The sequence below is a fragment of the Pseudomonas sp. TH43 genome, from assembly GCF_016650635.1.
Classification (GTDB): Bacteria; Pseudomonadota; Gammaproteobacteria; order Pseudomonadales; family Pseudomonadaceae; genus Aquipseudomonas.
On the sequence record NZ_JAEKFI010000001.1, the window covers coordinates 1,084,428 to 1,315,113 of the forward strand.

At 59.2% G+C, this 230,686-nt stretch carries 200 protein-coding genes, 4 tRNA genes and 2 pseudogenes (2 of these 206 only partly in view); 106 read left to right on the top strand and 100 right to left on the bottom strand.

All coding sequences use genetic code 11. The features are described 5' to 3' along the window. Positions 1-514: the beginning of a PLP-dependent aminotransferase family protein gene (locus tag JFT81_RS04870; RefSeq protein WP_201226337.1), read on the bottom strand. It extends 818 nt beyond the left edge of the window; 514 of the gene's 1,332 nt are visible here — the first part of the coding sequence; it begins with the start codon at positions 512-514; its stop codon lies beyond the left edge, outside the window. 90 nt (positions 515-604) lie between these two features. On the opposite strand from JFT81_RS04870, the gene JFT81_RS04875 reads away from it, so the two are divergent. Further along, on the top strand, positions 605-1,498 hold the full coding sequence (locus JFT81_RS04875; protein ID WP_201226338.1) for a DMT family transporter: 894 nt from the start codon (positions 605-607) through the stop codon (positions 1,496-1,498). 241 nt (positions 1,499-1,739) lie between these two features. After that, complete coding sequence (locus tag JFT81_RS04880; protein ID WP_201226339.1) at positions 1,740-3,929, top strand: response regulator; 2,190 nt, start codon at positions 1,740-1,742, stop codon at positions 3,927-3,929. Between the two features lie 7 nt (positions 3,930-3,936). On the opposite strand, the gene JFT81_RS04885 is transcribed toward JFT81_RS04880, so the two are convergent. Then, entirely contained in the window at positions 3,937-5,382 is a 1,446-nt protein-coding gene (locus tag JFT81_RS04885) for a SulP family inorganic anion transporter (RefSeq protein ID WP_201226340.1), read from the bottom strand. A 157-nt stretch (positions 5,383-5,539) separates the two neighbouring features. Here JFT81_RS04885 and JFT81_RS04890 point away from each other — a divergent pair, with 157 nt between their 5' ends. After that, positions 5,540-5,857, top strand: coding sequence for a hypothetical protein (locus JFT81_RS04890; RefSeq protein ID WP_201226341.1), 318 nt, complete (start codon positions 5,540-5,542; stop codon positions 5,855-5,857). Positions 5,858-5,908: 51 nt separating this feature from the next. Continuing rightward, positions 5,909-6,454, top strand: a complete 546-nt coding sequence (locus tag JFT81_RS04895) for a hypothetical protein (protein WP_201226342.1) — start codon at positions 5,909-5,911, stop codon at positions 6,452-6,454. Positions 6,455-6,494: 40 nt separating this feature from the next. On the opposite strand, the gene JFT81_RS04900 is transcribed toward JFT81_RS04895, so the two are convergent. Both JFT81_RS04900 and JFT81_RS04905 read right to left on the bottom strand, forming a co-directional pair. Continuing rightward, positions 6,495-7,130, bottom strand: a complete 636-nt coding sequence (locus JFT81_RS04900) for a hypothetical protein (protein ID WP_201204539.1) — start codon at positions 7,128-7,130, stop codon at positions 6,495-6,497. A gap of 128 nt (positions 7,131-7,258) precedes the next feature. After that, entirely contained in the window at positions 7,259-7,717 is a 459-nt protein-coding gene (locus tag JFT81_RS04905; protein WP_201226343.1) for a GNAT family N-acetyltransferase, read from the bottom strand. 143 nt (positions 7,718-7,860) lie between these two features. Here JFT81_RS04905 and JFT81_RS04910 point away from each other — a divergent pair, with 143 nt between their 5' ends. After that, positions 7,861-8,505 (top strand): TetR/AcrR family transcriptional regulator, encoded by a 645-nt coding sequence (locus tag JFT81_RS04910; protein WP_201226344.1) that lies wholly within the window; start codon positions 7,861-7,863, stop codon positions 8,503-8,505. A gap of 96 nt (positions 8,506-8,601) precedes the next feature. On the opposite strand, the gene JFT81_RS04915 is transcribed toward JFT81_RS04910, so the two are convergent. Together JFT81_RS04915 and ggt are read right to left on the bottom strand one after the other, a co-directional pair. Continuing rightward, the gene (locus JFT81_RS04915; RefSeq protein ID WP_201226345.1) at positions 8,602-9,612 is read right to left on the bottom strand and encodes a lysozyme inhibitor LprI family protein; all 1,011 of its coding nucleotides are present in this window, start codon (positions 9,610-9,612) and stop codon (positions 8,602-8,604) included. 646 nt (positions 9,613-10,258) lie between these two features. Continuing rightward, a complete protein-coding gene (gene ggt / locus JFT81_RS04920) occupies positions 10,259-11,986 on the bottom strand; it encodes a gamma-glutamyltransferase (protein WP_201226346.1) in 1,728 nt (575 codons plus the stop codon). A 151-nt stretch (positions 11,987-12,137) separates the two neighbouring features. Between ggt and JFT81_RS04925 the strand changes: the two are divergent. Next, positions 12,138-12,623: pseudogene (locus JFT81_RS04925) on the top strand (methylated-DNA--[protein]-cysteine S-methyltransferase); the annotation flags it as partial. A gap of 127 nt (positions 12,624-12,750) precedes the next feature. Here JFT81_RS04925 and JFT81_RS04930 read toward each other — a convergent pair. From JFT81_RS04930 to JFT81_RS04945, 4 genes are all read right to left on the bottom strand, one after another. Beyond that, positions 12,751-13,338 carry an NUDIX domain-containing protein gene (locus JFT81_RS04930; RefSeq protein ID WP_201226347.1) on the bottom strand — a complete coding sequence of 196 codons (588 nt, stop codon included), beginning with the start codon at positions 13,336-13,338 and terminating at the stop codon, positions 12,751-12,753. A gap of 97 nt (positions 13,339-13,435) precedes the next feature. After that, positions 13,436-14,455: a chitinase gene (locus JFT81_RS04935; RefSeq protein ID WP_201226348.1), complete on the bottom strand. Its 1,020-nt coding sequence runs from the start codon at positions 14,453-14,455 to the stop codon at positions 13,436-13,438. Between the two features lie 40 nt (positions 14,456-14,495). Further along, the gene (locus JFT81_RS04940) at positions 14,496-15,131 is read right to left on the bottom strand and encodes a lytic polysaccharide monooxygenase auxiliary activity family 9 protein (RefSeq protein ID WP_201226349.1); all 636 of its coding nucleotides are present in this window, start codon (positions 15,129-15,131) and stop codon (positions 14,496-14,498) included. A gap of 223 nt (positions 15,132-15,354) precedes the next feature. Then, on the bottom strand, positions 15,355-15,792 hold the full coding sequence (locus JFT81_RS04945) for a hemerythrin domain-containing protein (RefSeq protein WP_201226350.1): 438 nt from the start codon (positions 15,790-15,792) through the stop codon (positions 15,355-15,357). A 149-nt stretch (positions 15,793-15,941) separates the two neighbouring features. Here JFT81_RS04945 and JFT81_RS04950 point away from each other — a divergent pair, with 149 nt between their 5' ends. After that, positions 15,942-16,367, top strand: a complete 426-nt coding sequence (locus JFT81_RS04950; RefSeq protein WP_201204551.1) for a GNAT family N-acetyltransferase — start codon at positions 15,942-15,944, stop codon at positions 16,365-16,367. A gap of 110 nt (positions 16,368-16,477) precedes the next feature. Here JFT81_RS04950 and JFT81_RS04955 read toward each other — a convergent pair whose 3' ends face one another. Further along, the gene (locus tag JFT81_RS04955; protein WP_201226351.1) at positions 16,478-16,828 is read right to left on the bottom strand and encodes a hypothetical protein; all 351 of its coding nucleotides are present in this window, start codon (positions 16,826-16,828) and stop codon (positions 16,478-16,480) included. 134 nt (positions 16,829-16,962) lie between these two features. Here JFT81_RS04955 and JFT81_RS04960 point away from each other — a divergent pair, with 134 nt between their 5' ends. The 8 genes from JFT81_RS04960 (at position 16,963) to JFT81_RS04995 (ending at position 21,681) form a co-directional block, all read left to right on the top strand. After that, positions 16,963-17,292 carry a DUF6388 family protein gene (locus JFT81_RS04960; protein WP_201226352.1) on the top strand — a complete coding sequence of 110 codons (330 nt, stop codon included), beginning with the start codon at positions 16,963-16,965 and terminating at the stop codon, positions 17,290-17,292. 25 nt (positions 17,293-17,317) lie between these two features. Continuing rightward, positions 17,318-18,022 carry a YoaK family protein gene (locus tag JFT81_RS04965; protein ID WP_201226353.1) on the top strand — a complete coding sequence of 235 codons (705 nt, stop codon included), beginning with the start codon at positions 17,318-17,320 and terminating at the stop codon, positions 18,020-18,022. 192 nt (positions 18,023-18,214) lie between these two features. Beyond that, positions 18,215-18,607: a sulfurtransferase complex subunit TusD gene (gene tusD / locus JFT81_RS04970; protein WP_201226354.1), complete on the top strand. Its 393-nt coding sequence runs from the start codon at positions 18,215-18,217 to the stop codon at positions 18,605-18,607. 1 nt (position 18,608) lies between these two features. Further along, positions 18,609-18,965, top strand: coding sequence for a sulfurtransferase complex subunit TusC (tusC, locus tag JFT81_RS04975; RefSeq protein WP_201226355.1), 357 nt, complete (start codon positions 18,609-18,611; stop codon positions 18,963-18,965). Beyond that, complete coding sequence (gene tusB / locus JFT81_RS04980) at positions 18,965-19,258, top strand: sulfurtransferase complex subunit TusB (RefSeq protein WP_201226356.1); 294 nt, start codon at positions 18,965-18,967, stop codon at positions 19,256-19,258. The genes tusC and tusB overlap by 1 nt, the downstream gene beginning before the upstream one ends. Next, positions 19,255-19,590, top strand: a complete 336-nt coding sequence (locus JFT81_RS04985; RefSeq protein ID WP_201226357.1) for a TusE/DsrC/DsvC family sulfur relay protein — start codon at positions 19,255-19,257, stop codon at positions 19,588-19,590. The genes tusB and JFT81_RS04985 overlap by 4 nt, the downstream gene beginning before the upstream one ends. Continuing rightward, positions 19,587-20,588 carry a glycosyl transferase family protein gene (locus tag JFT81_RS04990; protein WP_201226358.1) on the top strand — a complete coding sequence of 334 codons (1,002 nt, stop codon included), beginning with the start codon at positions 19,587-19,589 and terminating at the stop codon, positions 20,586-20,588. The genes JFT81_RS04985 and JFT81_RS04990 overlap by 4 nt, the downstream gene beginning before the upstream one ends. 91 nt (positions 20,589-20,679) lie before the next feature. After that, entirely contained in the window at positions 20,680-21,681 is a 1,002-nt protein-coding gene (locus JFT81_RS04995; protein WP_201226359.1) for a glutathione S-transferase family protein, read from the top strand. 116 nt (positions 21,682-21,797) lie between these two features. Here JFT81_RS04995 and cysG read toward each other — a convergent pair whose 3' ends face one another. From cysG to JFT81_RS05025, 6 genes are all read right to left on the bottom strand, one after another. Continuing rightward, a complete protein-coding gene (gene cysG / locus JFT81_RS05000) occupies positions 21,798-23,192 on the bottom strand; it encodes a siroheme synthase CysG (protein ID WP_201226360.1) in 1,395 nt (464 codons plus the stop codon). Next, entirely contained in the window at positions 23,193-24,473 is a 1,281-nt protein-coding gene (gene serS / locus JFT81_RS05005) for a serine--tRNA ligase (RefSeq protein WP_007908080.1), read from the bottom strand. A gap of 15 nt (positions 24,474-24,488) precedes the next feature. Then, a complete protein-coding gene (crcB, locus tag JFT81_RS05010; RefSeq protein ID WP_053121588.1) occupies positions 24,489-24,863 on the bottom strand; it encodes a fluoride efflux transporter CrcB in 375 nt (124 codons plus the stop codon). Further along, entirely contained in the window at positions 24,863-26,185 is a 1,323-nt protein-coding gene (locus tag JFT81_RS05015) for a replication-associated recombination protein A (protein WP_201226361.1), read from the bottom strand. Before JFT81_RS05015 ends, crcB begins: the two co-directional genes overlap by 1 nt. A 211-nt stretch (positions 26,186-26,396) precedes the next feature. After that, on the bottom strand, positions 26,397-27,017 hold the full coding sequence (gene lolA / locus JFT81_RS05020) for an outer membrane lipoprotein chaperone LolA (RefSeq protein ID WP_008087013.1): 621 nt from the start codon (positions 27,015-27,017) through the stop codon (positions 26,397-26,399). 67 nt (positions 27,018-27,084) lie between these two features. After that, positions 27,085-29,493, bottom strand: coding sequence for a DNA translocase FtsK (locus tag JFT81_RS05025; protein ID WP_201226362.1), 2,409 nt, complete (start codon positions 29,491-29,493; stop codon positions 27,085-27,087). Positions 29,494-29,789: 296 nt separating this feature from the next. Here JFT81_RS05025 and trxB point away from each other — a divergent pair, with 296 nt between their 5' ends. The 4 genes from trxB to infA all read left to right on the top strand — a co-directional run bounded on the left by trxB (position 29,790) and on the right by infA (position 32,589). Beyond that, positions 29,790-30,749: a thioredoxin-disulfide reductase gene (gene trxB / locus JFT81_RS05030; RefSeq protein ID WP_201226363.1), complete on the top strand. Its 960-nt coding sequence runs from the start codon at positions 29,790-29,792 to the stop codon at positions 30,747-30,749. 63 nt (positions 30,750-30,812) lie between these two features. Then, complete coding sequence (gene aat / locus JFT81_RS05035; protein WP_201226364.1) at positions 30,813-31,493, top strand: leucyl/phenylalanyl-tRNA--protein transferase; 681 nt, start codon at positions 30,813-30,815, stop codon at positions 31,491-31,493. A gap of 57 nt (positions 31,494-31,550) precedes the next feature. Then, positions 31,551-32,258 (top strand): arginyltransferase, encoded by a 708-nt coding sequence (locus JFT81_RS05040; RefSeq protein ID WP_201226365.1) that lies wholly within the window; start codon positions 31,551-31,553, stop codon positions 32,256-32,258. 112 nt (positions 32,259-32,370) lie between these two features. Beyond that, on the top strand, positions 32,371-32,589 hold the full coding sequence (infA, locus tag JFT81_RS05045) for a translation initiation factor IF-1 (protein ID WP_002553999.1): 219 nt from the start codon (positions 32,371-32,373) through the stop codon (positions 32,587-32,589). Between the two features lie 1,380 nt (positions 32,590-33,969). Here infA and clpA read toward each other — a convergent pair. Next, positions 33,970-36,240, bottom strand: a complete 2,271-nt coding sequence (clpA, locus tag JFT81_RS05050; RefSeq protein WP_201226366.1) for an ATP-dependent Clp protease ATP-binding subunit ClpA — start codon at positions 36,238-36,240, stop codon at positions 33,970-33,972. 30 nt (positions 36,241-36,270) lie between these two features. After that, on the bottom strand, positions 36,271-36,654 hold the full coding sequence (gene clpS / locus JFT81_RS05055) for an ATP-dependent Clp protease adapter ClpS (protein WP_011334948.1): 384 nt from the start codon (positions 36,652-36,654) through the stop codon (positions 36,271-36,273). Positions 36,655-36,879: 225 nt separating this feature from the next. Here clpS and JFT81_RS05060 point away from each other — a divergent pair, with 225 nt between their 5' ends. After that, positions 36,880-37,164, top strand: a complete 285-nt coding sequence (locus JFT81_RS05060) for a cold shock domain-containing protein (RefSeq protein ID WP_201226367.1) — start codon at positions 36,880-36,882, stop codon at positions 37,162-37,164. A 63-nt stretch (positions 37,165-37,227) separates the two neighbouring features. Here the strand turns inward: JFT81_RS05060 and icd are convergent, their stop codons facing one another. Continuing rightward, the gene (icd, locus tag JFT81_RS05065; RefSeq protein ID WP_201226368.1) at positions 37,228-38,484 is read right to left on the bottom strand and encodes an NADP-dependent isocitrate dehydrogenase; all 1,257 of its coding nucleotides are present in this window, start codon (positions 38,482-38,484) and stop codon (positions 37,228-37,230) included. A 481-nt stretch (positions 38,485-38,965) separates the two neighbouring features. On the opposite strand from icd, the gene JFT81_RS05070 reads away from it, so the two are divergent. The 22 genes from JFT81_RS05070 to nuoN all read left to right on the top strand — a co-directional run bounded on the left by JFT81_RS05070 (position 38,966) and on the right by nuoN (position 65,255). Then, positions 38,966-41,191, top strand: coding sequence for an NADP-dependent isocitrate dehydrogenase (locus tag JFT81_RS05070; RefSeq protein WP_201226369.1), 2,226 nt, complete (start codon positions 38,966-38,968; stop codon positions 41,189-41,191). A 179-nt stretch (positions 41,192-41,370) separates the two neighbouring features. Continuing rightward, positions 41,371-41,817: an NUDIX hydrolase gene (locus JFT81_RS05075; protein ID WP_201226370.1), complete on the top strand. Its 447-nt coding sequence runs from the start codon at positions 41,371-41,373 to the stop codon at positions 41,815-41,817. 59 nt (positions 41,818-41,876) lie between these two features. Further along, a complete protein-coding gene (gene mnmA / locus JFT81_RS05080) occupies positions 41,877-43,001 on the top strand; it encodes a tRNA 2-thiouridine(34) synthase MnmA (protein ID WP_003223826.1) in 1,125 nt (374 codons plus the stop codon). After that, positions 42,998-43,621: a high frequency lysogenization protein HflD gene (hflD, locus tag JFT81_RS05085; protein ID WP_122854414.1), complete on the top strand. Its 624-nt coding sequence runs from the start codon at positions 42,998-43,000 to the stop codon at positions 43,619-43,621. The genes mnmA and hflD overlap by 4 nt, the downstream gene beginning before the upstream one ends. A 127-nt stretch (positions 43,622-43,748) precedes the next feature. Then, positions 43,749-45,119 (top strand): adenylosuccinate lyase, encoded by a 1,371-nt coding sequence (gene purB, locus JFT81_RS05090; protein WP_201226371.1) that lies wholly within the window; start codon positions 43,749-43,751, stop codon positions 45,117-45,119. Positions 45,120-45,205: 86 nt separating this feature from the next. After that, entirely contained in the window at positions 45,206-46,375 is a 1,170-nt protein-coding gene (locus JFT81_RS05095) for a cupin domain-containing protein (RefSeq protein ID WP_201226372.1), read from the top strand. Further along, positions 46,368-46,793: a GNAT family N-acetyltransferase gene (locus JFT81_RS05100; RefSeq protein WP_016987414.1), complete on the top strand. Its 426-nt coding sequence runs from the start codon at positions 46,368-46,370 to the stop codon at positions 46,791-46,793. Before JFT81_RS05095 ends, JFT81_RS05100 begins: the two co-directional genes overlap by 8 nt. 327 nt (positions 46,794-47,120) lie before the next feature. Further along, on the top strand, positions 47,121-47,873 hold the full coding sequence (locus JFT81_RS05105) for a secretin N-terminal domain-containing protein (RefSeq protein WP_201226373.1): 753 nt from the start codon (positions 47,121-47,123) through the stop codon (positions 47,871-47,873). Positions 47,874-48,347: 474 nt separating this feature from the next. Beyond that, entirely contained in the window at positions 48,348-49,673 is a 1,326-nt protein-coding gene (aceA, locus tag JFT81_RS05110) for an isocitrate lyase (protein WP_201148381.1), read from the top strand. Positions 49,674-50,319: 646 nt separating this feature from the next. Further along, positions 50,320-50,733, top strand: coding sequence for an NADH-quinone oxidoreductase subunit A (locus JFT81_RS05115; RefSeq protein WP_003223812.1), 414 nt, complete (start codon positions 50,320-50,322; stop codon positions 50,731-50,733). A gap of 10 nt (positions 50,734-50,743) precedes the next feature. Then, positions 50,744-51,418: an NADH-quinone oxidoreductase subunit B gene (locus tag JFT81_RS05120; protein ID WP_103306792.1), complete on the top strand. Its 675-nt coding sequence runs from the start codon at positions 50,744-50,746 to the stop codon at positions 51,416-51,418. A gap of 73 nt (positions 51,419-51,491) precedes the next feature. Beyond that, on the top strand, positions 51,492-53,276 hold the full coding sequence (nuoC, locus tag JFT81_RS05125; RefSeq protein WP_201226374.1) for an NADH-quinone oxidoreductase subunit C/D: 1,785 nt from the start codon (positions 51,492-51,494) through the stop codon (positions 53,274-53,276). Between the two features lie 2 nt (positions 53,277-53,278). Beyond that, the gene (gene nuoE / locus JFT81_RS05130) at positions 53,279-53,776 is read left to right on the top strand and encodes an NADH-quinone oxidoreductase subunit NuoE (protein ID WP_007920186.1); all 498 of its coding nucleotides are present in this window, start codon (positions 53,279-53,281) and stop codon (positions 53,774-53,776) included. Continuing rightward, positions 53,773-55,128, top strand: coding sequence for an NADH-quinone oxidoreductase subunit NuoF (gene nuoF, locus JFT81_RS05135; protein ID WP_008082856.1), 1,356 nt, complete (start codon positions 53,773-53,775; stop codon positions 55,126-55,128). The genes nuoE and nuoF overlap by 4 nt, the downstream gene beginning before the upstream one ends. Before the next feature lie 133 nt (positions 55,129-55,261). Continuing rightward, positions 55,262-57,976: an NADH-quinone oxidoreductase subunit NuoG gene (nuoG, locus tag JFT81_RS05140; protein WP_201226375.1), complete on the top strand. Its 2,715-nt coding sequence runs from the start codon at positions 55,262-55,264 to the stop codon at positions 57,974-57,976. Further along, the gene (nuoH, locus tag JFT81_RS05145) at positions 57,973-58,980 is read left to right on the top strand and encodes an NADH-quinone oxidoreductase subunit NuoH (RefSeq protein ID WP_008082852.1); all 1,008 of its coding nucleotides are present in this window, start codon (positions 57,973-57,975) and stop codon (positions 58,978-58,980) included. The genes nuoG and nuoH overlap by 4 nt, the downstream gene beginning before the upstream one ends. A gap of 11 nt (positions 58,981-58,991) precedes the next feature. After that, entirely contained in the window at positions 58,992-59,540 is a 549-nt protein-coding gene (nuoI, locus tag JFT81_RS05150; protein WP_007920177.1) for an NADH-quinone oxidoreductase subunit NuoI, read from the top strand. 9 nt (positions 59,541-59,549) lie between these two features. Further along, on the top strand, positions 59,550-60,050 hold the full coding sequence (gene nuoJ / locus JFT81_RS05155) for an NADH-quinone oxidoreductase subunit J (protein ID WP_095189666.1): 501 nt from the start codon (positions 59,550-59,552) through the stop codon (positions 60,048-60,050). A 3-nt stretch (positions 60,051-60,053) separates the two neighbouring features. Continuing rightward, on the top strand, positions 60,054-60,362 hold the full coding sequence (gene nuoK / locus JFT81_RS05160) for an NADH-quinone oxidoreductase subunit NuoK (RefSeq protein WP_003223790.1): 309 nt from the start codon (positions 60,054-60,056) through the stop codon (positions 60,360-60,362). Continuing rightward, positions 60,359-62,212: an NADH-quinone oxidoreductase subunit L gene (gene nuoL, locus JFT81_RS05165; RefSeq protein WP_201226376.1), complete on the top strand. Its 1,854-nt coding sequence runs from the start codon at positions 60,359-60,361 to the stop codon at positions 62,210-62,212. Before nuoK ends, nuoL begins: the two co-directional genes overlap by 4 nt. Positions 62,213-62,251: 39 nt before the next feature. Further along, positions 62,252-63,784: an NADH-quinone oxidoreductase subunit M gene (nuoM, locus tag JFT81_RS05170; protein WP_064117787.1), complete on the top strand. Its 1,533-nt coding sequence runs from the start codon at positions 62,252-62,254 to the stop codon at positions 63,782-63,784. A 7-nt stretch (positions 63,785-63,791) separates the two neighbouring features. Then, entirely contained in the window at positions 63,792-65,255 is a 1,464-nt protein-coding gene (gene nuoN, locus JFT81_RS05175) for an NADH-quinone oxidoreductase subunit NuoN (protein ID WP_201226377.1), read from the top strand. Positions 65,256-65,378: 123 nt separating this feature from the next. Here the strand turns inward: nuoN and JFT81_RS05180 are convergent, their stop codons facing one another. Both JFT81_RS05180 and JFT81_RS05185 read right to left on the bottom strand, forming a co-directional pair. After that, positions 65,379-65,846, bottom strand: coding sequence for a GNAT family N-acetyltransferase (locus tag JFT81_RS05180; RefSeq protein ID WP_201226378.1), 468 nt, complete (start codon positions 65,844-65,846; stop codon positions 65,379-65,381). A 99-nt stretch (positions 65,847-65,945) separates the two neighbouring features. Continuing rightward, on the bottom strand, positions 65,946-66,431 hold the full coding sequence (locus JFT81_RS05185; protein ID WP_201226676.1) for a hypothetical protein: 486 nt from the start codon (positions 66,429-66,431) through the stop codon (positions 65,946-65,948). Here JFT81_RS05185 and JFT81_RS05190 point away from each other — a divergent pair. Continuing rightward, positions 66,367-67,692, top strand: coding sequence for an OprD family porin (locus tag JFT81_RS05190; RefSeq protein ID WP_201226379.1), 1,326 nt, complete (start codon positions 66,367-66,369; stop codon positions 67,690-67,692). The genes JFT81_RS05185 and JFT81_RS05190 overlap by 65 nt on opposite strands. Before the next feature lie 207 nt (positions 67,693-67,899). Continuing rightward, positions 67,900-69,084 (top strand): acyltransferase, encoded by a 1,185-nt coding sequence (locus JFT81_RS05195; protein ID WP_201226380.1) that lies wholly within the window; start codon positions 67,900-67,902, stop codon positions 69,082-69,084. Between the two features lie 183 nt (positions 69,085-69,267). On the opposite strand, the gene JFT81_RS05200 is transcribed toward JFT81_RS05195, so the two are convergent. From JFT81_RS05200 to JFT81_RS05220, 5 genes are all read right to left on the bottom strand, one after another. Further along, entirely contained in the window at positions 69,268-69,600 is a 333-nt protein-coding gene (locus JFT81_RS05200; RefSeq protein WP_201204609.1) for a DUF2790 domain-containing protein, read from the bottom strand. A 66-nt stretch (positions 69,601-69,666) separates the two neighbouring features. Continuing rightward, positions 69,667-69,870, bottom strand: a complete 204-nt coding sequence (locus JFT81_RS05205; protein WP_201204611.1) for a co-regulatory protein PtrA N-terminal domain-containing protein — start codon at positions 69,868-69,870, stop codon at positions 69,667-69,669. 366 nt (positions 69,871-70,236) lie between these two features. Beyond that, a complete protein-coding gene (locus JFT81_RS05210; protein WP_201226381.1) occupies positions 70,237-73,389 on the bottom strand; it encodes a CusA/CzcA family heavy metal efflux RND transporter in 3,153 nt (1,050 codons plus the stop codon). Positions 73,390-73,429: 40 nt separating this feature from the next. Further along, the gene (locus JFT81_RS05215; RefSeq protein WP_201226382.1) at positions 73,430-74,632 is read right to left on the bottom strand and encodes an efflux RND transporter periplasmic adaptor subunit; all 1,203 of its coding nucleotides are present in this window, start codon (positions 74,630-74,632) and stop codon (positions 73,430-73,432) included. A 49-nt stretch (positions 74,633-74,681) separates the two neighbouring features. After that, a complete protein-coding gene (locus JFT81_RS05220; protein WP_201226383.1) occupies positions 74,682-75,929 on the bottom strand; it encodes a TolC family protein in 1,248 nt (415 codons plus the stop codon). Between the two features lie 589 nt (positions 75,930-76,518). Here JFT81_RS05220 and JFT81_RS05225 point away from each other — a divergent pair. Together JFT81_RS05225 and JFT81_RS05230 are read left to right on the top strand one after the other, a co-directional pair. Further along, the gene (locus tag JFT81_RS05225) at positions 76,519-77,193 is read left to right on the top strand and encodes a heavy metal response regulator transcription factor (RefSeq protein ID WP_086794596.1); all 675 of its coding nucleotides are present in this window, start codon (positions 76,519-76,521) and stop codon (positions 77,191-77,193) included. Beyond that, positions 77,190-78,623, top strand: a complete 1,434-nt coding sequence (locus tag JFT81_RS05230) for a heavy metal sensor histidine kinase (RefSeq protein ID WP_201226384.1) — start codon at positions 77,190-77,192, stop codon at positions 78,621-78,623. Before JFT81_RS05225 ends, JFT81_RS05230 begins: the two co-directional genes overlap by 4 nt. A gap of 578 nt (positions 78,624-79,201) precedes the next feature. Here the strand turns inward: JFT81_RS05230 and JFT81_RS05235 are convergent. The 6 genes from JFT81_RS05235 to JFT81_RS05260 are packed head-to-tail and all read right to left on the bottom strand — an operon-like array spanning position 79,202 to position 85,154. Beyond that, entirely contained in the window at positions 79,202-80,944 is a 1,743-nt protein-coding gene (locus JFT81_RS05235) for an ABC transporter substrate-binding protein (protein WP_201204622.1), read from the bottom strand. A gap of 47 nt (positions 80,945-80,991) precedes the next feature. Then, on the bottom strand, positions 80,992-81,264 hold the full coding sequence (locus JFT81_RS05240) for a DUF2160 domain-containing protein (RefSeq protein ID WP_201204624.1): 273 nt from the start codon (positions 81,262-81,264) through the stop codon (positions 80,992-80,994). A 10-nt stretch (positions 81,265-81,274) separates the two neighbouring features. Continuing rightward, positions 81,275-82,075 (bottom strand): carbohydrate ABC transporter permease, encoded by an 801-nt coding sequence (locus JFT81_RS05245; protein WP_201204626.1) that lies wholly within the window; start codon positions 82,073-82,075, stop codon positions 81,275-81,277. Positions 82,076-82,084: 9 nt separating this feature from the next. After that, on the bottom strand, positions 82,085-82,951 hold the full coding sequence (locus JFT81_RS05250) for a sugar ABC transporter permease (protein ID WP_201148616.1): 867 nt from the start codon (positions 82,949-82,951) through the stop codon (positions 82,085-82,087). Continuing rightward, entirely contained in the window at positions 82,948-84,060 is a 1,113-nt protein-coding gene (locus JFT81_RS05255; RefSeq protein ID WP_201226385.1) for an ABC transporter ATP-binding protein, read from the bottom strand. The genes JFT81_RS05250 and JFT81_RS05255 overlap by 4 nt, the downstream gene beginning before the upstream one ends. Further along, entirely contained in the window at positions 84,060-85,154 is a 1,095-nt protein-coding gene (locus tag JFT81_RS05260; protein WP_201204632.1) for an ABC transporter ATP-binding protein, read from the bottom strand. Before JFT81_RS05260 ends, JFT81_RS05255 begins: the two co-directional genes overlap by 1 nt. Positions 85,155-85,536: 382 nt before the next feature. On the opposite strand from JFT81_RS05260, the gene JFT81_RS05265 reads away from it, so the two are divergent. Further along, positions 85,537-87,375 (top strand): sigma-54-dependent Fis family transcriptional regulator, encoded by a 1,839-nt coding sequence (locus JFT81_RS05265; RefSeq protein ID WP_201226386.1) that lies wholly within the window; start codon positions 85,537-85,539, stop codon positions 87,373-87,375. 188 nt (positions 87,376-87,563) lie between these two features. Here the strand turns inward: JFT81_RS05265 and JFT81_RS05270 are convergent, their stop codons facing one another. The 3 genes from JFT81_RS05270 to JFT81_RS05280 form a co-directional block, all read right to left on the bottom strand. Then, positions 87,564-88,781, bottom strand: coding sequence for an MFS transporter (locus tag JFT81_RS05270; protein WP_201226387.1), 1,218 nt, complete (start codon positions 88,779-88,781; stop codon positions 87,564-87,566). Positions 88,782-89,768: 987 nt separating this feature from the next. Then, positions 89,769-91,151 carry a cysteine--tRNA ligase gene (gene cysS / locus JFT81_RS05275; protein ID WP_201226388.1) on the bottom strand — a complete coding sequence of 461 codons (1,383 nt, stop codon included), beginning with the start codon at positions 91,149-91,151 and terminating at the stop codon, positions 89,769-89,771. A gap of 22 nt (positions 91,152-91,173) precedes the next feature. Beyond that, positions 91,174-92,871, bottom strand: coding sequence for a glutamine--tRNA ligase/YqeY domain fusion protein (locus tag JFT81_RS05280; protein WP_201226389.1), 1,698 nt, complete (start codon positions 92,869-92,871; stop codon positions 91,174-91,176). 266 nt (positions 92,872-93,137) lie between these two features. Between JFT81_RS05280 and JFT81_RS05285 the strand changes: the two genes are divergently transcribed. Both JFT81_RS05285 and lpxH read left to right on the top strand, forming a co-directional pair. After that, on the top strand, positions 93,138-93,644 hold the full coding sequence (locus tag JFT81_RS05285; protein WP_201226390.1) for a peptidylprolyl isomerase: 507 nt from the start codon (positions 93,138-93,140) through the stop codon (positions 93,642-93,644). Beyond that, on the top strand, positions 93,641-94,387 hold the full coding sequence (lpxH, locus tag JFT81_RS05290; protein ID WP_201226391.1) for a UDP-2,3-diacylglucosamine diphosphatase: 747 nt from the start codon (positions 93,641-93,643) through the stop codon (positions 94,385-94,387). Before JFT81_RS05285 ends, lpxH begins: the two co-directional genes overlap by 4 nt. 633 nt (positions 94,388-95,020) lie before the next feature. Here the strand turns inward: lpxH and JFT81_RS05295 are convergent. From JFT81_RS05295 to JFT81_RS05330, 8 genes are all read right to left on the bottom strand, one after another. Next, positions 95,021-96,550: a DHA2 family efflux MFS transporter permease subunit gene (locus JFT81_RS05295; RefSeq protein ID WP_201226392.1), complete on the bottom strand. Its 1,530-nt coding sequence runs from the start codon at positions 96,548-96,550 to the stop codon at positions 95,021-95,023. A gap of 259 nt (positions 96,551-96,809) precedes the next feature. Continuing rightward, positions 96,810-98,012 carry an HlyD family efflux transporter periplasmic adaptor subunit gene (locus JFT81_RS05300; RefSeq protein ID WP_201226393.1) on the bottom strand — a complete coding sequence of 401 codons (1,203 nt, stop codon included), beginning with the start codon at positions 98,010-98,012 and terminating at the stop codon, positions 96,810-96,812. Between the two features lie 15 nt (positions 98,013-98,027). Beyond that, positions 98,028-99,497 carry an efflux transporter outer membrane subunit gene (locus JFT81_RS05305; protein ID WP_201226394.1) on the bottom strand — a complete coding sequence of 490 codons (1,470 nt, stop codon included), beginning with the start codon at positions 99,495-99,497 and terminating at the stop codon, positions 98,028-98,030. Further along, positions 99,487-99,969: a MarR family transcriptional regulator gene (locus JFT81_RS05310; RefSeq protein ID WP_201226395.1), complete on the bottom strand. Its 483-nt coding sequence runs from the start codon at positions 99,967-99,969 to the stop codon at positions 99,487-99,489. Before JFT81_RS05310 ends, JFT81_RS05305 begins: the two co-directional genes overlap by 11 nt. Before the next feature lie 257 nt (positions 99,970-100,226). Next, a complete protein-coding gene (locus tag JFT81_RS05315; RefSeq protein ID WP_201204646.1) occupies positions 100,227-101,546 on the bottom strand; it encodes a DUF308 domain-containing protein in 1,320 nt (439 codons plus the stop codon). A 117-nt stretch (positions 101,547-101,663) separates the two neighbouring features. Then, positions 101,664-105,338 (bottom strand): translocation/assembly module TamB domain-containing protein, encoded by a 3,675-nt coding sequence (locus JFT81_RS05320; protein WP_201226396.1) that lies wholly within the window; start codon positions 105,336-105,338, stop codon positions 101,664-101,666. Then, positions 105,335-107,062 carry an autotransporter assembly complex family protein gene (locus JFT81_RS05325; RefSeq protein ID WP_201226397.1) on the bottom strand — a complete coding sequence of 576 codons (1,728 nt, stop codon included), beginning with the start codon at positions 107,060-107,062 and terminating at the stop codon, positions 105,335-105,337. Before JFT81_RS05325 ends, JFT81_RS05320 begins: the two co-directional genes overlap by 4 nt. Positions 107,063-107,128: 66 nt before the next feature. Then, positions 107,129-107,779 (bottom strand): GNAT family N-acetyltransferase, encoded by a 651-nt coding sequence (locus tag JFT81_RS05330; protein ID WP_007912451.1) that lies wholly within the window; start codon positions 107,777-107,779, stop codon positions 107,129-107,131. 326 nt (positions 107,780-108,105) lie between these two features. On the opposite strand from JFT81_RS05330, the gene xthA reads away from it, so the two are divergent. Together xthA and JFT81_RS05340 are read left to right on the top strand one after the other, a co-directional pair. After that, positions 108,106-108,918, top strand: a complete 813-nt coding sequence (gene xthA / locus JFT81_RS05335) for an exodeoxyribonuclease III (RefSeq protein ID WP_201226398.1) — start codon at positions 108,106-108,108, stop codon at positions 108,916-108,918. Positions 108,919-109,186: 268 nt separating this feature from the next. After that, entirely contained in the window at positions 109,187-110,521 is a 1,335-nt protein-coding gene (locus tag JFT81_RS05340; protein ID WP_201226399.1) for a phosphate ABC transporter substrate-binding/OmpA family protein, read from the top strand. Positions 110,522-110,643: 122 nt separating this feature from the next. Here JFT81_RS05340 and JFT81_RS05345 read toward each other — a convergent pair whose 3' ends face one another. Beyond that, positions 110,644-111,873: an acyl-CoA dehydrogenase gene (locus tag JFT81_RS05345; RefSeq protein ID WP_201226400.1), complete on the bottom strand. Its 1,230-nt coding sequence runs from the start codon at positions 111,871-111,873 to the stop codon at positions 110,644-110,646. A 186-nt stretch (positions 111,874-112,059) separates the two neighbouring features. Between JFT81_RS05345 and JFT81_RS05350 the strand changes: the two genes are divergently transcribed. The 3 genes from JFT81_RS05350 to JFT81_RS05360 all read left to right on the top strand — a co-directional run bounded on the left by JFT81_RS05350 (position 112,060) and on the right by JFT81_RS05360 (position 114,614). Then, on the top strand, positions 112,060-112,989 hold the full coding sequence (locus JFT81_RS05350; RefSeq protein ID WP_016986544.1) for a LysR family transcriptional regulator: 930 nt from the start codon (positions 112,060-112,062) through the stop codon (positions 112,987-112,989). Positions 112,990-113,175: 186 nt separating this feature from the next. After that, on the top strand, positions 113,176-113,571 hold the full coding sequence (locus JFT81_RS05355; RefSeq protein WP_201226401.1) for a MerR family DNA-binding transcriptional regulator: 396 nt from the start codon (positions 113,176-113,178) through the stop codon (positions 113,569-113,571). Positions 113,572-113,714: 143 nt separating this feature from the next. Beyond that, on the top strand, positions 113,715-114,614 hold the full coding sequence (locus JFT81_RS05360) for a hydroxymethylglutaryl-CoA lyase (protein WP_201226402.1): 900 nt from the start codon (positions 113,715-113,717) through the stop codon (positions 114,612-114,614). Between the two features lie 667 nt (positions 114,615-115,281). Here JFT81_RS05360 and JFT81_RS05365 read toward each other — a convergent pair. Further along, positions 115,282-116,979: an AMP-binding protein gene (locus tag JFT81_RS05365; RefSeq protein ID WP_201226403.1), complete on the bottom strand. Its 1,698-nt coding sequence runs from the start codon at positions 116,977-116,979 to the stop codon at positions 115,282-115,284. A 359-nt stretch (positions 116,980-117,338) separates the two neighbouring features. Between JFT81_RS05365 and JFT81_RS05370 the strand changes: the two genes are divergently transcribed. The 4 genes from JFT81_RS05370 to JFT81_RS05385 all read left to right on the top strand — a co-directional run bounded on the left by JFT81_RS05370 (position 117,339) and on the right by JFT81_RS05385 (position 123,089). Then, positions 117,339-118,502: an isovaleryl-CoA dehydrogenase gene (locus JFT81_RS05370; protein ID WP_201226404.1), complete on the top strand. Its 1,164-nt coding sequence runs from the start codon at positions 117,339-117,341 to the stop codon at positions 118,500-118,502. Between the two features lie 105 nt (positions 118,503-118,607). Further along, on the top strand, positions 118,608-120,212 hold the full coding sequence (locus JFT81_RS05375; RefSeq protein ID WP_201226405.1) for a carboxyl transferase domain-containing protein: 1,605 nt from the start codon (positions 118,608-118,610) through the stop codon (positions 120,210-120,212). A gap of 118 nt (positions 120,213-120,330) precedes the next feature. Next, positions 120,331-121,140, top strand: coding sequence for a gamma-carboxygeranoyl-CoA hydratase (locus JFT81_RS05380; RefSeq protein WP_201226406.1), 810 nt, complete (start codon positions 120,331-120,333; stop codon positions 121,138-121,140). Continuing rightward, the gene (locus tag JFT81_RS05385; RefSeq protein WP_201226407.1) at positions 121,140-123,089 is read left to right on the top strand and encodes an acetyl/propionyl/methylcrotonyl-CoA carboxylase subunit alpha; all 1,950 of its coding nucleotides are present in this window, start codon (positions 121,140-121,142) and stop codon (positions 123,087-123,089) included. The genes JFT81_RS05380 and JFT81_RS05385 overlap by 1 nt, the downstream gene beginning before the upstream one ends. 39 nt (positions 123,090-123,128) lie before the next feature. On the opposite strand, the gene JFT81_RS05390 is transcribed toward JFT81_RS05385, so the two are convergent. Continuing rightward, on the bottom strand, positions 123,129-123,788 hold the full coding sequence (locus JFT81_RS05390; protein ID WP_201226408.1) for a S24 family peptidase: 660 nt from the start codon (positions 123,786-123,788) through the stop codon (positions 123,129-123,131). A gap of 130 nt (positions 123,789-123,918) precedes the next feature. On the opposite strand from JFT81_RS05390, the gene JFT81_RS05395 reads away from it, so the two are divergent. Beyond that, positions 123,919-124,257 carry a DUF3077 domain-containing protein gene (locus tag JFT81_RS05395; protein ID WP_201226409.1) on the top strand — a complete coding sequence of 113 codons (339 nt, stop codon included), beginning with the start codon at positions 123,919-123,921 and terminating at the stop codon, positions 124,255-124,257. A gap of 144 nt (positions 124,258-124,401) precedes the next feature. On the opposite strand, the gene JFT81_RS05400 is transcribed toward JFT81_RS05395, so the two are convergent. Beyond that, positions 124,402-124,641 carry a hypothetical protein gene (locus JFT81_RS05400; RefSeq protein WP_201226410.1) on the bottom strand — a complete coding sequence of 80 codons (240 nt, stop codon included), beginning with the start codon at positions 124,639-124,641 and terminating at the stop codon, positions 124,402-124,404. Positions 124,642-124,738: 97 nt separating this feature from the next. On the opposite strand from JFT81_RS05400, the gene JFT81_RS05405 reads away from it, so the two are divergent. Both JFT81_RS05405 and JFT81_RS05410 read left to right on the top strand, forming a co-directional pair. Then, entirely contained in the window at positions 124,739-125,890 is a 1,152-nt protein-coding gene (locus JFT81_RS05405; protein ID WP_201226411.1) for a M14-type cytosolic carboxypeptidase, read from the top strand. Between the two features lie 142 nt (positions 125,891-126,032). After that, entirely contained in the window at positions 126,033-127,226 is a 1,194-nt protein-coding gene (locus JFT81_RS05410; protein WP_201226412.1) for an MFS transporter, read from the top strand. Here JFT81_RS05410 and JFT81_RS05415 read toward each other — a convergent pair. From JFT81_RS05415 to JFT81_RS05435, 5 genes are all read right to left on the bottom strand, one after another. Beyond that, positions 127,223-127,768, bottom strand: a complete 546-nt coding sequence (locus JFT81_RS05415) for a cytochrome b (RefSeq protein WP_201226413.1) — start codon at positions 127,766-127,768, stop codon at positions 127,223-127,225. The genes JFT81_RS05410 and JFT81_RS05415 overlap by 4 nt on opposite strands. Next, entirely contained in the window at positions 127,765-128,871 is a 1,107-nt protein-coding gene (locus JFT81_RS05420) for a catalase family peroxidase (RefSeq protein WP_201226414.1), read from the bottom strand. The genes JFT81_RS05415 and JFT81_RS05420 overlap by 4 nt, the downstream gene beginning before the upstream one ends. A gap of 120 nt (positions 128,872-128,991) precedes the next feature. After that, positions 128,992-129,756 (bottom strand): enoyl-CoA hydratase-related protein, encoded by a 765-nt coding sequence (locus JFT81_RS05425; protein WP_201226415.1) that lies wholly within the window; start codon positions 129,754-129,756, stop codon positions 128,992-128,994. 52 nt (positions 129,757-129,808) lie between these two features. Beyond that, positions 129,809-131,143, bottom strand: coding sequence for a hypothetical protein (locus JFT81_RS05430; RefSeq protein ID WP_201226416.1), 1,335 nt, complete (start codon positions 131,141-131,143; stop codon positions 129,809-129,811). Beyond that, positions 131,140-132,720, bottom strand: a complete 1,581-nt coding sequence (locus tag JFT81_RS05435; RefSeq protein WP_242485575.1) for an amino acid adenylation domain-containing protein — start codon at positions 132,718-132,720, stop codon at positions 131,140-131,142. Before JFT81_RS05435 ends, JFT81_RS05430 begins: the two co-directional genes overlap by 4 nt. A gap of 296 nt (positions 132,721-133,016) precedes the next feature. On the opposite strand from JFT81_RS05435, the gene JFT81_RS05440 reads away from it, so the two are divergent. Then, positions 133,017-133,523, top strand: coding sequence for a sigma-70 family RNA polymerase sigma factor (locus tag JFT81_RS05440; protein WP_201226418.1), 507 nt, complete (start codon positions 133,017-133,019; stop codon positions 133,521-133,523). Beyond that, positions 133,520-134,263, top strand: a complete 744-nt coding sequence (locus tag JFT81_RS05445; RefSeq protein ID WP_201226419.1) for an anti-sigma factor — start codon at positions 133,520-133,522, stop codon at positions 134,261-134,263. The genes JFT81_RS05440 and JFT81_RS05445 overlap by 4 nt, the downstream gene beginning before the upstream one ends. Positions 134,264-134,322: 59 nt before the next feature. Here JFT81_RS05445 and JFT81_RS05450 read toward each other — a convergent pair whose 3' ends face one another. The 7 genes from JFT81_RS05450 to JFT81_RS05480 form a co-directional block, all read right to left on the bottom strand. Continuing rightward, complete coding sequence (locus JFT81_RS05450) at positions 134,323-135,294, bottom strand: spore coat U domain-containing protein (RefSeq protein WP_201226420.1); 972 nt, start codon at positions 135,292-135,294, stop codon at positions 134,323-134,325. Continuing rightward, entirely contained in the window at positions 135,291-137,648 is a 2,358-nt protein-coding gene (locus tag JFT81_RS05455; RefSeq protein ID WP_201226421.1) for a fimbria/pilus outer membrane usher protein, read from the bottom strand. Before JFT81_RS05455 ends, JFT81_RS05450 begins: the two co-directional genes overlap by 4 nt. 121 nt (positions 137,649-137,769) lie before the next feature. After that, entirely contained in the window at positions 137,770-138,558 is a 789-nt protein-coding gene (locus tag JFT81_RS05460; RefSeq protein ID WP_201226422.1) for a molecular chaperone, read from the bottom strand. A 34-nt stretch (positions 138,559-138,592) separates the two neighbouring features. Continuing rightward, entirely contained in the window at positions 138,593-139,093 is a 501-nt protein-coding gene (locus JFT81_RS05465) for a spore coat U domain-containing protein (RefSeq protein WP_201226423.1), read from the bottom strand. A gap of 4 nt (positions 139,094-139,097) precedes the next feature. Next, on the bottom strand, positions 139,098-139,631 hold the full coding sequence (locus tag JFT81_RS05470) for a spore coat protein U domain-containing protein (RefSeq protein ID WP_201226424.1): 534 nt from the start codon (positions 139,629-139,631) through the stop codon (positions 139,098-139,100). Between the two features lie 19 nt (positions 139,632-139,650). After that, the gene (locus JFT81_RS05475; RefSeq protein WP_201226425.1) at positions 139,651-140,184 is read right to left on the bottom strand and encodes a spore coat U domain-containing protein; all 534 of its coding nucleotides are present in this window, start codon (positions 140,182-140,184) and stop codon (positions 139,651-139,653) included. Positions 140,185-140,286: 102 nt separating this feature from the next. Then, positions 140,287-140,790, bottom strand: a complete 504-nt coding sequence (locus JFT81_RS05480; protein WP_201226670.1) for a spore coat U domain-containing protein — start codon at positions 140,788-140,790, stop codon at positions 140,287-140,289. A 303-nt stretch (positions 140,791-141,093) separates the two neighbouring features. Here JFT81_RS05480 and zapE point away from each other — a divergent pair, with 303 nt between their 5' ends. Beyond that, entirely contained in the window at positions 141,094-142,224 is a 1,131-nt protein-coding gene (gene zapE, locus JFT81_RS05485) for a cell division protein ZapE (RefSeq protein ID WP_201226426.1), read from the top strand. A gap of 176 nt (positions 142,225-142,400) precedes the next feature. Continuing rightward, on the top strand, positions 142,401-143,714 hold the full coding sequence (locus JFT81_RS05490; protein WP_201226427.1) for a leucine-rich repeat-containing protein kinase family protein: 1,314 nt from the start codon (positions 142,401-142,403) through the stop codon (positions 143,712-143,714). Between the two features lie 128 nt (positions 143,715-143,842). On the opposite strand, the gene JFT81_RS05495 is transcribed toward JFT81_RS05490, so the two are convergent. Next, the gene (locus tag JFT81_RS05495; protein WP_201226428.1) at positions 143,843-144,547 is read right to left on the bottom strand and encodes a YebC/PmpR family DNA-binding transcriptional regulator; all 705 of its coding nucleotides are present in this window, start codon (positions 144,545-144,547) and stop codon (positions 143,843-143,845) included. A 221-nt stretch (positions 144,548-144,768) separates the two neighbouring features. Between JFT81_RS05495 and tssI the strand changes: the two genes are divergently transcribed. Further along, the gene (gene tssI / locus JFT81_RS05500) at positions 144,769-146,154 is read left to right on the top strand and encodes a type VI secretion system tip protein TssI/VgrG (RefSeq protein WP_201226429.1); all 1,386 of its coding nucleotides are present in this window, start codon (positions 144,769-144,771) and stop codon (positions 146,152-146,154) included. Between the two features lie 66 nt (positions 146,155-146,220). Here the strand turns inward: tssI and JFT81_RS05505 are convergent, their stop codons facing one another. Then, positions 146,221-147,612, bottom strand: coding sequence for an FAD-dependent oxidoreductase (locus JFT81_RS05505; protein ID WP_201226430.1), 1,392 nt, complete (start codon positions 147,610-147,612; stop codon positions 146,221-146,223). Between the two features lie 72 nt (positions 147,613-147,684). Then, a complete protein-coding gene (locus JFT81_RS05510; protein ID WP_201226431.1) occupies positions 147,685-149,010 on the bottom strand; it encodes an MFS transporter in 1,326 nt (441 codons plus the stop codon). Between the two features lie 283 nt (positions 149,011-149,293). On the opposite strand from JFT81_RS05510, the gene JFT81_RS05515 reads away from it, so the two are divergent. Next, on the top strand, positions 149,294-150,166 hold the full coding sequence (locus JFT81_RS05515) for a LysR family transcriptional regulator (RefSeq protein WP_201226432.1): 873 nt from the start codon (positions 149,294-149,296) through the stop codon (positions 150,164-150,166). Positions 150,167-150,280: 114 nt separating this feature from the next. Here the strand turns inward: JFT81_RS05515 and JFT81_RS05520 are convergent, their stop codons facing one another. Then, entirely contained in the window at positions 150,281-151,141 is an 861-nt protein-coding gene (locus tag JFT81_RS05520) for a LysR substrate-binding domain-containing protein (RefSeq protein ID WP_201226433.1), read from the bottom strand. A 112-nt stretch (positions 151,142-151,253) separates the two neighbouring features. Between JFT81_RS05520 and JFT81_RS05525 the strand changes: the two genes are divergently transcribed. The 3 genes from JFT81_RS05525 (at position 151,254) to JFT81_RS05535 (ending at position 154,072) form a co-directional block, all read left to right on the top strand. Then, complete coding sequence (locus JFT81_RS05525; RefSeq protein ID WP_201226434.1) at positions 151,254-152,363, top strand: 2-aminoethylphosphonate--pyruvate transaminase; 1,110 nt, start codon at positions 151,254-151,256, stop codon at positions 152,361-152,363. 143 nt (positions 152,364-152,506) lie between these two features. Continuing rightward, complete coding sequence (gene phnX / locus JFT81_RS05530; RefSeq protein WP_201226435.1) at positions 152,507-153,334, top strand: phosphonoacetaldehyde hydrolase; 828 nt, start codon at positions 152,507-152,509, stop codon at positions 153,332-153,334. A gap of 189 nt (positions 153,335-153,523) precedes the next feature. Continuing rightward, positions 153,524-154,072, top strand: coding sequence for a cytochrome b (locus tag JFT81_RS05535; protein ID WP_201226436.1), 549 nt, complete (start codon positions 153,524-153,526; stop codon positions 154,070-154,072). Positions 154,073-154,161: 89 nt separating this feature from the next. On the opposite strand, the gene JFT81_RS05540 is transcribed toward JFT81_RS05535, so the two are convergent. Next, entirely contained in the window at positions 154,162-155,088 is a 927-nt protein-coding gene (locus tag JFT81_RS05540) for a pyridoxal-phosphate dependent enzyme (RefSeq protein ID WP_201226437.1), read from the bottom strand. A gap of 145 nt (positions 155,089-155,233) precedes the next feature. After that, on the bottom strand, positions 155,234-157,273 hold the full coding sequence (locus JFT81_RS05545; RefSeq protein WP_201226438.1) for an NADPH-dependent 2,4-dienoyl-CoA reductase: 2,040 nt from the start codon (positions 157,271-157,273) through the stop codon (positions 155,234-155,236). 208 nt (positions 157,274-157,481) lie between these two features. On the opposite strand from JFT81_RS05545, the gene JFT81_RS05550 reads away from it, so the two are divergent. Both JFT81_RS05550 and JFT81_RS05555 read left to right on the top strand, forming a co-directional pair. Next, entirely contained in the window at positions 157,482-158,612 is a 1,131-nt protein-coding gene (locus JFT81_RS05550) for a carbon-nitrogen hydrolase family protein (RefSeq protein ID WP_201226439.1), read from the top strand. 3 nt (positions 158,613-158,615) lie between these two features. Continuing rightward, positions 158,616-159,656, top strand: a complete 1,041-nt coding sequence (locus JFT81_RS05555) for an AraC family transcriptional regulator (protein ID WP_201226440.1) — start codon at positions 158,616-158,618, stop codon at positions 159,654-159,656. 394 nt (positions 159,657-160,050) lie between these two features. Here JFT81_RS05555 and JFT81_RS05560 read toward each other — a convergent pair whose 3' ends face one another. Beyond that, positions 160,051-160,911, bottom strand: coding sequence for a DUF2242 domain-containing protein (locus JFT81_RS05560; RefSeq protein WP_201226441.1), 861 nt, complete (start codon positions 160,909-160,911; stop codon positions 160,051-160,053). A 92-nt stretch (positions 160,912-161,003) separates the two neighbouring features. Beyond that, positions 161,004-161,903, bottom strand: coding sequence for a LysR family transcriptional regulator (locus tag JFT81_RS05565; protein ID WP_201226442.1), 900 nt, complete (start codon positions 161,901-161,903; stop codon positions 161,004-161,006). A 118-nt stretch (positions 161,904-162,021) separates the two neighbouring features. Here JFT81_RS05565 and JFT81_RS05570 point away from each other — a divergent pair, with 118 nt between their 5' ends. Beyond that, the gene (locus JFT81_RS05570; protein WP_201226443.1) at positions 162,022-163,227 is read left to right on the top strand and encodes an MFS transporter; all 1,206 of its coding nucleotides are present in this window, start codon (positions 162,022-162,024) and stop codon (positions 163,225-163,227) included. Between the two features lie 526 nt (positions 163,228-163,753). On the opposite strand, the gene JFT81_RS05575 is transcribed toward JFT81_RS05570, so the two are convergent. The 10 genes from JFT81_RS05575 to JFT81_RS05620 all read right to left on the bottom strand — a co-directional run bounded on the left by JFT81_RS05575 (position 163,754) and on the right by JFT81_RS05620 (position 173,151). Next, positions 163,754-165,625 carry a SurA N-terminal domain-containing protein gene (locus JFT81_RS05575; protein WP_201226444.1) on the bottom strand — a complete coding sequence of 624 codons (1,872 nt, stop codon included), beginning with the start codon at positions 165,623-165,625 and terminating at the stop codon, positions 163,754-163,756. Positions 165,626-165,856: 231 nt separating this feature from the next. After that, positions 165,857-166,129, bottom strand: a complete 273-nt coding sequence (locus tag JFT81_RS05580) for an HU family DNA-binding protein (protein ID WP_008077714.1) — start codon at positions 166,127-166,129, stop codon at positions 165,857-165,859. A gap of 148 nt (positions 166,130-166,277) precedes the next feature. Next, positions 166,278-168,674 carry an endopeptidase La gene (lon, locus tag JFT81_RS05585; RefSeq protein ID WP_201226445.1) on the bottom strand — a complete coding sequence of 799 codons (2,397 nt, stop codon included), beginning with the start codon at positions 168,672-168,674 and terminating at the stop codon, positions 166,278-166,280. 163 nt (positions 168,675-168,837) lie between these two features. Further along, a complete protein-coding gene (gene clpX / locus JFT81_RS05590; RefSeq protein ID WP_003223632.1) occupies positions 168,838-170,121 on the bottom strand; it encodes an ATP-dependent Clp protease ATP-binding subunit ClpX in 1,284 nt (427 codons plus the stop codon). A 112-nt stretch (positions 170,122-170,233) separates the two neighbouring features. Further along, positions 170,234-170,869 carry an ATP-dependent Clp endopeptidase proteolytic subunit ClpP gene (clpP, locus tag JFT81_RS05595; RefSeq protein ID WP_007951559.1) on the bottom strand — a complete coding sequence of 212 codons (636 nt, stop codon included), beginning with the start codon at positions 170,867-170,869 and terminating at the stop codon, positions 170,234-170,236. A 92-nt stretch (positions 170,870-170,961) separates the two neighbouring features. Then, the gene (gene tig, locus JFT81_RS05600) at positions 170,962-172,272 is read right to left on the bottom strand and encodes a trigger factor (protein WP_201147097.1); all 1,311 of its coding nucleotides are present in this window, start codon (positions 172,270-172,272) and stop codon (positions 170,962-170,964) included. Between the two features lie 401 nt (positions 172,273-172,673). Further along, positions 172,674-172,749 (bottom strand) — tRNA-His (locus JFT81_RS05605). Between the two features lie 76 nt (positions 172,750-172,825). Beyond that, positions 172,826-172,910, bottom strand: a tRNA-Leu gene (locus JFT81_RS05610). 56 nt (positions 172,911-172,966) lie between these two features. Further along, positions 172,967-173,042 (bottom strand) — tRNA-His (locus tag JFT81_RS05615). Between the two features lie 32 nt (positions 173,043-173,074). Further along, a tRNA-Arg gene (locus JFT81_RS05620) sits at positions 173,075-173,151 on the bottom strand. A 275-nt stretch (positions 173,152-173,426) separates the two neighbouring features. Between JFT81_RS05620 and folD the strand changes: the two genes are divergently transcribed. Further along, positions 173,427-174,281, top strand: coding sequence for a bifunctional methylenetetrahydrofolate dehydrogenase/methenyltetrahydrofolate cyclohydrolase FolD (folD, locus tag JFT81_RS05625; RefSeq protein ID WP_201226446.1), 855 nt, complete (start codon positions 173,427-173,429; stop codon positions 174,279-174,281). 230 nt (positions 174,282-174,511) lie between these two features. After that, a complete protein-coding gene (gene pbpG, locus JFT81_RS05630) occupies positions 174,512-175,450 on the top strand; it encodes a D-alanyl-D-alanine endopeptidase (RefSeq protein ID WP_201226447.1) in 939 nt (312 codons plus the stop codon). A gap of 130 nt (positions 175,451-175,580) precedes the next feature. On the opposite strand, the gene JFT81_RS05635 is transcribed toward pbpG, so the two are convergent. The 3 genes from JFT81_RS05635 to JFT81_RS05645 form a co-directional block, all read right to left on the bottom strand. Further along, positions 175,581-175,787, bottom strand: coding sequence for a hypothetical protein (locus JFT81_RS05635; RefSeq protein ID WP_201204724.1), 207 nt, complete (start codon positions 175,785-175,787; stop codon positions 175,581-175,583). Between the two features lie 12 nt (positions 175,788-175,799). Continuing rightward, positions 175,800-176,006: a DUF6021 family protein gene (locus JFT81_RS05640; RefSeq protein WP_201204726.1), complete on the bottom strand. Its 207-nt coding sequence runs from the start codon at positions 176,004-176,006 to the stop codon at positions 175,800-175,802. A gap of 89 nt (positions 176,007-176,095) precedes the next feature. Continuing rightward, complete coding sequence (locus tag JFT81_RS05645; protein ID WP_201226448.1) at positions 176,096-176,767, bottom strand: peptidase C39 family protein; 672 nt, start codon at positions 176,765-176,767, stop codon at positions 176,096-176,098. A 246-nt stretch (positions 176,768-177,013) separates the two neighbouring features. Between JFT81_RS05645 and JFT81_RS05650 the strand changes: the two genes are divergently transcribed. After that, on the top strand, positions 177,014-177,172 hold the full coding sequence (locus tag JFT81_RS05650; RefSeq protein WP_201226677.1) for a hypothetical protein: 159 nt from the start codon (positions 177,014-177,016) through the stop codon (positions 177,170-177,172). An 80-nt stretch (positions 177,173-177,252) separates the two neighbouring features. Here the strand turns inward: JFT81_RS05650 and JFT81_RS05655 are convergent, their stop codons facing one another. After that, entirely contained in the window at positions 177,253-178,002 is a 750-nt protein-coding gene (locus JFT81_RS05655) for a TerC family protein (RefSeq protein WP_201226449.1), read from the bottom strand. A 29-nt stretch (positions 178,003-178,031) separates the two neighbouring features. Next, complete coding sequence (locus JFT81_RS05660; RefSeq protein ID WP_201147102.1) at positions 178,032-178,277, bottom strand: hypothetical protein; 246 nt, start codon at positions 178,275-178,277, stop codon at positions 178,032-178,034. Between the two features lie 152 nt (positions 178,278-178,429). Here JFT81_RS05660 and nhaR point away from each other — a divergent pair, with 152 nt between their 5' ends. Further along, positions 178,430-179,329: a transcriptional activator NhaR gene (gene nhaR / locus JFT81_RS05665; RefSeq protein ID WP_201226450.1), complete on the top strand. Its 900-nt coding sequence runs from the start codon at positions 178,430-178,432 to the stop codon at positions 179,327-179,329. Here nhaR and JFT81_RS05670 read toward each other — a convergent pair. Next, positions 179,324-180,487: an MFS transporter gene (locus tag JFT81_RS05670; protein WP_201226451.1), complete on the bottom strand. Its 1,164-nt coding sequence runs from the start codon at positions 180,485-180,487 to the stop codon at positions 179,324-179,326. The two genes, nhaR and JFT81_RS05670, sit on opposite strands and share 6 nt — an antisense overlap. Before the next feature lie 336 nt (positions 180,488-180,823). Between JFT81_RS05670 and sstT the strand changes: the two genes are divergently transcribed. After that, positions 180,824-182,056, top strand: a complete 1,233-nt coding sequence (sstT, locus tag JFT81_RS05675; protein WP_201226452.1) for a serine/threonine transporter SstT — start codon at positions 180,824-180,826, stop codon at positions 182,054-182,056. Between the two features lie 202 nt (positions 182,057-182,258). Then, positions 182,259-183,481, top strand: a protein-coding gene (locus tag JFT81_RS05680; RefSeq protein WP_201226453.1) for an IS3 family transposase whose coding sequence is annotated in 2 segments (ribosomal slippage) — positions 182,259-182,610 and positions 182,610-183,481 — 1,224 coding nt in all. Because the reading frame shifts where the segments join, the coding sequence is not laid out codon by codon here. Between the two features lie 45 nt (positions 183,482-183,526). Here JFT81_RS05680 and JFT81_RS05685 read toward each other — a convergent pair. Then, entirely contained in the window at positions 183,527-184,036 is a 510-nt protein-coding gene (locus JFT81_RS05685; RefSeq protein ID WP_201147105.1) for a DUF1993 domain-containing protein, read from the bottom strand. Positions 184,037-184,161: 125 nt separating this feature from the next. On the opposite strand from JFT81_RS05685, the gene JFT81_RS05690 reads away from it, so the two are divergent. Beyond that, entirely contained in the window at positions 184,162-184,806 is a 645-nt protein-coding gene (locus JFT81_RS05690; protein ID WP_201226454.1) for a DUF480 domain-containing protein, read from the top strand. A gap of 112 nt (positions 184,807-184,918) precedes the next feature. Here the strand turns inward: JFT81_RS05690 and JFT81_RS05695 are convergent, their stop codons facing one another. Continuing rightward, positions 184,919-185,437, bottom strand: a complete 519-nt coding sequence (locus JFT81_RS05695) for a cupin domain-containing protein (protein ID WP_201226455.1) — start codon at positions 185,435-185,437, stop codon at positions 184,919-184,921. Positions 185,438-185,641: 204 nt separating this feature from the next. Then, positions 185,642-186,460, bottom strand: coding sequence for a shikimate 5-dehydrogenase (locus JFT81_RS05700; protein WP_201226456.1), 819 nt, complete (start codon positions 186,458-186,460; stop codon positions 185,642-185,644). 256 nt (positions 186,461-186,716) lie between these two features. Here JFT81_RS05700 and JFT81_RS05705 point away from each other — a divergent pair, with 256 nt between their 5' ends. The 3 genes from JFT81_RS05705 (at position 186,717) to JFT81_RS05715 (ending at position 187,783) form a co-directional block, all read left to right on the top strand. Then, positions 186,717-187,073, top strand: a complete 357-nt coding sequence (locus tag JFT81_RS05705) for a hypothetical protein (protein ID WP_141128115.1) — start codon at positions 186,717-186,719, stop codon at positions 187,071-187,073. A 230-nt stretch (positions 187,074-187,303) separates the two neighbouring features. Then, on the top strand, positions 187,304-187,498 hold the full coding sequence (locus JFT81_RS05710) for a hypothetical protein (protein ID WP_201226457.1): 195 nt from the start codon (positions 187,304-187,306) through the stop codon (positions 187,496-187,498). A 102-nt stretch (positions 187,499-187,600) separates the two neighbouring features. Further along, positions 187,601-187,783, top strand: coding sequence for a hypothetical protein (locus JFT81_RS05715; RefSeq protein ID WP_201147108.1), 183 nt, complete (start codon positions 187,601-187,603; stop codon positions 187,781-187,783). Here the strand turns inward: JFT81_RS05715 and JFT81_RS05720 are convergent. Continuing rightward, a complete protein-coding gene (locus tag JFT81_RS05720) occupies positions 187,780-188,841 on the bottom strand; it encodes an AI-2E family transporter (RefSeq protein WP_201226458.1) in 1,062 nt (353 codons plus the stop codon). The genes JFT81_RS05715 and JFT81_RS05720 overlap by 4 nt on opposite strands. 156 nt (positions 188,842-188,997) lie before the next feature. Here JFT81_RS05720 and yegQ point away from each other — a divergent pair, with 156 nt between their 5' ends. Then, positions 188,998-190,329 (top strand): tRNA 5-hydroxyuridine modification protein YegQ, encoded by a 1,332-nt coding sequence (gene yegQ / locus JFT81_RS05725; protein WP_201226459.1) that lies wholly within the window; start codon positions 188,998-189,000, stop codon positions 190,327-190,329. A gap of 90 nt (positions 190,330-190,419) precedes the next feature. On the opposite strand, the gene JFT81_RS05730 is transcribed toward yegQ, so the two are convergent. Then, positions 190,420-191,283: a LysR substrate-binding domain-containing protein gene (locus JFT81_RS05730; protein ID WP_201226460.1), complete on the bottom strand. Its 864-nt coding sequence runs from the start codon at positions 191,281-191,283 to the stop codon at positions 190,420-190,422. 100 nt (positions 191,284-191,383) lie between these two features. Here JFT81_RS05730 and JFT81_RS05735 point away from each other — a divergent pair, with 100 nt between their 5' ends. Next, a complete protein-coding gene (locus JFT81_RS05735) occupies positions 191,384-192,280 on the top strand; it encodes a DMT family transporter (protein WP_201226461.1) in 897 nt (298 codons plus the stop codon). 159 nt (positions 192,281-192,439) lie between these two features. On the opposite strand, the gene JFT81_RS05740 is transcribed toward JFT81_RS05735, so the two are convergent. Both JFT81_RS05740 and JFT81_RS05745 read right to left on the bottom strand, forming a co-directional pair. Beyond that, positions 192,440-192,670, bottom strand: a complete 231-nt coding sequence (locus JFT81_RS05740) for a hypothetical protein (RefSeq protein WP_201226462.1) — start codon at positions 192,668-192,670, stop codon at positions 192,440-192,442. Positions 192,671-192,762: 92 nt separating this feature from the next. Beyond that, positions 192,763-193,476 (bottom strand): FCD domain-containing protein, encoded by a 714-nt coding sequence (locus tag JFT81_RS05745; protein WP_201226463.1) that lies wholly within the window; start codon positions 193,474-193,476, stop codon positions 192,763-192,765. A 366-nt stretch (positions 193,477-193,842) separates the two neighbouring features. Between JFT81_RS05745 and JFT81_RS05750 the strand changes: the two genes are divergently transcribed. Beyond that, a complete protein-coding gene (locus JFT81_RS05750) occupies positions 193,843-195,189 on the top strand; it encodes an MFS transporter (RefSeq protein WP_201226464.1) in 1,347 nt (448 codons plus the stop codon). Between the two features lie 37 nt (positions 195,190-195,226). After that, a complete protein-coding gene (gene gudD / locus JFT81_RS05755) occupies positions 195,227-196,576 on the top strand; it encodes a glucarate dehydratase (protein ID WP_201226465.1) in 1,350 nt (449 codons plus the stop codon). 123 nt (positions 196,577-196,699) lie between these two features. Here the strand turns inward: gudD and JFT81_RS05760 are convergent, their stop codons facing one another. Next, the gene (locus JFT81_RS05760; protein ID WP_201226466.1) at positions 196,700-197,572 is read right to left on the bottom strand and encodes a LysR family transcriptional regulator; all 873 of its coding nucleotides are present in this window, start codon (positions 197,570-197,572) and stop codon (positions 196,700-196,702) included. A gap of 160 nt (positions 197,573-197,732) precedes the next feature. Between JFT81_RS05760 and ampC the strand changes: the two genes are divergently transcribed. Then, a complete protein-coding gene (ampC, locus tag JFT81_RS05765; RefSeq protein WP_201226467.1) occupies positions 197,733-198,899 on the top strand; it encodes a class C beta-lactamase in 1,167 nt (388 codons plus the stop codon). A gap of 2,178 nt (positions 198,900-201,077) precedes the next feature. Here ampC and JFT81_RS05770 read toward each other — a convergent pair. After that, on the bottom strand, positions 201,078-201,641 hold the full coding sequence (locus tag JFT81_RS05770; RefSeq protein ID WP_201226468.1) for a DUF4174 domain-containing protein: 564 nt from the start codon (positions 201,639-201,641) through the stop codon (positions 201,078-201,080). A 208-nt stretch (positions 201,642-201,849) separates the two neighbouring features. Between JFT81_RS05770 and JFT81_RS05775 the strand changes: the two genes are divergently transcribed. Next, positions 201,850-202,320 carry a GNAT family N-acetyltransferase gene (locus JFT81_RS05775; RefSeq protein ID WP_201226469.1) on the top strand — a complete coding sequence of 157 codons (471 nt, stop codon included), beginning with the start codon at positions 201,850-201,852 and terminating at the stop codon, positions 202,318-202,320. A 30-nt stretch (positions 202,321-202,350) separates the two neighbouring features. Here the strand turns inward: JFT81_RS05775 and JFT81_RS05780 are convergent, their stop codons facing one another. The 4 genes from JFT81_RS05780 to JFT81_RS05795 all read right to left on the bottom strand — a co-directional run bounded on the left by JFT81_RS05780 (position 202,351) and on the right by JFT81_RS05795 (position 205,888). Further along, positions 202,351-202,677, bottom strand: a complete 327-nt coding sequence (locus JFT81_RS05780) for a hypothetical protein (RefSeq protein ID WP_201204771.1) — start codon at positions 202,675-202,677, stop codon at positions 202,351-202,353. A gap of 7 nt (positions 202,678-202,684) precedes the next feature. Continuing rightward, positions 202,685-203,470, bottom strand: coding sequence for a sulfite exporter TauE/SafE family protein (locus JFT81_RS05785; protein ID WP_201226470.1), 786 nt, complete (start codon positions 203,468-203,470; stop codon positions 202,685-202,687). A gap of 229 nt (positions 203,471-203,699) precedes the next feature. Continuing rightward, complete coding sequence (locus JFT81_RS05790; RefSeq protein ID WP_201226471.1) at positions 203,700-204,914, bottom strand: MFS transporter; 1,215 nt, start codon at positions 204,912-204,914, stop codon at positions 203,700-203,702. A gap of 224 nt (positions 204,915-205,138) precedes the next feature. Beyond that, positions 205,139-205,888 (bottom strand): hypothetical protein, encoded by a 750-nt coding sequence (locus JFT81_RS05795; RefSeq protein ID WP_201226472.1) that lies wholly within the window; start codon positions 205,886-205,888, stop codon positions 205,139-205,141. Between the two features lie 337 nt (positions 205,889-206,225). On the opposite strand from JFT81_RS05795, the gene JFT81_RS05800 reads away from it, so the two are divergent. From JFT81_RS05800 to JFT81_RS05810, 3 genes are all read left to right on the top strand, one after another. Beyond that, the gene (locus JFT81_RS05800) at positions 206,226-207,374 is read left to right on the top strand and encodes an aldose epimerase family protein (RefSeq protein ID WP_201226473.1); all 1,149 of its coding nucleotides are present in this window, start codon (positions 206,226-206,228) and stop codon (positions 207,372-207,374) included. 160 nt (positions 207,375-207,534) lie between these two features. Next, complete coding sequence (locus JFT81_RS05805; protein WP_201226474.1) at positions 207,535-208,356, top strand: aldo/keto reductase; 822 nt, start codon at positions 207,535-207,537, stop codon at positions 208,354-208,356. Positions 208,357-208,384: 28 nt separating this feature from the next. After that, positions 208,385-208,855 carry a DUF1810 domain-containing protein gene (locus JFT81_RS05810; protein ID WP_201226475.1) on the top strand — a complete coding sequence of 157 codons (471 nt, stop codon included), beginning with the start codon at positions 208,385-208,387 and terminating at the stop codon, positions 208,853-208,855. Here the strand turns inward: JFT81_RS05810 and JFT81_RS05815 are convergent. Then, positions 208,820-211,180 (bottom strand): DNA polymerase II, encoded by a 2,361-nt coding sequence (locus JFT81_RS05815; protein ID WP_201226476.1) that lies wholly within the window; start codon positions 211,178-211,180, stop codon positions 208,820-208,822. The two genes, JFT81_RS05810 and JFT81_RS05815, sit on opposite strands and share 36 nt — an antisense overlap. A gap of 780 nt (positions 211,181-211,960) precedes the next feature. On the opposite strand from JFT81_RS05815, the gene JFT81_RS05820 reads away from it, so the two are divergent. Then, positions 211,961-212,401, top strand: coding sequence for a CBS domain-containing protein (locus JFT81_RS05820; protein WP_008084932.1), 441 nt, complete (start codon positions 211,961-211,963; stop codon positions 212,399-212,401). A gap of 170 nt (positions 212,402-212,571) precedes the next feature. On the opposite strand, the gene JFT81_RS05825 is transcribed toward JFT81_RS05820, so the two are convergent. After that, the gene (locus tag JFT81_RS05825) at positions 212,572-213,195 is read right to left on the bottom strand and encodes a glutathione S-transferase N-terminal domain-containing protein (RefSeq protein WP_201204783.1); all 624 of its coding nucleotides are present in this window, start codon (positions 213,193-213,195) and stop codon (positions 212,572-212,574) included. Positions 213,196-214,400: 1,205 nt separating this feature from the next. Here JFT81_RS05825 and JFT81_RS05830 point away from each other — a divergent pair. From JFT81_RS05830 to JFT81_RS05885, 12 genes and pseudogenes are all read left to right on the top strand, one after another. Beyond that, positions 214,401-215,224: pseudogene (locus JFT81_RS05830) on the top strand (energy transducer TonB). 49 nt (positions 215,225-215,273) lie between these two features. Continuing rightward, complete coding sequence (locus JFT81_RS05835) at positions 215,274-215,978, top strand: MotA/TolQ/ExbB proton channel family protein (RefSeq protein ID WP_016983987.1); 705 nt, start codon at positions 215,274-215,276, stop codon at positions 215,976-215,978. After that, a complete protein-coding gene (locus tag JFT81_RS05840; protein ID WP_201226477.1) occupies positions 215,978-216,379 on the top strand; it encodes a biopolymer transporter ExbD in 402 nt (133 codons plus the stop codon). Before JFT81_RS05835 ends, JFT81_RS05840 begins: the two co-directional genes overlap by 1 nt. A gap of 209 nt (positions 216,380-216,588) precedes the next feature. After that, positions 216,589-219,300: a TonB-dependent receptor gene (locus tag JFT81_RS05845; RefSeq protein ID WP_201204786.1), complete on the top strand. Its 2,712-nt coding sequence runs from the start codon at positions 216,589-216,591 to the stop codon at positions 219,298-219,300. A 221-nt stretch (positions 219,301-219,521) separates the two neighbouring features. Next, on the top strand, positions 219,522-221,387 hold the full coding sequence (locus JFT81_RS05850; protein WP_201226478.1) for an extracellular solute-binding protein: 1,866 nt from the start codon (positions 219,522-219,524) through the stop codon (positions 221,385-221,387). Position 221,388: 1 nt separating this feature from the next. Further along, on the top strand, positions 221,389-222,453 hold the full coding sequence (gene yejB, locus JFT81_RS05855) for a microcin C ABC transporter permease YejB (protein WP_201204788.1): 1,065 nt from the start codon (positions 221,389-221,391) through the stop codon (positions 222,451-222,453). Further along, positions 222,453-223,475, top strand: coding sequence for an ABC transporter permease (locus tag JFT81_RS05860; RefSeq protein WP_201204790.1), 1,023 nt, complete (start codon positions 222,453-222,455; stop codon positions 223,473-223,475). Before yejB ends, JFT81_RS05860 begins: the two co-directional genes overlap by 1 nt. Before the next feature lies 1 nt (position 223,476). After that, entirely contained in the window at positions 223,477-225,111 is a 1,635-nt protein-coding gene (locus tag JFT81_RS05865; protein ID WP_201226479.1) for an ABC transporter ATP-binding protein, read from the top strand. A gap of 169 nt (positions 225,112-225,280) precedes the next feature. Then, positions 225,281-225,802: a DUF3455 domain-containing protein gene (locus JFT81_RS05870; RefSeq protein WP_201204793.1), complete on the top strand. Its 522-nt coding sequence runs from the start codon at positions 225,281-225,283 to the stop codon at positions 225,800-225,802. Between the two features lie 155 nt (positions 225,803-225,957). Further along, on the top strand, positions 225,958-226,491 hold the full coding sequence (locus tag JFT81_RS05875) for a sigma-70 family RNA polymerase sigma factor (RefSeq protein ID WP_201226480.1): 534 nt from the start codon (positions 225,958-225,960) through the stop codon (positions 226,489-226,491). Beyond that, positions 226,488-227,189, top strand: a complete 702-nt coding sequence (locus JFT81_RS05880; protein WP_201226481.1) for an anti-sigma factor — start codon at positions 226,488-226,490, stop codon at positions 227,187-227,189. The genes JFT81_RS05875 and JFT81_RS05880 overlap by 4 nt, the downstream gene beginning before the upstream one ends. 225 nt (positions 227,190-227,414) lie before the next feature. Next, entirely contained in the window at positions 227,415-227,855 is a 441-nt protein-coding gene (locus JFT81_RS05885) for a hypothetical protein (RefSeq protein ID WP_201226482.1), read from the top strand. Positions 227,856-227,925: 70 nt separating this feature from the next. Here the strand turns inward: JFT81_RS05885 and JFT81_RS05890 are convergent, their stop codons facing one another. Further along, positions 227,926-229,017 (bottom strand): DUF1615 domain-containing protein, encoded by a 1,092-nt coding sequence (locus tag JFT81_RS05890; RefSeq protein WP_201226483.1) that lies wholly within the window; start codon positions 229,015-229,017, stop codon positions 227,926-227,928. Between the two features lie 669 nt (positions 229,018-229,686). Here JFT81_RS05890 and JFT81_RS05895 point away from each other — a divergent pair. Then, positions 229,687-230,686: the start of a TonB-dependent siderophore receptor gene (locus JFT81_RS05895; protein ID WP_201204803.1), read on the top strand. The gene runs 1,205 nt beyond the window's last position; only the first 1,000 of its 2,205 coding nucleotides appear in the window; it begins with the start codon at positions 229,687-229,689; its stop codon lies beyond the right edge, outside the window.

Sequence of the window (230,686 nt, forward strand, 5' to 3'; positions counted from 1 at the left end):
TGAGTATTGCCATCAGCGCCACCGCCAAGCCTTGCTGGGCGCCATTGACGATCAGCACTTGCTCGGCATCGACATTCACCCCACGGCTCAGCAGGTGCCGCACGACCGAGGCGCGTTCGTGCGCGCGGCCTGCATGCGGTTGATAGCGCAGCAACGCTTCGAGGTCGCCGGACAGCGCCAATTGCCTTAACGCCGTGCGCAGCAACTCGGCCTGACCGGGCAACGACGGATAATTGAAATTGAGGTCGATCATGCCGACCGCGACGTCTTTCTGATCAATGCCCTGCCCCGGCGACAACGAGGTTTCGCGCACAAACGTGCCGCGCCCGGTTTCGCCGCTGACCAGCCCCATCGCCTCCAATTCGGCGTAAACCCGCGAGGCGGTGACCAGCGCCAGTCCATGCGCTGACGCCAATTGCCGGTGGGTGGGCAGCCGCGTACCCGGCGGCAATCGACCGGCGCGAATGTCCGCCGCGTAGGTGTCGACAAGCGTCTTGTAGCGAGCGCGCGGCATAGGGCGATGTATCCATGACAATTCTTTGATTGTCCTGATTCTCATCCCTAGGATGACTGCAACGCAACCCACCTCTGAGCGCGAACTCGTATGGAACGAACCTCAAACCTGGCCCAACCGGCCCTGGAAAAAACCAGCGGCTGGATCAACGGTTTTATCGGCGTATTGATCTTCAGCGGCTCATTGCCAGCCACGCGAGTGGCGGTGCTGGAATTCGATCCGGTGTTTCTGACAGTGGTGCGTGCAGCTATTGCCGGGGTGGTGGCGTTAGCCTTGTTGGGGTTGTTTCGCGAGCGTCGCCCGGCGCGACATCAATGGCTGTCGCTGTTCATTGTGGCGATGGGCGTGGTGTTCGGTTTTCCGTTGTTGACCGCCCTGGCATTGCAGCACGTGACGTCGGCGCATTCGATTGTGTTTGTCGGATTGCTACCGCTGGCGACGGCGATTTTCGGCGTGCTGCGCGGTGGTGAGCGGCCGCGCCCGGTGTTCTGGATTTTCTCGATTCTGGGCAGTGCTCTGGTCGTGGGCTTTGCGCTGTCGCAAGGCCTGAGCGCTTCGCCGACCGGCGATCTGCTGATGCTCGCGGCCATTGTCGCCTGCGGCCTCGGTTACGCCGAAGGCGCCAAACTGTCGCGAACCCTCGGTGGCTGGCAGGTGATCTGTTGGGCGCTGGTGATGTCGCTGCCGCTGATGGCCCTGTTGAGTCTGTGGCTGGCGCCCGCCTCGTTCAGCCACATCAGCCTGTCGGCGTGGTTGTGTCTGGCCTATGTCTCGCTGTTCAGCATGCTCATTGGCTTTGTTTTCTGGTATCGCGGACTGGCGCAGGGCGGGATCGCTGCGGTCGGGCAGTTGCAACTGCTGCAACCGTTTTTCGGCCTGGCGCTGGCGGCGACGCTGCTGCACGAGCACGTCAGCCTCGGCATGCTGGCGGTGACACTTGGCGTAATTCTGTGTGTGGCCGGGGCGAAAAAGTTCGCCAAATAACCTTCAGGCGTCAGCCTTCCACGCGTGAAAACCGAGCCCGGTATTGCGGTAAAACAGCGGAGCAACCGTGGCACCGGTAAAGTTGGCGGTCTTCGCCACAAATCGTTTTGTCTGCGCCATCGTGTCATGATGCCCAAAGGCCCGAAAATCTGCTTCGCAACGAAGCATCTGGCGTGCTGGAAAAAAACAGCAGCGGCAAGGGTCTTTCATTAGAAGCTGACGTCAGGAAAGACACTCCCGCATGACAGACTGGTTGCAAAACGAAGGCAAGATGGCCGATCTGATTCGGCGGCACGACTGGGCGAAAACGCCCCTCGGCCCATTGGAAAACTGGCCCGACGTGCTCAAGACAACAGTCTCTCTGAGTCTCGGCTCGCATTTTCCGCAGGCCATCGTCTGGGGCGCGGAACTGGTGACGTTGTTCAACGACGCCTTCGTGCCCATTCTTGGCGACAAACCGCAAGCGCTGGGCCGTCCCTTCAGTGAAGTCTGGGAGGAAGCCTGGACCGAAATCAGCGCGATTGCCGATGCCGCCTTCGCAGGCAAGGCCACTTACATCGAAAACTTTCCGTTGCAAGTCGAACGTGGAAGCGGCCGGGAACAGGCGTACTTCACCTTCTGCTACAGCCCGATCCGCGACCCGCTGGGCAATGTCGTAGGCCTGCTCGACACTGTCACTGAAACAACCCAGACCGTATTTCTCAACCAGCGACTGGCGGTGCTGGAGGCGATTGGCAATACCGTGGCCAACGCCACCGATGCGCAAGCCATTCTGGCGGCCAGCACGCGACTGATGGTCGAGCACTTGCAACTGTCCAACTGCGCCTATGCCGACATGGACGCCGATGAGGATGGTTTTACCATTCGCGGCGATTGGGCGGCGCCGGGCTCGCCGAGCATTGTCGGCCATTACCACTTGCGCGATTTCGGCGACAAAGCCGTGATGCTGTTGCGCGCCGGTGAACCGCTGATCATCCACGACAACCGCACCGAACTGCCACCTGAAGCGTCCGCCACGTTCCAGGCCATTGGTATCAGCGCAACCATCTGTATGCCGCTGATCAAACAGGGGCGACTGACCGCGCTGATGGCTATCCACGACAACGCACCGCGCGCCTGGTCGCCCTTCGAACAGACACTCTTGAGTGAAGTCACCGAGCGTTGCTGGGCGCACATCGAGCGCGTGCGCGCCGATGCCGACGTGCGTGCAGGCCTGACGGCACTGGCGGAGTTGAATGCGACGCTGGAACAACGCGTCGAAGAACGCAGCGTGCGTCTGGCTGCGGCTGAATCCGCGCTGCGGCAATCACAAAAACTCGAAGCCATCGGCCAATTGACCGGCGGTGTCGCGCACGATTTCAACAACCTGCTGACGATCATTCGCTCATCGGTGGATTTTCTGCGCCAGCCCGACCTCGCACCAGAACGCCGCCAACGCTACATGCGTGCGGTGTCCGACACTGTCGAACGCGCGGCCAAGCTGACCAGCCAATTGCTCGCCTTCGCAAGGCGTCAGCCGCTGAATCCGCAAGTGGTCAATGCCGGTGAACGCCTGGCAAACATCGGTGAAATGCTCGAATCCGTCACCGGCGCGCAGATTCATATCAGCGTCGAACAGCCTGAACAGCCCTGCTACATCCATGTTGACCTGAGCCAGTTCGAAACGGCACTGATCAATATCGCTCTGAATGCCCGAGATGCGATGGAGGGCCAGGGCTCGCTGAAGTTGTGCCTGGAGGGCGGCAAGCCGCTGCCAGCGATTCGTGGGCATGCCGGTTCGCACAGCCTTTTTGTGGCGATCACGCTAACGGACAACGGCTCGGGCATCGACACAAGAACCCTTGAGCACATTTTCGAACCGTTCTTCACCACCAAGGAAGTCGGCAAAGGCACGGGGCTCGGGCTGTCGCAGGTGTTCGGTTTCGCCAAGCAGTCCGGCGGCAACGTCGATGTCGCCAGCGTGATCGGCGAAGGCACGGTGTTCACCCTATACCTGCCACAAGTCACGGCCGCTGACAGTACCGCCGCACCCCCCGTGGACGCAGGCGACCCGGCACCCGCGGAGCGCAACAGGCATCGGATACTGGTGGTTGAAGACAATCTGGAGGTCGGCCGCTTCGCCAATCAGATCCTGCAGGACCTTGGTTTTGAAACCGCCTGGGCCAGCAACGCTGAACAAGCTCTGCAACTGGCCGGCGCCGACGCAATGGCGTTCGACGCGGTGTTTTCCGACGTGGTCATGCCGGGTATCAGTGGCGTCGCACTGGCCAAAGAGTTACGGCGGCGGCGCCCCGACCTGCCGATAATTCTGACCTCCGGTTACAGCGAGGAACTGGCGCGCAGCGGTTATGAAGGTTTCGAGTTTCTTGCCAAACCCTACTCCGCCGATCAGGTCTCGCGCATTCTCGGCAAGACCTGGCGCAAGGACTGAGCGCCGCTCAGTCGTGCGCGACGCCGGCACGCTTGAGCAGTTTCTTGCACCGTTCCGACAGATGAAACACCTGCAAATGCTTGCCAGCCTTCGCGTAACGCTCGCGCAGGGTTTTCAGCGCGGCAATCGCCGAGTAATCGACAAAGCTCAAGTGCCGGCAATCGAGCGTTACCTTTTGCGGGTCATTGGCTGGGTCGAACTGGTTGAGGAACGGCGTCGTCGAGGCGAAAAACAGCGTGCCGTGCAGGCGATAGAGCTTGCTGCCGTCAGCTTCCAGATGCTCATCGGCATACAACTCGCGGGCTTGTTGCCAGGCAAAATTCAGCGCAGCAATGATGATGCCGCACAGCACCGCCGTGGCCAGATCGGTGAATACGGTGATGGTGGTCACCGCGATGATCACCAGCACATCGTTGAGCGGCACTTTGTTCACCACCCGCAACGACGCCCAGGCGAAGGTTTGCTGCGACACCACGAACATCACGCCGACCAGCGCCGCCAGCGGAATGCGCTCGATCAGCGGCGACAGAAACAGAATGAACAACAGGATCAACACCCCCGCCACCACACCGGACAAGCGCCCGCGCCCCCCGGAGCTGAGGTTGATCACGGTCTGGCCGATCATCGCGCAACCGCCCATGCCGCCGAACACGCCCGAAACCATGTTCGCCGCGCCCAGTGCCACACACTCGCGATCCGGGAAGCCACGGCTTTCGGTGATTTCATCGGTAAGGTTAAGGGTCAGCAGGGTTTCCAGCAGGCCGACCAGCGCCATCAGAATCGCGTAGGGGGCGATGATTCGCAGGGTTTCAAAATCCCATGGGATGTCCGGCAACGCGAAGCTCGGCAGGCCACCGGCAATGTGCGCCATGTCGCCGAGGGTGCGGGTCGGCAGGCCAAACAGGTAGACCAGCAGGCCAACGCCGAGAATGGCGACCAGCGCGGGCGGCACCGCTTTGGTCAGGCGCGGCAGCATGTAGACGATGGCCATGGTCAGCGCCACCAGCCCGGCCATCAGGTACAACGGCGTGCCGCTGAGCCATGCTTCGCCGCTTTTGAAATGCTCCAGTTGTGCCAGCGCAATAATGATCGCCAGGCCGTTGACGAAACCGAGCATCACCGGGTGCGGCACCATGCGCACCAGTTTGCCCAGACGTAACAGCCCGAACGCCAGCATGATCAGGCCGCCAAGCAGCACCGTCGCCAGCAGATATTGCACGCCGTGTTGCACCACCAGCGCAACAATGACGACCGCCATCGAGCCCGCTGCGCCGGAGACCATTCCCGGCCGCCCGCCGAACAAAGCCGTCAACGTACAAATGATGAAGGCGCCGTAAAGCCCCATCAAAGGATTGAGGTGCGCCACCAGCGCAAACGCAATGCATTCGGGCAACAAGGCAAACGAGGTGGTGAGTCCGGCCAGGACATCGGCGCGCAGACGGATCGGTTTCATGGCTTACCTGATTGAGCGGCCAACGAGCATGGCCGCCGGTGTTCGGAAGAAAAGAGGGTTGCGGATGTTACGGAATTGTCCCGGATCGGGCCAGTGTCGCTGACACCTGGCGACGCGGGCTTTATGCTGGCGCGTTTCTGTATTCGCCGAGTTCAACATGTCTGAATTTCTGACTGCCCGCGAAGTTTGCCAGCGCTTGCGCGACGCTGCGTTGGGCGTACTTGCCTGCAAAGTGTGCGAAGCGCCGACCGAGGCCGGACTGGTCACGGTCGATATCGAGGGTTGGCGCCTGCTGCTGGATTTTACCGATGGGCGTTTGCATCACTGTGAATACGCCCGCCACTGCGACGGGCAGGAAGGCGCGCTGGAGACATGGCAGCGTTATGGCACTGATCCGGTGAGTTTGCTCAGTACCTGGGAATTGGCGCAGATCGAGAACTTGCTGATGGCTCAGATAAACAAGGTTGCTCGATGATGGCACTCTGCCCATAATTCGCCTCCCTACCTATCCACGCAAGGAACTGCCGTGAAGAAGTCGCTGTTGTTGATCCCGATGTTGGCGCTGTTGCTGCAAGGGTGTGGCATGACCATGCTGCGCTACGAGCCGAATTACGAGAACGTCCAGAAGCTCAAGCAAACCCCGCCGCTTCATGCGATCAGCAATCCGCAGGTCACCGCTCAATCCGGTGAAGGTTCGCTGACAGTGCGCGCCAACCCGATTCGCTCGCCATCCGGCAGCATTCCGGCACACATTCAGGATGCGATCAGTGAAGAACTGCGCAAGGCCGGTCTGCTTGACCCGCAAGCTCAGCGTCATTTGAAAGTGCTGGTGGTGAAGAACGAAATGACCGCAGGCATGGGCACTGGCAACGGTGAACTTGCCGCACGTTTCACGCTGCTCAACGGCAATGATGTCGTGTACGACGCAACCAAGGATGTCAGCAGTCAATGGAGCAGCAGCTTCTTCGGGTTTATCGCGATCCCGAATGCGGTCAACGCTTACAACCCGATGTTGCGTGATCTGCTCAAAGAACTGTACAGCGATCCGCAGTTCATTCAGGCGTTGAAGTAACCGACAAAAAAAGAGCCGCAATCGCGGCTCTTTTTTTGCTTCAGGCCCGCGGGGTGCGGGTTTCGAGTGCCGAGTATTTCAGGCTGTTGCTCTCGACCACTTGCTTGAGCAGCGCGTTGACCTGACGGGTGAACGTATCACTCATAGCCTCTTTAGGCGTGTTGGCCATCAGCGGGATGAACCAGATACCGAACCAGGTGCCAATCGCATCGTGATTGCTCGCGGTCGTCAGCGCCTGGCCTTGTCCGTCCACGGCTTCCAGGCTCATGGTGTACTGATCGGTGCCGTAAGCCGGAATCACCATCATGCTGAAACCACTGATAAACGCCAGCGCCATCGAGCCGGCGTTCGGCGGATGGTTGTACACCTTCAAGCGCAGGTTGTAATCGCCAGGCTGCTTCTGGAATTCGTCGAGCGTGACACGGCCGAACAGACCGGAGTCAGTGAGAATTTTCTGCAATTGTGGCTTGAGTTGGTCGCGCCCTTGCGGCACTTCTACCGCAGAAGCACTTTTAGGCTCACCGACGTAGAAGTCGAAATCGACGTAAACATTTGGCTTGTTGGCGTAGTTGGCCATCGACGGCAGAGTCACCGGCGCGACTTCGTCTTTGGTGAAACTGGCGCAACCGCCCAGCGTCAGTACCAGGCCCAACGCTAGGATTTTCCCGAATTGCATGATGTCCGTCCCTATATGAACACAGCCAAATGATGGCAATGAGCCTCTACTTCAGAAGCCGGGCGGATTCTAGAGAGAGCGAACGTCTTGGGAAAGACCGAATGGGTGAAATCGGCAAAAATATTTGCTCAGCCCTGACGCAAATCGAGCAGGTAAGTGTAATAACCCGTGTCGCGCACATACCCCAGCGACACGTACAAACCCTGTGCGGTGACGTTGTCGGTGGCGGTTTCCAGCATCAGGCCTTTGGCGCCGGTCCCCAGGGCAAATTCGCGAGCGGTATTCATCAACAACCGACCAACGCCGCGACCACGGGCAGTCGGCGCGGTGAACAGGTCGCTGAGCAGCCAGGTGCGGTGGGCGTCGATGGAGGAAAACGTCGGGTACAACTGCACAAAACCCAGCGCCTCTCCCTGCTCGTCCAGCGCGAGAAAAATCGCCGACTCGTTGCCCGCCATGCGCTCGGCGATGAAAGTGCGCGATTGTTCGATGTTTGAGGGTTGCAGGTAAAAACCTCGATAGGCGTCGAACAGTTGGGCGACTGCGTCCAGGTGTGTCGCATCCGCTCGCAGTGCCTGAATGTTCATATTCCCGCTCCGTTTCTTATAAATGATCGAAACATCATAGCGCTGTCCGTCGAGTACGCTGGCCTCACCGCTATATAGTTTTGTATATTGCGAAACCGAAATCGCCAGAACCTTTCCATGCCGTCCATCCATTCCGTGTTTCCATGAGCGCCATACGAGTCCGCAACGAGCAGTTGATCCTCGCCGCCGCCAGCGAAGAATTCGCGGCGAACGGCTTCGACGCCACCCAGACCCGCGACATCGCGGCCCGCGCCGGGGTGCCCAAGGCGAATCTGTATTACTACTTCCAGACCAAGGAAAACCTGTACGGCAAAGTGCTGCTGGGTTTTGTCGAGCCGCTGCTGGAGGCTTCGGCGGTGCTGCGCGAGAGTGACGACCCGTTGATTGGTCTGCGCGCCTACGTCGCGGCGCGCATCCGCATCGCCCGTGAGCATCCGGCGATTGCCAAGGTGTTCAGCGGCGAGTTGTTGCTCGGCGGTCGACAGTTGCCAGACGAGTGTCGCGACCTGTTGCACGCGGAAGCGCGGCGCAATGTCGACTGTTTGCGCAGTTGGATCGAGCGCGGTTTGCTGGCGCCGGTAGATCCCGAACACTTGATGCTGTTCATTTGGTCGGCGACGCGTACGTACACCAATATTGGCTGGCAAATGGGCTGCATCACCGGGCGTGCCGAGCCGCAGGATGAGGATTATCAGACGGCTGCAGAGACGATTACGCGGATGGTGCTGGAGGGCGTGGTGGTAGCGCCCCGGGTTGGGGAGATTCGTGGGGTTTTGTTTGCGACTTGAGGGTTGGAGTTGCTTGAGGGGATTTGCGGGCTGCTGTGCAGCCCATCGGGGATGAATCCCCTCGCCACAGGGATTGTGTCGTAGCAAGGGGCGGGGTCAGGGCATGAATTCGATGGGCCGATCGAGATTGGTTTTCATGCGTTCGCTCCAGACTTGCAAGGCTTGAGGCAGGCGGTTTTTCCACTTCGGTTCATTGGTGTAATAGCGCAGGCGCGATTTGCCGCCATCGTATGTCACCAGCAGTACCCAGAAGCGCGCGCCGCCGGCACGCATGACCACGCCGGTCCCGCCCAGACCGCGCATCCACATCTCGGTGACCTGACTGTCCGGGACGTCGGATGACGGTTCAGCGGTCATCAACGAACCCGACATTTCCACCGCCCTTTGGTAGTCGTTTTCAAGTAGCGCGTGCAAGGCCTGGTTGTCGGCGGGCGTTCGCGCCAGGCCCAGGCTGAGCATGTCGTAATCCAGGCTCAGCCGCTGCTCCGAGGCGATAAAGCGGCCGGTGTAATACACGCCCATGCCGGCGCTGCAATAACCGCCAGCGTCCGTTTGCGAGATATCCAATACACCATTGATCGGCGTGAGCAACAGGGTGCATTCGTCCTCTGAGTAGATCGCTTTGCCGTCCTTGAGCGTGGCGACGCCCTCAAGATCGCCGGAGTTGCCGCCCTCAGCCGCCTCTATGCTGACGATGATGTGCGTGGCGTCGCGGCGCTGGGTAGTCGCGGTCGCCGACGTTGAGGTGCCGGGCGGAATCAGTTGCCAGGTCGCGTCCCAGTTGAAGGGTTGAGTGGCGTGCTCAAGTTCGGCCAGACGCATCAAATATTGACGGCGCAAGCAGGCCGTCAGATCGACACAGCCGTTGCGATTTTTCAGCCATTGGCGTTGATCGGTCTTGAGCGCCTTGGGATCGGGGACGCCGGCCAGCGTCGCGCGCCAACGCTCTGCGAGCTGCTCGTCGAGTCGCGAAAGATCCGCATCGGCACAAATGGCTTTTTCAGATTTGCTGCCAGCGCTGGCGCAATCGAAACTGCTGGCGTGGACGACAGAGGTAAACACGAGGGCCGTCAGCGCCAGGGCATGACGGAGGGTCAAGGCGAACATCGATAGATTCCATTCTTCAGACGGCGCGCATTATGCCAGTGATCCTCGTTGCCCGAACCGGCGCTTTCGCGAGCAAGCTCAGCTCCTACAGATTTTGGGGATGTTTGGGGAGTTGTGGTCATGCCGAGCAACGGTAGGAGCAAAGCTTGCTCGCGAAGACTTCGGCACAGGCAACATCTGCATCGTCTGAACCGGCGCTTTCGCGAGCAAGCTCCGCTCCTACGGGTTTGGGGGGTGTTTGGAGGGTTGTGGTCACGCCGAGCAACGGTAGGAGCAAAGCTTGCTCGCGAAGACTTCGGCACAGGCAACATCAGCATCGTCTGAACCGGCGCTTTCGCGAGCAAGCTCAGCTCCTACGGGTTTGGGGGATGTTTGGGGAGTTGTGGTCATGCCGAGCAACGGTAGGAGCAAAGCTTGCTCGCGAAGACTTCGGCACAGGCAACATCTGCATCGTCTGAACCGGCGCTTTCGCGAGCAAGCTCAGCTCCTACAGGTTTTGGGGATGTTTGGGGAGTTGTGGTCACGGCGAGCAACGGTAGGAGCAAAGCTTGCTCGCGAAAGCGCCGGCACTGCCGGCATCGTCAGTAATGCGGTGTTGAGCCTTCAAAGAAAGGGGCGGACGCGAGCCCGCCCCGTTTTAACTCCCTCAATAGCCCAGTGACAACCCGGTATTGCGCCGTGGGTCGTTGGCGCCGTAGAAGCGGTTTTTCCCTACCGGTTTACCGCCCAGCGACGGTGCACCGACCAGAATCGCAGCGATGTGGTTGGCATCTTGCGGGCCGGCAAACTTGTGGCCCCAACTCTCCAGAATCTTCCGGGTATCGGGACTCGCGGCGAAGTCTTCGAGGTTGGTTTCCTCCGGCATCCATTGCTGGTGGAATCGCGGCGCGTCGACTGCTTCCTGCAAGCCCATGCCGTAGTCGATGACGTTGAGCATGGTCAGCAAGGTCGCGGTGATGATCCGGCTACCGCCCGGCGTACCCACCACCATGACCACTTTGCCGTCCTTGGTGACAATGGTCGGGCTCATCGACGACAACGGCGCCTTGCCTGGGGCGATGGCGTTGGCTTCCCCCTGCACCAGACCGTACATGTTTGGCACGCCGACCTTGGAGGTGAAGTCATCCATTTCGTCATTGAGGATCACCCCGGTCTTGCTCGCCATCACGCCCGCGCCGAACCAGTCGTTGAGGGTGTAGGTGACTGAGACCGCATTGCCCCACTTGTCGACGATCGAATAGTGCGTGGTGTTGCTGCCTTCATGGGGTGCGACGCCGGGTTTCAGTTCCGCCGATACGCCAGCCTTCTGCGGCTGGATCGCGTTGCGTAATTTGGTCGCGTAGTTTTTGTCGAGCAGGTGCTCAAGCGGATTTTTGACGAAATCCGGATCACCAAGGTAGCTGTTGCGATCGACGTAAGCGTGGCGCATTGCTTCGATCTGGTAATGCATGCCCTGGGCCGAATGGAAGCCCAGATCCTTCATCGGATAGCCTTCGAGAATGTTCATGATCTGGCAGATGACCACCCCGCCAGAGCTTGGTGGTGGTGCCGAGACCACGTGATAACCGCGGTAGTCGCACTCCACCGGAGCCAGTTCGCGAGTCTTGTACTTGTCGAGGTCGGCCTGGGTAATGATGCCCTTGTTGGCCTGACTGGAGGTGACGATGGCGTCGGCCACCCAGCCTTTATAGAAACCGTCAGCACCTTTTTCGGAAATGCTGCGCAGGGTCTTGCCGAGATCCTTCTGCACCAGTTTCTGCCCAACCTGCATCGGCTCGCCGTTATGCAGGAAGATCGAGCCGGAATCGCGCATGTCCTTCTTGAACACATCGGTGGCGTACTCAAGCAACTCGACGTCACCCTGCTCCAGTTCGAAGCCGTCCTCAGCCAGTTTGATCGCCGGGGCGATCATGTCCTTGCGCGGTTTGGTACCGTACTTGCTCAGCGCCAGCTCCATACCAGAGACAGTGCCTGGCACGCCGACGGCCAGGTGCCCGCGTGTGCTGAGGTCGGGAATGACATTGCCTTCTTTGTCGAGGTACATGTTGGCCGTCGCCGCCAACGGGGCTTTTTCGCGGAAATCGAGGAAGGTCTTGCGCCCGTCCGCCAGTTGAATGGTCATGAAACCGCCACCGCCGAGGTTACCGGCCGCGGGATAAACCACCGCCAGCGCATAACCCACGGCGACCGCCGCATCCACAGCATTGCCGCCGTTTTTCAATACATCGACGCCGACATGAGTGGCCAGATGTTGCGCGGTGACCACCATGCCGTTTTCTGCAGCAACCGGCGCTACCGAAGCAGCGTGAGCCATGAGACAGCTGAGTGCCAATGAGGTCGCTATCAGCGATTTGGCCAAAGGTTCGTACTTCATGAGTCGATCTCTTTTTTTGTTTTAGGGTCTGTGCAAAACAGAGGGGAGCGCTTCAAGAGCAACAAGCAGTATGGTCGGCTTTGCGGTTTGCGCCTCCCCGATCAGGCAGTATGCTGAGCGCTGTTGTCGTGCTGATCCGGAGCCTGCTGTCATGCCTTACACGTTCATCACCCTGCCCTCGCCGGTCGGCGAACTGAAGCTGGTCGCGAACGGTTCAAGACTGGCAGCCATCCTCTGGGAAAACGACAAACCGAGTCGGGTGCGTCTCGGCTCGATGAGCGAAGCGCGGGACAATCCGATTCTGCTCAAAACCGCTCGGCAGCTTGAGGAGTATTTCGCCGGTACGCGGGATCACTTCGATCTGGAGCTGGATTTTGTTGGTACCGATTTTCAAAAACAGGTCTGGGCAGCGCTGCTGACCATCCCGTTTGGCGAAACGCGCACATATAGCCAGATTGCCGAGCAGATTGGCAACCCTTCCGCGGTGCGGGCGGTCGGTGCGGCAAATGGGCGAAATCCGATTTCCATCATTGCACCGTGCCACCGGGTTATTGGTGCTTCGGGAAAACTGACCGGATTTGCCGGGGGGCTTGCGGCGAAGGAACGGTTGTTGAGGCTGGAGGGTGGTGACTGGGCACAGGTCGGTAAACCGGGGATTTGTTTTAGTCAGTTAAAACAGATCAAGAGATCGCAGCCTTCGGCAGTTCCTGCCCTGGAATGCGTTTTCCTGTAGGAGCTGCCGAAGGCTGCGATCTTTTGATTGATCAGGTAAACAGGTTATTCATCGCCGCATACTGCAAGAGCATGATGGTCTTGGCATCGCAGATCTCGCCGCGATGGAACGCTGCCAGCGCATCATCGAAAGACCATTCCAGCACTTCCAGCTCTTCGGTCTCTTCTTCCAGACCACCACCGTCACTGACCTTCGATGACGTGTCGTATTCAGCAATGAAGAAATGCAATTTTTCGGTCACCGAGCCCGGACTCATGTACGCCTCGAACACCTTCTTTACATCGCTGACGCGGTAGCCGGTTTCTTCCTCGGCTTCCGCACGAATGCGTTGCTCCGGCGCTTCACCTTCAAGCAAGCCCGCCGCCACTTCGATCAGCAATCCGTCATGACCGTTGACGAACACCGGCAAGCGGAACTGCCGGGTCAGCACCACGCTGCGCTTCTCACGGTTGAACAACAGTATCGCCGCGCCATTACCGCGGTCGTAGACCTCGCGAGTCTGGCGCTGCCACTCGCCGTTATTGCGGTGATAGTCGAAGGTGATTTTCTTCAACAGATACCAGTCGTGGGACAACACCTGAGTGTCGACGATGTTGACCCGCTCGGCGGTATTGGGCATGACGTTCAGTCCTTTTTCTCATCAATAAGCAGCCATGGTCGAACAATCGCGCCCACAAAAAAAGCCCGGCAGCGCTACCGGGCTTCTTTATTTACAGCTAACCGGCGAGGGTTCCGTGAATCAGCGGGCCATACCGCCGGCTGAACTCCCAGCTGTACGGCACATGATCCTTGTTAGTGCCGTTGTCCCAATTCACCGACCAGGTCATCAGACCCTTGATCGGTAGCCCCTTGATCGCCAGACGCTTGAGCACGTTACCCACCACGGTCTTGTCGATGACATAACCGGTAGCAGCCGCGTCGACGTTGGCTGGCAGACCGATGACAAACTTGTCCGATGGGATCTTTGTGAACCCCCGCGTCCCGGTCACCAGACTTTCGGTCAGGTAGTAGAGGAAATCCTCCTTCAGCGCATCGTTGTTCTGCGCGATCCACGCACCTGCGCCATTGTTGGCTTCCGGTACCCAGACACCATCGCCGCCTTGGTTATAAAACTGCGGGGCAATGAAGTCGTAGTAGCCCTCCAGTGCTTGCAGGTAACCGACGTATTTGCCGGTGCTGGTCAGGTACGGAAACTCCGGGGCCATGCTGATGATGAAATGCTTGCCCTGGCCTGCGTAGTGATCCTTGACCAGTTTCAGTGCGGCCGGCAGCACAGTCTTGTTGGCAGCGAAATCAATCGCGCTCTGTTCAAGATCGATGTCCAGCCCATCGAAGCCGTAGGTTTCCACCAGACGGATGATTTCATTGGCCAGCGGTTGCTCCTGACCGGCGCGCAGTTCGATGTGTGCGTCAGCGCCACCCAGGGAAATCAGCACCGCCCGCCCCTGACTGTTGAGTACGCCGACCTGACGGCGAAACTCGGCGTCGGAAACGTTGAACGGCTTGAAGGTCGGAATACCGCTGCCCTTCATGAACGCCACCGCGACCACGTTGTATTCCTTGGGCACATCTTCCAGCGAGAGGCTGGCGAAGCGCCCTTGACGGTAACCATCACTCGGCCCCGCCGGCCAGTTATGCCAGAAGCCCATGAGGATCTTTTTGCCGGCAATGCTCGGCATCAGCGAAGCTGCATCGCTCGCCGGGTTTTGCATCAAAGAGAAGTCGATTTTTGACATGTTCTAATCCTTCAGAACGTATGAGTTCAGCTTCGCCGCCTTATTTGAAGTCGACGTCGAAGGCCTGATAGAAAGCGTTGCCGGTGTTGGCGACAATCCACATCAGCACGATGACGTGATGACCTTTTTTGCCGTCAGGCAGTTTCACCGAGTGATTGACCTTGGCTTTCAGCTCATTCGGATAGCTGTAATACGGCACTTGGGTGTAGAAGTCCTCGAAGAACGGCTGCGCTTCGAGTTGCGCGCGGCTGATGCGTTGTTTCGGGTCCCAGCCATCCTTGGTGATCAGCCAACGATAGCCGCGAGTGGTGTGCGGCGCGGTGTATTCCCATTTGACTTCGAGGACCTGCCCCGGGGTGACATTCAGCAGCGGCCAAGTAAAAGGCCGGCCGAGTTTTTTGCTCATTTCCTCGCTGGTGAAGTTCACACAATCGCGGGCATCGGTCTTGCCACCGCTGAGAATGTAGCCATCAGCCGGCGGCGCGACACTGGCCGAGTCGGTCTGGTATGGCGCAGGAAACGGACCGGCCACCAGTGCCGGGAAGTTCTTGCCTCCCTCCATTTCGTTAACCTGCCAGGCGCCGAGCAATCCTTGCTCGATAGCGACCGCACCGCGGCTCGCCGGGGAGGTAACGCGACCGTGTCGCAGTTGGGTTTGTGCTTGTGGTTGATTCATGTTTTTCACTCCGTTGATTTAAGAACTCTCCCTTCCGAGGAGAGGCCTTCAAGCTAACGGAGGTGGTTTTTTTGTCCATCGGCGCTTTTGTCGCACTCAGACAAGACACACCCCACAAAATCACGAAAACACTGGATGGATGAACAGTGTATTGCGAGCCGTCGCACTCGGCGTGTAGGCAAAGGCGTACACGCCGAGGCTACGAAAACCTGCATTCAGCGATTTACGGCAGTTGCGCCTGGAACTCTTTTTCGTATTGCCCGGCGAGTTGCACTTTCTGCTTTTCGTCGAGCAATTTACCGGCCATCTGGAAGAATTTCTGTTCCTCTTCCTCAAGGTGATGGTGAACCTTTTCCGACAATTTTTTCGCCGTGGCCAGCCAGGCAGGGCTGGACATCTCGGTCTCGTCGAGTTCCTCCATCATCTCGTCCATTTCGTGGTGTTCGGAAATGGCATGGCGACTGAGATCGACACCGTTGTCGAACTCCATCAACGGAATGTAGAAGTGGCGTTCTTCGGCGGTTTCGTGGGCTTGCAGTTCGGCTTTCAACAATTTGTAAGCCTCCACCCGTTCCGGGGTGTCACCGCTGGTTTTGATCAGGCTTTTGGCGTAGGTACGCTGGCGGTCATGGCTTTCGCGAAGGGCTTCGAAAATGTTCATGGGATGTCCTCATCAACCGCGTTCTGGAATGACGCTGTAAAGGCTAGACCTCGGCATTTGCGCAGCGGTTCCACCGGTTTTGCGCAGGGACTTGGAACGCGACCGTCGAGCAGGATAGTCTGGCGTCCCAGACCACAAGGAAGTCATGCATGAACTTGCGTATCGAGCTGTCGCAGAACCCCAACGAAGAACAACGCAACGCGATTCTGGCACCATTGCGAGCCCATAACGTTGCCAAGGCCGGGCCGTCGAAGCTCGAGCCGTTGGCGCTGTTGGTGCGCGATGAGCACGACGCGATCCTGGGCGGCCTGTATGGCCACACGTTTTATCGCTGGTTATTCATTGAACTGCTGGCGGTGCCGGAACAAGGTCGCGGGCAGGGCATCGGATCGCAACTGATGCAGATGGCTGAAGACTTTGCACGCAAGAACGATTGCGTCGGGATCTGGCTCGATACTTTCTCGTTTCAGGCGCCGGAGTTTTACCGGAAGGTGGGATACGTCGAGTGTGGCGAGATTGTCGATTATCCGCTGGGGCATAAGCGGCATTTCTTCCAGAAGCGGCTTGTAGGCTGACCGGAGCGACCCTATCGCGAGCAGGCTCACTCCTGCATTGTTCGTGTCGTTCACAACTCCAATGCAGAAGTAAGCCTGCTCGCGATGGCGGCGTTTGTCTCACAGCATTCTCAGAGGCAGGTTGCCAACGCCGCCAAACGCCGCTTGGCAACAAAATCATCCTTCTGCGCGTAGTAATTCAGCGTCGTGCCCGAGGGCTCGGTGATGACATCGACAAACGATTCAGCGGAGCGCGTATACACCGTGGTGCCACCCGGCTTGCGTGGCTCCAGGTAAGCCCCTGCATCCACACCGAACACCGCCTCGTCCTGCCAGCCAAATTGCACGCACTGGGAAACGACTTTCTCGGCTTTGTCCGAAGTCAAAACCCTGGAAGGTGTTTTAGTGCGAGCATCGTCCATCACCGATCCCGCGCAACCGGCCAGCAGCGTCGCCGCCAGCGCTACCATCAGCATTCGCATTGCATTCGCTCATTCAGAAAAAAGCGGACTGTATCACCGCAGCAGCCGGAATCGTTCTGCTTTACTGCATTTATAGCGCGACACGCACGCACCGCTGCGGCAACCTAAGGTCATCAGCCTCACAAGGAAAACCCATGGCGCCTACCGATCAGCGACATGAACACGCCCTGAAAAAGTTTCTCGACGCGCGGCCTGACTTGCGCGAAACCCTCGACCATCTCAATCCATTGCTGGCCCAGGCCAAAGGCGAAACCCAGGCACAGTATCGTGAAGAGCGTCTGCACGAAGCCTTTGAGGCGGAAGCAGAACATCTTGGATTGTTCGCCTGGGAACTGACGCTGCAACTGACCGCTGATTCGCCTGAGGAGTATCAGGCGCAGCGTCTGGAAGTGCACCGTGAAGTGGCGGAAATGGCCGGGATGGACTGGCTGGAATACTGCGAACTGTATGGCATAGAACCGTAACCGCCACTCAAGGACTCTTGTATCGATGCTGCCCTCGACCTCAACCCGGCATGCCAGCCCCGGTCATCTGCACACGCAGAAATGGCGCGGTCGCGTGGGACTGGCGCTGGTCGCGAGCCTGTCGGTACTGGCTGGGATGACCGACGCCATCGGTTTCATGGCCAGCGGCGATTTCGTCTCGTTCATGAGCGGTAACACCACTCGATTGGCGGTGGCGATCAGTGATGGCGACTGGGGGCTGACGTTGCGCCTGGTCATCCTCGTGGCCACGTTTATAGTCGGCAATGCCTTGGGCGTGTTGATCGCACGACTGGGCGGCCGGCGCACGTTGCCGTTGCTGCTGTGCATCGCCACTCTGCTCTGCGCAGCGGCAGCCTGGCCTGCCGACGCGCAGTTGCCAGCGCTGCTGGCGGCGATTGTCGCGATGGGCATGCTTAACGCAGCCGTCGAAGAAGTGAACGGACTGCCGGTGGGGCTGACCTACGTGACCGGGGCACTGTCGCGATTCGGCCGAGGACTGGGGCGCTGGATGCTCGGCGAGCGCCGCAGCGGCTGGCGGGTGCAACTGGTGCCGTGGAGCGGCATGTTTGTCGGGGCGATTCTGGGTGCAGTGCTGGAACATCATCTGGGGCTCAAGGCCTTGTTCGTCAGCGGCTTGCTGGCGGCGACGCTGGGCGTGCTGTCGCTGACTATCCCGCGGCGCTGGCAGTTGGGCTATATGCCCCGCTGAAAACGCACTTAATACTGTAGGAACTGCGGCACGCTGCGATCTTTTGATCTTGTTTTTAAAAAGCAAAATCAAAAGATCGCAGCCTCGTTTCACTCGACAGCTCCTACAAGCTCATGCACTCAGGCAACTTGGGTTTCGCCGCTACACCGATAAAGCTTTATCATGGCCGCAGTTTTGCAGATCGAGTCCGTCATGAAGTTTGCCATCGCGCTGTTTTCCGCCGCCCATGCGCCCTCCTCGCGCCGTGCCCTGCTGTTTGCGCAGGCGGCACTGGCCGGCGGGCATGAAATTGTCCGGCTGTTTTTCTATCAGGATGGCGTCTACAACGCCTCCGACGCGGTAGTCACTCCGCAGGATGAACTGGACTTGCCCAAGCAATGGCGCAGTTTTATCGCCGAGCAGAAACTGGATGGCGTGGTGTGCATCGCCGCCGCGCTACGCCGTGGCGCGCTCAATGCTGAAGAAGCCAAGCGCTATCAACGAGAGGCTATTTCGGTGAGCGCTCCGTGGGAATTATCCGGCCTTGGTCAGTTGCATGACGCGGTGCAAGACGCCGACCGTCTGCTCTGTTTTGGAGGCGCATGAGATGGCCAAATCCCTGTTGATCATCAGCCGTCAATCGCCGTGGTCCGGCCCCGGTGCCCGCGAAGCCCTGGACATCGTGCTCGCTGGCGGCGCGTTCGATCTGCCGATCGGCCTGCTGTTTCTGGATGACGGCGTGCTGCAACTCGCAGCCGGGCAAAACGCCAAGGCGTTGCAACAAAAAGACCTCAGCGCCAATCTGCAAGCGCTGCCAATGTTTGGCGTCGAAGAGTTGTTTTATTGCGCCGACAGCGCCGCCACTCGCGGTCTCGCCGATCTGTCCCTGGACGCGGCGCAGCCGCTCGCAGCCGAGCAAATCACCGCGCTTATTGACCGTTACGACCAGGTGATCACCCTCTGATGTCGACTTTGCATGTATTGTCTCATTCCCCATTCGGCGACGATCGCCTCAACAGTTGCCTGCGCTTGCTCGGCAGCGCTGATGCTGTGTTGCTGTGCGGTGACGCAGCCTACGCGCTGCAACCCGGCACCGCGCCGTTCCTGGCGCTGCAAAGCCGCCAGATCAAATTACTCGTGCTGACCGAAGACGCTCAGGCGCGCGCCGTGCAGGTCCCGGACTGGGCCGAAGCCATCGATTACCCGGCCTTCGTCGAACTGTCGATCCACCATGACAAGGTCAACAGTTGGCTATGAACTCCATGACCGTCGACGCCCGCGCCATCGAACTGGACAAGGACGGCTTCCTCGTCGACCTGAGTGATTGGTCGCACGATGTCGCCAGCGCCCTCGCTGCTGCCGAAGAAATCGAGTTGACCGCCGAACACTGGGAAGTCCTCGAACTGCTGCGCAGTTTTTATGCCGAATTCCAGCTGTCCCCGGCCACGCGGCCATTGATCAAGTACACCGCACTCAAACTTGGCCCGGACAAAGGCAACAGCCTGCACCTGAACCGACTGTTCAAAGGCACCCCCGCCAAACTCGCCGCGAAACTGGCGGGCCTGCCCAAACCGACGAATTGCTTATGACCGACTTTCCAGCACTGACCCTCGAAACGCCCGCCGAGCATCCGTTCGCCCAATTCGTGCGCATCCTCGGCAAGGGTAAACGTGGCGCCCGCGACCTGACCCGTGAAGAGGCCCGGGAAGCCATGGGCATGGTGCTCGACGACAAGGTCGAAGACACCCAGTTAGGTGCATTCCTGATGCTGCTGCGGCACAAGGAAGAAAGCGCCGAGGAAATGGCCGGTTTCACCGAGGCCCTGCGCGAACGCTTGCGGGCGCCAGCCCTGAATGTCGATCTGGACTGGCCGACCTATGCGGGCAAAAAACGCCATCTGCCTTGGTATTTGCTGGCGGCTAAATGCCTGGCACAGAACGGCGTGCGCATCTTTATGCACGGCGGCGGCGCGCACACCGCCGGGCGCCTGTACAGCGAGCAATTGCTCGGCGAATTGAACATCCCTTTGTGTCGCACCTGGCAGCAGGTCGGCTCAGCACTGGATAACGGTGGTCTGGCGTTCATGCCGTTGCTGGACTGGGCGCCACAGCTGCAGAACATGATCGACCTGCGCAACACCTTGGGTCTGCGTTCGCCGATTCATTCGCTGGCGCGGATTCTCAACCCGCTGGGCGCACGTTGCGGCCTGCAAAGCATCTTCCACCCCGGCTATCAGGCCGTGCACCGTGATGCCAGTGGCTTGCTCGGCGACACGGCGATTGTGGTCAAGGGCGACGGCGGCGAAATCGAGATCAACCCGGATGCCGACAGTCACCTCTACGGCACCACCGGCGGCGAAAGCTGGGACGAGGAATGGCCGCAATTGTCGGCGCAACGCCACGTCAAACCGGCATCGCTGGACGTTGAGCATTTGAAAGCCGTGTGGCGTGGCGACGTGATCGACAGTTATCCGCAAATGGCCCTGATTTCGACCATGGCCCTGGCCTTGCGCGGCCTCGGTCAATCCCGTGAACAGGCTTTCGAAACCGCCGAACAATACTGGGCCGCACGGGATAAATCGATTTAATCGATCATAGGCGCCCGATCTTTGCGCTTTTCGTTCGAACTCATGGGCATAGACTCGGCTCCAACGTTTATTGGATTGTGGAGTCTTGATCATGGGTTTACTCGTTGATGGCCACTGGCAGGACAAGTGGTACGAAAGCAGCAAGGACGGCGCGTTTCAGCGCGAACAGGCAAAACGGCGCAACTGGGTTACCGCTGACGGCCAACCTGGCCCAAGTGGCGAAGGCGGTTTTGCCGCCGAAGCCGGGCGCTATCATCTCTACGTGTCGCTTGCCTGCCCCTGGGCGCACCGCACCCTGATTCTGCGCAAACTCAAAGAGCTGGAAAGCCTGATCGACGTTTCGGTGGTCAGCTGGCTGATGCTGGAAAACGGCTGGACCTTCGACAAGGCTCACGGCTCGACCGGCGACAAGCTCGATGGCTTTGACTTCATGCACCAGCGTTACACCGCCGACACTGCCGATTACACCGGTCGCGTGACGGTGCCAGTGTTGTGGGACAAGAAGCTCAAACGCATTGTCAGCAACGAGTCAGCGGAGATCATCCGCATGTTCAACAGCGCGTTTGATGGTTTGACTGGCAACGAGCTGGACTTCTACCCGGCGCCGTTGCGCGGGGAAATCGATGCGTTGAATGAGCGGATTTATCCGGCGGTGAACAACGGCGTGTATCGCGCCGGGTTTGCCACGTCGCAACAGGCTTATGAAGAAGCGTTTGATGAGGTGTTTGCCGAGCTTGATCATCTTGAGCGCGTATTAGGCGCCAACCGCTATCTGACCGGGGAATACCTGACTGAAGCAGACATTCGCCTCTTCACCACGATCATCCGTTTTGATGCGGTGTATCACGGGCACTTCAAGTGCAACCTGCGGCGGATTGCCGATTACCCGAATCTGTCGAACTGGTTGCGTGAGTTGTATCAGTGGCCGGGGATTGGCGAGACGGTGGATTTCCAGCACATCAAAAATCATTACTACGGCAGTCACAAGACCATCAACCCGACGGGGATCGTGCCGAAGGGGCCGGAGCAGGATTTCACCGTGGCCCATGATCGGGCGCGGTTGGCTGGGAAAGAGGTTTGGCGACAAGGTTGATTGATGCGGTGTTTTTGCAGGCCTCTTCGCGAGCAGGCTCGCTCCCACACTGGATCTGTGTCGTGCACAAATCCCCTGTGGGAGCGAGCCTGCTCGCGAATGGGGCGACTCGGTATTCAGACCTGCGCCTGAGCGCCTTCGAACCAAGCCAGCTTTTCGCGCAGTTGCACCACTTCACCGACGATCACCAGCGTTGGCGCATGCACTTCATGCTCCGCCACCAGTCGCGGCAAATCGGCCAGCGTGCCGGTGAAGACCCGCTGATTGACCGTGGTGCCCTGCTGAATCAGCGCTGCCGGGGTATCTGCCGAACGCCCGTGCTTGATCAACTCCTCACAAATCACCGGCAACCCGACCAGGCCCATATAGAACACCAGCGTCTGCGCCGGCGCGACAAGGTCGGCCCACGGCAGATCGGTGGAACCGTCCTTCAAGTGCCCGGTAACGAAGCGAACTGACTGCGCGTAATCACGATGGGTCAGCGGAATCCCGGCATACGCCGCGCAACCACTGGCCGCTGTAATGCCCGGTACCACCTGGAAGGGAATGCCGTGAGCTGCCAATTCCTCGATCTCTTCGCCGCCGCGGCCGAAGATGAACGGATCACCGCCCTTCAAGCGCACCACGCGCTTGCCGGCCTTGGCCAGATCCACCAGTTGCTGGTTGATCTGGTCCTGCGGCACAGCATGTTCGGCGCGACGCTTGCCGACGTAAACCCGCTCGGCATCACGACGGCACAGCTCGATAATCGCTGGGGCGACCAAACGGTCGTACAGCACCACATCGGCCTGCTGCATCAATCGCAAGGCCTTGAAGGTCAGCAGATCCGGGTCACCCGGACCCGCGCCAACCAAATACACCTCACCGGTGGTGACTGCCGCCTCGCCATCAATCTTGGCTTGCAGCAGACGTTCGGCTTCGGCGCCCTGCCCGGCCAGTTGCCGATCGGCAATCGGGCCTTGAAACACGTCTTCCCAGAACCCACGACGTTGCTGCACATCCGGAAACAGGCTTTTCACCTGGTTACGAAAACGTGCAGCGAGTCCGGCCAATTGGCCGTAAGTTGACGGAATCCAGGTTTCAATCTTGGCGCGAATCAACCGCGCCAGCACTGGCGCATCGCCGCCGCTGGAAATAGCCACGATAAGCGGCGAGCGATCCACAATCGCCGGGAAGATCACGCTGCACAAGGCAGGCGCGTCGACCACGTTGACCGGTACACAGCGGCGATGAGCATCGGAAGAAACTTGTGCGTTCAGCGCTTCGTCGTCAGTGGCAGCGATGATCAGCCCGCAACCGTCCAGATCCGCTTCGACGTAACCGCGCAACAGGCATTCGCCGCCAGAGGCGACGACCAGTTCACGCAGTTGCGCTTCGATTTCAGGTGCGACCACCCGCAGCAGCGCACCGGCATCGGCCAGCAGGCGGGATTTGCGCAAGGCAATTTCCCCCCCACCGACGACCAACACACGACTGCCGCGCAGGTTGTGAAACAGCGGCAGATATTTCATTTAGCCGATGACCTCAAGGCCACCCATGTACGGCTTCAGTACGTCCGGCACACGGATCGAGCCGTCAGCCTGCTGGTAGTTTTCCAGCACCGCAACGAGGGTACGACCCACCGCCAGACCGGAACCGTTGAGGGTGTGTACCAGTTCAGGCTTGCCGGTTTCCGGGTTACGGAAACGTGCTTGCATGCGACGGGCCTGGAAGTCGCCGCAGTTGGAGCACGAGGAGATTTCGCGGTACTTGTCCTGGCTCGGGATCCACACTTCGAGGTCGTACGTCTTGACCGCGCTGAAACCCATGTCGCCGGTGCACAGCGCCAGGGTGCGATAAGGCAGACCCAGCAGTTGCAGGACTTTTTCGGCGTTGGCGGTCAGGCCTTCCAGCGCTTCCATCGAGGTCGATGGCTCTACGATCTGGACCATTTCAACTTTGTCGAACTGGTGCTGACGAATCATGCCGCGAGTGTCGCGGCCCGACGCGCCGGCTTCGCTGCGGAAGCACGGGGTATGGGCGACGAACTTGATCGGCAACAGTTTCGAGTCAACGATTTCGCCAGCAACGATGTTGGTCAGCGACACTTCGGCCGTCGGGATCAGGTACAGATCGGCTTCGCCTTCGCGCGCGATCTTGAACAGGTCTTCTTCGAACTTCGGCAGTTGACCGGTGCCTTGCAGGGCTGGAGCCTGAACCAGATAAGGCGTGTAAGCCTCTTCGTAGCCGTGCTCGTTGACGTGCAGGTTGATCATGAACTGCGCCAGTGCGCGGTGCAGACGCGCGATCGGGCCACGCAACAGCGCGAAACGTGCGCCGGACAGCTTGGCGGCGGTTTCAAAGTCCAGCCAGCCGAACTTCTCGCCCAGGGCAACGTGGTCTTTCACTTCGAAATCGAACGCAGTCGGGGTGCCCCAGCGGCGCACTTCGACGTTGTCGTCTTCGTCTTTGCCGACCGGAACGGATTCATGCGGCAGGTTGGGGATGCCCAGCAGGATCGAGTCCAGTTCGGTCTGGATCGCGTCCAGCTCGACTTTACCGGCACTCAATTCGCCCGCCATACGCTCGACGTCCGCCATCAACGGCGCGATGTCTTCGCCGCGCTGCTTGGCCTGACCGATGGATTTGGAACGCGCGTTACGCTCAGCCTGCAGTGCTTCGGTGCGGGTCTGGACGGTCTTGCGCTGTTCTTCCAGCGCTTCGATGCGCGCGGTATCCAGGGCAAAGCCACGGGAAGCCAGGCGGTCCGCTACGTCCTGGAGGTTGCTACGTAACAGTTTGGAATCGAGCATGTCGGTTTCTCGTTATCAAAGTTTGGTCAAAGACAGGCCAGCCCACGTCGCGAGCAGCCCGCCGAATACGCTGAGTGCCGCATAGCCCAGGGCTAGCGGCACCTGCCCGCTTTCCAGCAGGCGCACCGTATCCAGTGAAAAGGATGAAAAAGTCGTCAGCCCCCCGAGGAAGCCGACCATCAACCCGGCGCGCACCTCGATCGGCACTTCCGGGCGTATCAAAAACAGGCCGTACAACACGCCAATCAGCAGACAGCCCACGATATTAACGGCCAGCGTCGCGGTATAGAAGTGCCGCGGCCAATTGGCGTTGATCCAATTGCCGGTGGCGAAGCGCAACAACGTGCCGGCAACCCCGCCGGCGGAGACCGCAATGATCAATGGAAGCACTATTTTCTCCGCTGCCGAGGGCTTAAACGGTCAAGTTGCGCGAGGTGGTTGAGCTTCTCGCCGATCTTCAATTCGAGGCCGCGCGGCACTGGTTGGTAGAACGGGATCGGCTCGAGTTCTTCCGGAAAATAGTCTTCACCAGCGGCGTAAGCGTCCGGTTCATCGTGGGCGTAGCGGTATTCGTCGCCGTAGCCCAATTGCTTCATCAGTTTGGTCGGCGCATTGCGCAAGTGCAGCGGCACTTCCAGCGAACCGTGTTCGGCGGCAGCGCGCAGGGCGGTTTTGAACCCCATGTACACCGCGTTGCTTTTTGGCGCGCAGGCCAGATAGGTGATGGCTTGAGCTACGGCCAACTCGCCTTCCGGGCTGCCGAGACGCTCTTGCACTTCCCATGCGGCGAGGCAAAGGCTCAGCGCGCGGGGATCGGCGTTGCCGATGTCTTCGCTGGCCATGCGTACCACGCGCCGCGCCAGGTACAGCGGATCGCAACCGCCGTCGATCATCCGCGCAAACCAGTACAAAGCGCCGTCGGGGTTGGAGCCGCGTACCGACTTGTGCAGCGCCGATATCTGGTCATAGAACGCTTCGCCGCCCTTGTCGAAACGCCGACGCGTATCGCCGAGCAGACTTTGCAGGAGCTCGGTACCGATCTCGCTGTTGTCTTCGGCCAGATCAGAGGCGTTTTCCAGCAGATTGAGCAGACGTCGGCCATCGCCATCGGCGGCCGACAGCAGCATCTGGAAACCTTCGTCGTTGAGCGTCAGGTTGCGTTTGCCCAAGCCGCGCTCTTCGGTAAGGGCGCGGTGCACCAGTTTGCGCAGCGCCGCCTCGTCGAGGCTTTTCAGCACGTAGACGCGGGCACGCGACAACAAGGCGTTGTTGAGTTCAAACGAAGGGTTTTCGGTGGTAGCGCCGATGAAGATCAGCGTGCCGTCTTCAACGTACGGCAGGAACGCGTCCTGCTGGGATTTGTTGAAACGGTGTACTTCATCGACGAACAGAATCGTGCGCTTGCCGTACTGGCCGGCCTGCTGCTTGGCGATTTCAACGGCCTGACGGATCTCCTTGACCCCGGCGAGCACTGCCGAGACCGTTTCGAAGTGCGCGTCCGAGACTTCCGCGAGCAACCGTGCCAACGTGGTTTTACCCACGCCCGGCGGGCCCCAGAAGATCATCGAATGCAGGGCACCCTGCTCCAGCGCCTCACGCAGAGGCTTGCCGCGAGCGAGTAAGTGCTCCTGACCGACGTACTCATCCAGATTGGTCGCGCGCAAACGCGCGGCCAGTGGCTGGGCAATCGGTGCACTGCGAAACAGATCCATCACGTAACGTTGAAACCTCTGATTTTCTGAACCCCGGTGGAACCCTGTGGCGAGGGGATTTATCCCCGTCCGGCTGCGAAGCAGTCGTAAGACCATTCTACGCGGTACGTCTGACTCAACCGGGTTGCAGGTTTTGGGGTTGCTTCGCAGCCCAACGGGGATAAATCCCCTCGCCACAAAAAGCCCCTTGGCAACGCCACTGGTCCGGGATTTATTCCTGGATCACGTCCGCACCCTTGGGGATGTCGAACTTGAATTTCGAGGCTGGCACTGGTTCGTTGGCCTTGACCCCGGTGAACAGGATGTTGGTGCGCTGGCCGACACTGTCGATCAGTTGCATGTCATTGAGCAGACCGTTGCGGAACGACAGGCGCAGGTTGTCGAACAGGGTGTCCTTGGTCTTCGGCTTGAGGGTGAAGTCGATCACGCCGCCCGCCTCTTTCGCGCTGATGTCGAAGCTCTGGCTGATCTTCGACACGTCACCGGACAGCAGCAGCGCCGGGGTCTGGGTCAGACGCTCGTCGAGCTTCTTGATGGTCGCCTGTTCCAGATCCGGATCCCACAGGGTGACCTTCTTGCCGTCGGAAACCATGGTCTGCTCGGCCGGCGCATTGGTGTGCCAGTAGAACAGGCCCGGACGCTGCAGGGTCATGTCGCCGGTAGTTTCCTGCAACTGAGTGCCGCTGCCATCGAGGGTCAGCTGCGAAAAGTTCGCGCTCAGGGTCTTGGATGTTTCCAGCAGTTGGGTCAGACGAGCCACGTCCTTGTCATCGGCGTGGGCCGTGAGTGTGGTCAAAGCCAATACTGGCAGCAGCATGCGGATAAGACGCATGGGAGTCCTCTTGAATACTCGTTGGGAGAGCGGCGGCACATCATTGTCCCGCCTCTTGCTTTTGCAATCAGTCGCGTACCGGGCCCGGAGCCAGGACTTCACGCGAACCGTTGGTGTTCATTGATGTGACGACCCCAGCCATTTCCATGGCTTCGATCATCCGTGCCGCGCGGTTGTAACCGATCTTCAGCTTGCGCTGCACAGCGGAAATCGAGGCGCGACGGCTTTCCAGCACGAACTGCACGGCTTCGTCGTACAGCGCGTCGGTTTCAGGATCATCGCCATCGCCGCCACCGCTGCTGCCTTCAAAACCGCTGCCCGCCTCTTCGACACCGTTGAGGATGTCGTCGTTGTATTCCGGTGCGCCGCGCAGTTTCCACGCCTCGACCACACGGTGAACTTCTTCATCGGACACGAACGCACCGTGAACGCGGATCGGCAGGCTGGTGCCTGGCGGCATGTAGAGCATGTCACCGTGGCCGAGCAGTTGTTCGGCACCGCCCTGATCGATGATCGTACGGGAGTCGATCTTGCTCGACACCTGGAACGCCATGCGCGTCGGAATGTTGGCCTTGATCAGACCGGTGATCACGTCAACCGACGGCCGCTGGGTCGCAAGGATCAAGTGAATACCGGCGGCACGCGCCTTCTGAGCGATACGGGCGATCAGTTCTTCGACCTTCTTGCCGACGATCATCATCATGTCGGCGAATTCGTCGACGACCACGACAATGGTCGGCAGCTTGGTCAGCAGCGGCGCTTCGTCGTGGATGCTTTCGCGCTTGTACAACGGATCAGTCAACGGTTCGCCGGCGTCCTGGGCTTCCTTGACCTTGGCGTTGAAGCCGGACAGGTTACGCACGCCCATTTTCGCCATCAGCTTATAGCGGCGCTCCATCTCGGCAACGCTCCAGCGCAGGGCATTGGCGGCGTCCTTCATGTCGGTCACGACCGGGCAGAGCAAGTGCGGAATGCCTTCGTAGATCGACAATTCCAACATTTTCGGGTCGATCATGATCAGCTTGGCGTCTTCCGGCCCAGACTTGAACAGGATCGACAGGATCATCGCGTTCACGCCCACCGATTTACCGGAACCGGTGGTACCGGCCACCAGCAAGTGCGGCATCTTCGCCAGGTCGGTGATGACCGGTTTGCCACCGATATCGTGCCCCAAGGCCAAGGTAACCGGCGATTTGAAGTTGTCGTACTCGGGCGTCGACAGCACTTCGGAGAAGCGCACGATCTGCCGGTCTTCGTTCGGGATCTCGATACCGACCGTGGTCTTGCCTGGAATCACCTCAACCACACGCACACTGGTCACCGCCAGGGAACGAGCAAGGTCTTTCGCCAGGTTAGCGATACGGCTGACTTTGACGCCGGCCGCCGGCTGGATTTCGTAACGGGTAATCACCGGGCCCGGATGGATCGAATCCACCGTGACCTCGACGCCGAACTCCTTGAGTTTGATCTCCAGCAAGTGGCCGACCGCTGCCAGGGATTCCGGCGAGTAATTGAGTTGTTTCTTTTCCGCAGGATCGAGAATCGAGATCGGCGGCAAAGTGCCTTCAACGGCGCTGTCGACGAACAACGGCGCCTGCTTCTCTTTTTGCACGCGCTTGCTTGGCTCCGGCGCCTTGACCGGCGCCGGGGCGATGACTGGCGGGACCTGCTTCTCGCGGTCGGACATGTGCTTGCTCAGCGCCTGCTCACGTTCGATCAGGCGTTCTTTGACTTTGGCCTGCTCACGCTTGTCAGTCACCGTCGGTGCGACCACATCGTGCACGCGGTCATCGACTTCACGCAGTTGCGCGACCAGTTGTTTGCGTTCGGTACGCGCCGACCACCAGCGATTGAGCGCGCCCTGAAACAGCTCGAACAGGTCGAGGGTGATCTTGCCGGTAATGTCCATCACCTTGAACCACGACAGGTCGGTAAACACCGTCAGGCCGAACAGGAACAGCGCAATGAACAGCAATGTGCTGCCCTGAATGTTCAGCGCATTCTTCGCCAGATCGCCAAGGCTCTCGCCCAAAGCGCCACCAGCACCTGCCGGCAGACCGGTCGCGGCATGGAAATGGATGTGCGCCAGCGCAGCGCCGGACAGCACCAGAAACACCAGACCGATCAGGCGCCAGGAGAACAGCCAGCCGCTCCACTGCCACGGTTCATGGCGCTGACGGAAGATCTGATAGGCCTTGATCGCCAGCAGCAACGGGAAGATGTAAGCGAAATAACCCAACACCATGAACAGAATATCGGCGCTGTAGGAGCCCGCCGGGCCGCCGAAGTTCTGCACGTCGTCGATCTTGCTGTTGTGGCTCCAGCCCGGATCGTCCTTGCCATAGGTCAGCAAGGCCATCATCAGGAACAGGCACAAGGCGCCAATGGCGATCAATGCACCTTCCTTGAGCCGGTAGTGCAACTGTTGGCGCCAGAGCGGAACGACTGTTTTGGGTGCTGCGGTGGATTTCTTCAAAACGCTACTTTTCCTGCGCCCGAGGCGCGTCCATCTATTGAATGACGATAAAAAACTGCCCAATCCAGGCAGGTAAAAAGTTGACGGGCACAACTGAGACTACTTTTAACACTGCGCTGCAGCTTTTATAAACACGGCGCGCGGCGAATATTCTGTAACAGCCCGGCATTGTACGGGTTTGTGCGTCCGATGCCATGCTTCAAACCCCAGTGTTGAGCATAGTCAGACTCGCAGAACCTGCGACTCAATTTGAGCATGCATTACCTTTTGTGACAAAGGCTTATGAGGTGTATTTGATGAACGTAGCGAAGCATTCACGCTTGATCATTCTCGGCTCTGGCCCTGCAGGCTACAGCGCCGCCGTCTATGCCGCCCGCGCCAACCTCAAACCCGTGGTCATCACCGGGCTACAGGCCGGTGGCCAGCTCACCACGACCGTCGAAGTCGACAACTGGCCCGGCGACGTCGAAGGCTTGACCGGCCCGGTGCTGATGGAGCGCATGCAGAAACACGCTGAACGCTTTGCCACAGAGATCGTTTACGACCACATCCACACCGCCAAGTTGCAGCAACGCCCGTTTGAACTCATCGGCGACAGCGGCACTTACACCTGTGACGCGCTGATCATCGCCACTGGCGCCTCGGCGCAGTATCTTGGCCTGCCCTCGGAAGAGGCCTTCGCCGGCAAGGGTGTTTCCGCTTGCGCGACCTGTGACGGCTTTTTTTACCGCAATCAGGTTGTCGCCGTAGTCGGTGGCGGAAATACCGCCGTCGAGGAGGCACTGTACCTGTCGAACATCGCCAAGGAAGTGCACCTGATCCATCGGCGCGACAAATTGCGCTCGGAGAAAATCCTCCAGGACAAACTCTTCGAGAAAGCCGCCAACGGCAATGTCCGCCTGCACTGGAACCAGAATCTCGACGAAGTGCTCGGCGATGCCAGCGGCGTCACCGGCGCCCGCCTGCGCGACAGCCATACCGGCGCAACCCGCGAAATGGCCTTGGCAGGCGTGTTCATCGCTATCGGTCACAAACCCAACACCGACCTGTTCCTGGGCCAGTTGCCAATGCACGACGGTTATCTACGGATCAAGGGCGGCAGCGACGGTGACGCCACCGCTACAGAGATCCCCGGGGTGTTTGCCGCCGGCGACGTCGCCGACCATGTCTACCGCCAGGCCGTGACCTCGGCCGGCGCCGGTTGCATGGCCGCACTCGATGCCGAGAAGTATCTGGACGACATTCCGGTCATTTAACGGCACACTTTAGCGCGGGCCAAACGGCCCGTACCGCCCTCCCCTTCTGCAAGCCTGGATGCCATGCTGACTTGGTTACAACGTAATTCCCTGACGTTTCCGCCACTGGAAAAGGCCATGCGCGAGCCCAACGGATTGCTCGCTGCGGGCGGCGATCTGTCCGCCGATCGATTGATCCAGGCTTATCGCCATGGTTGTTTCCCATGGTTCTCTGAAGGCCAGCCAATTCTCTGGTGGTCGCCGGATCCGCGCACAGTGCTGTTTCCCGACGAACTGCATGTCTCGCGCAGCCTCGGCAAATTACTGCGCCAAGAACGTTACCAGGTCACCTTCGATCAGGACTTTGACGCGGTGATCCGCGCCTGCGCCGCGCCACGGGACTACGCCGACGGCACCTGGATCACCGAAGCCATGCAGAATGCCTACATTGAATTGCATCGACGCGGGTTCGCCCATTCTGTGGAAGTCTGGGATCAAGGCGAACTGGTCGGCGGACTTTATGGCTTGGCGATGGGCCAGCTGTTTTTTGGTGAATCCATGTTCAGTCGCGCCGATAACGCTTCCAAATATGGCTTCGCCACCCTGGTGCGCCACTTGAAAGACTCGGGTTTTGTGTTGATCGACTGCCAGATGCCGACCGATCATCTGCACAGTCTCGGTGCGCGGGCGATACCCCGCCACGCATTCGCGGACTATCTGGCCCGGCACCTCGATCAACCCAATCACGCCACTTGGGTTTGCTGAGCGACTTTTGCGCGCGTGGCTTACACTTAATTCACCAGCTTATCCCGAGGGTTGATCATGACCGAGTTGGCGCGTCTGAAGTTCTATGCCACTCAGCCTCACTCTTGCAGTTATCTGCCGGAGGAGCAGGCCACGACCCTGTTTCTCGATCCGAGTCAGCCCATGGATGTGCATGTCTACGCAGACCTGTCGGAAATGGGCTTTCGTCGCAGCGGCGATCATCTGTATCGACCTCATTGCCAGAACTGCAATGCGTGCGTGCCCGCGCGCATTCCGGTGGCGCAGTTCACCCCCAATCGTCAGCAGAAGCGTATTTTCAAGCGCAATGCCGATTTACAGGTGCGCCCGGCCAAACCCAAATTCAGCGAAGAATATTTCGATTTGTACCAGCGCTACATAGAGCAGCGCCACGCCGATGGCGATATGTACCCGCCGAGCCGTGATCAATTCTCGACTTTTCTGGTGCGCGACCTGCCCTTCTCGCGGTTTTATGAATTCCGACTCGACGGACGGTTGCTGGCGGTGGCGGTGACCGATTTGCTCCCTAACGGTTTGTCAGCGGTGTACACGTTTTACGAACCTGATGAAGAGCGCCGTAGCCTGGGGCGCTACGCGATCCTTTGGCAGATACGCGAAAGCCAGCGCCTGGGGCTTGAGGCGGTTTACTTGGGGTACTGGATCAAGAACTGCAAAAAGATGAATTACAAAACCCAATATCGCCCTATCGAATTGCTGATTAATCAGCGCTGGGTCATCCTCAACTGAACTCAAGCCGTAAACCCCTTGGCGTAAACCCCATTTTTCGGGCACAATGCACGCCGCTTTTGCCTGGCGCAGTTGCACCGGGCCATTCATTGGATACCGAGGGCTTTACTGCATGTCGAAAGAAGACAGCTTCGAAATGGAAGGCACTGTCGTCGACACCCTGCCCAACACCATGTTTCGTGTGGAGTTGGAAAATGGGCACGTCGTAACCGCGCATATTTCCGGCAAGATGCGCAAGAACTACATTCGTATTCTTACCGGTGACAAAGTGCGCGTCGAGCTGACGCCCTATGACTTGAGCAAAGGGCGCATTACTTACCGCGCTCGTTAATCAAGTCAATACAAGACGCCCGGTTTATGCCGGGCGTTTTTGTATGTGGGGTTTGGGTTTGGGTTTGGGTTTGGGTTTGGGGCATATCCGTTTTTTCGGGTGCTGCCGCTGGCGGTTTCGCTCTTACAGCGAGTCACCTTTTCCAAACGCCGAAAAGGTAACCCAAAAGGCTTGGCCCCGGCGTACGGCACTTCGCTGAGGCTCAGTGTTCCCTCGCTACGGTGTCCATCCGGGGGCATCGCCTACGGTTTGCTGCGCTGCACCTCCTCTCGATGTGTTTGGCTTCGCCAAACGGCGCTGCGCGCCTACCCCCCGGATGAACACCTCCGCTCGGCCTGCCGAAGGGGCAAAAAATCAAAAGCCAAAGCAAGATCAAAAGCCAGCGCCAGATCAAAAATCGCGGGCTTTGGCAGCTGAGGGGCTTGGCGGGTAAGCCGTGATAACCAATGTAGGAGCTGCCGAAGGCTGCGATCTTTTGATTTGTTTGTCTTTGGGGTTGGTGGGTTGGGGGCATATCCGTTTTTTCGGGTGCTGCCGCTGGCGGTTTCGCTTTTACAGCGAGTCACCTTTTCCAAACGCCGAAAAGGTAACCCAAAAGGCTTGACCCCGGCGTACGGCACTTCGCTTAGGCTCAGTGTTCCCTCGCTACGGTGTCCATCCGGGGGCATCGCCTACGGTTTGCTGCGCTGCACCTCCTCTCGATGTGTGCGGCTACGCCGCACGGCGCTGCGCGCCTAATCCCCGGATGAACACCTCCGCTCGGCCTGCCGAAGGGGCTGAAGATCAAGAGCCCCTCACCCTAGCCATCTCCCGGAGGGAGAGGGGACTGATCGAGGTGTTTGGGAGAGGTACGCTGACGTGCGATATCGCGTTGAACTCAGACTTGAAAAGCATACCAATCGTCCCCCTCTCCCTCGGGAGAGGGCTAGGCGGGCGGCGTTCCGATGAGAGGCAAATCCACAGCAAATCCAAAGCCGAATACCCGTGCTCTTCACCACTCAATAGGCCGAGTGTCAGCTCGCCTGCTTTTGATCCTGATCCACGGGCGACGTCGGAAGGCTGAGTGGAGGGATTGATCCGGGCGTGGGAGCGCAGCGACCGTTTGGCGTAGCCAAACACAGCGAGAGGAGGTGCAGCGCAGCAAACCGTAGGCGCTGCGCTCGGATCGATCCCGGAGCGAAGGAACCCCGAGCCCCAGCGAGCGGGCCGAACGTAGGAGCAAGCGTTTTTTGCTTACTTTTTTTGGCGTTTGAAAAAAAGTGAGTCGCCGTAAGGGCGAAACCGTAATAAGCCACCACCGCAGCAACGGATATACACCCAAAACCCAAAAACACCAGACAACAAAAAGGCGCCCGAAGGCGCCCTCTTGATCTACAGCCGTCAGGCCATTTCCGCGGTAGTCTCGAAGTCGAAGGTCATCTCGCCATCCTTGATGTCGATGTGAACCACGCCGCCATGCTCGGCCAACTCGCCAAACAGAATCTCCTCCGCCAACGGGCGCTTGATCTTGTCCTGAATCAAACGCGCCATCGGACGTGCGCCCATCGCCGAATCATAACCACCCGCCGCCAGCCAACTGCGCGCAGCATCGGTCACTTCCAGCAACACACGCTTGTCTTCCAGTTGCGCCTGAAGCTCGGTAAGGAACTTGTCCACCACACTTTTGATGACCTCATGACTGAGGCGACCAAACTGGATAATGGTGTCCAGACGGTTACGGAATTCCGGCGTGAAGCTCTTCTTGATCACTTCCATCGCATCAGACGAGTGGTCCTGATGGGTGAAACCGATCGAAGCACGGGCTGCCGTTTCGGCACCGGCGTTGGTCGTCATGATCACGATCACATTGCGGAAGTCCGCCTTGCGCCCGTTGTTATCGGTCAGCGTACCGTGGTCCATCACCTGCAACAGCAGGTTGAAGACTTCCGGGTGCGCCTTCTCGATTTCATCGAGGAGCAGTACGCAGTGCGGCTGCTTGGTGATCGCTTCGGTCAACAAACCACCCTGATCGAAGCCGACATAACCAGGAGGTGCACCGATCAGACGCGATACGGTGTGACGCTCCATGTACTCGGACATGTCGAAACGCACCAGTTCGATGCCCAACGCCTTGGCCAATTGCCGCGCCGCCTCGGTTTTACCCACACCGGTCGGCCCTGCGAACAGGAACGAACCCACAGGCTTGTCAGGCGACTTGAGGCCCGCACGGGACAGCTTGATCGCGGTCGACAGCGAATCGATCGCCGCGTCCTGACCAAACACCGTCAGCTTGAGGTCGCGCTCAAGGTTACGCAGCAACTCCTTGTCGGAGCTGGTCACGTGCTTCGGAGGAATACGCGCAATCTTCGCCACGATGTCTTCGACGTGCGGCACTTCGATGCGTTTGGCACGCTTCTCGACCGGTTGCAGACGCTGGTAGGCACCCGCCTCGTCGATCACGTCGATGGCCTTGTCCGGCATATGCCGGTCATTGATGTAACGCGAGGCCAGTTCAGCAGCCGCACGCAACGCCTCATCGCTGTATTCGATGTTGTGATGCTGTTCGAAACGCCCTTTCAGACCGCGCAGGATACCAATGGTGTCTTCCACCGACGGCTCGACGACATCGACCTTCTGGAAGCGCCGTGCGAGCGCACGATCCTTCTCGAAGATGCCGCGGAATTCCTGGAACGTGGTCGAGCCGATGCAGCGAATGTCGCCAGACGACAGCAGCGGCTTGAGCAGGTTCGAAGCATCCATGACACCACCGGACGCAGCACCCGCACCAATAATGGTGTGAATTTCGTCGATGAACAGGATCGCTTGCGGACGTTTTTTCAGTTCATTGAGCAGCGCCTTGAAGCGCTTCTCGAAATCACCGCGATACTTGGTGCCCGCGAGCAGAGCACCCAGATCAAGGGAATAAACAACGCTGCCGGCCAGCAGGTCAGGTACCTGGTTGTCGACAATGCGCTTGGCCAGACCTTCGGCAATCGCGGTTTTACCCACGCCAGCCTCGCCTACCAGCAGCGGATTGTTCTTGCGACGACGCGCCAGAATCTGCGCGACACGCTCGACTTCCATTTCGCGACCGACCAGCGGATCGATACGACCCTGGCGCGCGAGTTCGTTGAGGTTGCTGGCATAAGCATCCAGAGGATTGCCTGAAGAAGAAGACTCACCGCCCTCGTCGTCCTGCATATCTTGTTCACCTTCAGAGTGATCGCCATGCCCCGGCACTTTGGAAATGCCGTGAGCGATATAGTTGACGACATCGATGCGCGCGACGCTCTGCTGTTTCAGCAGAAACACCGCCTGACTCTCTTGCTCACTGAAGATTGCAACCAGCACGTTGGCGCCGGTTACTTCGCGTTTGCCCGAGCTCTGTACGTGGAACACAGCACGTTGCAGTACACGCTGGAAGCCCAGAGTTGGCTGGGTTTCGCGATCTTCGTCATGAACGGGGATCAATGGCGTGGTGGAGTCGATGAACTCCTGCAGATCATGCTTGAGTTTGTCGAGGTTTGCGCCGCAGGCACGCAAAACGGTGGCGGCAGCCTCATTGTCCAATAGGGCCAGCAAAAGGTGTTCGACGGTCATGAATTCATGACGCTTCGAACGAGCCTCCTTGAAGGCAAGATTGAGGGTGACTTCGAGCTCGCGGTTTAACATAGCTTCACCTCATACCCAAGTGGTCGGCGATTAACCGTCCTTCTCGATTTCACAGAGTAGCGGATGCTGGCTTTCCCTGGCGTACTGGTTGACCTGCATTGCCTTTGTCTCGGCGATGTCGCGGGTAAACACTCCACATACTGCCCGTCCTTCTGTGTGGACGGCCAGCATGACCTTGGTCGCCAGCTCGCGATTCAGGTTAAAAAACACCTCGAGCACTTCGACGACGAAATCCATCGGTGTGTAGTCATCGTTGAACAAAACCACCTTGTACATCGGCGGCGCCTGTAACGCAGGCTTTGCTTCCTGAACAGCAACGCCTGCCGAATCGTCGTCGTGCTCCTGTGGAAGATCCTTTTGGAGAAGCGGGCGATCCTGATTGAATGTTAGTCGAATCTGGCTGATTGCATGCATGGGAAAGAAAGGTTCGTCAGTTGTGCAAATACAGTGGTGGGGGCGGCTGTTCACGTTTTCAACTCCGACTGCCCGGTCAGCTTGACTATCGGGAAAACGGTGTTACAACCAATAGAGCCCACAGTGGGTAAAAAAGATCCGCGGAGTCAATTCTTTTAACGAATTAGATTGCGGATGAATTGGATGATACTCCAGCGATGGAGTCTGTTGCAGAGGGATTTGAGCATGGCTGTCGGCAAGGTGAAATGGTTCAACAATGCCAAGGGATTCGGCTTTATCAATACCGACGCCCGCGAAGGACGTGATGAGGACGGCAAAGACATTGATTTCTTTGCGCACTATTCGGCCATTGAAATGGACGGGTACAAAACCCTCAAGGCTGGACAAGACGTGAACTTCGAAATCGTCCAAGGCCCCAAAGGCTTGCACGCGGTGAAGATTACTGCAGCGATGCCTGTTGCTAGCCTGGCGGCCGCACCTGCCCTTCACCCGGAAGAGGTGTCAAGTTGACGCGACCGGTCACCCAGTCATGAAAAAACCGCCCGAAGGCGGTTTTTTTTGTACCTGTCTTTCTTACATGTGCGAGATCAGCGCATCGCCGAAGCCCGACGACGACACCAGTTTGGCCCCGTCCATCAGACGCTCGAAGTCATAGGTCACGGTCTTGGCCGAAATAGCGCCGTTGGTGCCCTTGATGATCAGATCCGCCGCTTCGATCCAGCCCATGTGGCGCAGCATCATCTCTGCCGAGAGAATCAGCGAGCCCGGGTTGACCTGATCCTTGCCGGCGTACTTCGGCGCGGTACCGTGGGTCGCTTCGAACATTGCCACGGTATCGGACAGGTTGGCGCCCGGGGCGATACCGATACCGCCTACTTCTGCCGCCAGCGCGTCAGACAGATAGTCGCCGTTGAGGTTGAGGGTCGCGATCACATCGTATTCGGCCGGGCGCAGCAGGATCTGCTGGAGCATGGCGTCGGCGATGGCATCTTTGACCACAACGTTCTTGCCGGTTTTCGGGTTTTTGAACTGCATCCACGGACCGCCATCGAGCAGGGTCGCGCCGAACTCTTCGGCAGCCACTTCGTAGGCCCATTCCTTGAAGGCACCTTCGGTGAACTTCATGATGTTGCCTTTGTGCACGATGGTCAGCGAATCGCGGTCATTGTCGACCACATATTGCAGAGCCTTGCGCGCCAGACGCTTGGTGCCTTCCAGCGATACCGGCTTGACGCCGATGCCGCAGTTTTCGTCGAAACGGATCTTGGTGACGCCCATTTCTTCTTTGAGGAATTTGATGACTTTGGTGGCTTCCGGCGAGCCGGCCTTCCACTCAATGCCTGCGTAAATGTCTTCGGAGTTCTCGCGGAAAATGGTCATGTCGACATCGCCAGGCTTTTTCACCGGGCTAGGCACGCCTTCGAACCAGCGCACCGGGCGCAGGCAGACGTACAGGTCGAGTTGCTGACGCAGGGCGACGTTCAGTGAGCGAATGCCGCCACCGACCGGGGTGGTCAGCGGGCCTTTGATGGAGACCACGTAATCCTTGACTGCATCGAGGGTTTCCTGAGGCAGCCAGGTGTCCTGGTCGTAAACCTGAGTGGCTTTTTCCCCGGCGTAGACTTCCATCCAGGAAATCTTGCGCTTACCGCCGTATGCCTTTTGAACTGCAGCATCGACAACCTTGATCATCACCGGGCTGATGTCGACACCAATGCCGTCACCTTCGATGAAGGGGATGATCGGGTTATCAGGAACATTGAGAGAATGGTCTGCATTGACGGTGATTTTGTCGCCGACGGCTGGAACCTGAATCTTCTTGTAACCCATGCTGAACTCCATTGTTTGGATTGAACATCTGGCTTGGTTCGAGCGTAACCCAGTTAAATCAACACGCAAACCCTCTGTTCCCGGCATTCGCACAACTCGTTTCGTACAAGCCTGAAAGCAAAGGGAAAAGCGCCAATCTCAAGCATTCTCGGCGACTCTACGCGCCACCCCGACCTGCGACCTTTAGACCAATGGACGAGATTGGTTGCATATGAACCATCGGCAGATTGCCAGCTACCTATGTATAATGCCGTCCGCTGACCACAGGGTCACGACGGCTGGCCTCTCTAGAACGAGACTTTCCGCCTGATTGGTCGGGTTGTTACCGCAGCCTGACTGCTTGACGCTCTACTGATGCACCCAACATCACCGCGAAGAATCTCGACATTCGGTTCATGGATGACTTTGAACGAACGCGCTTACCCGGCGCCCCTCGAGTTTCTGCGCACGCTTTAGCAAAGAAGAGAGAGTTAATCCGAATATGCCCACCCGCTCGAAGATCATCTATACCTTCACCGACGAAGCTCCAGCCCTCGCCACCTATTCCCTGCTGCCGATCATCGAGGCTTACACCGCCTCGGCCGATATCGCCGTGGAAACCCGCGATATCTCTCTTGCAGCGCGTATTCTGGCCAGCTTCCCCGAGCAACTGGGCGACAAAGCCGTAGCCGACCACCTCGCCGAACTGGGCGACCTGGCCGTTACGCCTGAAGCCAACATCATCAAGCTGCCGAACATAAGCGCTTCGGTGCCGCAGCTGCAAGCCGCGATCAAAGAACTGCAAGCTCAGGGTTACAACCTGCCGGACTACCCGGAAACCGTGACCAGCGACGCCGACAAAGACGCCAAGGCGCGTTACGACAAGGTCAAAGGCAGCGCCGTGAACCCGGTTCTGCGCGAAGGCAACTCTGACCGTCGCGCTCCGCTGTCGGTCAAAAACTACGCTCGCAAGCACCCGCACAAAATGGGCGCCTGGGCCAAAGACTCCAAGTCCCACGTTGCTCACATGAGCACCGGCGATTTCTACGGCAGCGAAAAAGCTGCCCTGATCGACGCCGCTGACGCTGTGAAGATCGAACTGATCGCTAAAGACGGTACCGCTACCGTCCTGAAAGAAAAAACCACCGTTCAGGCCGGCGAGATCCTCGACTGCGCCGTGATGAGCAAAAACGCTCTGCGTGCGTTCATCGCTGCTGAAATCGAAAGCGCCAAGGCCCAGGGCGTGCTGCTGTCGGTTCACCTGAAAGCGACCATGATGAAGGTCTCCGACCCAATCATGTTCGGCCAGATCGTTGCCGAGTTCTATAAAGACGCGCTGACCAAGCACGCTGACGTGCTGGCCCAGATCGGCTTCAACCTGAACAACGGCATCGGTGATCTGTACGCACGCATCAAGGCCCTGCCGGCCGAGCGGCAAGCACAGATCGAAGCTGACATGGCTGCGGTCTATGCCGCTCGCCCATCGCTGGCGATGGTCAACTCCGACAAAGGCATCACCAACCTGCACGTGCCGAGCGACGTTATCGTCGACGCTTCGATGCCAGCGATGATCCGTGACTCCGGCAAGATGTGGGGCACCGACGGTCAGTTGCACGACACCAAGGCTGTGATCCCGGATCGTTGCTACGCGACCATCTACCAGGCTGTGATCGAAGATTGCAAAGCCAATGGCGCTTTCGATCCGACCACCATGGGCAGCGTGCCAAACGTTGGCCTGATGGCGAAGAAAGCCGAAGAGTACGGCTCGCACGACAAGACCTTCCAGATCAAGGCTGACGGCGTGGTTCGCGTAACCGACAGCAAAGGCACCCTGCTGATGGAGCAGGCTGTTGAAGCTGGCGATATCTTCCGCATGTGCCAGACCAAAGACGCGCCGATCCAGGACTGGGTCAAACTGGCCGTCAATCGTGCTCGCGCCAGCAGCACCCCGGCGATCTTCTGGCTCGACCCAATGCGCGCTCACGACGGCGTAGTGATCGAGAAGGTTCAGGCTTACCTGAAGGATCACGACACGGCCGGTCTGGACATCCAGATCATGGCGCCGGTCGACGCAATGAAGTTCACCCTGCAGCGCACCCGCGAAGGCAAGGACACCATTTCGGTGACCGGCAACGTACTGCGCGACTACCTGACTGACCTGTTCCCGATCATGGAACTGGGCACCAGCGCCAAGATGCTGTCGATCGTACCGCTGATGAACGGCGGTGGTCTGTTCGAAACCGGCGCCGGCGGTTCGGCTCCGAAGCACGTGCAGCAACTGGTTGAAGAGAACTTCCTGCGCTGGGACTCGCTGGGCGAGTTCCTCGCACTGGCAGCGTCTCTTGAGCATCTGGGTGTGAACTACAACAACCCGAAAGCGCTGGTGCTGTCCAAGACCCTGGATCAGGCCACTGGCCAGTTCCTCGACAACAACAAGTCGCCATCGCGCAAAGTCGGCAACATCGACAACCGCGGCAGCCACTTCTACCTGGCGATGTACTGGGCTCAGGCTCTGGCCGCCCAGACTGAAGACGCTGCACTGCAAGCGCAGTTCGCGACTCTGGCCAAGACTCTGACCGAGAACGAAGCAACCATCGTTGCCGAACTCAACGCCGTTCAGGGCAAGCCAGTCGACATCGGCGGTTACTATCACGCCAATGCCGAGCTGATCAGCAAGGCCATGCGCCCAAGCGCAACCCTCAACGCGGCGATTGCTGCGCTGGTTTAAGGTTGTAGTGGGAACATCACAAACCCCGGCCTTGTGCCGGGGTTTGTGTTTCCGAATACAACACAACCCTTGTAGGAGCAAAGCTTGCTCGCGAACCGGACACCGCGGTCTCCCTGCCTGAACCGCGGTGATACCATCGCGAGCAAGCTTTGCTCCTACATTGAATCAAGGTGGAATTTATGGAATGGCTCCCCCACATCACCGTCGCCACGATCGTCGAAGACAACGGCCGCTTCCTGATGGTTGAAGAACACAAAGCCGGACGCAACGTACTCAACCAGCCCGCCGGCCATCTCGACCCGGACGAAACCCTGATCGAAGCCGCCGTGCGTGAAACCCTTGAAGAAACCGGCTGGGACGTCGAACCCACCGGCGTCATCGGCATTTACCTGTACACCGCCCCAAGCAACGGCGTGACCTACCAGCGCGTCTGCTTCAGCGCCAAAGCCTTGAAACATCACCCCGACTACCAGCTCGACGACGGCATCGTCGGCGCCAAGTGGCTGACCCGCGAAGAATTAATGGCTCAACGCGACAACTGGCGCAGTGAACTGATCATCCGTTGCATCGACGATTATCTGGCGGGCAATCACTTCGACCTCGAACTGATCCGCCCTTCTCTTTAGCCTTGAGGCCGTGAGCCTGATAGAATCGCGTCCTTTTTCAAGACACTCATTGAATCCCTATGCGTGATCCAGCCCCTTCTGACACATCCAAGAAGCGCGTCATTGTCGGCATGTCCGGCGGCGTGGACTCTTCCGTTTCCGCTCTCCTGCTGATCGAGCAGGGTTATGAGGTGGAAGGCCTGTTCATGAAGAACTGGGAAGAAGACGACGGAACGGAATACTGCACCGCCATGGACGACCTGGCGGATGCGCAGGCTGTGTGCGACAAGATTGGTATCAAACTGCACACCGCCAACTTCGCGGCTGAATACTGGGACAACGTGTTCGAACACTTCCTGGCCGAATACAAGGCCGGGCGCACGCCGAACCCGGACATCCTGTGCAACCGCGAAATCAAGTTCAAGGCGTTCCTCGATTACGCCATGATGCTCGGCGCCGACCTGATCGCCACCGGTCACTACGTGCGCCGCCGCGACATCGATGGTCGCACCGAATTGCTCAAAGGCCTCGATCCGAACAAGGATCAGAGCTACTTCCTGCACGCCGTCGGCGGCGAACAGATCGCCAAGACCCTGTTCCCGGTCGGCGAACTGGAAAAGCCGGAAGTGCGCGCAATTGCCGAGAAATACGAACTGGCGACCGCCAAGAAGAAGGATTCCACCGGGATCTGCTTTATCGGCGAACGACGCTTCAGCGATTTCCTCAAGCAATACCTGCCGGCGCAACCGGGCGAAATCAAAACCACCGAAGGCGAAGTCATCGGCCGCCACCACGGCTTGATGTACCACACCATCGGTCAGCGTCAGGGCCTCGGCATTGGCGGCTTGAAAGACGCCGGCGATGAGCCGTGGTACGTGCTGCGCAAGGACCTGGACACCAACGAGCTGATCGTCGGCCAGGGCAACAACCATCCGTGGCTGTTCTCCAGCGCCCTGCTCGCTTCGGAAATCTACTGGGTCAACCCGATCGACCTGAGCCAGCCGTTACGCCTGACGGCCAAGGTTCGCTATCGCCAGAGCGATCAAGCCTGCACCCTGGAAAAAACCGCCAGCGGCTACCGCGCCGTGTTCGACGAACCGCAACGCGCGGTAACGCCGGGCCAATCGGTGGTGTTCTATGACGGTGAAATCTGCCTCGGCGGCGGCGTAATCGAAGTCGCCGAGCCGTGGAGCGGCCAGGCATGAGCCCGACTCAGGAGCAACTGACGGCGCTGGGCGGCGTGTTTCTGGCCGCCGTGCTGGTTGACCGGATCGCCAAGACCGGGCAGACCAGCGAAGCCGGCCTGAGCTGCATGCTCGGCAGTCTGCTGGTGCGCGACCCGAAGGACACGCTGGACGTGTACGGCGGCGACGATCTCAATTTGCGCGAAGGCTACCGCGCATTGATCGGCGCGCTTGAACGCGACCCGAGCACTTTGCAGCGCGAACCTTTGCGTTATGCACTGTCGATGCTCGGTCTCGAACGCCAACTGGCCAAACGTGACGACATGCTCGACACCATCGGCAAGCGCCTGCCGCAGATTCAGTCGCAAGTCGAACACTTCGGCCCGGCCCACGAGAACGTGGTCGCCGCCTGCGGTGCGCTGTATCAGGACACCTTGAGCACCCTGCGCCAACGCATTCAGGTGCACGGCGACATGCGCAACCTGCAGCAGCCGAGCAATGCCTCGAAGATCCGCGCCCTGCTCCTCGCCGGCATCCGTTCGGCACGCTTGTGGCGACAGCTGGGCGGTCATCGCTGGCAGTTGGTAATCAGCCGGCGCAAGCTGCTCAAAGAGCTGTATCCGTTGATGCGCAGCGAGTAAATCGCTGCGCAATAAAAGTTTTGTAGTCTGTAACGCGTAATACGCCGGTCAGTTGGCAACGGACCGGCGGATTTTTTCATGTATGATACGCGCCCCATTTCGTTGCCCGACTGTCCGAGAACACCCCATGCAGCTTTCTTCGCTCACTGCGGTTTCCCCTGTTGACGGCCGCTACGCCGGCAAAACCCAGGCCCTGCGCCCGATTTTCAGCGAGTACGGCCTGATCCGTGCCCGCGTTCTGGTTGAAGTGCGCTGGCTCCAGCGCCTGGCCGCCCACGCTGGCATCCCTGAAGTGCCAGCCTTCTCCGCCGAGGCCAACGCCGTTCTCAATGAACTGGCTGAAAACTTCTCGCTGGAGCACGCCGAGCGCGTCAAAGAGATCGAGCGCACCACCAACCACGACGTCAAAGCGATCGAATACCTGCTCAAAGAGCAGGCGGCCAAGCTGCCGGAGCTGGCCAAGGTCAGCGAGTTCATCCACTTTGCCTGCACCAGCGAAGACATCAACAACCTGTCCCACGCCCTGATGCTGCGCGAAGGCCGTGATGACGTGATGCTGCCGCTGATGCGCCAGACCGCCGAAGCCATCCGCGAACTGGCCATCCGTTTCGCTGACGTGCCAATGCTCTCGCGCACCCACGGTCAACCAGCGTCGCCGACCACTCTGGGTAAAGAGCTGGCGAACGTGGTTTATCGTCTCGAGCGTCAAATCGCTCAAGTCGCTGCCGTGCCACTGCTGGGCAAGATCAACGGCGCTGTCGGCAACTACAACGCGCACCTGTCGGCCTACCCGCAGATCGACTGGGAAGCGAACGCCCGCGCCTTCATCGAAGGCGAGCTGGGTCTGGGCTTCAACCCGTACACCACGCAGATCGAGCCGCACGACTACATCGCCGAACTGTTCGACGCGATCGCGCGCTTCAACACCATTCTGATCGACTTCGACCGTGACATCTGGGGCTACATCTCCCTGGGTTACTTCAAGCAGCGCACCATTGCTGGCGAAATCGGTTCGTCGACCATGCCGCACAAGGTCAACCCGATCGACTTCGAAAACTCCGAAGGCAACCTGGGCATCGCCAACGCACTGTTCCAGCACCTGGCGAGCAAACTGCCGATCTCCCGCTGGCAGCGCGACCTGACCGACTCCACCGTACTGCGCAACCTCGGTGTCGGCTTCGCCCACAGCGTGATCGCTTACGAAGCCAGCCTCAAAGGCATCAGCAAGCTCGAGCTGAACGCTCAGAAGATTGCTGCCGACCTCGACGCTTGCTGGGAAGTATTGGCCGAGCCGATCCAGACTGTGATGCGCCGCTACAACATCGAAAACCCGTACGAAAAACTGAAAGAACTGACCCGCGGCAAGGGCATCAGCCCTGAAGCGCTGCAGACTTTCATCGACGGCCTGGACATGCCAGCCGAAGCGAAAGCCGAGCTCAAGCAACTGACCCCGGCCAACTACATCGGCAACGCTGTAGCGCAAGCCAAACGCATCTGATCGACCGTTTGACCCGTTTGAGACGCCCGGCCGCGCCGGGCGTTTTTATTCCCGTCTGAAAAGTGCTTTTTTTCAATAGGTTACATATGAATCCCGATATTCCTCTTCAACTTCTGGGCGGCATCACGGCGCGCGAATTCCTGCGCGACTACTGGCAGAAAAAGCCACTGCTGATCCGTCAGGCAATTCCTGACTTCGAAAGCCCGATCGACGCCGACGAACTGGCCGGCCTGGCCCTGGAAGAAGAAGTCGAATCGCGCCTGGTGATCGAGCACGGCGAGCGCCCTTGGGAACTGCGTCGCGGCCCGTTCGCTGAAGACGAATTCAGCAAGCTGCCGGAAAAAGAGTGGACCCTGCTGGTTCAAGCCGTTGACCAGTTCGTCCCGGAAGTCAGCGAACTGCTGGAAAACTTCCGCTTCCTGCCGAGCTGGCGCGTCGACGACGTGATGATCAGCTTCGCCGCCCCGGGTGGCAGCGTTGGTCCGCACTTCGACAACTACGACGTGTTCCTGCTGCAAGGCCACGGCAAGCGCAACTGGAAAATCGGCCAGATGTGCGATTCCGAGAGCCCGCTGCTGCAACACGCCGACCTGCGCATCCTCGCCGAATTCCACGAAACCGAAGAGTGGGTGCTGGAACCGGGCGACATGCTTTACCTGCCGCCGCGTCTGGCCCACTGCGGTGTAGCCGTGGACAACTGCATGACCTACTCGGTCGGTTTCCGTGCGCCAAGCGCTTCCGAAGTGCTGACCCACTTCACCGACTTCCTCAGCCAGTTCCTGACTGACGAAGAGCGCTACACCGACGCCGACGCCAAGCCAGCCGTCGATCCACACCAGATTCAACATGACGCACTGGATCGCCTGAAAAGCCTGCTCGCCGAACACATGAGCGACGAGCGCCTGTTGCTGACCTGGTTCGGCCAATACATGACCGAGCCGCGTTACCCAGAGCTGGTGGTTGGCCCGGAAGACGTCGAAGAAGAAGATTTCCTCAGCGCTCTGCAAGATGGCGCCGTGCTGATCCGCAACCCGAGCGCACGCCTGGCCTGGTCGGAAGTCGATGACGATCTGCTGCTGTTCGCCAGCGGTCAGAGCCGTTATCTGCCGGGCAAACTGCGCGAACTGCTGAAGCTGATCTGCGCCGCTGACGCCCTGCACGCCGACAACCTTGGTGAGTGGCTGAATGACGAAGACGGTCGCGGCCTGCTGTGCGAGCTGGTCAAGCAAGGGAGCCTGGGGTTCGCCGATGAATAAGATTCGCGTACGTGTCGCAGACTGGCAGAAGGACATCGCCGAGATCCGGCGCATTCGTGAAACGGTGTTCATTGCCGAGCAATCGGTGCCACCTGAGTTGGAATGGGACGCGGATGACGCGACCGCCGTGCATTTTCTGGCGTTTGAAGGCGACTTTCCGATTGGCACTGCGCGCTTGCTGCCGGACGGCCACATTGGCCGGGTTTCGGTGCTGAAAGACTGGCGCGGGATGAAGGTCGGTGATGCGTTGATGCAAGCAGTGATTGCCGAAGCTGAAGCGCGCGGCTTGAAAGAGCAAATGCTCAGCGCGCAGGTGCAGGCCACGGCGTTTTATGAGCGTTTGGGCTTTAGCCTGGTCAGCGAGGAATTCCTCGAAGCCGGGATTCCGCATGTCGACATGGTTCGTCATTCGGCCTGATTGGCAGAGATCCTGGGATCCTGGGATCCCTGTGATTCTGTGATCCTGAGTTCCTGAGTTCCTGAGATCTCTGTGATTCTGTGATCTCTGGTGATTCTGTGGCGAGGGGATTTATCCCCGTTGGACTGCGAAGCAGGCCCAAGTTTTTTGGGGCTGCTTTGCAGCCCAACGGGGATAAATCCCCTCGCCACAAAGGCCCGCAAGCACATCACAAAACGCCCCGCCATTTTCGGATGCCGGGGCGTTTTGCTGTCTACGATTCAACTTGCCCCACCCCGGGCCGACAAACTGGCAATATCAAGCCTTTCGAAAGCGGAGATAACGGACATGTCCCTACGCACCCTGCTCACCACCCTGCTGCTCGCGTGCAGTTTTTCGGTGATGGCAGCCACAGAAATCGTCCCCCTCAATTACCGCACCAGCACCGACATGCTGCCGATGGCGCAGGACTTCATCGGCAAGGACGGTCAGGTCAGCGCCTACGGCAACCAACTGATCATCCAGGCCGAGCCGGACAAGATTCAGGAACTCAAGGCACTGATCACCCAGCTCGACACCGCACCCAAGCGCCTGCTGATCACCGTCGACACCAATGAAAACAACGGTCGCGGCGATGAAGGCTATTCGGTGAACGGCGCCCAGACTCGCATCATTAGCCGCAGCACCACCAGCCGCAACGGTGGTATTCAGCAAGTGCAGGCCAGTGAAGGCGCGCCCGCGCTGATTCAGGTCGGCCAAAGCGTGCCAATCACCAGCAGCCAGAGCAACTCCTACGGCGATTACAGCAGCCAGACTCAATACCGCAACGTGACCCAGGGCTTCTATGTCACTGCCAGCGTCACCGGCGACATCGTTCACCTGGCAATCAGTACCAACCGTGACCGAATGAGCCAGGAACGTCCCGATGTAGTGAACGTGCAAAGCACCGACACAACCGTCAGCGGACGCCTCGGCGAATGGATCACCCTCGCCGGCGTAAACAGCCAGACTCAGGCCGACAAACAAGGCCTGGCCCGCAGCTACTCGACTCAAGGCCGGGATGACATGACCTTGCGAGTGAAAGTCGACGCCTTGGACTAAAGCACCGAAAACTGACTGATTAGTCGTATTAGACGAAAGATGTAGTGCTTGAAAAAAAGCACTACAAAACGTTTGACGAGCCAAAAAAGCGAAGGCATGATGGCCTCGCTCCCGCTAATCAGAGGCCCTGGCAAGGGCCTTCGAAGCGATGTTCGCACCTACCCCGCGAACCGCTTCGTGTCTGTACCGCCCACAAGGTGTGTTTGACGAGGTTGCCGACTGGAACGAAGTTGTCCCGAGGGACGGAAGCGTAATTAGGTAACTCGGCATCACACTGTAGTTCGTATAAAGGCCCACGACGCCCGCATGCGCCCACAGTCCGCCACTACCTGCTCACTTCCCCTCGAGCCCATCGTTCATCCCGTCGCCTACCCCGCCAAATCCGACTTGACCACCTAAGCTTCTGGTCAGCGAGCGCAGGAATTTTCCACCGCAGAACAACTTTTCATAAAAGACGCGACGAGGTTTATCTCCATGGCACTGACACGCGAACAGCAAATTGCAGCCCTCGAAAAAGACTGGGCTGAAAACCCGCGCTGGAAAGGCGTGACACGCACTTACTCCGCTGCTGACGTCGTCCGTCTGCGTGGCTCGGTTCAACCTGAGCACACCTTTGCAAAAATGGGCGCCGAGAAGCTGTGGAACCTGGTCACCCAGGGTGCCAAGCCAGCCTTCCGTCCTGAGAAAGATTTCGTCAACTGCATGGGCGCCCTGACCGGCGGCCAGGCTGTTCAACAGGTTAAAGCCGGTATCCAGGCGATCTACCTGTCGGGCTGGCAGGTTGCTGCGGACAACAACTCCGCAGAATCCATGTACCCGGACCAGTCGCTGTACCCGGTGGATTCGGTTCCAACCGTGGTCAAGCGCATCAACAACTCGTTCCGTCGTGCTGACCAGATCCAGTGGAAAGCCGGCAAGAACCCGGGCGACCAAGGCTACATCGACTACTTCGCGCCGATCGTGGCTGACGCTGAAGCCGGTTTCGGTGGCGTTCTGAACGCTTACGAGCTGATGAAGAGCATGATCGAAGCAGGCGCCGCCGGCGTTCACTTCGAAGACCAACTGGCTTCCGTGAAAAAATGCGGTCACATGGGCGGTAAAGTACTGGTTCCAACTCAGGAAGCCGTACAGAAGCTGACCGCTGCACGTCTGGCGGCTGACGTTGCCGGTACCCCGACCATCATCCTGGCTCGTACCGACGCTAACGCTGCTGACCTGCTGACCTCCGATTGCGACCCGTACGACCAGCCGTTCGTGACTGGCGAGCGCACTCAGGAAGGCTTCTACAAGGTACGTGCCGGCCTGGATCAAGCCATCGCCCGTGGCCTGGCTTACGCGCCATACGCCGACCTGATCTGGTGCGAAACCGCCAAGCCGGATCTGGACGAAGCCCGTCGCTTTGCTGAAGCGATCAAAAAGGAATACCCGGACCAACTGCTGTCGTACAACTGCTCGCCTTCCTTCAACTGGAAGAAAAACCTGGACGACGCGACCATCGCCAAGTTCCAGCGCGAACTGTCCGCCATGGGTTACAAGCACCAATTCATCACCCTGGCCGGCATTCACAACATGTGGCACAGCATGTTCAACCTGGCGCACGATTACGCCCGCAACGACATGACTGCCTACGTGAAGCTGCAAGAGCAGGAATTCGCTGACGCCGCCAAGGGTTACACCTTCGTGGCTCACCAGCAGGAAGTGGGCACCGGCTACTTCGACGACATGACCACCGTGATTCAGGGTGGCTCGTCCTCGGTAACCGCGCTGACCGGTTCGACCGAAGAAGAACAGTTCCACTGATTCTGCTTCGCCTGAGCAAACGGCCTCTGCGGATCGTATAGAAAGCTAACCGCAGAGCCGCAAAACTGACGCCCCGACTGGTTCGGGGCGTTTTTTTGCCCACAAGAATCTCAAAGACACTACAAATCCCTTGTGGGAGCGAGCCTGCTCGCGAAGGCTTTTTGTCAGTTTGCACATGCGCCGACTGATCCACCGCTTTCGCGAGCAGGCTCGCTCCCACAGGAAAAGCGTCAGCGGCGAGACAAAACATTGATCCAGAGCGGTATGGACGTCAGAAAAATCGGCTAAAACGGGCGCCGTCGCTACTTGTTGTAACGTGCAAGTAAGACAACTTCCCAATACCCCACCCGTTAAACAGTTACAAAATCGCGCCAAACAATATTGATTATCATTTAGCAGCAACTATGCTCGTTACATTCTCAACAAAACATAATTCACTAAAACCCGGCTAATGCCCGCAACGCATGGGCTACGGGGCAGCCGAGGTGCGCTATGTCCTTATTCCAATAAATAATTTCGCTATAGGAATTTTACTTGCAGGGTGTTTAGCCATAAAATCAGCGCGATTGATTGCTGCGACATATCGTCACTGCCTTATTTCTTTATCAAGCTCAGAGACCTTTGCTCTCTGTTAAGGATTACCAGCATGCCCGAAGCGACAGGACTCATGGCCCACAACTGGGGCTTTGCCATTTTCCTTCTGGGTGTAGTCGGCCTGTGTGCCTTCATGCTCGGCGTCTCCAGCCTCCTCGGGTCAAAAGCCTGGGGCCGCAGCAAAAACGAACCGTTCGAGTCGGGCATGCTACCTACCGGTGGCGCCCGCTTGCGGCTCTCAGCCAAATTCTATCTGGTCGCGATGCTGTTCGTGATCTTCGATATCGAAGCCCTCTTTCTCTTTGCATGGTCTGTGTCCGTCCGCGAAAGCGGCTGGACCGGATTCGTCGAAGCTCTCGTTTTCATAGCAATTCTGTTGGCAGGTCTTGTCTACCTGTTCCGAGTGGGCGCCCTTGACTGGGCTCCGGAAGCTCGTCGCAAGCGGCAGGCGAAGCTGAAACAATGAGGCTTTGGCAATGCAATACAATCTCACCAGAATCGACCCCGATGCTCCTAACGAGCAGTATCCGATTGGCGAACGGGAAACCGTTTCCGATCCGTTAGAAGATCAAGTTCACAAAAACATTTTCATGGGCAAGCTGGAAGACGTGCTGAACGGTGCGGTCAACTGGGGACGTAAAAACTCCCTGTGGCCGTACAACTTCGGCTTGTCGTGCTGCTACGTGGAAATGACCACTGCCTTCACGGCGCCCCACGACATCGCGCGCTTTGGCGCCGAGGTTATCCGGGCATCGCCGCGTCAGGCCGACTTCATGGTTATCGCCGGTACCTGCTTCATCAAGATGGCGCCGATCATTCAGCGTCTCTACGAGCAAATGCTCGAGCCGAAGTGGGTTATTTCCATGGGTTCGTGCGCTAACTCCGGTGGCATGTACGACATCTACTCCGTGGTTCAAGGGGTGGACAAGTTCCTGCCGGTGGACGTCTACGTACCTGGCTGCCCGCCCCGTCCGGAAGCATTTCTGCAAGGCTTGATGCTGTTGCAGGAATCGATTGGACAGGAGCGTCGTCCGCTTTCCTGGGTCGTTGGTGATCAAGGCGTTTATCGCGCCGACATGCCTTCGCAAAAGGAACAGCGCCGCGAACAGCGAATCGCAGTCACCAACCTGCGCAGCCCTGACGAAGTCTGATCCAGATCTGTTCTTACAAAGAAACGAGAAGCTGGCTTCATTCTTTACGTTGACCGAAAGCGAAAAAATAACCATGACTACAGGCAGCGCTCTGTACATCCCGCCTTATAAGGCAGACGACCAGGATGTGGTCGTTGAATTGAACAACCGTTTTGGCCCTGAGGCGTTCACCGCCCAGGCAACCCGCACCGGCATGCCGGTGCTGTGGGTGGCCCGCGCCAAACTCGTCGAAGTCCTGACCTTCCTGCGCAACCTGCCCAAGCCGTACGTCATGCTCTATGACCTGCACGGCGTGGACGAGCGTCTGCGCACCAAGCGTCAAGGGCTGCCATCGGATGCCGAGTTCACCGTGTTCTATCACCTCATGTCGCTTGAGCGTAATAGTGACGTGATGATCAAAGTCGCCTTGTCCGAGAGCGACCTGAGCTTGCCGACCGTCACCGGTATCTGGCCGAACGCCAACTGGTACGAGCGTGAAGTCTGGGACATGTACGGCATCGACTTCAAAGGCCACCCGCACCTGTCGCGCATCATGATGCCGCCGACATGGGAAGGTCACCCGCTGCGCAAGGACTTCCCGGCGCGCGCTACCGAATTCGATCCGTACAGCCTCACCCTCGCCAAGCAACAGCTTGAGGAAGAAGCCGCGCGCTTCCGCCCTGAAGACTGGGGCATGAAGCGTTCCGGGACCAACGAGGACTACATGTTCCTCAACCTGGGCCCGAACCACCCTTCTGCGCACGGTGCGTTCCGTATCATCCTGCAACTGGACGGTGAAGAGATCGTCGACTGCGTGCCGGACATCGGTTACCACCACCGTGGTGCCGAGAAGATGGCCGAGCGTCAGTCGTGGCACAGCTTCATCCCGTACACCGACCGTATCGACTACCTCGGCGGCGTGATGAACAACCTGCCGTACGTGCTCTCGGTCGAGAAGCTGGCCGGCATCAAGGTGCCCGAGAAGGTCGACGTCATCCGCATCATGATGGCCGAGTTCTTCCGCATCACCAGCCACTTGCTGTTCCTGGGGACTTACATCCAGGACGTTGGTGCGATGACTCCGGTGTTCTTCACCTTCACCGACCGCCAGAAGGCGTACACGGTGATCGAAGCCATTACCGGTTTCCGTCTGCACCCGGCCTGGTACCGCATCGGCGGCGTCGCTCACGACCTGCCACGCGGCTGGGACAAACTGGTGAAAGACTTCGTTGAGTGGCTGCCAAAACGCCTCGACGAGTACACCAAGGCTGCCCTGCAAAACAGCATCCTCAAGGGCCGTACCATCGGCGTCGCTGCCTACAACACCAAAGAGGCCCTGGAATGGGGCGTCACCGGTGCCGGCCTGCGTTCGACCGGTTGCGACTTCGACCTGCGTAAAGCGCGTCCATACTCCGGCTACGAGAACTTCGAGTTCGAAGTACCGCTGGCCGCCAACGGCGATGCCTATGACCGCTGCATGGTTCGCGTCGAAGAGATGCGCCAGAGCATCAAGATCATCGACCAGTGCATGCGCAACATGCCGGAAGGCCCGTACAAGGCGGATCACCCGCTGACCACGCCGCCGCCGAAAGAGCGCACGCTGCAGCACATCGAAACCTTGATCACGCACTTCCTGCAAGTTTCGTGGGGCCCGGTGATGCCGGCCAACGAATCCTTCCAGATGATCGAAGCGACCAAGGGCATCAACAGTTATTACCTGACGAGCGACGGCGGCACCATGAGCTACCGTACCCGGATCCGTACTCCAAGCTTCCCGCATCTGCAACAGATCCCTTCGGTGATCAAAGGCAGCATGGTCGCGGACTTGATTGCGTACCTGGGTAGTATCGACTTCGTTATGGCCGACGTGGACCGCTAAGCATGAACAGCACGCTTATCCAGACAGACCGTTTCACCCTGAGTGAAACCGAGCGCTCGGCCATCGAGCACGAGCTGCATCACTACGAAGACCCGCGCGCGGCGTCGATCGAAGCCCTGAAGATCGTTCAGAAAGAACGCGGCTGGGTGCCGGATGGCGCCTTGTACGCAATCGGCGAGATCCTCGGCATCCCGGCCAGCGACGTTGAAGGCGTGGCGACGTTCTACAGCCAGATTTTCCGTCAGCCGGTTGGCCGTCACATCATTCGCGTTTGCGACAGCATGGTCTGCTACATCGGTGGCCACGAGTCGGTGGTCAGCGAAATCCAGAACAATCTGGGCATCGGCCTGGGTCAGACCACCACCGACGGTCGTTTCACCCTGCTGCCTGTCTGCTGCCTCGGCAACTGCGACAAGGCACCGGCGCTGATGATCGACGACGACACCTTTGGTGATGTACAGCCTGCTGGCGTCGCCAAACTGCTCGAGGGCTACGTATGACCCTGACATCTTTCGGCCCGGCCAACCGCATCCAGCGTTCGGCCGAGACTCATCCGCTGACCTGGCGTCTGCGGGACGACGGCGAAGCCGTGTGGCTCGACGAGTACCAGGCCAAGAACGGTTACGCCGCTGCGCGCAAAGCCTTCGCCGACATGGATCAGGACGCTATCGTCCAGACCGTGAAAGACGCAGGCTTGAAAGGTCGCGGCGGTGCAGGCTTCCCCACTGGCGTGAAGTGGGGCCTGATGCCCAAAGACGAATCCATCAACATCCGCTACCTGCTGTGCAACGCGGATGAAATGGAGCCGAACACCTGGAAAGACCGCATGCTGATGGAGCAACTGCCCCATCTGCTGATCGAGGGCATGCTGATCAGTGCTCGCGCGCTGAAAACCTACCGTGGCTATATTTTCCTGCGTGGCGAATACACCACCGCCGCCAAGCACCTCAACCGTGCCGTGGAAGAAGCCAAGGCAGCGGGCCTGCTGGGTAAGAACATTCTGGGCAGCGGCTTCGATTTCGAGCTGTTCGTCCACACTGGCGCCGGGCGTTACATCTGCGGTGAAGAAACCGCACTGATCAACTCCCTCGAAGGCCGCCGCGCCAACCCGCGCTCCAAGCCGCCCTTCCCTGCCGCTGTTGGCGTGTGGGGCAAGCCGACTTGCGTGAACAACGTTGAGACCCTGTGCAACGTGCCGGCGATCATTGCCGACGGCGTTGACTGGTACAAATCGTTGGCTCGCGAAGGCAGTGAAGACATGGGCACCAAGCTCATGGGCTTCTCCGGCAAAGTCAAAAACCCGGGCCTGTGGGAACTGCCATTCGGCGTCACCGGTCGCGAGTTGTTCGAAGACTACGCCGGCGGCATGCGCGACGGTTTCAAACTCAAGGCCTGGCAGCCAGGTGGTGCCGGTACCGGTTTCCTCCTGCCTGAGCACCTCGACGCACAAATGTACGCCGGCGGCATCGCCAAAGTGGGCACCCGTATGGGTACCGGCCTGGCCATGGCGGTGGATGACAGCGTCAACATGGTGTCGCTGCTGCGCAACATGGAGCAGTTCTTCGCTCGCGAGTCGTGCGGCTTCTGCACCCCGTGCCGTGATGGTTTGCCATGGAGCGTCAAGCTCCTGATGGCCATCGAAGAAGGCCGCGGTCAGCCAGGCGACATCGAGACCCTGCTGGGTCTGGTCAACTTCCTCGGCCCAGGCAAGACCTTCTGTGCTCACGCACCGGGTGCCGTGGAACCGTTGGGCAGTGCCATCAAATACTTCCGTCCAGAGTTCGAAGCCGGTATCGCGCCTGTCAGCGCCGCCGTCCCGCCTCTGGCAAGGCCGATAGTAATCGGCGCGTAAACGCTTAACAGGTGAAGGGCCTGGGCCCTTCGCCTCCTGCGATGACGCCTTTCGAGGCTGGTTTGATTCGCACGGATAACAAGATTCCATTAGCCACGCCCGCTGACACCGGGCCAACGAAGACCTTTGAACCATGGCCACTATCCACGTAGACGGCAAAGCGCTCGAAGTCGACGGGGCAGACAACCTGTTACAGGCATGTCTGTCGCTGGGCCTCGACATTCCATATTTCTGCTGGCACCCCGCGCTTGGTAGCGTCGGGGCTTGCCGCCAGTGCGCGGTCAAGCAGTACACCGACGAGAACGACACCCGTGGTCGCATCGTCATGTCGTGCATGACGCCTGCCACCGACAACACCTGGATCTCCATCGAAGATGAAGAATCCAAGGCGTTCCGCGCCAGTGTTGTTGAATGGCTGATGACCAACCACCCGCACGACTGCCCTGTGTGCGAAGAAGGCGGTCACTGCCACCTGCAAGACATGACCGTGATGACCGGCCACAACGAGCGCCGTTATCGCTTCACCAAACGCACCCACCAGAACCAGCAACTGGGCCCGTTCATTTCCCACGAAATGAACCGCTGCATCGCTTGCTACCGCTGTGTGCGTTTCTATAAGGATTACGCCGGCGGCACCGACCTCGGTGTGTTCGGCGCCCACGACAACGTGTACTTCGGTCGCGTTGAAGACGGCACCCTCGAAAGCGAGTTCTCCGGCAACCTCACCGAGGTCTGCCCGACCGGTGTGTTCACCGACAAGACTCACTCCGAGCGCTACAACCGTAAGTGGGACATGCAGTTCTCGCCGAGCATCTGCCATGGCTGCTCTAGCGGTTGCAACATCTCCCCGGGCGAGCGTTACGGCGAGCTGCGTCGCATTGAAAACCGTTTCAACGGTTCGGTGAACCAGTACTTCCTGTGCGACCGTGGCCGTTTCGGTTATGGCTACGTCAACCGCACCGACCGTCCACGTCAGCCGCTGCTGGCCGACGGCACCAAACTGGGCCTGGACGCTGCACTGGATAAAGCCGCTGATCTGCTGCGCGGTCGCAACATCGTTGGTATCGGTTCGCCGCGTGCCAGCCTTGAAAGCAACTACGCGTTGCGCGAACTGGTGGGCGCCGAGCACTTCTACTCGGGTATCGAAGCGTCCGAACTGGAACGCATCCGTCTGGTCTTGCAGGTGCTGAACGACAGCCCGCTCCCTGTGCCAAACATGCGCGACATCGAAGATCACGACGCCATTTTCGTCCTCGGTGAAGACCTGACCCAGACCGCCGCGCGTATGGCGCTGTCGCTGCGTCAATCGGTCAAAGGCAAGGCTGAAGACATGGCCGAAGCCATGCGCGTTCAACCTTGGCTCGACGCCGCGGTGAAGAACATCGGTCAGCACGCGCTGAACCCGCTGTTCATCGCCAGCCTGGCGGAAACCAAGCTCGACGACATCGCTGAAGAATGCGTCCACGCCGCTCCGGACGATCTGGCGCGCATCGGTTTCGCCGTTGCTCACGCGCTGGACGCCAGCGCTCCGGCCGTTGAAGGTCTGGACGCCGAAGCACTGGAACTGGCCAAGCGCATTGCTGATGCCCTGCTCGCTGCCAAACGTCCGCTAATCATCGCCGGTACTTCACTTGGCTCCAAAGCCTTGATCGAAGCCGCCGCAAACATCGCCAAGGCGTTGAAGCTGCGCGAGAAGAACGGTTCGATCAGCCTGATCGTGCCGGAAGCCAACAGCCTCGGCCTGGCCATGCTCGGTGGCGAATCGGTGGATGCTGCGCTTCAAGCCGTCATCGACGGCAAGGCTGACGCGATCGTTGTGCTGGAAAACGATCTGTACACCCGCACCGCCAAAGACAAGGTCGATGCCGCACTGAACGCTGCGAAAGTAGTGATCGTTGCTGATCATCAGAAGACTGCTACCACCGACCGCGCGCACCTGGTACTGCCAGCGGCAAGCTTCGCCGAAGGCGACGGTACGCTGGTCAGCCAGGAAGGTCGCGCCCAGCGCTTCTTCCAGGTTTTCGATCCGCAATACCTGGATGCAAGCATTCTGGTTCACGAAGGCTGGCGCTGGCTGCACGCACTGCGCTCGACGCTGCTGAACCAGCCGATCGACTGGACGCAACTCGACCACGTGACCGCTGCCGTTGCTTCGAGCACCGCGCAACTGGCACGTATCGTCGACGCAGCACCGTCCGCGGCGTTCCGCATCAAGGGTCTGAAACTGGCGCGTGAGCCGCTGCGTTATTCCGGTCGCACCGCGATGCGCGCCGACATCAGCGTTCACGAACCACGCACCCCGCAAGACAAAGACACCGCGTTCGCCTTCTCCATGGAAGGTTACTCGGGTTCGGTTGAACCGCGTCAGCAGGTTCCTTTCGCCTGGTCTCCGGGCTGGAACTCGCCACAAGCGTGGAACAAGTTCCAGGACGAAGTCGGCGGTCACATCCGTGCTGGCGACCCGGGCACCCGCCTGATCGAAAGCACCGGTGATTCGCTGAACTGGTTCGCGGCAGCGCCGCGTGCGTTCAACCCGGCAGCGGGCACCTGGCAAGCCGTGCCGTTCTTCCACCTGTTCGGCAGCGAAGAAAATTCTTCGAAAGCCGCGCCGGTGCAAGAGCGCATCCCGGCCGCCTACGTGGCACTGGCGAAATCCGAAGCGGATCGTCTGGGCGTCAACGACGGTGCTCTGCTGAGCCTGAACGTCGCCGGTCAGACCCTGCGTCTGCCGCTGCGTATCAATGAAGAACTGGGCGCAGGTCTGGTGGCATTGCCTGCGGGCATCGCCGGCATTCCACCGGCATTCGCCGGCGTATCCGTCGACGGTCTGCAGGAGGCAGCGCAATGACCTGGTTCACCCCTGAAGTGATCGATGTGATCCTGACGGTCATCAAAGCTATCGTGATTCTGCTGGCCGTCGTGGTCGCGGGCGCGTTGCTCAGCTTTGTCGAACGTCGCCTGCTGGGCTGGTGGCAGGACCGTTACGGTCCGAACCGCGTTGGCCCGTTTGGTATGTTCCAGATCGCCGCCGACATGCTGAAGATGTTCTTCAAGGAAGACTGGACCCCGCCGTTTGCCGACAAAGTGATCTTCACTTTGGCACCGGTGGTGGCCATGTCCGCCTTGCTGATCGCGTTTGCGATCATCCCGATCACCCCGACCTGGGGCGTCGCGGATCTGAACATCGGCTTGCTGTTCTTCTTCGCCATGGCCGGTCTGTCGGTCTACGCGGTGTTGTTCGCCGGCTGGTCGAGTAACAACAAGTTCGCCCTGCTCGGTGCCTTGCGTGCTTCGGCGCAGACCGTGTCCTACGAAGTGTTCATGGGCCTCGCGCTGATGGGCATCGTAGTACAGGTCGGCTCGTTCAACATGCGCGACATCGTCGAGTACCAGGCACAGAACCTGTGGTTCATCATTCCGCAGTTCTTCGGCTTCTGTACCTTCTTCATCGCTGGCGTCGCCGTGACTCACCGTCACCCGTTCGACCAGCCGGAAGCGGAACAGGAACTGGCCGACGGTTACCACATTGAATACGCCGGTATGAAATGGGGCATGTTCTTCGTTGGTGAATACATCGGCATCATCTTGATCTCGGCGCTGCTGGTCACCCTGTTCTTCGGTGGCTGGCACGGTCCGTTCGGCATCTTGCCGCAACTGTCCTTCCTCTGGTTCGCACTGAAGACCGCGTTCTTCATCATGCTGTTCATCTTGCTGCGCGCTTCTATTCCGCGTCCGCGTTATGACCAGGTGATGGATTTCAGCTGGAAATTCTGCCTGCCACTGACCCTGATCAATTTGCTGGTGACCGCTGCGGTCGTGTTGTGGAACACGCCTGCAGTCGCGGTTCAGTGAGGATTTGACCCATGTTCAAATATATTGGCGACATCGTTAAGGGTACTGGTACCCAGTTGCGCAGCCTGGTCATGGTCTTCGGCCATGGCTTCCGCAAGCGTGACACCCTGCAATACCCGGAAGAAGCGGTCTACCTGCCACCACGCTACCGTGGTCGTATCGTCCTGACCCGCGACCCCGACGGCGAAGAGCGTTGCGTAGCCTGCAACCTGTGCGCCGTGGCTTGCCCGGTGGGTTGCATCTCGCTGCAGAAAGCTGAAACCGAAGACGGTCGCTGGTACCCGGACTTCTTCCGTATCAACTTCTCGCGCTGCATTTTCTGCGGTCTCTGCGAGGAAGCCTGTCCGACCACCGCAATCCAGCTGACACCGGATTTCGAGATGGCCGAGTTCAAACGTCAGGACCTGGTGTACGAGAAAGAAGATCTGTTGATCTCCGGCCCCGGCAAAAACCCTGATTACAACTTCTATCGTGTTGCAGGTATGGCAATCGCTGGCAAGCCGAAAGGCTCCGCACAGAACGAAGCCGAACCGATCAACGTGAAGAGCTTGCTGCCTTAAGGAAGAACGATGGAATTCGCTTTCTATTTCGCATCGGGTATCGCTGTTGTGGCCACGCTACGTGTGGTCACCAACACCAACCCTGTGCACGCCCTGCTCTACCTGATCATCTCGTTGATCGCTGTGGCCATGACCTTCTTCGCACTCGGCGCGCCGTTCGCCGGCGTGCTGGAAGTGATCGCCTACGCCGGCGCCATCATGGTGCTGTTCGTGTTCGTGGTGATGATGCTCAACCTCGGCCCCGCCGCAGTTCAGCAAGAACGCGCCTGGCTCAAGCCCGGTATCTGGGCAGGGCCGGTGATTCTTGCCGCGCTGCTGCTGGCCGAACTGCTGTATGTGCTGTTCGCTCACCAGAGCGGCCAGGCCATCGGCCACACCACCGTAGACGCGAAAGCCGTGGGCATCAGCCTGTTCGGCCCGTACCTGCTGGTGGTCGAACTCGCCTCGATGTTGCTGCTTGCTGCAGCCGTCACGGCGTTCCATTTGGGCCGTAACGAGGCGAAGGAGTAAGTCATGCCTGCTATCCCTCTCGAACATGGATTGGCCGTCGCCGGCATCCTGTTCTGCCTTGGTCTGGTCGGCCTGATGGTCCGCCGCAACATTTTGTTCGTGTTGATGAGTCTGGAAGTGATGATGAACGCCTCTGCACTGGCGTTCATTGTTGCGGGCGCCCGTTGGGGCCAGCCGGATGGACAGATCATGTTCATCCTGGTGATCAGCCTTGCAGCCGCCGAGGCCAGTATTGGTCTGGCGATCCTGCTGCAACTGTATCGCCGCTTCCACACGCTCGATATCGACGCTGCCAGTGAGATGCGCGGATGAACCTGATCTTTCTGACTTTCGTATTCCCTCTGATCGGTTTCCTGCTGCTGTCGTTCTCCCGTGGACGCTGGTCGGAAAACCTCTCGGCGCTGATCGGCGTGGGTTCCATTGGCTTGTCGGCGATTGTCGCCGCCTACGTCATCTGGCAATTCAACGTTGCGCCACCCGAAGGCGGTCACTACACCCTGGTGCTGTGGAAGTGGATGGCGGTAGAAGGCTTCAAGCCTGACTTCGCCCTCTACGTCGACGGCCTGTCGATCACCATGCTCGGCGTGGTGGTTGGTGTCGGTTTCCTGATCCACCTGTTCGCGTCCTGGTACATGCGCGGCGAAGCGGGTTACTCGCGCTTCTTCTCGTACACCAACCTGTTTATCGCCAGCATGCTGTTCCTGGTACTCGGCGATAACCTGTTGTTCCTGTACTTCGGCTGGGAAGGTGTGGGCCTGTGCTCTTACCTGTTGATCGGTTTCTACTACAGCAACCGCAACAACGGTAACGCCGCACTCAAAGCCTTCATCGTGACCCGGATCGGCGACGTGTTCATGGCCATCGGCCTGTTCATCCTGTTCCAGCAAGTGGGCACGTTGAACATCCAGGAACTGCTGGTGCTGGCACCGCAGAAATTCCAGGTCGGCGACTTCTGGATCACCCTGGCGACCCTGATGCTGCTGGGTGGTGCGGTCGGTAAATCGGCGCAACTGCCACTGCAAACCTGGCTCGCGGACGCGATGGCTGGCCCGACCCCGGTGTCGGCACTGATCCACGCCGCAACCATGGTGACCGCTGGTGTCTACCTGATCGCCCGTACCCACGGTCTGTTCACCCTGGCGCCGGAAATTCTGCACCTGGTCGGCATCGTGGGTGGTGTGACGCTGGTTCTGGCAGGTTTCGCCGCACTGGTACAAACCGACATCAAACGTATCCTCGCCTACTCGACCATGAGCCAGATCGGCTACATGTTCCTGGCGCTGGGCGTTGGCGCATGGGATGGCGCGATTTTCCACCTGATGACCCACGCCTTCTTCAAGGCCCTGCTGTTCCTTGCTTCCGGTGCGGTAATTGTTGCCTGCCACCACGAGCAGAACATCTTCAAGATGGGCGGTCTGTGGAAGAAACTGCCACTGGCCTACGCCAGCTTCATCGTCGGCGGCGCGGCACTGTCTGCCTTGCCACTGGTCACCGCAGGCTTCTACTCCAAGGACGAAATCCTTTGGGAAGCGTTTGCCAGCGGCAACCACGGTCTGCTTTACGCAGGTCTGGTCGGCGCATTCATGACTTCGCTGTACACCTTCCGCCTGATCTTCATCACGTTCCACGGTGAAGCCAAGACTGAAGCCCACGCCGGTCACGGCATCGCTCACTGGCTGCCACTGTCGGTACTGATCGTACTGTCGACTTTCGTCGGCGCCATGATCGTTCCACCGCTGCACGGCGTACTGCCGGAAAGCGTTGGCCATGCCGGCGGCGAAGCCAAGCACAGTCTGGAAATCGCTTCGGGCGCCATCGCCTTGGCCGGTATCCTGCTGGCAGCGCTGCTGTTCCTCGGCAAGCGTCGCTTCGTCACAGCTATCGCCAACAGCGGCATTGGCCGTTTCCTTTCGGCCTGGTGGTTCGCTGCCTGGGGCTTCGACTGGATCTACGACAAACTGTTCGTCAAGCCTTACCTTGCGATCAGCCACATCCTGCGCAAAGACCCGCTCGACCAGACCATCGGTCTGATCCCGCGTATGGCCAAGGGTGGTCACACTGCCCTGAGCCGCACCGAGACCGGTCAACTGCGTTGGTACGCTGCTTCGATGGCTGCTGGTGCCGTGCTGGTTATTGGCGCCATCGTGCTGGTAGCGGTCTGATATGAACCTTGCGAATTTGCGAAAGGAAACGAGCCCGTCATGATTCTGCCTTGGCTAATCCTGATCCCCTTCATCGGCGGCCTGCTGTGCTGGATGGGTGAGCGCTTCGGCGCTACCCTCCCCCGCTGGATTGCGCTGTTGACCATGACCCTGGAACTCGCCCTCGGCCTCTGGCTGTGGGCCCACGGTGACTATTCATTTGCTCCGGCGCCTGGCGCCGATCCGACCTGGGCGCTTGAGTTCAAGCATGTCTGGATCCAGCGCTTCGGCATCAACGTGCATCTGGCCCTCGACGGCCTGTCGCTGTTGATGATCCTGCTGACCGGTCTGCTGGGTATCCTCTCGGTACTCTGCTCGTGGAAAGAGATTCAACGTCACGTTGGCTTCTTCCACCTGAACCTGATGTGGATCCTGGGCGGCGTTGTCGGCGTGTTCCTCGCCCTCGACCTGTTCATGTTCTTCTTCTTCTGGGAAATGATGCTGGTGCCGATGTACTTCCTCATCGCGCTCTGGGGTCACAGTTCTTCGGACGGCAAGAAAACCCGGATCTACGCAGCGACCAAGTTCTTCATCTTCACGCAGGCTTCCGGCCTGATCATGTTGGTGGCGATCCTCGGTCTGGTACTGGTCAACTTCAACAACACTGGCGTGATTACCTTCAACTACGCCGACCTGTTGAAAACCAAGATGTCGATGACCACCGAGTACATTCTGATGCTCGGCTTCTTCATCGCCTTCGCGGTCAAGCTGCCGGTCGTACCGTTCCACTCGTGGTTGCCTGATGCGCACGCCCAGGCGCCGACCGCAGGTTCCGTCGACCTCGCCGGTATCTTGCTGAAAACCGCTGCTTACGGTCTGCTGCGTTTCGCTCTGCCGCTGTTCCCTAACGCCTCGGCCGAGTTCGCGCCGATCGCCATGACCCTCGGTCTGATCGGGATCTTCTACGGTGCGTTCCTCGCTTTCGCGCAAACCGACATCAAGCGTCTGATTGCCTTCTCTTCCGTTTCCCACATGGGTTTCGTGTTGATCGGCATCTACTCCGGCAGCCAACTGGCCCTGCAAGGTGCAGTGATCCAGATGCTCGCGCACGGCGTGTCGGCAGCCGCACTGTTTATCCTCAGCGGTCAGTTGTACGAGCGTCTGCATACTCGTGACATGCGTGAGATGGGCGGTCTGTGGTCGCGTATCGCTTACCTGCCGGCGATCAGCCTGTTCTTTGCAGCCGCGTCGTTGGGTCTGCCGGGTACCGGTAACTTTGTCGGCGAGTTCCTGATTCTGATCGGCACTTTCGCCAGCGCTCCTTGGATCACTGCGATTGCCACGTCCGGTCTGGTGTTCGGTTCGGTCTACTCGCTGATCATGATCCACCGTGCCTACTTCGGTCCGTCGAAATCGGATTCGATCCTGCACGGCATGGACGCTCGCGAACTGATCATGGTGCTGGGCCTTGCGGTACTGCTGATTTACCTCGGCGTTTACCCGCAACCGTTCCTCGACACTTCTGCCGCCACGATGCATGGCGTGCAGCAGTGGCTCGGCACCGCCTTCACTCAACTCGCTTCGGCCCGGTAAGAGCGCTATGGAATTCACGATTCAACACTTTATTGCGCTTGCGCCACTGTTGATCACCAGCCTCACCATTATCGTGGTGATGCTGGCAATCGCCTGGCGCCGCAACCACTCGCAGACCTTTCTGATCTCGGTCGCCGGTCTGAACCTGGCCTTGCTGTCGATCCTGCCAGCCCTGAAAGTCGCGCCTCTGGCCGTGACGCCATTGCTGCAGATCGACACCTTTGCCTGCCTGTACATGGCGCTGATCCTGGTCGCCACTCTCGCTTGCGTCACCCTCGCCCACGCCTATCTGGGCGATGGCGGTTCGGGTTACCCGGGCAACCGTGAAGAACTCTACCTGCTGATCCTGATGGCCGCCGCCGGTGGTCTGGTTCTGGTCAGCGCGCAGCACCTGGCCGGTTTGTTCATCGGTCTGGAACTGCTCTCGGTACCGGTTTACGGTCTGGTGGCTTACGCCTTCTTCAACAAGCGTTCGCTGGAAGCCGGCATCAAGTACATGGTGCTGTCGGCCGCCGGTTCCGCGTTCCTGCTGTTCGGTATGGCGCTGCTGTACGCAGACGCCGGTTCGCTGAGCTTCACCGGTATCGGTCAGGCCCTGGCGGCTACCGGTCTGCCAAGCCCGCTGGCCCAACTGGGCCTGGGCATGATGTTGATCGGTCTGGCGTTCAAGCTGTCGCTGGTACCGTTCCACCTGTGGACGCCGGACGTCTACGAAGGTGCTCCGGCACCGGTGGCTGCGTTCCTCGCGACCGCTTCCAAGGTTGCGGTGTTTGCGGTGATGGTGCGTCTGTTTCAGATCTCGCCTGCCGCAAGCAGTGGCGTACTGAGCGACGTGCTGACCGTCATCGCTATCGCTTCGATCCTGTTCGGTAACCTGCTGGCCCTGACCCAGAGCAACCTCAAGCGTCTGCTCGGTTACTCGTCCATCGCGCACTTCGGCTACCTGCTGATCGCACTGGTGGCGAGCAAGGGTCTGGCGGTGGAAGCCATCGGCGTGTACCTGGTTACTTACGTGATCACCAGCCTCGGCGCGTTCGGCGTGATCACCCTGATGTCCTCGCCGTACAACGGCCGTGACGCCGACGCACTGTACGAGTACCGCGGCCTGTTCTGGCGCCGTCCGTACCTGACCGCCGTACTGACCGTGATGATGCTGTCGCTGGCCGGTATCCCACTGACCGCAGGCTTCATCGGCAAGTTCTACATCATCGCTACCGGTGTTGAATCGCACCAATGGTGGCTGGTCGGTTCGCTGGTACTGGGCAGCGCCATCGGCGTTTTCTACTACCTGCGCGTGATGGTCACCCTGTACCTGATCGAGCCAAACCTGCGTCGCCACGATGCGCAACTGCACTGGGAACAGAAGGCAGGCGGCGTGATGCTGCTGGCCATCGCCCTGGTTGCGTTCTTCCTCGGTGTTTACCCGCAGCCGTTGCTGACACTGGTTCAGCAGGCGGGTCTGGCGGGCTGATAGCTCCGCTGGAACTGGCAACAAATGAAAACGGCACCTTCGGGTGCCGTTTTTGTTTGTTGCAGATCATCGGAATTACGTGCCCCCCTGTAGGAGCTGCCGAAGGCTGCGATCTTTTGATCTTTACCCCAACGTCTTCACCATCGGCACGCACGCCAGTTGCAGCCCTGAAGGTGATTGGTAAATCGCACTCCCCTCCCCCACATAACCGCAGCGCCGATAGAAATCGACGGCGTTCAACGTTGCATCCAGACACACCTCGGCCAGCCCCAGATCCCGAGCCAGATCTTCAAGAAAATACAGAACGCGCGTGCCCAACCCCCGCTGCATGAAATCAGGAAGAATAAAGATCGCACCGATTTCACGATGCTGCAGATCAAGCATCCCGGTCGCTACCGCCTCACCGTCCACACACCCCAGATAGAAATGCTTTGCCATGAGTGTGTCGTAACCGTCCTCGGCCGAACCTCTCGTCCAATCGAGCATCTGCTGCTCGCTGTAGGCACCGATGCATTGATGCCGAATCGCTTGTCGGCGAATGTCGAACGCTATTCGCGCATCGTCCAGTGTGGCTCTTCTGATTTCGAACATTTCTCTCTCCATGAGCCACGTGCGGACGGTGCATGAAAAAGCCCCGTCCATCACTGGCGGGGCTTCGGGTAACACGTCAAATGGCAAACACGTATGACCTTATGGCCCGCCGGAAGCGGTCATAGAGGAACACATCATGGTCATTCGGTGTTGGGTATTCATGACTGGATAGTGCTGTGGATTGTTCCGACTCGTCAATCGCGAAGTTTCCCCTAAACCCATGTGGCAGCGTGGCTTGCCCGCGATGGCGCCGGCACATTCAGCATCATCATTACCTGACCCAACGCTTTCGCGGGCAAGCCCGCTCCCACAGGTTTCAGTGGTGTTCATAAATCCAGGTATACCCGCATGGCTTGGCGTTACAGCCACATGACGAAATTGTAATTGCCCCATCACCTTGGCGTTATCCGCAGCTTGCAACGATGTGACCCGGCGACCAATGCCGGCGGGCGCCTGCCCGTCGAACAATAAAACCCACGCCGAAGCACGTTCCCGTTCTGCCGAACCCAAGGAGTGTTTGATGGTTAACAATACAAAAATGTCGATAGCCGCCTTAGCAGTGATGGTCGGCTCCGGGCCGTCCATGGTCTTTGCAGAAGACAAGCCTGAAGGCTTTGTCGAAGGCAGCAGCCTGACGGTGCTCAACCGTAACTTCTACTTCAATCGTGATCACCGCAACGGCCAGTCCAGCCCTACGGGTAACGGCTATTCCGAAGCGTGGGCGCATGCGGTGATCAGCAAGTTCGAATCCGGGTTTACTCAAGGCACCGTTGGGGTCGGTGTTGATGCGTTTGCCATAATCGGCTTGAAACTTGATACCGGTGACGGGCGCAACGGCGGGCGCAGTTCGTTCGATGTGCTGCCGGTCAACAGCGACGGCAAAGCGCGGGACGAATACACCAAGTTTGGTGGCGCGGCCAAAGTGCGCGCATTCGATACGGTGGTCAAAGTTGGCGATGTGTTCCCGGCCAACCCGGTGGTTGCCGCTGGCGATTCGCGCTTGCTGCCGGAAAGCTTTCGCGGCGTGACAGCGACCAACACCAGCATCGAAGGACTCTCGATTCAGGGCGGTCGATTGCACGCGATGAGCCAACCGGTGTCCAGCGACATGCGCGAGAACTTCGCGACCTTCTACGCCGGCCCGGTCAATTCGCCGTGGATCGCTTACGGTGGTGGCGATTATGCGCTGAACAAGAACCTCAGTTTCAGCCTCTACTCCAGCCGTCTCAAAGACGCCTGGAATCAGTATTACGCCGGTACCGCCTGGACCTATCCGCTCTCCGATGACCTGTCGCTGTTCGGTGGCCTGAACTATTACAAGGCTGTCGATGAAGGCAAACAACTGCTCGGCGAGTTCGATAACAACATCTGGAGCGGCCGCGTCGGCGTGAAACTCGGCGCGCATTCCGTGGCCCTGTCGCACCAGCGCAACAACGGTAATGACGACTTTGATTACCTGCGTCAGTCCGACTCGATCTTCCTCGACAACTCCATCCAGTACAGCGACTTCAACTCACCCAAGGAACGTTCGTGGATGGTCCGTTACGACCTCGACATGAGCGCTTACGGCGTACCAGGTCTGTCGTTCATGACCCGTTATGCGCGCGGCACCGACGCCGACTATTCCAACGCCAACGCCGTGTACATGCGCCGCGATGCCGAGGGTAATCCGCTGACCGACCAGAAGCGTTGGGAGCGCGATGTCGAAGTCAAATACGTGGTGCAAAGCGGCTCGATGAAAGACCTGTCGCTGCGCTTGCGCCAGGCCACGACCCGCGCCACGGCGTTTGAATCGGACCTTGATGAGGTGCGGGTGATTGTCGAATACCCGCTGGCAATTCTCTGAATCCACGAGCACAACACATTCACCTTTAGAAGCTCCTTGCTCCTTTGGTAAGAGGTGAATCTTTTGGCGTCCTTCGGGGCGCCTTTTTTATGCCCGGCATTCACCTGCACATGTGGCGTTTAATGAATTCGGCATCGCGTTCTTGACCAACCCGCAGGCCACCTGCCATCGTCGCGGGCGCTGAATAACAAGAATAATGAGGAACCGATGGGTAGCCGTAAAAATCTGGAAATCGAGTACTTGCGAGGGATCGCTGTCGGCATGACCTTTTTTTGTCATGTCACGATGATGCTGCCGTTTCATACCGACACGCTGCTGAGAATTTTCTCGATTTACATGCCTTGGAGCGGAGTCGACCTGTTCTTTTGTATTTCCGGTTTCGTTGTCAGCAAGGCTTATCTGGACTACTTCGACAAGCACCGCACACAAGGTCAGTTCGGGCTGGCAGCCGCCAGTTTCTGGTTGCGCCGCGCCTATCGTCTGCTGCCGACTGCCTGGCTGTGGATACTGATTCCGTTGTTCTTTTCCATCGCCTTCAACCAGTCCAACGCCTTCGGTTCGTGGTTCGACAATCTGCGCAATGCCACCGCTGTGGCGACATTCAGCGCCAACCTGGCGAAGCACTACAATTTGATCGGGCCCAGCCCCCAATACTGGAGCCTGGCACTTGAAGAGCAGTTCTATTTCCTGTTCCCGTTTTTCCTGCTGTTTATCACGGCTGCGCGCTGGCGCGTGATTGCTCTGATCGCGCTTATTGCCTTGCAATTCGGCCTGGATCGCAATCCTTATGGGGCGCCCCTCGGCGCGATGCTCGGTGACTTCCGCCTGGATGCGTTGTTATGGGGGATTCTCCTCTGCCTGTTCACCCGCACCCGTCTCTATCAACAGATAGAACCTCGCGGACTCGGTCAGGGCGTACTCAAACCCCTGCTTTGCACCTTATTTCTGCTGTACATGCTGGGCGCGGTTGCGATCCAACTGATAGCCCTGCCGATCGCCGTCGGCATGGTCGCCATCGTCTCGGTGATCATTGTCTGGCTGGCGAGTTATCAGAACGGCTACATCTACTGCCCAGCCGTTTTGCGCGGTCTCATGCAATGGCTCGGTTCAAGATCCTACGCGCTGTACGTCATCCACGTTTTCACCAACCATCTGAGCACCGAAATCTGGACCCGTGTCGCCGCCAGCCAAGGCGTACCGCTGGATAGCAGCTTTACCGTTGAATTGCTGGCGACGTCGATCGGGATATTGCTGGTGTTGAGCGAACTGAACTACCGCTTTATCGAAACACCACTGCGCAAACGCGGCGCAGAGATTGCCCAGCGCAAGTTAAGGAACGAAGCGCAGCCCGTTTCGGCCGTTGCAGGCACAGCGCCATTGCCTTTCAAGTAGAGCCGCAGTAGCGGCTCTTCCCTTTAGGAACCGCTTAATCGCAAAGGCCACTCGCCAGAGTTCCCCGTTTGCAAAACGGGACACGGACGCTGCCGAAGGCTGCGATCTTTTGACTTTGGCTTGTTAAAAAACCAGATCAAAAGATCGCAGCCTTCGGCAGCTCCTACAGAGGGTTGCGGGGCCTTAGCCACCGCTGTTGCGGCAGACACCCGCCACGCTGTATTTGAGGGTGTTGAGCTGTCCGTTCGAATCTTCGTAGGTCATGGCCGTAGGGACGACCGCGCAGGCTGGCTGGGGCTTCACGACGCTGACTATTTTCACCACGTCCAGCTTCATCCCGTACTCGTAATCCCTCACAACCGGCGGCGCTTTACCCTGGTTGGCGGCGTATTGCTCCATCGCTTTGGCGTTGGCGCTAAAAGCGCGGTCGAACGTGCGGTCACCACCGCCCTCCGCCAATACATTCGTAGACATCGCCATGACGCCGGCGAGGGTCATCAACTTGATCATCTTCATGTTTGCTCCTCCATAAAAAAGCCCGGCATCGATGCGCGATGACAGGCTTGTTCCAGCACGACGCGTTTACAGGTCTTGAGTCTTGTCGTCTTTCTTTTCATTGACGACGACCGGATTGCCAGCAGCGTTTTCCTTAGCGACAAACAGCTCTACAGAGCGGTCGTTGGCGCTCATCATTTTCTCGAAGGTGCGGTCACCGCCGCCTTCGGCCATGGCCAGGGACGACATCGCCAGAGCGGCTGTAAAAGCACTGATTTGGGCAAATTTCATCTTTGATTCCTCGTTTAAGTAACTGACGGGATCAAGGTAACAAGTCGAACCTTGCGTGACGGTGGCGTGGAAATTACATATCCGTTATGTGGCTGAACAGAAAGGCGCTCAAGAGGTTTTCAGGCTGAAGGAATAACCAGTGGCGAGGGGATTTATCCCCGTTGGGCTGCGTAGCGGCCCCTCTCTTTTGAAAAAGCAGGGGACTGCTGCGCAGTCCAACGGGGATAAATCCCCTCGCCACAAAGGCTCCACACCACTGATAAGTGGGGAGGCTGAAAGTCTCAAAGGTCCTCACCACTGATAAGTGGGGAGGCTGAAAGCCAAAAAGGCTCCTCACCACTGATAAGTGGGGAGGCTGAAAGTTGATTACTGGGTGGGCGTTGGATCCTCATCGCGGCGATGGGCGAGTTGGTAGAGGGCTGGCAAGATCAGCAGTGTGAGGATGGTTGACGACAGGATTCCGCCGATGACCACCGTCGCCAATGGCCGCTGCACTTCTGCACCCGTGCCCGTCGCCAGCGCCATGGGGATGAAGCCCAGCGACGCCACCAACGCCGTCATCAACACTGGCCGCAGTCGCGTCAACGCACCGATGTTGATCGCATCCGTGAGAGAGCGCCCCTCCTCGCGCAGATTGCGGATAAACGCGATCATTACCAAGCCGTTGAGCACCGCCACACCGGACAACGCGATAAACCCGACGCCCGCCGAGATCGACAGCGGAATATCCCGCAACCACAGCGCCATGACCCCGCCAGTCAACGCAAATGGAATCCCGGTAAACACCAGCAAACCATCCTTCAGATTGTTGAACATCATGAACAACAACCCGAACACCAGCAGCAACGCCACCGGCACGACGATTTGCAAACGCTTGGCCGCCGATTGCAGTTGCTCGAACTGCCCGCCCCAACTCGTCCAATAACCGGCTGGCACTTGCACGTCGCGCTCAATCACTGCGCCTGCTTCACTCACGAACGAACCGATATCGCGCCCACGCACGTTGGCGCTGACGATCACCAGGCGCTTGCCGTTTTCGCGGCTGACCTGGTTCGGCCCGAGCACCAGATCGAGGCTGGCGACTTCCTTGAGGGCGATAAAACCGATCTGCCCCGCGTCGCCGTTCACCAGTGCAGGTACCGGTATCAACAGCGCTGAGAGCCCATCGATATCCTTGCGCATGGCATCGGACAAACGCACAACCATGTCGAAACGCCGATCCCCTTCATACAATGTTCCCGCCTTGCGCCCGCCCACTGCGACCGCAATCGTGTCCTGCACATCGCCAACGTTGAGCCCATAGCGCGCGGCCTTGTCGCGATCGATGTTGATGGTCAACACCGGCAGCCCGGTGGTCTGCTCGACTTTGACTTCAGACGCGCCGTTGACCTTTTGCATGGCCGCAGCAATCTTTGCGGCCGTGGCGTTGAGTACGTCCATGTCATCGCCGAACACCTTCACCGCAACATCGCTGCGCACGCCGGAGATCAGTTCGTTGAAGCGCAACTGGATCGGCTGCGACAGTTCATAGTTGCTGCCCGGCAGCAACGCGGCGGCGGCTTGCAGTTCGGCCATCAGGGTTTCCCGGGACTTGCCCGGGTCTGGCCATTGGTCCTTGGGCTTGAGCATCACGTAGCTGTCGGAGATGTTCGGCGGCATCGGGTCGGAGGCGATTTCCGCCGTGCCGGTACGGGCGAACACACGCTCGACTTCCGGCACTTTTGCCAGAATCAAGGTCTCCAGCCGCTGCTGCATATCGACTGATTGGGTCAGGCTGGTGCCCGGCACGCGCAAGGCCTGCAGGGCAAAGTCGCCCTCGCTGAGGCTTGGTACAAACTCGCTGCCCATGCGGCTGGCGAGCGCGCCGCTGAGCACAATCACGCCCAACGCTGCGCCCACGGCAACGGCTCGATGGGACATCACCCAGGCCAGCGCCGGGGCATAAACGCGACGCGCGCCGCGCATCACTGCGCCCTCTTCTTCCTTGACCTTGCCGGTCACGAACAGCGCAATCGCCGCCGGAACGAAGGTCACCGAAAGCAACATAGCGCCCAACAATGCGATCACCACGGTGAACGCCATCGGGTGGAACATTTTCCCTTCGACGCCACTGAGAGCGAAGATCGGCAAGTACACGACCATGATGATCAACTGACCGAAAATCAGCGGTCGCCGCGCTTCTTTCGCCGCCGCAAACACCTCTCTGAAACGCTCGGCTCGGGTCAACAATCGCCCGTGATGCTGCTGCGCGTGAGCGAGCCGGCGCAGGGTGTTTTCGACGATCACCACCGCGCCGTCGACGATGATGCCGAAGTCGAGCGCGCCGAGGCTCATCAGATTGGCGCTGACCTTGTTGCTGAACATGCCGGTGAAGGTGAACAGCATCGACAGCGGAATCGCCATTGCCGTGATCAGCGCCGCACGGATGTTGCCGAGGAACAGGAACAGAATCGCGATCACCAGAATCGCGCCTTCGATGAGGTTTTTCTTCACCGTGGCGATGGCTTTGTCGACCAGGTGCGTGCGGTCGTAAACCGGCACGGCGACGACGCCTTGCGGTAAGGATTTGTTGATCTGTTCGAGCTTGCTGGCGACCGCTTGCGAGACCGTGCGGCTGTTTTCGCCGATCAGCATGAACACCGTACCGAGCACCACTTCGCGGCCATTTTCAGTGGCGGCGCCGCTGCGCAGTTCACGGCCGATGTCTACGTTGGCGACATTCTTGATGCGGATCGGCGTGCCGTCGACATTGGCCATGACGATGTTGGCGATGTCCTCGGTGCTCGCCACTTGCCCCGGCGCGCGGATCAGCAACTGCTCGCCGCTGCGCTCGATGTAGCCGGCGCCAACATTGGCGTTGTTGCGCTCCAGCGCGGTGACCAGATCGGTGAGGGTGAGCTTGTACGCGGCCAGGCGTTTCGGGTCCGGCGCAATCTGATATTCCTTGGCAAAACCACCGATGGTGTTGATCTCGGCGACGCCCGGCACGTTGCGCAATTGCGGCTTGATGATCCAGTCCTGAATCACCCGCAAATCAGTCGGCGTGTACGGCGTGCCGTCGTCCTTCAGCGCGCCCTCCCTGGCCTCGACCGTCCACAGGAAAATCTCGCCGAGGCCGGTGGAAATCGGCCCCATGACCGCTTCCGCGCCTTCGGGCAATTGCTCCTTGGCGATCTGCAAACGTTCGTTGACCAGTTGGCGGGCAAAGAACAAGTCAGTGCCGTCCTTGAAGATCACCGTGACCTGCGACAGCCCGGAGCGCGACAGCGAACGCGTCTGTTCCAGCGCCGGCAAACCGGCCATCGCGGTTTCAATCGGGAAGGTGATGCGCTGCTCGGTTTCCAGCGGCGAAAAACCCGCCGCGCCGGTGTTGATTTGCACCTGGACGTTAGTGATGTCAGGCACGGCATCGATCGGCAGCTTTTGATAACTGGCGATGCCGAGGCCGGCCATGAGCAGAACGGCGAGCAGCACGATGATGCGCTGCTCGATGGCAAACTGGATCAGGCGTTCGAACATGAGGGCCTTCCGGGATCAGTGAGAGTCTTCAGCGTGCTTTTCAATGACTGTGCTCGGCCGAAGCTTTGCCCAGTTCCGATTTGAGGACGAAGCTGCCGGCGCTGGCGACTTGTGCGCCGGCGTCCAACCCTTGGGTGATTTCCACAAAACCATCCGCGCGGCTGCCCAGCTCCACGGCTCGCGTCTCGAAGCCGTCGTCGGTACGCACGAACACCGTGGGTTTGTCCTCGACGGTCTGGATCGCGGCTTCCGGCACGGCGACTTTCGCCTGACGGCTGTCGGTGGCCACCAGCGCGGTGACGAAAAGCCCCGGACGCCATGAACCCTGCGGGTTCTCCAGGGTGACGCGAACGGTCGCGGTGCGGGTTTGTTCGCCGAGCAAGCTGCCAACGTAAGCCACGCTGCCGGTAACGTGCGCATTCAATTCCGGGGCGCTGACGGTGACCGCTTTGCCTACCTGCACCTTGTTCAAATCCTTGGGCGAAACGCCGAACGTCACCCAGACTCGCGACAGATCCGAAAGCGTGAAAGCCGCGCTGGTTTCATCAACCACCTCCCCCGGCGTCAGGTGTTTTTCCACGACAACGCCGTCAAACGGCGCACGCAATTCATAGCGATTGCCACCGGTGGCGACGACACTGCCGCTAAGCACGCTGATTTTTTGCCGAGCGTTGTTCACGGCGATTTCGGCTTCTTCCAGCGCCTGGCGCGCCTGGAGGAAATCCTGCTCGGCGGAGATCTTGTCTTGCCAGAGTTTCTTCTCACGTTCGTAGGTAGTGCGCGCCAAGGCCAAACGACGTTGCGCGGCCGCCTGTTCGCTGCGCTGATCGGAGATCTGCTGACTGGCGATGACGGCCAGCAACTGGCCCTTCTTCACCGCTTGGCCGAGGTTGACCGCTACCGACTCGACCACGCCGGGCACACGCGGCACGATGTGGGCGGTGCGGTCTTCGTCGAAGCGTACTTCGCCGGGAAACGGCAGGCCGAGACTGATGGTCTGCGCCCGCGCTTGAGCCAATTGAATACCAGCCGCAGTGACCTGCTCGGCGCTCAATTCGATGTGCCCTTCCTCGGCATGCTCGCCTTCGGCAGCGGCGCCCTCCTCGGCGTGATCCGCGTGATCGGCATGTTCCGAGGCCTCATCGGCGTGCGCGTCGATAGCGCCATTGCCCGGCCACATCGAGCCGATGCCGATGCCCAATGCCAGCGTCGCCGCAGCGACCACGATCAGTTTTTTATCCATGGAAACTCCTCTGCGCCGAACCTGCGCGCAGTGATTTGAAAAGTGAAATTCAAGGGCTGACGGCGAGGTCGCCGAAGATCCGTTCGATACGTACGCGGGCGTCGGTCGCTTCGCTGACGGCCTGGATGTATTGGCTACGAGCGCTGATCAATGTGCGTTGCGCGTCGAGCACATCGAGGAAGCCGAACTTGCCCATTTCAAACCCACGGGTGGCGCTTTCAACGGCGCTCTGCGCGGCGGGCAGGATGGTCTGGTTGAACGCGCTGACTTCGCCATTGGCGGTCTGCCATTGCGCCAGCGTGGTCTGGATTTCCGTGCGCAAACGCAACTCGGTGGCGTTGCGCAGATCCCGCGCCTGATCGCTGCGCCGCGCCGCCGCCAGCACGTTGCCCTGATTGCGGTTGAACAGCGGAATCGGCATCGACAGCCCGACCACGTTGACCCGCTCGCGCTCGTTTTCGCTGTATTGGCTGCCAATGCTCACGGTGAGATCGGGAATGCGCTGGGATTTTTCCAGGCCTAAAGAGGCTTCGCGCTGATCGATCTGCAACTGCGCCAGACGCAGCTCGGCGGTCTGGTTCAGACGCTCAAGCAGCCGGTTTGGCGGCGGCACGTTGATGAGGTTTTGTGTGGCGGTTTGCACCGTGGTCGAGGTCGGTAACGGCGCTCCCATGACCTGCGCCAATTGCTGATAGGCGTTGGCCTGATCGCGTTCGGCGCGGCTCAACTCCAGGCGTACTTCGGAGAGCTGCACTTGCGCCCGCGTGCCCTCGACCGGGGAAGACTTGCCGGCCTCGATCCGCCCTTGCGCCACGCGCAAACCGTGTTCGGCCAGTTGCATGGATTGGCGCGACAACTGCAAGCGTTGCTGCGCGGTCTGGGCGCTGTTGAACGCCTGAATTACGTCGGCGCGCAAGGCGTTGCGTTTGCGCTCAAGCTCGATGCCGGCGGCGTCCTGCGCACGGCTGGCGACGTCAATGCGCGCACCGCGTTTGCCGCCCAGTTCGATCGGCTGGCTGAGCATCACCGTGGTGGTGCGCGAGTTGCGGCGGGTGTCTTCAGCCTCCCACGAGACTTCGGGATTGGGGATCAGGCCAGCCTGTTGGCGGTCGCCCTCGGCGATGCCGATTTCCCATTGTGCAGCGGCCAGATCCGGGTTGCCGGCCAAGGCCGTTTGCAGGGCCTGATCGAGAGTCAGGGTCGAGGCGCTCGCGAGGCTGGTACTGGCCAGCAACAGAATGCCGCTGGCTGCTTTTTTCAGGCGTGATCGCGCCGTCAGTTGTCTTGAACCGGGCAATGGAAGACTTCCTTCATTGAGGATTTTCGATGCCGCCACGGTAGGGTTTTGAACTTATCGACAAGGTGACTGGAACATTACAAATCCGTTATCCACGGTTCCGCCAAGTTGTTTTGTTCTAGGATGCGAAGTACGAATACAGTTACTGCAATACATGGAAACAAATGCGCATTAGTTATCTGCTGAACAGCACTTGCTTGAATCGAACTAATGAGAACTCTGCCATTTTCACTGCGACCGACTGTCGCAGAGTACTGTTTTACACCGCTTGCTCGTTGACCCTGTAGTCGCTTCAACCTTTATTGTGCCGTCCCCCTCACCCCAGCCCTCTCCCGGGGGAGAGGGAGCCGACCGAGGTGTCTGATACTTTCCATCGACCTGTTAAATCAAGTCGATTATGGATTCAGTAAAGATGCTCCACGTCGGTGTAGTTCTGAAGCATCTCACGTTCAGTCCCCTCTCCCGCTGGGAGAGGGTTAGGGTGAGGGGCTTCTTATCGTTATTGAAAACGTCCGGAAGACCTTACAAAAACAACAACTTTCCCGGTCACCTTAATTACTTTTCCATTCAATGAAAGTGGTGATTGATCATGCGAATCCTTGTCGTCGAGGACGAGCTTAAAGCTGCCGAATACTTGCATCAGGGTTTGACCGAAAGTGGTTATATCGTTGACCACGCGGCCACTGGCGCGGATGGTTTGCATCTGGCGCAACAACAAGCGTACGACCTGGTGATTCTCGATGTGAACTTGCCGGAACTCGACGGTTGGGGCGTGCTGGAACAACTGCGTCGAACCCATTCAACGCGGGTGATGATGCTCACCGCACGCGGGCGTCTGGCGGACAAGATTCGCGGCCTCGATCTGGGCGCCGACGATTATCTGGTCAAGCCGTTTGAGTTTCCCGAACTGTTGGCGCGGGTGCGTACCTTGATGCGCCGCAGCGAAAATATTCCGGTGCCGCAGGTGCTGAAAGTCGCTGATCTGGAGCTTGACCCGGGGCGCCATCGCGCATTTCGCGGCGAGCAGCGCATCGACCTGACCACCAAGGAGTTCGCCCTGCTGCACCTGCTGATGCGCCAGTCTGGCGAGGTGCTGACCCGTACGCAGATTATCTCGCTGGTGTGGGACATGAATTTCGACTGCGACACCAACGTGGTCGAAGTATCGATCCGCCGCCTGCGCGCAAAAATCGACGACCCGTTCGACAACAAACTGATCCACACCCTGCGCGGTGTCGGCTATGTGCTGGAGGCGCGGGAATGAAGCCGGCCAGCCTGTCGATGCGCCTGGGTTTGACGGTGAGTATTCTCGGCGCGCTGCTGGTGGTGTTTTTGGCGATCCTCGCCTATTTCGCCCTGACCCATGAGCTGAATGCGCTGTCCAGAGACAGTCTGGAAAAGAAGATGGAGCAGGTCGAACACAGCCTGGCGTTGTACGTTGACGCCAACGAAGTCACGGGCAAACCGCACATCTTGCTTGATCAGGTGATGGGCCACGACAACCTCACGCTGACGATTTACGACCGCGTCAATCAGCGCTCGCCGCTGCTCAAGTCCGGCAGCGGATTGAGCGACCCGCGGGTCGAATTGAAAGCCGTGCGGGCAACCACCGATCAATTGGCTTATTCAGAGAGCACCGACGCCGAGGGGGCGAAATTCCTCACCGTGTCGAAGCTGATTCGCCTCAAGGATGGCAGCAGCGTGCCGGTGCTGTTATCGATCGATAACGCCCACGATCAAGCCTTGCTCAGCGCGTATCTGCGCTCGACGCTGATTGCCTTGCCGTTGCTGCTGGTGTTCATCGGTCTGACCGCGTGGGGCGCCGTGCAGCGCGGATTGGCGCCGATGCGTGAATTTCGCAAAGTGGCGGCGATGGTCTCCACGCAAGACCTCGATCATCGCTTGTCGGTGGTGAACATGCCGCAGGAATTGAGCGAACTGGCACAGGGCATCAACTTCATGCTGCACCGGCTCGATGCGGGCGTGCAGCAGTTGTCACAGTTCTCCGATGATCTGGCCCATGAGCTGCGCACACCGATCAACAACTTGATGGGCAAGGCGCAGGTAACGCTGTCGCGCGAACGCTCGGTGGATGAGTACAAAGATGTGCTGGTGTCGTGCACCGAAGAGCTCGAGCGCGTGGCGCGGATTGTGTCGGACATGTTGTTTCTGGCGCAGGTCAGTCATCCGTCGGCGCTGGCGCCGTTTGAGTCGGTGGCGCTGGAGGTTGAAGCGGCGAAAGTCGCCGAGATGTTTTCGTTGTCGGCGCAGGACAAGCAGATTCGTTTGAATGTGGTGGGGAGTGCCTCAGTGCTCGGGGATCGATTGATGATTCAGCGGGCGATTTCGAATTTGCTGTCCAACGCTTTGCGGCATTGCCCTGGCGGGAAAACCGTGACGTTGCTGATTGAACAAGGCGCGGCGCAGACCTCACTGCTGGTCAGCAACCCCGGCGCGGGAATCGAGGCTCAACATCTGCCGCATTTGTTCGACCGTTTCTATCGGGTCGACAGCAGTCGTTCGCGTTCACAGGGCAGCACTGGGCTGGGGTTGGCGATCGTGCGCTCGATCATGAGCCTGCATCAGGGTGTAGCGGACGTTAAAAGTTTGCCGGGGGCGATGACCGTGTTCAGGCTTGGGTTTCCTGCGGCGACACCCATGGCCCCATCGCTGGCAAGCCAGCTCCCACAGTGATTTCGACTGTTCCCAGGTTTGGTCAGCACCGCTGAAACCTGTAGGAGTGAGCCTGCTCGCGATGGCGGTGGGTCAGTCGATATCTTTGTTGTCTGACACACCGCTATCGCGAGCAGGCTCACTCCTACAGTGATTTGCGGTGCATGCGGAATTTGTGGCCACCACAGGAATCTGTGGGAGCTGGCTTGCCAGCGATGGCGGTGGGTCAGTCGATATCAATGTTGAATATCAGAAAGCAATCGCTGGCAAGCCAGCTCCCACAGTGATCTCGACTGTTCCCAGGTTTTATCAGCACCGCTGAAACCTATAGGAGTGATTGGTGGTGCATGCGGAATTTGAGGGCTACCACAGGAACCTGTGGGAGCTGGCTTGCCAGCGATGGCGGTGGGTCAGTCGATATCAATGTTGAATGTCAGAAAGCAATCGCTGGCAAGCCAGCTCCCACAGGATCTGCGATATGCCCGGGGTGTGTGGGCACCGCTGAAACCTGTGGGAGCTTGCCTGCAAGCGATGGCGGTAGGTTGGGCCCCATAAAAAACGGCACCTTGCGGTGCCGTTTGCCTTTCACATTGCCACGATCACTTGCGCGCATCCGCCCAGGATTTCAGCAGTTCGTTGTAGCTCACGGTCTCGCCCTGCGGCTTCTCGTTGGCCAGTTTCGGTTTCGGTGCGCCCGGTTGATCGAACCAGTATTGCGCATCGCGTTCCGGGTTCATTTTCGGCGCGCACACCGCTTGGGCTTTGGAGCGTTCGAGGCGCGTCATGATCGCGTCCTGATCCTTGGCCAGGCCATCCAACGCCTGTTGCGGAGTCTTCTCGCCGCTCGCCGCTTCGGCGATATGGCTCCACCACAACTGCGCCAGACGCGGATAGTCCGGCACATTGGTCCCGGTCGGAGTCCATTGCACGCGGGCCGGGCTGCGGTAGAACTCGACCAGACCACCGAGTTTCGGCGCCAGATCGGTCATCGCCTGCGAGTTGATATCCGACTCGCGAATCGGCGTCAGGCCAACGATGGTTTTCTTCAGCGACACGGTTTTCGAGGTGACGAACTGCGCGTACAACCACGCCGCGAGTTTCTGTTTCTCAGGTGTGGACTTCATGAACGTCCACGATCCCACGTCCTGATAGCCGAGCTTCATGCCCTGCTCCCAATACGGCCCGCGTGGCGACGGTGCCATGCGCCATTTCGGCGTACCGTCGGCGTTCATCACCGGCAGGCCTGGCTTGGTCATGTCGGCGGTGAACGCGGTGTACCAGAAAATCTGCTGAGCAATGTTGCCCTGCGACGGCACCGGGCCGGACTCGGAGAAGGTCATGCCCGCCGCTTCCGGTGGCGCGTAAGCCTTGAGCCAATCGACGTATTTCTGCGTGGCAAACACTGCCGCCGGACCGTTGGTGTCGCCGCCACGGGTCACGCTGGAGCCGACCGGGTGGCAATCCTCGACACGAATGCCCCACTCGTCCACCGGCAAACCGTTGGGCAGACCCTTGTCGCCGCCACCGGCCATGGAGAACCAGGCATCGGTGAAACGCCAACCCAGCGACGGGTCTTTCTTGCCGTAGTCCATGTGCCCGTAAATGCGTTTGCCGTCGATTTCCTTGACGTCCTCGCTGAAGAATTTGGCGATGTCTTCATAGGCTGACCAGTTCACCGGCACGCCCAATTCGTAGCCGTACTTTTCCTTGAACTTGGCTTTCAGATCGGCGCGCTCGAACCAGTCGGCGCGGAACCAGTAGAGGTTGGCGAACTGTTGATCAGGCAATTGATAGATCTTGCCGTCCGGCGCGGTGGTGAACGAGATGCCGATGAAGTCCTTGATGTCGAGGGTCGGCGAGGTGAAGTTCTTGCCTTCGTTGGCCATCAGGTCGGTGATCGATTCAGTCTTGCCGTAACGGAAGTGCGTGCCGATCAAATCCGAGTCGTTGACCCAGCCGTCATAGATGTTCTTGTCGGACTGCATCACCGTCTGCATTTTCTCGACCACGTCGCCTTCTTGCAGCAGGTCGTGGGTGAGCTTGATCCCGGTGATTTCGGTGAAGGCCTTGGCCAGCACTTTCGACTCGTATTCGTGAGTGGTCAGGGTCTCGGAAACGACCTTGATTTCCATCCCGCGAAACGGCTCCGCTGCCTTGATGAACCACTTCAACTCTTCGAGTTGCTGATCGGCCGTCAGGGTCGACGGTTTGAACTCACTGCCAATCCACTTTTTCGCCGCGTCTTCGTACGCATCGGCCCAGGCGGCTGCGCTCAAACCGCTGAGTGCGAGCATGGCTGCCAATGAAATGCTATGTCGCAGCTTATTGTTTTTGTCGAACATAGAGACCTCCTGTTTAAGTTGTGGAGCCAAGTTGTCGAGCGATTCGACTAGCCCCAACGCATCACAGCCAACAGCCACACCAGGGACAACGCGGACGCGACCCAGATGCTCCAGTCGGTGACGCCGATTACCAGCAGATGCAGGTAGGCGCTGCCGAGAAGACCGATAAACAAGCGATCACCACGGGTGGTGGCAATCGGTAGAAGACCTCGCCGCAAAATGCTCGGCGAGCGCAATTCCCACGTGGTCATGCCCACCAGCAGCAGACCAATGGCGATGAAGAACCCCGCTGTCGGGGTCGTCCAGCTCATCCATTCCATCATCAGCTCCTCAGACCCGGCCGAGGGCAAAGCCCTTGGCCACGTGGTTGCGAACAAACCAGATCACCAGCATGCCCGGCAGAATGGTCAACACCCCCGCCGCTGCCAGCACGCCCCAATCGATGCCCGATGCTGAAACCGTGCGCGTCATGACGGCGGCAATCGGCTTGGCGTTTACCGAGGTCAACGTGCGCGCCAGCAGCAGCTCGACCCAGGAAAACATGAAGCAGAAAAACGCCGTGACGCCGATGCCGGAGCCAATCAGCGGAATGAAAATCTTCACGAAGAACTTGGGAAAACTGTAGCCGTCGATGTAGGCGGTTTCGTCGATTTCCTTCGGTACCCCGGACATGAAGCCTTCGAGAATCCACACCGCCAGCGGCACGTTGAACAGGCAGTGCGCCAGTGCCACGGCAATGTGCGTATCGAACAGGCCAATCGACGAATACAGCTGAAAGAACGGCAGCAGGAACACCGCGGGCGGCGCCATGCGGTTGGTCAGCAACCAGAAGAACAAGTGCTTGTCGCCCAGAAAGCGGTAACGCGAAAACGCATAGGCCGCTGGCAACGCCACACTCAGCGAGATAACGGTGTTCAGGCTGACGTAATACAACGAGTTGAGATAACCGTTGTACCAACTCGGATCGGTGAAAATCACCTTGTAGTTGTGCCAGGTGAAATCCTGCGGAAACAGCGTCAACCCACCGAGGATTTCCGTGTTGCTCTTGAACGACATGTTCAGCAGCCAGTAGATCGGCACCAGCAGGAACAGGATGTAGATCAGCAACGGGATAAGCTTTCTTTTGCTCATGGCCGGGCCTCAGCGGTTGGCGTCGGAGTGCGTCATGGCGGTGTAGAACAGCCAGGACACCAACAGGATGATCAGGAAGTACACCAGCGAAAACGCCGCTGCCGGACCGAGGTCGAATTGGCCTACCGCCATTTGCGTCAACGTCTGACTCAAGAAAGTCGTGGCGTTGCCCGGCCCGCCGCCGGTGAGCACGAATGGCTCGGTGTAGATCATGAAACTGTCCATGAAGCGCAGCATGACCGCGATCAACAGCACGCTTTTCAGTTTGGGCAATTGAATGTGGCGGAACACCGCCCAGGCCGAGGCCCTGTCTATGCGCGCCGCCTGGTAATAGACGTCGGGAATCGCCCGCAACCCGGAGAAACACAACAGCGCCACCAGCGAAGTCCAGTGCCAGACGTCCATCACCAGCACCGTCACCCAGGCGTCCATGGTGTTCGCCGCGTAGTTGTAGCTGATGCCCATCGCGTTGAGGCTCGACCCCAACAGACCAATGTCGGCACGGCCGAAAATCTGCCAAATGGTGCCGACTACGTTCCACGGGATCAGCAGCGGAATCGCCAGGATGATCAGCACCAGCGATGACCAGCGACCCTTGGTCGGCATGGTCAGCGCGACGGCAATGCCCAGCGGGATTTCGATCAGCAACACGCAGGCCGAATAGATGAACTGGCGCAGCAATGAGTCGTGCAAGCGTGGATCGAGCAGCACTTGCCGGTACCAGTCAGCACCGACGAAGTAGCGGCTGGACTGGTCGAAGATGTCCTGCACCGAATAGTTGACCACGGTCATCATCGGGATCACCGCACTGAACGCCACCAGCAGGAACACCGGCAACACCAGCCACCAGGCCTTGTTGTTCTGCACCTTGTTCATGGCTGCACCTCGCTGCTGTCGGCTTCAAGGAGGAATTCATCGGCATAGACCATCAGCCACTGCGCCGGGAAACTGATATGCGCCGTGCCTTGCGGCACCGGTTTGTCTTCCGCCAGGCGCACTTTCAGCGGCGCGCCGTCGAGGTCGAGGGTCATGATCTTGTAGGTACCGAGGTCTTCGACGTGTACGACCTGTGCCTGCATCGCGTCGTCAAACGGCTCGTCCCATACATGAATGAATTCGGGACGGATGCCGACCTTGAGGTTTTTCCAATGACCGTGTTCGATATGCCGCTGCATGGCGTCGGACAACGGCAGGTGCGTCGAGGCGAAACCGACGCCGCCGGGCTGCGGCTGCACTTCGATCAGGTTCATGCCGGGGCTGCCAATGAAGTAGCCGACAAAGGTGTGGCTTGGCCGCTCGAACAGTTCCCGTGGCGTACCGAACTGGACGATCTGCCCGCCGTACATCACCGCGATCTTGTCGGCGAAGGTCGAGGCCTCCAGTTGATCGTGGGTGACGTAGACCATGGTGATGTTGAACTGCTCGTGGATCTGCTTGAGCTTGCGTCGCAGTTTCCATTTCAGGTGCGGGTCGATCACCGTCAGCGGCTCGTCAAAAAGGATCGCCGAGACGTCGTCGCGCACCAGGCCACGACCCATGGAGACTTTCTGTTTTTCGTCGGCGGTGAGGTTGCGCGCCTTTTTGCTCAGCAGGTTTTGCAGGTCGAGGACTTCGGCAATTTCCTGCACCTTGCTGTGCACTTTCGCCTCGGCCATGCCCTGATTGCGCAGGGGAAAAGCGAGGTTATCGAACACGGTCATGGTGTCGTAAACCACCGGAAACTGGAAAACCTGAGCGATGTTGCGCTTCTCCGGCGTCAGGTCATTGACCGCTTTGCCGTCAAACAAGACATGACCTTGCGAGGGGCTGAGCAATCCGGAAATGATGTTGAGCAAGGTCGACTTGCCGCAACCCGACGGCCCGAGCAAGGCGTAGGCGCCGCCCTGTTCCCAGACATGATTCATCTCGCGGATCGCGTAATCCTCCGCGCCGCCTGGGGTTTTGCTGTAGCTGTGGGCGAGGTGCTGCAAACGGATTTCGGCCATCAGGCAACCCTCGCGACACGTCGGCCGGGGGCTTGCACCAAGCGGCCCTGCGCATCGAAAACGAACAGTTTGTGGGTCGGGATGTAAATGCGGATCGGCGCATCGACGTCGTATTCGTGAACACCGGACAGGTGCAGTACCAACAGGAAATGTTCGTTGCGCACATGCAGGAAGGTTTCCGAACCACTGATCTCGGCGACTTCCACGGTGACTGCCAACTCCAGATCGTCATCGTTGCTTGGCACCAGCGAGATATGACTGGGGCGTACGCCAAATCGAAACTCACCCTCGCCCACCGGACGCAAATCGACGTTCAACGGAAAGTGCACGAAGTTGGCGAAGCTGACTTCGTTGCCGGCGATGCGACCGGGCATCAGATTGATCGGCGGTTCGGAGAACAGCTCGGCGGCCAGCACGGTTTGCGGCTGGTGATAGACCGAGGTCGACGCGCCGCTCTGGATCACCCGACCTTCGTGAAGAATGGTCGTGGTGCCGCCCAGCGCCAACGCTTCGTTGGGCTCGGTGGTGGCGTAGATCGCGATGGTATGGCGCGCCTTGAACAGCTCGCGCATTTCCTGGCGCAGCTCTTCGCGCAGTTTGTAATCGAGATTGACCAGCGGCTCGTCGAACAGGATCAACTCGGCGTCCTTGACCAATGCGCGAGCCATCGCCGTGCGCTGCTGCTGGCCGCCCGAGAGCTCCAGCGGATAGCGTTGCAGAAACTTCTCGATGCGCAGCATCTTCGCGGTTTCCTGCACTTTGCTGTGGATGATCTCTTTGCCGATCCCGGCCTGACGCAGTGGCGAGGCGATGTTCTCGAATACGGTCATGGTCGGGTAATTGATGAACTGCTGATAGACCATCGACACGTTGCGCAGACGCACCGGGCGCTGGGTGACGTCGACGCCGTTCATCAGGATGCGGCCGCTGTCGGGCTTGTCCAGACCGGCCATCAAACGCATGAGACTGGTTTTGCCGGACAGCGTACGACCGAGCAAAACGTTGAAAGAACCGGGTTCGAATTTCAGGCAGGCATCGTCGATCCAGGTCTGGCCCTCGACGGTGCGGCTGACGTGCTCCAGGGTGAGTGACATGGCTCGGCCTTTTTATTATTGGAGTCAAGCGACCTGTACACGGGAGCGAGTTTCATGCCAGAAATGGCAAGTGGTTGATTTGTCGTGAAAATCGTTGAAAGCGCGGTGATTGAGCATTCATTGCTGAACACATTTGAACAGTCGGGCGATTGACAATGAACAATAGTGAACAACACTCTATGAACGCCTTTTGCCCGATCCTGAATGCGAAATAGATCCCCTGTGGGAGCGAGCCTGCTCGCGAAAGCGCTGTGTCAGTCAATGCAACTCTGTCTGATAGACCGCTTTCGCGAGCAGGCTCGCTCCCACAGTTGATCTGTGTTGTGTTCAGGATTTGGGTTCATAACAACAATAAAAATCGCTGTATCAGAGGCCCACTGCCATGGCCGCACCTGCCCCGCCGTTGTCCCACGACGCGATCGTCCAGACTTCCTGGCAACGCTGCCGCGCGTTCGGTCTTGAGCACCAAAGCACCCCGGCTTTCGATCAGTTGCCCAGCGCCGGCATTGCCCATCTGCTCGACCGCCATCACTCTCTGGTGCAGACCACTCACCAGGAAGTGCTGCCCTACTACGAAAACATCCTCAGCAACTCCAATTGCCTGATCATGCTCGCCGACAATCAGGGCCAGGTGCTGACGTCGTGGGGGACGCAACGCTTTATCGATCCGAATCTGGCTCGCGGCTTTCAGGCCGGAGCGAGCTGGATGGAGCGCTCCAGCGGCACCAATGCCATCGGCACCGCGCTGGCTTGCGAGCAGGCAGTGCATATCGAACACGATGAACACTTTCTCAAGGCCAACCGCTTCATGACCGGTTCCGCCGCGCCGATTTTCGACGCCGAGCGCAAGGTCATTGCGGTGCTCGATGTCTCCAGCGACAGCTACCTGCCGCCCTCGCACACGTTGGGCATGGTCAAGATGATGAGCCAGACCGTGGAGAACCGGCTGATCCTCAATCTGTTTCACGGTCAGCACTTTCAACTGACGTTCAATACCGGGTTGAACAACCTCGACAGCCAGTGGGCGGGTTTGCTGATTTTTGATGAGAGCGGCCAGGTGCTGTCAGCCAATCGCCGCGCGGACAATCTGCTCGGTGTGCGTTTGTCGCGGGTCAGTGTCGAGAGCCTGTTCAACGTATCGCTTCTGGAATTGATCAATCAGCCGGATGACTTGCCGTTTGCCTTGCAGACGTCCGGACGCAACCGTTTTCAATGTTTGCTGAAGCGGCCGAAACAGGCGCCGATTCAGCCGCGGCTGTTTGTCACTGAGCCGAAACCCGCCGCACCCAGCGCGATCAGCCTCAACAGCTTGCACTTCGGCGACAGTCGCGTAGAAAAAGCCGTGCGCCAGGCCGAGCGCTTGCTGGAGAAAGACATACCGCTGCTGATCCATGGTGAAACCGGCGTCGGCAAGGAAGTCTTCGTCAAAGCCTTGCACCAAGCGAGTTCGCGCAGCAAACAGGCATTCATCGCCGTCAACTGCGCAGCGATTCCCGCCGAACTGGTGGAGTCCGAGCTGTTTGGTTACGAGAAAGGCGCGTTCACCGGCGCCAACCAGAAAGGCAGCATCGGCCTGATTCGCAAGGCTGACAAAGGCACGCTATTCCTCGATGAAATCGGCGACATGCCGCTGCCAACCCAGGCGCGGTTGTTGCGCGTGTTGCAGGAGCGCTGCGTGCAACCGGTGGGCAGCAGTGAGTTGTTCCCGGTGGATCTGCGGATCATCTCGGCGACCAACCGCTCTCTGCGTGAACAAGTGCAGTTGGGGCGGTTTCGTGAGGATTTGTATTACCGCATCGGCGGCCTGACATTGGAGTTGCCGCCGCTCAGAGAACGCAGTGATAAACAGGCTTTGTTTAAACGACTCTGGGAACAACACCGTGAGCCGACGCAATGGGCGGGGCTGAGCCACGAAGTGTTGGCGTTATTTGAAAGACATCCGTGGCCGGGGAATTTGCGTCAGGTCAGCAGCGTGATGCAGGTAGCGTTGGCCATGGCTGAGGAACAACCGGTGCGGCCGGAGCATTTGCCCGATGATTTTTTTGTTGATCTGGAAATGGAGCCGGTTGAGAGCGCACCGCCGCTGGGATTGGATTTGAATGATATTGAAGCGTTGAACCGGGAGTTGAAGGCGGCCGGGGGGAATATCTCGCATTTGGCCAGAAGGCTGGGCGTTAGTCGCAATACGCTTTATAAGCGGCTGCGGCAGATTGAAGGTTGAGTGAACCCCTTCCCCTCATCGGAACGCCGCCCGCCCAGCCCTTTCCTCCTGGAGAGGGAGCCGAACGAGGTGTCTGGCGCTGGCCATCGACCTGAAACAACCAGTCGATTATGGATTCAACGCATCACGTTCAAGTCGGCGTATCTCATGAGCATCCCCCATTCAGTCCCCTCTCCTGGGGGAGAGGGCTAGGGTGAGGGCGAAAAGACCGACTCAACACGCGCAGTTGAAACAGCCGCCAATGTGCGCAGCCCAATCAGCACAACCCCAATCATCATCACCCCCGCGCCAATCGCCACGCCGAACCCTGCTCGTGCACCAAAAGCATCAATAACCACCCCCGCCAGCATGCCCCCGAGCGCAACGCCAATGCTGATGCCAGTGGTCATCCACGTCAGCCCTTCGGTGATCCGCGCCGGCGGGATGATGATCGTCCCCAGCTTCATGACCACGACCATCGTTGGCGCAAACGAAATGCCGGCGATAAACAGCGTCGCTGACAGGACATATACGTCCGCTGCAAAAATCGGCAAAACACCGGTGAACGCCGTGACCAATATCCCGATCAGGAACTGTTTTTCAATCGCCAGCGAAACCCTCAACGCACCGAACGTCAGGCCGGCCACCAGTGAACCGAACGCATAGGCGGCGAGGATGAAGGTGGCAGACGCTGGCCAGCCTTGAGCATTGGCGAAGGCCACGACCGCCACATCGATCGCTCCACCGATGACACCCATCGCCAACAGCGCGAGGACAATCGTGCGAACGCCGGGAATCAGCAGGGTTGAGCCGGTATTGCGGGTATGGCCCACGACAACTTTAGGTTCAGTCTGGCGCTGCAGGAGAAACGCTGTCACCCCGACAGCCAGCAGCGCCACCGCCACCAACGGCCCGGCCTCGGCGAAAAAGCTCACGCTCAAGCCGATCGCCAGTGGCGGGCCGATGATGTAGGCGAGTTCGGTCAGAACCGTATCCAGCGAGAACGCCGTGTGCAGTTGCGGCTTGCCCCGAAACAATTGCGTCCAGCGTGCGCGGATCATCGAAGGCATGCTCGGCATCGTCCCCGCCAGTGCCGCAAGAACAAAAAACAACGCGGCGGGCGCTCTCAAGTGAACGGCGAAGATCAGCGCCAGCAACATGACGATGCTGAATGCCGTCACCACGGGTAGCACTCGACTCTGACCACGCTGATCAACAAGTTTCGAAATGCGCGGGCCAAGCAATGCATTGGCCAGGGTAAACGTACCGGCGACTGCGCCTGCCAGCCAGTAGACACCGGTTTGCTCCACCAGCATGGTGATGATGCCAATGCCGATCATTGCTTGCGGCAATCGGGCAATGGAACTCGCGAGCACTAACCCCGTGGCGCCGGGTGTTGTTAGAAGCTCGCGGTAGTGATTAGCCATGATTCCTCCCTTGATTCGTCGCTGAGCAGCATCCCGCTACCGCGTCAGACATCAAGACCTACGCGGACACCAAAAGCAACCGCGAAAAGATCCCCTCACCCCAGCCCTCTCCCAGAGGGAGAAGGAGCCGACCGAAGTGTCTGGCGTTGTACATCGACCGGAGAGATTGCGTCGATTATGGATTCGGAAAAAATCTTTCAGGTCGGCGTATTTCTTGAATATCCCCCATTCAGTCCCCTCTCCCAGAGGGAGAAGAGGCCGACCGAGGTGTCTGGCGTTGTACATCGACCGGAGAGATTGCGTCGATTATGGATTCGGAAAAAATCTTTCAGGTCGGCGTATTTCTTGACCCCCCCCATTCAGTCCCCTCTCCCAGAGGGAGAAGAGGCCGACCGAGGTGTCTGGCGTTGTACATCGACCGAAGAGATTGCGTCGATTATGGATTCGGAAACAATCTTTCAGGTCGGTGTATTTCTTGAATATCCCCCATTCAGTCCCCTCTCCCAGAGGGAGAAGAGGCCGACCGAGGTGTCTGGCGTTGTACATCGGCCGGAGAGATTTGCGTCGATTATGGATTCGGAAACAATCTTTCAGGTCGGCGTATTTCTTGAAGATTCCCCATTCAGTCCCCTCTCCCAGAGAAAAAGGGGGGCCGACCGAAGTGTCTGGCGTTGTACATCGACCGGAGAGATTGCGTCGATTATGGATTCGGAAACAATCTTTCAGGTCGGCGTATTTCTTGAATATCCCCCATTCAATCCCCTCTCCCAGAGGGAGAAGAGGCCGACCGAGGTGTCTGGCGTTGTACATCGATCGGAGAGATTGCGTCGATTATGGATTCGGAAACAATCTTTCAGGTCGGCGTATTTCTTGAATATCCCCCATTCAATCCCCTCTCCCACTGGGAGAGGGTTAGGGTGAGGGGCTCTTCTCGCAGCCAAACAAAAACCCGCACAAGGCGGGTTTTGTTTGTAGCAAGCACAGCAATCAGTCAGCCAGACGCCAGGTCGTGCCGCCTTTGCCGTCTTCCAGCACCACGCCCATGGCGGTGAGCTGGTCGCGGATGCGGTCGGATTCGGCCCAGTCTTTACCGGCCCGTGCCGCCAGACGTGCAGCAATCAGCGCGTCCACTTCAGCTGCATCGACACGCCCTTCGGCGCCTGCTTGCAGGAAGTCATCCGCCTCAAGCTGCAACACACCCAGAACACTCGCCAGCTCTTTCAGACGTGCTGCCAGACCGGCCGCGGCATCGAGATCGCTCTCGCGCAGACGGTTGATCTCACGCACCATCTCGAACAGCACTGCGCAGGCTTCCGGCGTGCCGAAGTCGTCGTTCATCACCGTGGTGAAACGCTCGACGAACGCTTCGCCGCCCGCCGGCGCGACGCTCGGCAGGCCTTTCAATGCGTGGTAGAAACGCTCCAGGGCGCCTTTGGCGTCCTTGAGGTTGTCTTCCGAGTAGTTGATCGCGCTGCGGTAGTGGCTCGACACCAGCAGGTAACGCACGACTTCCGGGTGGTACTTTTCCAGCACGTCGCGAATGGTGAAGAAGTTGTTCAAGGACTTGGACATCTTCTCGCCATTGATACGGATCATGCCGCAATGCATCCACGCGTTGGCGTAGGTCTTGCCGGTTGCCGCTTCGCTCTGGGCGATTTCGTTTTCATGGTGCGGGAACTCGAGGTCGCTGCCGCCGCCATGAATGTCGAAGGTCTCGCCCAAGCAGCAGGTCGACATCACCGAGCACTCGATGTGCCAGCCCGGACGCCCGGCGCCCCATGGCGATTCCCAGCTCGGCTCGCCCGGCTTGGTGGCTTTCCACAGCACGAAGTCCAGCGGATCCTGCTTGGCTTCGTCGACTTCGATCCGCGCGCCGATGCGCAGGTCTTCGATCTTCTTGCGCGACAGCTTGCCGTAGCCCATGAACTTCGCGACGCGGTAGTACACGTCGCCATTGCCCGGGGCGTAGGCGTAACCCTTGTCGATCAAGGTCTGGATCATGCTCAGCATGCCCGGAATGTGATCAGTGGCACGCGGTTCCATGTCCGGCTTGAGGATATTGAGGCGCGCCTCGTCCTCGTGCATTGCCGTGATCATGCGCTCGGTCAGTGCGTCGTACGGCTCGCCGTTTTCGCGGGCGCGATTGATGATCTTGTCTTCAATATCGGTGATGTTGCGCACGTAGGTCAGGTTGTAACCGCTGAACCGCAACCAGCGGGTCACCAGGTCGAACGCGACCATGCTGCGGCCGTGGCCAATGTGGCAGTAGTCGTACACGGTCATCCCGCAGACGTACATGCGCACATTGTTGCCATCGAGCGGCTTGAAGATTTCTTTGCTCTTGGTGAGCGTGTTGTAAATCGTCAGCACTTTTAATTTCCTTGACGCTGAATCACTGGCCCCACGAATCACGCAGGGTCACGGTACGGTTGAATACCGGCTGACCTGGTTTCGAGTCCTTCAAATCAGCGACGAAGTAACCTTCGCGCTCGAACTGGAAACGGTCTTCCGGCTGTGCATTGCCAAGCGATGGCTCAGCACGACAACCGGTGAGTACCTGCAGCGAATCAGGATTGATGTTGTCGAGGAAACTCGCGCTGTCTTCGGCCTTCTCAGGGTTGGCCGAACGGAACAGACGATCGTACAGACGCACTTCGCACTCGACGCTGGCGGCAGCCGGCACCCAGTGGATCACGCCTTTGACCTTGCGGCCTTCCGGGTTCTTGCCGAGGGTTTCCGGGTCGTACGAGCAACGCAGTTCGACGATGTTGCCATCGGCGTCCTTGATCGCTTCGTCGGCGCGGATCACGTAGCTGCCGCGCAGGCGCACTTCACCGGCCGGTTCCAGGCGCTTGTAGCCCTTCGGCGGCTCTTCCATGAAGTCTTCACGGTCGATGTAGATTTCCCGGGCGAACGGCAGAGCACGCACGCCCATGTCTTCTTTCGGGTGGCGTGGCAGTTCGAGGTTCTCGACCTGGCCTTCCGGGTAGTTGGTGATCACGACTTTCAGCGGACGCAGCACGCACATGGCGCGCGGCGCGGTGTGGTCAAGGTCATCACGGATGCTGAACTCGAGCATGCCGAAGTCAACGACGCCGTCGGAACGGTTGGTGCCGATCATTTCGCAGAAGTTGCGGATCGATTTTGGCGTGTAACCACGACGGCGGAAGCCCGACAGCGTGGACATGCGCGGATCGTCCCAGCCATGCACATGCTTCTCGTCCACAAGCTGCTTGAGCTTGCGCTTGCTGGTGATGGTGTAGTTGAGGTTCAGACGGCTGAACTCGTACTGACGCGGGTGCGCCGGCACTGGCAGTGCGTCGAGGAACCACTCGTACAGCGGACGATGGCTTTCGAACTCCAGGGTGCAGATCGAGTGGGTGATGCCTTCGATGGCGTCCGACTGACCGTGGGTGAAGTCGTAGTTCGGGTAGATGCACCACTTGTCACCGGTCTGGTGGTGATGGGCGTGGCGAATGCGATACATGATCGGGTCGCGCAGGTTCATGTTCGGCGAAGCCATGTCGATCTTCGCGCGCAGCACGCGGGCGCCGTCCGGGAACTCACCGGCACGCATGCGGGCGAACCAGTCGAGGTTCTCTTCTACCGAACGGTCGCGGAACGGGCTGTTTTTGCCGGGCTCGGTCAGGCTGCCACGGTATTCCTTGGCTTGCTCAGGGGTCAGGTCGTCGACATAGGCCTTGCCGGCCTTGATCAGCTCAACGGCCCAATCGTGCAACTGGTCGAAATACTGCGAGGCGTAGCGCACTTCGCCGGACCATTCGAAGCCCAGCCATTTGACGTCGCTTTCGATCGCGTCGATGTATTCCTGATCTTCCTTGGCCGGGTTGGTGTCGTCGAAACGCAGGTGCGTGACGCCGCCGAACTCCTGGGCCAGGCCGAAGTTCACGCAGATCGACTTGGCGTGGCCGATGTGCAGGTAGCCGTTGGGCTCAGGCGGGAAACGGGTGACGATCTGGGTGTGCTTGCCCGAGTCCAGGTCTGCCTGGATGATCGGCCGCAGGAAGTTGACCGGCACGGCAGGGCCGGACTTGGCATTCGAGGTAGGGTCGACAGTGGGCTTGCTCATTAGGATCCTTGACTTACATGTGCGCGGCCGCAGAGGGGGCCAGACAAAACAAAGCCGCTATCATAGCCGATGCTGTCAAGGGGCTGACAGAGCGGGGCCTATAAAGGAGCGCATTTAATCGCCGGGATTTGAAAAACAGCCTCGAAATTCGCGCCTGTCACGCTAAACTGCGCACCTTGGCCCATGGGCTGAACAGGTGACGGGGCGAAATGTCCCATTACCCACGAATTCCTTATAAAACGCTTCATTGAAAAAGAGCACCGATCATGACTCAAGTCAAACTGACCACCAATCATGGCGACATCGTCATCGAACTGAACGCTGAAAAGGCGCCGATCACCGTCGCCAACTTCATCGAATACGTCAAAGCCGGTCACTACGAAAACACCGTTTTCCACCGCGTCATCGGTAACTTCATGATCCAGGGCGGCGGTTTCGAGCCAGGCATGAAAGAAAAGAAAGACAAGCGCCCAAGCATCCAGAACGAAGCTGACAACGGTCTTTCCAACGAAAAATACACCGTTGCCATGGCCCGTACCATGGAGCCGCATTCGGCTTCCGCGCAGTTCTTCATCAACGTCGCCGACAACACCTTCCTCAACCACAGCGGCAAGAACGTGCAAGGCTGGGGCTACGCAGTGTTCGGTAAAGTGACCGCCGGCACCGACGTTGTCGACAAGATCAAAGGTGTTTCGACCACCATGAAGTCCGGCCACCAGGACGTACCAGCAGACGACGTGATCATCGAGAAAGCCGAGATCATCGAAGCGTGATATTGCTGATTTCAGATTTGCATCTGGAAGAGGAGCGCCCGGACATAACCCGGGCGTTTCTGAATTTGCTCGCCGGACGCGCCCGCTCGGCGAGTGCGTTGTACATTCTCGGCGACTTCTTCGAAGCGTGGATTGGCGATGACGCCATGACGCCCTTCCAGCGTTCCATCTGCCAGGCCCTGCGCGATTTGAGCGACAGTGGCACGGCGATCTTTCTGATGCACGGCAATCGCGACTTCCTGCTCGGCAAGGCTTTCTGCAAAGAAGCCGGCTGTACGCTGTTAAAGGATCCGAGTGTCGTGCAGTTTTACGGCGAACCGGTGTTGTTGATGCATGGCGACAGCCTCTGCACCCGCGACGTTGGCTATATGAAGCTGCGGCGCTACCTGCGTAACCCGATCACGCTGTTTATCCTGCGCAACCTGCCGCTGAGCACGCGCCATAAGCTGGCGCGCAAACTGCGCAGTGAGAGCAAGGCGCAGACGCGGATGAAGGCCAATGACATCGTGGATGTCACGCCCGAAGAGATTCCGCGGATCATGCAGGCATTTGGCGTGAAGACGTTGATCCACGGGCACACCCATCGCCCGGCGATTCACAAATTGCAGCTCGGTGAGCAATCGGCGAAGCGCATCGTGCTGGGTGATTGGGATCGTCAGGGCTGGGCGTTGCAGGTGGATGAGAACGGCTATGCGTTAGCGCCGTTTGATTTTGCGCCGCCACTGGGTTTGTCGCACGGCTAAATGCTTTACCCCCTCACCCCAGCCCTCTCCCCCAAGGGGGCGAGGGGGAAAGGGAGCCGATCTTCATGCCTTTCAAGACCTGAGTTCGACTCGATATCTCAGGTCGATGTATCCCGAACATCCACCGCGGTCAGTCCCCTCTCCCCCAGGGTGGCGAGGGGAAAGGGAGCCGATCTTCATGCCTTTCAAGACCTGAGTTCGACTCGATATCTCAGGTCGATGTATCCCGAACATCCACCGCGGTCAGTCCAGCCCTCTCCCCCAGGGTGGCGAGGGGAAAGGGAGCCGATCTTCATGCCTTTCAAGACCTGAGTTCGACTCGATATCTCAGGTCGATGTATCCCGAACATCCACCGCGGTCAGTCCCCTCTCCCCCAGGGTGGCGAGGGGAAAGGGAGCCGATCTTCATGCCTTTCAAGACCTGAGTTCGACTCGATATCTCAGGTCGATGTATCTCGAACATCCACCGCGGTCAGTCCCCTCTCCCCCAGGGTGGCGAGGGGAAAGGGAGCCGATCTTCATGCCTTTCAAGACCTGAGTTCGACTGAAGTCTGTCAGGTCGATGTATCTCGAACATCCACCGCGGTCAGTCCCCTCTCCCTCCGGGAGAGGGCTAGTGAGGGGTTTTTGACCTTAGTGCCCGGAAGCCGCCGGGCCTGCCTTCGCGGCAAACGGCGGTTTCGCCAGCCACACAATCAGAATCAACCCCATAAAGCCCCAGCCCAGCAACGTGAAGTAATCCACGGTGGAGAGCATGTACGCCTGACTGGTCAGCACATGATCCAGTTGCGCATACGCCGGATTACTCGCCCCGCCCAACTGGTTCAGCGCCTCTCGCGTCGCCGGTTCATAGGCGCTGATGCTTTCACTCATGTACGCATGATGCTGATCGGCCCGGCGAATCCAGATCCACGTGGTCAGCGACGCCGCAAAGCTACCGCCCAAGGTCCGCAGAAAAGTCGCAAGCCCGGCGCCGTCAGCGATCTGGCTAGGCGGCAGATCCGACATCAGGATGCTCAACGTCGGCATGAAGAACAGCGCCACACCAATGCCCATGAACAGCTGCACCAGAGCGATGTGCTGGAAGTCGACTTCATTGGTGAAACCCGCCCGCATGAAGCAGCTCAGACCAATCGCCAGAAACGCCAGCCCGGCCAGTAGGCGCAGGTCGAACTTGTTCGCGTACTTGCCGACAAACGGCGACAGCAGCACCGGCAGAATCCCGATTGGCGCCACGGCCAGGCCCGCCCAGGTCGCGGTGTAGCCCATCTGCGTCTGCAACCACTGCGGCAGGATCAGGTTGATGCCAAAGAACCCCGCGTAACCCAGCACCAACACCAGCGTGCCGATGCGGAAGTTGCGATGCGCGAATAGCCGCAGATTGACCACCGGGTGCTGATCGGTCATTTCCCAGATGATGAACACCGCCAGCGCAACCACCGAAATCGCCGCGCCAATGATGATGAAGTTCGACTCGAACCAATCCAGGTCATTGCCCTTGTCGAGGATCACCTGCAACGCACCGACGCCAATGATCAGTGAGATCAAACCGACATAATCCATCGGCTGGCGACTGGTCACTACCGGCCGCTTGGCCAGTTGCGAGCGCACCACCATGACCGCAAAGATGCCGATCGGTACGTTGATGAAGAAGATCCACGGCCAGCTGTAGCTGTCAGTAATCCAGCCACCAAGAATCGGCCCGGCAATCGGCGCCACAACGGTCACCATCGCCAGTAACGCGAGCGCCATGCCGCGCCTGGCGGGCGGATACACCGCGATCAACAGGGTTTGCGTCATCGGGTACAGCGGCCCGGCGACCAGACCTTGCAGGACACGGAAGCCGATCAGTTCCGGCATCGACGTGGAAATACCGCAGAGAAACGAGGCCAGGACGAACAGAATCGTCGCCCAGAGAAACAGCTTCACTTCACCGAAACGCCGACTGAGCCAACCGGTCAACGGCAGCGCAATGGCGTTACTCACGGCAAACGAGGTAATGACCCAGGTGCCCTGCTCCGAACTCACCCCGAGGTTGCCGGAAATCGTCGGCAACGCCACGTTGGCGATAGTGGTGTCGAGCACTTGCATGAACGTCGCCAGCGACAGGCCGATGGTGCTGAGCAACAGGCTGGGCGGCGTGAAAGAGGCGTTATTGCTCATTGTGAATCCTTTGAAGCCGGGTTGACGCTGCGTCTGTCACAGACGCGGCTGCCCATGCGGAAAACAATCTATGGGATAAGGAAAACTACTGTGGCGAGGGGATTTATCCCCGTTGGACTGCGCAGCAGTCCCGTCTTTTCCTGATCCAAAGAGGGGCCGCTGCGCGACCCAACGGGGATAAATCCCCTCGCCACAAGGAATTCCTTTTCCCAGATCAATCCCTGTACCTCAGATAAATCCCCTGACCACAGCTGCTATCTCAGCGTTGCGCGGTTTTGCTGACCGCAGCGCTGTTGTCGTGGATCAGCTGCGCAATCATCGCGTCGGCTTCCGCCAGTTGCTGGTCGTAAACGTTGGTGCTGAACGACGCCTTTTGCGGCGGTTGCTGCGCCAGCACCGGGCCGCTTTGGTCGTGCAGGTTGACCTCGACGTTGGTCGACAGGCCGACACGCAACGGGTGTTTGGCCAGTTCTTCGGCGTTGATGTGAATCCGCACCGGCACACGCTGAACAATCTTGATCCAGTTACCGGTGGCGTTCTGCGCTGGCAGCAAGGCGAACGCGCTGCCGGTACCGGCACCGAGGCTGTCGACGGTGCCGCTGTACTTCACGTCGCTGCCATAGATATCGGATTCGATATCGACCGGCTGACCGATGCGCATGTCACGCAGTTGAGTTTCTTTAAAGTTGGCGTCGATCCACAGTTGATCCAGCGGAATCACCGCCATCAGCGCAGTGCCCGGCTGCACGCGCTGACCGAGTTGCACGGTACGTTTGGCGACGTAACCGGTGACCGGCGCGATCAAGGTGCTGCGAGCATTGGTCAGGTAAGCCTGACGCAGATCAGCGGCGGCCGACATCACTTCCGGATGCGACGACACCACGGTGTCATCGACCAATGCGCTGGTGGTTTTCAGCTGCTGTTTGGCGTTGGCCAGGGCGTTCTGCGCCGAGGTCAGGTCGTCGCGAGCATGCGACAGTTCTTCCTGGGAAATCGCGCCGCCAGCAGCAAGATTCTTCCGGCGGTTGAAGTTGTCCTGGGCTTTCTGCACTTCAGCCTGTTGCGCGTTGACCTGGGCTTTCATGCCATCGACGTTGCTGTACAAACCACGCACCTGACGCACGGTACGCGCCAGTTTCGCCTGAGCACTTTGCAGACCGACTTCAGCGTCGTTCGGGTCGAAGTTGATCAGCACCTGACCTTCGTGAACCAGATCACCATCGTCAGCACCGATGCTGACCACGGTGCCGGTCACCAGCGGGGTGATTTCCACAACGTTACCGTTGACGTAGGCGTCGTCGGTGCTTTCGTTAAAGCGTCCGATGAATTCGTGATACGCCCAGACGCCAGCGCAGGCGAGAGCAACCACGACGGCCAGCACCAGCAGCATGACTTTGCGCTTGCGCGGGTTGCCGGTGTCCGGGGTGTTGTCTTGAGCTTGGGTGTTTTCGGCAGTGGCCATGACAATTACCTTGAATTAGTTGTGCGGCGTGGCTGGGGTGGCGTTGGCTGCGGTCAGGGTTTGACCCTGGAAGCCGCCGCCCAGCGCTTGCATCAGTTGAATCGACAGGTCGATCTGCTCGGCATTGAGGTTGGCCAACTGACGCTGGGCCTGCAGCAATTGCTGCTCTATGCTGAGCACGTCCAGGTAGTTGCCGATGCCGGAACCGTAACGCTGGACGACGGTGTTGTAAGAATCCTGGGCAATCTCGGTGGCGTGTTGCTGCGCACCGATCTGCCGGCCGATGTCACGCAACTGATTGATCGTGTCGCTGACATCGCCGAGTGCTTTCACCAGGCTTTTGTTGTACTGCGCCACCGCCAGATCGTAATCGGCGTCGCGCGCATCGAGGTTGGCGCGCAGGCGTCCGCCATCGAAGATCGGCACCGAAATGGTCGGGGCAATGTTGAAGAAGCGACTGGCCGAACCGAACATCGCGTCACCCAACAAAGATTCGGCACCGGCCGAGGCCGACAGGTTCAAGTTGGGATAGAACTGGGTTTTCGCCGAGTCGATGTCTTTGCTCGCGGCCTCTACACGCCAGCGCGCGGCGACCAGATCCGGGCGACGACCCAGCAGTTCCGCCGGCAACACCGACGGCACCGCTACGGCACTGGCTTGCAGGACTTTCGGCCGGGCGATTTCGTTGCCGCGATCCGGGCCCTTGCCGAGCAGCACGGCCAGCGCGATTTTGGCGCTGTTGAGGCGTTTTTCCGCATCGATCAGGCTGGCTTCGGAACTGGCTTCCAAGCTTTGTGTTTGCTGGAACTGGTACTGGCTGTCGATCCCGGAACTCAGGCGACGCTGGCTCAGATCCAGCATCTGTTTGGTGCGTTTGAGGTCATCGTTGGCCAGGTCATAAACGATGTGTGCCTGGCCGAGATCGCTGTAAGCGCGAGCGACATCGGCGGCGAGGGTCAACTGCGCAGCCTGGCGATCGACTTCGGCGGCGCGGGCCTGGCCGAGTGCGGCTTCCCACGCATCGCGCTGGCCGCCCCACAGGTCGAAGTTGTAGTTGAAGCCAGCACTGACGTTACGCACGGTGGCATAAGCATCGCCCTGCCCCAACGGATCCTGATCCTTAGCCAGGCGCGAACGGCTGATGCCGGCGCTGGCGTCGAGGGTCGGATAACGGGCGGCGTCGGCGGCATACGCAGCGGCGCTGGCCTGATGGGCGCGCGCGGCGGCGATTTGCATGTCCGGGCTGTCGTGCAGGGCTTCGCGGATCAGGCCGTCGAGTTGCGGATCACCGAGGCTGGTCCACCAGTCGCTTTTCGGCCAAGCGGCCGGCGACAGGGTCACGCCGTTGAGGGACTGGCCGGTTTTCAAGCTCGCCGCGTCAAGGTTTTTGCCTTGAGTGGCGAGGCCGCTGTAGTTGGCGCAACCGGCGAGGATCATCGCCGAGAGCACCAGGGTCAGGCTGCTGCGCAAGGTTTTACCGCTCATTGTGTTCACCTAGCCGCTGGATAGTGATCGGGTCACCGGCTCCCAGCAGAATTTTCTTGAGGATGTATTCCAGGGTTTTCAATTCGTCCGGGGTAACGGCGCCCGCCAGTTCATTCATCGCGTCGGCGCCGATGTGCGGCAGGCGATCGGCCAGTTGCTGGCCCTGCTCGGTGAGCTTGAGCTGCACCTGACGACGATCGCCTTCGCTGCGTTGGCGAGCCAGGAAACCTTTCTGCTCCAGACGATCAAGCATGCGCGTCATCGAACCGCTGTCCAGCGACAGATGCCGGCACAACTCGGCCGGGGTATCGACGCCGTACTGGGCCATGATGATCAACACCTTGAACTGCGCGGCGGTGATGCCGTGGGGTTCCATGTGGGTGTCGATGATCCGGTCCTTGAGCAGTGCAGCACGACCAAGCAACAGGCCGAGATGGCAATGTTTGAATTCGTCCGGGGTGAAATGCTTCATGTGCTCACCTAATAACTGCCTAGGCAGTGAATGTATGTCGAGATGTTACTGCCTAGGCAGCGAATGTCAATGAAATAGTTAGGAGGCTTGGTAATTATTTTACCAGTGGACTGGGGTTTTGTGGCGCGCACGCGGATGCTTTCGCGAGCAGGCTCGCTCCCACAGGAGATCTCCAGCGGACACAAATTCTGTGCCGCTCAGAGATCCAATGTGGGAGCGAGCCTGCTCGCGAAGGCCGCGATGCGGTGTAAGTTCGGTCAGGACTTGTCGGAAGGATGCACAGGCGGCGGTTGCACAGGATGCACCTCGCGCCCACGCAAGGCAGTCGCCACATACCCGCAGGCACGTTTGGCCCCCGCGTACAGGCCATGCCAGCCCGGCGGTGCCGGTTCGATGGCCGCGTGCAACGCCCGCGCGTAGTCGAGCACCAGCCCTGGCGTCCAGGCCATCACCTCGGCGCGCTTGCGCACCTGCGCCGCCACCCAGAACTCAGGGCTGAAGATCACTCGAGCGAAATCGCGCATGCTCGAATGGCCTCGATTCATTGCCCCTTCAAGCGCCGCTTCGAGGCTATGGGCGACGGCACTGGAACAATTGCGGCTGGTCAGGTTGTAAGTGCTGTTCTGCCGATATTGCGCCCAGAACGCATTGAGTCGTCGGGCGTCGTAGTGGGCAAAACTGACCTGCACCGAAGACGGACACCAGTCCGCCACCTCCTCCGCATAATCAGGCAGAAACCGGCCGGCAACATCGTTGTTCGGCGTCGCCCGCAACAAGCGCACGAAATCCCCCGCCGAACGATCAATGTCGTCCAGCGGGTAATGGCTGATGTAGATGTCCGGGCCACATTCCAGTGCCGCGTGCCCGGCGGAGATCACGCCGTTGATGTCGACCGCTGCGATATAGCGGTTGAGCAACCGGTTGCGCACCAGTGTGTCGTCAACCGTGCCACTCGGTGTCCAGACGTGAATCACCAGCGCAGCGCTGGGAGCCGGTGCACTGACGGAAAAGGGGCTGACCGGCGACTGCCAGTTTTTGAAACGCACGGACTGCCGCAACAAGGCGCAACCCGAGAGAAAAATGCTCATGCCAATGCAAAACGGCACCGTGCCTTTATAAAGCGTCGGATACGGCTCAAGGATGAACACGCCAAAGCCGATTTCGAACAACCCCGTCAGCAGCGACACTTGCCAACCGACAAAACGCACGACCACCGCCGCTGCCAGGCGAAAGACGCCATCGAGCATGAAAGCCCCGCCAAACAGCACCGCCAGAATCAGGCTGGCAGCATGTTGCCTGTCGATGATCAGCAGCCCTAGCAACAGGAAAACCAAACCGCGCGATTTGCGCAAAGCCGCGGCGGTACCGGTTTGTGGTGCCGGTACAAACAGAATGATCAGGGCTTCGAGCAACAGCAGATAGCCGAAGACATGCAGCGGGAAATACAAAACGCCGTCCAGTGCGTCGATGAATATAGCCACGCCGGCCGCGCCCCAAACGATGCCGGTCAGCGCCAGCGCTGACCAACGCTTGCGGACAAAGTCATTACCCAGCAAGACCATACTCAAGCGAACCATAGGCGTCCCTGTTCTCTTCGGACAGCCGCAAACCGCGCAGCTTTCGAGCTGCGGTGAGTCTAATACATTCTGCAAAAGCCGGATCGCAGCGTTGCGCTCCGGCTCTTCGCGACGCCTTTAGAAATCGCGCTTGTAGAAGATATCCAGCGAGCTGGCGACGCCGCTGGCAGCTTCGACATACACCTTCTTACTCAGTTTGTAGCGCAGCGCAATGGTGCTGGCCGGCTCGAACACACCGACGCCGTAACGCAAACTGAGCTTCTCGGAGATGTTGCCGCTGGCGACCACGCTGGTGGTGTTGCCGCTACCCGCCGTGTCGAGCTGGAAGTCCTGAATTCCCAAGTCCTTGGCCAGACTGCTGGTGACCCCGGAGCTGCCCATCAAGCCCAGGCCCAACGCTGCTTGCGCAAGCATGTTGTTGTCTTCGCCGTTGGTGCTCAGCGGACGGCCGAGTACCAGATAGGACAACGCCTGTTCCTGGCTCATCGCCGGCTCGGAGAAGATCTGCGTGGTGGGTTGCTCGGCGCTGCCACTGAGGCGGATACCGGCGATCACGTCGTCGGTCTGGCGAATCGCTTCAATGTCCAGATACGGCTGATCGATGGGCCCGGCGAACAACAGACGCGCGCGGCGCACTGACAGGCGCTGGCCGTAGGCACTGTAGCGGCCGTCGTTGAGCCACAGCTCGCCACGGGTGTCCATGTTGTCGCCAATGTGCACATGACCTTGCACGTTGGCGGTCAGACCAAAACCGGCGAAGGCGAGTTTGTCATCACCGACCACCACGTCGATGTCCATTTTCATCGCCATCGGTGGTTTGCCCTCTTCGGTCTGAGCACCGACGATGATCGTGTCATCGGAGACTTTCACCGTCGATGGCGGCAATTCACGCACGGTGATTTCGCCTCGCGGCACCAGTACTTTACCGGCAATCTTCAACTCATCACCGGCCATGGAGATCTTCAGGTCCGGTGCCACTTCCAGCTTGGCATACGGCTCGACCGTGACCGGCAATTGCGTGCCCTTGAGCGCCAGATCGACCATCAGCGCCTGGCCCCAGGCGACATTCCCGGTCAAGTTGCCCTGCCCGCTCTTGCCACTTTTCCAGCCGCCATCGAGGCGCACCGATTCGCCGGCAATCACGGCGGTGAGTTGTAGATTCTGCAACTCCATGGGCAATTCGGCACCGGACACTTCGCCGTCACTGAGTTGCACGGTGCCGTTGACCAGTGGCGCCAGCAGGCCGCCGGAAATCGTGCCGCTACCGTTGAGGCGTCCAGTGAGTTTTTCGACCATCGGCACAAACGGCCGCGCCACCGACAGATCCAGCCCGCTGAGACGGAACGAGCCGCTCAGCGGTTTGTTTTTCGGCAGCGGATTGAGTTGCGCCTGCACCATCAACTCGCCGAGTTTGCCGCCGACGAAGTTGAGCTCAGTGTCGACGCGCTTAGGCGTGAGTTTGCTGGTGAGTTTCAGCGTTTGGTACGGAAAGTCCAGCCACTGATCCTTTTCCTTCATGCGCAAGGTGCCGCCGCTGGCGTCAATGCTGACCACGCCGTTCGGGCCGCTGGCCGGCAAGTCCAGTTGCAGATCGGCGTTGAGCTTGCCCTGCCAGGCGAAATCTTTCGGCAGCCACTGCGCGAGGCTTTCAATCGGGAACTGCTTGAGGTGATAGCGCAGCTTCGGCTCCGGCATCAGCCGTTGGTCTTCACCGCACAGGCTGGCACTGCCGGACATCCAGCAATGCGCGCCGAAGTTGATCTTGCCATCAGCGAGGCGCTCAAGTTTGGCCGGGTTTTGCAGTTTCCAGTCCTGACCACCGGCCTGAATGTCACCGCTGGCCAGGCGACCGCGCCAGTTGCCCTTGTCGAGATTGCCGTCGAGACCGAGGGCCAGTTTCAGCTTCGGCCCGATCAGGTCGAGGCTGAGTTTCTGGTTCTTGATGTCGCCCTGCGCACTGGCCGTCAGCGTACCCAGCGAGGTGTCACCGGCCTGAATGCCGCTGCCCTTCAAATCAATCTTCGCCCGTTGCGCGCTGTCGAGCGTGGCGTCGAGGTTGAGGCTTTGCAGGCGATTGTCCTGGAAGGCCAGTTGCGAACCTTGCAGGCCAAGTTTGCCCTGCGGTGCTTTCAAGGTACCGGCGACGTCGGCGCGGCCATTGATCTGCCCGCGCAGTTCTGGCCACAGCTGGGCCAGACGCGCGAGTTTGATGTCGATCTGCCCGGTGAGTTTCTGTTGCAGGCTGCCCTTGCCGCTGATGCTGTTATCACCAAGGCGGATTTGCAGGGCATTGAGGTTCCACTGTTCGCCAGCGCCGTCAGCCTTGGCCTGAAGGATCGCCGGTTGCCCGCGCAGTTTGCCTTTGAGGTCGAGATCGGCGGTGAGGCTCAGGCGTTCATTCTTCATTTCGCCTTTGCTTTTCAACGGCCCGGCCAAGGTGCCCGGCAGTTCTGCAACCCAGTACGCCGGATTGAGCGCTGACAGGTCCAGCGCCGTGTCCCAGGCAATGCCGTCGGCAAACTGTACGTTGACGTGACCTTCAGCCTTGCCCTGCCCGGCTTCCATCTTCAATTGCGGCAAAGCGATCTGTTTCAGATTGCCGCTGAACGGACTGCTCAGGCTGAATGCTCCCGCCGGGCCATCCAGTGCGGCGGCAAAGTTACCGAGGTATTGGCCGTCGGTGTAGGAAACCTCACCAGTGAAGGTGCGCAAGGCGACTTGTGGCTCGTCGATTTCGTTGTAGAGGCGATGCCACGGAAAGTCCTGCCAGTTGATACTGGCCTGGGCGCTGAGGCCCTTGCTCCAATCGACGTTGCCGGTGAGTTTGAGGCTTTGCTTGTCGTTGGCCGTCAGGTCGAGGCCGGCGATCTGCGCGCCGCTGGCGTCGACTTTACCGTTGAGCAAAAGCGCCACCGGGCCTTTATCGGCGGGCAGCGTGGCATTGCCATTCAATTGATAACCGTTTTTCAGGTTGCCTTCGCCAGTCAGCACCAACTGATTGAGTTGCAGCGTATCCGGCAGATCAGCGCTCGGCTTGAAGGCCTCACTGGTGATGCGCACCTTGGCCGGGAGGTTTTCCACCAGCGGTTGCAACTCGCCGCTCAACTGGCCGTCGAGGTAGCCGTGGCTGTCGGCGTGCAGGTTGAGGGTTTTCAGCAGGTCGCCGTCGATTTTCAGCGCCAGCGTCCAGGGATCAGTGCTTGGCGACGGCAGGGTCAAGTCGCCGGTGATGTTCAGCGGCCAATTGCCGGTCGGTGCGAGTGTTCCGGACAGGTTCAGGCTGAGGTCGTCGCGCTGCAATTTGATGCTTTCAATCTGCATGCCTAGGGCTGTCCAGTGCGCCGCCAGTTGCAAACCTTTGAGCTGCTCACTGCCGTTGAACAACAGGCTGCCGACCTGCACGTCGCCCAACTCGATGGCCACCGGCAATTGCAGATCCGGCAGTTTGATCGGACCGCTGTCAGTCGTCTCATCGCTCGGCGGGAATTGCACAATGACCTGATCAGCCTTGAGCTGTTCGATGCACAAGGTCATGCGCGTCAGGCACAGCGGCGACCAGGCGAAGATCGCCTGGTTCAGTTCGACGCGGCTGCTGTCCTGCTGCCACAACAGATGATCGGCGCTCCATTGTCCACCGAGTCGGCCCTGGAAATTCTCCACCGTCAGGCCTGGTACGAGGCCCAGCACCCAACGGCTGCCAGCCTGCGTGCCGAGCACGGCAGTAATGCTCAGGACAATCAACAACAGCAACGCCAGCAGCGTCAGTGCCGCTATTTTCAAACCACGCTTCACAGCTCAGGCCCCATGGAAAAGTGCAGCCGGATGCCGCCATCGTCGTCGAGTGCGTGGGCCAGGTCGAGGCGGATCGGCCCGACCGGCGAGACCCAGCGCACACCAATACCGACCCCGGTCTTGAGGTTCGGCAGTTCGAGTTTGTTGAAAGAGTTGCCTTGGTCGACGAAGGTCGCCACACGCCACTTTTCGGCGATCGAGTATTGATACTCCACGCTGCCGGCCACCATGTAGCGGCCACCGATGCGGTCGCCGTCGGAGTTTTTCGGCGACAGGCTCTGGTAATCGTAACCGCGCACGCTCTGATCGCCACCGGCGAAGAAACGCAGCGACGGTGGCACCGAGTTGTAGCCATTGGTGGCACTGCCGCCGACCTGCACGCGACCGAGGAAACGGTGTTTGTCGAACACCGTGGTCAGGCCTTTGACCAACGCCGTGCCATAGACAAGGTTGTTGTCGGAACCGAGGCCTTCCTTCGCCACTTTGCTTTCGAAGCTCAGGCGATAGCCGTTGTGCGGGTCGATGCGATTATCGCTTTTCAGGTACGAGTAACTGATGCCGGGCATCAACAAGGTACTCAGGCCCGAATCGTCGCCCAGCTCGTATTCCTCGCGCTGCCATTTCAGCGAGATGACCCGCTGCCAGCCGCTCGGCAACTTGCTGTGCCATTCCGGGCCGAAGGTCAGCAGTTTGCTCAACGTATCGGAGCCGTCGATGTCTTCAAATTGATAACCGCCCGCCCAACGCAATTTGTCGGTGAGTGGCGGATCCAGCGGAATGTCGTAGAACAGGCCGACGTTTTGCCGTGGCGCCGAAAGCTCGGCTTCCCAACCGTAACTGTCGCCTTGCGGGTTGACCCAATGCCGCGTCCAGTTGGCCTTGACTCGCGGGCCGACGTCGGTCGAGTAACCGAGGCCCAGGCCCATGGTGCGTGGCTTGCGCGTGTCGAGTTTGACCTCGACCGGGATCACATCGTTTTTCGCTGCAGTCGGCGCCGCATCGACGCGGACGCCTTCGAAATAGCCGCTCGATTGCAAGTCGCGGTTGAGTTCGGCGATCAGCTCGGAGTCGTACGGCTCGCCGGCCTTGAACGGCACCATGCGTTGCAACAAGTCCTCATCGAACGGCGTGTCGCCCTCGAAACTGACTTTGCCCAGCGCATAACGCGGGCCGCTTTCGTAGATCAACTCGACGTCGGCGACACCGGCGCGGGGATCGACCAGGAGTTTTTGACTGGTGAAATGGCCACTGAAGAAACCGAAGCGCGAAGCCTGATTCTGAATAATTCTTTTGGCGTCTTCATAACGCCCATGGTTGAGCGCCGCGCCGGGTTTTAGCGTGTCGCTGTTGGGCACTCGAAAGGATTTCAGCGAGGCCGCCGGGCCGTCGACGCGAATGGTGACGTTGCGCAGGCGAATCGGTTCGCCGGGATCGATGTTCAGCACCAGGCGCGGTTTTTCACCGCCCTTCACGTTACTTTCGATCTGCGGCTGGTAATAACCCAACGCCTGCGCGGCTTTGCGCGCCTGCTCTTCGGCGCCGCGACTGAAGCGCTGCAAGGCTTCTTCGTCACGATCGCCGAGGCTGCCGATATACCCTTCTATATTGGCCTTGAGTTCGTCGTTGGACGGTTTGATCCGCACGTCCAATTCACTTTGCGCCAGCGCCGCGCAGCTGGTTAACAGCATGAGCACGCCACTGGTAAATCTTCCTGGAAACTTCATAGGCGCGGATGCTATCACGGGCTTGGGAGCGTGATAGAACAGGAAATTTCCCAAGAAGTTCGATTGTTATGCTGTTGCAGTTTGTAACACCTGCGGATTGGCGTGAAAAAACACATGCTCGCGCACCGGCCCGACAGCCACTTCGCCGATCTCTTCGTAGCCCTGTCGTTTATAGAATTCCAGGTAACGCGGGTTGCCGGTATCAAGCACCACGCCTTGCGAGGTTTCGTCCACCGCGCACCAATTGTGTACCGCTGTCAGCAGTTGTTCGCCGAAGTGTTTGCCCTGGAACTGCGGGTGAATCCCCAGCAGCGGCAGCATGTGCACGGAGTCACTGGGCACGCACGCGGCCACGGCATCGTGGTATTCCAGATAACGCCGCGTGCAGCGAAAACCGGTGCTGAGCACCATGCGCAGGCGCCACGCCCAACTTTCGGTGATGCCCAAGCGGCGTTGTGGTGGCGCGATCAGGGCGATGCCGATCAGGCGATCGTTGACCAGCAGGCCGATGGCGGGCAGATCCTGCAGGAAGTGTTGTTTGACCAATTCGCGAACCGTCGCCCGCACGCGTTGTTCATAGCCGGGACGCTCGGCTTCGAACAGATAACCGAAGGTTGGCTCGTGGCGATAGGCCTGATACAGCAAGGATCGGGCTTCGCGCGAGTAGCCGCGGTCGAGCATATGAATGTCGGCGATGGCGGTCTGGGTTTCAGGCATGACAGTGATTCTCCCCGAGGCGCGTCCAAATGGCGGCGCTCTTGTTGGTACGAACCCTTTTGCGTTGGCACAGTTCCCCACAGGTATAGACCAACCATGGATCTTCATCGACCGTTCTGGCCTCATCGCTGGCAAGCCAGCTCACACAGGGTCTGTGTCGTACACAATATTCATATACATCCGAAAAACCTGTGGGAGCTGGCTTGCCAGCGATGGGGCCCTTTCCGGCAACCTACATCCCACAGGCCAAAATGTTTTCTCCCACCCCACACTGGCCCATCTCCCCCATGTCAGCTAGCATCGCCCTTTTGCCAGGACTGCCGACCATGAAGATCGTTTCCTTCAACATCAACGGACTGCGCGCCCGTCCGCATCAGCTGGCAGCGCTGATCGAAAAACACCGGCCGGACGTGATCGGCCTGCAGGAAACCAAGGTCCACGACGACCAGTTCCCGCTGGAAGAAGTCCGCGCCCTCGGCTATCACGTGTATTACCACGGCCAGAAAGGCCATTACGGCGTGGCGATGCTCTCGCGTCAGGAACCGATTGCGATCCACAAAGGTTTCGCCACCGACGAAGAAGATGCCCAGCGCCGCTTTATCTGGGGCACGTTTGCCGACGCCAACGGTGTGCCGGTCACCATCATGAACGGCTATTTCCCACAGGGCGAAAGCCGCGACCACCCGACCAAATTCCCCGCCAAGCAGCGCTTTTATAGCGACCTGCAAGCACTGCTGGAAAGCCAGTTCCACAATGAACAACCCGTGGTGGTGATGGGCGATGTGAACATTTCTCCGGAAGACTGCGACATCGGCATCGGCCCGGACAACATGAAGCGCTGGCTGAAAACCGGCAAATGCAGCTTCCTGCCGGAAGAGCGCGAGTGGATGGCACGCCTGAAGAATTGGGGCCTGATCGACAGCTATCGTCACCTCAACCCGGACGTGACCGACATGTTCAGCTGGTTCGACTACCGCAGCCGTGGCTTTGAAGATGAGCCTAAGCGTGGGCTGCGCATTGACGTGATTCTGGCGTCGCACGGCTTGCTGCCTCGAGTGAAAGCGGCAGGTGTGGACTATGAATTGCGTGGGATGGAGAAACCTTCGGACCATGCACCGATCTGGCTTGAACTGGCCTGACCTTGAAGCCACCACAGAATCACATTCGACAATGGGGTTCTGTGGTCGGCTGACCTGTGGCGAGGGGATTTATCCCCGTTGGGTGGCGAAGCCGGCCCCTGCATACTTCCAGACAAATCAGATTTACAGACTCCACGACTGCTTCGCAGCCGAGCGGGGATAAATCCCCTCGCCACAAAGGCTCCTCTACATTGAATCACTGTCATGTTTTGGTCATGCGCCTGACTTAATCTCCCCGGCAATCCCCTTGGCTTGATTCGGTGCCGGCATGACCCTGCGTGTTCTGTTCGTTTTTCTGCTGAGCGCATGGCTGACTGTGTCTGCCGCTGGTTTGCCAGTGCCGGACGACGGCCCAGCCTTGCGCATTCAAGGCTCCAATACCATCGGCGCCGAACTTGGCCCGGCGCTCGTTGAAGGGTTATTGCAGGAACAAGGCCTGCTGAAAATCCACCGCGAAACCCCGGACACCGCCAACGAACAACGCATCGTCGGCCAGACCGCCCAAGGTAAGCGGGTGATCGTTGAAGTCGCCGCCCACGGTTCCAGCACCGGCTTCACCGCCCTGAAAAACACCAGCGCCGACCTGGCTGCTTCTTCCCGAGAGATCAAAGACAGCGAGTTGCTCAGCCTGCAAGCGCTGGGCGATCTGAAAAATCCCGCCGCCGAACAAGTCATCGCCATCGACGGTCTGGCGATCATTCTGCATCCCGACAATCCGCTGCAACAACTCGACACCGAACAACTGGCACGGATCTTCGCCGGCGAAGTAAAAAACTGGGAAGACCTCGGCGGGCGTGGCGGTGCGATTCATTTATATGCGCGCGATGATCAGTCCGGCACCTACGACACCTTCAAGGAATTAGTCCTCAGTCGCCGTGGGAAGAGTCTGAGTACGTCAGCGAAAAGGTTCGAATCCAGCGAACAATTGTCCGACGCGGTGAGCAGCGATCCGCAAGGCATCGGGTTCATCGGTTTGCCTTACGTGCGTCAGGCCAAAGCCGTGGCGATTGCCGATGGCGCGTCGCAATCGATGTTGCCGCTCAACAGCCTGATCGCCACTGAAGACTATCCGCTGTCGCGGCGGTTGTTCTTCTATCTGCCGCCCGACAGCAACAATCCATGGGCGAAGGCGTTGGTGGTGTTTGCACAAAGTCGTCAGGGCCAGGAAATTGTCGCGCGCAACGGCTTTATCAGTCAGACCGTGCACGCCATGACCGTCGCACCGAATGCGCTGATGCCCGAAGGTTATCAATCCCTCAGCCGTCACGCCCAACGTCTGACAGTGAACTTCCGTTTTGAAGAAGGCAGCGCGAGCCTGGACAACAAGGCACGCCAGGATCTGGCGCGGGTGTTCGACTATATAAAGCGCCACGACAAAAGCGATCGCGCGGTGACACTGGTGGGCTTTGGCGATGCCAAGGACGACCCGGCACGCGCCGACCTTCTGTCGAAGCTGCGGGCGATGGCCGTGCGGCGGGAACTGGTGAAGAACGGCGTGGTGTTGCGCGAGGTCCGCGGTTTTGGCGCGTTGATGCCGGTGGCGACAAACAGCGCGGATGAGGGGCGGATCAAGAATCGACGGGTTGAGGTTTGGGTGTATTGAGCCTGATGTTGATGTGTTTAGCCTTTAGGCCTCTTCGCGAGCAGGCTCGCTCCCACAGGTTCTGTGGCGTTCACAAATCCAATGTGGGAGCGAGCCTGCTCGCGAAGGGGGGCGACGCGGTCTTAGTGACCGCTGCGCAGCATTTCCTTCGGCACGTATTTGCCGATCTCGAATTTGCCGATCGCCGCGCGGTGCACTTCGTCCGGGCCGTCGGCCAGACGCAGAGTGCGTTGCATGGCGTACATATAGGCCAGCGGGAAATCGTTCGACACCCCTGCCCCGCCATGGATCTGGATCGCTCGGTCAATGACCCGCAATGCCACATTCGGTGCAACGACCTTGATCTGCGCAATCTCACTCTTCGCGACCTTGTTACCGACGGTGTCCATCATGTACGCCGCTTTCAGCGTCAGCAGGCGCGCCATGTCGATTTCCATCCGCGAGTCGGCGATCTTGTCGACGTTACCGCCCAAACGGGCCAGCGGTTTACCGAATGCAGTGCGGCTCACCGCACGTTTGCACATCAACTCCAGGGCACGTTCGGCCATGCCGATCGAGCGCATGCAGTGGTGAATCCGGCCTGGGCCAAGGCGACCTTGCGCAATTTCAAAGCCGCGGCCTTCACCGAGCAGAACGTTTTCGTACGGCACGCGCACGTTGTCGAAGAGCACTTCGGCGTGACCATGCGGTGCATCGTCGTAACCGAATACCGGCAGCGGACGGACGATTTTCACCCCGGGGGTATCGACCGGTACGAGGATCATCGAATGCTGGGCGTGGCGCGGCGCATCGGGGTCGCTCAGCCCCATGAAGATCAGAATCTTGCAGCGCGGATCGCAAGCGCCGGACGTCCACCACTTCTTGCCATTGATCACCCACTCGTCGCCATCACGTACGGCGCGGGCAGCCATGTTGGTGGCGTCGGACGAGGCAACATCCGGTTCGGTCATGGCGAACGCCGAACGGATTTCGCCGCGCAGCAACGGTTCCAGCCAGCGCTGTTTTTGCTCTTCGTTGGCGTAACGCACCAGCACTTCCATGTTGCCGGTGTCCGGCGCCGAGCAGTTGAACGGCTCTGGCCCCAGCAGCGAACGGCCCATGATTTCCGCCAGCGGCGCGTATTCGAGGTTGGTCAGGCCGGCGCCGAGTTCCGACTCAGGCAGAAACAGATTCCACAGGCCTTCGGCTTTGGCCTTGGCCTTGAGTTCCTCCATGATCGCGGTGGGCTGCCAGCGATCGCCTTCGGCAACCTGGCGTTCGAACACGGCTTCGGCCGGGTAAACGTAAGTGTCCATGAACGCGGTCACGCGCTCACGCAGTTCTTGCACCTTGGGCGAATAAGCGAAATCCATGAGCAGCTCCCGATGGTTAAGGCAGTTCTTGAGCAGAGGTTGTTTAGGTCATGCAATCGATGCTAGAACAGCGCTCATAATTTACCTAGCCTATTCTCGGCGTGTATTAACATTCATCACCGATATATGATCGACTGATCGCAAACCCTTAAAACACCCGCCCTTAAAAACAAGAGAAGCCGCGTTATGAATCTGAGCAAGGTCGATCTCAACCTTTTCATCGTCTTCGACGCGATCTACACCGAAGCCAACCTGACCCGCGCCGGGCAGATTGTCGGCATCACTCAGCCGGCGGTGTCCAACGCATTGGCGCGGTTGCGCGAAACCTTCAACGATCCGCTGTTCGTGCGCACAGCTCAGGGCATGGTGCCGACGCCGATGGCACAGAACATCATCGGCCCGGTACGTAACGCGCTGTCGCTGTTGCGGGTGTCGGTTCAGGAAAGTCGCATTTTCAACCCGGCGCAAGCGGTGAAGACCTACCGCATCAGCATGACCGACCTCACTGAAGCAGTGATTCTGCCGCCGCTGTTCCAGCGCCTGCGCCGCTTGGCGCCGACGGTAATCATCGAAAGTTTCTTGTCCAAGCGCCGGGAAACCACCAAGGAACTGGCGGCCGGGCGTCTGGATTTCGCCGTGGATGCGCCACTTAACACTGATCCGCAGGTGCGCCACGTCAAGCTGATGGAAGACCGTTACGTCTGTGCGATGCGCAAGGGACATCCGATGGCGGGCAAGGAAAAGCTCTCGCTGGATGATTATCTGTCGCTGACGCATATCCACATTTCCAGCCGCCGCAGTGGCCTGGGTTACGTCGATCTGGCACTGGGCAAAATGGGCATTCAGCGCAAAATCGCCCTGCGCTCGCAGCATTATTTGATGGCGTCGCAGGTGATGCAGCAGACCGACATGGTCATGACCGTGCCGGAACGTTTTGCCCGTCGGCATGAGCTGCAAGCGTTCAATCTGCCGGTGAATGATGTGCCGCCGGTGGAGACTCATCTGTATTGGCATGAAAGCACCGATCAGGACCCGGCGAATCGCTGGATGCGCGAGCAGATGATCGAGCTGTGCCAACAGGTGACCGCGCAGGAGAAGAAGCTCGATAAGGTGTAAGGTTTTTCACCGCGTTATCGTTCTTCGCGAGCAGGCTCGCTCCCACAGTGGATTTGTGAACGCCACAGAACCTGTGGGAGCAAGCCTGCTCGCGAAGAGGCCAGCACTGACAACGAAGATCATCGCCCTTGACGTAAACGTCAACCTGCCATTAGCTTAGCGCCAAGACCTTTTCCGAGCGCGCCCATGAGCAGCCAGACCTACAGCATTTCCGACCTCGCCCGCGAGTTGGACATCACCACCCGGGCGATCCGCTTTTATGAAGAGCAAGGCCTGCTCAGCCCCGAGCGTCGTGGCCAGGAACGCATTTATTCACCACGCGACAAGGTCAGCCTGAAACTGATCCTGCGCGGCAAGCGCATCGGTTTCTCGCTGGCCGAGTGCCGCGAACTGATTGAGCTTTACGATCCGTCCAGCGGTAACACCAAACAGCTCAACAGCATGCTGGCGAAAATCACCGAGCGCCGTGAACAGCTTGAGCAGCAGCTGCTCGACATCGAGCAGATGAAGCTGGAACTCGACACCGCCGAAGAGCGCTGCGTGCAAGCGCTGGAGCAAACCCTCAAGAGCCAGCAGGCCTAAATGTCCGTTTTGTAGGAGCACAGCTTGCTCGCGAAAGCGCCCGTTCATTCACATTGATGTCGACTGACCTGACGCTTTCGCGAGCAAGCTCTGATCCTACAGAGGGCTTTGAACATTCAGATAATGACAACAGGTCAACCGCCATGTCCCTCCCCTCCCAAGTACGCCTGATCGAAGTCGGCCCGCGCGATGGCCTGCAAAACGAAGCCCAACCCATCAGCGTTGCCGACAAGGTGCAACTGGTCGATGCCTTGAGCGCCGCTGGCCTCGGTTATATAGAAGTCGGCAGTTTCGTCTCGCCAAAATGGGTGCCACAGATGGCCGGCTCCGCCGACGTGTTCGCGCAGATCCAGCGCAAACCCGGCGTGACCTACGGCGCGCTGGCGCCGAACCTGCGCGGCTTTGAAGAGGCGATCGCCGCTGGCGTGAAGGAAGTCGCGGTGTTCGCCGCCGCGTCCGAAGCCTTCTCGCAGCGCAACATCAACTGCTCGATCAGCGAAAGCCTGGCGCGCTTCGCCCCGATCATGGATGCCGCGAAACAACACGGCGTTACCGTGCGCGGTTACGTGTCCTGTGTGCTCGGTTGCCCGTATGAAGGCACCGTCGCACCGGAGCAGGTGGCGATGGTCGCCCGCGAGCTGTATGCGATGGGCTGCTATGAAGTGTCTTTGGGCGACACCATCGGCACCGGTACCGCTGGCGCGACCCGGCGCTTGTTCGAAGTGGTGTCGGCGCAGGTGCCACGGGACAAACTCGCCGGGCATTTTCACGACACCTATGGCCAGGCCATGGCCAACATCTACGCCAGCCTGCTCGAAGGCATTTCGGTGTTCGACAGCTCTATCGCCGGCCTTGGCGGCTGCCCGTACGCCAAAGGTGCGAGCGGTAACGTTGCTACCGAAGACGTGGTGTACCTGCTCAATGGCCTCGGCATCGAGACCGGTATCGACCTGGACGCGTTGATTGCCGCGGGTCGGCAAATCAGTGCAGTGCTCGGCCGCCCGAGCGGTTCGCGTGTGGCCAAGGCCCGTAGCGCGCAGTGAGGGGGGGAAGGTGTTACCGCTGTGTCTGGAATGTGGGCTTAAGCGAGTAACACGGAAACAAATTGTCTGGTTTTGTCTGGCCGTAAAAATCTCGTAAAAACACAAGCTATTGATTTATAACGATTTTTTAAAGTTGGCACGCGTAATGCTATCTCTATGGCATAACAAGAATAAAAAGCAGCAAACCAATAAAAATAAGACGTACCGACTCTGACATAACAAAAACAACACGGCAGAGACGCAGCTAACAGATTTTTTTGGAGAAGGTGTGCTTTTCAGGGTGCTCTCAGGAGTGACCCGCAACCGGGCAGAGAACAATAAAACTACCTTCAGGTAGCTCCCGAATCGGTTGGATCGCTTAGCGAGAAAGCAGATCAGCGCTCAAAAAAATACGTTTGCTCTTGACCCCGGATGGGGGTCGCCAAAAACAGCGGTAAAGGGCCACGGTTGCCAAAAACAACAACAGACCGACCCTCAATAATAAAAAAGAGCACGCGACGACAAAATTAAAGGGGAGCCTCGGCTCCCCTTTGTGCTTTCTGCGATTCCTGAATTCCCTCAAATCCCGGTGGGAGCTGGCTTGCCAGCGATTGCGGTAGATCATTCAACATTGATGCTGGCTGATCCGACGCCATCGCTGGCAAGCCAGCTCCCACAGTGTTTGTGTTCACCGCTTGATTGTTTTCAACTCTTCAATGCTGATCTCGCGCATCCTGAATTTCTGAATCTTGCCCGTCACCGTCATCGGAAACTCCTCGACGAACTTGAAGTGCCGCGGCGTCTTGAAGTGCGCGATGCGTTCCTTGCACCAGGTTTGCAGCTCCAGCTCGGACGCATTGTGGCCGGGGTGGAATTTGATCCAGGCGACGATTTCCTCACCGTAACGCGAACACGGAATGCCGATCACCTGCACGTCCGCTACCGCCGGATGGGTGAAGAAAAACTCCTCCAGCTCTCGCGGATAAACGTTTTCGCCGCCACGAATGATCATGTCCTTGTTACGCCCGGCGATGTTCACGTAACCCTCCTCGTTCATGCTCGCCAGATCACCGGTGTGCATCCAGCCTGCCTCGTCGATGGCCTCGGCCGTGGCTTGCGGGTTGCTCCAGTAACCGAGCATCACGCTGTAACCGCGCGTGCAGAGTTCGCCAATGGTGCCGCGCGGCACGAGGTTGCCGGCGTCGTCGATGATCTTGCTTTCCAGTTGCGGCTGAGTGCGGCCGACCGTAGTCACGCGTAATTCCAGCTCGTCGTTCGGACCGGTTTGCAGTGAAACCGGGCTGGTTTCGGTCATGCCATAAGCAATCTGCACTTCGCTCATGTGCATCTCGCTGATCACTCGGCGCATCACTTCGATCGGGCAAGTGGCGCCGGCCATGATCCCGGTGCGCAAGCTCGACAGGTCAAACTCGGCGCGTTGCGGCTGATCGAGCATGGCGATGAACATGGTCGGCACGCCGTACAGCCCGGTGGCTTTCTCTTCGGCAACGGTTTGCAAAGTCAGCAACGGGTCGAAGGCATCGTTGGGATAAATCATCGTGCTGCCGTGGGTAATACAGCCGAGGTTGCCCATGACCATGCCGAAGCAGTGATACAGCGGCACCGGGATCACCAGGCGATCGGTCGGGGCCAGGCCGATGCTTTCACCGACCATGTAACCGTTGTTGAGAATGTTGTAATGACTGAGGGTCGCGCCCTTGGGGAAACCGGTGGTGCCGGAGGTGTACTGAATGTTCACCGGCTGATCGAAATGCAGGCTTTCGCCGCGTTCGCTGAGTTGTTGCGGGGAGATGCTCAAAGCCATATCAGTCAGTTGCGACCACGGCAAAAATCCTGACGGTGGCTGCGCGTCGAGACTGATCACCCCGCGCAACTCCGGCAGGCGTTCGCTGCGCAGTTGACCGATGGATTGTTCGGCCAGCTCCGGCACCAGCCCCTGCAACATGCCGTGATAGTTGGAGGACTTGAACGCCCCGGCGCAGACCAGCCACTGACAGCCGGATTGTTTAAGCACGTATTCCAGTTCAGAACTGCGGTAGGCCGGGTTGATGTTGACCAGGATCACGCCGATTTTTGCCGTGGCGATTTGCGCGATGCACCACTGCGCGCAATTCGGTGCCCAGATGCCGAGCCGGTCGCCAGCCTGCAAACCCAATGCGAGCAAGGCTCTGGCATGCACATCCACTGCGTCGGCCAATTGTCGCCACGAGTAGCGCAACTGCTGATGGCGCACCACCAGCGCTTCGCCTTCGGCGTACTGCGTGACGGTCTGGTCGAACTTCTGCCCGATGGTCATCGCCAGCAAGGCTTTGTCCTGAGAACCGCGGCTATAGCTGCGCTGCGGATTTGCACTGGGTTGATCCATGACGACCCCTATTGTCTTTATTAGTGGGTTTACCGGATTACACTTTTTGTGGGAGCCAACTGTGGCGAGGGGATTTATCCCCGTTGGGTGGCGAAGCCGCCCCTGCATATCTTCAGACAAATCAGATTTACAGATTTCACGACTGCTTCGCAGCCGCACGGGGATGAATCCCCTCGCCACAAAAGTCCGCTCCCACAAAAAAGTGATCCGTTTTCAATCTTGAACTGCCCCTACTCTCGCTCAAGTTGACGTTAACGTAAAGGGTGATTGACAGTCATTCGTCGCAGGCTTACGTTAACGTAAAGGTGAGAACTGCAATGCCACTCTCCCCGCCCTACAAAAAAGCCAAAAGGTGACCCATGAGCTATCCATCCCTGAACTTCGCCCTCGGTGAAACCATCGACATGCTGCGCGATCAGGTTCAGTCCTTTGTCGCCAAGGAGATCGCTCCGCGCGCCGCGCAGATCGACAGTGACAACCTGTTCCCCGCCGACATGTGGCGCAAATTCGGTGACATGGGCCTGCTCGGCATTACCGTGCCGGAAGAGTACGGCGGTGCTGGCCTGGGTTATCTGGCGCACGTGGTGGCGATGGAAGAAATCAGCCGTGGCTCGGCCTCGGTGGCGTTGTCCTACGGCGCGCACTCCAATCTCTGCGTCAACCAGATCAACCGCAACGGCAACCACGAACAGAAAAGCAAATACCTGCCGAAGCTGATCAGCGGCGAACACGTCGGTGCCTTGGCGATGAGCGAGCCGAACGCCGGCTCCGACGTGGTCTCGATGAAACTGCGCGCCGACAAACGCGGCGACCATTTCGTCCTCAACGGCAGCAAAACCTGGATCACCAACGGCCCCGACGCCAACACCTACGTGATCTACGCCAAGACCGATCTGGAAAAAGGCCCGCATGGCATCACCGCGTTCATCGTCGAGCGCGACTGGAAAGGCTTCAGCCGCAGCAACAAGTTCGACAAGCTCGGCATGCGCGGTTCCAACACCTGCGAGCTGTTTTTCGATGACGTCGAAGTGCCGGAAGAGAACATCCTCGGCGTGCTCAACGGCGGCGTGAAAGTGCTGATGAGCGGCCTCGATTACGAGCGCGTGGTGCTTTCGGGTGGCCCTACCGGGATCATGCAGTCGTGCATGGACCTGATCGTGCCGTACATCCACGACCGCAAGCAGTTCGGCCAAAGCATCGGCGAGTTCCAGCTGATCCAGGGCAAAGTTGCCGACATGTACACCCAGCTCAACGCCAGCCGCGCCTATCTCTACGCGGTTGCCCAGGCTTGTGAGCGCGGCGAAACCACACGTAAAGATGCCGCCGGGGTAATCCTCTACAGCGCCGAGCGCGCCACGCAAATGGCTCTCGACGCGATCCAGATTCTCGGCGGCAACGGTTACATCAACGAATTCCCGGCGGGGCGTCTGTTGCGCGACGCCAAGCTGTATGAAATCGGCGCGGGCACCAGCGAGATCCGGCGCATGCTGATCGGTCGCGAACTCTTCAACGAAACGAAGTGAATTTCGTCAGCGACAATCTGCAAGTCCCAAGCTGCAAGAGGACCGCGCTCTTGCTTCAACTTGTAGCTTGTAGCTTGCAACTCGAAGCTGCTACGGAGTAGCCCCATGATTCTGCACACTCAGCTCAATCCTCGTTCAGCGGAGTTCGGCGCCAACAGCGCGGCGATGCTCAAGCAAGTCGACGCCTTGCATACCCTGCTCGCCCAAGTGGCGCAGGGTGGCGGCGCAAAAGCTCAGGAACGCCACACCTCGCGCGGCAAACTGCTGCCGCGTGAGCGCATCAACCGTTTACTCGATCCGGGCTCACCGTTTCTCGAAATCAGCCAACTCGCTGCCCACGCCGTTTATGGCGAAGACGTGCCCGCCGCTGGCGTGATTGCCGGGATCGGCCGGGTCGAAGGCGTCGAGTGCATGATCGTCGCCAACGATGCGACGGTGAAAGGTGGTTCGTACTATCCGCTGACGGTGAAAAAACACCTGCGCGCGCAAACCATCGCTCAGCAAAACCGCCTGCCATGCATTTATCTGGTGGATTCCGGCGGCGCCAACCTGCCGCGTCAGGACGAGGTGTTTCCGGATCGCGAGCATTTCGGGCGGATCTTCTTCAACCAGGCCAACATGAGCGCCATGGGCATTCCACAAATCGCCGTGGTCATGGGTTCATGCACCGCGGGCGGAGCTTACGTGCCAGCGATGGCCGACGAAGCGATCATGGTGCGCAATCAGGCAACGATTTTCCTCGCTGGCCCGCCGCTGGTGAAAGCCGCAACCGGTGAAGTGGTGAGCGCCGAGGATCTGGGCGGCGCCGATGTGCACTGCAAGATTTCCGGGGTCGCCGACCATTACGCCGAGAGCGACGAACATGCGCTCGCCCTCGCCCGCCGCAGCGTTGCCAACCTCAACTGGCGCAAGCTCGGCGAAGTGCAACAGCGCACACCGATTGCGCCGCTGTACGCCAGTGACGAGTTGTACGGCGTGGTTTCCGCCGACGCGAAGCAACCGTTCGATGTGCGCGAAGTGATTGCGCGGCTGGTCGACGGTTCGGCGTTCGATGAATTCAAGGCACTGTTCGGCACGACTCTGGTGTGCGGTTTTGCGCATCTGCACGGCTATCCGATTGCGATCCTCGCCAACAACGGCATCCTCTTCGCCGAAGCCGCGCAGAAAGGCGCGCACTTCATCGAACTGGCTTGCCAGCGCGGCATTCCATTGCTGTTTTTGCAGAACATCACCGGCTTCATGGTCGGCCAGAAATACGAGGCCGGCGGCATCGCCAAGCACGGCGCGAAGCTGGTAACGGCGGTGGCGTGCGCCAAGGTGCCGAAATTCACCGTGATCATCGGCGGCAGCTTCGGCGCCGGAAACTACGGCATGTGCGGGCGTGCTTACGACCCGCGTTTCCTGTGGATGTGGCCGAACGCGCGGATCGGTGTGATGGGCGCCGAACAAGCGGCTGGCGTGCTGGTGCAGGTCAAGCGCGAACAGGCTGAACGCAGCGGCCAAACCTTCAGTGCCGAGCAGGAAGCCGAGATCAAACAACCGATCCTCGACCAGTACGAGGAGCAGGGTCACCCCTACTATTCCAGCGCACGACTGTGGGACGACGGCGTCATCGACCCGGCGCAGACCCGCGATGTGTTGGCCCTGGCCTTGTCTGCGTCGCTGAACGCGCCAATCGAACCGAGCCGCTTCGGCGTGTTCCGGATGTGATGCTTTTTTGTGGGAGCGAGCCTGCTCGCGAAGGCTTCAGCGCGGTTTACCGGTACGACCGCGTAACTGTTCTTCGCGAGCAGGCTCGCTCCCACAGAAACCGTGGAGACGGATGAATATGAGCGACTTCAATACCCTTGAACTGCAGAACGACCCACGCGGTTTCGCGACGCTGTGGCTCAACCGCCCAGAAAAAAACAACGCGTTCAACGCCGAAATGATCCGTGAACTGATCCTCGCTCTGGACAAAGTCGCCAGCGACGCCAGCCTGCGTTTCCTGCTGCTGCGCGGACGTGGCAAGCACTTCAGCGCCGGCGCTGATCTGGCGTGGATGCAGCAATCGGCCGAACTCGATTACCACACCAACCTCGACGACGCCCGCGAACTGGCTGAGCTGATGTACAACCTCGCCAAACTGAAAATCCCCACCGTGGCCGTGGTGCAAGGCGCAGCGTTTGGCGGCGCGCTGGGTTTGATCAGTTGCTGCGACATGGCGATTGGCGCCGATGATGCGCAGTTCTGCCTGTCGGAAGTACGCATCGGTTTGGCGCCCGCAGTGATCAGCCCGTTCGTGGTGCAGGCCATCGGCGAACGCGCCGCACGTCGCTATGCCCTGACCGCCGAACGCTTCGGCGGCCAGCGCGCTCGGGAACTCGGTTTGTTGTCCGATAGCTATCCAAACGCGGAACTTGAGCAACACGTCGAACAATGGATCGACAACCTGCTGCTCAATAGCCCCGCTGCCATGCGCGCCAGCAAAGATTTGCTGCGTGAAGTCGGCAACGGCGCGCTGACTCCGGCGCTGCGTCGCTACACCGAAAACGCCATCGCCCGCATCCGCGTCAGTCCTGAAGGTCAGGAAGGCTTGCGGGCATTTCTGCAAAAACGTCCGCCGAGCTGGCAAGCCGCAACCAAGGAGCCGCATTGATGAGCGCACCTGTTCTCACCACCCTGCTGGTGGCCAACCGTGGCGAAATTGCTTGCCGCGTGATGCGCACCGCCAAGGCTTTAGGCCTGACCACCGTGGCCGTGCACAGCGCCACCGACCGCAACGCGCGACACAGTCGTGAAGCGGATATCCGCGTCGATCTCGGCGGCAGTAAAGCGGCCGACAGTTATCTGCAGATCGACAAACTGATCGCGGCGGCCAAGGCCAGCGGCGCGCAGGCCATTCATCCGGGTTATGGCTTTCTGTCGGAGAACGCCGGGTTTGCCCGCGCGATTGAAGCGGCCGGATTGATTTTCCTCGGCCCGCCCCCCTCGGCCATCGACGCCATGGGCAGCAAGTCCGCCGCCAAAGCGCTGATGGAAACCGCCGGTGTGCCGTTGGTGCCGGGTTACCACGGCGAAGCGCAGGACCTCGAGACCTTCCGCAGTGCCTGCGAACACATCGGCTATCCGGTGCTGCTCAAAGCCACAGCGGGCGGCGGTGGCAAAGGCATGAAAGTCGTTGAGGACGTCAGCCAACTGGCCGAAGCATTGGCCTCCGCCCAGCGTGAAGCGCAGTCGTCGTTCGGCGACTCGCGGATGCTGGTGGAGAAATACCTGCTCAAACCGCGTCACGTGGAAATTCAGGTGTTTGCCGATCAGCATGGCCATTGCCTGTATCTGAATGAGCGTGACTGCTCGATTCAGCGTCGTCATCAGAAAGTCGTTGAAGAGGCGCCAGCGCCGGGTCTTTCGGCAGAATTGCGGCGGGCGATGGGCGAAGCGGCCGTGCGTTCGGCGCAGGCGATTGGGTATGTCGGCGCAGGCACCGTGGAGTTTCTGCTCGATGCCCGTGGCGAATTTTTCTTCATGGAGATGAACACTCGGTTGCAAGTCGAACACCCGGTGACCGAGGCGATTACCGGTCTCGATCTGGTCGCCTGGCAGATTCGCGTGGCCCGTGGTGAGGCGTTGCCGATCACTCAGGAGCAGGTGCCGCTGAACGGCCATGCGATTGAAGTGCGGCTGTATGCTGAAGACCCTGCAAATGATTTTCTGCCGGCTACCGGGCGCCTCGATTTGTACCGCGAATCGGCGCCAGGGCCGGGGCGTCGAGTGGATAGCGGCGTTGAGCAAGGTGATGAGATTTCGCCGTTCTACGACCCAATGCTTGGCAAGCTGATTGCCTGGGGCGAGGATCGCGAGCAAGCGCGCCTGCGGTTGTTGAGCATGCTCGATGAATTTGCGATTGGCGGTTTGAAAACCAACATCAACTTTCTGCGGCGAATCATCGCGCATCCGGCGTTTGCGGCGGCGGAACTGGATACCGGCTTTATTCCGCGTTATCAGGAGCAATTGCTGCCGGCTCAAGGTGAGTTGAGCGATGCGTTCTGGGAAGCTGCGGCGCAGGCATTTGTGCAAAGCCTGCCAGAGGTTGCGCGGGCGGATGATCCGGGTTCGCCGTGGGCGCTCAACAGCGGCTTGCGTGCGGGGTTACCGCAGGAAACCACTGTGCATTTGAGTTGCGAGGGCCAGGATCGCGCACTGACGTTGGGTTCGTCGGGCAATGCCAAACTGTCGGGTGATGCATTGGTGATCGAGCACCAGGGCGTGCGTCGTGCGCTGCGCGCGATTCGTCAGGGCGATTCGCTGTATCTGCAATGGCAAGGCGAGCTGCGCCGCGTTGCAGCGTACGACCCCATCGGTGCCGTCGAGGCCAGTCACAGCCACCAGGGCGGCCTGACTGCGCCGATGAACGGCAGCATCGTTCGCGTATTGGTCGAGGCGGGCCAAACGGTCGAGGCCGGTGCGCAACTGATGGTGCTGGAAGCGATGAAAATGGAGCACAGCATCCGCGCGCCGCACGCTGGCGTAATCAAAGCGCTGTATTGCCAGGAAGGCGAAATGGTCAGTGAAGGCAGCGCTTTGGTTGAACTGGAAGAAGCATGAAAGGAGGATCGATCCTACATAAAACGAGGATCGATCTGACTAGAAACGCGCCGTTGCCAGCACTACCACGCCGATGATTCGACACTCATCGGTAAACAGGGCTTTCGGCCACGTCGGATTGAGCGGTACCAGATAACGCTGGCCGCCCTCTTCGTCGAGCTTGCGAAAAATCGCTTCATCGCTGTCCGACCATTGGGCGATCACCAATTTGCCAGGCACTGCCTGCGCCGCCGTATCGATCAGGATCAGCATGCCTTCGGCAATGCTCGGGCCGCTGGGAGCGGTCATCGAGTCACCCGCCACCGTCAGCCAGAACGCCGCGCCAAGGGCGTGGTAATCCGTCAGTTCGAAACGCTGCTTGTCCTGCGCCTTGCCGTAGGGTTGCGGCTGACTCTCGCGCACCTCGAATGGCGCATTCCAGTCGTTCACCGGATAGCGGAAGTACGGGTTGTACTTCTGCGCCAGAGGCATGTCCTCGTCGGGTGTTTGCTGCGGCTCGCGAATGACCATCGCGACTTCGAGGAAATCCATGCCCAGCGCTTGCAGCACTCGGTTCATTTCCGTTACGCCCGGTTCACGACGTTTGTTCAGCCAATGGCCGATGCCGCCCTGGGACATGCCAACACGCTCTCCGAGCTCTGTTTGAGTGATTTTGAGTTCACTCATTTTGGCCTTGACCAACTCAATCCATTTATCCATGTGCGGCACCTTACGCGGACACCTTCGGCCGGCAAAACACATATTGTAGTATTTAAATCCTGGTCACAACTACGGGCCGTACTATGCTGCTCAAACGGATTTCCAATCGAACAAGGAGTGGCCTTTCACCATGAATATCAGCAGCAAAGACTTGCCCGATCTGCAGATCGACACCACCTTCACCTCGCCACAAGGTAACGCCGCTGCGCAGCGAGCACTGGACTATTACTTGAAACCAACTGTGTCAGAGCCCGAGGTCGACGAACGTTTTTTCAACGTCAGACGCCAACTCAGCGGAGAGGAAGCCCTGGTGCACGCGTCAGACTTGCTGCGATGCGCAGCCGCCACCGCGTTCAAGGCAGCCGAAAACCTGCAGGGCGCGAGCCGCGATCTGGCGTTTTCAGTGGTGCATATGGTGGATATGGCGCGGGCGATGGTCGACCATTCGCTCGATGGCGATGAGGTCTGAGACACGGGCGTTCGAACGGACAGGAAAGAATTTTCCAATCGCGCAGATAAAAACATTTGACTTGCAAATGATAATGATTATTATTGCATGCAGCTGGTCGCGAGATCAGTCGATGGACCAGAGACCTTAGGTCGGTCTTCTGGACTATCTCCTCATCAGGCTAATCACGGTTTTTGACCCGGCTTTTTGCCGGGTCTTTTTTTTGCCCGTTTTTCGGGCTTGTGGCTTCAGGCTAATGAAGTCTTTAGGTGCTGCAAATTCGATGGCGCGGATAATATCAAAAGAATATCGCTTGGCAAGCGGAGCCCGGCCACATTGGCGCAAACTAATGACAATTAGCACTTGAGAATCAATCGCATAGCGCCTAAGCTGCGTCCGCGTCATGGAAGACGCCCCCCGCCACACCCGGCAATTTCCCTCGGTTTCACTCAAGTCTTGCGTGTAAAGTAACGGCCATAAAAATCATATTCAGGAAGCGATTATGACCGTGGCCAAATCTTCGTTCGACATCAGCGCCAACTTTGACAGCGGCAACATCCAGGTTATCGACATCAGCAATCCGCTCAACCCGGTTCTGGCCATTCGTCCGGACACCCGCAGCGCCCATTTCCAATGGTTCCACTTCAAAGCCAGCGGCCTGCACGTCGGCCAGGAACACTGGTTTCGCCTGAACAACGCCAGCCAGTCTTCCTACAACAAAGCCTGGGACGGTTATCAAGCCGTGGCCTCCTACGATCACGTCAACTGGTTCCGCGTGCCGACCATCTTTGAAGGCGACTGCCTGCGCTTCTGCCTTGAAGCCACCCAGACCCACGCCTGGTTCGCCTATTTCGAACCGTACAGCCGTGGCCGCCATGACTGGCTGATCGAGCAGGCGCTGACCAAGGCTGGCACCGAATTGCTGGCCACCGGCAAAAGCGTCGAAGGCCGCGATATCCAGTTACTGCGCAAAGGCAGCGGCGCCGAAGGCCAGCGCAACATCTGGATCATCGCCCAGCAACATCCGGGCGAGCACATGGCCGAATGGTTCATGGAAGGCGTGATCGAGCGTCTGGAGCGTCAGGATGATCCTGTGCTGAACAAATTGCTGGCCAGCGCCGATCTGTATCTGGTGCCGAACATGAACCCGGACGGTGCCTTCCACGGCCACCTGCGCACCAACGCCATGGGCCAGGACTTGAACCGCGCCTGGCAGAGCGCCAGTCAGGACACCAGCCCAGAAGTCCTGTTCGTGCAGCAACAGATGGAAAAGTATGGCGTCGACCTGTTCATCGACGTTCACGGCGACGAAGAAATCCCCCACGTGTTCACCGCCGGTTGCGAGGGCAATCCGGGGTTCACGCCGCGCATCGAGAAGCTCGAAGAGCACTTCCGCAACCACCTGAAACACACCACCAAAGATTTTCAGACCAAGTACGGCTACACCCGCGATGAACCGGGCCAAGCGAACATGACTCTGGCCTGCAACAGCGTCGGCCAGAAGTACGACTGCCTGTCGCTCACCCTGGAAATGCCGTTCAAGGATCACGACGACCACCCTGACAAGGAAACCGGCTGGTCGGGTAAACGCTCGAAACAGTTGGGCAAAGACGTGCTCACCACCCTCGCCGACATGGTCGATACGCTGCGCTGATTCCCCTCCTCGTCTGGGCAAAAGATCGCAGCCTTGCTGCGATCTTTTGCTTTGTGCAGTCCACTGCTTCGCGCAATCAGGTTGCAAAATAAAACCACATTGCGATAAGGTTTTATTTTGAAACCTAAAAAGGACTGAGGCCATGAAATCTCTAAGCAGCGGTGCCGTTTTGCTGTTCTCTGTGGCATGCGGTCTCGCCGTCGGCAACGTTTACTACGCTCAGCCGTTGCTCGATGCGATGGCCGAGGCGTTTGGCCTGTCTGCGGCGTCCGTTGGCATCGTCATCACCTTGACTCAGGTGGGTTACGGCGTCGGATTGGTGCTGTTGGTGCCGCTCGGCGATTTGCTCAACCGTCGCCGTTTGATCGTCACCCAGACTCTGCTGTCGGCGGTAGCCTTGCTGATGATTGCGCTGGCACCCAACAGCCTGTGGCTGTTGCTCGGTATGACGTTGACCGGTTTGCTCGCAGTCGTGACGCAAGTGTTGGTGGCTTACGCCGCGACGCTGGCGATTGCCGCCCAACGCGGTCGAGTGGTCGGCGTGGTCACCAGTGGCATCGTTGTCGGGATTCTGCTGGCGCGCACAGTCGCTGGTGGGATGGCTGATCTGGCCGGGTGGCGGGCCATCTATTTCCTCTCGGCGGGCCTGACGTTGTTGATGGCATTGTTGCTGCTGCGCGTGCTGCCCAGGCATGAAGCCGCGCAACCAGTGACAACCTATGGCGCACTGATCGCCTCGGTATTCAGCTTGTTCAAGGAAGAAGCGGTGCTGCGTCAACGCGCATTGCTCGCGCTGCTGACCTTTGCCAGCGCCATGGTGCTCTGGACGCCGATGGTGCTGCCACTCGCCGCTCCACCGCTCTCGCTTTCCCACAGTGAAATAGGACTTTTCGGACTTGCCGGTGCCGCCGGTGCACTGGCGGCCGCGCGAGCCGGACATCTAGCCGATCGCGGTTTCGGGCAATGGGTCAGTGGCCTTTCGTTATTGCTGATGCTGGCGTCGTGGTTGCCAATCGCCCTCACCCAATCCTCGCTGTGGGCATTGTTGCTCGGCGTGATCGCCCTGGACCTCGGTCTGCAAGCCGTGCACGTCACCAGCCAGAGCATGATCTACAGAGTGCGCCCGGAAGCGCAAAGTCGTCTCACCGCCGGCTACATGCTGTTTTATTCGATCGGCAGCGCGCTGGGCTCAATCGGTTCGACAGCCATGTACGCGTGGGCTGGGTGGATTGGCGTGTGCTGGCTCGGCGCCGGAATCAACGCCGTTGCCCTGGCGTACTGGTGGCTGACCCTGAAAAGTGGCGCACCGGCCCAGTGCGCCACGCCAGCCGGTTAACGGCGATCCTTGCCTCGCAACATGCTATCGAGCACCTCGTCGCGGCGCACCCAGCCATGAAACAGCGCCGCCGCCAGGTGCAGCAGCACGGTCAGAAACAGCAGATACGCCAGATACCCGTGCGCCTTGCGCAACAACGCAAACAACTGCGCATCGGCCGGCACAATCGACGGCAACTGCAACGCGCTGCCGAGCATCACCGGTTCCCCGGAGGCGCTGATCATTGCCCAGCCGAGTAGCGGCAACACCAGCATCAACGCGTACAGCAACACATGCGAAGCCTTGGCCGCCATCACTTGCCAGTCCGGCAGATCTGCTGGAAGCGGTGGCTGGCGGGTGGAAAATCGCACCAGCAAGCGAACAACGACCAGCGCCAGAATCGCGATCCCCAGTGGTTTGTGCAGATGAATCAGCCATTCATGCCGCTCTGAAACCGAGGTGACCATACCCGCACCGATAAACAGCATGGCGATGATCATAACGGCCATCAGCCAGTGCAGCAGCCGCGCCAGCAGGGCGAAATGCGTCGGTTGAGTGCTCATGGGCGAGCCTCCTGTTTGGCGGCGGGCAGTTGGCTGACTTCGCTGGTGCGACGCAGGTAGGAATCGGCATAACCGGCGGAACGCGCCGCAAGCAATGGGTCGTCGCTGCCCTGAATCCCCGCCGGCAGCACCAGCGGGTCATAGTTGATGTCGCGGCACTCACCGCTCAATTGCGGCTGAGTCTTTTCCAGCACCAATGTCCCGGCGTTCAGCACTTTGCGCCCGGCGGGCCAGATTTTGCTCGCATCGTTCAGCGGATCGTCGGCATTCGCCAACGTGATATTCAACTGAAAGCGCAGCGGCGCAGCGGCCAGGCGTTGCACCAGATCGTTTTCGAGAAAATCACTGCCCTGCGGTGCGCTGGCACCTGCAGCGTCCTGCGCCAGCGGAGTCATGCTCCAGCGCACAGCCTGCTTTTTGCCACTGGCGTCCACCAGATAGAAGGCATTGATGCTGTTGTAGGTTTCTGTGGCGTAACTGGCTGACGGCTTGGCCGTCTTCACCCAGGTCAAAAACGGCACGGCTTCCGGGTGTGCGGCAAAGAACGCCGGCACCTTGCTCGGGTCAGGTTTGCCCGTGGCCGGATCCGGCGACTGCGCCTGCTGCAACTGATAGAACGCCTCAGGCGTGCCCACCGGGAACACCGGCATGCTGTTCATCCCGGTGCGCCATTGCTGCCCGTTGGCCTGGGTGAAACGCAACGCCAGACTGCGAATCGGCACGCTGCTGTCCGGGGCATATGGGTTCCCCGCCGGCAGCGCAAAGCGCCCGACCACCGGAGTACGCGATTCGTTGAACACCTGCGCGCTGGAATACGCCCGCGCCTCGCCACTGCTCTCGAAATGCCCGATCACGCACACGCCTTTGGCGTGATTGCGACGAAACCCGGGATGCACGCCGTTGTTCTTCTCCAGCACATCGACCAGCGCTTTTGGCGTCAGCCGCTGTGGGTCAAAGTTGCCATGTACGTAGGCAAACGCCCCTGCTACGGCGGCGACGACCACGGCAATCCCGCTCAGACGCAATATCAGACTTGCCGCACCCAATGGTGGGCGCTGTGGCCCGCCTGGCGGTGAAATGGGCGGTGAGGTGCGATCAACCATGAAAAACTCCAGGGCCATCGGCCATAGGGAAAGGTGCTATGAGACGTACGCCTCGTAGGATTATTCCCTTTGAACTGTAGTTTCTTTCACCTCACTGCGCAGGACGAAGCTACGAGCAGATTACATCTGCTCAAAACGTGGTTCGCGCTTTTCCAGAAACGCCCGCATGCCTTCCTTTTGCCCAGGTGTCGCGAACAGGCCATGAAACACCCTACGCTCGAACAGAATACCTTCGCGCATCCCGGACTCCATCGAACGATCCACCGCTTCACGGGCAGCCCGCGTTGCCGTTCGGGGAAAACCGCCGATGCGCTGCGCAACAGCCAAGGCTTGCTCAAGCAAATCATCGGTGGCTATCACCCGTGAAACCAATCCGGCCTGTTCGGCTTCTCGGGCGCAGATCGAGCGTCCGGTCAAAATCATGTCCATGGACTTCGCTCGGCCGATCAGTCGGGTCAGCCGCTGGGTTCCACCCATCCCCGGCATCACCCCGAGGGTAATTTCCGGCAAGGCAAAACGCGCGGACTCGGCGGCGATGATCACGTCACACATCATCGCCAACTCGCAACCGCCACCGTAGGCAAACCCCGCAACCGCAGCCACTTTCGGCGTTCTGAAGGCGGCGAATGCGTCCCATCCGGCGAAGTAGTCTTCCTCGATCATCTCCAGGCAGGACTTCGCAGACATCTCTTTGATATCGGCGCCAGCAGCGAAGTACTCCTTCGTACCGGTGATCAGGAAACAACCTACACCCGGATCGTTATCCAACCCGCGCAGAGTCTCCAGCAACTCGGTCATCAACTGCGTGCTCAGCGCATTGCGCGCCTGCGGGCGATTGAGCCGAATCAACACCACGCGCCCCAGTCGTTCAATCAAAATGTTCATGTTCATCTCATTCCTTGCATAAAGTGTCTGTGGGAAAAATCTCGGCTCGGCGTCAGGAATCCCAGATGGCGCCGTAGGCCGGAATACCACGAGATTCCATTTCCTCGACCACGCGTTGGGTCAGGGTCTGGTTGGAAATGCAGATCACCGCTTCTGCGCCAAATGACTGCACAGCGGCATACGCCAACTTGACCAAATCGGGTTTACCCGACACATCGGTGTCCCAGATCAGGGCATCGGGTTGCGCCGCAAGGATTTCATCCACCAACGAATCGCCATAGGTCTTTCGCGGACTGCGGGTCGACCAGATCAGGCGTATGGGCACTTGTCCGGCCAACAGATGCGGCAACACCGGGCCGATGCCGCTGCCAGTGGCGACGTACACCACCGATTTGAACAGCGTTTCAATATTTGCCACGCCCGCCGTGGTGATGCCCTTGACCCAGACATGGGTCGGCGCCTGCTCGATGAATGTGCCAGTCCAGTCACCCGCCCGAGAAATTATCAGTCGGAAACCTTCCTCTCCGGGTGTAGGAATATTGGCGAAGGAATGCCACTCCCACAGCGGATTGCGGCTGATCGCCGTGGCGGATCCGGCGAACGGCGTGTGGTGATCGAAGCGTGCCACCACCGCATGCGCCGATGGCCTGAGCAGGCTGACCGGGACTTTGCGCAAACGCAGCCACGGCAAGGCGATGCTCAACGTCAGCAACAGCAACATCCAGAACGAAGCCGAGCGCAGGAGAACATCGGTCAGCGCCAACGTGGGATTCTGCTCTTGGGCAAAGACCAGCGTCATCGCCCAGAACATCGCCAATGCCGCCCAACCGGCGAAACGGTGAGTCCGTTCGAAAGCGTTGTGAAAACGCCCGCGTATGCCCGGCAACGCCATGATTGCCACCAGCAACAGCAGCCCGAATAACCCACTGCTCAAGCCGATCAGCGTCAGCGAAACGCCGCCCGGCCCCTCGAAACGCTGCCAGGTCATCGAACCCAGCAACGCCGCAAACCAGGCAATTGCCGCCATGGCGCCGCCACTGTGCAGCCCGCCGAAGTGGTAAACCTTGGCCAGCGTCCGGCGAATCGCCAGTGGCCAAGAGGTGGGCGCGCGGGTCGCCAGCCAGAACAACAGGTTGATCAGGTATTGCTGACGGATCAGGATCGCCATCGACAGATTTGCCACCACCAGACCCGACAGCGTCGGCAAGGCAACACCGTGGGACGTCCACCAATTGCCAACGTGCAAGCCGTACACCAGGGCGGCGAGGTTAAAGACGAACACCGACACCACCAGACGGTTGTAATGCGAACACATCGGCAGCGTTCCAAGGCGCCGCCAGAGTGCACGTTTAGGCGGCAATACAACGTTCGGAGCCACCTCGTTCATGCCGTCACCGATTGTTCGACACGAGCGTTTTGCGCCTGATGCGCCACAGCCCAATCAAGCAACAGGCGTTTGTCGACCTTGCCACGGGATGTCAGCGGAATAGCCTCGACGGCCAGGATCAGCGATGGCACGCAATAATAGGCGAGCCGTTCTTCGCAACAGCTGCGCGCCAGGTCAACATCGGTGGACGCCGGATAGACGAATGCCACCAGATGGCGACTGTCGAGCTTGAGCGTGACCGCGCGTTCACAGCGAGGTGTCGCTTCCAACGCCGCAGAGACCGAATCGAGCTCAACCCGAAAGCCTCTGACCTTGACCTGATCATCGACCCGGCCCAGGTGTTCAAGCTCACCGTCCGCCGTCCAGCGCCCGAGATCACGGGTGCGGAACATCAGCCGCCCGTTCCCGAGAAACGGATCGGGCTGATAACGTTCGGCGGTCAACTCGGGATTGCCCAGATACCCCGCCGTCACGCAGTCACCGCCCGCCCACATTTCGCCCTGTTCACCCGGCCCGCAAAGCTGTCCCGCCTCATCGAGAACATAAACCGTGTTATTGGGCGTCGGCTTGCCGATCGTCAATGGCCCGATACCTTCATAGTGCTGCATGGTATTGACGATGGTGGTTTCGGTCGGCCCGCAGGCGTTATAAAAAGTGCAAAACGCCGCCCAGCGATCCGCCAACGGTTGCGGGCAGGGCTCACCGGCCAGCGCGACCACTTTCAACTGATTGCACCGGGCAGGATCAAGCGTGGCGAGAATCGAGGGTGTCGCGATCAACACGTCGCATCGCTCGGCGGTCTGCGCAATATCCTTGCCACGGATCAACAGCGTTGCTCCGTGGGCCAGACACCCCAACACTTCCCAGGCCGACATATCAAACGCGATATTGAGGATCTGCCCGACCTTCAACCCTGGGCGCATGCCAAGGTTGCCGGGCGCCGTCAGGAGAATATTGCAGAGGTTGCGCTGAGTCACTCGCACGCCATTGGGCAGCCCGGTGGTGCCGGACGTGAACAGCACAAAGCACAACGAATCAGGCGATGACGCTGTGCTGCCAATGTTCCGATCATCGGCAGCGACACTGTCGGCGCTGATGAACGCATCGAGGTCGATGCACTGTTGTTCCGTGGTCAGCGGTAGTGCCGATGCCAGATTCGCCAGCGTCAGTACGACGCGCACTCGGGCGACGCAGAGGATGTGCTGCAACTGCGCGGCCGGGGTAATCCCCACGTGTTGCGGAATATAAGCGGCGCCGATTTTCAAAACCGCCAGCATGCCCACCAGCATCGGAATCGAACGCTCGACAAACAGCGCTACATGATCGTCCGCCACCACACCTTGCTTGAGCAAGGTCGCGGCAAGCCGATTGGCCTGGCGATTCAATTCGCCATACGTGATGGACTGGCCCTGATGTTCGGCCGCAATAGCTTGAGGCCGGGCACTGGCCTGTGCTTCGATGGCGCGGTGGATCAATGTCTCCTGTGGCTCGAGCCGCGGGCCACAGCCAAAGCGCTGCCATGAATTCGCTTCAATGGCCGACTTCGGCGAGCTCGATGCGCTACGGTTATTGCTCAAGAATGCTTGCACTGGATTTCCCCTTTTTACCCTGACAAATTTTTTCAGCCACATCTGAGCCAGCAACCTGGGCTGCACCGGCAGTCAAACGCGTCTGTCAAAACGGTTGAGCGGGGAAATTTGCTTCCATTACAGGGACTACAGAACGCGGCGAACTTTCCTACAACGCATGCGACAAAAACTTTCAGAACCCTGGATGGAATAATCGGTGCGCGGCGACGTCTTCCGTGGCAATACTGCGTTTCAGGTCTCCAGACATGTCCTCCGTCATCAGTGCTCCGGCATGACACCTCACCATGAATGATCTTGACGAACAGCTACGTGAACTGATCCCGCGGCTGCGCCGCTTTGCCGTGTCATTGACGCGCAACAGCAGCAGCGCCGACGATCTGGTGCAGGCCTGTCTGGAGCGAGCCCTGTCGAGTTGGGGCGCCAAACGTGCCGACGGCGACTTGCGCGCCTGGCTGTTCGCGATCCTGTATCGGCAATTTCTCGATGCCCACCGCCGCTCCCGGCGCTATGCGCGAATGCTCGAGTTTTTCACCGGTCGCGACGATGCCCAGCCCTCGACGGAGCGCACCGTGATCGCGCAATCAACCCTGCAAGCCTTTGATCGCCTGCCCAGCGAACAGCGCGCCCTGCTGCTGATGGTGTCGGTCGAAGGCCTGACTTATAAAGAGGTCGCCGAGATTCTTGGCGCCCCGATCGGCACCGTGATGTCGCGCCTGTCCCGCGCCCGCCAGGCCTTGCGCCAACTCAGCGACGGCGAAATCAACAGCCCTTCTTTGCGGATACTCAAATGATCAGCCTGCCTCCCAGCGAGCGTGACCTGCACGCTTACGTCGACCACCAGCTAAGCGACGCCGACCGGCGTGTACTGGAAACCTGGCTGGCCAATCACCCGGATGAAGCCGCGCAGGTGCGCGCCTGGCAACAGGATGCCCAGCAATTGCGCGCGGCACTCAGCGGTGCATTGCAGCAACCGGCCAATCCGGCGCTTGACCCGGCCGTGCTGCGCCATCGCCGCCGGCGCCAGTCACGCCGCCATCTGGCCAGCGCAGCGATGTTACTGATCGCTGTCAGCCTCGGCGGTTTCAGTGGCTGGCAGGCTCGCGAGATGACCCTCGTGCGTTCCTCGGTGTTGCCGATGACCGATGCCTTGCAGGCTTATCGATTGATCGCTCAGCAAGGCATGCTGCCGGCGGATTACAAGGTTGAGAATGACGGCGACATGCAGCGTTGGCTCGACCGGTATTTCTCCCGTGCCAGTCGTTTGCCGGACCTGACAGCTGCCGGGTTTCAAGCGGTCAGCGGACGTCTGCTGAGCACCGATGAGGGGCCGGCGGCGATGGTGATGTATGAAGATGGCAGCGGCCACAAGGTCAGTTTTTATGTCCGCCCGCCGGGGCCGAAAAACACCTTTTTGCCACGCGGCAAACGCAGCGACGGGGATTTGCAGGCCGAGTACTGGTCGGGTGAAGGCTACAACTACGCAATGGTCAGCCCGACCGATTCCCCGGCAGCGCCATCCCTGCCATTCTGAAACCACTGCGGTTCCCTGTAGGCGTGAGCCTGCTCGCGCTTGCAAAGGATCGCGTGACGTCAGAAACCGACATCGAGCACGACGTTGTCCAGGTAGGTGCCGGCCGGGGGCGTGGTCTGGTCGGTGTAGATCTTCGCGTTGTAATTGAAGATCTGGCTGCCAGTCCCCAAGCCGTTACCGGGGTTGACCTCGGCGTCGGTACTCGCCCGCCGTGCCGAGCCGACGCTGCCCCAACGCGTGGTGCCAGCGCTTTTGAAGATGTCATACGCCAGATAATTGCTGCCGAAAATCATCCGCCGTCGCCCGCCGACGCTGACCGGGTTCTGCCCGTCGCTCAAGCCGACGGTGTAGGCGCTGCCCTTGGTGCAGGCCAGATTGATGGTCAGCCCGGTCACCGGGGTGAAGGCGCTGATCACCGGCGCATTGCCGAAGGCAATGTTCGGCGCGGTAATCGTGCAATCGTTGGACACGGTCAGGTTGACCGTCAGCGTGGTGGTGCCGCTGTTGATATCGCGGCCGAGGCAGACCGCGCCGATGCCGATCCCGGAGCAGTAATTCCAGTTCCAGAAGATGCTCAGGGTTTCGCTGTAAACCCCGGCGGCGACATTGCTGCCGATGGTCGTCCCCAAGTACAGCGGCACGGTTTTCGGTGTCGTACCGCCAAGCAGACCCAAGGCATCGATGATGCCATTGCGCGCGAAGTCAAAGGCCACGCCACGTGTGACCGGATAGCTGGTGCTGTTATTGGCGTAGAGGGTGTAACCGATGACATCCCCGGTCGGCCCGAGCAGGCCGCTCTGGGTCGAGCTGATGGTGGCGTAGAAGTGATCGTTGCTGGTCAGCAATGACAGCAGCGAACCAGTGCAACTCAACCCGCCATTCAGAGTTGAGCTGGGTTGTGAGGTGGTGCGCAAGGCAATCGAGCTGATCGAGCCGAAAGCTGCCGGCGAGGTGCTGACCACCGAGCACAGCGCCTGCGCCGCCCCCGGCAGCATCAGCGCCAGCCACAGAAAAATGCGCGCGCCCGTCATTGGCACACCAGCGGGCCGATCAGCGGAATCTGGGTTTGATTGATGTCGATGCTGAACTGCGCCTGGCAGGTTTTGCCATCGGCCAGCGTGACCTTCAGCGAGTTTTGCGCCTGCAAATTTTCCAGGTACACCAGACCGTCCCAACCTACCACCGTGCGCGCGCCGCTCTGCTCATGCAACACCCCGGCCCCCAGCGGCAACTGATGTTGTTGCGCATCCACCAGCACGATACTCGCGGCGATGACCCGGCTCAGTGGAAACTCCAGCAAATAGCCGCTGCCACGCCGGACGGCGATACGTTGTTCGACATTCGGGCTGCGCACGTCGGCTGGCAGATTCAGCGGATCGATTTCGTATTTGCCACGGTAATAGGCGCTGCTCCACGGCACCAGCAAATGGCCATTCTTGTCGGTCTGACCCACCTGCTGATTCTCGTAACGCACGGGAATGTCGGCAAAACCGTCGGTGCTGACCACGACAAACGCATCGTCAATGCGATTGGCGGCGAACACCTGCCGGTCCATCCACACCAGCGAGCCACTGGCGTCGGCCCAGCGGGTTTCGGCATCCGACGTCCCATAAACCCCGGCCTGCAATTGCACCGATTGCAGGCGCCAGGTCACGTCGGCCTGACGGTAATCGGCGCCATCGCCCTTGGCGTAACCGAGGTTGTAGCCGACGCCACCCTCGGTCGGCACTGCGCGGCTGTAGTTGACGCGCTGCTGACTCTGGCCGTTCTGGTTGCGCTCGCTGCTGATTGCCAGGCTGCCGCGCAAATCGAACGGAATCACCAGTTGCGCCTGCACGGCCCAGTTGCTGTCACCGATTTCGCGGTTGGCCGACAAGTACACACTGCTGTTGCGCCACAGCGGTTTGCTCCAGCTCAGGTTCAGCAACCGGGTACGCGAGTCGTCCGCCGCACGCACATCGAAATAGCCGAAACCGAGGCTGCCCCAATTGTCGAGACTGACGCTCAGGGTTGCCTGCTCACTGCGGCGACTGAGGCTGATTTGCGGGCTGTCGATCACGCTCAGGTCGGCGTATTGATCACGGCGTTGCAGACGTTGATAGGAGAAGCTGTAGCGCTGGCTGCTGTATTGATAACCCAGGCTCAATTGCTCACCGCCATCGCCATCGAAACGGCTCTGACTGACAGCACTGTTGAGCACGCCGAAGTTGCCCAGGCGCACGTTGCCACCGATCCCGCCGAGGGTCAGCGAATCAGAGGCTTCAGCATGGCTTTCGAGGGTAAAGCTATCGCTGACGCCATAACGCAGGCTGCCGGATGTCACCCCAGGCCCGTAGTTGAAATCCTTCAGGCCATAGTCGCGGCGCAACGTACCGGCGGCCACCGAAAAATCGCTCAAGCCTTGTTGCAGCAGGCTGCTGGTGACATAAAACGGCACCGTGGTCGACACCTGCCGGCCCAGCGCATCGGTGGTCACCACCACAGCTTCGCCAGCACCGTTGATGAAGGGAATGTTGGTCAGCGTGTAAGGGCCCGGTTGCAGCTCGGCGCTGCTGGATTTGTAGCCATTGATAAACAGATCCACCGAAGAAGGCACCGCCGCTTCCCCGGCGAACTGTGGCAGCGGATACGTCACCAGATCCGGACGCACCGCAAAGTCGCGCGAGAACTGCACACCGCCCAGACGTACCGAACTGCTCCACGGCAGAGCGCCGCTGATGACATCGCCAGCCTCGTACGTGAGCATTCGTTCGTCATCGGAAAAACGCCACGTCGTGTCGTAACGCAGATAGCCGTTGTTCAGCGTATTGGCTGCATCCCCGGAAATCGTGCGCCGGTACTGTCCGGTGTTGGACAGCGTGCCCCAACTGTCGAACACCCGCACCTCATTCCACGCCGCCAGGTACGTGCCAGCATTGTCGGTGTCATTGAGGTACAGATCGTAATTGAACAACGCGCCGAAACTGCTCAGTGCCGGCGTGCGCGGGTAGGCTTGGCGGTTACCGATGAACTGCTCGGGAAGCCACTCGGGCGGCACATCGAGCAGCAGACGCTGACCGACGCTGTCGTAATCGCTGTGCAGGCCCGGCAGGCTGTCGAGATCGACTTCTGCGCCGACCGTTTCGGGCAGCTTCATGCCGGTTTCACGCAGCGCCGTTGCAGGCAGAAACAAATGCCCTCCGCGCTGATCAACTGCGACCACCCGCCCGGTATTCATTTGATTGACCACCAGTTCGAGGAACAACTGTGCATCACTCACGGCCTCCATGCCGCTGGGCGGTGGCGGCAGTTCGCCGGCCGTTGATGGTTGAACGAACACCAGGCAACACGCGCCGGTGATCAGCCACAGCGGACGCTGAATACGGCGAGCCCATCCTCGGCTCATACACGCTTTACGTCCGTCAATGGACTCAATCCTCCTGATACATCCACCCTCGATGGCAGGCTGGCCACGCCCCTGTGGCCTCTGACCACGAATTCATCCGGCACAAAACCAGGTCGAGCCTTTACTTCGCCGGGGTGATGCTCTGCACCTGCGGCGCGCCGTTGACCCGTACTTGCAACGCCGAATCACCCGACAAGGCGCCCGGTGCTGGCCAGCGCATCACTGCGCCCGGCAGCACATAACCGAGCAGTCCTTCTGCCAATGGTTTGCTCTGCGCACCTTGCTTGATTGCCACGTCGGTCAGCCGCGCATGCACCGCGCCTTGATTACGCACTTCAACAAAAGGCTTCCCGTCCACGGCAACCGTGCGCCAGCTCAATTGCGGCAAACCGATACTTTTCGGATCACGTGGGCGGGTGCTGTCCTCTTTGCTCCACAGCCCGGCACCGTAAGCAAACAGCGGCACTGAATAACGCATCTGGAAGCGAATGGCCGCAGCCGTTTTGCCACCGTCGGCAGCAGGCGGTTGAGCCGCCGGGATTTCATCGATGATGATCCGGTAAGCCAGTTCCTGCCCCGGCGGTACTTCTTTGGTTCGGGTCAGACGCACCAGTTGCCGCTGGCCCGGCTCGATCTTCGCCACCGGTGGACTGCCGATCACGTCGCGCTGGTTCTGGTATTGCTCTTCAAAACCGTTCTGACTCCAACCAAACACGCGGATCTGCAGGTTGGCGGTTTCATTGCCGCGGTTCTCCAGCCACAGTGCGCTGGCCTGCTGATCGGCCTCCAGCACCGGATCGATCGGCCAGATCAGCACCGAACTGGCGGCGCAGGCGTGGCCTGCCCCCAGCATGACCAGCGCCAGCATCGCGCACTGAATGAACGGATGCCGTGACGTAACTGCCCCCATAAAACTGCTCCTTGTCGGCAAATCGAACTTCGCCTCACCACGACAATTGCACCTGCAACACATCGCTGTACGTCCCCCCAGGCTGATTGCCCGGTAATTGCACCTGACCGTAAATCGGCAGGCTGATATTGTTCGCATCGCTATAGGCGACCGCCACGCTCTGGCCAATGCCCAGGCTCTGGCTGTACGCCGCATCGCGAAACAGCGAATACGCCACGCGCGCGCTGCCGCTGTTGACCTGCATGTGCCGCCCGCTGCTGTTGTACTGGCCGCCATCAACGGTCATGTTCAGCGTTACGCCCGGCGTGCATTGCAGCTGCACGCCACCGGTCAACGCCACTTTCACCGTGTTGGTCGCCAGCGCCGAATTCGAACCGAAATTCAGTCCGCCATAGTTCGACACCCCGCCCACCACCAGACAACCCGCCGTCACCGTGGCACTGACCTGAAAGCTCTGGCTGGTCGCCGCCGTCAACGGTAACGGCGCACTGCCCGCCCAGAGCAGAAGCAGCGCGGCGCAGCCATGGCGAGGCATGGCATCAGAACGTCAGCTGAACGGCGATGGTGTCGGTGTAAGTCCCCGCAGGCAGACCGGCCTTGCCCTTCGCCTGGCCGTAGATGTTCACCGTCTGCGCGGTACCGGTGCTGGCCGCCAGGTTGATCGTGCCATTGACCGGCAGCAGCGTCGAAAACCCGGAGTCCGTGTACAAATCGTAGGGCACGTAGTTGGCGACCCCGTCGTACAGCGCACGGGCGCCACCGGTCGATTTACCGTCATTGGCTCCGGCCCCTACCGTGATCGTCGGGGTCGTGCCATTGGAGCAGAGAATCGACAGCGCCCCGCCGCCACCTCCCAGCACCTGCCCGGAAGCCGTGGTGAACAGGCTATTGGTGGTGCCGAAGTTCAGAGCACCGAAGTTCAGACCAGTGGTACCGCCGGCGCCGTTGACCTGACAGCTGCTGATCAGGATCAGGCTGGAGGTGATCTGGCCGGTGACCGTGGTGGCGGCGTTGGCACTGGAAGCCAGCGCCAGACCGAGCAACGACAAACCTATCCTTGATGCAATACGCATGTGTCCGTCCTCTACGGGTTTACCAGTCGAGCGTCACCGTCAGGGTGTCGGTGTAGACCCCTGCCGGAACCGCGCGGGTATTCGCCACCACCGAGCCAAATACCGGAATGGGTATCTGCGCACCGCTGGTAACAGCGAAATTGTGTGTCTGACCAATGCTGTAGCTCTGACTGCCGGAGGCATCCAGAAACAGTTGATAGGGGATGGTCTGGCGGCCATTGCTCAAGCGCCGCGTGGTGCCGTCGCCGTGGGCGCCGCCGTTGATGGTGACGGTGAAACCGGTCACCGAAGGATTGCAGGCGACATTGAGTTTGCCGCTGCTGTCAGCGTCGAGGCTGGCCTTGATCGGTGCGGTCCAGGTGGGGCCCTGCTCGCCGAAATCGAGAGAACCGAAATCGCTCACCGGGCTACCGGGGCTGGTGCCATTGGTCACTTCGCAGCCGGCGATCAGGATAAGTCGTGCATGGATTTGCCCACTGACTGCCGCCTGTGCATCTTCGGCGAGCATCAGTAGCGTACCTGCGGCGATGACCATCCAGTACTTGCCTGTCATTGCGCCTGTCCCTACTCCTTCAGGTTCATCCGACCATTGCGTTCTTTGAACGCCCCTTCCGTGCACAACCCAATCCTGCGGGTTGCTGACTAAAACCTGCGGTCACCACGTGACCGTCACCTTGATCAGATCGGAATAACGGCTGACCCGCGGCACTTCAGCCAGTTGTTCGATCCGCGCATACAGCGGCAACTCCACCGTGCCGCTGTCCGGCACCCGTCCACTGATCGGTGCATCCACCACCAGTGGCACCCGCCGTGCGGCGTCCTGAAATAGACGATAGGGAATCGGCTTGCTGCCAGCCGCTCCGGCCATATAGCGCACCTCTCCCACACCGCCATGCAAACCGCCATCGACCCGCATCTGATAAGGCGTGTCCGGATTGCACTCCAGGCGCGGCAAGCGTTGATGGGTCAACGCCGCTCCCAATGGCCCCGCCGGGTCGTCGAGCCGCGCCGTGCTGCCGAAATCAAGCACGCCGAGCTGCTCGATACCGGCCCCGCGCTGCTGGCCGATCAACTGGCAGCCGCGCAGCACGTCAACGCGCACTTCGACCTGCAGATCCGCCGCATCAACTGGCGCTATCAGCACGACCAGCAGACCCATGACCCCACGTACATTCACTGCCTCACTCCTTGTGAGGGACCGTCCGGATGTCGTTACTGTGTTTCAGGTTAGCAACGGTCGACGAATCCGCCAGTCGTATTGGATCCATCTATCGCCGGGATATGTTTCGAAAGGTTGGCAACCCAGCAAACGATGTCGCGCAAAATAGCCAGACGTCTTACGCAATCCTGTTCAGTGATCGCCCAGTCTCGCCTGGCGGTGCTGGAAGGACGATTCCACGTCTGGTTACACTGTGCCGCCGCGCTCGGTAAGCCGGCTTGACCCACTCGGAGTAATCGGACAGTGCCCGTTCGACTGCCAAAACGTTCGCGACTGACCCAGCGCTGGCCGGCGTTGCGCCGCTTGTTCGGCAAACATTTGCCCGCCAATGTGGGCCATGACGCCAGCGCCCAGTCGATCCGCGATTATTTCCGCAACAAGGCTCACAGCCAGGGTTACACGCTCAGTCACAGCCAGCAGCGGGTCATCGACTGTATGGCGCAGCAAGCCAGCCTGCTGTTCGCGGCCACCGCACAAAGACCGCCAAGCCTTTACTTGTACGGCGCGGTCGGGCGCGGCAAGAGCTGGCTGCTCGATGGATTCTTTCAAGCGCTGCCGATCACGCAGAAGCGCCGCCTGCATTTCCATCAGTTCTTCGCACAATTGCATCAGGGCATGTTCAGCCATCGCGAGCAGGACGACGCCCTTGCCACCACGCTCGATGAGTTGCTGCAAGACTGTCGCGTGCTGTGCTTCGACGAATTTCATGTGCATGACATCGGCGATGCGATGCTCATTACCCGACTGTTCAAGGCGCTGTTCAAACGCGGCATTCTGTTGCTGGTGACGTCTAATTACGCCCCTGAAGGGCTGTTGCCCAACCCGCTCTATCACGCGCGTTTCAAGCCGGTGATCGACTTGATCAATGCGCGCATGCAGATCATGGAAGTGGGCGGCGAGCACGATTACCGGAGTCAGGCGCGCAACCGGGTGCATCAAGTCTTTACCCATGGCCATTACGTGTGGCCGGGCACAGCGGCGCAACGCGCGACCCTGAACCTGCCGCCGCGGGATGCAGCGCCACGCTCGATAATGGTCGGCACACGGCATTTTCAAGCGCGGTTTTGCGAGGGCCGGCGTATCGGTTTCCGCTTCGATGATCTGTGCGAGCAACCGACAGCGGTGATGGATTATCTGGAATTGTGTCAGCGTTTCGATCACTGGATCATCGACGACTTGCCCGAACTGGCTGATTGCTCGATCGCCGCGCAACAACGCTTCATCAATCTGATCGACGTGCTCTACGATCAGGACAAACACCTGACGCTGCTTGGTCGGTTGTCGCTGTGCGAAAGCCTCGGCGGCGATGCCATCGACATGGGCCGCACGCGCAGCCGGTTGGGGCAGTTGCAGGTTGTCCCCCCAATAGCCTGACGCCAGCATCTGGGGGCGCTGTCGAGTGCAACGAGGCTGCGATTTTTTGATCCTCGGGGCCGCCAAATCAAAAGATCGCAGACTGCGGCAGCGCCTACACCTGCATCGGCATCTGCCGTTATCATGTTGGCCATTTCGGCGCCTTGCGCTTGTCCTTTTCAAAAGTGAACACCTACATGCACACCCTTGCTCAATTACGTGCCGGCGAGTTGTCGGGCATCACGCGCCTGGATCTGTCTTGCGGGCTGACCGAGTTTCCGCGCGAGATTTTCGAGCTGGCCGAGACCCTCGAAATCCTCAACCTCAGCGGCAATGAACTCAGCAGTCTGCCGGATGATCTGCATCGCCTGAGCCGCCTGCGCGTGCTTTTTTGCTCGGATAATCCCTTCACTGAACTGCCCGCGTGCCTCGGTCAATGCCCGTCGCTGACGATGATCGGCTTCAAAGCCAACCGCATCGTCAAGGTACCCGGCGAGGCGCTGCCACCGCTGCTGCGCTGGCTGATCCTGACCGACAACTGCATCGAAACCCTGCCGGCTGAACTGGGCGAACGCCCCTATCTGCAGAAGCTCATGCTGTCGGGCAATCGTCTGCAAGCGCTGCCGCCCTCGCTGAGCCAGTGCCATCGACTGGAGCTGCTGCGCATTTCGGTCAACCAGTTCAGCGAACTGCCGCAGTGGCTGCTGAGCTTGCCGAGCCTGACGTGGTTGGCCTACGCCGGTAATCCGCTGGAAACCGAAGCCGACGCCGCCGCCCTTGAAGCCACGCCGCTGATCGATTGGTCGGCGTTGCGTCTGGAGCAGAAACTCGGCGAAGGCGCCTCCGGGGTGATCTCCCGGGCGAGCTGGCAGCAAGCCGATGGCTCGCAGAAAGCGGTCGCGGTGAAGTTATACAAAGGTGAAATGACCAGCGACGGCTCGCCGTTGCACGAAATGAACGCGTGCATCACCGCCGGGCTGCACCCGAACCTGATCCGCATTGAAGGGCGTATCAACGGCCACCCCGACGGCCAACAGGGGCTGGTGATGCAGCTGATTGATCCGAGCTTTCGCAATCTCGCCGGATTGCCGAGCCTGGCGTCGTGTTCGCGGGATGTGTACGCCGATGATCTTCGCTTCACGGCCGACGTTGCCTTGCGCATTGCCAAGGGCATTGCCTCGGCGGCCGAACATCTGCATCAACAAGGCATCACCCACGGCGATCTTTACGGGCACAACATTTTGTTGAACGACCGGGGCGATTGCCTGCTGGGAGATTTTGGCGGGGCGTCGTTCCATGCCACGACGGATAACCCGCAGACGCGGGCGCTGCAACGCATTGAAGTGCGCGCATTCGGGATCTTGTTGGGGGAATTGCTGGCGCGTATCGATTCGGGGCTGAGTGCCGAACAGCGTTTACATTGGGAGGAGCTGGAACGGCGTTGCTGCCAGGCGCAGGTGCTGGCGCGACCGGGGTTCAGTGAAGTGTTGCGCGATCTTGGAAATCTGTGACCGCTACGCGGTCAATCGCGGGCAAGCCCGCTCCCACAGTGTCGGTGTCGTGCACAAAAATATGTGAACTGCGCAAAAACCTGTGGGAGCGGGCTTGCCCGCGATGAGGCCATCACTGGCGAAACAAATCAGCCGGCCAGACCGACAAACATGTCCTGCACGTCGTCATGGTTGTCGAGGCCTTCCAGGAACGCCTCGACTTCAGCCATTTGCTCGTCGCTCAGGCCAGTGACCGGGTTCTTCGGCTGATAGCCGAGCTTGGCCGACAACACCGTGAAACCTTGCTCCGGCAGGGCTTTCTGCACAGCGTCGAGGTCAGTCGGGTCGGTCAGGAACAAGGTCGCACCCTCTTCACCCGGTTCAAAATCCTGGGCGCCCGCTTCGATCGCGGCCATCTCCGGATCGGCGTCCGGGGTGTCCGGCGACGCTTCGATCATGCCCACATGGTTGAAATCCCAAGCCACCGAACCGGAAGCACCCAGTTGGCCTTTACGGAACGCCACGCGGATTTCCGCGACGGTGCGGTTGACGTTGTCAGTCACGCACTCGACGATCAACGGCACCTGGTGCGGGGCGAAACCTTCGTAGGTCACGCGGTGGTATTGCACTGCTTCACCCAGCAGGCCTGCGCCTTTCTTGATCGCGCGGTCCAGGGTTTCTTTCGGCATCGAGGCTTTCTTGGCCTGCTCAACCACCAGACGCAAGTGTGCATTGGTGGCGGTATCGGCACCGTTGCGCGCAGCAATGGTGATTTCTTTCACCAGTTTGCCGAAGATTTTGCCCCTGGCGTTGGCTGCCGCTTCTTTGTGTTTAACCTTCCACTGTGCGCCCATTACTCACTCTCTTGATCTGTGGCGCCGAGACATCTATTGGCCGACGCGTGGCGCCAAGTTTATACGGCCTAAAGTCGGCAATCGACCAAAAATATTGATTGGCGAATCGACATCTTCACCAGACCTTGTAGGGCGATTCTGAAAACCCCTTTTGCGGTGACTATTCAGCGCCGTGGTTTCGTACCCTCTGCCGTCCGTATTGCCTGACAGAACCTGTGCGAATGCTCAATGACAAGGAAAGTCCGTTCACCCTCACCCTGACCGATAGCGGGTTATGCCTGCCGGTTCTGCGCTTTCGTGGCGAGGAAGCGCTGAATCAGCCGTTCCGGTTCGAAGTGGAAGTGATGGGCCTGGCGCCTGCCGTCACGCCAGATACGCTGCTGAATCAGCCGGCGTTTCTGCGCATGGGCGAACATCACGGCGTGCATGGCCTGATCCACAACGTCTCGTGCGAACATCGCGGCACCCACCGCGTCGGCTATCGATTGGTGCTGGTGCCCTATCTGCAAGGCCTGGCGCAGGCGCTGCGACGTCGCCTATTTGTGCAGTCGAGCGTGCCATCGATTCTCGCGCAGTTACTCGTCGAACATGGCCTGCCGGCAGGCAGTTGGCGCATCGAGATGAGCGTCGGCACCTATCCGTGTCGTGAGTTCTGTATCCAGTACGAGGAAAACGACCTGGCGCTGTTGCAACGGTTGTGCGAGGAAGAAGGCATTCACTATCACTTTGAACATGGGCCCGGCGGGCATGTGGTGGTGTTTGCCGACGACAGCCTGAGCCTGCCTCAAGCCCCCACAATGATCCCCTTCAATAGCGATGACCAAAAGCAATCGCCGGGTGTCAGCAGCCTGTTTCAACGCCATGACAGTACCCAGCTCACGGTCCTGCATCCGGTGCGCAACCGCGGGCAACAGGCCGTCAGCGAAGATGCCGCCAATCAAACCGTGGCCCAGCCAGGTGCGACGTCGGTGTCTGCGCAACAACGCCATGCGGAACAACGCAGTCGTCGCCATCTCGAACGCCAGCGCTGCCAATATCGTTCGATCCATGGCCGCAGCGACGCTACCGATTTGCGCAGTGGTCACTTGCTGCAAGTCACCGACCACCCTGTCAGCGGGTTCAACGAACAGTGGTTGATCTCCGAACTGCGCCACAAAGGGCAACAGCCGTCGATTCTTGACCCGACGCCCATCGCGTATCGCTATCACAACGACTTCACCGCCCTGCCCTGGTCAACGGATTTTCGCCCGGCGCTTAAACAACCGCGACCGAGCATTCCCGGTTATCACCTGGCCCGCGTCCTCGGTGCCCTTGGGCAGCCGACCACGCTTGATGAACAAGGACGAATCCATGTCAGTCTGTGGCCAGCACCAACGGCACGGTGTGAGGAAGGGATTTGGCTGCCAATCGCCTTGACCACCGCCCATGGCCGGATTGCTGCCCACGAACTGCCCCGCGCAGGCAGCGAAGTCTGGGTGAGCTTTCTCGACAGCGACCCGGATCGACCAATTCTGTGCATGGGAGCGCTACGCGACGACCCACCGAGGGAGGCGCCGCCAGCCAGCGACAGCAGCTTGTTACTCGAGTGGCTGATCAACCGCTCCTGAATCCACGCAGGAGCAGGGTTGTGTTTATCGGCGCAACGCGGAGCATTTTTTGAGTGTTTACAGCGCTCAGCCTTTGTCGGCTTTGCCGGCAGCTGCCGCAAATTTTGCCAGGCGCACGTCCAGATGACGGGGGCGCCGGCCGTGGTCTTCCGCATGTTCCTTGCGGCGGATCGCGTTGCGCACCATCAGCGAACCGAGGTAGCGGATCGGCTCCGGCGGGAAATAGCCCAGCGGGCCGTTGATAAGCGGTGAGCGGGTCCACGGGTTGTTCAGGCCCTGCACCAGCGAGGCGAGAATCTGCCCGCCCATGTGGCACGGACCGACGCCGCTGCCGGAATAACCAAACCCGTAAAACACGTTGCCGCTGCTGCTCATCTGACCGAAGAACGGTAAACCGGTGACCGAGCGATCCGACGGCCCGTTCCAGGTCGCATCGACTTTGACATCGCTGAACGCCGGGAAAAAGTCATCAAGGCTGCGCTTGAGCAATCCGGCATACGGCGACGGCTGATCGAACACCGGCGACATTCGCCCGCCAAAGGCAAACGTATTGCCACCCTTGCCGAGCATGATCCGGCCGTCCGGGGTGTTGTGGTAGTAGTGCACGAAGATCCGCGAATCGAGCACGGTAACGCCGCTGGTCAAACCGATTGCCTGTAACAGATCCGGGCGCGGTTCGGTGATCAGCATGTCGCTGGAAACAATCGCCACGCTGCGCTCGAATTGCGGGAAGGCGCGCGCCATCCAGGCATTCATCGCCAGCACCACGCGGTCAGCGATCACGCTGCCATTGGGGGTCTGGATGCGCGCCGGGCGCCCCTCCTGCAACCCGGTCATGGCGGTGTTTTCGTGGATTTTCACGCCCAATTGCAACGCCACCCGGCGCAGCCCGCGCACCAGTTTGCCCGGTTGCACGCTGGCAGCGGCCGGTGAGAACCAGCCTTCCACATGTTTGGTGGAACCGGCCATCCGCTGCACATCCGCCACCGGGCGCTGGCTGAATGAGTTGATGCCGTTGCGCTCCAGCGCCGCGATCACCGCGTCGGTCGAGCCGACCTGCGCGCGGTTGGTCGCGGTGTACAGCGTGCCGTCGAGACGGTAATCGGCATCGACACCGTACTGCTCGCAGAACTCGCCGATGGCATGGATGCTGCGCTCAGACTCTTTGACCAGTCGCACCGCTTCCTCGACGCCAAACAAGCGCTCAAGGGTGAAGTACTTGGCCGACCATGACAGCGCGCAACCTCCATTGCGCCCACTGGCGCCGGCACCGCAAATGTCGGCCTCGATCAGCAACACCTCCAGTTCAGGGTTCTGCTGCTTGAGCATGATCGCCGTCCATAACCCGGTGTAACCGCCACCGACAATGCACACGTCGGTGCGCACTTCGCCCTGCAGCGGCGGGCAAGTTGCAGAGGTATCGGCCAGCAAGGCCTGCTCCAGCCAAAAAGGTCTCATGGCACTTCTCCAGTCAGTTGGCCACGCCACAACCTGCCGCGAACGCCGCAGCAGGCCGCGAGGCTAAGGGTTTCAAGAACGCAGAGGTTTGATCGTCAACCGGCAATTGGGGATAGACGCACGCGGCTCCATCACACCGACCGGACGGCTGTTCCAGTGCGGAATCAGCACCAGCGCCGAGAACAGTGCGCAGCCGGCGAAAACGATGAACACCGTCACTGAGTCGAAGTAGCCCGGCAGCAAACCGCCGAGCACTGCACCAACCGAACCACAGCCGTTGACGAAGCCGGCGGCAGTGGCGCCGGCCTTGGCCTTGCCGAAATCAATGGCGGCAGCACCGCTGATCATCGAATCAGGGCCGTACAGGGTCAGGCCCATGACAAACAGCAGCGCCACGACGAGCAACACACTGCCGGTGTGCAGGGCGCCCATGAACAGCGCGAGGGTCACGGTCAGCGCCAGCAAACTCAGGACGCACGCTGGCATGCGCCGGGCGCCGAACAGTTTGTCCGAGGCCAGGCCAATCAGGATCGGCCCAAGCAGCCCGGCCAGTTCGAACGAAGTGGGAATGATCGCTGCACCGACTTTGCCAACACTGGGCATCTGTTCAAATACGATCACCGGGCCCCATAGCAGAATCGCGTAGCGCGCCGGTTTCAACATGAAATACGCCAGGCCCAGAACCAGCACCGTGCGGTTGCGCAGGATTTCCTTCAACGGTTCCCAGACGCTGAGTTTGCTGTTGGCTTCGGCTTCTTCAGCGCTCAGTTCCGGCTCCGGTTCTACCGCTGGCAAGCCAACGTCTTCCGGTTTGTCGCGCTGGAAGATAAAGAACAATACCGCCACCACGGCGACCACAGCAGCACTGGAAATAAACGCCGCGTGCCAGGTACCGACCAGTGTATACGCCCACCATCCAGCAAACGGTGACGCCACCAGACCACCAAACGCATAGCAGGAGCTCCACAATCCAAGCACCCGCCCGCGTTGTTTAGCGGGGAAGAAACTGCCGAGGTTTTTACACAAACCCGACCATCCGGTGGACTGCGCCAGGCCCTGAATCAACATGCAGGTGGCGAAGATCGGCAAGGTGGCGAAACTGCCCATTACCAGTGCTGCGGCGGCGGAAATCAGCAATCCGCCGAGCACCACCACCCTGGGGCCAAAGCGGTCGGCGAGCATGCCCCAGGTGAATTGGCCCACGGCATACGCCGCCAGATAAATCGCATCGAGGTTGGCCATGGCCATCTTGTCGAGCATGAAGGTCGGGTCTTCGGCGATGCCCAGTTTGGCCACCGAAAAAGCTTTGCGGGTGAAGTAGAAAGCGGCGTAAGCAAGCCAGGTAATCGCAAAAATCTGCACGCGCCAACGTGCAATGGTGCCGATGTGCTTGTTCATGGTGGTTCTGACCTCAGGGTGTGAGTGTGCCGGCAGAATCGTTAAGTAAACGCCTGTGTTTTTTATTGTTGAGCACTGCGATATCGCTCCATCCCTAAGGCGATACCGGTCAGATGAGTCCTGCTGTTGCACGCACAGGCTCATGGGCCACTGCCGCTGCTCGGTCAAGCAGGCAGCGATGGCGTGAGCCGATCAAAGCAATTACTGTTTAATAAATAAAATCGATTTATCGTATTTCACACATAAGCTCAGCTTGTTACTGCTTGTTTAATCAGGAGGCTACATGTCGGTGTCCCACGCCCAGCTCAAAGCCTTCCACGCGGTGGCCGTGCATGGAAGCTTCACCCGAGCCGCCGAGCGCCTTTTCCTCACGCAACCGGCCATTTCCGACCAGGTGCGCAAACTTGAAGAACGTTTTGGCGTCTTGCTGTTTCACCGCAATAAGCGTTCCGTGCGCCTGACGGACCTCGGCGAGCGGTTGCTGGCGATCACCCAGCGCCTGTTTGTGATTGAGGCAGAGGCCCAGGAGCTGTTGCAGGAGTCCCAGGCCTTGCAGACTGGCAGCTTGATTCTGGCAGTGGATGCGCCGGTGCACGTGTTGCCGCAGATCGCGCGGTTCTGCGAACGCTATCCGGGCATCAGCGTGAAAATCGAAACCGGCAACACCGATGAATCGCTGTTTCGCCTGTTCAACTATCAGGCGGATCTGGCGTTGCTGGGGCGCGATGTCAGCGATGAACGCTTGCTGTGCGTGCCACTGCGTAATGATCCGATGGTAGCGTTCGTGTCGCGCAATCATCCGTGGGCCGAGCGTGAATCAATCTGCCTGGCGGATCTCGATGACACACCGCTGGTGTTGCGTGAGCACGGTTCGGTGACGCGGCAGACACTGGAAGAGGAAATGGCCCGGGCGGGATTTCGCATTCGTCCGGCGATTCAGGTCGAAGGCCGAGAAGCGGCGCGCGAGGCGGTTGTCGTCGGCATTGGCGTCGGGGTGGTGTCGGCGGCAGAATTTGGTGCGGATTCACGGGTGTGTGCGTTGCCCATCATCGACTGCACCCGACGGCTGACGGAGACGCTGGTGTGTTTGCGTGAGCAGAGTTCGCGGCGAGTGGTGGCGACGTTTCTCGACATGGTTCGCGAGAGTCTTGTGTAATCAGGACCCGCCCCTTCGCGAGCAGGCTCGCTCCCACGTTGGAACCGGTTCCTCCAGAAAAAACGCGGTCGAATGTGGGAGCGAGCCTGCTCGCGAAAGGAGCGCCACGGTGTTTCAGGCTGGGGCCAAGCCGAAGAAGGCCTGAATCAGGCGCAACTCCCGTCGCCGCTCCATGCACCCGATCATGTGCCGATTGACCAGGCCCTCGCCGACAATCGGAATCGCCACCACCCGCGGGTCATGACTGACTTCCACCGATGACACCACGCCAACGCCCAACTCGGCGGCAACGGCCTCGGTCACCGCCTCGCGGCTGTCCAGTTCGAGCAATACCCGTGGCTGAATCGCGGCCTGCGCGCAGGCCTGGTCAAACGTGCGCCGGGTTATCGAACTCGGCTCACGCAGCACCATGATCACTTGATCGAGCTCTTTGAGTTTCACCTCACCGGCCCGAGTCGCCCACGGGTGCGCCGCCGGCACCAGCGCGCAAATGCGCGATTCACTCAGCGCCTGCAAATGCAGACCTTTGCGCGGCTCGACCTCGGTCAGCACGGCAACGTCGGCGTGTTCCGACAACAGCGCCGCTAGGGTTTCCTGGGCATTACCCAAGCGCAGATTGACGGTGATGCCCGGATAGCGTGCGCGCAGGCTCGCCAACATCGGCATGACCATGTGCGGCCCGTCCGCCGCCACTTCCAGACGCCCGGTCAGCAACTGCCGATTGGCCTCGAGCATCGCCTGCGCTTCTTCCGCCAAGCCGAACATCGCCCGAGTGATTGCTGCCAGTTTGGTGCCCTCCTCGGTCAGTTCCACCCGTCGCGCGGTACGCCGCAGCAGGGTGATCTGATAGTGCTCCTCCAGCGCCTTGATGTGTCCGGTGACCGCCGGCTGGCTGATGAACAACCGCGCGGCGGCGCGGGTGAAGCTGCCTTCGCGGGCCACGGCGTCGAAGGCGCGCAGTTGAAACAGGTTCATGAATAACTCTCGCTGATGGCTGGCATAACAACAAACAATTTGATTGATGCAACGGCGAATTGCAACGTATGCCCCGTAGCTTCATCCCACAGCGCAATCCGAGGACACACGAATGAGTATCGCCGAACCCATCCTGCTCACTCCCGGCCCGTTGACCACTTCGGCCCGCACCCGCCAGGCAATGATGGTCGACTGGGGGTCATGGGATGACCGCTTCAATCAACTGACTGCCAGCCTTTGCGAACAATTGCTGGCGATCCTCAACGGCGCCGCCACTCACCACTGCGTCCCTCTGCAAGGCAGCGGCACGTTCGCCGTCGAAGCGGCCATCGGCACATTGGTGCCGCGTGACGGCAAAGTGCTGGTGCTGATCAACGGTGCCTACGGCAAGCGTCTGGCGAAGATCTGCGAAGTGCTTGGCCGCTCGTTCAGCACCTTCGAAACCGCTGAAGACGAACCGACTACCGCCGCCGACGTCGACCGCCTGCTACGTGCCGACAGCGACATCACCCACGTCGCGCTGATCCACTGTGAAACCAGCACCGGCATTCTCAACCCGCTGCCGGAGATTGCCCAAGTCATCAAGCAACACGGCAAACGCCTGATCATCGATGCCATGAGCTCCTTCGGCGCGCTGCCGGTGGATGCGCAGCAAGTGCCGTTCGACGCGCTGATCGCGGCGTCCGGCAAGTGCCTGGAAGGCGTGCCGGGGATGGGGTTTGTCTTCGCCCGCAAAGAGGCGCTGGCCGCAGCCGCCGGCAATTCGCACTCGTTGGCGATGGATCTGTTTGACCAGCACGCTTACATGCAGAAGACCGGTCAATGGCGCTTCACCCCGCCGACCCATGTGGTCGCGGCGCTGCACGAAGCCTTGCTGCAATACAACGAGGAAGGTGGCCTGCCGGCGCGGCATGCGCGCTACGCCGCCAACTGTCAGGCACTGATGGAGGAAATGGGCAAACTCGGTTTGCGCAGCTTCCTGCCCGCGGCGATCCAGGCGCCGATTATCGCCACGTTCCATGCGCCGAAAGATCCGCGTTACCAATTCAAGGACTTCTACGAACGGGTCAAGGCCAAGGGTTACATTCTCTACCCCGGCAAATTGACCCAGGTCGACACCTTCCGCGTCGGCTGCATCGGCCACGTCAGCCCGGACGAAATGCGCCAGGCCGTCGCGGCTGTTGGCGAAGTGCTGCGCGAGATGGAAGTCCTCGACATCTGATTACCACCACAAATCCCCTGTGGTAGCGAGCCTGCTCGCGAAAGCGGTCGCACATTCAACATGGATGTCGACTGACACGACGCCTTCGCGAGCAGGCTCGCTCCTACATTTGAATTGCATTGCCAACTCAGGAATTGATTGCCATGAACTATGTAAACCCAAGCAAGCTGCAAGCCGCCATCCTCGACTGGGCCGGCACCGTCGTCGATTTCGGTTCCTTCGCACCCACACAGATCTTCGTCGAAGCCTTCGCTGAATTCGACGTGCAAGTCTCCATCGAAGAAGCGCGCGGCCCGATGGGCATGGGCAAGTGGGATCACATCCGCACCCTGTGCGATCAACCGCAAGTCGCCGAGCGCTATCGCAAAGCGTTCGGCCGCACGCCGACCGACGATGACGTCACCGCGATCTACAACCGCTTCATGCCGCTGCAGATCGAGAAAATTGCCGAGCATTCGGCGTTGATCCCCGGCGCCCTGGAAACCATCGCCAACCTGCGTCAGCAAGGCATCAAGATCGGCTCCTGCTCCGGCTACCCAAAACAAGTGATGGATAAAGTCGTCGAACTGGCCGCCATCAACGGTTACGTCGCCGACCACGTGGTCGCCACCGACGAAGTGCCGAACGGCCGCCCATGGCCGGCTCAGGCCCTGGCCAACGTGATCGCGCTGGGTATCGACGACGTCGGCGCTTGCGTGAAGATCGACGACACCGTACCGGGCATCCTCGAAGGCCGTCGCGCCGGCATGTGGACGGTGGCGCTGATCTGCTCGGGCAACGCGCTGGGTCTGGATTACGAGGGCTTCCGCGCACTGGGCAGTGATGAACTGGCCACTGAACGCAAACGCATTCACGCGCTGTTCGAGGGTTCGCGCCCGCATTACATGATCGACACCATCACTGACTTGCCGGAAGTGATTGCCGACATAAACAAGCGCCTGGCCAAGGGTGAGATGCCGCAATCGAGCTGATTGCCCTGCCCGCTGCAAACAAAAACGCCAGCGTCCACACGACGCTGGCGTTTTTTTTGATGAAACCCGTGATTCAGAGCATTGAAAGTCCGATCAGCTTCAGGCAAATCCGCCAAAGCGGATTACAGTTAAAGCATGCCGTCGCACAAGAACGGCCGGTATCGACCCTGATCTGTGAGGAAACACCGTATGCCGTGGACAAGCTCCGAATCGCGTTACAGCACCGTGTCGGTCCTGTTGCACTGGCTGATGCTGGTGTTGTTGGTGCTGGTCTACGCCAGCATGGAATTTCGCGGCATCTTTCCCAAGGGCAGTGGCGGGCGCACGCTGATCCGCGAAGTGCATTACATGCTCGGCCTGACCGTGTTCGTGCTGGTATGGTTTCGCCTGCTCGCGCGCAGCCTCGGCCCGGCGCCGAAGATCTTCCCGGCTTCGCCGCAATGGCAGACCGTGCTCGCGCGGCTGATGCACTGGGCGTTGTACCTGTTCATGATCAGCATGCCGATTCTCGGCTGGCTGATCACCAGCGCCGAGGGGCATCAGGTGATGTTCTACGGGTTCGACCTGCCGCTGCTGGTCAGCGAAGACAAGGCCTTCGCCAAGCAAGTGGAGCACTGGCATGTGCTGATCGCCACCATCGGTTACTGGCTGATCGGCCTGCATGCGCTGGCGGGGATTTATCACCATTACGTGGTGGGCGATAACACGCTGCTGCGGATGATGCCCAAACGCGGCTAAAACGCTTTTGAAGCCTGCTGGATTCATTGTGAAGAGGGGATTTATCCCCTCTTCACAATAAATCCTCTCATGACAGAGATACGCTGCAATCAGGGGACGCGGTTGAATCCCCGGCGCCCTTGCAATCCGCCGGTATGGACGAAAATCAGCCGAGTGCCGCAGGCAAATCCGCCCGCCTCGACGTGACTTTTGAGCGCCAATAACGCCTTGGCGGTGTAAAGCGGTTCCAGCGGCACACCGCTTGCCTGCTCGCTACGGTCGATAAATTCAAGCAGTCCGGCATCGACCTTGGCAAAACCGCCACGACTGGCATCGATCAATTCATACCCTGCATTGGCCATCCCTGCTTCCAGGAGGATTGCCTCAACCTGCGGCGCCACACCGTGAGCCTCCGGCACCGCCAACGCGCCATACACCGGGTGCTCACCGGCCTCGGCCAGCACCAGCCCCGCCAATGTCGTCCCCGTGCCGCAAGCCAGCCACCAACCGTGGTAATCGCTCCAGCCCAGATTGCGCAATTGCGCATCGACCTGAACCTTAAGCGCTGCGCAGCCCAATGCCCCGGGTAATCCGCCGCCACCCTCCGGCACCGCGTACAACGTCGGATAGTGCACCTGCCACGGTTCCCAGAACCCCGGCTCATGCCGCGCTCGATAGCCGGCGTAACCCAGCCAATGCAACTGCATGCCAAACGCCTGCAGATCCGTCACGGTCGGCGTTTCCTGCGCATGCCCACGCAACAGCCCCACGGTTTTGAACCCCAAGCGTTTACCCGCCGCGGCCAATGCGTGCAGGTGATTTGAATGCGCACCGCCAAGGCTGATGATGCCTTCAGCGCCGACACGCTTGGCAGCCTTGAGGTGTTCAGAGAGTTTGAACCATTTATTGCCGCTGATCAGCGGATCGATCTGGTCCAGGCGCAGGATCGCCACTTCAACATTGGCGGCGGCCAGCCAGTCGAGCGAGAGTAATTCGAGAGGGGCTTGGGGTAGCCAATCGGAGGGAGGCAAAAACATGAGCGTCGATTCGATCTGGACAGAGCCAGCATTCTAGTCGCTCATAAGCAGCCATCGCGAGCAGGCTCACTCCTACATTTGAAATGCGTCCACCTGTAGGAGTGAGCCTGCTCGCGATAGCCATTGGCACGCTAGGCCTGCGAAATCAAAGTTCGGCTGCCAGACGCGAGCCTTGGTTGATCGCGCGTTTGGCATCCAGCTCGGCCGCGACATCCGCGCCGCCGATCAGGTGCACGTTCTGCCCGGCCGCAACCAGCCCATCGTGCAGTTCACGCAGCGGATCCTGCCCCGCGCAAATCACGATGTTGTCCACCGCCAACAGCTGCGGCTCGCCGGTTTCGCCGATGCGGATGTGCAAGCCTTCATCATCGATGCTCAGGTACTCAACGCTGTTGAGCATTTGCACTTGCTTGTTCTTCAAACCGGTACGGTGAATCCAGCCAGTAGTCTTGCCCAGACCGTCGCCGACCTTGGTTTTCTTGCGCTGCAACAGGAACACTTCACGCGCCGGTGCATGCGGCGCCGCTTTGATCCCGGCCACGCCACCGCGTGCTTCCAGTTGCGTATCGATGCCCCATTCTTTCCAGAACGCGGCGCGATCCTGACTGGTGGCCACGCCTTCGTGCACGAGGAACTCCGACACGTCGAAACCGATACCGCCAGCACCAATCACCGCAACACGCTTGCCCACCGGTTTGCGCTCCAGAATCACGTCCAGGTAGCTCAACACCTTGGCGTTCTCGACGCCTGGAATTGCCGGTACACGCGGCGCAATACCGGTGGCGAGGATGATTTCGTCGTAACCGCCCTCCACCAGTTTCGCCACGTCGACGCGAGTGTTCAGGCACACCTCGACATTCGTCGTCTGCAACTTGCGCTTGAAGTAACGCAGGGTCTCGAAAAACTCTTCCTTGCCCGGCACACGCTTGGCGATGTTGAACTGGCCACCAATTTCGCTGGCCGAATCGAACAACGTCACCTGATGGCCACGTTCGGCGGCCACGGTCGCAGCGGACAACCCGGCAGGGCCGGCACCGACCACGGCGATTTTCTTGATCTGCTTGACCGGCAGGTAGTTGAGTTCGGTCTCGTGACAGGCGCGCGGGTTGACCAGGCAGCTGGTGAGCTTGCCACCGAAAGTGTGATCCAGGCAGGCCTGGTTGCAACCGATGCAGGTGTTGATTTCGTCGGCGCGACCTTCAGCCGCTTTGTTGACGAAGTCCGGGTCGGCGAGGAACGGCCGCGCCATCGAGACCATGTCGGCATCGCCTTCAGCAAGAATCTGCTCGGCGATTTCCGGCGTGTTGATGCGGTTGGTGGTGATCAACGGGATGCTCACCGAACCACGCAGCTTGGCCGTGACCTTGCTGAACGCCGCGCGCGGCACTTTGGTGGCGATGGTCGGAATCCGCGCTTCGTGCCAGCCAATGCCAGTATTGATGATGGTTGCGCCAGCCTGCTCGATGGCTTTGGCCAGGGTAACGATCTCATCCCAGGTGCTGCCGCCCTCAACCAGGTCGAGCATCGACAGGCGGAAGATGATGATGAAATTCGGGCCGACGGCCTCGCGGACACGACGAACGATTTCCACCGGCAGGCGCATACGGTTTTCGTAGCTGCCGCCCCAGCGGTCGGTGCGGTGGTTGGTGTGCGCGGCGAGGAACTGGTTAATGAAATAACCTTCCGAGCCCATGATCTCGACGCCGTCGTACTCGGCGGACTGCGCCAGTACCGAGCAAGTCACGAAATCACTGATCTGCTTCTCGATGCCCTCTTCGTCCAGCTCTTTGGGCTTGAACGGGTTGATCGGCGCCTGAATCGCGCTCGGTGCCACCTGCTTCGGGCTGTAGGCATAACGCCCGGCATGAAGGATCTGCATGCAAATCTTGCCGCCCGCGTCGTGCACCGCGCGGGTGACGATGCGGTGTTTGAGCGCTTCTTCTTCGGTGGTCAGCTTGGCCGCGCCGGAGTACACGCCGCCCTCGTCGTTCGGGCCGATACCGCCGGTGACCATCAGGCCGACACCGCCGCGCGCACGTTCGGCGAAGTACGCCGCCATACGTTCAAAACCGCCCGGTTTTTCTTCCAGGCCAGTGTGCATCGAGCCCATCAGGGTGCGGTTGCGCAGCGTGGTGAATCCCAGGTCCAGCGGGGCCAACAGGTGCGGGTAATGAGCGGCGGTCATCGGTAACTCCACAACGAGCGATCACGGAAAAAGTGCGGGAGCTCTTTGTCCCCCGTCAGTCATGTTCGACAGACTAAGAGTCGCACCGCTGTCACTCAATGACCGTAACTGACAACTTATTGATCCAAATGCGCAGCGCCCCTTGGCAAGCACGGCCATGGGCCCTACCCTAGTCGCCACACCCTGTACCCGGCTGTTGTTGGTTTTCATGCGCAAACTTTTGTACCTGTTTTTTTCCATGGCCATTGTCGCCGCCCTGACCACCTACGCCATGTGGGCGGCAGACCGGCCGGCGGGTCATTACCTGTCGGACCTGCGTATCAAACTCGCGGTCGATGAGGGCACCCCCGCCGACCGTGGCAATCTGCTGGGCATCCAGCCCGAACTGTTTCCCACCGACTATCAAAGCCCTGAGCGCCTGCACCGCAAACTCGCGGCTTATTTGCAGCAAGCGCAGGATCAGGGTTTGTTGAATGACAAAACCGTGGTGGTGCTGCCGGAACATGTCGGCACCTGGCTGATGATCAGCGGCGAGAAAGACGAGCTGTATCAAGCGCCGACCCTCGCCGAAGCGATGAACTGGCTGGCGGCGAGCAATCCGCTGCTGTTCGCCCGCGCCTGGCTCAGCGCCAAAGGCAACAGTCGTCTCGATGATGCGCATCTGCGAATGAAGTCCAAGGCGATGGCCAAGGATTACCAGGCACTGTTCGGCGGCCTGGCCAAGGAGTTTCATGTAACGCTGGTGGCCGGTTCCATTGTGTTACCGGAGCCGAGCATCCGCGACGGCCAGCTCAAACCCGGCAGCGGCGCACTGTTCAATAGCAGCGTGGTGTTTGGTCGTGATGGCGTACCGCTCGGTCAACCACAGCGGCAGATGCACCCGATCTTCGATCAGCGCGATGTACTGGAAGCCGAAGATAAACACGCGATCAACGTGGTCGATACGCCCGCCGGGCGCCTCGGTATCCTTATCGGCAGCGACAGCTGGTACCCCGATAATTACCGCAAACTCGACGAACAAGGCGCGCAACTGGTCGCCGTACCGGCGTTCGTCGTCGGTCATAACGTGTGGGATCAGCCGTGGGGCGGCTACAAAGGTTCGAGCACACCGGGCTCGGTCAGCCTCAAGCCCGGCGAAGTCAGCGAAGGCCAGGCCTGGCATCGTCTGACTTTGACCGCGCAACCGCCGAGCAGTCGGGCGATTGCCGGTGTCAGCGTGTTCTTGCGCGGGCAGTTCTGGGACAAGCTGAGTTCCGGGCAGAGTTTCCTCAGCAGCGACGGCCGGCAGTTTGCCGATGGCGACGCCCGTGGCGCGCGTTTACTGAATATCTGGTTGTAAGCGATGAAGCCGCTACCGATGCGTCTCGGGGATTTGTCGGTGGGTTTCGTACACAGCCTCGCCGATGCGGTGCGCAGCCATGACGCCGACCCGCAGCCGTTGCTTGAGCAATATGGGCTGGACGCTGCACGCTTGGCCGAGGCCGGCGCGCGGTTGTCGATTCCGCGTTACATGCGCCTGGGGCACGCGGCCATTCAATTGACCGACGACCCAGCGCTGGGCTTACGCATGGGGCAGCTCAGTCGGCTGAGTCAGGCCGGGCTGGCCGGGGTCACCGCCGCGCAAGCCCCGACCGTGCGCGAGGCCGCACGTTGCCTGATCCGCTTCGAACCGTTGTACGGCTCCAACTATCGCGGCCAGTCGAGTTTTCACGAAGACGCCAACGGCGCCTGGCTGCGCTTCTACTCGATCAGCCCGTACAACGCCTATAACCGCTTTGTGGTGGATTCGATCATCGCCGGCTGGCTGCATCAACTGTCGAGTATCAGTGGCGAATCGCTGCGGGCCGAGCGCATCGAAATCGAATTCGACGAACCGGATTACCGTGACGCTTACAGTGCCCTGGGTGACGGCCCGATCCAGTTCGGCGCCGAGCGTAATCAACTGCGCCTGAGCCTCAACAGCCTCGCCCAGCGCAATCGCGAACATTGCCCGAGCACTTGGCGGCACCTGCTGCAATTGTGTGAACGCGAGCTCGAACAACTCACACGCACCCGCAGCCTGCGCGAGCGCATCACGCAATTGCTGGGGCCGTTATTGAATGGTGGGCGCGAACCCGACCTGGAAGAAGTGGCGGCGCGCCTGAAGCTGCCGACCTGGACATTGCGGCGAAAACTGGCTGAGGAAGGCACACAATATCGCGCGATCCTCAATGACACCCGCCGCGATCTGGCCATGACCTACATCCGCGACACTGAACTGGCGTTCGGCGAGATCGCCTATCTGCTGGGTTTTGCCTCAGCCGAAGCGTTCCAACGCGCGTTCAAACGCTGGAGCGGCCAGACCCCTGGCGAATTCCGCCGCAGCCATCGCAAAACGGCATAAGAGCAGCTGCAAGCCTACAGCCACAAGCGGCAAGCAAACGCTTACAGCTCGGTAGCGTCTTCCGCAGGCTCTGGCGGATCCAGTTCAAAGGCCTGGTACTCGAGCAGTTCTTCTTGGTAATCGTCCATCGTGTAATCCCCCTTACTGCTCGCTGAAAAATGGCCTGATCAATCGACCCGTGCCCCGAGCATAAAGTGCCCGTATGAAGGAAAAATGAAACACGGCCTTCATCAATAAAACGTAGCAGACGGTCAGGAATTTATCGCGGGACTTTTGTCCGGAGAATGTAACGAAATACTCGCGTAGGAGCTGCGGCACGCTGAGATCCGTTGATCTTGTTTTTAGGACAAGATCAACAGATCGCAGCGTGCCGCAGCTCCTACACGGGATCGGATTACTGGCCGGACGCAGGCATCGCCGGGATCGGCTCGGACGGCGGTGGGATGTCCGGGTTGGCCGGCGGAGTGATGGTCTCCGCGGCAGGAGCTGGTTCAGCGACTGGCGCCGGGGTGATCGGCGCCGTCTCTGCCGCCGGAACCACCGGCTCCGAGCTCACCGGCGCCACTTCGGCCGGGGCCGGGGCTGGTTCAGCAGCCGGGGCAGGCGTTGCTGCAGGCTCGGCGGCTGGCGTCGGCACCAATGCCGCCGGCGCTGGCGCAGGCGCAGCTTTGGGCTCAGGCACACCCAGATCAGTCTTCGGCTTCTCTTCGATATGCGCCGCTTTCTTCGCATCGGCCGGCAGGAACAGCTCGACCAGGGTGAAGAAGCGTTCATAGAATTTCTGCGAGGACACGGTTTCGCTGGCAACCTTGACCATCGAATCGTCCGAGGAGCCGATCGGCATCGACACCGAGCCCAACACGCCGACGCCGAGGCTGGCAGAGTTGTTGGTCTTCTTCAGTGCGTAACGATCCTGCAGAGCATTGGCGAACATCGTCGCGTGGTGCTTGCCACTGCTGTCTTCGGCGCAGACCACATTGAAGCTGATCTCCATGTGCGTATCGCCGGTCTGCTGAAAGCTCTTGTGGCCGCTGATCAGCTTCGGATCGCTGCTGGTAATGATGTAGCCCTGACTCAGCAACGCACGACGCGCCGCTTCGCAACTGACAGCGTCGCTCACAGGGTAATTGCGCGAGAACGTACCCGAGTCATCGAAGTTCTCATGCTCATACATCGGCTTGTCCTTCGAACAGCCGGCCACAGCCGCCACCAACAACGCCAACCCGACAACACGCAAGGGAATGGAAATCAACATTAAACATCCTGAGGGAAAACAGTCCGGGGCGTATTGTGCAACAGATCACGACCCCGCGGCGTATGGATTAGTGTCTTGAAACGCTTACAACTCTATCGACCTTCAGTGGCGGGAAAAAGTCGCGCCGATAAATGATCGATGAAAACCCGCAATTTTGCCGTGGCGTGTCGACTTGACGGCCAAAGTACCCAGAACCGCCCGACATGCTCCAGATGGCTATCGAGCACCCGCTGCAAGCGACCCTGGGCGACGTCCTCATGGGTCATGAAATCAGGCAGACAGGCAATGCCCATACCGGCCAGCGCTGCGTGGCTAACCGCCTCGATGGACGAACTGACCAGCCTCGTCGGCAACATCGGCTCAATGCCGCCCTCCTCACGCCTGAACGGCCATGGCTCGAGCTTGCCAGTGGCGTGAAAGGTATGCCGCAAGCAAGCGTGATCGGCGAGATCCGCAGGACTCTGCGGCGTGCCACGCTGCTGCAGATAGACGGGGCTGGCCACGAGTACCATATGAAACTCGCCCAATGGCCGCGCCATCAATCGCGAATCCCGCGGCTTGCCGGTGCGAATCACCGCATCGAATCCCTCTTCGACCACGTCGACCATGCGGTCTGTCAGGTCGAGATCCAACTCTATCTGCGGGTACAGCGCCATGAACTCGGTCATGACCGGCATCACCAGGCCATGCACCTGTGGCAGGCTGATACGCAATTTACCGTGGGGTTGCGAGGCGGCATCACACAACTCGAATTCAGCCGCCTCGACCTCCGCGAGGATCTTGCGACAGCGCTCCAGAAACAGCGCGCCCTCGCTGGTCAGCGTGACGCTGCGAGTGGTGCGTTGAAACAAGCGTACGCCGAGCCGAGCCTCCAGCCGCGCAATGCTCTTGCCCACCGCCGAAGATGAAACGCCTTGCAGGCGACCGGCCTCGGTGAAACTGCGCGTGTCGGCGACCTGAACGAACACCGAAATACTGCCCAGGCTATCCATACCCTGCCTCCATTAACGACATCCGTGTCCGATATGTTCGGAACCATAACCTGTTTTTCGTTCGCGTGCAGCGCCCTACCCTGTGCGCTTCGTCAACACGGCACACGGATGCTCGCTCATGAACGATGCACAACTGACCTGTAACCCACTGCAAAACCCGGCCGAAACCCCCGACCGGTTACCCCTCGGCGCCCTGCTTGCACTGGCCACCGCCGGATTTATCACGGTGATGACCGAAGCCATGCCGGCCGGTTTGTTACCGCAGATGAGCAGTGGCTTGAATGTCTCACAGGCCTTGGTCGGGCAACTGGTCACGCTGTATGCGATCGGCTCGATCCTTGCGGCCATCCCGCTAACGATCGCCACCCGCAGCTGGCGGCGCAGACCCCTGCTGCTGTCAGCCATCGGCGGCTTCGCCATCGCCAACAGCGTGACGGCGCTCTCGGAACTGTATTGGCTGACCCTGATTGCCCGCCTCATTGCGGGGGTATTTGCCGGGCTGCTTTGGGCACTATTGGCAGGCTACGCGAGCCGCATGGTCGCCCCGCACCTGCAAGGTCGCGCAATCACCGTGGCGATGCTGGGCGCGCCCATCGCGCTGTCACTGGGGATCCCGGCAGGCACGTTGCTCGGCACCATGGTTGGTTGGCGGCTGAGCTTCGCGATCATGACCGGACTGACGGTGTTGCTGGTCGTCTGGGTGCGCTGGCAAGTCCCCGATTTCGCTGGCGAACGCGAAGGACAACGCCTGCCACTGCGTCAGGTATTTACCCTGCCGGGTGTACGATCGGTGCTGTTCGTTACCCTCTCCTACGTCGTCGCACACAACTTGTTGTACACCTACATCGCGCCGTTCCTGCAACCATCCGGGCTCGATGCGCAGGTCGACCGCGTGCTATTGGTGTTCGGGCTGGCCTCGGTGCTGAGCCTGTGGATCGTCGGCAACCTGATCGATCGATGGCTGCGCGAACTGGTACTGATCAGTGCGGTGCTGTTCATGCTGGCCTCGATTGCGCTGGGCATATGGCGTGAGTCGCCCAGCGTGATTTATTTCGCCACTGCTGTCTGGGGGCTGGCATTCGGCGCAATGCCTTCGCTGCTGCAAACCGCATCAGCGAAAACCGCAAAAGACGCCGCTGATACCGCGCAATCGATGCTCGTCACGCTGTGGAATGTCGGGATTGCCGGCGGTGGGCTATTGGGTGGCTTACTGCTCAACAATCCAGGCGTCGGAGCATTTCCGTGGATCGTCGCCGCACTATTGGTACTCAGCCTGTACGCGACGGCCAAAGCCAAAACCCATGGATTCCCGAGCGCAGGATGAGGCCAATGCCTGGTGGTGCCGAGCCTGATTGCGTGCATCCTGCCAAGAATTGGCGGGCGGTGAAACCCCCTTCGCGAGCAAGCTCTGCTCCTACGAAGATCAAAAGCTCAACCCGCAGTGCTCCTCACCACTCAACAGGATGAGCGTTAGCTCGGCAGCCGCTCTTGATCTTGATCCATGGGCGACGTCGGAAGGCTGAGTGGAGGGATTGATCCGGGGGAAGGAGCGAAGCGACGTTCGACGAAGTCGGACACATCGAGAGGAGGTGCAGCGAAGCAAACCGTAGGCGATGCCCCCCGTATCGATCCCGGAGCGAAGGCACCCCGAGCCTTAGCGAGTGGGCCGCACGTAGGAGCAAGCCTTTTTTTGCTTACTTTTTTGAGGCGTTTGTCAAAAAAGTGAGTCGCCGTAAGGGCGAAACCTTAAGCAGCCATAACCGCAGCAACGGATCTACCCCCCCTCAATCCAAACCAAAAAAACCCCGACTCACGAGCCGGGGCTTTTATAGGGAAGACTCAATCAGCAATCAATAACGCTTGATCTCTGCCTGAGCCTCCAACTGCTTGCGATACGCCGCGAAGTCTTGCTGACCTTCACGCGATGCCAGGAAGCGACGGTACTGAGCCTTCTCTTCCTCAGTCGGTGCAGCCGCTTCGTTAACGCCGTTCAGGCGCACGATCATCAGGCTGCCGTCCGGCAGGGTCACATTGCTGAACGTCGGCTTGTCCTTAGCAGCCGGCTTAGGCATGCGGAACAGCGCCTGCAGTACCGCTGGATCAACACCTTCCTGACCACGGGTGGCCGCTGCGGTGGTTTTCCAGTTCTGACCGTCAACAGCTTTGTCCAGCGCAGCCTTGCCATCGCGCAGATCAGCGATCAGCTTCTCGGCCTTGGTCTTGGCAGCAGCACTCGCGTGCTCTTTGGTCAGTTGAGTACGAATCGCCGCGCTCACGCTTTCCAGAGGCAGTTGCGCAGGCTTCAGGTGTTCCTTGGCGCGCAGCACGATCACGGTTTCCGGATCCAGCTCGATGGCAGTGCTGTTGGCACCCTCATCAATCACTTCGGTGCTGAATGCAGCAGTGACCACGGCACGGTTAGCCGCAACACCTTCGCCACCTTCACGACCGAATGGCTTGGAGGTGTGCACAGTCAGCTTCAGATCCGCTGCTGGCTGAGCCAGATCGGACGCTTCGAACGCGGAGTCTTCCAGTTGCTTGGTCGCCTCGACGAAACGCTGCTCGACCTGCGCGGCTTTCAGCTCGCGGGTCAGCTTGTCTTTCAGGCTGGCCAGGGTCGGCACTTCCGGCGCTTCAACACCCAGCAGCTTGATCAGGTGGTAACCGAAGTCGGTACGAACCGGCTCGGAAACCTGATCTTTAGCCAACGAGTACAGGGCTTTTTCGAACGCTGGATCATAAACGCCAGGACCTGCAAAACCGAGGTCGCCGCCATTGTTGGCCGAACCCGGATCCTGCGAGAACTCTTTGGCCAGCGCTTCGAACTTCTCGCCCTTGGCCAGACGCGCCTGGACTTCTTCGATCTTCGCCTTGGCCTGAGCGTCGGTGGTCTTGTCGTTCACTTCGATCAGAATGTGCGCCGCACGACGCTGTTCCGACAGGTTGGCGATCTCTTTCTGATACGCCGCTTGCAGGTCTTCGTCCTTGACGGCGACCTGATCGAAGAACGAAGCCTTCTTCAGTTCCAGATAATCGATGACCACTTGATCCGGGGTCATGAACTCTTTGGCGTGCTCGTCGTAGTAAGCCTTGACCTCATCGTCGGTCAGCTTGACCGCGGCTGGATCAGCCTTGATGTTCAGAGTGGCGAAATCGCGGGTCTGTTTTTCCAGACGGGCGAATGCCAGCACTTCGGCGTCGGTGACGAAACCGCTGCCACCGATACCGGCGCGCAGTTGGCCGATCAGCATTTCCTGAGCCAGCATCTGGCGGAATTGCATACGGCTGTAACCCAGCGAACGAATGACCTGGTCGAAACGATCAGAACTGAACTTGCCGTCCACCTGGAATTCAGGCGTTTGCAGGATCACTTGATCCAGAGCCGCTTCAGAGAAAGCGAACTTCGATTGTTCCGCGCCTTGCAGCAGCAGTTTCCGATCGATCAGGCCCTTGAGAGCCGATTCGCGAAGCATTTTTTCGTCGAGCAACGAAGCGTCGAAGTCTTTGCCCAGCTGTTGCATCAGCTGACGGCGTTGCATATCAACGGCCTGGCTCAGCTCGTTCTGGCTGATTTCTTCACCATTGACCTTTGCCGCGTCGTTAGAGTGCGTCGTGGCCTTGAAAATGGCGTCGAAACCGGTCAAAGCCATCAACAAAATGATGGCCCCGATAATGGTCTTGGCAATCCAGCCTTGTGAATTGTCCCTGATATTCTGCAGCATGCGTCCCCCAGAAACGGTTGAACTTCAAAATTTGGCAACCGTGGAGCGTGGGTAGAATCCGGATAGAAGAAAGGCGCATCCGAGGATGCGCCTTCTCGTAACTGGCGGAGCGGACAGGGCTCGAACCCTCGATCCCGGCGTTACAGGCGCCTGTTTCAGCGACCTGCTCTACCGCTCCGCTGCCAAGTCAGGGATGACCCCGACCCGGATGGGTAAAAACTTGTAACGAACTTAGTTAACCGCTTCTTTCAGTGCTTTACCGGCTTTGAAGCCTGGTTTTTTAGCAGCAGCGATTTGCAGCGTCTTGCCGGTCTGTGGGTTACGACCTACGCGAGCTGGACGATCAGTCACGGAGAAAGTACCGAAACCAACCAGAACAACGGAGTCGCCAGCCTTGAGAGCGCCAGTGACGGATTCGATTACAGCGTCCAGCGCACGGCCAGCAGCAGCTTTCGGGATATCAGCGGATGCAGCGATAGCATCAATCAGTTCCGACTTGTTCACTCTAAGTCCCCTTATATCTATTTTGAGATGATTCTAAGTTTTTTGGTGAAAGCAAAAACGAGTGCTGAATGGCCTACAGACACTTAAGAGCCGCTTTATAACAAGGGCTCTAAAAAGCTGTCAAGGAAGCCACCCAGGCAAAAGCATACTAATGCGTGCTAATTCTTTCCTTAGCATCAGACTCACGTTTTTCATCCTTGGCAACTATCTCCGGAGCCACATCCGGCAAGGGCTCCGGCGCGTATTGCAGCGCAATTTGCAGGACCTCGTCAATCCATTTAACCGGTTTAATCTGCAGATCCTGCTTGATGTTGTCCGGAATCTCCTTGAGATCACGCACGTTTTCTTCCGGAATAATCACAATCTTGATTCCGCCGCGGTGAGCCGCGAGCAGTTTTTCCTTCAGACCACCAATAGCCAGCACTTGGCCACGCAGGGTGATTTCGCCGGTCATGGCGACATCGGCACGCACGGGAATGCCAGTCAATGCCGACACCAACGCAGTGCACATGCCTACACCGGCACTCGGACCATCCTTCGGCGTGGCACCTTCCGGCATGTGGATGTGCGTGTCGCGCTTCTCGTGGAAATCCACAGGAATGCCCAGGCTTTTCGCGCGGCTGCGCACCACGGTCAGGGCTGCAGTGATCGATTCGACCATTACATCACCCAGCGAACCGGTCTTGATCAGTTGGCCTTTACCCGGCACGACAGCGGCTTCAATGGTCAGCAATTCGCCGCCCACCTGAGTCCAGGCGAGGCCGGTGACCTGGCCGATCTGGTCTTGCTGTTCGGCCAGACCGTAGCGGAATTTACGCACGCCGAGGAAGTGTTCCAGCGCATCAGCTGTCACTTTCACCGAGAAGCGTTTTTCCATAGCGTGCTCTTTCACAGCCTTGCGGCAGACCTTGGCGATCTGACGTTCGAGGCCCCGCACACCGGCTTCACGGGTGTAATAACGGATGATGTCGCGGATCGCTTCTTCGTCGAATTCCAGCTCGCCCTTCTTCAAGCCGTTTGCGGCAATCTGTTTTGGCGAGAGGTATTTGACGGCGATGTTGATCTTTTCGTCTTCGGTGTAGCCCGGCAGACGGATCACTTCCATCCGGTCAAGCAGCGCCGGAGGAATGTTCATCGAGTTCGAAGTGCACAGGAACATCACATCCGAAAGATCGTAATCGACTTCCAGATAATGATCGTTGAAGTTGTGGTTCTGCTCTGGATCAAGCACTTCCAGCAACGCCGACGCCGGGTCGCCACGCATGTCGCTGCCCATTTTGTCGATTTCATCGAGCAGGAACAGCGGGTTGCGTACACCCACCTTTGTCATCTTTTGAATCAATCTTCCCGGCATCGAACCGATGTAAGTCCGCCGATGACCGCGAATTTCCGCTTCGTCACGCACGCCGCCGAGGGCCATACGCACAAATTTACGGTTAGTGGCGTGGGCAATCGACTCCGCCAGCGAGGTTTTACCCACGCCCGGAGGACCCACCAGGCACAACACCGGGCCACGAATCTTCTTCACGCGCTTTTGCACGGCGAGGTATTCAAGAATGCGCTCCTTGACCTCTTCGAGACCGTAGTGATCGGCATCGAGAATGTCTTCAGCACGCGCCAGATCCAGGCGTACTTTGCTTTGAGCCTTCCACGGCACCTGCACCAGCCAGTCGATGTACGAGCGCACCACGGTAGCCTCGGCAGACATCGGCGACATTTGCTTGAGCTTGTTCAGCTCGGCAGTGGCTTTGGCCAACGCGTCTTTCGGCAGACCGGCAGCGTCGATACGCTTTTTCAGGTCTTCGATTTCGTTGTGGCCTTCGTCGCTGTCACCGAGTTCTTTCTGAATAGCCTTCATCTGCTCATTCAGGTAGTACTCGCGCTGACTGCGCTCCATTTGCTTTTTAACGCGGCCACGAATGCGTTTTTCGACTTGCAGCAGGTCGATCTCGGCATCCAGCAACGCCAGGACGTGCTCGACACGGGCCGACAGGTCGATGATTTCGAGGATTTCCTGCTTCTGCTCGATTTTCAGCGCCATGTGCGCGGCCATGGTGTCTACCAGACGACCCGGCTCATCGATGCTGTTGAGCGAAGACAGGACTTCAGCCGGGACTTTTTTACCCAACTGTACATATTGTTCAAATTGCGACAGCAGCGTGCGTACGAAGACTTCGGATTCGCGCTCGGCAGCGTCGACTTCTTCAATCAGCGAGACTTCAGCACGGCAATGGCCGTCGACTTCGCTGAAGCGTTCAACGGTACCGCGCTGCTCACCTTCGACCAGAACCTTGACGGTGCCGTCAGGCAGCTTGAGCAGCTGTAGAACAGTGGCGATGGTACCTACGCGATAGAGAGCATCTTCACCGGGATCGTCGTCAGCCGGGTTTCTCTGGGCCAGCAGGAGGATCTGCTTGTCACCCGTCATCGCTGCCTCGAGGGCTTCGATGGATTTCTCGCGCCCCACGAACAGCGGGATAACCATGTGCGGATAAACCACGACATCACGCAATGGCAGGAGAGGCAATTCGATGGTTGTCTTCATGATTTCGCCTCTACGGCGGCCATAAGGCCGTAATCAGATGGAATTGAGCTTGAAACCAAGATGGGGGCTGCTCTGGAAAAAAACAAGCGCAAAGCGGATGTAAAAAACGACATAAAAAAAAAGAGGCCCGAAGGCCCCTTCTTTGTTGCGACAGAGTGAACGCTTACGCGTCCGGCGCTGCCTTGGCTGTCGGCTCACTGTTCTCATAGATATACAGTGGCTTGGACTTGCCTTCGATCACGCTTTCGTCGATCACGACCTTGCTCACCTCGGACTGCGAGGGGATTTCATACATCGTGTCGAGCAGTACACCTTCGAGAATCGAGCGCAGGCCACGGGCACCGGTTTTACGTTCCAGGGCACGCTTGGCGACCGATTTCAGTGCGTCGGTGCGGAATTCCAGATCGACGCCTTCCATCTCGAACAGCTTGGCATACTGTTTGGTCAGAGCATTTTTCGGCTCGGTGAGGATCTGCATCAGCGCAGCCTCGTCGAGCTCGTCCAGCGTCGCAAGAACTGGCAGACGACCCACGAACTCCGGGATCAGACCGAACTTGACCAGATCGTCAGGCTCGACTTCACGCAGGGATTCACCGACCTTCTTGCCTTCTTCCTTACTGCGAACTTCTGCGTTGAAACCTATACCGCCCTTGGTGGAACGGTTTTGAATAACCTTTTCCAGACCAGAGAACGCACCACCACAGATGAACAGGATGTTACGGGTGTCGACCTGCAGGAATTCCTGCTGCGGATGCTTGCGGCCACCTTGCGGCGGTACCGAAGCGACCGTGCCTTCGATCAACTTCAACAAGGCCTGTTGCACGCCTTCACCGGAAACATCGCGGGTGATCGACGGGTTATCGGACTTGCGGGAAATCTTGTCGATTTCGTCGATGTAGACAATGCCCATCTGGGCTTTTTCGACGTCGTAATCGCACTTCTGCAGCAGCTTCTGAATGATGTTCTCGACATCTTCACCTACGTAACCGGCCTCGGTGAGGGTGGTTGCGTCGGCGATGGTGAACGGAACGTTCAGCAAGCGGGCCAGGGTTTCGGCCAGCAGGGTTTTACCGGAGCCTGTCGGGCCGATCAGCAGGATGTTGCTCTTGCCGAGTTCGACGTCGTCAGCCTTTTTGTCACGCTGGTTCAGGCGCTTGTAGTGGTTGTACACCGCTACGGCCAGAACCTTTTTCGCACGCTCCTGACCAATGACGTACTGGTCAAGGATGCCGCTGATTTCTTTAGGCGAAGGCAATTTATGCGCGCTGCTCTCGGCCTGGGCTTCCTGCACCTCCTCGCGGATGATGTCATTGCACAGGTCGACGCACTCGTCGCAGATAAAGACCGAGGGGCCGGCAATCAATTTGCGCACTTCATGCTGGCTTTTGCCACAGAAGGAGCAATAGAGCAGCTTGCCGTTGTCCTCGCCGTTGCGGGTGTCAGTCATTCGTTCGATCCAAATCCGATAGGCTTGCAACACAAGATGAAGGCTATTGCGGGCTTTTTCAAGCCCGCTGGCGAACAGACTCGCCGACCAAGCCTATTTTGAGCTGCTTATTTTAAGCGGGGCGCTGGTTGATCACTTCATCGATCAAGCCGTATTCCTTCGCAGCTTCGGCGCTCATGAAGTTGTCGCGATTGGTATCGCGCTCGATTTCTTCAAGAGTGCGGCCGCTGTGCTTGGCCATCAGCGTGTTCAGACGCTCGCGGATGAAGAGGATTTCCTTGGCGTGGATTTCGATATCCGAAGCCTGGCCCTGGAAACCGCCCAGTGGCTGGTGAATCATCACACGCGAGTTAGGCAGGCAGAAACGTTTGCCTGGAGCGCCTGCGGTCAGCAGGAACGCGCCCATGCTGCAGGCCTGGCCGATGCAAGTGGTCGATACGTTGGGTTTGATGAACTGCATGGTGTCGTAGATCGACATGCCAGCCGTCACCGAACCGCCCGGGGAGTTGATATAGAGATGGATGTCCTTGTCCGGGTTTTCCGCTTCAAGGAACAGCAGTTGCGCACAGATCAGGTTGGCCATGTAGTCCTCTACCGGACCAACCAGAAAGATCACTCGCTCCTTGAGCAGGCGCGAGTAGATGTCATAGGCGCGTTCGCCACGAGCAGATTGCTCGACAACCATCGGGACCAGGCCGCCTGCGGCCTGGATATCAGAGTTCTGCTGAATATACGAATTACGGAACATGCTCTGCAGTCACTCCCAAATAGTTATGTCTTGAATACGCATAAGCCAGCTCGAAGGCTGGCTTATGTGTGTACTTCTTAACGCAAAAACAATCAGTCGGCTTTTGGAGCTTCTACCGGCTTGACAGCTTCTTCGTAAGAGACCGACTTGTCGGTCACGCTAGCTTTCTGCAGAACAGTATCCACAACTTGTTCTTCCAGCACAACCGAACGAACTTCGTTCAGTTGCTGCTCGTTCTTGTAGTACCACGACACAACCTGCTCAGGCTCCTGGTAAGCCGAAGCCATTTCCTGAATCATTTCGCGAACGCGAGCTTCGTCAGGCTTCAGGTCGAACTGCTTGACCACTTCAGCCACGATCAGACCCAGCACAACACGGCGCTTGGCTTGCTCTTCGAACAGCTCGGCCGGCAGTTGGTCAGGCTTGATGTTGCCGCCGAACTGCTGAACAGCCTGCACGCGCAGACGGTCAACTTCGTTGGACAGCAGAGCCTTAGGCACTTCGATCGGGTTGGTGGCCAGCAGACCGTCCATTACCTGATTCTTGACCTTGGATTTGATCGCCTGACGCAGTTCACGCTCCATGTTCTTGCGAACTTCGGTGCGGAAACCGTCGATGCCGCTTTCCTTGATGCCGAATTGAGCGAAGAACTCTTCGTTCAGCTCAGGCAGCTTAGGCTCGGAAACAGTGTTGACGGTCACGGTGAACTCGGCGGTTTTGCCAGCCAGGTCCAGGTTCTGATAGTCCTCTGGGAAGGTCAGGTTCAGAACGCGTTCTTCGCCAGCCTTGGCGCCGACCAGGCCTTCTTCAAAGCCAGGGATCATGCGGCCGGAACCCAGCACCAGTTGAGTACCCTTGGCGGAACCGCCAGCGAACACTTCGCCATCAACCTTGCCAACGAAATCGATGTTCAGTTGGTCTTCGTTCTGAGCGGCGCGATCGGTCACTTCAAAACGGGTGTTCTGCTTGCGCAGGATGTCGAGCATTTTGTCCAGGTCAGCGTCAGCCACGTCAGCGCTCAGGCGCTCAACGGTGATGCCTTCGAAACCGGCAACGGTGAACTCAGGGAACACTTCGAATACAGCAACGTATTCCAGGTCTTTGCCAGCTTCGAGCGATTTAGGCTCGATCGAAGGCGAACCCGCCGGGTTCAGCTTCTGCTCAACCACAGCTTCGTAGAAGGAGGACTGGATCACGTCGCCTACAGCTTCCTGACGAGCGTCAGCACCGAAACGGCGCTTGATTTCGCTCATTGGCACTTTGCCTGGACGGAAGCCAGCAATCTTGGCCTTTTGGGCAGTCTGCTGCAGACGCTTGTTGACCTGGCTCTCAATGCGCTCAGCCGGCACGGTGACGCTCATGCGGCGCTCAAGAGCAGTAGTATTTTCAACAGAAACTTGCATGGATATTCCTCGTTGCACAGACGTTAGCCGGCCGTTTCCGACCCCAGAATCAAGGGCATGCATTCTAGTGGGTCAAACTCAAGAAGTCACCCTACTGAAAACGGGTAAAAAAACAGCAGGCAATTTATAGGGACCGATGCACGATTGCAGCGCGCCCCACAGGCGAATACAACCAATCACGCCAGGGCTCTGCGCCAACCTCTTCTATATATAGAAGGGACTGCCAATCACTCCCTGACGGCCGGACCTGCAAGCAAGCCCGGCGGGCAGCACGGCATCATCGAGCAACATAAATACGACGAAGCGCCCTGCCCCTGCGACCCAAAGACGGCGACGCCGACTTTTGAAACCGCTAAAACAAAAAAGGCGCCAGACTGTTAAATCTGGCGCCTTTCGAAATATGGGGTGGACGATGGGGATCGAACCCACGACAACGGGAGTCACAATCCCGTGCTCTACCAACTGAGCTACGCCCACCATATTGCGTAACAAAAAAGCCAAACAACTTCTTTGTTGAACTTCACCAGCCCGAAGGCATGAATGAAGCTTTAATTGGTGCGGATGAAGAGACTCGAACTCTTACGCCTCGCGGCGCTGGAACCTAAATCCAGTGTGTCTACCAATTCCACCACATCCGCAGATGAAGCTTTAAAACAAAAGCGCCAGACCGTTAAATCTGGCGCTTTTCGAAATATGGGGTGGACGATGGGGATCGAACCCACGACAACGGGAGTCACAATCCCGTGCTCTACCAACTGAGCTACGCCCACCATATCGCGTTACTTGTGCCAAAGCTGCCTAATGGCGCACCCGGCAGGACTCGAACCTGCGACCATCCGCTTAGAAGGCGGATGCTCTATCCAGCTGAGCTACGGGCGCCTTATTAATCTGTACTCTTAAAGGACTACAAACTAAGTGCTTCCAGCCTTCGCAGAATCGTAATCCTGCTCGACCTTCTTAACCAGTGCTAGGCTGTGCCCGACAAGTGCGACGAATAGTATAGAGGGCTCCCAAGGTCGTCAAATCTTTTTTGAAAAAAATTCATTTAATTAAAGGAGTTAGGGGAATTTGCTGACCAAGCGCCTTTGCCCTCACCGCCTGACATGCGAGAATGCGTTCTCATTTTTTCCCCTCTCGATGGTTAATCACGCGCAATGACTGCACAACTAATCGACGGCAAATCGATCGCCGCCAGCCTGCGCCAGCAGATCGCTAAACGAGTTGCCGAGCGTCGCCAGCAAGGCCTGCGCACTCCCGGCCTCGCGGTGATCCTGGTCGGCAGCGATCCTGCCTCTCAGGTTTATGTCTCGCACAAGCGTAAAGACTGTGAAGAGGTTGGCTTCCTCTCTCAAGCCTACGACCTGCCCTCTGAAACCACGCAAGACGCGCTGACCGATCTGATCGATCGCCTCAATGATGACCCTGCGATCGACGGCATCCTCCTGCAACTGCCGCTGCCGGAACACCTCGACGCGTCCAAGCTGCTGGAGCGCATTCGCCCGGACAAAGACGTCGACGGCTTCCACCCTTATAACGTCGGTCGTCTGGCCCAGCGCATCCCGCTGCTGCGTCCATGCACCCCGAAAGGCATCATGGCGTTGCTGGAAAGCACCGGCGTCGACCTTTATGGACTGGACGCAGTGGTCGTCGGCGCCTCCAACATCGTTGGTCGTCCGATGGCGATGGAACTGCTGCTGGCCGGTTGCACCGTGACCGTAACCCACCGCTTCACCAAGGATCTCGCCGGCCATGTTGGCCGTGCCGACCTGGTGGTCGTGGCTGCCGGCAAGCCGGGCCTGGTCAAGGGCGAATGGATCAAGGAAGGCGCAATCGTCATCGACGTCGGCATCAACCGTCAGGACGACGGCAAACTGGTTGGTGACGTTGTCTACGAAACCGCCCTGCCCCGCGCTGGCTGGATTACGCCGGTGCCCGGCGGTGTTGGTCCGATGACCCGCGCCTGCCTGCTGGAAAACACCCTCTACGCGGCAGAAACCCTGCACGCCTGAAGCGTATTTTCGGCAAAACAAAAACCCCGCCCTGTGCGGGGTTTTTCGTATCTGAGAAAAAACTATAACCGTTCGCCGGAAACCCCTCTTTTTACAGGCCTTTTCACGAGATTTTCAGGTCGTTCAAACAACCATCGACAGTTCTTCAGCCATACTCCTAAAATGCGCCGCTTTTAAGAAATAACCCGTTACAAACTAACGGAATATCCAACCTTTATGAGTTCGCCCGCGTGAAAATTCGTCTTTCGATTCTGAGCCTGTTTTTTGCATTTGCAGGCACATGCATCACGCCAACGATCAACGCTGCGGAAACCACCGCTGCCCCCCGTGACGCTTCAACGTTGAAGATCGCCTCCGGCAGCGCCCTGCTCATGGATATGCAGACCAATAAAGTCATCTACTCCAGCAACCCTGACGTGATCGTACCGATCGCTTCCGTCAGCAAGCTGATGACAGGCTTGGTAGTGGTTGAAGCCCGACAGAACATGGACGAATGGATCGATGTCGATATCAGCCACACCCCGGAAATGAAGGGTGTGTTCTCTCGAGTCAAACTGAAAAGTGAACTGCCGCGCCGCGAGATGCTGCTGATTGCTCTGATGTCCTCGGAAAACCGTGCCGCCGCCAGCCTCGCGCATCACTATCCGGGCGGTTATGCCGCCTTCATCGCGGCAATGAACGCCAAGGCCAAGGCGCTCGGCATGACCAACACGCACTACGTCGAACCCACCGGTCTGTCGGAGCGCAACGTTTCCACCGCCCGCGACCTGAGCAAACTGCTGGTGGCCGCGAACAAATATCCAATCCTCAGCGAGCTCACCACCACCAAGGAAAAGACCGTGTCTTTCCGTAAACCCAATTACACCCTGGGTTTTCGCAATACCGATCACTTGGTCAATAAAGCCGACTGGGACATCAAGATCACCAAAACCGGCTTCACCAATCCCGCCGGACATTGCCTGGTACTGGTGACCCGAATGGGCAACCGCCCTGTAGCGCTGGTAATACTTGATGCGTTCGGCAAATACACCCATTTTGCCGACGCCAGCCGTATCCGCAGCTGGATGGAAACCGGCAAGAGCGCCAGCGTTCCAGCGGTAGCTCAGCAATATAAAGCGGAGAAAAACCTCAAATCGCGCCAGAGCGGCGTGGTTGAAGCCTCGAAGTAGTCCAACACACCATCGGATGTCCCCTCACCTGTGGCGAGGGGATTTATCCCCGCTCCACAGCTAAGTGAATGGAGCCTCTTAACACGGAGGCATCCACTGCCCCAGTGAGAAGTCTCACGACCTGAAAGACTCAATCATTCGGCAACGGCATCTGATCATCATCAGGAATGCCATCCCCCTTGCTCGGATCGCGCACAGAATCCGGCGTCAGTACATTCGGCCGCGCCAGCGGATCACGCAGCGGACTGTCAGGATCCAGCACCGGATCAACCTCTGTCTCGGGCGTTGTCGGCACACTGTCGGGTTTTTGATCATCAAAGCTTGAATCGGTACTCATACGCACCTCACATCAAGGTTTCAGATTGGCTAACGGGTCATAGGGCTTCGCCGGCTTCTTGTCGTCCTCACCCGGCTTCACGTCTTTGGGTGCTTTGGCCGGGCCGACGGGATCGACCTGCGGATCATCGAGATCCGGCGAATCCGGATCGAAACCTAAATCGTCGCCCGTAGAGTGTTCGGACGAATGAGGGCCTTTTGGGGATGGGGAATCTGCCATGCTCGCCTCCTGATGCACCCGCGAAATCGGGTTATAGAGGTAAGAGGCCCGCCAGGCACAGACGTGCCCGGCAGATGACGAACGGAAACTCAGTGCGCAGCCAACGCCTTCCTGGCCTGAGCAGCTTCGTTTTCCTGACCGGCCTGCGCCAGCTCATCGGCGGCTTTGAGCCAACGCTGACGGTCGACGGCCGCGGGAATCTGCGACGGTTTCTGTATCAGAATGGCCCAGCTGCCAGACTTTTCGAAAGCCGATTCAAACGAGCTGAAGCTCATCAACTCACGACGATTCATGCCAGCGCGCAACAGTACCTTCTGCTTGTTACGGTCGTAACCGGAGAGAATGGCATAGCGCGGTTCTGCCCAGAACGCCGACCCTTCACTAAACCGCACCATCACCGGATAACCGGCGGCGACCTGCGTCAACAATGCCGGCAGGTTGCTGTCCAGCGGGTAGACGACCATGCCGTACTCGCGAGCGAGGTTCTGAAGGTTCTGCTGCAATTTGTCTTCAGCACCCGGCAAGTGCAGGGGTTTTTCCAGCAACCCGGGGGTTATCACGATGCCTTGCTGCGACAGCAGACTGGCCAATACTTGCGGCCCGCTCTGATTGGCCTGGCCGCGATAAAACGTGCCGCTGAGTTCGACTCGCTCAGGCAGACGCTTGACCTCAGGCGCAACGCTGCCCGCACAACCCGCCAATGCCGCCGCGCAACCGGCGATCAGCAACGCCGCACGAATTCGAGAAAATACCTGCACCATCGTCACTCTCTGTTCAGACGCCGGTCATCGTGTTCCGGCAACGCCTGCGATCATAGGGCCGCGCATCGTTGCGGTATAGCCTTAAACCGCAGACCCATTGATTGCATAGAGCGAACTGATTGGTCATCCGCGACCTTCGGTCAATAGTCTGAAACACCTCGTTGACTAGACTGTCACTGAAACAGAGCGAATTGAAAAAGTGAGCGCCCGATGCAGGGCAAAGAGGAGGCACTGATGAGCCTGACCATGACTATCGTAATGCTGATTGCCGGATGGCTGGCCGTGGCCACCGCCATGCTGTGGGGCGTGCTGCGCATTTCCCGCCGCCACCATCACCACCCGATCCAGCCTGCTGCGGTCGATAAAGCCGCGAAACACCACGCCCCTCCAGCGACAGCGCACTGAAATCCTGACGTGATCCCTGTAGCAAACAAAAAGGCCGCCTGGACTCAGGGAGTTCAGGCGGCCTTCAGTTTTATTGCCGGTTATGCCTGCGCAGCAAGTTTCTTCTGCCTGGCACGACGCGACAGCATGTTCAGCACCTCGATACCGGCCGAGAACGCCATGGCCGCATATACATAGCCTTTCGGCACGTGGGCACCAAAGCCCTCGGCGATCAGCGTCATGCCGATCATGATCAGGAAGCCCAGTGCCAACATCACTACCGTCGGGTTGTCGTTGATGAACTTGGCCAGCGGCTCAGCGGCAAACAGCATCACCAATACCGACACCACGACTGCAATCACCATGATCGGCAAGTGTTCGGTCATGCCGACAGCGGTGATGATGCTGTCGATCGAGAACACCATGTCGAGCAACAGGATCTGACCGATAGCGGCAGCGAAGCCCAGGGCCACGGTCGACGTCGCGGTCTTCGGATCATCCGGCGACGGATCCATGCTGTGGTGGATCTCGGTCGTGGCTTTCCAGACCAGGAACAGACCACCGGCGATCAGAATCATATCCTTCCATGAGAAAGCCTGCCCGAGGATCTCGATCACCGGCGCGGTTAACTGCACGATAAAAGCAATGGTGCTCAACAGCGCCAGACGCAGGATCAGCGCCATGCCGATACCGATGCGACGGGCCTTCTGCCGATGCTGCTCAGGCAGTTTGTTGGTCAGGATCGAGATAAAGATCAGGTTGTCGATGCCGAGCACGATCTCCATCACCACCAATGTGGCCAATGCAACCCAGGCAGCAGGGCTGGCGGCGAGTTCTAACAGATATTCCATGGGTCAGTCCTGACTCTGTGTAAGACGATTTAGATGGTTTTGGAGGAAGATTCGGATTGTTCCGCGTCTTTTTCCGGCGTTTGTTTTTTCTCGATCAACCCGCCGGTGGCGTCGCTGAGCGCCTGCTCGGCAGCTTTGTGGGTATCGTCGATGGCTTGCTTGGCGCTTTCCGCCGCCTTGCCCATCAACTGCTGGGCGCTTTTTTCAGCCTGATCGCAACCTGTCAGAACCAGTAAAGACGTAATCAGCAATAGTGCCGTGGTTTTAAGTTTCATGATGCTTCCTTGATAGAACAGACAGGGTCACCAGACCGGCCGTCGATGGCTGGGCATTCTAGGCAAGCAAACACTTCAGGAAAATTCGTATTTTTAGCGGCTATACTTCGATTTTTACGAATCCAGAAATTCAATGATGTGGGAGCTGCTGGATGCTTAATTATCGACAACTGCATTATTTCTGGGTGGTGGCGAAGACAGGCAGCATCGTGCGTGCATGCGAGCAACTGAATCTGACCCCACAGACCATCAGTGGGCAGATTTCCTTGCTGGAACAGACGTATGGCATCGAGCTGTTTCGCCGAGTCGGCCGCCAACTGGAACTCACCGAAGCCGGGCGTCAGGCCCTGCCCTACGCCGAGCAGATGTTCCAGCTCGGCGGTGAACTGGAGCTGATGCTGCGCGCCCAGCCCAACGAACAGCAGATCCTGTTTCGCGTCGGTGTTGCCGATGTGGTGCCCAAGTCCATCGTCTATCGCCTGATCGCGCCGACCATGGAACTGAACGAGCCGCTACGCATTACCTGCCGCGAGGACAAACTTGAACGGTTACTGGCGGATCTGGCGATCCAGCGCCTGGACCTGGTGATTTCCGACAGCCCGATGCCCTCGCACCTCGACATCAAAGGTTATAGCCAGAAGCTCGGTGAGTGCGGGATCAGTTTTTTCGCCACCGCCGAGCTGGCCGAGCGCTACGGGCAGGACTTCCCGCGCAGTCTGCACGGCGCACCGTTGTTGATTCCCGGGGCGGAAACCGTGGTGCGCAGCCGTTTGCAGCGTTGGTTTGCCGAGCAGCAGATCCAGCCGCAAATCGTCGGCGAATTTGATGACAGTGCCTTGATGCAGGCCTTCGGGCAGTCTGGAAGCGGGATTTTTATCGGCCCCAGCGTGATTGCCGAGGAAGTGAAGCGCCAGTGCGGCGTCGAGCTGATTGGCCAGACCGACGCGGTGACTGAATCGTTCTATGCCATTTCGGTGGAACGCAAGGTCAAGCACCCTGGCATCGTTGCAATTACCGAAGGCGCTCGACGCGAACTGTTTACCGCGTTATGAGGCCTCTGCGCACACTTCGCGCGGCTTGAGTGTCATCAGCACCATGGCGAGGAATACCGAGAGCAAAATGAATCCGGCGGCAGCAAAGCCGAGGAAGCCCAGACCCGCACTGTCGATGACCCGGCCACCGACCATTGCGCCCAGGCCGATGCCAAGATTAGCCCCGGCAATATTCAGCGACGCGGCAAAGGCTGGCGCTTCTGGTGCGGCTTTCATCAGGCGCACATGGCTGACCAGGAACAACGCGGCTTGAGTCACGCCCCAGATCCCCATGGCCACCGCCAGCCCCAGCGTCGAATGGATATTCGGCACCAGTGAGACCATGCCGGCAATCATGAACGCACAAAACAACACCGATGCTCCCAGTGGATGACGATCCACCGCACGGCCGCCCAGCGAGTTGCCGATCAGCCCGACCGCGCCGAAGCCCATCAGGCACCAGCCGACCACGGTGCCGTTGAAACCGGCCAGGCGCTCAAGAATATCGGCCAGGTAGGTGTAAGCCGTGAACATACCGCTGAACACCAGAATCGACAGCACGATATGGCCAATCATCAACGGGCTACGGAGGATCTTGAACTGCGAACGGAAGCTGACCTGATGTTGATGCAGGTTGGTCTTCGGCAAATAAACAAACAGCAGCAAGGCCTTGGCGAACGCGATCACCGCCAGAATGCCGAAAGCACTGCGCCAGCCGAACGCATCGGAAATCAGCGTGCCGACCGGAATGCCGAACACCGTCGCGCAGACAATGCCGAAGCCGATCTTGGCGATCGCGCGACCGGCGAAATCCGGGCCGACAATGTCCACAGCCGTCTCGCTGGCCAAGGCCCAGAACACGGGCAACCCCAGCGCCGGGATCAACCGGGCAAACGCCATCACCCAGATATTCGGCGCCAGCGCCGCCACGGTATTGGCCAGACCGAACATGATCAGGATGCTGATGAACAGCTTGCGTCGCTCGAAACGGGCGAAATACGCGGTCAAGAATGGACCGAACATGGCCACCGTAAAAGCGAATAGAGTCACCAGCAGCCCGGCTTGCGGGATGGTCACTTCGAGGTCTCGGGCAATCGCCGGCAGCAGGCCGACGATGACGAATTCCGTAGTCAGCACCGTGAAGCCGGCGGCGGACAACAGAAGGATGGGCAACAGCATGGGAAACTCCAACAAAACGACGACACCAGCGATGACCCGGAGGTCCGCTGGCAGAACTTGAAAATGAGGATGGAGAATCTTAACAGAGTGTGTCCGGACTGACTTGCACAAACCTGCCGACTTTGTTGCCTGATCCGGTGGCAGATCGTCACAGGCCTGAAGGATGAGGCCTACGCTGTGATAAAGTCCGCGCCCTGAAAAACGTACACCCTGGTCAGCAGCCAGCTTGATGGCGCTGATGTCGCGTCAGCCCTTTTGGTGAGTGACGATGGTCTGCCCGTGTTTTGCCATCGTTTCACGCAACCTTGCACCCTATAAAAAAACAGAGATGCCGCTATGACTGCTTCATCCCCTTCTCTCTTGCAACGCTTGAGCAAACTGAGCCTGGTCACGCAAATCGTGATCGGTCTGGTCGCCGGTATCGCCTTGGCGATGTTCGCCCCGGAAGCGGCGAAATCCACGGCGTTCATCGGCAAAGTGTTCGTTTCGGCGTTGAAAGCCGTGGCACCGATTCTGGTGTTCGTGCTGGTGATGGCCTCGATTGCCAACCACAAACACGGTCAGGAAACCCACATCCGGCCGATTCTGTTCCTCTACCTGCTCGGCACGTTCGCCGCAGCGGCAGTGGCCGTGGTCGCGAGCATGGCGTTTCCGTCTCATCTGGTGCTGGCCACCGAAAACGTCGCGGTCACCGCACCCGGCGGCATTAGTGAAGTGCTGCAAAGCCTGTTGCTGAGCGTGGTCGATAACCCGGTCAGTGCACTGATGAACGCCAACTTCATCGGTATTCTGGCGTGGGCAATCGGCATGGGCATCGCGATTCGCCATGCCGGCGACACCACCCGCGAAGTACTGGGTGATCTGTCCAACGGCGTGACCGTGATCGTCCGTTTGGTGATTCGCTTCGCACCGCTGGGCATTTTCGGTCTGGTGGCCTCTACGCTGGCGACCTCCGGCTTCGGCGCGCTGATCGGTTATGCGCACCTGCTGGCCGTGTTGCTCGGCTGCATGCTGTTCGTGGCGCTGGTGATGAACCCGTTGATCGTGTTCTGGAAGCTGCGTCGCAACCCCTATCCGCTGACCCTGAAATGCCTGCGTGAAAGCGGCATTACCGCGTTTTTCACCCGCAGTTCGGCGGCGAACATTCCGGTCAACCTGGAATTGAGCAAGCGCCTGGGCCTGCATGAAGACACCTATTCGGTATCGATCCCGCTGGGCGCAACCATCAATATGGCTGGCGCGGCGATCACCATTACTGTGCTGACACTGGCGGCCGTGCACACTTTGGGCATTGCCGTGGATATCCCGACCGCAATCCTGCTCAGCGTTGTCGCAGCGATTTGCGCCTGTGGCGCTTCCGGTGTGGCCGGTGGCTCGCTGCTGCTGATCCCGTTGGCATGCAGCCTGTTCGGCATTCCGAGCGAGATTGCCATGCAGGTGGTGGCGGTCGGTTTCATCATTGGTGTGTTGCAGGATTCGGCAGAAACCGCGCTGAACTCCTCCACCGACGTGCTGTTTACCGCCGCGGCCTGCCTGGGTGAAGAAGCGAAAGCTCAGCGCACCGCGTAACCCTGTAGGAGTGAGCCTGCTCGCGATTGCGGAATGTCAGACAAGTACCCGCTGGCTGACACACCGCGATCGCGAGCAGTCTCGCTCCTGCACAAAAGCAATAAAAAGCCCGCCAAGGCGCAAACCTTGGCGGGCTTTTTTGTTGCCGGTGTCTCGTCCTGAATAAGGTTTACACCTTCTGACTTATCTTCAGGAGGAATCAATGGATACGGGAAAAAGGCGCAGCCAGCGTGATTACACGCTGGGCTTTAAATTGGCAGTCGTTGATCAGGTTGAAAAAGGCGAGTTGAGTTATAAAGAGGCTCAACGGCGCTATGGAATTCAGGGTCGGTCGACTGTGTTGGTGTGGCTACGCAAGCATGGGCGGCAGGACTGGAGCCAGGGCGCCTCTATTCGCGCCCAGAGGAGCCGACCGATGGACGAACAAAGTTTGCCGCTGACGCCTGAACAGCGAATCAAGGAGCTTGAAGAAAAGCTCGCCCTTGCCAATCAGAAAGCCCAGTTCTTCGAGGCGGTTGTTGACGTGTTGAAGAATGATTACGGTGTTTCTGTCGTAAAAAAGCGATCCGGCAAGTCCTCACCCAAGGGCAAATCCAAGGCCTGAGTATTCGCAGGGCTTGCCAGTTTCTGGGTATTTCCCCGCAGGCGTACTACAAGCGAAACCGGGCTTATGACGCGCAAGTCAGCCATGCCCGAAAAGTGCTGGGGTTTGTCTTGGAAACACGCCTTCAGATGCCTCGACTGGGCACTCGCAAGTTGCATGGCCTTATGCAGTCCGAGCCGGAGCTATCGCGCACAGTCGGTCGCGACCGGCTGTTCGATATCCTGCGAGATAGTCGCCAATTGGTGCCACGCAAGCGCGCCTATCACAAGACCACTGACAGTCATCATCGCTTCCGCCGACATCCCAACCGGTTGAAACCTGGCCCCGATCAAGTGACCGCCACTGGTTCCGAACAGGTCTGGGTCGCGGACATAACGTATTTACCCACCGAGCAAAGCGTTGCGTACGTGAGCTTGGTTACAGATGCCTACTCTCGCAAGATCGTTGGTCATCACGTGCATGAAACCTTGCACGCCGAATCAGTCATTCAAGCGATGAACAAGGCTTTACGGGGCAGAAGAACCGATCAGGCGCTGGTGCATCACTCGGATCGCGGCTCGCAATATTGCTCTGACCTCTACCAGAAGCTGCATGCCAAGCATGGAATCCTGTGCTCGATGACCGATGGGTATGACTGTTATCAGAACGCCTTGGCAGAGCGGGTTAACGGAATCTTGAAGACAGAGTTTCTGCTTCACCGACCCAAGGATCTGGCTGAGGCGGTTCAAATGGTCGACGAGTCAGTAAACATCTACAACAGCAAGCGACCGCATCTATCGTTGAAATGCAAAACGCCCGATGCGGTGCATCGGGCGTTTTGAGAGCGAAATAGGTGTAAACCTATTTCAGGACTAGACACGGAAGTTTTAGAACGCGCCCATGTAATCGCGTTTGCCCACTTCAACACCGTTATGACGCAGCAGCGCGTAAGTGGTGGTGACGTGGAAGAAGAACTGCGGCAGACCGTAGGTCAACAGGTAAGCCTGACCGCTGAAGCGCTTCTCTTTCGGGGTGCCCGGACGAGTAACGATTTCGATGCCTTCCTTGCCATTGATTTGCTCTGGCTTGATCTCGCCGATGAAGGCCAAGACCTTGGCGATCAACGCTTGCAGGTCAGCGAAGGTGGTTTCTGTGTCGTCGTATTTCGGCAATTCGATTTCAGCCAGACGCGCGGAAACGCCTTTGGCGAAGTCGACAGCGATCTGCACCTGACGCACCAGCGGGAACATGTCCGGGTACAGGCGGGCTTGCAGGAAGGCGTTCGGGTCGATGTTTTTCTCGGTGGCGTGGGCTTCAGCCTTTTTCAGGACATCGCTCAGCGCGTTGAGCATTTGTTGAAAAACCGGGACGGATGCGGCGTACAGGGAAATGGTCATGGCAGTCTCGTGTAGTGGCTGGGTGGAACGTGGGGGCGATTATAGCCATGCTTGATGACCACACGGCTTGCCTTTTGTTTGGCAAGGATTAGGCTAAGCGCCTTCGACTGCAAAGGGAACGCGCGATGACCACCGAACAAGAATCCACCTTCGATGAGCCACGGCTCAACGCCACGGAAATCCGCATTCTCGGTTCGCTGATCGAGAAGCAGGCGACCAGCCCGGAAACCTATCCGCTGACGCTCAATGCGCTGGTGACGGCCTGTAACCAGAAAACCAGCCGCGAGCCGGTGATGAACCTGACTCAGGGTCAGGTCGGCCAGAGCTTGCGAGCGCTGGAAGGCCGCGGTTTCGCCAAGCTGGTCATGGGCAGTCGCGCCGATCGTTGGGAGCACAAGGTCGACAAAGCGCTGGAACTGGTACCGGCGCAGGTGATTCTGACGGGATTGCTGTTTTTGCGCGGCCCGCAAACCATCAATGAACTGCTGACCCGCAGTGGGCGCATGCACGACTTTGAAGATGCCGAGCAGGTGGTGCATCAGCTTGAGCGTTTGATTGCGCGGGGGTTGGCGGTGCTGATTCCGCGTCAGGCCGGGCAACGTGAAGACCGTTACACCCACGCGCTGGGCGATCCCGCGGACATCGAGGCGATCATGGCCGCGCGGCAAAATCCGGGCGAACGCACGAGCGGCGGCGTTTCAGTCGAGCGGATCGAAGAGCTTGAGGCGCGGATTGCAGCGCTGGAAGAGCGCTTGGCGCGCCTCGAATAATCCAACCCCCCACTGTGGGAGCTAGCCTGCTAGCGATAGCGGTCTGTCAGCGACACATCCTCTGAATGTGCCAATGTCATCGCCAGCAGGCTAGCTCCCCGGGACCCGCACGTTATTCGCCATCCCAGTAATCGACACCATCCGCCTGCCGCGCGACGGCGACAAAACCTGATGCATGGCCCTCAGCATCAACTTTGAAGTTATCCATCACCGCGTACTTGTTCGAATCCGGGTATTCGCAAATGTCCGGTTGCTGCTGAGTGCTGACCGCCAGATAACGCAGCTCGCCCGCGCTGGTATTGATGATCTGATGCGCCATTTCCGGGCCGCCCGCCGGGCAGGCAATCACATCACCGGCGCGGATCGGAAAACGCTCCGCACCCAGACGCACTTCACCCTCGCCAGCCACCACGTAGAACATTTCTTCATTGACTCGATGACTGTGAAACGGGCTGCCACGCATGCCGGGCGGCAGCGCATATAAACGGTAACCCAGTTTTTGCGCACCGAGCTGCTGGCCGATCCGAGCCGAACGTTGCTGATAACGCGCGGCGGTTTCGCCTTCGGGAGACAGGGCTTCGGGCAGTGGCTGGAGTTCGACCTGATGCAGATTGAGGATGGGCGGATGCATGCTGAACCTCGGACACGTTTTTTGTGGAGGGGCAAGTCTGTGCTTGCTGGTGGGGCAGTATAGGCAGCAGGTGCAACCGAGGTGATTTCATCGCTGGCAAGCCAGCTCCCACAGAGTTTCGGGCGGCCCCAAAGACTCCTGCCCCCACTCGGTACCTGTGGGAGCTGGCTTGCCAGCGATGAGGCCAGTCAACTCAACACATCATCAGCTACGGGCAAACGCCACCGCCGCTGCAAACTGCGCCTCGCTCGGCCGTACGCCGGTGTACAGCACAAACTGCTCCAGCGCCTGGATCGCGATGACCTCAAGCCCGGTAATGACCTTTTTCCCCTCGGCACGCCCGCGCACGATCAACGGCGTCTCCGACGGAATTGCCACCACATCAAACACCGTCTCGGCGGCTTTGATCACTTCAGGCTCAAACGCCAGCTGCCCCGCCTCCGGCCCGCCGTCCATGCCAACCGGTGTGACGTTGATCAACATTTGTGGCCGCTCATCGCCCAGCTCTGCCTGCCAGCGATAGCCCAGAGAGTCCGCCAACGCCCGGCCCGCGCGCTCGTTGCGCGCAATGATCACGCCGTTTCTATAGCCGCCGTCACGCAAGGCACTGGCCACCGCTTTGGCCATGCCGCCACTGCCGCGCAGGGCGAACGTCGATTGCTTTGGCACCGCATGGGTTTCCAGCAACTGTGCGATGGCGATGTAATCGGTGTTGTAAGCCTTGAGATGACCATGGGTGTTGACGATGGTGTTGATCGACTGGATCGCCGCTGCCGACGCGTCGAGCTCATCGACCAAGGCAATGCAGGCTTCCTTGAACGGCATGGACACGCCGCAACCGCGAATGCCCAAGGCGCGAATACCACCGACCGCACCGCTCAGGTCCTGGCTGCTGAACGCCTTGTAATAGAAATTCAGGCCCAACTGCTCATACAAATGGTTATGAAAACGCAGACCGAAATTGCCTGGGCGTCCTGACAGGGACATGCACAGCTGAGTGTCTTTGTTCGGGTTCATCTGCATGAAACTTCTCCTTCAAACGCACTTTCGGATGGACGGGATTGGCCATGCCATCGGGTTCTGAACGATCATAGAGGCCTGTCTACCAAGGGTTTGGCGGCCATCGATTGGCCCGGTAAAGAAGCCGGTACAGACCTTACACAAAATTTACCCAGCGGCTGTGCTGAATTTCAGAATTTCGCTGTCATAGAAGTATCCCCGCGACAACTGTGGGCCTGGTGCAGGCCCTGCCGCCGGGTCGAAGAACCGAGGACTTATCATGATTCGTAAACTCCCTATCGTGGCCCTGCTGATTGGTGCATTCGCTGTCGCAGGGCAAGCAGAAGCCCATGGCGGCAACTATTGGCAAGGCCCTGCGGTGTTTGGCGCGATCGTCGGCTCGGCCATTATCGGTTCGGCGCTTATCAACCAGGATCGCCCTGTCTATGTGCAACAGGCGCCCGTGTATGCCGCACCACCACCGGTTTATGTGCAACAACCGCCGCCACCGGTCTACTACCAGCCAGCGCCGGTGTATGTGCAACAACCGGTATACGTCCAACCGGCCCCGGTGTATTACGGCCCACCGCGTGGCTACTATGGTCGACCACACTATTACGGCGGCCCACGCTGGTAATCTGAACAACAAGCCCCGCTTTTATAGCGGGGCTTTTTTATGACCGTTGGTCGGCCAAGGTCTGAAAAAATCTCGCCAAGGTCGTTGTCGGGACAGTTTGTGCAGCTAAAGTCGGCATGATGGCCTTGACCGTTGGCGGCAAAACATTAAACGGTCATCTATTTGTCATGACGGAACCGCAATCTGAATCCGTCCGTAAACAACAGGTTGATAACAACAAGGACGACTCAATGCCTACACAAAACCCGCACCGCATCGTCGGTTTGTGCACCTCAAGCAAGGTATACAGCGCGCTGACCGAGCTAAAGCACCTCGAAGGCCATCGCTGCGCCAAGCTTCTCTCCCTGCTGGCGGAGAATCTGGTGCACAAAGGTCTGCTCAATGAGCACGAAGTGATGCACATGCTCGACCAGGTGGTCGATTGAGCCAGCCCTCAACGGCGTCAATGACCACTATCGAAAACGTTGATTTTCCGTAGAGCCGGCGAGTCCTTAAGGTAGCTCCATCGATTGATGGAGGTACTTGTCATGGCTCAGGTTCAAATCATGTCCGTTATCGGCAGCGCCGTTCCCGCCTCGCTCAGAGCTTCGGGATTGCTGGCCTGTTGGTATCTGATGCGCGACGGCGAGCCAATCAGCGGCCCGCTGACTTCGCTGCCAGCGGCACAGGCGCTGTCTCAGAAGATCGTCGACGGTGCATTCAACGCTTAAGGCAGTTGCACCCTGGGTTTGGTTTCGACGAACAGCGCCCAGCTTGACATGAACAATGCGGCGATCAACGGCCCGATCACAAAACCGTTCAAGCCGAACACCGCCAGGCCACCCAGGGTCGAGATCAGAATCATGTAATCGGGCATGCGCGTGTCCTTGCCCACCAGTATCGGGCGCAGCACGTTGTCCACCAGCCCGATCACGAAGATCCCGAACAACCCCAACACCACGCCTTGCCAGATCATCCCGCTGAGCAGGAAGTAAATGGCGACCGGCGCCCAGACAATCCCCGCGCCCACTGCCGGCAACAGCGACAGAAATGCCATCAGCACCGCCCAGAGCAGCGCGCTGGGAATGTCGAGAAACCAGAAGATCGCCCCTCCCAAAGCACCCTGCGTGACCGCAACGACCAGATTGCCTTTGACTGTCGCACGCACCACCCGGTTGAACTTCAATTGCAGACGACGCTTGTGGTTTTCTTCCAGCGGCACCGCCGTGCGCATTTTGCGCGCCAGTTCGGGACCGTCGCGCAGAAAGAAAAACAGCAGGTACAACATGATGAAAAAACTCACCACGAATTCGAATGTGCCCTGTCCAAAACTGAAGGCCTGACTGGCCAACACCTGGCTGCCCTGCATCGCCGCCTTGACGATTTTCTCACGCAACGCATTAAGTTCACCGACACCAAAACGATCGAGCAAATGCTGAAAGTACGGCGGCAGGCTGTGTTTAAACTGCGCCAGATACGCCGCAATATCGAGTTCGCCGCTTTCGATGTTCTTGTAGACCGTCGCCCCTTCCTGCACCAACAGCACGCTGAGAATGATCACCGGCAAAATTGCAATCACCAGACAAATGCTCAACGTACACAGCGACGTCAGGTTGCGCTGCCAGCCGAACTTCGCCTGCAACCTGCGCTGCATCGGCGCAAACACGATGCCGAGGATTACCGCCCAGAACACTGCGCCGTAGAACGGCAACAGAATCCAGATAAAGGCTACCGTCACCAGCAACAGCAGCACGGTGAGGGATTTGAATTGAAGGCTTTTTTCGTTCATGTCCGATCCATGTCAGTCAGGCGCCACGCACGCCCGCCCAACTTAGTCAGCCGCCATCCGCGCGAGTGCCATCTTTGTTCATGGAGCATAGATCCAGATCAATAAAGCCTCGCCGCAGCTCGCTTACCCTGCCGCGCTTTTGCGACCGACACCGCCATGAACTCTAGCCTCGCCGCCCCGGAACTGCTGGCTCCCGCCGGTACCCTGAAAAACATGCGTTACGCCTTCGCCTACGGTGCCGATGCCGTCTATGCCGGTCAGCCGCGTTACAGCTTGCGCGTGCGTAACAACGAGTTCGATCACGCCAATCTGGCGCTGGGCATTCGCGAAGCACAGGCTCAGGGCAAGCGCTTCTACGTGGTGGTCAACATCGCGCCGCACAACGCCAAGCTGAAGACGTTCCTCAAGGATCTGGCGCCGGTGATCGAGATGGCACCGGACGCGCTGATCATGTCCGATCCGGGCCTGATCATGCTGGTACGCCGACATTTTGCGCAGATGCCGATCCATCTGTCGGTGCAGGCCAATACGGTGAACTGGGCGAGTGTCGAGTTCTGGCAGCAACAGGGGTTGAGCCGGATCATCCTCTCACGTGAGTTGTCGCTGGAAGAGATCGGCGAGATTCGCGAGCAAGTGCCGGGCATGGAGCTGGAGGTCTTCGTCCATGGCGCGTTGTGCATGGCCTATTCCGGGCGCTGCCTGCTGTCCGGTTACATGAACAGGCGAGACGCCAACCAGGGCACCTGCACCAATGCCTGTCGCTGGAAATACGCGGCGCAGCCCGCCACGGAAAACCAACTGGGCGAGATCGTTCAGACCTGTCAGCCCGAGCCGACGCTGGGCCTCGGCGCGCCAACCGATCAGGTGTTCCTGTTGCAGGAAGCCAACCGCCCCGACGAATTGATGCCCGCGTTCGAAGACGAGCACGGCACCTACATCATGAACGCCAAGGACCTGCGCGCGGTGCAGCATGTCGAGCGTCTGACCCGCATGGGCGTACATTCGCTGAAGATCGAAGGCCGGACCAAATCGCACTTCTATTGCGCACGCACGACGCAGGTGTATCGCCGGGCCATTGATGATGCGGTGGCCGGACGCGAGTTTGATCGCAGCCTGATGACCGATCTCGAATCACTGGCCCAGCGCGGCTACACCGAGGGCTTTCTGCGTCGACATGTGCATGATGAATACCAGAACTATCAGCACGGCAGTTCGGTATCGGAGCGCCAACAGTTTGTCGGCGAATTTACCGGCGAACGGCGCGATCGCCTGGCGGAGGTCAAGGTCAAGAACCGGTTTGCATTGGGCGATCATCTGGAATTGATGACGCCCAAGGGTAATTTTCACTTTGATCTGCATGAATTGCAGAGCATCAAAGGCGAAGCCATCGACGTCGCGCCGGGGGACGGGCATACGGTGTATCTGCCGATCCCGGATGCGGTGGATTTGCGCTTTGGTTTGTTGATGCGGGATGTGGGCACTCAATAACGACCCTGCCCCACCCGACACCTGCTCCGGCGTCGGCGCCTGCCGTCGACCGCAGCACCTGCGGCAGCTCCTACGTGGGGTGTGTCGGGGTCAGGTGAACTCTTCGCGCAGCATCGTCACGAACGCCTCGCGTGCCGGGTGTACCCCGGCATTTTCGTGCCAGTAAAACAGGTTGTCGATGGCCGTCAGCTCGGGGAACTCATAGCCCACGCAGCCGGCGCCTTTGGCATATTGATCAAACACACCCTTGGGCACCAACGCCACGCCGGCACCGGCGCTGACGCAACCGACAATCGCCCCGTAACTGGCAAGACTGACAATTGGCAGTGCCTCGCCCTGACGCAATAACCACTGCTCCAGCGCCGCCCGATAGGGACAACCCTGCGGCCACATGAATACGGTTTTGCCTTGCAGATCATCGATGCCGCGCACCGGCCCGAACGACGTTGAGGCGATCAGCAGCAGCTCTTCGCGATACATCGGCGTGCGTTTGAGCTGAGAGCGCTCGACGTCCACTGCCACAATCGCACCGTCGAGTCGATGACTGAGCGTGTCGTCGAGTAACTGGCCCCAGGTGCCGGTGGTGAGTTCCAGCGCCACCTGCGGAAAGCGCTTGTGAAACTTCGCCAACAATCGCGGTAATCGCCCGGTCGCCGAGGATTCGATGGCGCCTATGCGCAGCGGGCCGGACGGCTCCGCCGATGGATCGACGGCGCGTTTGGCTTCAGCGGTCAGCGCGAGAATTTTTTCCGCATAGGCCAGAAACGTCTGCCCCGCAGGACTGATGCGCAACCCGCGCCCCTCGCGCAGAAACAGCGCAACGCCAAGCTCAGCCTCCAACGCCTTGATGCGCGCGGTGATGTTCGACGGCACGCAGAACAGCTTTTCTGCCGCACGGGCAATGCTGCCAAGTTCGGCCACGGTCTTGAACATACGGATTTGCGCCAGCTCCATATCCATCACTCTGAGTGAACATTCAACGCAGTATAAGTCAGTTGTGGCGAATGATTGGCCGACCGGATACTCGACCCACCAAACCTTCCGGTGCCCGATCATGTCGCCCCCTACTCCTCTGAAAATCCTTTTGGCCATGGCATTTGTCGTCGGCTGCTGGGCGTATTCGCCGACCGGTATTCATCTCGGCCTGCAAGCCTACGATCCCGGGCATCTGGCGTTGTTGCGGTTTCTGCTGGCGTCATTGCTGATGGCGGTGATCGCGGCATTCAAAGGTGTTCGCTTGCCACAGTGGCGCGATGTACCACTGCTGTTTGCGTTGGGATTCTTCGCTGTCAGCCTGCATCACGTTGCGTTGAACATCGGCCAGCAAGGCGTCAGTGCCGGCGCTTCGAGTGTGCTGGCGCAATCGAGTCCATTGTTCAGCACGCTGCTGGCGCGCTTCGTGTTCAAGGATCAGGTCAGTGTCTGGCGCTGGGGTTGCGTGTTGCTCGGTTTCATCGGCGTAGTGATTGTGGTCAGTGGTGACACAGGCCTCGGCGCTATCGACGCGCATGGCTTGCTGATCCTACTGGCGGCGGTGTCGTGGAGCGTTTATTTCGCTTTGCAAAAACATCATGCCCGGCGTTACGACGGCTTCAGCCTGGCGTGCTACGCGGTGTGGTCAGGGACGTTGATGCTGATGATTTACCTGCCGGGGCTGAGCGAAACGGTGATGAAAGCGCCGCTGCGCGTGCAATGGGCGGTGTTGGCGCTGGGGGTATTCCCCAGTGCGCTGGCGTATCTGGCGTGGGGATTTGTGCTCAAGCACGTGGATTTGAGTCGGGCGACGATGACGCTGTACCTGATACCGCCGACGGCGATGGCGATTGCTTCGGTCGGGCTAGGCGAGCGACCGACGTTGATGGTGTTGGCGGGGTCGGTGGTGGTGTTGATCAGTGTGCTGGCGTTGAATCTGGAGCGGCGGGTTGGCGGGGTTCGGGCAGTTGGGGTGTGATCTGAGAGGGTGTTGAACCTGAAGCAGCTATCGCCAGCAGGCTCACGCCTGCAATGTCTGGGTGTACCCATATTTGGTGTACACCCCAGCACATTGCAGGTGTGAGCCTGCTCGCGATGAGGCCCTGAACGACAGCAGATCAATCAGACCAGACTTCGATCAGCGCCGATCATCCGACAATGGCGTCGGCTCATCCGCTGGCGGTACGTCATCGGCCGCTGGCGGATCCTTCCAGTCTTCCGGCCGGTCGGCATCGCTCAACGGATCGCGCCCCGGTGCCATACCCGGCGGCGCATCGTGATCCGCCAGTGTCGGCTCGTCGGTGCCGGGCATTGGCCGGGTCGGATCGGTCGGCAGAACACCACCCTGAAACAGCAAATCGTTAGCCATGACGCACCTCACCAAGGAGGTCCGGAATACCCGGGCCATAAACCTTGGAAGCTGCCCTGTGTGCGGCGTGCTATCGAACAGACCAACGGCGATCAGCTCTGCGCGGAAAAGCGATCGCGGCTGTTGGTCAGGTGCAGCCACATGGCCGCACGGGCCGCGTCCGCGTCCTGGCGCTTGATCGCGTTCAGAATCGCCTCGTGTTCCAGATTGGCCAGTTGCCCGAGCTTGCTCAGGTCCGCCGCACCACGCTCGGCAGCATTGACCCGCGTACGCGGAATCATCGCGCTGCCCAGGTGCAGCATGATTTCGCTGAAACAGATATTGCCGGTGGCCTCGGCGATCAACAGATGAAAGCGTCGATCCGCCTCGACGCAACTGTCGTTATTGGCCAGCAGACGTTGATAGTCATCCAGCGCCTGGCGCATCAGCAGCAGTTGCTGCTCGGTTCGCCGTTGCGCTGCCAATGCTGCCGCCTGAGTCTCCAGGCCCATGCGCAACTCGAGAATGCTGCGCACGCCCAGCGCCGTGTCGACATTCAGCCGCAACCCCTGCTCCGGCGCGCGCTCGATCACGAACGTGCCGATACCGTGGCGCGTCTCGACCAGTCCCGAAGCCTGCAATTTGGAAATCGCTTCGCGCACAACGGTGCGGCTGACGCCGTGTTCCTGAACGATCGAGTTTTCCGACGGCAGCTTGTCACCGGGCGACATCTGACCGAGCAGGATGCTCTGGGTAAGCTTTTCCACCAGGTCATGGGCGAGGTTGTGCGCACGTTTGCGGCCGGGGGCGTCGAGGTCTTCTTGCATGGTCGGTTCCGATGATCGGGGCTCGCGGATCGTAGCACCGCGCGGGGGAATGACGGGATTGATTCTAGCGTGGAAAAGCCAGTCAACTTGTATGACAACACTCAAATTCAAATAATTTAACGCCTCTGAGGACAGCACTTTGCCAATATTCAAAAGGCGCACCCTCAAAAAACGCCAGTAAGTCACCACCGACAAAACCCAATGAAACCTAGGAAAAACAACAAAAAGGCATAAGAGAATCAAGCGCCAGAGCAATTTATTCGATCAATGCCACTTGTAGGACAAAAAATCCAAGTTGTATGATGTCTATCAACACGCAACACCCAGCCCTGCCCCGCATAAAAATAATCAGTGGGAGAAAACCAAGTGAAAACCTCCGTCTCCGGGATGAACGAGGGCGTTGATGCAACGCTGGCGTCCGCCATCTCGAAAGTGAAACGCCACGTCCTGCCGCTCTTCGTGATCATGTTCATCGTCAATTACATTGACCGGGTGAACATCGGTTTTGTCCGCACCCACATGGAACACGACCTGGGCATCGGTGCCGCCGCTTACGGCTTCGGCGCTGGCCTGTTCTTTATCGGTTACGCGTTGTTCGAAGTCCCCTCCAACATGCTTTTGCAAAAAGTCGGCGCACGCATCTGGCTGACCCGCATCATGCTCACCTGGGGTCTGGTCGCCGCCGGCATGGCGTTCATCCAGAACGAAACCCACTTCTATGTTTTGCGCTTTCTGCTCGGCGTAGCCGAAGCCGGATTTTTTCCCGGCGTGATCTACTACTTCACCCGTTGGCTGCCCGGTGTTGAACGCGGCAAAGCGATCGCGATCTTCCTCAGCGGTTCGGCCGTGGCCTCGCTGATTTCCGGGCCGTTGTCCGGCCTGCTCCTGCAAATCAACGGACTGGGCCTGCACGGCTGGCAATGGATGTACTTCATCGAGGGGATGTTTTCAGTGTGCCTGTGCGTGTTCGTCTGGTTCTGGCTCGACGCCAAACCCCACGATGCGAAATGGCTGACCCGTGCCGAACAGGACGCCTTGGTCACAGCCATCGACGATGAACAGAAGGCCCGCGAAGCCGCCACACCCATCCGTCCATCGATGGGCAAACTGCTCAAGGATCGGCAGATCATTCTGTTCTGCCTGATCTACTTCTTCATCCAGTTGACGATCTACGCCGCGACGTTCTGGCTGCCGAGCATCATCAAGAAGATGGGCGAAATGAGCGACGTTCAGGTCGGGCTCTTCAACTCGATTCCGTGGCTGTTGTCGATCATCGGCATGTACGCCTTTGCCTCGTTTTCCGCCAAATGGAAACATCAACAGGCCTGGGTCGCCACTGCGTTGTTGATAGCTGCAGCGGGGATGTTCATGTCCACCACCGGCGGGCCGATCTTCGCCTTCGTCGCGATCTGCTTTGCGGCGCTGGGGTTCAAATCCGCCTCGTCGCTGTTCTGGCCGATTCCCCAAGCGTATCTGGATGCACGAATCGCCGCCGCAGTGATCGCGCTGATCAACTCGGTGGGCAACCTCGGCGGTTTCGTCGCGCCGACCACGTTCGGCCTGCTCGAAGAGCACACCGGCTCGATTCAGGGCGGCCTCTATGGCTTGGCCGCGACCTCGATCATCGCCGCGATCATTGTTTTCTTCGCACGCACCGCACCCAAACCCGCCGCTGAAATCGCCGTGGCCGACGCCGCGCCGAAACACGCCTGACTGGCGTTTTCGCAGACGACTCACAAGGACAACAACAATGAATGCACACGACAGCGCCAAAGCCCCGATCATCACCGACATGCAAGTCATCCCGGTGGCCGGCCACGACGGCATGCTGCTCAATCTGAGCGGCGCTCACGGGCCATTTTTTACCCGCAACATTGTCATTCTCAAAGACAACGCGGGCCACACCGGTGTCGGCGAAATACCCGGCGGCGAACGCATTCGCCAGACACTGGAAGATGCACGCAGCCTGGTGATCGGCAGCCCGATCGGCACCTATCAAAAAATCCTCAATCAAGTGCGCCAGACTTTTGCCGAGCGCGATGCCGGCGGCCGTGGCCTGCAAACCTTCGACCTGCGCATCACCATCCACGCGGTCACTGGTCTCGAAGCCGCCCTGCTCGACCTGCTCGGTCAGCACCTCGACGTACCGGTCGCGGCGCTGCTCGGTGAAGGTCAGCAACGTGATGAAGTGAAGATGCTCGGCTATCTGTTTTACGTCGGTGATCAGCGCGAAACCGACCTCGCCTACCGCAGCGAGCCGGACGCCGACAATGAATGGTTTCGCCTGCGCCATGAGAAAGCCATGACTGCCGAAGCCGTGGTGCGTCTGGCTGAAGCGGCGCAGGCGAAATACGGTTTCAAGGATTTCAAACTCAAGGGCGGTGTGCTCAGTGGCGATGCCGAAATCGAAGCGGTGACGGCGCTGGCCGAACGCTTCCCGGAGGCGCGGATTACCCTCGATCCGAATGGCGCATGGTCACTGAAGGAAGCGATTCGTCTGTGCCGTGATCAGCACCATGTGCTGGCTTACGCAGAAGACCCGTGCGGTGCGGAAAACGGTTATTCCGGCCGTGAAGTGATGGCCGAGTTCCGCCGCGCCACCGGGCTGAAAACCGCCACCAACATGATCGCCACAGACTGGCGTGAAATGGGCCACGCGATCCAGTTGCAGTCAGTCGATATTCCACTGGCCGACCCGCACTTCTGGACGATGCAGGGTTCGGTTCGAGTCGCGCAGATGTGCCATGAGTGGGGCCTGACCTGGGGTTCGCATTCCAATAATCACTTCGATATTTCCTTGGCGATGTTCACTCACGTGGCTGCCGCAGCGCCGGGCGACATCACCGCCATCGACACCCACTGGATCTGGCAGGACGGCCAGCGCCTGACCAAGGCACCGCTGCAAATCATCGGCGGCTGCGTGCAGGTCCCGAAGAAACCGGGGCTGGGTGTTGAGCTGGACATGGATCAAGTGGCCAAGGCGCACGAACTCTATAAAGGCATGGGCCTGGGTGCGCGGGATGACAGCGTGGCCATGCAGTTTCTGATTCCGGGGTGGAAGTTCGATAACAAGCGGCCGTGTCTGGTGCGCGGAACCTGATCTCCAATCCACCACTTTCCCCTGTGGGAGCGAGCCTGCTCGCGAATGCGGTATGACGGCCAACATTTTTGTCGACTGACACACCGTTTTCGCGAGCAGGCTCGCTCCCACAGGGGTTTTGCATTAACCAGAGATTTGCAGCAGCCAGTTTTTGAACGCAAGCATCGCCGCTGTTTCCGGGCGCGACTGCAACCGTGTCAGCCAATAACTGCCAGTGGTGATCTCGACAGCAAACGGCTGGCAAATCGCATCCGCCGCCAGTTGCCGGGCGAACATCAACGGCGGCGCCAACGCCACCCCGCCGCCCTGCAACGCTGCCTCCATCATTGCCAGCGACGAGTCGAAGACAATGCTTTGCGGCGGCGCCGCCTGGGTCGCCAGACCCGCTGCCTGAAACCATTCAGGCCACTCATCCGTGCGATAGGAACGCAGCAACGTCTGCTGTAACAGATCCCCCGGCGTGTGCAATTGCCGAGCGATTTCCGGCACACACAACACCGACAGCGGCGCATCGAGCAGTCGCGTCGCTTCGATGCCATGCCACGCCCCAGCGCCAAAACGGATCGCGTAATCCAGCCCTTCCGCCGCAACATCCACGCGATTGTTGTGGGTCGACAGCCGTAAATCTATGAGCGGATGTTTCGCCTTGAAATCGGCCAGCCTCGGCAACAGCCAACCGACAGCGAATGTACCGACTGCGCCGACGGTCAACATTTCGCGAGGGTGCCCGCCGGCAAGTCGTTCCAGAATCTGTGCGATGTGATCGAACGAGGTGCTCAGCACCGGCAACAGGGTTTCGCCTTCACTGGTCAGCATAAGCCCACGGGGCAAGCGTTTGAACAGCGTTACGTTGAGCTGCGCTTCAAGGCTTTTGACTTGATGGCTGACGGCAGCCTGAGTCACGCACAGCTCCACGGCCGCACGGGTGAAACTCAGATGACGCGCCGAGGCCTCGAAGGCGCGCAGCGCATTGAGCGGCAATTGAGGTCGAATCATGCCCAGTCCCAAATTTTTCTAATGGCTAATCCGAGATTTCATCGTTTGTCGATGAGTGCCAGACTGCCTAAATTGTCGGCGCTGATCAGCCGCCCAACGTTGCATTTGCCCGCAGTCTAGCGGGATAACACCCTCAACACTCATGGAGAGTGGTTCACTCATGTCATTCATCAACCCGAGCAAAGTCATTTCCTGCAGCGCTTTCGGCCTGCTCTTCGGCGCCGCCACCTGCATGGCCGCACCGCAAACCGACGAACAACTGCAAGCACTGGTCAACGCGGCCGTCACGCCAGTGATGCAACAACAGAATATTCCCGGCCTGGCCGTTGCACTGACCATTAACGGTAAACCGCATTACTTTAATTACGGCGTCGCGGCCAAAGACACCGGGCAGAAGGTCAGCGAAAACACCCTGTTTGAAATCGGTTCGGTGAGCAAAACCTTCACCGCAACCCTCGCCGGTTACGCTCAAGCCACGGGCAAACTGGACCTCTCGACCCAAGCCAGCAAACTCTGGCCGGAATTGAAAGGCAGCGCTTTCGACAACATCAGCGTGCTGCAACTGGGCACCTACAGCGCGGGCGGTTTGCCGCTGCAATTCCCCGCCGACGCGGATTCAGCGGACAAGATGCTCGGCTATTACCAGCAGTGGAAACCTGATTATCCGGCGGGCAGTCATCGCCTGTATTCCAATCCGAGCCTGGGTTTGTTCGGTTACCTGACGGCGAAAAGTCTGGGCCAGCCGTTTGATCAGGCGATGACGCAAACCCTGCTGCCGAAACTTGGCCTCAAGCACACCTACATTCAAGTGCCCGCAGCCGAAGAGAAACTCTACGCCAAGGGCTATGACAAGAAAGACCAACCCGTTCGGGTCAGTCCGGGCGCACTGGATTCCGAAGCCTATGGCATCAAGACCAGCGCAGTGGACTTGCTGCGTTACGTGCAGGCCAACCTGAAACCGGCCAGCCTTGAAGCGCCGCTGCAACAAGCCATCGCCGCGACCCACACCGGTTACTACACCGTCGGCGACATGACCCAAGGCCTTGGTTGGGAAAGCTATGCTTACCCGATCAGCCTGGAAAAACTGCAGAACGGCAACTCGACACCGATGGCGATTGAGGCGCACAAGGTCAAATGGCTGACTCCGCCACAGCCTGAACCGGCCAATGTGTTCTACAACAAAACTGGCGCAACCGGTGGCTTTGGCGCGTACGTGGCGTTTGTGCCGTCGAAGGACGTTGGCATCGTGATTCTGGCGAACAAGAATTACCCGAATGCGCAACGGGTGAAAATTGCCCACGAAATATTCAGCGCCCTCACTGAATGACATAAACCTGTGGCGAGGGGATTTATCCCCGCTGGGCGGCGAAGCGGCCCCAAAGCCATTCGATGCGGCGGGTCAGGCAAACCCGGTCGCTCGGATTCGGGGCCGCTTCGCAGCCCAACGGGGATAAATCCCCTCACCACGGGATTCTCTACTCACAATAAAAAATAGGCGATCTCATGAGGTCGCCCATTTCGTTTCAGCGTTTAAAGCTGCACGTGCAACCGCCAGCCGATGACATCGAAATATTCAGCGCCCTGACTGAATGACCTAAAACCTGTGGCGAGGGGATTTATCCCCGCTGGGCTGCGAAGCGGCCCCAAAGCCATTCGATGCGGTGGGACAGGCAAACCCCGTCGCTCGGATTTGGGGCCGCTGCGCAACCCAACGGGGATAAATCCCCTCACCACAAGGTTCTCTACTCACAATAAAAAATGGGCGACCAGCGTTTAAAGCTGCGCGTGCAACCGCCAGCCGATGACATCGAAATATTCAGCGCCCTCACTGAATGACATAAACCTGTGGCGAGGGGATTTATCCCCGCTGGGCGGCGAAGCGGCCCCAAAGCCATTCGATGCGGTGGGTCAGTCAAACCCGGTCGCTCGGATTTGGGGCCGCTGCGCAGCCCGACGGGGATAAATCCCCTCACCACAGGGTTCTCTACTCAGAATAAAAAATGGGCGATCTCTTGAGGTCGCCCATTTTGTTTCAGCGTTTAAAGCTGCGCGTGCAACCGCCAGCCGATGACATCGAAATATTCAGCGCCCTCACTGAATGACCTAAACCTGTGGCGAGGGGATTTATCCCCGCTGGGCTGCGAAGCGGCCCCAAAGCCATTCGATGCGATGCGGTGGGTCAGGCAAACCCGGGCGCTCGGATTTGGGGCCGCTGCGCAGCCCAACGGGGATAAATCCCCTCACAACAGGGTTCTCTACTCAGAATAAAAAATGGGCGACCTGTTGAGGTCGCCCATTTTGTTTCAGCGTTTAAAGCTGCGCGTGCAACCGCCAGCCGATGACATCGAAATATTCAACGCCCTCACTGAATGACCTAAACCTGTGGCGAGGGGATTTATCCCCGCTGGGCTGCGAAGCGGCCCCAAAGCCATTCGATGCGGTTGGTCAGGCAAAACCGGTCGCTCGGATTTGGGGCCGCTGCGCAGCCCAACGGGGATAAATCCCCTCACCACAGGGTTCTCTACTCACAATAAAAAATGGGCGACCTGTTGAGGTCGCCCATTTCGTTTCAGCGTTTAAAGCTGCGCGTGCAACCGCCAGCCGATGACATCGAAACCTTCAGCGCCCTCACTGAATGACCTAAAACCTGTGGCGAGGGGATTTATCCCCGCTGGGCTGCGAAGCGGCCCCAAAGCCATTCGATGCGGTGGGTCAGGCAAACCCGGGCGCTCGGATTCGGGGCCGCTTCGCAGCCCAACGGGGATAAATCCCCTCACCACAAGGTTCTCTACTCAGAATAAAAAATGGGCGACCAGCGTTTAAAGCTGCGCGTGCAACCGCCAGCCGATGACATCGAAATATTCAGCGCCCTCACTGAATGACCTAAAACCTGTGGCGAGGGGATTTATCCCCGCTGGGCTGCGAAGCGGCCCCAAAGCCATTCGATGCGGTGGGCCAGGCAAACCCGGTCGCTCGGATTCGGGGCCGCTACGCAGCCCAACGGGGATAAATCCCCTCGCCACAGGATTCTCTACTCACAATAAAAATGGGCGACCTGTTGAGGTCGCCCATTTCGTTTCAGCGTTTAAAGCTGCGCGTGCAACCGCCAGCCGATGACATCGAAATCTTCAACGCCCTCATTGAATGACCTAAAACCTGTGGCGAGGGGATTTATCCCCGCTGGGCTGCGAAGCGGCCCCAAAGCCATTCGATGCGGTGGGTCAGGCAAACCCGGTCGCTCGGATTCGGGGCCGCTTCGCAGCCCGACGGGGATAAATCCCCTCACCACAAGGTTCTCTACTCACAATAAAAAATGGGCGATCTCATGAGGTCGCCCATTTCGTTTCAGCGTTTAAAGCTGCGCGTGCAACCGCCAGCCGATGACATCGAAATCTTCAGCGCCCTCACTGAATGACATAAATCCCCTCACCACAGGATTCTCTACTCAGAATAAAAAATGGGCGACCTGTTGAGGCCGCCCATTTTTTTGATTCAGGCCATGCGCTCAATCGTCCGGCATTTCCGGCGGCTTGCTTGGTTTGGCGGGTTTGGTTGGCTTGGCACCTTTGGTACCTTTTGCCGGTTCTGGCGCAGCAGCGACCGGTGCCTGGGCAGCGGCGGCGGCTTCCTTCTCGGCCATTGGCATGGCGTCGATGGTGTCGAAGATTTTCTTCAGGTCGAGCGCTTTCGCCTCATCACCCGATGCCGAGAGTTTGGTCTCGCCGTCCTTGCCCACCAGGAATACTTTCGGATAAGCCCCGGCGCCGAGTTTCAGCGAGCGCAGCAGCGCCATGGTGTCTTGCTGGCCCATGTCCTTGCCGTCGAGTTGGCCGGACATGTTGAGGATGGTGTAGACCTTGATGTTACGGTCGGCGACACCCTTCTTGTTGGCTGGATCCTCCAGCGACTTTTTCAGGCTGACCCACACGGGGTCGACGGTGCTTTGTGCGATCACGATCAGCGGTCGGGCGCGGCCCATATCCCCGGCGATGGGCGAATCGTTGTCAGCGGCGAACAAGGGGCCGGCAATCGCCAGCAAGAGTGTCAGGGTCAGTGACCTGATGAGCATGCGCATCTCCTTTTGATATCCACGCTCTAATGATTGCGCATCGTGGCGATTGTTCCGGGCTGACCCGGCAAATATCTGTCGCCTTGTCAGAAGCTTAGGTCAGGCGCGACATTGCGCAACATATCCAGCGCGATCACAACGCGGATTTGATTACCTTTTATGACCGCATTAGGGTGGCTGTTCTTTCGACGGAATGGAGTTCCCCCCCATGCAGATTGAATACCTGTGCGATCACCCCGAATTGATTGAAGAACTGGCCGAACTCAACTTCAAGGAATGGGGTGAGTTTCGTCCGGGCGACACCCTTGAGGCGCGTACCGAACGCATGCGCGCGGCCTGTGGCAAGGGCGCGATTCCGAGCGTGGTGGTGGCGATTGAAAAAGGTACGTTGCTCGGAGGCGCCCTGCTGATCGACAGCGACATGAAAACCCGTCCCGAGCTGACGCCGTGGCTGGCCGGGGTGTATGTGAAGACTGAACAGCGCGGCCGCGGGGTCGCGTCGCAACTGGTCAAGCGCATAGTCGAAGAAGCTGCAGCGCTGGGTGTGCCGCAGTTGTATCTGTACACCGACGCGGCGCAGTCGTTGTATGCGCGGCTGGGCTGGGAGGTCATTGAGGATGTCGTGTACGAAGATTTGCCGGTAACGGTGATGAAGTACACCACACGGTCGCCGTCATAAGGCGGTCCCCTCACCACAGGGGGCGCCGGCTCAGTTCAGGGTTGAATCGAGGGCTGAGAGCAGCTGCGAAGGTTCGATTCGCTGCTCGCCCAGCTTGAGTTCGCCGCTGTCGAGATCAACACTCAGCATCACCGACGGCCGATCACCCGGATATTTGCGCAGCAGCAGTTCGAGGCTATTGGCCGTCTCGTCGGCAGTACCGATCAGATCCCAAAGACTCTCACTCAAGTCCAGCAACACCTGCTGACGCTGCTGATCAACCACAAGCGGCGCATACAGCCAATGGCTCATGCGCATTTCGCGTGGTTCAACGGTAATGGCGATGCGGCCGTCGCAATGCAAAGTGGTTTCACTCATGGCTTGATCAGAACGCCAGTTTGTAGCCGATCAGCACCAGCATCGTCGCCAGGCACGGGCGCAGCACTTCATCGGAAATGCGTCCGGTCAGATGGCTGCCGAGCCAGATACCCGGCAGCGAACCGACCAGCAGGAAGCCCAGCACACCCCAATCCATGTTGCCCATGCTCGCATGGCCCAGACCCGCAACCAGAGTCAGCGGCACGGCGTGGGCGATTTCGGTGCCGACCAGACGACGGGTCGGCAGCAGCGGATAGAGGATGAACAGTGCAACAGTACCGAGGGCGCCGGCACCGATCGAGGTCAGAGCCACCATGGTGCCGAGGATCAGACCGGTGATCACGGTCATCACATTCAGCCGTGAACCGCTCGGGTTGTAGTTGCCGCCGGCGCGTTTATGGGCGAATTCGAGCAAGCGTTTTTTGAAGAAGATCGCCAGCGCCGTGGCGAACAGCACGAAGCCCAGCGCCTGTTTGATGATGGCATTCATCGCATCCGGCGCGGTGTGCAGGGTGCTGAGGAACCACAGGGTCATCACGACCGCCGGCACGCTGCCGAGGGTCAGCCAACCGGTGATCGCCCAGTCGATGTTCTTGTTCTTGCGGTGAACCAGCACGCCACTGGATTTGGTAATGGCGGCGTACAGCAGGTCGGTGCCTACGGCTGTCGCCGGGTTGATACCGAACCACAGCAGGATCGGCGTCATCAACGAACCACCGCCGACACCGGTCATGCCGACGATAAAACCTACCACCAGCCCGGCAATCACCAGGCCGAAATTTGCCAATTCCATTAAGACGTCCAGAAAAACGACAGGAAAAATCTGGCCCGCAGCATAGCGATTTTTCTTATAACTACATATATCGATACGGTCTATCGTTATGCCATATCGCAATCACAATCGCTCTATTGTAGGAGTGAGCCTGCTCGCGATAGCGGTTTATCAGTGACCGATTCAGTGACTGACCCAACGCTATCGCGAGCAGGCTCACTCCTACAGGGGGGATTTGATGAGCCGCAGATTAGTGCTGGCGCCGTCCGGGTTTGAAGCTGTGGGTTTTGTTGATCCACACCGTCGCCAAAGCGATGAGGGACAGAATCAGCAGCGCCCACGGAAACGACATTGCCCCCGCCCGATCAAGCAGCAAGCCGCCGAACAAACCACCGCCGGCAATCGCTACGTTCCACGAGGTGGTGAGCATCGCCTGCACCACGTCGACATGCTCACCGGCCGAGTCCGCCGCCGAGGTCAGCAGCAAGGTTGCCGAGCCGCCAAAAGACAAGCCCCACACCGCCATGCAGGCATAAATGAGCAACGGTGAAGGCGTGATCAGCGCCAACACCAGTGCCGTCAGTGCAAACACCGCAAGGCTGATCAGTGTCAGCCAGCGCAACCAGCGATCCACCAACAAGCCGATGATCCAGATCCCCACCAGCGAACACAGGCCAAACACCAGCAACACCAGATCGACCCGGTCCGCGAGACCGGCCTGCATCAGAAAAGGTGAGATGTAGGTGTAAAGAATGTTGTGCCCGAGCATCCACGTCAGCACCACGAACAACACCGGCCGTACGCCCGGCAGGCGCAACGATTCGAGCAATGGCAGACGCTCGTCACTGGCCTGTCCCGGTCGATCCGGCACTGCAATGACGATCCACGCTGCCAGCACCAGAGCCAGCGCCGACATGATCCCGAAGGACGCACGCCAGCCGATCAGATTGCCCAGCCAAGTCCCCGCCGGTGTGCCCAACGACAGCGCTACCGGGGTGCCGAGCATGGCGATCGCCAGCGCCCGCCCCTGTTGATGCACCGGCACGATCCCGCGCGCGTAACCGGCCATGATCCCCCACGACAGCCCCGCCGCCATCCCGGCCAGGAAGCGCGAGGCCAGGGTCAAACCGTAATGGCTGGAAAACGTGGTGACGGTGTTGAAGACCAGAAACCCGCCCACCGTCATCAACAATACCCGCCGTCGTGGCCAGCCGCGCGTGGCGACGGTCAGCGGAATCGCCGCGACAATCGAGCCCAGCGCGTAAAGCGTCACCAATTGCCCGGCGAGCACCTCGCTGACATTGAGGCCCGCGCCGATTTGCGGCAGCAGCCCGGCCGGCAGGGTTTCGGTGAGGATGGCGATAAAACCGGTCATGGCGAACGCCAGCAACGCGGCATAGGGCAGTTTGTCCGCACGGGCGGTGCGGTCGACGCAGTTGAAATCGGCGCTTGCGGGGTCGGTCATGACGGGGGCTGCTCCATTTTGATCAATAGCGGTGACGGATTGTATACAAAAACCGCATTGGCTATTTGATCAATGTGGGAGCGAGCCTGCTCGCGAATGCGCTGGATCAGTCAATACTTCAGCGCCTGAAAGACCGCTTTCGCGAGCAGGCTCGCTCCCACACTGGATCTCTGCGCACCACAAACTCTCGTGGTGCGTTGACCGTCATCACCACCCCCGCGAACTCACTGCACCGGCAAAAAATTCAGGAACAGCAGACTCTGCGCGTAGTTAAGGCCGATCCGCCGGTAACGCTCATCGAGCATTTGCGTGAGCAGATCCAGGCGCGCGACGATTTTGCCGAACTCGGTGGCAAAACTCAGGTTGCTGCCCTCCTCCGAAATTTCATTGGAGAACAGCAGCGGCTGGCCTTCCTTGTTCTGTCGCTGAGACAAAATCCACGTGGCTTTTTCGATGTTGCGCGCGGCGTTGTGGACGAAGGTCGGGTTGATCGCATCGGTCATGTAGAACTCGACCCGGTTGCCATGGGCAGTCACCAGCATGCTGCCGATGGCATAGATGAACGCACCGACGCGATCACCGAGAAATTCCGGGCTCATCGCGTAGCTGAGCGCCTCCAGATCCTTGCGCCCGCCGAGCACCGGCAGTGGCTGTTGTTGCTCGATCGCCAGGCGTACCTGTTTCACCGCCGTGTTGATGTTGAGAAACCCGGATTTGCGCAACTCGTCCGGGTTACGCAAGTACAGCTTGCCCATCAATCGATAAAGACTGTTGAGGTTGTCGCGCATTGCCAGGGTGGCCATGCGGTCGACACTGGTCTGCAGGAACTCCTGAGGCTGACCTTCACGAATCTGGTTGATGAAGCCGTTGCCGTCCTGATGCGTGCAACCGCTGATCAACAGCGACGACAAACAGGCCAGCAACAGGCATGGGCGGCGAACTGAACGGGCGATCAGATGAAAAACTCTCGGCATGAATTCTCGAACGGGCACATTCCTGTGCGGCGGGAGTCACCGCATCCTGGCCATGGATAGAGCCGCTGAATTCAGAAAAGTGCAGTGCTGACGCCGCTTCCCGACCTTCGGCGTGACGAGCCCGATCATTTAGTCCGACTTTATCTTTGCAATAAACCTCCAATCCGCTATAAATTTTTACTCACACCACAAATAGCATGACTATTACCACCCATGTAGGAGCTGCCGAAGGCTGCGATCTCTTGATCTTGTTTTTAAACGGCCAGGTCAAAAGATCGCAGCCTTCGGCAGCTCCTACACGGGGAGTTGAAAACAACAACAAAAAGGAAGGTCAACCATGCTTCAATCCCGTCACCTGCTCTCCGGCCTCGGACTCTCTCTGATGATCGCCACCCTTTCCGCCAACGCGGCGGGCCTCAGCGCCGAACACAAAGCCTTCGGCAAAACCAATGACGGCACGCCCGTCGAGCAATACATCCTGCGCAACAGCCACGGCATGCAAGCCACCGTCATCACCTACGGCGCGACCCTGCAATCGCTGAAAGTCGCCGACAAGCACGGCAAGTTCGATGACGTCGTGCTCGGTTTCGATGATGTGCAGGGCTATCAGAAAGGCACCGCGTACTTCGGCGCGACCATCGGCCGTTTCGGCAATCGCCTGGCCGAAGGTGCCTTTGAACTCGACGGCAAGCGCTATCAAGTGCCGCAGAATGACAAGACCAATGCGCTGCACGGCGGCACACTGGGCTTCGACAAGAAAGTCTGGAAAGCGCAGGAAACCAAGGACAAGGATTCGGTCGGCGTGACCCTGACCTATCTGTCGGCGGATGGTGAAATGGGCTTCCCCGGCAACCTCACCACCGAAGTGACCTATCGCCTCACCGACAACAACGAACTGCGCATCGACTACAAAGCCAGCACCGACAAACCGACCGTGCTCAACCTGACCAACCACAGTTACTTCAACCTCGCCGGCGCCGGCAATGGCGACATTCTCAAACAGGTCGCCACCCTGCACGCCAGCCACTACACGCCGGTGACGGCCAAGCTGATCCCGACCGGTGAACTGGCGCCAGTGGCCGGCACACCGATGGACTTCAGCAAACCGACCGCGATCGGCACGCACATCAAGGCTGATCATCCGCAGCTGAAATTCGCTGAGCCGAAACAGGGTGGTTTCGATTTCAACTGGGCGCTGGATACCAAGGGCGACATCGGCAAAGTTGCTACTGAGGTGAGTGATCCGCAGTCCGGTCGTGTGCTGCAGTTGTTCACCACGGAACCCGGCGTGCAGTTCTACACCAGCAACTTCCTCGATGGCACGGTCAAGGGCAAGGGTGGCAAGGTGTATCCGCATTGGGGCGCGTTTACCCTTGAGACGCAGCACTATCCGGACTCGCCGAATCAGCCGAACTTCCCGAGTACTCGACTGGATCCAGGGCAGGATTACACGCACAGCGTGGTGTTGAAGTTCTCCGCCAAATAAAAGCTGAAGATCAAAAGATCGCAGCCTGCGGCAGCTCCTACAGGGGGAAATCCGAACCTGAAGCAGGAGCTGCCGCAGGCTGCGATCTTTTTGCTTTTTGAACCCCTGGGCTATCCTGCTGCCCACTAAAGGTATCGACATTTTCAGCTAGGAGGTTTGCATGCGTACCCTCGAATTGGCCGGCGTGCAGGTGCCGGTGATTGGCCAGGGCACCTGGCGCATGGGTGAAGACCGCTCCGCCCACAAGCGTGAAGTCGCAGCCCTGCGCACGGGGATCGAGCTGGGCATGACCCTGATCGACAGCGCCGAAATGTACGCCGAGGGCGGTGCCGAGACAGTGGTCGGCGAAGCCATTACCGGCCTGCGCGATCAGGTGTTTCTGGTCAGCAAGGTCTATCCGCACAACGCCAGTCGCAGGGGCATCGCGCAAGCCTGCGAGCGTAGCCTGCGTCGGCTCGACACCGATTACATTGATCTCTATCTGTTGCATTGGCGCGGCCAGTATCCGCTGGAGGAAACCGTCGAGGCCTTCGAACGCCTGCGCGAGGATGGCAAGATCGGCCGCTGGGGCGTGTCGAATTTTGATGTCGATGACCTGCAGGAACTGGCCAATCCGGCGTGCGCCACCAATCAGGTGCTCTACAACCTCGAAGAGCGCGGCATCGAATTCGATCTGTTGCCATGGTGCCAACAGCAGCGTATGCCGCTGATGGCCTACTGTCCGATCGGTCAGGGCGGCGCGATGCTGGCTGAACCGCTGCTGAACCAGATTGCCACTCGTCACGGCGTAACCCCCGCGCAGGTTTCGCTGGCGTGGATTCTGCGTCAGGATGGTGTGATTGCGATTCCCAAGGCTGTGCGACCGGAACACGTGCAACTCAATGCACAAGCGGCGCAGCTGCAACTGGAAGCCGGGGATCTGGCGGCGCTGGACCAGGCGTTTCAAGCGCCACAACGCAAGCAGCGGCTGGCCATGGTCTGAGCCGCTGCCGACTGGCGAGGGCTTCGCGATGAGAAGCACGGATCAGTACGACCCGTTCAACCTGCAACGTTTTGTTCAGGCCCAGGATCCGGTGTTCGAGCGCGTGCAACGCGAACTCGACGACGGCCGCAAACGCAGCCACTGGATGTGGTTCGTGTTCCCGCAGTTCGCCGGGCTGGGCGGCAGTGAAATGTCCCGGCGCTATGCGATCGGCGCGGCCGAGGAAGCCCAGGCCTATCTGGCGCATGAGTTGCTTGGCGCGCGGCTGCGCACGTGCACGCAGTTGGTGCTGAACGTGCAGCAACGTTCGATTGCAGAAATCTTTGGTCACCCGGATGACCTGAAATTCCACTCGTCAATGACGCTGTTCGCTCAGTTTGCCGCTGAAGACAGCCTCTTCCATCAGGCACTGGAACGTTACTTCCACGGCATTCTTGATGAGTGGACATTGCAGTTGCTTGACTCAAAACAGGCCCAGTTGCCCGCCGATCAGGGTTGAGAAGTCGTCATCGACAAACGGCAGAATCGCGTCTGCAATCGGTTGCAGTTGCCGGGTGATGTAGTGGTCGTAGTCGATGGCCGCGCGGCGCACTTCCAGCGGCTCCGGGCCAGCCAGGGTAATGACGTAGCTGATCCAGCCGCCGTTCTGGTATTGCCGTGGACGGCCGTGCTGCACGTTGTATTCGTCGGCCAGCCGTGCCGCGCGCACATGGGGCGGCACATTGCGTTCGTAATCGTCGAGAGTGCGGCGCAGGCGCTTGCGATAGATCAGTCGATCATCGAACTCGCCGGCCAACGTCTTGCGCACATAATCGCGCACGTAATCCTGATACGGCTTGCGCTGGAAAATCCGCTCGTAGAGTTCCTGCTGAAACTGCCGGGCCAACAGCGACCAGTCGGTACGTACGGTTTCCAGGCCTTTGTAGACCATTTCTTCCGTCCCATCGGCGCGGCTCACCAGCCCGGCATAGCGCTTCTTGCTGCCCTCCTCCGCGCCCCGAATGGTCGGCATCAGAAAGCGTTTGTAGTGCGTTTCGAACTGCAATTCCAGGACACTTTCCAGGCCGAACTCGTCCCGTACATGCTCGCGCCACCAATCGTTGACGTGCTTGACCAGTGCATGGCCAATCTCTGCGGCTTCTGCCTGGCCGTGGGGACGACGCAGCCAAACGAAGGTTGAATCGGTGTCGCCGTAGATCACCGCGTGCCCCTGCTCTTCGATCAGCTTGCGCGTGCGCAACATGATTTCGTGGCCGCGCAAAGTGATCGAGGAGGCCAATCGCGTATCGAAGAACCGGCAGCCGCTGGAACCGAGCACGCCGTAGAAGGCGTTCATGATGATTTTCAGCGCTTGGGACAATGGCGCGTTGTGCTCGCGCTTGGCGGTCTCGCGACCTTCAGCCACCCGGGAGACGATCGACGGCAGGCAATGCCGCGTGCGCGAGAACCGCGCGCCACGGAAGCCCGGCACCGAGTCGGTGTCGTCCGGGTGCTGCAAGCCTTCGATCAGCCCCACCGGGTCGATCAGAAAGGTGCGAATGATCGACGGATAAAGGCTTTTGTAGTCGAGCACCAGCACCGACTCGTAGAGCCCCGGGCGCGAGTCCATGACGAAGCCGCCGGGGCTGGCCTGCGGCGGATTAGTCCCCAGGTTCGGCGCGACAAAACCCTGGCGGTGCATCAACGGCATGTACAGGTGGGTGAACGCCGCCACCGAGCCACCGCTGCGATCCGCCGGCAGGCCGGTGACGCTGGCGCGCTCCAGCAGGAACGTCAGCAGTTCGGTCTTGGCGAAGATCCGCGTGACCAGTTCGCAGTCCTTGAGGTTGTACTTGGCCAGCGCCGGTTTGTCCTCGGCGAACATCCGATTGATTTCGTCCATGCGCTGATACGGCGTGTTGATGGCTTTGCCCTCGCCCAGCAGCGTCTGGGCGACGTTTTCCAGGCTGAACGAGGGAAAACTCCAGGTCGCCGAGCGCAGCGATTCAATGCCATCGATGATCAGCCGCCCCGCTGCCGAGGCGAAATAGTGATTGCGGCTGCCGTGCTCACGCCATTGCATCTCTTCACCGCCACGGCCGATCTTCAGCGGCACACCGAGACGCCGGGCATGTTCGTGGAGGATGCGCAGGTCGAACTGCACGACGTTCCAACCGATGATCGCGTCGGGGTCGTGCCGGGCGAACCAGTCGTTGAGTTTCTTCAGGATGAGCGTGCGCGAGTCGCAATATTCGAGATCGAAATCGACGATGCTGGCATCACCGTTCGCGGTGCCAAGCATGTACACCTGACGCTCGCCGCAGCCTTCCAGGGCGATGGAATACAACTCACCGGTTTCGGTGGTTTCGATGTCGAGCGAGACCAGCCGCAGGTTCGGTCGGTAAGCCGGGGCGGGTTTGAGGTGTGCGTTGAGCAAAACCCCGTCGGCATCGGGCGTGCCGCTAAAAAACACCGGGGCGGTGATGAAACGCTCCATCAGATAGCGCTCAGGCGGGCGCACATCGGCTTCGTAGACGTCGACACCCGCGCGATTGAGCGCTGTTTCCAGGCGCATCAACTGACCATGTTGCTGGCAATACAAGCCGAGCACCGGGCGATGCTCGAAATCCTGCAGGGCCAACGGGCGCAGTTCGACGTTCTTTTCATCGTGCAGCAGGCGTTCAGCCGCTGCGCGCTGCTCGGCGGGGATAAACGCCACCGACGGCTGATGCGGCAAGCGCACACGGCGCGGCCCGGCGTCAGTCGCCAGCCAGAACTCGACTTCGGTGCCGACCGGCGTATCGCGCCAATGCCGGGTCAGGACGAAGCCCTGCGGTAAATCCACCACTGCAACCTCGGGAAACTGAATCTGGTGCGCATTCTACGCTGCCCCTTCATCGCCCGCGTTTTCAGTTTGGAATACTTTGTGGTGAGAGGGATTATCTGGGATGAAGGGATTTCTCTGGGATGAGGGGATTTATCTGGATGAGAGGATTTCTCTGGGATGAGGGGATTTATCTGGATGAGAGGATTTCTCTGGGATGAGGGGATTTATCTAGATGAGAGGATTTCTCTGGGATGAGGGGATTTATCTGGATGAGAGGATTTCTCTGGGATGAGGGGATTTATCTGGATGAGAGGATTTCTCTGGGATGAGGGGATTTATCTGGATGAGAGGATTTCTCTGGGATGAGGGGATTTATCTGGATGAGAGGATTTCTCTGGGATGAGGGGATTTATCTGTGGCGAGGGGATTTATCCCCGTTGGGTTGCGAAGCAGCCCCAAAACCATCCGACACGGTGTATCAGGAAAACCCGGTTGTCTGTTTTTGGGCCCGCTGCGCAGGCCAACGGGGATAAATCCCCTCACCACAGATAAATCCCCTCATCCCAGATAAATCCCCTCACCACAGATAAATCCCCTCATCCCAGATAAACCCCCTAACCACAGATAAATCCTCTCATCACAGATAAATCCCCTTGCCATAGGTTCATCTTTCACCGAGTGATGGGCATTTTGTTTGGAAATGACGTTTTTTGCGTGTTATCTGCCGCTTTGCCACCTTGCTCTGTACGTCAGCGTCTACGATGCTTGGATAACAACGACAACACCTGAGTAACCGCCATGAAGACCGTCGCCCAACTGCTCAAGCTCAAAGATCAGAAAAATCAGGAAGTGCACCAGATCAAACCTGATCACATGGTGCTCGAAGCACTGATGAAGATGGCCGAGAAGAACGTCGGCGCCTTGCTGGTGGTAGAAGACGACAAAGTGGTAGGCATCATCAGTGAACGCGATTACGCGCGCAAACTGGTGCTGCATGGCCGCTCATCGGTGGGCACGCCGGTTCGCGACATCATGGTGGCGAACGTGATCACCGTGGACACCCACCAGACCGTCGACACCTGTCTGGGCATCATGTCCGACAAACGCCTGCGTCACTTGCCGGTGGTGGAGAACGGCAAGTTGATCGGCTTGCTGTCGATTGGTGACCTGGTCAAGGAAGCGATTGCCGAACAGGCCGAGCTGATCAAACAGCTGGAGCAGTACATCCGCGGGGAATAAATCGCAAAACACTGTGGCGAGGGGATTTAGCGAGGCGTCGCACCGCCCCGATGGACTGCGCAGCAGGCCCTGTTTCTTTGGGGGTGCTTCGCGCCCCATCGGGGCGGTGCGACGCTTCGCTAAATCCCCTCGCCACAGGGCTCACTCCTGCATTTGGTTGTGTGGTGGGTTCAGGCTGGCCAATGCCGGGCAAACACCGGAGCCAACACCGGGTGCCGGTCAATCCTTTGCAACCACGCATAAAACCCCGGCCGCGTCTGGCGCAAGTGCTCGCGGCTGCCGGCCCAGCGCGTCACCACGGCTGCCAGCACGTCCAGCGCCCCCGGCGTTTCGTCGTCCAGGTACAACTCGGCGGAAAATTGGTCGGCAAACACCTCCCAGCTCCAGTGCAAGCGCTCTCGGGCGCCGGCCATCAGGTTCTGCCGTGACGCTTCGTCAGGCATCAGCAACCAGCGCTCTGGATAGTCGATAACGCCAATCGCCGCGTAGCAATTGCTGACGATGTAGACCAGACCGCGAATGGCCTGGTCGCGGTCCAGTGGATTGTCTGGCAGTAGGCCGGACTTGGGAAACGCCAGACCCAGGTGAATCAGAATGGCCGCGCTCTCGGTCAGCGCACTGCCATCGGGCAGTTGCAGGGTCGGGATCTGCTTCAGCGGATTGAGTTGCGCCAATGCGTCAGCAGCTTCGGCACTGGCTTCGGTATCGATAAAGCGGTAGGCAATCTGGCACAGCTCCAGCGCCGCTTCGATGGCGGCTGCGCCTGAATTGCGATGTCCGTAGAGCTGATACATGACTCCCCCTTCTCTATTGATGACCTGCGACGTTTCGCTGAATCCCCTCACCACAAAAGTCACACGCCACAGAATAGATGGCTGCTGTCCGGATGTAGAAATTTCTTGGCTGTGTATCCGTTTTGGCACGAATTTCCCATGCACTCGCCACTTGCGAATTCAACCCTCGCGAAACAGCGCTTACGGTGCCCATCCCGCACCAAGAGCAATCATCGAACGCTATCCGCGTTCTTGTAAGGTGCGATACCGAACCAAAAGTTCGCGTATCCGAGCTGGCAACAAGGAGTTCACCGCGTGAATCTTCAATCGTTCTGCCGCATCACTGCCTTTGCATCTCTTTACGCCAACAGCCGAGTTCATCTGAACAGCACCGGCCACCTGCGCGTTTACTGTATTACCTAACCCAATACCCCCACTGTGCTCGGCGATGAGTTATTCACCGAGCGCACAGTCTTATTTATTTTTTAAATACAACGCTGAATATCATTGCGCGAGCCATGCACTAATCAGTCTTCAGCTGGATTGTCAGACAATAACTTCAGCTATTTTATATTTGCACCAAAACTGCACCAACGACTGTAACTAAACAAAGATTCAGGCATTGATTTCATTTAAACAAGAACAAGGAACAGCCGCTGTGACCCGCTAAAACATTGACCCGCACCAAATCAGTCCGCCGCGCACCAGCAAGTGCCCCGACTGACACGAGAATTGCCGCTCTGCCTCGCCAATCCGCGAGATAGAGGGCACGGCCAGACTCGCCCTGAAAAAAGCCGCTGCGTACGCGGCGACGGGATTGTATGCGCCGAAGATAAACAGGCCAGCCAACGAAACTTATATAAATGCGACATGGGTAACATCAATGAAATAACCCACCTACATTCCAGCAACATTTGGCACAGCGGTTGCAAAACACAATTCGAGAAGTCTGCGATCTGTTGACCTTGATCTGATCTTGATCATTTAAAACAAAATCAACAGATCGCAGCCTGCGGCAGCTCCTACCTATAGAACAACACCAGGGAATGGGTAATGAACCGACGAAGTCGATGGCGCTGAGCCATTAAGTTGCACAAGCCTTGTTAACCGGATAGTTCAACTATCGGCTTCTGCACACCCAAAAGAAAGTTACACCCATCCACTCGAACATGACCCACATGTTCGGACGGCACCTTATTGCCCTTCATCAACCCGAGGGAGCTTTAATGAACGATGCGGTAAAGCACAGAACCCTGCCGGGGTTGTTACGGGACGCGCCGATCCCGCCAACTTCGGGCAGGCCGGCCTTTAAAGCCAATACCTCGCAACCGGGTGGTTTGAATAAACAGCAAATGGTTTTGCTGGTTGCCGTGTCGGCGCTGATACACGGCGGCGCCTGGTGGTTTCTCCAGCAGGGTAAAACCGAGCCGTTGCCGACGCCGCCGCAGATTCCGGAAATGACCGTCGAGTTGACCAGTCCGACGCCACCGGCACCGCCGACGCCGGAACCACCGCCGCCGCCCCCGCCTCCACCGCCGCCCGAACCCGAACAACCGGTGGAAGACGAGGATGCGGTCAAGCCGCCGCCAAAACCGGTGGAAAAGCCCAAGCCAATCGAAAAACCAAAACCGGTCGAGAAACCCAAACCGGTGAAAAAGCCGAGCCGCCGAAAGCCCCGCCCGCCCCGGCACAACCGGCAGCCCCAGCGGCACCGGCGACACCGAGCGCACCACCGGCTCCCGCGGCGGCCCCGGGCCCGGTCAAGGAATCGGCGGCGATTTCCGGTCTCGCCAGCCTCGGCAACCCGCCGCCGGAATACCCGTCGCTGGCGTTGCGGCGCAACTGGGAAGGCAGCGTGGTGCTGCGCATTCAAGTGCTGGCCAACGGTCGTGCAGGTTCAGTGACCGTGACCAAATCCAGCGGCAAGCCGCAACTGGATGAAGCCGCCGTCGCCGCCGTGAAGAACTGGAAGTTTATTCCGGCCAAACGCGGTGACACACCGATTGACGGCTTCGCCACCCAGACCATCGATTTCAAATTGCCGCAATAACCGAACGCTCAATCAACGCACAACCGAATAACGCAAGCGAGGTATCACCATGAACGATTTGTCTTCGATGATTGTCCCCGGCGTGCTCTGGGGTCTGGTGCTGTTTTCCGTGGTCAGTTGGGCGATCCTGCTGGTCAAATCGGCGCAATACCTGCGCCAGAAAGCGCAGAACAAACAGTTCAGCAAAGCCTTCTGGGGCGCGCCGGATCTGCTCACTGCCGCCGAACACGCCAGCCAGTATCCGGGCTCGCTGGCGCGCATCGCCAGCAGCGGTTTCGAAGCCCTGCTGGTGGAAGATTCGCCGCGCACCACGCAACAACTGGCGCACACCATCAACCGCTCGGATCGACTGGAGCGTAACTTGCGCCAGCAGATCCAGAAGGAACGCCGCTCGCTGGAAAACGGCCAGGCGATCCTCGCCAGTATTGGCAGCACCGCGCCGTTCATTGGTCTGTTCGGCACCGTGTGGGGAATCATGGAAGCGCTGAAAAGCATCGGCGAAACCGGTTCGGCCAGCCTTGAAGCGGTCGCCGGGCCCATCGGCCACGCGCTGATCGCTACTGGCGTCGGCATCGCCGTCGCGGTACCGGCGGTGCTGATTTACAACTTCTTCCTGCGTCGTCTGAAACTCGCCTCGGCGGACATGGACGACTTCGCCCACGACTTTGACGCCCTCGCCTCGCGCAGTGCGTTTTCCATCAGCCGCCAAGCCATTGCCAGCAAAACCACAGCCGCCGTGCGGGAGGCCAGCTGATGTCGTTCTCCACTCAAGACAGCGATGAAGTGCTCAGCGAAATGAATGTCACGCCACTGGTCGACGTGATGCTCGTGCTGCTGGTGGTGTTCATCGTCACCGCGCCGCTGATGACCAACGCGATCAAAGTCAATCTGCCGAAAACCGACGCCGTCGCCCCCGCCGAGAAGAAAGACCCGGTGGTGGTCAGCGTCGATCAGGACGGCAAGTTCTACCTCGCCAAGACCGAACTGGCGCCGGAATCGCTAGAGGCCAGCCTCAAAGAGGTCAAGGCCAGGGACGCCGAAGTACGCGTTCAGCTACAGGCCGATTCCTCGGTGAATTATGGCCAGGTCGCCAAGGCCATGGCGTCCATCGAACGCTCGGGCATCAGCAAGATTTCGGTGATGACCACCCACTGAGTGCGGTGCCGGGCGCGCGTTGAAAATACGCGCCCGGCACCGCTGAAGAAATCCCGTCGCACTCGGCCGACCGAAAAAACGCTACGCGTCTTCGGAGGGGATCGGCTTGCTTGAAGAAAGTGGTTTTTCGCGGCGCGGCACCACCGTGACCTGCGCAATCAGGGCTCACAAGGCCATTTCGATAACGTCTAACAAAGTCGGAAACAACCATGCTGATGAACACTCCACGCTTTACGCTGAAACCTTTGGTGGCGACGATTTCTCGTCACCGTTTTGTTCCGTTGTATCTGGTGGCCATGGGGATGGGCGCCGGGACTGTGCAGGCCGCGGAGGACGACAATGCGGCCGTCCCCGCAGCGGCGGCGGTGGTTGCGCCGACCACGCAACTGCAACGGGTGGAAGTGACCGGTTCGGCGATTCGCCGGGTCGATGCGGAAACGGCGGTGCCGATCACCATTCTCAAGGCTGACGAGCTGCGCAAACAGGGCGTGACCACCACCGCCGAACTGGTGCAGCGGATCACCGGCAGCCAGTCGATCAACAACAGCGCCGGCTCGGTCGGTGCGGCCACCGGTGGCGCCTCGTTCGCCGACATGCGCGGCATCGGCGCGAACAAGACGCTGGTGCTGCTCAACGGTCGACGCCTGGCCAACAACGCCTTGTCGGGGACCAACTCGGCCGGTGGCGCGGTGGATCTGAACATGATCCCGTTTGCCGCCATCGAGCGTGTGGAAGTGCTGCGCGACGGCGCTTCGGCCCTGTACGGCACCGATGCCATCGGCGGCGTGATCAACTTCATCACCAAAAAATCCATGACCGATGGCCAACTCACCCTTGGCGGCGAAACCCCGACCCACAGCGGCGGCGGTGCAACCAAAGACATGAGCGCCAGCTGGGGCTACGGCGATCTGGAGCAGGACCGCTTCAACGTCCTTGGCGTGTTCAACTACAACAAGCAGCAGAACCTCGACGCCAACGACCGCTCCTTCGCCCGCGACTACGATCCCGGGCGTGGCCTCGATCAGACCTCCGGCACCGCGTTCCCCGGCAACTATAGCCAGAACGGCAACGCCACCAATCCACTGGCCAACAGCAATTGCAACGGGCCGAACCTGGTGGCGCGCGACGGTTTGTGCCGCTTCAGTACCCGCGAATACATCGACCTGGTGCCGCAAACCGAGAAGACGTCGTTCTTCGGCAAGACCACCGGCAAACTCGCCGACGATCACAACGTCAACCTCGAATACTTCTGGTCGCGCAACAACAACGCCACCGCTGTCGGCCCAGCGCCACTGACCGGTTTGAGCCTCGATTCGTCGTCGCCCTACTACCCCGGCAACGGCATTACACCCGGCCCGAGCGGATTCGCCCTCGACCCGACGCAACCGGTTGATGTGAACTGGCGCGAAACCGCTGCCGGGCCCCGTGAGTCGAAAGACCAGAACACCAGTCAGCGCTTCTTGCTGAGCTTCGATGGTCTGGTCGGCGGTTGGGATTACAACGTCGGCGCCTCGTACAACCAGAACAAAATCGTCTCCAGCGTCACCAGCGGTTACGTCAGCGATCAGGCGATGATCAACGGTCTGGCCAGCGGTCTGCTCAACCCGTTCGGCCCGCAGTCTACGGCCGGTCAGCAATACATCGATGAAGCGATGTACCACGGCGCCTACTCCACTGCGGTCGGCCGCGTGGCCGGTTTCGACGGGCGTATCAGCCGTGAGATTGGCGACTGGTTCGGCGCCGGCCCGTCCGGTCTCGCGCTGGGTGGCGAGTACCGCAAAGAGAAATTCCATCAGGACTTCGAGTCGTTCGCCGGCGACATCCAGAGCCTCGGCATCGACCCGAACGGCAGTGTCGAGGGCGACCGCAGCGTGAAAGCTGCCTACGCAGAAATCAACGTGCCGGTGCTCGACAGCCTCGAACTGTCCGCCGCCGTGCGTCACGACAAATACAGCGATTTCGGCAGCACCACCAATCCGAAATATTCGTTCCGTTATCAGCCGCTCAAAGAGCTGGTGGTGCGCGGCGCGTACAGCGAAGGTTTCCGCGCACCGTCGCTGTATGAGTTGTATTCGCCGCGCAGCATCACCTTCACGCAGGGCTACTACAACGATCCGGTGCTGTGTACCGGCGGCGTGGTGCAACCGGGCGGTAACGGCGGCCGCGATTGCGGTCAGCAGTTCCTCAACCAGATTGGCGGCAACGAAGACCTGGCTCCGGAGAAGGCGCGCAACGTGACGCTGGGTTTCGTCTACCAGCCGATCAACAACCTGTCGGTAGGCCTGGATTTCTGGTGGATTCACATCTCCAACCAGATTCAGCCGTTCCCGGAATCCACCGTGTTTGATCAGGCCGGTTCCTACCCGGATCGCTTCGTGCGCAACGCCGACGGCACGCTCAATTACATCGTCACCGGCAACGCCAACCTCGGCATCGTCGAAACCAACGGGGTCGATGTGTCGCTGGACTATCGCTTCCCGAACACGCCGTACGGTCAATTCGGCCTGGGCCTGCAAGGCACCTATGTCGACGAGTACGACTTCCAGAGCACCATCAAGGGCCCGTTCACCGACAAGGTCGGCGACTTCGAGGGTGACGGCGTGATCGCGCGCTGGAAGCACAACCTCACCGGCAGCTGGACCTTCGGCGCGGCGCGAGCGTCGCTGACCAACCGCTTCACCACCGGTTACAACGACTACGACCGCGATACCCATGCGCGCGTGGCGTCGTATTCGGTGTGGGATCTGTCGGCCGGTTACACCTTCAACAAAGTGCTGGATGTCGATGCCGGGATGAAGAACATGTTCGACCGCAACCCACCGTTCTCCAACCAGGCCTACAACTTCCAGAGCGGCTATGACCCACGCTACACCGACCCACTGGGCCGCACCCTGTTTGCGCGCATGACGTACCACTTCTAACCCGGCAACACCTTAATCCCTGTAGGAATGAGTCTTGTGGCGAGGGGATTTATCCCCGTCCGGCTGCGCAGCAGTCGTAACCATTGATCGCGGTCTGTCTGGTCATTCGCGGTTGCAGGTTTTGGCGGTGCTTCGCGCCCCAACGGGGATAAATCCCCTCGCCACACAGGCTCACTCCGACAGGTTGAACCGTGATCTTTCAGGGGCTCAGGAGTGACTTCATGACTTTCATGCGCAACATGGCAGGCCTGCTGCTTGGCGGTGCGCTGCTGTGCAATGTGGCACCGGCGGTGGCCGCTGGCAGCTACGCGATGACGGTATACGGCGAGGCGCCGAAGTACCCGGCGGGTTTCGAGCATTTCGACTTCGTTAATCCCGACGCACCCAAGGGCGGTTCGCTCAGCCGCGCGTCGATGGAAATCGGCCAGTACAACTACATCGCGCCGTATGCCGATCAAGGCATCAGCGTGGTGCAGGTCAACGACTGGGTGTACTCACCGCTGGCGTTTCGTTCGCTGGACGAACCGTACACCGTCTACGGCCTGGTCGCGCAACAGATGGAGCGCGATCCCCAAGGGCTGTGGGTGCGTTTCACCCTCAATCCAAAAGCACGTTTCGCCGACGGCACGCCGATCACCGCCGAAGACGTGCGCTACACCTTCAACTTGCTGATGACCAAAGGCAGCCTGAGTTATCGGCAGCAATACGCCGACGTGCAGGACGTGCTCATCGAAGGCCCACGGCAAGTGCGCTTCACCTTCAAGAACAACCTCAACCGCACACTGGCGCTGGATCTGGCGACGATGCGGGTCGTGCCGGAGCACTGGTGGCAAACCCGCGATTTCGCCAACGGCGGCGGTTTCGAGCCACCGCTGGGCAGCGGCCCGTACCGCGTGAGCAAAGTCGACGCCGGGCGCAGTATCAGCTTCCAGCGTGATGCGGATTGGTGGGGCAAGGACCTGCCAGTCAGTCGCGGCCTGTACAACTTCGACACGCTTACGGTGAATTTCTACGGCGACACCGACGTCGCCCGCCAACTCTTGCAGGCCGGTGCGTTCGACTACAACCGCGAGTTTTCTTCGTCCGGTTACGTGGTCGGCTATAACAGCCCGGCCTTGCGCGATGGTCGCTTGCAACAGTCGATCCTCGCCCCGGAAAAACCGACGGCGGCGCAAGGCTTCGTATTCAACCTGCAAAACCCGATCTTTCAGGATCGCCGCGTCCGCCAGGCAATCAGTCTGCTGTGGGATTTCGAATGGACTAACAAGCAGATGATGCGCGGCTTCTACGTGCGCCAGAACAGCTTCTGGCCGAAGAGTGAAATGGCTGCCACAGCACTGCCTGATGCCGAAGAAATGAAGATCCTCGAACCGCTGCGCGGGCAGGTTCCCGACGAAGTATTTACCGAGGTCTATCAGGCGCCGAAAACCGATGGCAGCGGCTACATCCGTGACAAACAACTGCAAGCGCTGAAGCTGCTCGCCGAGGCCGGCTGGACGCCGCAAAACAATCGGCTGGTCAACGCTGCCGGCGAGCCGCTCGAGTTCACTTTCCTCGACGGTCAGGGCGGCTTCGATCGCATGCTGCTGCCGTTCAAACGCACCCTCGCGCAGATCGGCATCACGCTGAATTTACGCCGCATCGATTCGGCGCAATACGTCAATCGGCTGAACGCCCGCGACTACGACATGATCGTCACCAGTTTCCCGCGCAGCGGCGATCCGATCGTCTCCCCCGGCCGCGAGCTGTACAGCCTGTATGCCTCGCAAAGTGCCACGCAGGTCGGCAGTTCGAATTCGATGGTGCTGGCCAATCCGGCGGTCGATCAACTGATCGACGGGCTGGTGCAGGCCAACACCCGCGAAGCCATGGTGCATTACGCCCGCGCCCTCGACCGGGTGCTGCAATGGGGTTACTACATGATTCCCAACTACTACTCCAAGGGCACGCCGACGGTGTATCAGAACCGTTTTGGCATGCCGGCGCAGCAACCGCTTTACAACGAAGGGCTGGAAACCTGGTGGGAAGTCGCGGCCAAACCGTTGACGAGCCAACAGATGAACGCCCGACTCGCGGGAGGCCAGTGACATGCTGCGTTATCTGAGTCGACGTTTGCTGCTGATCATCCCCACACTGTTGTGCATCCTGGTGGTTAATTTCCTCATTGTGCAGGCCGCGCCGGGCGGCCCGGTGGAGCAAGCCATCGCCCGCCTGCAAGGCTTCGGCGGCCACAGCATGGGCGGCGGTGGCGAGGTTGCCGCGATTGGCGGTGCCGGGCGCAGCAGCCGTGGTCTCGACCCGGCACTGATCGAGGAAATCAAACACCACTACGGCTTCGACAAACCGATGCACGAACGCCTGTGGCTGATGTTGAAAAATTACGCGCAACTGGATCTGGGCAGCAGTTTCTTCCGTGGCGCCAAGGTCACCGACCTGATCGTGCAGAAGCTGCCGGTGTCGCTGTCATTGGGCTTGTGGGCGACGCTGATCACTTACCTGATTTCGATTCCGCTGGGCATTCGCAAAGCAATCAAAAACGGCAGCGCTTTCGATGTCTGGAGCAGTACAGCGATCATCGTCGGCTACGCGATGCCGGCGTTTCTCTTTGCGATTCTGTTGATCGTGGTATTTGCCGGTGGCAGCTACGTCAACTGGTTTCCGGTGCAAGGACTGGTCTCGGATAACTTCGACAGCCTCAGCACGCTGGGCAAGGTCGGTGACTACCTCTGGCACTTGGTGTTGCCGGTGACGGCACTGGTGATCGGCGGCTTCGCGACGCTGACGATCCTTACCAAAAACAGCTTCCTCAACGAGATCAGCCGCCAGTACGTGATCACCGCCCGGGCCAAGGGCCTGACCGAGCGCCGCGTGCTCTACGGCCACGTGTTTCGCAACGCCATGCTGTTGGTGGTCGCGGGGGTGCCGTCGGCGCTGATCGAGGTGTTTTTCGCCGGTTCGCTGTTGATTGAAACCATCTTCAACCTCGATGGCCTCGGCCGCATGAGTTACGAAGCGGCGGTCTCGCGCGACTACCCGGTGGTGTTCGGCGCGCTGTTTCTGTTCACCCTGTTCGGCCTGCTGATCAAGCTGATCGGCGACCTCTGCTACACCCTGCTCGACCCGCGCATCGACTTCTCGGCGAGGACTGCCTGATGTTCACACTTTCCCCTCTGGGCCGGCGCCGTGTCGCGCAATTCAAAGCCAATCGCCGAGGTCGCTGGTCACTGTGGCTGTTTATCGGTCTGTGCCTGATTTGCCTCGGCGGCGAGTTGATCGCCAACGACAAACCACTGGTGATTCGTTATCACGATGCTTTTTACTTTCCGATCCTCAGCGATTACCTGGAAACCGATTTCGGCGGCGAGCTGCCATTCCAGCCGGACTACGCCAGCAGCTACGTGCATAAGTTGATCGAGGATCAGGGCGGCTGGATGCTGTTTCCGCCGATCCCGTTCAGCTACGACACGGTCAATTACGACCTCAGTGAACCGGCGCCGAGCCCGCCCTCCTCCAGCAATTGGCTGGGCACCGACGATCAGGCGCGCGACGTGTTGGCGCGGGTGATCTTCGGCACGCGTATTTCGATTCTGTTTGCGCTGATCCTCACCGGCATCAGTGCGTTGATCGGCATCGTTGCCGGGGCGCTGCAGGGTTATTACGGCGGTTGGGTCGACTTGCTCGGGCAACGGGTGCTGGAAATCTGGTCGGGGCTGCCGGTGCTGTATCTGCTGATCATTTTGTCCGGCTTCGTCTCGCCGAGTTTCTGGTGGCTGCTGGGGATCATGGCGCTGTTTTCGTGGCTGGCACTGGTCGATGTGGTGCGCGCCGAATTCCTCCGTGGGCGCAATCTGGAATACGTCAAAGCCGCACGGGCGCTGGGCCTGACCGACAGCGAGCTGATGCGTCGGCACATCCTGCCCAATGCGATGACCTCCACCCTTACCTACCTGCCGTTCATTCTGACCGGCGCCATCGCCACGCTGACTGCACTGGATTTTCTCGGTTTCGGCATGCCAGCGGGCACGGCGTCGCTGGGTGAACTGATTGGCCAGGCCAAGCGCAATCTGCAAGCGCCATGGCTGGGGCTGACGGCGTTTTTTGCCTTGGCGTTGATTCTGTCGTTGCTGGTTTTCATCGGTGAGGCTTGCCGAGATGCGTTTGATCCGAGGAGCTGAGATGAAAGACCATTTGATCGAGATACGTGACCTGCGCGTTGCCTTTGGCGGGCAGGAAGTGGTGCACGGTTTGAACCTGGATATTCGTCGGGGTGAGTGTTTGGCGCTGGTCGGTGAATCGGGTTCGGGCAAGTCGGTGACGGCGCATTCGATCCTGCGTTTGCTGCCAGGCAAGAACGTCAGTAGCAGCGGCTCTATCAGCTACAACGGCGTGGACTTGTTGCACGCCAGCGAGCAGCAGATGCGCGGTTTGCGTGGCAACCGGATTGCAATGATTTTCCAGGAGCCGATGACTTCGCTGAATCCGCTGCACACGGTGGAAAAGCAAGTCAGTGAAGTGCTGGAGATTCATAAAGGCCTGAAGGGCCGCGCTGCCCGCGAACGGACTTTGCAGTTACTTGAGCTGGTCGGCATTCGCCAGCCTTTGCAGCGCTTGAAAGCCTATCCACATCAGCTCTCCGGTGGGCAGCGACAAAGGGTGATGATCGCCATGGCGTTGGCCAATGAGCCAGAACTGTTGATCGCCGATGAGCCGACTACCGCGCTGGACGTGACCGTGCAGCAGAAGATTCTCGAACTGTTGATCGAGCTGCAGCAGAGGCTCGGCATGTCACTGCTGTTGATCAGCCATGACCTCAATCTGGTGCGGCGCATCGCGCAGCGGGTCTGCGTGATGCGTCACGGTGAAGTCGTCGAAGCGGCTGATTGCGAAACGCTGTTCCGCGCGCCGCAGCATCCCTACAGCCGTTTGCTGATCGAGGCCGAACCGAGCGGTGCGCCGGTGCCGAGCCAGTTCGATCACAACCTGTTGGAGGTGGATGATCTGAAGGTCTGGTTTCCATTGCCCAAAGCGTTGTTCAGCCGTCAGCAGGACTACATCAAAGCGGTGGACGGCGTGAGCTTCACCCTGCAACGGGGCAAGACACTGGGCATTGTTGGCGAGTCCGGCTCGGGCAAATCGACGCTGGGCCAGGCGATCCTGCGATTGGTGGAATCGGAGGGCAATATTCGTTTCGGCAACAAGCAACTGAGCCTGCTCAATCAGCGTTTGATGCGGCCATTGCGGCGGCAGATTCAGGTGGTGTTTCAGGATCCGTTCGGCAGCCTCAGCCCAAGGATGTCGGTGCAACAGATCATTGCCGAGGGCTTGTTGACCCATGGCATCGGCACCGAGGCTGAGCGCGAGGCGGCAGTGATTCGCGTGCTGGAAGAAGTCGGGCTCGATCCGAAAAGCCGTCATCGTTACCCCCATGAATTTTCCGGCGGTCAGCGCCAGCGTATTTCCATCGCCCGCGCCCTGGTGTTGGAACCGGCGCTGATTCTGCTGGATGAGCCGACCTCGGCGCTGGATCGCACGGTGCAAAAACAGGTGGTGGAGCTGTTGCGGCAGTTGCAGATCAAGCATGGGCTGACGTACCTGTTCATCAGCCATGACCTGGCGGTGGTACATGCCTTGGCGCATGACTTGATGGTGATCAAGGATGGCAAAGTCGTTGAGCAGGGTTCGTCACGAGAGATTTTCGCCGCGCCCAAACACCCCTACACCCAGGAACTTCTGAAAGCCTCCAGCCTGAAGACTGACAAAAACCCCTGTGGGAGCGAGCCTGCTCGCGAATACGGTGTGTCAGCCACATAAGTGCCGACTGATCCGGCGCCTTCGCGAGCAGGCTCGCTCCCACAGGGAAGGTTAGTGGGGTTTGAAATTTATTTTTCGGGCACTGCATCCAAACGCCTCCGCCATGGGTAGTCCCTGTAACAGCCCTCTTCGGCTGTCAGCGGTTTACCCTTTTCGGAGAAACACACTGATGAACATTACCCAGCTGATTGGCCTCACCGGTTTGCTCGCTGTCACCTCGACGACCTTCGCTCAAAGCAGTTATCCCGACGCGATCAAAGTCCCGGATGGTCACAAGATCGCGATGGAAACCACCGGCGTTGGCGAGATCACCTACGAGTGCCGCGACAAGCCCAACGTCGCCGGGCAGACCGAGTGGACCTTCGTCGGCCCGAAAGCGGTGCTCAATGATCGCAGCGGCAAGCAGGTCGGCACCTACTTTGGTCCACCCGCCACCTGGCAGGCCAAGGACGGTTCTAAAGTCACCGGCACGCAATTGGCCGTGGCGCCATCGAGCCCGGGCAACCTGCCCTATCAGTTGGTCAAGGCCAACCCGGCCGAAGGCAAAGGCGCCATGACGGGCGTGAGTTACATCCAGCGCGTCGCCCTCAAGGGCGGCGTAGCGCCGGGCAGCGAATGCACAGCGGCGAACAAGGGCAAACAGGAAGTGGTGAAGTACCAGGCCGATTACATCTTCTGGGCCGTGAACTGATGCGTTGATTCACTCAATTCCTTGTAGGAGCCGAGCTTGCTCGCGAAGGCGTCGTGTCAGTCATATATTTTTTACTGAAAATACGCTTTCGCGAGCAAGCTCGGCTCCTACGGGGTGCGGTGGTGTTTGCTGGAATGTGAGCTAGATTGCACGACATGTCTTTGCCCGAATCCGTGTTTGATTACGAAGCCCGTCTTGCTGCCTGCGCGCGCGGCGAGCGTGCGGCCCTGCGCGATTTGTATGTGCAGGAAGGCCCGCGCCTGCTCGGCGTGGCCAAGCGGCTGGTGCGCGATACGGCGCTGGCCGAGGACATTGTTCATGAGGCGTTCATCAAGATCTGGAACGGCGCGGCGGGGTTTGATCCGGCACGCGGTTCGGCGCGAGGCTGGATGTTCAGCGTGACCCGGCACCTGGCGTTGAATCTGCTGCGCGACCATGGCCGGGAAACGCCGTTCAGCGAAGAACATGCAGCGCTGTCAGAGGATGATGGCTTCGACGCCAACGCACATTCGGCGCGTATTCACCGCTGCCTTGAACAACTCGATCCGCAGCGTCGGCGCTGCATCCTGCACGCCTATGTCGACGGTTATTCTCATGCGCAGATTGCCACACGCCTCGACACGCCGCTGGGCACGGTCAAAGCCTGGATCAAGCGCAGCCTCAACGCCTTGCGGGAGTGCATGGGATGACCACTGAATCGGCGCAAGAACGCGATGAACTGGCCAGCGAATATGTGCTCGGCACGCTTTCGGCCGAAGATCGCGCCGACGTTCAACGGCGCCTGCCGACTGATCCTGAGCTGCGTGCAGCGGTGGATGCCTGGGAGCGGCGGTTGCTGGACATGACCGACCTTGTCGAACCCCTTCAGCCGTCGCCTCATTTGTGGCCACGCATTGAGCGAACGCTCCAGCGACAAATACCAAGCCTGCCGATTGCAGCGAAAACCTCATGGTGGAATCTGCTGCCGTTGTGGCGTGGCCTGAGCGCTGCCGGATTGGCCGCGACGTTGATCCTGGGCGCGATCCTGCTGACCCAGACCACGCCGAAGCCGAATTATCTGGTGGTGTTGGTGGCGCCGCAGGACAAGGCGCCGGGCTGGGTGATCCAGGCCAGCAACTCGCGGGAGATTCAGTTGATTCCACTGGGAGTGGTCGAGGTGCCGGCGGACAAGGCGCTGGAGTTCTGGACCAAGGCTGACGGTTGGCAAGGGCCGGTGTCGCTGGGGTTGGTCAAACCGGGACAGGCGTTGTCGGTGCCGCTGGACAAGCTGCCGCCGCTGCAACCGAATCAGCTATTCGAGTTGACGCTTGAAGGTGCCAATGGCTCGCCAATCGGCAAACCGACCGGACCGATTCAGGCGATCGGCAGGGCCGTAAAAGTACTTTGAGGCTGACGCAGGTCTGAATGTTATCCCTGTAGGAGCTGCCGCAGGCTGCGATCTTTTGATCTTGCCCTTTCAAAACCAACATCAAAAGATCGCAGCCTGCGGCAGCTCCTACAGGAACCATCATTGCCGTCGATGTTCACCATCACGGCAATGAAGTTCTCATAAAAAATCCCCGGCGTAAGATCGGCTCCATACCAACCAACAACACCCCCGGAGCACACCATCATGAAACGCCAAACTCTTCTCAGCATCGCTTTCTCGGTTTTCGCAGTTAACGCTTTCGCCGCTGCCCCGACCCACACGATGATCGCCGCTGACGGCTCGGATCGTCTGTACCAGAACGCCGTAGCGGCTGATGGCTCCGATCGTCTGCAAGGCAACACCGTCGCGGCTGATGGCTCGGATCGTCTCCAGGGCAACACCGTCGCGGCTGATGGCTCGGATCGTCTGCAAGGCAACACCGTCGCGGCTGATGGCTCGGGTCGTCTGCAGGGCAACACCGTAGCGGCTGATGGCTCGGATCGCCTGCAGGGCAACACCGTCGCGGCTGATGGCTCGGATCGTCTGCAGGGCAACACCGTAGCGGCTGATGGCTCGGATCGTCTGCAGGGCAACACCGTTGCTGAAGGTGGTTCGGATCGTCTGCTTGAACGCCGCGCCGTTTGAATGGATGGCTTCAATGCAACAACCCAGAGAAACCCGGCTCCCGCAGCCGGGTTTTTTACGTCTGCGGGAATCAGCCAGCCTTGGCCATGCAGCGTTTGTAACGCTCGTCCACCCGTTTGGCGAACCAGGCCGTGGTCAGTTTGCGGGTGATTTTCGGGCTTTGCAGGACGATCCCCGGCAACACCGCACGCGGCAATGACTTGCCTTCGGCCTTCTCCGCCAACTCGAATACCCGTTGATAGAGTTTGGTCTCTTCGAATTCCAGGGTTTTGCCTTTGTCCAGTTGATCGCGAATGGTCGGATTGCGCATGCCCAACGACTTGCCAAGGGTGCGCACCGCCAGTTCCGTGCTGCCAGGCATGATCGAGTCGTAACGAATCAAATCGCCATCCAGCGCCAGCGGGATGCCCGAGGCACGGCTGACGGCATTCTGGAATGCCGCATTACGACTGGCGTACCACCCGGCATTGAAGTCGGCGAAGCGATACAGCGGTTCGCGGTAACTCACCGGGTAGCCGAGCAAATGCGCGATGCCGAAATACATGCCGCCGCGACGGCTGAACACTTCGTGGCGGATCGTGCCGTCCACCGGGTACGGGTAACCCTTGGCGTGCTGCTCGGCGAATTCGATGCTGACTTGCATCGGCCCGCCGGTGTGCACCGGGTTGAAACCGCCAAACAGCGTGCGACCCATAGGCACTCTGCCGATGAAATCATCGAAAATGGCGCTGAGTTCCTTTTCGCTGCGCGCGGCGCTCAGGCGTTCGCTGTAGGTTTTGCCATTGGTCGAGCGAACTTGCAGCGCGCCACTGACCAACAGGCTGGGGATGTGCACTTTGGCGGCGCGACGGTCGATTTCGTCACGGGCGATTTTGCCGAGGCCCGGCACGGTCGGATCGGCTTGAAAGGTCGATTCCTGTTCGGCCACCGCCAGCACCGAGCACAGGTTTTGGGTGGTCGGACTGATGTCTTGCGCGGCAAACGCTGCATAAATATCGGTGGCCCAGCCTTGTCGATCGGCAGTTTTCGCCGGCATCAGCCGCACGATTTCGGCCTTCACTTCATTCGGCGCACGCTGTGCGGGTTCATCGCTGCGCTGACTGGCGCAACCGCCGAGTACCAGCAGTGCGGCGAGCGTGATCGGTAATCGAAAGTTGTGCATGAAGCTTCATCCAGTCCGTTGTGCCCGGTTCACCATACGTTCAATGCCGTGGCGCAAGCTAGGACTGCAAGGTTCCAGCCCTGTTCCCTGGATGTTCACGCTCCTTCTTTGTCGAGGAGATTCAACTGTGGAGAAGGGATTCAACTGTGGAAAGGAGATTTATCTGTGAAGGGGGGATTCAACTGTGGAAAGGCGATTTATCTGTGGAGAGGGGATTTATCTGTGGCGAGGGGATTTATCCCCGTTGGACTGCGCAGCAGTCCCCTTGTAAGTCAAAAGAGGGGCCGCTTCGCGCCCCAACGGGGATAAATCCCCTCGCCACAGATAAACCCCTATACAACAGATAAATCCTCATACAACAGATAAATACCCACACCACAGATAAATCCCCATACAACAGATAAATCCCCACACCACAGATAAATCCCCATACAACACATAAATACCCACACCACAGATAAATCCCCACACCACAGATAAATCCCCACCACAGATAACGCCCCCACCACAGGTTTGCCCGCTCACTTAGAGGTTTCAGCGACTGATGACAAACTGATTGCAAAACGTTACTGAGAAAGCCTATCATTTGCGCCTGGAGTCGCATTTGCGCAAGGAGTTCCCGCGCCGCCCTTATTTTTTCCCATTGGCCGTGCGCCTCCAGGTATAAAAATGCCCGCTCCTGCTCGACTCGCCGTCCCTTTTCGCCCAACGCTTCTCGCCCTGCTGTGCTCCCTGACTGTCACCGCTTACGCCGCCGAAGGCGATAGCAACGAGCTGGTGCTCGACAACGTCAACATCAACGCCCAGGCGCCGACGCCAAATGCCTTGCCACCGGTTTACGCCGGTGGTCAGGTCGCGCGTGGTGGTCAGCTCGGCGTGTTGGGCAATCAAGACATGATGGACGTGCCGTTCAGCGCGGCGTCCTATACCGAGCAACTGATTCAGGATCAACAGGCCGAAGACGTCGCCGATGTGCTGCTCAACGACTCGTCGGTACGCCAGGCTTCGGGTTTTTCCAACCAATCGCAGGTCTTTATGATTCGCGGTTTGCCGCTGAACGGCGACGACATTTCCTATAACGGCCTGTACGGCGTACTGCCACGGCAGATCATTTCCACTGACGCGCTGGAGCGTGTGGAAGTGTTCAAAGGCCCGAATGCCTTCGTCAACGGCGTGACCCCGACCGGCTCCGGCATCGGTGGCGGCGTCAATTTGCAGCCAAAACGCGCCGGCGACGTGCCACTGCGCCGCTACACCACCGACATCAACAGCGAAGGCCGCATCGGTCAGCACCTCGATCTCGGTCAGCGCTTCGGTGAAGACAACCGCTTCGGCGCGCGGGTCAACCTGTCCCAGCGCGAAGGCGACACCGCCATCGACCACGAAAACCAGCGCTCGAAACTGTTCGCCATCGGCCTCGATTATCGCGGCGACGCCCTGCGCATTTCCGGTGACTTCGCCTACCAGAAAGAACGCGTCAACGGTGGTCGCAACTCGGTCAACCTCGGCACCGCCACGCACATTCCGGACGCACCGTCGGCCGACACCAACTACGCGCCGAAGTGGGGCTACACCGACATCGAAGACACCTTCGGCATGCTCCGCGCCGAGTACGATCTGAACGACAACTGGACCGCCTACGCCGCGGGTGGCGCCAAGCACACCCGCG

Coding starts and splice junctions, on each gene's coding strand:
- JFT81_RS05400 (WP_201226410.1), bottom strand. CDS start 124,641: ATGACGCGGACGCAGCTTAGGCGCTATGCGATTGATTCTCAAGTGCTA.
- JFT81_RS05325 (WP_201226397.1), bottom strand. CDS start 107,062: ATGAAGTTTCCAGGAAGATTTACCAGTGGCGTGCTCATGCTGTTAACC.
- JFT81_RS05040 (WP_201226365.1), top strand. CDS start 31,551: ATGACCGAGTTGGCGCGTCTGAAGTTCTATGCCACTCAGCCTCACTCT.
- JFT81_RS05475 (WP_201226425.1), bottom strand. CDS start 140,184: ATGACAGGCAAGTACTGGATGGTCATCGCCGCAGGTACGCTACTGATG.
- JFT81_RS05870 (WP_201204793.1), top strand. CDS start 225,281: ATGAACATTACCCAGCTGATTGGCCTCACCGGTTTGCTCGCTGTCACC.
- JFT81_RS05095 (WP_201226372.1), top strand. CDS start 45,206: ATGAATCCCGATATTCCTCTTCAACTTCTGGGCGGCATCACGGCGCGC.
- tusD (WP_201226354.1), top strand. CDS start 18,215: ATGAAGTTTGCCATCGCGCTGTTTTCCGCCGCCCATGCGCCCTCCTCG.
- JFT81_RS05295 (WP_201226392.1), bottom strand. CDS start 96,550: ATGAGCAATAACGCCTCTTTCACGCCGCCCAGCCTGTTGCTCAGCACC.
- phnX (WP_201226435.1), top strand. CDS start 152,507: ATGAACTATGTAAACCCAAGCAAGCTGCAAGCCGCCATCCTCGACTGG.
- JFT81_RS04955 (WP_201226351.1), bottom strand. CDS start 16,828: ATGCGAATGCTGATGGTAGCGCTGGCGGCGACGCTGCTGGCCGGTTGC.
- JFT81_RS05540 (WP_201226437.1), bottom strand. CDS start 155,088: ATGTTTTTGCCTCCCTCCGATTGGCTACCCCAAGCCCCTCTCGAATTA.
- JFT81_RS05450 (WP_201226420.1), bottom strand. CDS start 135,294: ATGACGGGCGCGCGCATTTTTCTGTGGCTGGCGCTGATGCTGCCGGGG.
- JFT81_RS04945 (WP_201226350.1), bottom strand. CDS start 15,792: ATGAACATTTTCGAAGCCCTTCGCGAAAGCCATGACCGCCAGCGTACC.
- JFT81_RS05495 (WP_201226428.1), bottom strand. CDS start 144,547: ATGGGCGCACAGTGGAAGGTTAAACACAAAGAAGCGGCAGCCAACGCC.
- JFT81_RS05770 (WP_201226468.1), bottom strand. CDS start 201,641: ATGCTCATCAGGTCACTGACCCTGACACTCTTGCTGGCGATTGCCGGC.
- hflD (WP_122854414.1), top strand. CDS start 42,998: ATGAGCCCGACTCAGGAGCAACTGACGGCGCTGGGCGGCGTGTTTCTG.
- nuoM (WP_064117787.1), top strand. CDS start 62,252: ATGATTCTGCCTTGGCTAATCCTGATCCCCTTCATCGGCGGCCTGCTG.
- JFT81_RS05480 (WP_201226670.1), bottom strand. CDS start 140,790: ATGGGTCTGCTGGTCGTGCTGATAGCGCCAGTTGATGCGGCGGATCTG.
- JFT81_RS04930 (WP_201226347.1), bottom strand. CDS start 13,338: ATGCCCAATACCGCCGAGCGGGTCAACATCGTCGACACTCAGGTGTTG.
- JFT81_RS05550 (WP_201226439.1), top strand. CDS start 157,482: ATGCGCAAACTTTTGTACCTGTTTTTTTCCATGGCCATTGTCGCCGCC.
- JFT81_RS05255 (WP_201226385.1), bottom strand. CDS start 84,060: ATGGCCGAAATCCGTTTGCAGCACCTCGCCCACAGCTACAGCAAAACC.
- nuoN (WP_201226377.1), top strand. CDS start 63,792: ATGGAATTCACGATTCAACACTTTATTGCGCTTGCGCCACTGTTGATC.
- cysG (WP_201226360.1), bottom strand. CDS start 23,192: ATGAAATATCTGCCGCTGTTTCACAACCTGCGCGGCAGTCGTGTGTTG.
- aceA (WP_201148381.1), top strand. CDS start 48,348: ATGGCACTGACACGCGAACAGCAAATTGCAGCCCTCGAAAAAGACTGG.
- nuoK (WP_003223790.1), top strand. CDS start 60,054: ATGCCTGCTATCCCTCTCGAACATGGATTGGCCGTCGCCGGCATCCTG.
- JFT81_RS05410 (WP_201226412.1), top strand. CDS start 126,033: ATGAAATCTCTAAGCAGCGGTGCCGTTTTGCTGTTCTCTGTGGCATGC.
- JFT81_RS05775 (WP_201226469.1), top strand. CDS start 201,850: ATGCAGATTGAATACCTGTGCGATCACCCCGAATTGATTGAAGAACTG.
- JFT81_RS05555 (WP_201226440.1), top strand. CDS start 158,616: ATGAAGCCGCTACCGATGCGTCTCGGGGATTTGTCGGTGGGTTTCGTA.
- JFT81_RS05800 (WP_201226473.1), top strand. CDS start 206,226: ATGCTTCAATCCCGTCACCTGCTCTCCGGCCTCGGACTCTCTCTGATG.
- nuoJ (WP_095189666.1), top strand. CDS start 59,550: ATGGAATTCGCTTTCTATTTCGCATCGGGTATCGCTGTTGTGGCCACG.
- JFT81_RS05510 (WP_201226431.1), bottom strand. CDS start 149,010: ATGAACAAGCACATCGGCACCATTGCACGTTGGCGCGTGCAGATTTTT.
- JFT81_RS04910 (WP_201226344.1), top strand. CDS start 7,861: ATGAGCGCCATACGAGTCCGCAACGAGCAGTTGATCCTCGCCGCCGCC.
- JFT81_RS05885 (WP_201226482.1), top strand. CDS start 227,415: ATGAAACGCCAAACTCTTCTCAGCATCGCTTTCTCGGTTTTCGCAGTT.
- JFT81_RS05465 (WP_201226423.1), bottom strand. CDS start 139,093: ATGCCTCGCCATGGCTGCGCCGCGCTGCTTCTGCTCTGGGCGGGCAGT.
- tusB (WP_201226356.1), top strand. CDS start 18,965: ATGTCGACTTTGCATGTATTGTCTCATTCCCCATTCGGCGACGATCGC.
- JFT81_RS05345 (WP_201226400.1), bottom strand. CDS start 111,873: ATGGATTTCGCTTATTCGCCCAAGGTGCAAGAACTGCGTGAGCGCGTG.
- JFT81_RS05840 (WP_201226477.1), top strand. CDS start 215,978: ATGTCGTTCTCCACTCAAGACAGCGATGAAGTGCTCAGCGAAATGAAT.
- JFT81_RS05355 (WP_201226401.1), top strand. CDS start 113,176: ATGAGCAGCCAGACCTACAGCATTTCCGACCTCGCCCGCGAGTTGGAC.
- JFT81_RS05560 (WP_201226441.1), bottom strand. CDS start 160,911: ATGTTGATTTCCATTCCCTTGCGTGTTGTCGGGTTGGCGTTGTTGGTG.
- tig (WP_201147097.1), bottom strand. CDS start 172,272: ATGCAAGTTTCTGTTGAAAATACTACTGCTCTTGAGCGCCGCATGAGC.
- tusC (WP_201226355.1), top strand. CDS start 18,609: ATGGCCAAATCCCTGTTGATCATCAGCCGTCAATCGCCGTGGTCCGGC.
- nuoG (WP_201226375.1), top strand. CDS start 55,262: ATGGCCACTATCCACGTAGACGGCAAAGCGCTCGAAGTCGACGGGGCA.
- JFT81_RS05880 (WP_201226481.1), top strand. CDS start 226,488: ATGACCACTGAATCGGCGCAAGAACGCGATGAACTGGCCAGCGAATAT.
- nuoI (WP_007920177.1), top strand. CDS start 58,992: ATGTTCAAATATATTGGCGACATCGTTAAGGGTACTGGTACCCAGTTG.
- JFT81_RS05385 (WP_201226407.1), top strand. CDS start 121,140: ATGAGCGCACCTGTTCTCACCACCCTGCTGGTGGCCAACCGTGGCGAA.
- JFT81_RS04915 (WP_201226345.1), bottom strand. CDS start 9,612: ATGTTCGCCTTGACCCTCCGTCATGCCCTGGCGCTGACGGCCCTCGTG.
- yegQ (WP_201226459.1), top strand. CDS start 188,998: ATGAACTCTAGCCTCGCCGCCCCGGAACTGCTGGCTCCCGCCGGTACC.
- infA (WP_002553999.1), top strand. CDS start 32,371: ATGTCGAAAGAAGACAGCTTCGAAATGGAAGGCACTGTCGTCGACACC.
- JFT81_RS05825 (WP_201204783.1), bottom strand. CDS start 213,195: ATGTATCAGCTCTACGGACATCGCAATTCAGGCGCAGCCGCCATCGAA.
- JFT81_RS05205 (WP_201204611.1), bottom strand. CDS start 69,870: ATGAAATTTGCCCAAATCAGTGCTTTTACAGCCGCTCTGGCGATGTCG.
- JFT81_RS05285 (WP_201226390.1), top strand. CDS start 93,138: ATGACTCAAGTCAAACTGACCACCAATCATGGCGACATCGTCATCGAA.
- JFT81_RS04875 (WP_201226338.1), top strand. CDS start 605: ATGGAACGAACCTCAAACCTGGCCCAACCGGCCCTGGAAAAAACCAGC.
- JFT81_RS05440 (WP_201226418.1), top strand. CDS start 133,017: ATGAATGATCTTGACGAACAGCTACGTGAACTGATCCCGCGGCTGCGC.
- clpS (WP_011334948.1), bottom strand. CDS start 36,654: ATGCATGCAATCAGCCAGATTCGACTAACATTCAATCAGGATCGCCCG.
- JFT81_RS05490 (WP_201226427.1), top strand. CDS start 142,401: ATGCACACCCTTGCTCAATTACGTGCCGGCGAGTTGTCGGGCATCACG.
- JFT81_RS05735 (WP_201226461.1), top strand. CDS start 191,384: ATGTCGCCCCCTACTCCTCTGAAAATCCTTTTGGCCATGGCATTTGTC.
- mnmA (WP_003223826.1), top strand. CDS start 41,877: ATGCGTGATCCAGCCCCTTCTGACACATCCAAGAAGCGCGTCATTGTC.
- JFT81_RS05700 (WP_201226456.1), bottom strand. CDS start 186,460: ATGCAGATGAACCCGAACAAAGACACTCAGCTGTGCATGTCCCTGTCA.
- JFT81_RS05565 (WP_201226442.1), bottom strand. CDS start 161,903: ATGGATAGCCTGGGCAGTATTTCGGTGTTCGTTCAGGTCGCCGACACG.
- JFT81_RS04880 (WP_201226339.1), top strand. CDS start 1,740: ATGACAGACTGGTTGCAAAACGAAGGCAAGATGGCCGATCTGATTCGG.
- JFT81_RS05820 (WP_008084932.1), top strand. CDS start 211,961: ATGAAGACCGTCGCCCAACTGCTCAAGCTCAAAGATCAGAAAAATCAG.
- JFT81_RS05470 (WP_201226424.1), bottom strand. CDS start 139,631: ATGCGTATTGCATCAAGGATAGGTTTGTCGTTGCTCGGTCTGGCGCTG.
- JFT81_RS05380 (WP_201226406.1), top strand. CDS start 120,331: ATGAGCGACTTCAATACCCTTGAACTGCAGAACGACCCACGCGGTTTC.
- JFT81_RS05315 (WP_201204646.1), bottom strand. CDS start 101,546: ATGGTTCGCTTGAGTATGGTCTTGCTGGGTAATGACTTTGTCCGCAAG.
- JFT81_RS05305 (WP_201226394.1), bottom strand. CDS start 99,497: ATGAGCGGTAAAACCTTGCGCAGCAGCCTGACCCTGGTGCTCTCGGCG.
- gudD (WP_201226465.1), top strand. CDS start 195,227: ATGAATGCACACGACAGCGCCAAAGCCCCGATCATCACCGACATGCAA.
- JFT81_RS05115 (WP_003223812.1), top strand. CDS start 50,320: ATGCCCGAAGCGACAGGACTCATGGCCCACAACTGGGGCTTTGCCATT.
- JFT81_RS05890 (WP_201226483.1), bottom strand. CDS start 229,017: ATGCACAACTTTCGATTACCGATCACGCTCGCCGCACTGCTGGTACTC.
- JFT81_RS05265 (WP_201226386.1), top strand. CDS start 85,537: ATGGCCGCACCTGCCCCGCCGTTGTCCCACGACGCGATCGTCCAGACT.
- xthA (WP_201226398.1), top strand. CDS start 108,106: ATGAAGATCGTTTCCTTCAACATCAACGGACTGCGCGCCCGTCCGCAT.
- JFT81_RS05390 (WP_201226408.1), bottom strand. CDS start 123,788: ATGGATAAATGGATTGAGTTGGTCAAGGCCAAAATGAGTGAACTCAAA.
- nhaR (WP_201226450.1), top strand. CDS start 178,430: ATGCTTAATTATCGACAACTGCATTATTTCTGGGTGGTGGCGAAGACA.
- JFT81_RS05790 (WP_201226471.1), bottom strand. CDS start 204,914: ATGACCGACCCCGCAAGCGCCGATTTCAACTGCGTCGACCGCACCGCC.
- JFT81_RS05745 (WP_201226463.1), bottom strand. CDS start 193,476: ATGCAAGAAGACCTCGACGCCCCCGGCCGCAAACGTGCGCACAACCTC.
- JFT81_RS05660 (WP_201147102.1), bottom strand. CDS start 178,277: ATGAAACTTAAAACCACGGCACTATTGCTGATTACGTCTTTACTGGTT.
- JFT81_RS05060 (WP_201226367.1), top strand. CDS start 36,880: ATGGCTGTCGGCAAGGTGAAATGGTTCAACAATGCCAAGGGATTCGGC.
- JFT81_RS04890 (WP_201226341.1), top strand. CDS start 5,540: ATGTCTGAATTTCTGACTGCCCGCGAAGTTTGCCAGCGCTTGCGCGAC.
- JFT81_RS05645 (WP_201226448.1), bottom strand. CDS start 176,767: ATGGTGCAGGTATTTTCTCGAATTCGTGCGGCGTTGCTGATCGCCGGT.
- JFT81_RS05535 (WP_201226436.1), top strand. CDS start 153,524: ATGCCGTGGACAAGCTCCGAATCGCGTTACAGCACCGTGTCGGTCCTG.
- JFT81_RS05780 (WP_201204771.1), bottom strand. CDS start 202,677: ATGAGTGAAACCACTTTGCATTGCGACGGCCGCATCGCCATTACCGTT.
- nuoC (WP_201226374.1), top strand. CDS start 51,492: ATGACTACAGGCAGCGCTCTGTACATCCCGCCTTATAAGGCAGACGAC.
- JFT81_RS05670 (WP_201226451.1), bottom strand. CDS start 180,487: ATGCTGTTGCCCATCCTTCTGTTGTCCGCCGCCGGCTTCACGGTGCTG.
- aat (WP_201226364.1), top strand. CDS start 30,813: ATGCTGACTTGGTTACAACGTAATTCCCTGACGTTTCCGCCACTGGAA.
- JFT81_RS05805 (WP_201226474.1), top strand. CDS start 207,535: ATGCGTACCCTCGAATTGGCCGGCGTGCAGGTGCCGGTGATTGGCCAG.
- JFT81_RS05785 (WP_201226470.1), bottom strand. CDS start 203,470: ATGGAATTGGCAAATTTCGGCCTGGTGATTGCCGGGCTGGTGGTAGGT.
- JFT81_RS05730 (WP_201226460.1), bottom strand. CDS start 191,283: ATGGAGCTGGCGCAAATCCGTATGTTCAAGACCGTGGCCGAACTTGGC.
- JFT81_RS05850 (WP_201226478.1), top strand. CDS start 219,522: ATGACTTTCATGCGCAACATGGCAGGCCTGCTGCTTGGCGGTGCGCTG.
- JFT81_RS05230 (WP_201226384.1), top strand. CDS start 77,190: ATGAAGCCGGCCAGCCTGTCGATGCGCCTGGGTTTGACGGTGAGTATT.
- JFT81_RS05300 (WP_201226393.1), bottom strand. CDS start 98,012: ATGGCCACTGCCGAAAACACCCAAGCTCAAGACAACACCCCGGACACC.
- JFT81_RS04985 (WP_201226357.1), top strand. CDS start 19,255: ATGAACTCCATGACCGTCGACGCCCGCGCCATCGAACTGGACAAGGAC.
- JFT81_RS05375 (WP_201226405.1), top strand. CDS start 118,608: ATGATTCTGCACACTCAGCTCAATCCTCGTTCAGCGGAGTTCGGCGCC.
- JFT81_RS05105 (WP_201226373.1), top strand. CDS start 47,121: ATGTCCCTACGCACCCTGCTCACCACCCTGCTGCTCGCGTGCAGTTTT.
- JFT81_RS05705 (WP_141128115.1), top strand. CDS start 186,717: ATGATTCGTAAACTCCCTATCGTGGCCCTGCTGATTGGTGCATTCGCT.
- JFT81_RS05200 (WP_201204609.1), bottom strand. CDS start 69,600: ATGAAGATGATCAAGTTGATGACCCTCGCCGGCGTCATGGCGATGTCT.
- JFT81_RS05100 (WP_016987414.1), top strand. CDS start 46,368: ATGAATAAGATTCGCGTACGTGTCGCAGACTGGCAGAAGGACATCGCC.
- JFT81_RS05075 (WP_201226370.1), top strand. CDS start 41,371: ATGGAATGGCTCCCCCACATCACCGTCGCCACGATCGTCGAAGACAAC.
- JFT81_RS05180 (WP_201226378.1), bottom strand. CDS start 65,846: ATGTTCGAAATCAGAAGAGCCACACTGGACGATGCGCGAATAGCGTTC.
- serS (WP_007908080.1), bottom strand. CDS start 24,473: ATGCTCGATTCCAAACTGTTACGTAGCAACCTCCAGGACGTAGCGGAC.
- JFT81_RS04940 (WP_201226349.1), bottom strand. CDS start 15,131: ATGAATCAACCACAAGCACAAACCCAACTGCGACACGGTCGCGTTACC.
- JFT81_RS05210 (WP_201226381.1), bottom strand. CDS start 73,389: ATGTTCGAACGCCTGATCCAGTTTGCCATCGAGCAGCGCATCATCGTG.
- nuoE (WP_007920186.1), top strand. CDS start 53,279: ATGAACAGCACGCTTATCCAGACAGACCGTTTCACCCTGAGTGAAACC.
- JFT81_RS05280 (WP_201226389.1), bottom strand. CDS start 92,871: ATGAGCAAGCCCACTGTCGACCCTACCTCGAATGCCAAGTCCGGCCCT.
- purB (WP_201226371.1), top strand. CDS start 43,749: ATGCAGCTTTCTTCGCTCACTGCGGTTTCCCCTGTTGACGGCCGCTAC.
- JFT81_RS05795 (WP_201226472.1), bottom strand. CDS start 205,888: ATGCCGAGAGTTTTTCATCTGATCGCCCGTTCAGTTCGCCGCCCATGC.
- JFT81_RS05715 (WP_201147108.1), top strand. CDS start 187,601: ATGGCTCAGGTTCAAATCATGTCCGTTATCGGCAGCGCCGTTCCCGCC.
- JFT81_RS05215 (WP_201226382.1), bottom strand. CDS start 74,632: ATGGATAAAAAACTGATCGTGGTCGCTGCGGCGACGCTGGCATTGGGC.
- JFT81_RS05370 (WP_201226404.1), top strand. CDS start 117,339: ATGAGCTATCCATCCCTGAACTTCGCCCTCGGTGAAACCATCGACATG.
- JFT81_RS05330 (WP_007912451.1), bottom strand. CDS start 107,779: ATGCCTGAAACCCAGACCGCCATCGCCGACATTCATATGCTCGACCGC.
- JFT81_RS05360 (WP_201226402.1), top strand. CDS start 113,715: ATGTCCCTCCCCTCCCAAGTACGCCTGATCGAAGTCGGCCCGCGCGAT.
- clpA (WP_201226366.1), bottom strand. CDS start 36,240: ATGTTAAACCGCGAGCTCGAAGTCACCCTCAATCTTGCCTTCAAGGAG.
- clpX (WP_003223632.1), bottom strand. CDS start 170,121: ATGACTGACACCCGCAACGGCGAGGACAACGGCAAGCTGCTCTATTGC.
- JFT81_RS05460 (WP_201226422.1), bottom strand. CDS start 138,558: ATGGGGGCAGTTACGTCACGGCATCCGTTCATTCAGTGCGCGATGCTG.
- JFT81_RS05860 (WP_201204790.1), top strand. CDS start 222,453: ATGTTCACACTTTCCCCTCTGGGCCGGCGCCGTGTCGCGCAATTCAAA.
- JFT81_RS05420 (WP_201226414.1), bottom strand. CDS start 128,871: ATGGTTGATCGCACCTCACCGCCCATTTCACCGCCAGGCGGGCCACAG.
- JFT81_RS05640 (WP_201204726.1), bottom strand. CDS start 176,006: ATGGCAGATTCCCCATCCCCAAAAGGCCCTCATTCGTCCGAACACTCT.
- JFT81_RS05260 (WP_201204632.1), bottom strand. CDS start 85,154: ATGTCACTCACCCTGGAGCACGTCAGCCGCACCGTCGAGGGCCAGACC.
- nuoH (WP_008082852.1), top strand. CDS start 57,973: ATGACCTGGTTCACCCCTGAAGTGATCGATGTGATCCTGACGGTCATC.
- JFT81_RS05505 (WP_201226430.1), bottom strand. CDS start 147,612: ATGAGACCTTTTTGGCTGGAGCAGGCCTTGCTGGCCGATACCTCTGCA.
- JFT81_RS05545 (WP_201226438.1), bottom strand. CDS start 157,273: ATGACCGCCGCTCATTACCCGCACCTGTTGGCCCCGCTGGACCTGGGA.
- JFT81_RS05235 (WP_201204622.1), bottom strand. CDS start 80,944: ATGTTCGACAAAAACAATAAGCTGCGACATAGCATTTCATTGGCAGCC.
- JFT81_RS05635 (WP_201204724.1), bottom strand. CDS start 175,787: ATGAGTACCGATTCAAGCTTTGATGATCAAAAACCCGACAGTGTGCCG.
- JFT81_RS05250 (WP_201148616.1), bottom strand. CDS start 82,951: ATGAACAAGGTGCAGAACAACAAGGCCTGGTGGCTGGTGTTGCCGGTG.
- JFT81_RS05240 (WP_201204624.1), bottom strand. CDS start 81,264: ATGGAATGGATGAGCTGGACGACCCCGACAGCGGGGTTCTTCATCGCC.
- lolA (WP_008087013.1), bottom strand. CDS start 27,017: ATGCGTCTTATCCGCATGCTGCTGCCAGTATTGGCTTTGACCACACTC.
- JFT81_RS05845 (WP_201204786.1), top strand. CDS start 216,589: ATGCTGATGAACACTCCACGCTTTACGCTGAAACCTTTGGTGGCGACG.
- JFT81_RS05070 (WP_201226369.1), top strand. CDS start 38,966: ATGCCCACCCGCTCGAAGATCATCTATACCTTCACCGACGAAGCTCCA.
- JFT81_RS05185 (WP_201226676.1), bottom strand. CDS start 66,431: ATGGACGGCCCGGAGCCGACCATCACTGCTAAGGCGGCTATCGACATT.
- JFT81_RS05225 (WP_086794596.1), top strand. CDS start 76,519: ATGCGAATCCTTGTCGTCGAGGACGAGCTTAAAGCTGCCGAATACTTG.
- JFT81_RS05515 (WP_201226432.1), top strand. CDS start 149,294: ATGTCGGTGTCCCACGCCCAGCTCAAAGCCTTCCACGCGGTGGCCGTG.
- tssI (WP_201226429.1), top strand. CDS start 144,769: ATGCTCAATGACAAGGAAAGTCCGTTCACCCTCACCCTGACCGATAGC.
- JFT81_RS04905 (WP_201226343.1), bottom strand. CDS start 7,717: ATGAACATTCAGGCACTGCGAGCGGATGCGACACACCTGGACGCAGTC.
- JFT81_RS05865 (WP_201226479.1), top strand. CDS start 223,477: ATGAAAGACCATTTGATCGAGATACGTGACCTGCGCGTTGCCTTTGGC.
- JFT81_RS04935 (WP_201226348.1), bottom strand. CDS start 14,455: ATGTCAAAAATCGACTTCTCTTTGATGCAAAACCCGGCGAGCGATGCA.
- JFT81_RS05270 (WP_201226387.1), bottom strand. CDS start 88,781: ATGGCTAATCACTACCGCGAGCTTCTAACAACACCCGGCGCCACGGGG.
- folD (WP_201226446.1), top strand. CDS start 173,427: ATGACTGCACAACTAATCGACGGCAAATCGATCGCCGCCAGCCTGCGC.
- JFT81_RS04960 (WP_201226352.1), top strand. CDS start 16,963: ATGGCGCCTACCGATCAGCGACATGAACACGCCCTGAAAAAGTTTCTC.
- JFT81_RS05525 (WP_201226434.1), top strand. CDS start 151,254: ATGAGTATCGCCGAACCCATCCTGCTCACTCCCGGCCCGTTGACCACT.
- lon (WP_201226445.1), bottom strand. CDS start 168,674: ATGAAGACAACCATCGAATTGCCTCTCCTGCCATTGCGTGATGTCGTG.
- JFT81_RS05520 (WP_201226433.1), bottom strand. CDS start 151,141: ATGAACCTGTTTCAACTGCGCGCCTTCGACGCCGTGGCCCGCGAAGGC.
- JFT81_RS05015 (WP_201226361.1), bottom strand. CDS start 26,185: ATGGATCTGTTTCGCAGTGCACCGATTGCCCAGCCACTGGCCGCGCGT.
- icd (WP_201226368.1), bottom strand. CDS start 38,484: ATGGGTTACAAGAAGATTCAGGTTCCAGCCGTCGGCGACAAAATCACC.
- nuoL (WP_201226376.1), top strand. CDS start 60,359: ATGAACCTGATCTTTCTGACTTTCGTATTCCCTCTGATCGGTTTCCTG.
- sstT (WP_201226452.1), top strand. CDS start 180,824: ATGACTGCTTCATCCCCTTCTCTCTTGCAACGCTTGAGCAAACTGAGC.
- JFT81_RS05575 (WP_201226444.1), bottom strand. CDS start 165,625: ATGCTGCAGAATATCAGGGACAATTCACAAGGCTGGATTGCCAAGACC.
- JFT81_RS05455 (WP_201226421.1), bottom strand. CDS start 137,648: ATGAGCCGAGGATGGGCTCGCCGTATTCAGCGTCCGCTGTGGCTGATC.
- JFT81_RS05810 (WP_201226475.1), top strand. CDS start 208,385: ATGAGAAGCACGGATCAGTACGACCCGTTCAACCTGCAACGTTTTGTT.
- JFT81_RS05570 (WP_201226443.1), top strand. CDS start 162,022: ATGAACGATGCACAACTGACCTGTAACCCACTGCAAAACCCGGCCGAA.
- JFT81_RS04900 (WP_201204539.1), bottom strand. CDS start 7,130: ATGCAATTCGGGAAAATCCTAGCGTTGGGCCTGGTACTGACGCTGGGC.
- JFT81_RS05835 (WP_016983987.1), top strand. CDS start 215,274: ATGAACGATTTGTCTTCGATGATTGTCCCCGGCGTGCTCTGGGGTCTG.
- JFT81_RS05760 (WP_201226466.1), bottom strand. CDS start 197,572: ATGATTCGACCTCAATTGCCGCTCAATGCGCTGCGCGCCTTCGAGGCC.
- JFT81_RS05685 (WP_201147105.1), bottom strand. CDS start 184,036: ATGACCATTTCCCTGTACGCCGCATCCGTCCCGGTTTTTCAACAAATG.
- JFT81_RS04885 (WP_201226340.1), bottom strand. CDS start 5,382: ATGAAACCGATCCGTCTGCGCGCCGATGTCCTGGCCGGACTCACCACC.
- JFT81_RS05445 (WP_201226419.1), top strand. CDS start 133,520: ATGATCAGCCTGCCTCCCAGCGAGCGTGACCTGCACGCTTACGTCGAC.
- ampC (WP_201226467.1), top strand. CDS start 197,733: ATGTCATTCATCAACCCGAGCAAAGTCATTTCCTGCAGCGCTTTCGGC.
- clpP (WP_007951559.1), bottom strand. CDS start 170,869: ATGTTCCGTAATTCGTATATTCAGCAGAACTCTGATATCCAGGCCGCA.
- JFT81_RS05695 (WP_201226455.1), bottom strand. CDS start 185,437: ATGCATCCGCCCATCCTCAATCTGCATCAGGTCGAACTCCAGCCACTG.
- JFT81_RS05415 (WP_201226413.1), bottom strand. CDS start 127,768: ATGAGCACTCAACCGACGCATTTCGCCCTGCTGGCGCGGCTGCTGCAC.
- trxB (WP_201226363.1), top strand. CDS start 29,790: ATGAACGTAGCGAAGCATTCACGCTTGATCATTCTCGGCTCTGGCCCT.
- JFT81_RS05430 (WP_201226416.1), bottom strand. CDS start 131,143: ATGAACGAGGTGGCTCCGAACGTTGTATTGCCGCCTAAACGTGCACTC.
- JFT81_RS05310 (WP_201226395.1), bottom strand. CDS start 99,969: ATGAAGCATTTCACCCCGGACGAATTCAAACATTGCCATCTCGGCCTG.
- JFT81_RS05740 (WP_201226462.1), bottom strand. CDS start 192,670: ATGGCTAACGATTTGCTGTTTCAGGGTGGTGTTCTGCCGACCGATCCG.
- JFT81_RS05395 (WP_201226409.1), top strand. CDS start 123,919: ATGAATATCAGCAGCAAAGACTTGCCCGATCTGCAGATCGACACCACC.
- nuoF (WP_008082856.1), top strand. CDS start 53,773: ATGACCCTGACATCTTTCGGCCCGGCCAACCGCATCCAGCGTTCGGCC.
- JFT81_RS05425 (WP_201226415.1), bottom strand. CDS start 129,756: ATGAACATTTTGATTGAACGACTGGGGCGCGTGGTGTTGATTCGGCTC.
- JFT81_RS05350 (WP_016986544.1), top strand. CDS start 112,060: ATGAATCTGAGCAAGGTCGATCTCAACCTTTTCATCGTCTTCGACGCG.
- JFT81_RS05720 (WP_201226458.1), bottom strand. CDS start 188,841: ATGAACGAAAAAAGCCTTCAATTCAAATCCCTCACCGTGCTGCTGTTG.
- JFT81_RS05710 (WP_201226457.1), top strand. CDS start 187,304: ATGCCTACACAAAACCCGCACCGCATCGTCGGTTTGTGCACCTCAAGC.
- JFT81_RS04995 (WP_201226359.1), top strand. CDS start 20,680: ATGGGTTTACTCGTTGATGGCCACTGGCAGGACAAGTGGTACGAAAGC.
- JFT81_RS05190 (WP_201226379.1), top strand. CDS start 66,367: ATGGTTAACAATACAAAAATGTCGATAGCCGCCTTAGCAGTGATGGTC.
- JFT81_RS05690 (WP_201226454.1), top strand. CDS start 184,162: ATGACCACCGAACAAGAATCCACCTTCGATGAGCCACGGCTCAACGCC.
- JFT81_RS05120 (WP_103306792.1), top strand. CDS start 50,744: ATGCAATACAATCTCACCAGAATCGACCCCGATGCTCCTAACGAGCAG.
- JFT81_RS05340 (WP_201226399.1), top strand. CDS start 109,187: ATGACCCTGCGTGTTCTGTTCGTTTTTCTGCTGAGCGCATGGCTGACT.
- JFT81_RS04965 (WP_201226353.1), top strand. CDS start 17,318: ATGCTGCCCTCGACCTCAACCCGGCATGCCAGCCCCGGTCATCTGCAC.
- ggt (WP_201226346.1), bottom strand. CDS start 11,986: ATGAAGTACGAACCTTTGGCCAAATCGCTGATAGCGACCTCATTGGCA.
- JFT81_RS05195 (WP_201226380.1), top strand. CDS start 67,900: ATGGGTAGCCGTAAAAATCTGGAAATCGAGTACTTGCGAGGGATCGCT.
- JFT81_RS04950 (WP_201204551.1), top strand. CDS start 15,942: ATGAACTTGCGTATCGAGCTGTCGCAGAACCCCAACGAAGAACAACGC.
- JFT81_RS05245 (WP_201204626.1), bottom strand. CDS start 82,075: ATGAGCAAAAGAAAGCTTATCCCGTTGCTGATCTACATCCTGTTCCTG.
- yejB (WP_201204788.1), top strand. CDS start 221,389: ATGCTGCGTTATCTGAGTCGACGTTTGCTGCTGATCATCCCCACACTG.
- JFT81_RS05365 (WP_201226403.1), bottom strand. CDS start 116,979: ATGGATCAACCCAGTGCAAATCCGCAGCGCAGCTATAGCCGCGGTTCT.
- JFT81_RS04990 (WP_201226358.1), top strand. CDS start 19,587: ATGACCGACTTTCCAGCACTGACCCTCGAAACGCCCGCCGAGCATCCG.
- JFT81_RS05405 (WP_201226411.1), top strand. CDS start 124,739: ATGACCGTGGCCAAATCTTCGTTCGACATCAGCGCCAACTTTGACAGC.
- JFT81_RS05650 (WP_201226677.1), top strand. CDS start 177,014: ATGACTATCGTAATGCTGATTGCCGGATGGCTGGCCGTGGCCACCGCC.
- JFT81_RS05875 (WP_201226480.1), top strand. CDS start 225,958: ATGTCTTTGCCCGAATCCGTGTTTGATTACGAAGCCCGTCTTGCTGCC.
- JFT81_RS05655 (WP_201226449.1), bottom strand. CDS start 178,002: ATGGAATATCTGTTAGAACTCGCCGCCAGCCCTGCTGCCTGGGTTGCA.